We start from the raw sequence: 220752 nt of genomic DNA on the forward strand, positions 1-220752 counted from the left end.
ATCTAGAAGCGAACTTCTTCGTCGCCAGCGGCGCGCCGCCCTCGTTGGTGAGGCGTATATAGTCGGCGCCCATCCAAAGTGTCAACAACCATTTCAATCTTTTTTGCGGAGAACTGTTACGCTTTTGGCGTCTCAGTTCAGGGGCGCGCTAGGCCATGTCTTAGGTGCGATTTGTTACCTAAGTCTCCGCGCGGGACCCAGCGGAAGAACCGTCTCCAGTCCTTTCATCCTATATGGGAACAAAACGGGAAGCTTCAAGGGTCACGCCGCCCATGTCCGGTCTGCAAGGCGGTATTCACGGCAAACGGGACCGGAGCCCGATGGTTCCGGCAGATATCTATGGCGGCGCGGCCAAACGGCTGGAACCATTCGGCCCGGCTGTTAGTTCCATCAGCGAAAAACGAGGCCGCCGAGCGAGCGTCGCAGCGCGACAGGCCTGAGACTCTCAACACGTCTTCCAGACCAATCTCGCTCGACGACTGCCGGCGCCGGTGCCGTTCTGCGCGCGAACAGGGAGATTCACCATGAAAGTCGCTGAGATAATGACCCCCAACGTTCATCTCGCCAGTCCTGGCGAGTCGCTGCAGAAAATCGCGAAACGCATGGCGGTTGACGATGTCGGATTCCTGCCAGTCGGAGAAAACGACCGAATCGTCGGAACGATCACCGACCGTGACATCGTCGTGCGTGCGGTCGCCGAAGGCAAGGACGTAATGCCACGGTCCGCGACGTGATGACCAAGGATGTCAAATACTGCTTCGAGGACGAAGATATCGAGCACGTCGCCCAGAATATGGGTGACATCCAGGTCAGGCGGTTGCCTGTCCTCAATCGCGACAAGCGCCTGGTGGGCGTGGTCTCGCTCGCGGACGCGGCGCTGAAGGAAGATCCGGCAACCGCCGGAATCGCGATGTCCGGTGTCGTCGTACCCGGCGGCGCACACGCGACGTAAAAAAAAACCGCCGGCACGCAGACGGGATCCGATGGACGACCTGCCGAGCGGCGCCGTCGGCATGGCCCTGAGGAGGCGATCGAAACGGCGAGCGCATCTGGTGATCTCTGCCGCCCACGCCGATCGGCCAGTGAGCCAGCCGGGGCCCTTACCAACGTTACACCGATTTAATGTGCAAGCGAGCGGGAGAATTGCCATAAAGCTTTGATATCGACGGGCCATCCCCTGTGGTCGGAGGGTGTCGTCGCGTCTACTTCAGCTTGGGAAGCGTAGACGGGATCTTTGCCAACCGGAGTGCCGATGGCCGCCTGGAAACAGTTCGTTTTTGCACTTGTGATCCTCGTCGCGGCCGCGGCCGCCTGGGTTCGCTTTTTTCCAGGCGCGCCGGATGTGCTGGCGCGCTGGGGCATCGACTGGGCTGATGCCGCGACGCCTCCGACAGTGACGAGCGCCGTCGACAACACCGGGCAAGCGGGCAGCGGCAACGGCGCCCGCCAGTCGGTGACTATCGTCGCATTGCCGGCGGCCACGGCCGTCATCAACGATCGCCTGCGGGCGATCGGCACCGGCCGCGCCAACGCCTCGGTGACGGTCAATCCCTACAGTTCAGGCCGCCTGGTCGAATTTCTGGTCGAGTCCGGCGCCCATGTCGAAAAAGGACAGATCATTGCCACCCTCGATTCCGACACCGAGGTGATCGCACAGGACCGCGCAAAAGTTGCCTTGCAGGACGCGCAGGCCAAGCTCGACCGGGTCAAATCGCTGCGGGCTTCCAACGCTGCGACGGCGGTCGCCGTTGCCGATGCCGAAGTGGTGCTGGCCAATGCCAAGCTGGCGCTTCGCGATGCGGAACTGGCCTTGCAGCGCCGCTCGATCGTCGCGCCGATCGCCGGCGTCGTTGGCATCCTGCCGATATCAGCCGGCAATTATGTGACCAGCCAGTCGGCGGTCGCCACCCTCGACGACCGCTCCAGCATACTGGTCGAATTCTGGGTGCCGGAACGCTTCGCCGCCGCCGTCAAGGTCGGCGCGCAATTGTCGGCGACGCCAATTGCCAACCCCAACAAAGCCTATTCCGGCACGGTCTCCGCCATCGACAACCACATCGATGAAGCCAGTCGTACCCTTCTGGTCAAGGCAAAGATCGCCAATCCGGCCGATTCGCTGCGTGCCGGCATGTCCTTCCAGATCACCATGAAGTTCCCCGGCGACAGCTTTCCCGCGGTCAGTCCGCTGGCGATACAATGGGGTTCGGACGGCGCCTATATCTGGGCCATCGTGGACGGCAAGGCCAAGCGGGTTGCGGTGCGCATCATCCAGCGCAACACTGAGACCGTGCTGATCGATGCCCCGATCGTCAGCGGCGACATGGTGGTGACCGAAGGCACCCAGAGCGTCAGCGAAGGCGGCGAGGTCCGCATCGCCGGCGAACAACAGCGCGCCGCGGACGCCGACGGCTGATGACCGCCACCAACAACGCAGCCAGCGACACAGGTTTCACTGCGCTGTTCATCCGCAGGCCGGTGATGGCCTTCGTATTGAACACGCTGATCGCGGTCGCCGGCCTTGCTGCCTTTTACGGTGTCGAAATCCGCGAACTGCCGGATGTCGATCGCGCCGTCGTCACCGTCAACACGACCTTTGAAGGCGCTGCGGCCGAGACTGTCGACCGCGAATTGACCGACGTGATTGAGGGCGCAGTCGCCCGCGTCTCTGGTGTGAAGTCGATCTCGTCCACCTCGTCCTTCGGCACAAGCCGCGTCACCATCGAATTCAACGACGGCGTCGACCTCGACGTCGCCGCCTCCGATGTGCGCGATGGCGTCGGCCGCGTCGCCGACCAGATGCCGGACACGGCGGATGCGCCTCGCATCGTCAAGGCCGATGCCAATTCCGAGCCGGTGATGCGGCTGGCTGTCACCTCCGACACCATGTCGGTGCAGGACATGACGGTGCTGGTCCAGGACCAGATCGAGGACGAGCTTGCCGCTGTGCCTGGCGTAGCCGACGTCCAGGTCTATGGCGACCGCGACAAGATATTTCGCATCGATGTTGATCAGAACAAGCTCGCCGGCCTGGGCTTCACCGTCGCCGACCTGAGGACAGCGCTGGCCTCGGTCGCTTTCGATTCGCCTGCCGGCTCGATCACCACGACCAACCAGGATCTAATCGTGCGGCCGACGGCGGACGTGACCACGCCGGAGGAGTTCGAAAACATCATCATCGGCGGGACGACCCGCATCCGCGACGTTGCCACCGTCACGCTCGGCCCCGACATCGGTCAGACCACATTGCGTTCGAACGGCAAGACCGGCATCGGTCTCGGCATCATCCGCCAGGCGGAATCGAACACGCTGGATATTTCGACCGGCGTCAGGGCCGCCGTCGCCGCGCTGCAGGCGGATCTGCCTCAGGGCATGTCGATCAAGGTCACCAGCGACGATGCGGTCTTCGTCAACGGCGCGGTGCATGAGGTCGAGATCGCACTCGGCCTGTCCGTCTCCATTGTGCTGATCGTCATCTATGCGTTTCTCCTCGACTGGCGCGCGACGCTCATTCCCGGGCTTGCGATGCCGGTCGCCATGATCGGGACAATCGCCGCCATCTATCTTGCCGGCTTCTCGGTCAACATATTGACGCTGCTCGCCCTGGTGCTGGCGACGGGCCTGGTCGTCGACGACGCCATCGTTGTTCTGGAAAACATCGTGCGACGACGCAACGAAGGCATGGGGCCACGCGCCGCAGCCGTGCTTGGCGCTCAGGAAGTGTTCTTCGCCGTCATCGCCACGACGCTGACGCTGGTCGCCGTCTTCGTGCCGATCTCCTTCCTGCCCGGCCAGACCGGCGGCCTGTTCCGCGAATTCGGCTTCGTTCTCGCCATATCGGTGCTTCTGTCCGCCGTCGTGGCGTTAACCCTTTGTCCGATGCTTGCCTCGCGCATGCTGTCGGTTGCCCCGCTTCACCCCGAAGGCGGCAGCGGCATCGGTGCCCGCATCGGCCGCGCACTGAACACGCTCTACCGGCGCTGTCTGCGCATCTGCCTCGACGCGCCGTGGATCGTGCTTCTGGTCGCGCTGCTGTTTGCAGCCACCGCCTTCACGCTGTTTGGCACGATCCGCCAGGAACTGACGCCGACCGAGGACCGTGCCATCGTGCTCATGCGCGTCGACGCGCCGCAAGGCGTTAGCCTCGACTACACGACGCAGCAGATGCAGAAGATCGAAAAACTGATCCAGCCGCTGCGCGATTCCGGCGAAATCCGCAACACCTTCGAGAGCGCCGGCCGCAACGGCGCCTACAACGCCGGCTTCATGGTGATGACACTGGCGCCATGGGACGAGCGCACCCGCAGCCAGCAGCAGATCATGGCCGACATCAGACGGCTCACCCGGCAGGTGCCGAGCGTGCGCGTCTTTCCGATGCAGCCCAACAGCCTCGGGATTCGCGGCGCCGGCAACGGCCTGCAGTTCGCGCTGGTCGGCAACAACCGTGCGGCGCTCGGCGACGCTGCGGTGAAGATCATCGCCGAGATGCAGAAGGACGCCCGCTTCCAGTCGCCCCGGCTCTCCGTCGACCCGACGCAGCCCCAGCTTTCCGTAGCCATCGACCGCGAGCGTGCGTCCGACCTCGGTATCGACATCACCGGGCTTGCCGATACCTTCCAGGCCATGCTCGACGGCAATGATGTCGTCGACGTCTATATCGCCGACCGCAGCTACGGGGTGAAAATCGTCTCGACGACCAACCCGATCAACGACCCGACCGATCTGGAGAACATCTTCCTGAAGACGGCCGACGGCCGCTTCGTGCCGATGTCGACCATCGCCACTTTGACCGAGCGCGCCGTGCCGCCCTCGCTGACCCGCGAGCAGCAGCAGCCGTCGGTGGCGATTACCTCCAACCTCAGCGGTGATTTCGCGCTCGGCCAGGCGCTCACCCGCGCCGAGGCAATCGCCACGCCGCTTCTGCCGCCGGGCAGCCGCATCGTTCCGTTGGCCGAGGCGGCGACGCTGGGCGAGACCAACAGCGCCATGATCACCATCTTCGGTTTCTCGCTGGTCATCATCTTGCTGGTGCTCGCCGCCCAGTTCGAGAGCTTCGTCAGCGCGGTCATCATCATGGCGACGGTGCCACTCGGCCTTGCCTGCGCGATCTTTGCCCTTTTGCTCAGCGGCACCAGCCTCAACGCCTACAGCCAGATCGGCCTGGTGCTCCTGGTCGGCGTCATGGCCAAGAACGGCATCCTGATCGTCGAGTTCGCCAATCAGTTGCGCGACCGCGGGCTCGGCGTGCGCGAGGCGATCGAGCAGGCCTCCACCATCCGGCTGCGGCCGGTGATGATGACGATGATCTGCACCGTGCTCGGTGGCGTGCCGCTGGTGCTGGCGAGCGGCGCCGGCGCCGAGGCGCGCATCGCGCTCGGCTGGGTGATCGTCGGCGGTCTGGGTCTGGCCACCGTCTCGACGCTGTTCCTGACGCCGGTCGCCTATCTCCTGCTCGGCCGCTTCGTCACGCCGAAGGTGGAAGAGGCATCACGGTTGAAGCGCGAGCTCGAACAAGCCGCCTACACCAATGTCGAGCCGGCTGAGTAGGCAGGACAATCGCTTCAGCTTAGGCCGGTGGCCGCTCAAGCCGAGCGTTTGCGCTGCCCCTCACCTGCCTGCCGGCCCCTCTCCCGTATAGGGACGGGGAGAGGGGCGCTCTCGTCACCGATTTCGCCAATCACCGGCGTTGCAAGAAGGGCGCCGGCGTTGCGGTCATCTCCTTCTCCCCGTCACTATACGGGGAGGAGTGCCCGGCGGGGCGACGAGGGGCAGCGCCGACTTCAACAAGTTGATCTCCAATACAAATTGGGCACTATCATTTGCCTGAAGAGATTTGCGGCCCTGACCATGGCAGCCTTTTGCTGGGCGAGGCACGGGCGCGCGGAGGAATTGCAATGAGCTATCTGGACGAGCTGTTTTCGGTGGCCGGCAAGACCGCGCTGGTGACCGGGGCTGCGACCGGCATCGGCCGCATGGCGGCGACCGCTTTGGTCAGAGCCGGCGCCACTGTGATGATCGCCTCGCGCAAGGGCGAGGACTGCGTCAGGGTTGCCGGCGAACTGAACGCCCTCGGCGGCACCGGCCGGGCCGAAGGCTTTGCCGGCGATGTCTCCAGCGAAGCTGGCATCGCGGCGCTGGTCGACGAGGTCAAGGCGCGGACCGAGCGGCTGAACATCCTGGTCAACAATGCCGGTGTCTCCTGGGGCGCGCCGCTGGAAAGTTTTCCCTACCATGCCTGGGCCAGGGTGTTCGGCGTCAACGTCACGGCCGTCTTCCACCTGACGCGCGAGCTTCTTCCGCTGCTCGACGCCGCCGCCAGCGATGCCGATCCGGCCCGGGTGATCAATCTGGGTTCGGTGATGGGCACGCAGCCGCTGGCCGACGACGCTTACTCCTACTCTGCCTCGAAGGCTGCTGTTCATCATCTGACGCGCACCTTGGCGATCGAGTTCGCCGCCCGCCGTATCACCGTCAATGCCTTCGCCCCCGGTCCCTTCCAGAGCCGGATGACTGCCTTCGCCACCGCCACCGAGGACCAGGCCAAGCATATCGGCGGCCATGTTCCGCTTCGTCGCATCGGCGCGCCGGATGACATTGCCGGCGCAACGCTCTATTTGTGCAGCCGTGCCGGCAGCTATATCACCGGCGCCATCCTGCCGATCGATGGCGGACAGTCGGTGCAGCATGGGCTGACACTGTTCAAGGAATGAAGCCGCTCGCGCTCCGGACGGTTGAAATGGAGGACATCAGCGTGGAACCGATCAGTCTCGATGTGCTTCTGGCCAGCGTCGGCAAGGAGGTCGGCGTGTCGCCGTGGCGGGTGGTCTCGCAGCGCATGATCGACCAGTTCGCCGACGCCACCGACGACCACCAGTTCATCCATTGCGACCCGGAACGCGCCAAGTGCGAGACGCCGTTCGGCGGCACCATCGCGCATGGTTTTCTGTCGCTTTCGCTTTTATCGGCGATGACCTTCGAGACCATGCCGCCGCTCGAAAACAGCAAGATGGGCGTCAACCATGGTTTTGATTCGCTGCGCTTCCTGGCGCCGGTGAAGACCGGCGCGCGCATCCGCACCCGTTTCGTGCTGGCCGACGTCAAGGTCAGGCCGTCGGGCTGGGTGCAGACCGCGCATGACGTGACGATCGAGATCGAGGGCTCGAAAAAGCCGGCGCTGACCGCGCGCTGGCTGACGCTGACATTGATCGAGCGCCAGCCAGAAGCGGCCTGAACGGCTCAACGAACCTCGCCAGAGATGATCTTCATGTGCCGGCCGACCTGCAGGGCAATGTAGACGACCAGAGAGCAACCGATCGGGAACACGATCTCGTTGAGGCCGGTTGTGATCGCCCGCGGCAATTCAAGGGCAACGCCGTTCGCCGCGGCCGTCTCAATCGTCAGCACCGTGATTCCGCCGCCGAACACCGCGCCTATCGCGGTGCCTGCCAGCGCAAAATGGAGCGGACGGGGTTTTTCGTTCGACGCCAGCGAGGCCAGGATCCAGCCGAGCAGGCCATATTCGATCGCCCGCAGCACGCCCAGCGTGGTGAGCGAGAGGGTGGCCGGTTTTGTGGCCGCATCAAGAGCAGTTACCATGACCTTTTGCGACCCCTTGGCGATGGCCATCGCCAGTGGTGCCGAGATTGCAGCGATCAGGCCGCCGAGCGAGGCTCGTACCCTGGCGATCGACGTGCCGAGGCTGAGACCGGCGCAGACGAAGAACGCCCACGTCACGCCTTGCGCCAATTCGATCAGGATCAGGGTGGTAGCCGGGTGAGAACCCGCTGCAAGCCTGCCAGCCAGAGTAAGCGCCTCCATGGCGAATCCGAGCGCGATCGCCAACCATGCAACCATGACCACCCGCCTGAGGGCCAGCATGGCATCGTGAGAAAGTGGATCTGCGTTTGGCGCAACGGACGAAAGCTCGGTCATGGTCATCTCGGCCCTAGCAACAAAATCTCTTGGCCGGGCCGCAGCTAACCTCTGGTTGTAACAGTCCGATGCCGCGTCGTTTCTGCCCTGTAACACTGTGATCGATGTTTGGGCGAAAATGGCTGAGAAGGACGCCGATTTTTGACCGCGCCTTGTCCGATTCCGTACAGCGTATATAATTTAGCCAGCCACAAACAGAAGGCAGGCGAAAATTGCCGCTTAGCGTCCAGACACGCCGCGAGAAACAAAAGGCCGAACTGCGCTCCGAACTTGTCGACGCCGCGCACAAGCTCGTCCAGGAAGAAGGCTATGAAGGCCTCACCATCCGCAAGCTGGCCAAGCGTGTCGGCTATGCGCCGATGTCGGTCTATTCCTATTTTGCCGACAAGCAGGACATCTTGTTCGCGTTGGCCGAGGACGCGTTCAAGACTCTGGCAAAGCGTATCGAGGATCACCCGGCCGACGATCCGATCGAGGCGCTGCAAGTGGTGATGACCGAATATGCGGCCTTCGGCCTTGGCAACCCCAACGAGTATCGCACGATATTCATGACCGAGAAGGTCAAGGCCCCGGAAGGCAGGACCTTCGCCGAGATGCAGGAGGGCAACCCGTTGATGAAGGTGCTGATCAAGAGGGTTGAAGCCTGCGTGGCCGCCGGCAAGCTGAAGGGCGATCCGCGCGCCATCGCCACCATGCTGTGGGCGGTCGGCCACGGCACGATCTCGCTGCTGATCACCTTTCCCTTCTATCCGTTCGGCGACCAGCAGGCGTTCGTCAAGCGGATGTGCGACTTCACGCTTGCCGCGCTGGCCACGCAGGACGTGCCGCCGCTGACCGAGACGCCGGTCAACTGCTGAAGGGTTTTTGTTCGGTTTCGGATAGCTAATAGGCAAGCGAGACAGGGCCAAGGCCTGGGGAATCAATCTATGCGTGTAGGACCCTGGTGGCTGGGATCGCGACCCGGCGGGCTACCGCCACGCTCGCTGTCAATAAATTTCGTACATGTACAATTTCCAACTTGAACTTCATATTCTCCGGCCGTATATGTACGCTATGTCGTACATGTACAAAAGTATTTCAGCCATCCAGCCCGGAGACAGACAATGAAAAAGACAACCCTCACCCTCGCGGCACTGCTTGCTTTCTCGGGCGCTGCCTTCGCCGGCCAGAGTCAGCTCGGCAAACAGGCGCCAGCCGCGGCTTGCGCCGACACCAGCATCAAGCTCGATTGCGGCGCGACCGGATCGGTCGAGAAGGCAGGCGCGGCCACCCACAAGGGCTCAACGGAAAGCAAGGACCCGCGGCTCGGCATCGACATCGACCCGTGGATCGTGCCCAGCACATTCTGACGTTCGAAACAAAAGCGACGACAGGAAATCCTGACCGCCTGCTCTCGTGGCCGGCGACGCGGCTCGCTGGAGCCTGATGGATGTTATTTCCTGCGCTTCTTCATTCCGGCCACGATCTTGGCCTTGCCAGGTCTTGCAGGTGCGCCGGGAATCGAAGTCCCGGTGATCGACACCGGATCGCTGGCCGGAAACGTGTCCTCGAGCCCTTCCTCGAGTTCCTCTTCAATGTTTGGTTCTTTGTGCTGCTCGTGTTCGAACGAGCGCACGGCCGGCGTCTTCTGAGCCGCTGGATTCGGCGCGGATTTCGACGGCATCGACATTCTCCCCGACTTGCTCCGGCAAACGGTCGAGCCCAGCGAATATCCTAAGCCGCTGCGTCGCCGGCCGCCTCCGACAGGAAAGTAAAGACATAATCGGAAAAAGAGCGCCAGCATTCAACCCGGAACGCGTCGGTTGCGGTGCGCAACAGCACGATCTCGGCCTTGCCCAGGATGGTGCGCGAGGCCGCGCCCACCGGAAAGACGTCCAGCGACAGATCCTGCGGACAGCCTGAATTGATCGTCGCCGCCGCCGCTGGGCCGATGACCGAGATGGCGACGTTGCGATGCGAGATGCCGACCGCCGAATGCAGCACTGTGACCTCGGCGCAATCGGCGAGCGGGTCTTTTCCCATCTCGTCGATGACCAGCCATTCGTCTGGCCCAAGCCACAATGCCGTGCGCCCGGCCTTTGCCGCCGAGGTTTTGGGCTTCCGCGGCAGCTCCACGCCAAGCGCCTTCGAAAGCGCCGCGACCGAGGCGTCCGGCGCGCGCAGCGAAATACGCTGCGCCGGCGGCAGCACAGCAAGCGTAACGCCGGTTACGGAAAGCTCCTGACCGGCAAGAGCCGGCCGGCGTTCGACCGACGGTGCAGCGGCGGCAGATTCCTTCGCGGCAGCCTTAGCCATTGAGGCGCTCCCCCTTGTCGTCAAAGAACACCATGCCGGTGACCTCCACCTCGATCGTCGCATCGGGCATCGGCACGTAGAGCGTCTCGCCCATCCGGTCGCGGCCGCCGGCAACCAGGGCCAGCGCAATCGAGCGGCCGCAATTTTCCGACCAGTAGCTCGAGGTGACATGGCCAATCATCGTCATCGGGATCGCCTGCTTCGGATCGCCGACGATCTGCGCGCCTTCTTCCAGCACCACTTTTGGGTCTTTGGTCTTCAGGCCGACAAGCTGCTTGCGGCCCTTGGCGACCAGGTCGGGCCGAGCCATGCCCCTGATACCGACGAAATCGGTCTTCTTCTTGCCGACCGCCCAGTCGAGCCCGGCATCGTTTGGCGTCACCGTACCGTCGGTGTCCTGGCCGACGATGATGTAACCCTTTTCGGCACGCAGCACGTGCATCGCTTCGGTGCCATAGGCACAGGCGCCGTGCTTCTGGCCCTCGGCCCACAGCGCTTCCCAGACGGCCTGGCCGTGGTCGGCCGGCACGTTGACCTCGAAGCCGCGCTCGCCGGTGAACGACATGCGGCACAGCCTTGTCGGCACGCCGCAGATCCTGCCCTCGCGCACCGACATATGCGGCAGCGCCCCGTCCGACATGTCGATGCCCTCGACCAGCGGCGCGATGATCTCCCGAGACTTCGGCCCCTGCACGGCGATCACCGCCCACTGCTCGGTGGTCGAGATCAGCCAGACGTTGAGATGCGGAAACTCGGTCTGGAGGTAATCCTCCATATGGTTCATGACGCGCGGCGCACCGCCCGTCGTCGTCGTCACGTGGAAACGGTCGGCTGCAAGCCTGCCAACGACACCGTCGTCATAGATGAAACCATCCTCGCGCAGCATGATGCCATAGCGGCAGCGGCCGGGCTCCAGTTTCTCCCACGGATTGGTATAGAGCAACTCCATGAACTTCGCCGCATCCGGCCCGACCACCTCGATCTTGCCCAGCGTCGAGGCGTCGAACAGGCCGGCCGTCTTGCGCACCGTGACACACTCGCGATCGACCGCGGCGTGCATGTCCTCGCCAGCTTTGGGAAAATACCAGGCGCGCTTCCATTGGCCGACATCCTCGAACACCGCACCTTGAGCCTCGGCCCACGGATGGATCGCCGTCTTGCGGGTCGGGTCGAAGAGCGGACCCCGCGCGTGCCCGACGATCGAACCGAAGGTCACCGGCGTGTAAGGCGCCCGGAACGTCGTCAGGCCGACTTGCGGGATCGGCTTGCCCAGCGTCTCGGCGGCGATCGCCAGGCCGTGCATGTTGGAGGTCTTGCCCTGGTCGGTCGCCATGCCGTTGGTGGTGAAGCGCTTGACGTGCTCGATCGAGCGCATGCCTTCATGCACCGCCTGGCGGATGTCCTTGGCGGTGACGTCGTTCTGGAAGTCGACGAAGGCTTTTACCGTCGTGTCCGGCCCGGCGCCGGGCGCCGCACCCAGCATGCCGCGCGACCAGCTCTCGCTGGCGTCGACCTTCGGCTTGGTACCCTTGACGATGTTGGCCCCGGCATTCTTGACGCCGGCATCCTTCGCCGCTTTGGCGCCCGCCGCATAGGCTTCGTCGATCGTCGCCGACAGCCCGTCCGTGCCGTTGCAGGCGCCGACCGACACGCAATCCTGCGCGTAGGTGCCGGGCACGAAACGCTTTGTCTCATCGTTGAAGGCGACCTTGCCGCGCGATTGCGAGAACAGATGCACCGACGGCGTCCAGCCGGCCGACATCAAGATGGCGTCGACCGGGATGGTGCGCTCGCCGCCGCCATTCTTCGGCTGCACGGTCATCGACGAGACGCGCAATTTGCCGCCGGCGCGGATCACCGCGCGGCCGAAATTGACCTCGATGCCGAGCGCCCTCGCCTCGTCGATCACCGATCCGGACGGGTTGTCACGCAGGTCGACTATCGCCGCCACGCCGACGCCGGCCTTCTTCAGGTCGATCGCCGCCGCATAGGCGGAATCATTGGCGGTATAGACGCCGACATTCCTGCCGACCGCGACGCCATAATGGTTAAGGTAGGTGCGCGCCGCCGACGCCAGCATGATGCCGGGCCGGTCGTTGTCGGCAAACACTATGTGCCGCTCGATGGCGCCGGTCGCCAGCACGACGCGCCTGGCCCGGACCTGCCACAGCCGCTCGCGCGGCAGCTCGCGATCGGGGTTCTGCAGATGGTCGCTGACGCGCTCGACCAGCCCGACGAAATTCTGCGCGTAATAGCCGAAGGCCGTGGTGCGGGACAGCACGCGGACATTGTCCATGGCCTTGAGCTTGGCGACTGCACCTTGCGCCCAGGCAAAACCATCCTGGCCGTCGATCCTGGCGCCACTCTCGAAATGCAGGCTGCCGCCGAAATCGGCCTGCTCGTCGGCAAGGATGACGCGCACGCCGGATTCGGCCGCGGCAAGTGCGGCGGCGATGCCGGCAGCACCGCCGCCCAGCACCAGCACGTCGCAATGGGCGAAACGCGCCGAATAGTGGTCGGGATCCGGCTGGTCGGGAGCGACGCCAAGCCCTGCCGCGGCCCTGATCTTGGGCTCGTAAAAGTTTTTCCAGGCGGACTTCGGCCACATGAAGGTCTTGTAGTAAAAGCCCGCCGAAAGCAGCGGCGAGGCGATGTCGCCGAGCGCGCTGACGTCGAAGGCGAGCGACGGCCAGCGGTTCTGCGACTGTGCCGTCAGCCCGTCATAGAGCTCCTGCACGGTGGCGCGGACATTTGGCGTCTTGCGCGCCGCGTCGCGCTTGATCTCAACCAGCGCGTTGGGCTCTTCCGCCCCGGCGGACAGGAAGCCGCGCGGCCGGTGATATTTGAACGAACGGCCGACCAGATGGACGCCGTTGGCGAGCAGCGCCGAGGCCAGCGTTTCGCCCTCGACGCCGGCATAGGACTGGCCGTCGAAGCTGAACCGAGCGGTCTCTGCCTGCTTGAGGCGCCCGGCGCCGGGAATGCGAAACGTCGCGATCATTCGGAGGCTCCCGGCAGCTTCGCCGGCTTGGGTTCGCCGGCCTTGTAGGTCATCAGGAACCTGTCGCTGACGGTGTCGCGCACGGCATTGAAGAACCGCGCGCAGCCATGCATGTGCCGCCAGCGCTCATAGATGATGCCTTTGGGATTCGAGCGGATGAAGAAGAACTTCTCGAAATCGTCGTCGCTTGTCGCGGCCATATCCGCCGAACGCGCGATATGCGCCTCGCCAGCGTTGCGGAATTCGAGTTCTGGACGCTCTTCCTCGCAATAGGGGCAGCGGATGAGAAGCATGGTTGTTCCTACAATTCGCCGTGGCCGACGCAGGCGCCGGCGGGTTGATCGCAAAGCCTCTTGTCCATGGCGACAGCGGCCATCATCAGTGTGCCACCGCCGCCGCCGCCGCCTCGTCGATCAGCCGGCCTGTGCGGAAGCGCTCGATGGTGAAGGGGGCGTTGATCGGGTGCGGATCGTCCCTGGCGATGGTGTGGGCAAAGACATGGCCCGAGCCCGGCGTCGCCTTGAAGCCGCCCGTGCCCCAGCCGCAATTGACATAGAGGCCGGGCACCGGCGTCTTGGCCAGGATCGGCGAACGGTCGGGCGTAACGTCGACGATGCCGCCCCACGAGCGCAGCATCTTCATGCGCGTGAACATCGGGAACATCTCGCAGATGGCGTCGAGCGTGTGCTGGAGGATGTGCAGGCCGCCGGTCTGCGAATAGGAGATATATTGGTCGGTGCCGGCGCCGATGACCAGTTCGCCCTTGTCGGACTGCGAGATATAGGCGTGCACCGTGTTCGACATCACCACGCAGGGGAAGACCGGCTTGACCGGCTCCGACACCAGCGCCTGCAGCGGATAGCTTTCCAGCGGCATGCGTACCCCGGCCATGCTCATGATGACCGACGAATGGCCGGCGGCAACGACGCCGACTTTTTTGGCGCCGATGAAGCCGCGCGTCGTCTCGACGCCCATGACCGCGCCGTTCGGCGCCCGCTTGACGCCGGTGACCTCGCAATTCTGGATGATGTGGACGCCGCGCGCCGAAGCGCCGCGCGCATAGCCCCAGGCGACGGCATCGTGACGCGCCGTGCCGCCGCGACGCTGCAGGGTCGCGCCCGTCACCGGATAGCGGGCATCGCGCGAAATGTTGAGCGGCGGGCAGAATTCCTTGGCGGCTTCCGGCGTCAGCCATTCATTGTCGATGCCGTTCAGACGATTGGCATGGACGTGGCGTTTCAAGACCTGGATGTCGTGGACATTGTGGGCCAGCATCATGACGCCGCGCGGCGAATACATGACGTTGTAGTTGAGCTCCTGGCTGAGCCCGTCCCACAGCTTCAGCGCGTGGTCGTAGATGCCGGCGCTCTCGTCATAGAGATAGTTGGAGCGGATGATGGTGGTGTTGCGGCCGGTATTGCCGCCGCCGAGCCAGCCCTTTTCCAGCACCGCGACATTGGTGATGCCGTGCACCGTGGCGAGATAATAGGCGGTGGCCAGGCCATGGCCGCCGGCGCCGACGATGATGACGTCGTACTCCTTCTTCGGCTCTGGCGAGGACCACTGTTCCTCCCAGCCCTTGTGGCCGCGCATGGCCTCGCGGGCGATGGCGAATACCGAGTATTTCTTCAACGTTCCAGCCTCGCAGATAGCGGCCGGACATCCAATCGAGCCCCGGCGCGCGAGGTGTATCACTAGCGAAACAGCGCTGCCACCCTTGCGCTGTTTGCGACGGCGCTTGCCGTTTTGCGCCACGGTCAAAAAGACCTGTCGAAGCAACGAGCCGAACGACGCATCCGGACGCCTTCAGGTATCGGGTGGCTCGCCTTGCCTCGATCTGCGACCAAGCATCCGATTGCCGGCGAAAAGCTGGCGCGAAAAAAGGATGCAAAAATGCTCGCACTCACCAACAAGATCGCCATCGTCACCGGCGCCAGTTCCGGCATCGGCCGCGCCACGGCAAAACTCTTTGCCGAGGAAGGCGCCAAGGTGGTCGTCGCTGCTCGTCGCCAGGCAGAGCTGAACGCGCTCGTCGCGGAAATCGAGGAAGCCGACGGCACGGCGATCGCCCTTGCCGGTGACGTCAGAGACGAGGCGCATGCCAAAGCCCTTGTCGACCTGGCAGTCGAGAAATTCGGCGGGCTGGATATCGCCTTCAACAACGCCGGCTCGGTCGGCAAGATGGGCCCGATTTCGGAGCTGTCGCTGGAGGGCTGGCGCGAGACGCTCGACACCAACCTGACCAGCGCATTCCTCGGCGCGAAATATCAGGTGCCGGCGATGGTCGACCGCGGCGGCGGATCGCTGATCTTCACCTCTACCTTTGTCGGCCATACCGTCGGCATGCCCGGCATGACCAGCTATGCCGCAAGCAAGGCCGGGCTGATCGGATTGACGCAGGTGCTTGCCGCCGAATATGGCGCCAAAGGCGTGCGGGTCAACGCGCTGCTGCCGGGCGGAACCGACACGCCTTCGGCAACGTTCAAGACACCTGAATCGCGAGCCTTCGTCGAAAACCTGCATGCCTTGAAGCGCGTCGCCGAGCCTGAGGAAATCGCCCGCTCGGCGCTCTATCTGGCTTCCGACGCATCGAGCTTCACCACCGGAACCGCGCTGTTTGCCGATGGCGGGGTCTCGATCAATCGGACGTGAGGCAATGTCGCAAAAGCGGTCTTGCTTTCCAGTGCGATTTGGCGATTTCTTCGGACACTTTTGTTCGAAGACGGGCCTAAAACATGCTGCTGATCAGGACCTACATCGCTGCTAGCGCAATCCAGGGCGTCGGCGTGTTCGCCGCCGAGCCGATCAAGAAGGGAGCGTCGATCTGGCGGCTCGATCCGGATTTCGACCGGCTGATCCCGATCGAAAAATATAGGATGGCGCCGCCGCAACTCAGGGAATTGCTCGACAGATATGCCTATCCAAGCCCGGACCGGCCCGGATTCATCGTCTATGAGGTCGACAATGGCCGCTTCATGAACCATTCCGAAAGGCCGAACACTGATTTTTCTCGGTATGGCGGGGCAACCGCGATCCGCGCCATAGCGGCGGGCGAGGAAATAACCTGCGACTACGGCGAGTTCTTCGAGGATTTCGAGCGGCTTCATTTGACCACGGCATAGAGGAAGCCCGCCGGCCCGAGCCGAAGTATGATCGGCTCCGAGCCACATTTCCAATCCCAGATCAGTTTCGGTGGGCGTGCGGCTGGTCGGTGTGGCGGCCTTCATACTGCAGGTCCAGCTCGCGAATCGCCTCTTTGCCCTTCTCCGGATCGACAAGCCTGAGAAGCGCGTCGATCTTGGCCTCCATACGGTCGGTACTCTCCTTCGATTGCGGCGATCCGACGAAGAGCAGGAACGCCAGGCCACCGACCTGCCAGAGCAGTTGCAGGAATTCCGACTGCCAGTTCTCAAGCGTGTCGCGGCTCATCTCGATCAGATAGCCGCCGAATTCGGGCGGTTGGCCAAGCGCTCGCTGCTCGTCGAGATAGGCGAACCAGCCGAAAACCCAGTGGCCGACAAGCGAGATGATGAAGAAGCCGAGGGTAATCCAGGCATAGCTGTAAGCCCGCCAGACCGAAGGTCGCTTCACGTTGCTCGCCGGCCTGCTGTCATCATCGCTTGGCATTGTCGCTGTCCGACGCCGAGCGAGCCAGGAACTGCTCCGTAGTCGCGGGCAGCTTGTTTTGCAGCCACTCGGCCATCGCCTCCTCTTCATGCAGATTTTGTTCGCAGGTCCGGGCGATCTCCGTTTCGCCGAGGGACTCGGCGGTTGCGATGAGGATCGTGTAGGATGCGATCTCCATGTGCTCGAAGGTGTAGCTCGCCAGTGAGCCTTTCACCACCTCGTCGCCGGCGAAGACGCCGCTTAGGGACTGCGCCATCGCCAGCAGCTTGCCGCCGGCGTCCTTCAGCGCGGATGTATCTTCGCCCAGTCTTTCCAGGCAGGTTCCGAGGCGCGCGGCGTGTCCCTTCGTCTCATCGAGGTGCAGCCTGATGCGCTCTCTGAGCTCGGGATAACTCTCCAGCCGATTGAGCTGGCCGTTCAGCATCGTTTCGGCCTGCTCCTCCATCGCATGCGCATCCTTGAGCCTTTGGACGAGCCATTCACGGGTGCCTGACATCGGTTTTCCCCTGTGCTTGCTTCGCCGCAACAACCATTGGGGAACGAGGTTGGTTCCTTCGTTGATAGAGCCGGGCGGAGCGTTTTGCCGGGATTGGGGCAGCAAGAATTTATCGGTGTCGGAGAAAACGCCAACGATTGCTCACCGGCGCGGAGAGCCCGCCCGAGCAGACGAATATGCTACCAGAGGTCGTAATTCCTTGCTTTGTGACGGCAGTTATGCTATTGGCTTGCGTATGGTGTGATTTGCGCCGACGACCCGCCGCTGAGGCGGGTTTTTCGTTTCGGCAGTGGACAGAGCGGCATGATTCTGCTATCAGCCGCCACAATTCGTGGTGTAGACCGCCGCGGAGGCAAGCGACTATGGCCACTTGCCTGTTGTTAACAAAACCCGAAAGACAGGATTGCCCGTGCAGGTACTCGTCCGCGACAACAATGTTGATCAGGCGCTTCGCGCGCTCAAGAAAAAGATGCAGCGCGAAGGCATCTTCCGCGAAATGAAGATGCGTGGACATTATGAGAAGCCCTCTGAGAAGCGCGCCCGCGAAAAGGCGGAAGCCGTTCGCCGCGCCCGCAAGCTGGCCCGCAAGCGCGCCCAGCGCGAAGGCCTGCTGCCGATGACGCCGCGCCCGGTGGCGGCTGGTGCCGCTGGTGCCGGCGCTCCGCGTCCGCCGCGGTTCTGACGCCAATTTTTCGTCCTTTTCGAAGGATACCCAAGGTGGCGCGATGCGAAATCGCCGCCACCTTTTTGTTTTGAATTCGACCAGCTCGCAGAGGGCCGGTTCGGAGAGGGAACAGACCTGACGGCGCGGGCGGGCAGTGAGGACAGAGCAGACATGAACGCAATTAGCGTGGAGCGCAGAACCGCAATGCGCGGCTTCGCCCTGACGGCAGCCCTGCTTTCTGGCTTGGCGATCGCCGGCTGCCAGACAGCCCCGACCGGTGAATTCACCAACATCGACAAGGCACAAGGGTCGGCCGAGAACATCTCCTCGCTGTCAGCCGTTATCCAGCGCAGTCCCCAGGATCCGGAAGGCTACAATGTGCGTGGCTCGGCCTATGGCCGCGGCGGCCAGTATCAGGCGGCGCTCAAGGACTTCAATACCGCCATCCAGCTCAATCCGAATTTCTACCAGGCCTATTCGAACCGCGCTCTCATCCAGCGATTCCTCGGCGATCAGGCGGCCGCGCTTTCCGACTACAACCGCTCGATCCAGATCAATCCCGACTATGACGCAGCCTATATCGGCCGCGGCAATCTCTACCGCAAAGCCAACCGCATCCAGGAAGCGTTCAACGATTTCCAGAAGGCGATCCAGCTCGACACGACAGACGCGCGCGCCTATCACAATCGCGGCCTGATCTATCAGAGCCAGGGCCAACACGCTTTCGCCATCGAGGATTTCTCGACAGCCATCTCGCTGGCGCCGGACGCCGCCGAACCCTACAATGGCCGCGGCCTCTCCTATCTCGCCATGAACGACGAGGACAACGCCTTCGCCGACATCAACATGGCGATCAAGCTCGACGGCAAGAATGCCGAGGCCTGGTCCAACCAGGCGCTGATCTACGAGCGGCGCGGCGACAAGGCCAAGGCGGCAAAAGCCTATCGCGAGGCCGTGCGCCTCAGCCCCACCTACCAGCCGGCCAAGGACGGCCTGGCGCGCACCAGCACCGGCTGACCGACGGCGGCGTTTCGGCCTGACATGGCAGGCCTGCCGTTTGGCATGGCTTCGAAACCTTCAACGACTGCCGCCTTGATCGCGCCAAGTTCTCGGCGGAACGCTCGGGACGCTTAGCCGTTGTTCAGGGCTATTCGCGAAAATGACTCCTCCCATGATCAAGAAACTCGCCTGTGCCGCCGCCCTCGCCGCTACGGTTCTAGCCGCCCCTGCCAGCGCAGGGAGGCTGCAGCTCGGCGTGCTCGACTGCACCATCGACGGCGGCACCGGCTATATCGTGACATCCAACAAGGGCGTGGCCTGCACCTTTCGCCCTCATCATGGCGGTCCCCCGGAAGCCTATACCGGGGTCATTTCCAAGCTTGGCGTCGACGTCGGCAGGACGCACCAGGGCGAATTGATATGGGCGGTTCTGGCGGCCACCCGCAACCGTGATGCCGGCGATCTTGCCGGCAGCTATTATGGCGTCAACGCCGAGGCCAGCGTGGTGACCGGCGGCGGCGCCAACCTTCTGGTCGGCGGGCTGAACAGCGCCTTCTCGCTGCAGCCTCTCAACGTACAGGCGCAGACCGGCGTCAACCTGGCAGTCGCCGTCACCTCACTGGAACTGATCCACTCTTTCAAATGAACGCCACAGCGTAGCTCTGCATGCGGCGCGGAACAGGATAGAACTGTTCCGCGCCGCACGACTTTTGGGGAACCGCCGTGCGAGGGAAGATCATCGCTGACGCCATGATCGCCAATCTTGCCATCCCGCCTTCATAGCACCCTCAGCGCACCCGCAAAAACCGCTTGAGCGCAACCGCGGTTGAGGTTTTACAACCGTCTCCGAAGCGCCGCGTGCCCATTGGAGACGAAGAGCGCTCCACCATTTTTTGAATCGGCGTGTAAGAAAGTTCGGGAGGGCGGGTGACGGAAACCAGCGCAAACAGGGTCGACTGGCGGGCGCTATGGGCGAGCGGCGATCTGGCGCGCTTCTGCTTCATCAGCCTCGGCATCCTGCTGCACGCCACCAACGAAACCATGGTGGCAACGGTGATGCCGGCGATGGTCGGCGAACTCGCCGGGGTTCAGCTGGTCGGCTGGTCGCTGGCGATCTACGAGCTCGGCGCCATCGTCGCCGGCGCCGCTGCCGGACGGCTGGTGAGCTATGTCGCGCTGCGCACCAACATGATGGTCGCCGCCCTGCTCTACGCGGCCGGCGCACTGGTCTGCGCGATCGCGCCCTCCATGCCGCTGTTCCTGGCCGGGCGCCTGATCGAGGGTTTTGGCGGCGGCGCGCTGGTGTCGCTGGCCTTCGTCTCGGTCGAGCGGCTGTTTCCACGCGCCATCTGGCCGCAGCTTTTCGGCGTTATGTCGGCGATCTGGGGCGTCGCCGCCTTCAGCGGGCCGGTGCTCGGTGCGTTGATGACCGAATTGCTCTCCTGGCGCTGGGCTTTCGGCGTCTTCACGCTTGGCGGCACCGCCATGGCGTTGGCGAGCTTCATCGTGCTCGACACGCCCGAGGCGACCCGGCCGCGGGCGATCACTGGAACCGCGCCGCCCTTCCCCTTTGCCGCGCTCGGCTGCCTTGCCGTCAGCGTCGTGCTGATCGCCACGGCCGGTGTCGACATTGCCCTGCTGCGCTCGTCCCTGCTGCTCATCCTCGGCCTGATCGGGCTCGCGCTGTTCGTCCGCATCGACGCGCTGAAGCCGGGCTCGCGGCTGTTCCCGTCGCGGCTGTTCTCATGGCGCTCGCCGGTCGGCGCAGGCATGACCATGGTCGCCGCGTTTTCGGTGGCAACCTGCTCCTTCGCCGTCTACGGGCCGCTGCTTCTGACCAGCCTGCATGGCATTCCGATCCTGACCACCGGCTATATCATCGCCGCCGAATCGATCGCCTGGTCGATCCTGTCGATCCTCGTCGCCAATGCGCCGCCGGAGCGGGAAAGACTGATCATCACCGGCGGCGCTTTGATGATCGCGACGGGCATCGCCGGTTTCGCCTATGCCGTGCCGGCGGGTTCGATCCCGCTGATCCTGTTTTGCGCCTTGCTGCAAGGCGGCGGCTTTGGCATTGCCTGGCCCTTCGTCACACGCGTGATCGTCGCATCGGCCAGTGACGGCGAGCAGACGATCGCCTCCGCCGCCGTACCGACGATGCAGCGCATCGGCTATGCGGTCGGTGCCGCGTTGACCGGCATCGTCGCCAACGCCAGCGGTTTCTCCGAAGGCCTGAACCGAGAGGCGGCGGCAAATGTCGCCACCTGGCTGTTCCTCGCCTTCGTGCCTCTCGGGGTTCTGGGATGCCTTGCCGCCCTCAGAATCTCGGGGCCGGCAACCCGGCCGCAGGAAGCGACGGGCTAGACAGTAATCGTCTTCAGCCGTTCGGCGATCAAGGCGGCGAGCCGCGTCGCCACCTCGTCCTTGCTCATCTCGGGCCATTCGTCGACACCGGCCTTCCAGACGATCCGCACCTTGTTGCGGTCGCCGCCCATCACCCCGCTTTCGTGGGATACATCGTTGGCGACGATGAAATCGGCGCCCTTTTTCCTGAGCTTGGCCTCGGCGTTCCTGACGAGATCCTGCGTCTCGGCGGCGAAGCCGACGACCAGGCTGGGCCGCTTTCTGTGATGGCCGACACCGGCAAGGATGTCAGGGTTTTCGATCATCTGCAGCGCCGGCGGCCCCTCGCCCGCCACCTTCTTTATCTTCTCGCCGGCCGAAGTCTCGCTGCGCCAGTCCGCAACCGCCGCGACGAACACCGCCGCGTCCGCCGGCAAAAGCTGTTCGACCGCGTCCTTCATCTCGTTGGCGGTTTCGACATGCAACGTGGTGACCTCAGCCGGATCGGCAATGCCGACCGGACCGGAGACGAGGCGCACATCGGCGCCCAGCCTTGCCAGCGCCGCCGCGATGGCATGGCCCTGCTTGCCGGACGAACGGTTGGCAATATAGCGCACCGGGTCGATCGGCTCATGCGTCGGCCCTGAGGTGACGATGATCTTTCTGCCTGCCAGCGGCTTCGGACTGATATCGAGCAGCGCCTCGATCGCAGCGACGATTTCCAGCGGCTCGGCCATGCGGCCTTCGCCCGCCTCGTTGCTCTCGGCCATTTCGCCCTTTGCCGGGCCGACGAATGCGACGCCGTCCTTCCGCAACGTCGCCCGGTTTCGCCGGGTCGCGGGATGCGACCACATTTTCGGGTTCATGGCGGGCGCCATCAGCACCGGCTTGTCGGTCGCAATGAGCACGGTCGAGGCAAGGTCGTTGGCATGGCCGTTGGCGAGCTTCGCCATCAGGTCGGCGGTAGCCGGCGCCACGACGACAAGATCGGCCTCGCGCGACAAGCGGATGTGGCCGACATCGTGCTCGTCATTGCGGTCGAACAAATCCGTGAACACGTGGTCGGCCGACAGCGCCCCGACCGACAGCGTGGTGACGAATTCCTGCGCCGCGGCGGTCATCACCACGCGCACCACAACACCCCGCTCGCGCAGCCGGCGGATCAGGTCGAGTGCCTTGTAGGCGGCGATACCGCCGCCGATGATCAGCAGGATGCGCTTGCCGGAGAGGGTCATGCCCAGTTCTTGTCCGATGTCATGCCGGCTTCAGCGCCGGTTCGATGTCGGTATGGATGAAATCGTCGCCCTTGAAAAGCAGCGGCAGGTTTCGCGTCTTGGCCAAGGCGTAGGCGAAGCAGTCGCCCATGTTGAGATTGGCGCGATGGCCAGTACCTCGGCCATACAGTGCATAGGCTTCAATTCCGGCTTGCGCATGTTCGGCGGAGAGCGCGACGATTGTGACTTTGAGTCTAGCAAGAAGGCCCGTCAACTCGGCCGTGCCAGCCGCGCCATAGCGGCGGACAATTACTGTGCCGCATTCCATCAGGGTTGCGGCGCTCATCAGTATCCGCTGATTTCCGGCGAGGCGCTGGGCGATCGCCGGAGCGTCGGGCTCCTGCTTCAGGATGGCCACGATCGCTGAGGTGTCGACCACCACGGTAATTCCTCCTCGATGAAGGACCAGAGGTCATCAGTGAATTTCTTCTGATCGAAATCCGCTTGTTGCAGTCGTCGGCCGAATTCGAGGATTTCCTCCGCCGTAACAAAATCCCCGTCACGTTCTTTGGTGACTGCCACATCCTTCAGCAAGAGATTTCTTGCCTCCTGCTCCATTGACACACCATGTCTGGCAGCCCGCTCGCGCAGCTTTTGCTTCAGATCGTCGTCGAGATTGCGAATGGTCAGGGTGCCCATAACTACCCTTGCCCCCGTGTGGTCGGTCTGAACTTGGCTTCGTCCTCGGCTGCAATGCCCGACGAGTCGAAACCTTTGGTGGTCGGAAGCCCTACGGATGCGGCGAGCACGTCCCGCGCCTCCTGCTCCATGGAAACGCCACGCGCGGCGCCACGCTCACGCAGTCGCCGCATGACACTCTCATCCACATTGCGAACAGTAATCCGGGCCATGATCGCGCTCCCGCGAACCCAATATAGCGACACCGGAGCATGACTGCAATGACAGCACTGCTGTCATTGCTTGCAGTCAGAGCAGCTTCGAGGCGATAAAGACCAGCGTCAGCGCGATCACCCACAGCGCCAGCCTGCCTGAGCGGGTGTGGCGCGCCTCGGCCTTGCCGATGGCGTGCGCCGTCCTTTCATCGAAACGCAGCCCGTGTTCGGCCATCAGATCGATCTCGCGCGACAGCCGCTCGGTGCGGGCGGCGAGGTCCGGCGCCTGACGGGCCAGCGCCAGCAACGCGCTGGCGCCGTCGCGTGCGTCGGCCAGCAGGGCACGCGGGCCGAGATTGCCTGATATCCAGCCTCCGACCACCGGTTCTGACGTCTTCCACATGTTGAATGCCGGGTCGAGCGTGCGGGCAACGCCCTCGACCACCACCATGGTCTTTTGCAGCAGCACCAGTTCGGACCGCGTCGCCATGTCGAAGAGGTCGGTGACTTCGAACAGAAGCGCCAAGAGCTTGGCCATCGAGATGGTTTCGGCCGGCTGGCCGTGGATCGGCTCGCCGATGGCGCGGATCGCCTGGGCGAATGCCGCGACGTTATGCTGGCGCGGCACGTAGCCGGCCTCGAAATGCACTTCGGCGACGCGCAGATAGTCGCGGGTGATGAAGCCGTAGAGGATTTCGGCGAGGAACCGACGCTCCTTCTTGCCGAGCCGACCGGCAATGCCGAGATCGACTGCGACGATGGTGCCATCGGGCTCGACGAACAGGTTTCCCGGATGCATGTCGGCGTGGAAGAAACCGTCGCGCAGCGTATGGCGCAGGAACGACTGGACCAGATTGGCGGCGATCGCCTTCAGATCGTGGCCGGCGGCAGTGAGGCCGGCAATGTCGTTCATCTTGATGCCGTCGACCCATTCCATGGTCAGCACGTCGCGGCCGGTGCGTTCCCAATCGACCGTCGGCACGCGAAAGCCGGGATCGTCCCTGGTGTTTTCGCCGAGCTCCGAAAGCGCTGCCGCCTCAAGCCTCAGATCCATCTCGATCTTGGTGGTCTGCGCCAGCGTCTGGGTCACCTCGACCGGCCGCAACCGGCGCGACGACGGGATGTATTTTTCCTGGAGACGGGCGGCGAGGAAATAGCTTTCGAGATCGCGGAAGAAACGGCGCCGCACGCCCGGCCGGATCACCTTCACCGCCACCCGCGAACCGATGCCGTTCTGCAAGGTTTCGGCGGTATGGACCTGAGCGATCGAGGCCGCGGCGACCGCCTCGCCGAAACTGGCGTAGAGCTCGCCGACCTTGCGCCCGAGCGAGGCCTCTATCGCCGTAATGGCCTCGGCCTGCGGAAATGTCTGCATCTTGTCCTGCAGCATGGCGAGATCGAGCGCTATGTCGTTGCCGACGACATCGGGCCGTGTCGCCAGGAACTGGCCGAGCTTGACATAGGATGGGCCGAGCCGGACGACGGCCTTGGCCAGCCGATCGCCACGTTCATAGGCAAGCGCGCGGCGGCGGGTGAACAGCCGTGCCACCCGCCAGCCGAATTTCGGCAGGCCGAACAGCTCATCGCCCGGCAATGCCGCGACGACGCCTTCGCGGACCAGCACCCAGCCGGCCCGTACGAGCCTGAAACCAGCGCCGACATTGCTCATGACTGCGCTTGTCCTGCCGGTTTTCTAGACCGGCGAAGGGCAGGTCGCGTATAAAAAATACGGGCCAGCCTCAAAGCTTCCAGCCCGAATGAAGCGCAGCTATGCCGCCGGCATAATTGCGAAAAGAAGTGCGGTCGAAGCCGGCGCGGGAAATCATCGCGGCAAAATTCTGCTGATTGGGAAATTTGCGGATCGATTCGACCAGATAGGAATAGGGCTCGTTTTCGCCGGTCACCGCCTTGCCGATCCTGGGGATGGCGTTGAACGACCACGCCTCGTAGACCGTGTCGAGCAGCGGCATGTCGACCTCGGAAAATTCGAGGCAGAGAAAACGCCCGCCGGGCTTCAGCACGCGATAGGCTTCGGCAAGCGCCACATCGATGCGCGGCACGTTGCGAATGCCGAAAGCGATCGTGTAGGCGTCGAAACTGGCCTCAGCGAAAGGCAGTTCCTCGGCGTTGGCCTCGACGAAATCGGTATTTGCCGTCAGGCCCTTTTTCTCGGCCCGGTCGCGGCCGACGGCGAGCATCGAGCCGTTGATGTCGAGAACCGTGGCATGGGCGTTCCTGCCGCTCGCCTCGACGATGCGGAAGGCGACGTCGCCAGTGCCGCCGGCAACGTCGAGAACGCTCCAGCCCGGTCGTTTCGGTGGATTGAGCCATGTGACCATGGCGTCCTTCCACAGCCGATGCAGGCCGCCCGACATCAGGTCATTCATCAGATCGTAGCGGTTCGCCACCTTGTGGAAAACGTCGTTGACCAGAGACTGCTTCTCGCCTGCCCCTACGCGCTTGAAACCATAGGAGGTTTCCATGCCGCCAACGGCCGTGGTTCTCTCAACCGACATTATTTTTGATCCGCCATAAAACCGGCGGGACCATAGCCGATCGATGGTGCCGACGCTATTGTTTAAGGCGCGGTGTTCGGCCGCGCTTCCCGGTCGTGGAATTATGCTTATGGCTCCATGTCCTGGACTGACCTGACGGGATGACTGCATGCCTTTGAAAGCGGAACTGCACTGCCATATCGAAGGGGCAGCGGCGCCCGAACTCGTCATCCGCCAGGCGCAGAAATACGGCAAGGACGCCTCGCCCTACATTCAGGACGGCTCTTTCGTCTGGCACGATTTCACCTCCTTCCTCGCCGCCTATGACTTCTCCTCCGACCTGTTCCGCACCGAAGAGGATTATGCGCGGCTGGCCGATCATTACCTGACCAGCCTCGCCCGCGACGGCGCAATCTATTCCGAGATCTTCACCTCGCCGGACCACGCCGGGAAGGCCGGCCTGTCGCCCAGGGCCTATACGGACGCGCTCGGCGAAGGCATGGCGCGCGCCAAGGCCAAGACCGGCATCGAGGGCCGCATGATCGTCACCGGCGTGCGCAATGCCGGCGTCGAATCGATCGAGCAGGCGGCGCGCTTCGCCGCCCGCTGCGGGCATCCGCTGGTAACCGGCTTCGGCGTCGCCGGCGACGAGCGGATCGGCGATCTGGAGGACTATGTCAGGGCCTTCGAAATCGCGCGCGAGGCCGGCCTAGGCATCACCGTCCATGCCGGCGAACTGATGGGCTGGCAGAGCGTCAAGGCCGCACTCGACCACATCCGCCCCGCCCGCATCGGCCATGGCGTGCGCGCCATCGAGAACCCCGACCTTGTCCGGCGCATCGCCGACGAAGGCGTCGTGCTCGAATGCTGTCCGAGTTCCAACATCGCGCTGAAGGTCTTCGACAGTTTCGCCGATCACCCTTTCCCGGCCCTATTGGCGGCGGGCTGCAAGGTGACGCTTAACTCCGACGATCCGCCCTATTTCCGGACGTCGCTGAAGCGCGAATACGACATTGCCGCCGAGCATTTTTCGATGAACGACAAGGCGCTCGCCGCCGTCACCAGAACCGCCATCGACGCCGCCTTCGTCGACAGGAAGACCAAGGCAATGCTGCTGGGCCGGCTCGACGTCAAGGGCAGGTGAATGGTGAATGGTGAATGGTGAATGGTGAATGGTGAATGGTGAATGGTGAATGGTCCACCCGGCGCTTCGGTCCGTCAACCGCGAGTTTTCCGCTGAACCAAGGACTCGCAAACCTGTTCACGATTCACTATTCACCATTCACTACTCACTTTCACCTGCGCAGCTAGGAGACCACCATGCAGGGCGTCACCGTCGTCGACCACCCGCTTGTCCAGCACAAGCTGACCATCATGCGCAAGAAGGAAACCTCGACGGCCGGCTTCCGGCGGCTGCTGCGCGAGATCTCGCTGCTGCTCGGCTACGAGGTCACCCGCAACCTCGAACTGACGACGACGACGATCGAAACGCCGATCGAGACGATGGAAGCGCCGACGCTGGAGGGCAAGAAGCTGGTTTTCGCCTCAGTACTGCGCGCCGGCAACGGCCTGCTCGAAGGCCTGCTCGACCTGGTGCCGGCGGCGCGCGTCGCCCATATCGGTCTCTACCGCGACCACGAAACGCTGGAAGCGGTCGAATATTTCTTCAAGGCGCCGAGCGATCTCGCCGACCGGCTGGTGATCGTCGTCGATCCGATGCTGGCGACCGCCAATTCGGCGATCGCCGCGATCGACAAGTTGAAGGGGCGCGGCGCCACCAACATCCGCTTCCTCTGCCTGCTGGCGGCGCCAGAAGGCCTCGATCGCTTCATCAAGGCGCATCCCGATGTCCCGGTCTTCACCGCTTCCATCGACCGCCAGCTCAACGAGAAGGGCTACATCATGCCAGGCCTCGGCGATGCTGGCGACCGCATGTACGGGACCAAATGACCGTGGCGCCGCTCGTTTACCGATCGTTTACGCAAACGACCGCTTTCTGCATCTGTTAAAGCGGCAAACACCATGCCGCGATAAGCATGGGTCTTCACGAAGGCCGGTCCATGCTGCGCAATCTTCTCATCCTTGGCGTGCTCGCCGTAGCATCGGCGTCGTTCCCGATGCTCTACCAGTCGAATCCGCAGATGTTCGAAGGCCTGCTGAAATCGGCGGTCGGGGCCAGCCCGGCGGTCGAAACGGACCTGAACCTGGCCACGGTTCCCGACAGGCCGGCGCAGCCGCTCGGCCGCAAGGTCGTGATCCCGGCTGACGCGCGCGGGCATTTCACGTCGGCGTTCAAGCTCAACGGTCGAACGGTCGACGGCATGATCGACACCGGCGCAACGCTGGTCGCCATCAACAGTTCGACGGCGCGCAGGATCGGCGTTTCGCTGAACGCGTCGGATTTCAAGCACCAGGTCAACACCGCCAACGGCGCGATCAAGGCTGCGCTGGTGACCGTCGATCGGCTGCAGATCGGCAAGATCACGCTCGACGGCGTCCAGGCGGTCGTGCTCGACGACAGGGCGCTGCGCACCAATTTGATCGGCCTGAGCTTTCTCCAGAGGTTGGAAAAATACCAGGTCGAGAACGGCGCGCTGCTGCTCGTCCAGTGAACCATGATCCCGAAAAGTGGAAACCGGTTTTCGGAAAGATCATGGTCCAATAAAAAAACTTCAACCGCGCGGCAGGATCCGCCGGATGACGGTTTTTTCCGCGGGCGGCTTCGAAGCGCCGATCGTATAGGCCGAAAGCACGACGGCGGCGGCCGCCTCGGCATCCCCGGCATTGCGGGCGTGGACCAGCGCCAGCGCCTCGCCGGCCCGCACCTCCGCGCCGACAGGCAGCAGCCGGGTGATGCCGACGGCATGGTCGATCCTGTCGTCCGGCCGGATGCGCCCGCCGCCAAGCCCGACGACGGCAAGTCCGATCTCGCGGGTGGCGATGCCGGTGACGAAGCCGTTTTCGGCGGCCTTGACCGCAAATTCCGTCGCCGCCCTCGGCAGGTATTTTTCCGGGTTCTCGACGAAGTCGGCTGGGCCGCCGAGCGCCGCCACCATGCGCGCGAAGACGGCGGCGGCACCGCCGCCGGCAAGCGTCTCGGCGGCGCGCCGCATGCCGTCCTGGTTGGACGACACCAGCCCGGCCGACTGCAGCATGTCTGCGGCCAATGCCAGCGTCACATCCTCGAGGCGCCGGTCGCGGAAGCGGCCGGTGAGAAAATCGACGGCATTGCGCACCTCGACCGCGTTGCCGGCTGCCGACGCCAGCGGCTCGTTCATGCCGGTGACCAGCGCCGAGGTCTTCAGGCCGGCGCCATTGGCGACTTCGACCAGGCTGTTCGCCAGTGTCGTTGCGTCGCGCGACTTTTCCATGAAGGCGCCGTTGCCGACCTTTACGTCGAGCACCAGCGACTGCAGGCCGGCGGCCAGTTTCTTCGACAGGATCGAGGCGGTGATCAGCGGCACCGATTCGACGGTTCCCGTCACGTCGCGGATCGCATAGAGCCGGCGGTCGGCGGGCGCGAGATCGGCGGTCTGGCCGATGATGGCGCAGCCGGCTTCGAGCACTGCCTTGCGGAATCCCGCCACATCCGGCTGGCTGGTATAGCCGGGGATGGCGTCCATCTTGTCCAGCGTGCCGCCGCTATGGCCGAGGCCGCGGCCGGAAATCATCGGCACATAAGCGCCGCAGGCAGCGACGATCGGCGCCACCATCAGCGAGACATTGTCGCCGACGCCGCCTGTCGAATGCTTGTCGGTGACCGGACCCGGCAGGTCCGACCAATCGAGCACGTCGCCGGAATCGCGCATCGCCAGGGTCAGCGCCACCGCCTCGTCGCGGCTCATGCCGTTGAAGAACACCGCCATGGCGAAGGCCCCGACCTGCCCGTCCGAGACGGTGCCGGCGGTGACGCCTTCGATGAAGCTGGCGATCTCCTGCGTCGACAGCTTGTGGCCGTCGCGCTTGCTGCGGATGATTTCCTGGGGAAGCATCAGGCCGGGACCTTACGCTCCGGCAACCCATCCTGGAACACACGCTGGAGGATGGTCGCCAGCCGCGCGCCGCCGATCGGCGCCATGTCCTTGGTCTCCTGGTGCGAAAGCTCCGCCCCTGTCATCCCTGCGGCGAGATTGGTGATGACCGAGCAGGCGGCGACGCGCAGGCCGAGGAAACGGGCGAGAATGACCTCCGGCACGGTCGACATGCCGACGGCATTGGCGCCCATGACGCGCGCCATGCGGATCTCGGCGGGCGTCTCGAAGCACGGCCCGGAAAACCACATATAGACGCCCTTGTGCAGCGCGGTGTCCGTCGCCTTCGCGGCCGTCTCGATCGCTGAGCGAAGGCCGGCATCATAGGCTTCGGTCAGGCCGACGAAGCGGCGGTCGCTCGGCTCGCCGATCAGCGGATTGGAACCCGAGAAATTGATGTGGTCGGTGATCAGCATCACCGAGCCCGGTCCCATGCCCGGATCGACCGAGCCGGCGGCATTGGTGAGGATCAGTTGCGAGATGCCGAAGCCGGCAAGCACTTCAAGCGCCGGCCGCATCGCCGCCGCGTTGCCATGCTCGTAGTAGTGAGCGCGGCCGGACAGCATCAGCACAGGCGTGCCGGCAAAATGTCCCGCCACCACCTCGCCGGCATGGCCGGTGACGCCGCTTCTGGGAAAGCCCGGCAATTCGCCATAGGAAATGCGGACAGGATCCTCGACCTGGTCGACAAGCCCGCCAAGGCCCGAACCCAGCACCAGCGCGGTGGCGGGCGCCAGCCCGTCCAGCCTTTCGACCAGACGATCAAGCGCTTCCTTCATGTCAACCAGCTCTTCATTTCAACCAAGCTCTTCATTTCAACATATCGCCCTGAAAGCCGTAGGGCAGCATCTCGCCCATGGTCACGGTTTCGACCACGCCGGCATTGTCGCAAAGATAGAGTTTGGTTTCCGGCCGGCAGAATTCGGCCAGCCGCTGCCGGCAGCCGCCGCAGGGCGAGCATTTAGCCATGCGCTTTGCGATGACAGCGATCTCCGTTACCCTGCCGCCGCCGGCCATGATGAAGTGGCCGAGCGCGGTGGTTTCGGCGCACCAACCTTCCGGATAGGACGCGACCTCGACGTTGGCGCCGGTAAAGACGCGGCCGTCCTCGGTGCGCAGTGCCGCCCCGACCGGGAATTTCGAATAGGGCGCATAGGCCTTGGCCATGGCGGCCTTGGCCGCTTCGAACAGATCATGGGACATTGTTTTTCCATTGCATGATCTTGTCCGAAAACCGGCTTCCACTTTTCGCTGACGCTGACCTGCGGTTCGAAATCACGCTTAGCGTTCCTTGACATAGGGCACGCCGCCGGCGCGCGGCGGAATTGCCTTGCCGATGAAGCCGGCGAGCAGGATGACGGTGAGGATATAGGGCAGCGCCTGCATGAGCTGCACCGGCACCTTGCCGATCAGCGGCAGCGGCGTGCCCTGCAGGCGGATCGACAGCGCGTCGAGGAAGCCGAACAACAGGCAGGCGAACATGGCGTTGACCGGCTTCCACTTGGCGAAGATCAGCGCGGCCAGGGCGATGTAGCCCTTGCCGGCAGTCATGTCCTTGACGAAGCCGCCATTCTGCACCATCGACAGATAGGCGCCGGCAATGCCGGTGAGCACGCCGGTGCAGATCAGCGCCCGGTAGCGCAGCCAGGCGACCGAGATGCCGGCGGTGTCGACCGCGCCCGGGTTCTCGCCGACCGCGCGCATGCGCAAGCCGAAGCGGGTGCGGAACAGCACCCACCAGGTGAACGGCACGGCGAGGAACGCGACATAGACCAGCACGGAATGACCGGAGATCAGTTCCGAATATATCGGTCCGAGGATCGGCACGCCCCTGAGCGCGTCCGCGGCGGGCCAGACGATCGCCCCGAACCGCTCGTCCGAGGCCAGAGCCGGCGTACGTCCACCTTGCTGGAACCAGGCCTGGCCGAGCATGATCGTCGATCCGGCGGCAATGAAATTGATCGCCACGCCGGAGACGATCTGGTTGCCGCGATGGGTGATCGAGGCAAAGCCGTGGACCAGCGCAAAAGCGACCGAGATGAGGATGGCCATGCCGAGGCCGATATAGGCGGAATGGAAGACGGAGGCGGAGGCAGCACCGGCGAAGGCGCCGACCAGCATCTTGCCCTCGAGCCCGATGTCAAAAATGCCGGCCCGCTCCGAATAGAGACCGGCGAGGCATGCGAGCAGCAACGGCACCGACAGGCGGATGGTCGAGTCCAGAACCTGAATGATGGCGTTGAACAGATCCATCTCAGGCACCCTTCCCCTTGATCGCTTCGATGCCGACAGATCTCGGGCTGAGCGAGGCGAACAGCGCCTGGACATAGGGCCGGAACATATGCTCGAGCGCGCCGGCGAACAGGATGACCAGGCCCTGGATGATGACGATCATGTCGCGGCTGATCGCCGGCATCTCGAAGGCGAGCTCGGCGCCGCCCTGGTAGAGCATGCCGAACAATATTGCGGCGAGCACGATGCCGACCGGGTGCAGGCGCCCCATCAGCGCCACGGCGATGCCGACGAAGCCGGCGCCCGAAACGAATTCGAGCGCGACATTGTGCTGGTCGCCCATCGTCGGGTTGAGCGCCATCATGCCGGCGAGCGCGCCCGAAATCATCATGGCGACGATGATGATGCGGGTCTCCGAAATGCCGGCATAGCGCGCCGCTTTCGCGCTGTGGCCGTAGGTGCGCATCTCGTAACCGAGCCTGGTGCGCCAGATCAGCACCCAGACCAGAAACGCCATGGCCAGCGCCAACAGGAAGCTGATGTTGAACGGCGCCGAGCGGATCTTGGCGCCGAACAATTCGATGACCCAGTTGAGCTTCGGCAGTTGCGCGCCGTCGAGGAAGGTGCGTGTCTGCGGCGCCATCGAATTGGCCGGCTTCAAGAATCCGACCAATGCGTAGACCATGACGCTGGCGGCGATGAAATTGAACATGATCGTGGTGATGACGATGTGCGAGCCGCGCCTGGCCTGCAGATAGGCCGGGATCAGCGCCCACAGCGCCCCCATCGCCGCAGCGGCAATGATCGCCAGCGGAAAGGTGAGCCACCATGGCAGCACGCTGTCGAAGGCCAGGCAGACGATGCCGATGCCGAGACCGGCGATATAGCCCTGGCCCTCGCCACCGATGTTGAACAGGCCGCAATGCGCGGCAACCGCCACCGACAGCCCGCTGAAGATGAAGGTGGTGGCGTAGAACAGCGTGAACGCAATGCCTTGCCCACGGCCGAAGGCGCCCTCGACCAGGACGGCGGCAGCGCGGAACGGATTTTCGCCGACCAGAAGCACGACGAGGCCGGCGACGACGAAGGCAACGGCGAGATTGATCACCGGGATCAGCCCGTAATCCGCCCAGGCCGGCAGCTTGGCGTAAGGCGTGCTCATTCCGCCGCCTCCCGGTGCTCGACGCCGGCCATCAGCAGTCCAAGCTCGCCTTCGCTCGCCTCGGGGCCGCGCTCGCCGACGATGCGGCCGGCAAACATCACCAGGATGCGGTCGGAGAGCGAACGGATCTCGTCGAGCTCGACCGACACCACCAGCACCGCCTTGCCCTGATCGCGCATGGCGATGAGCCGCTTGTGGATGAATTCGATGGCGCCGACATCGACGCCGCGCGTCGGCTGGCCGACGATGAGCACGCCCGGGTCCTGTTCCATTTCCCGCGCCAGCACGATCTTCTGTTGGTTGCCGCCGGAGAAATTCGCGGTCTTGAGACGGCAGTCCGCCGGGCGGATGTCGTATTTGGCGATCTTGTCCCTCGCGTCGTCGCGGATCGCGTCGATGTCGAGGAACGGTCCCTTCAGGTATCGCGGATCGTCGTGATAGCCGAGTATCGAATTCTCGTTCTCCTCGAAGGCCAGCACCAGCCCGACATGATGACGGTCTTCCGGGACATGGGCGAGGCCGCGGTCGCGCAGTTCGCCGGGATCGGCGGCCCCGGTCAGATCGATCGGCCTGCCGTCGAGCATGACGGAGCCCGAGACGGCGCGCCTGATGCCGGAAATCGCCTCAAGCATTTCGGATTGCCCGTTGCCGGCGACGCCGGCGATGCCAACGATCTCGCCGGCGCGCACATCGAAGGAGACGTCGTCGACCATGGTGACGCCACGCGAATCCTTCACCGTCAGGTTCTTCACCGCGAGCTTGACCCCGCCGGCTTCCGCCTCGCCCTTCTCGACCCTGAGCAGCACGCGGCGCCCGACCATCAGCTCGGCCAGTTCTCCGACCGTGGTCTTCGTGGTTTCTCGTGTCGCCACCATCGTGCCCTGGCGCATGACCGAGACCGTGTCGGTGATCGCCATGATCTCGCGCAGCTTATGGGTGATCAGCACGATCGTTTTACCCTGCTCCTTCAACTGCCTGAGGATGCGGAACAGATGGTCGGCTTCTGCGGGAGTCAGCACGCCCGTCGGCTCGTCGAGAATCAGGATCTCGGCGCCGCGATACAGCGCCTTGAGGATTTCGACTCGCTGCTGCAGGCCGACCGGCAATTCCTCGATGATCGCATCGGGATCGACCTCCAGCCCGTATTCGCGCTCGAGCCGTTCCAGCTCGGACCGCGCCTTGGCGATGCTCTTCTTCAGCAGCGCATCGCTTTCGGCGCCGAGAATAACGTTTTCCAGCACCGTGAAATTGTCGACCAGCATGAAATGCTGATGCACCATGCCGATGCCGAGCGCGATGGCGTCGTTGGGCGATTTGATCGACGCCGGCTGGCCGCCGACGCGGATCTCGCCGCTGTCGGCCTGGTAGAACCCATAAAGAATTGACATCAGCGTCGACTTGCCAGCGCCGTTCTCGCCGACAATGCCGTGGATGGTGCCGCGCGCGATCTCCAGATTGATGTCGCGATTGGCGCGTACGGCGCCAAAACTCTTGTTGATGCCGATCAGCTCGATTGCGGCTTGCGCCATGCAGCCTTTCCCATCGTATTTTTATCGCTTGGTCAAAACGCCTAGCATGACGCCCCGCCTGTGCCAATTGCCGGAGCAGCGTTCACTCTCGACAAATCCCCGCGCGCTTGTCAATTTCGAACGTGCCGCAGCCTTCACATTCGCCAGATCGAGGATTTCAAATGACCATGCCCGACGACCGGCTGACGACGCTGGAAATCCGCGCCGCCGAGCAGGAGAAGATCATCGAGGAACTGTCCGGCCAGATCGCCGAGCAGTGGAAGGTGATCGAGCGCATGCAGCGCAAGCTCGATGCGCTGGCCGACCGCTTCCTGGCGCTGGAGGAACAGGCCGCACCCGACGTGCCGGTGACCAAGCCGCCGCATTGGTAAGCTTGCGGATAAAAAGCCGCCGGGTTTTCACCCGGCGGCGTCGATCAGATCGGCAATCTCGCGGTCAATAGGGGCAGGAATTGTCCGACATGTAATCGTGCACCTTGATGGTACCGGCGATGATATCGGCCTTGGCCTTTTCGACCGCCGCCTTCATCGCGTCGTCGACAAGCGCCTTGTTGTTGTCGTCCATGGCGTAGTCGACACCGCCCTCCTTGAGGCCGAGATCGTTGATGCCGCCGGTGAACTTGTCGTTCTTGGCGTCCATGAACGTGTTGTAGACGGCAACATCGACGCGCTTGACCATCGAGGTCAGCACCTTGCCGGGCTGCAGGCCGTTCTGGTTGGAATCGACGCCGATGCCGAGCTTGCCGCCGTCGGCTGCTGCCTGTAGCACGCCGACACCGGTGCCGCCTGCCGCTGCGTAGATCACGTCGGCGCCCTGGTCGATCTGCGTCTTGGCGATCTCGCCGCCCTTGGCCGGATCGTTCCAGGCTGCCGGCGTGTCGCCGGTCATGTTCTGGATGACATCGGTCGCGCCGGCCGCCTTGGCGCCGCCGACATAACCGCAGCCGAATCGGCGGATCAGCGGAATGTCCATGCCGCCGATGAAGCCGACCTTTTTGGTCTTCGAGGCCATCGCCGCCATCATGCCGACGAGATAGGAGCCTTCCTGCTCCTTGTAGACGACGGAGCGGACGTTGGGCTTGTCGACGACCATGTCGATGATGGCGAATTTGGTCTCGGGAAACTCGACGGCGATCTTCTCCAGCGCATCCGCCCAGGAGAAGCCCGCCATGGCGATCGGATTGCGGCCATCCTCGGCGAAACGGCGCAGTGCCTGCTCACGCTGGGTGGCGTTTGAGACCTCGAATTCCACATAGGCGATGCCGGTTTCGGCCTTGAACTTTTCGGCGCCGTTGTAGGACGCTTCGTTGAACGACTTGTCGAACTTGCCGCCGAGATCGTAGAGAAGTGCTGGCTGGATGTCCGCGGCGAAGGCCGGAAGAACCATCGCAGTTGCGGCCAGGAGGCCGAGAACGATACGTTTCATGTGATCCACACCCTGTCGGTTATTTTTCCGTTATGCACCGCCTGCCTGCTCGGTTCTCCGGCAGGCATGCGACATCAGACAGGAGTGTCTTCCTCCCGCTTCGGGCCAATCTGGCACGGCCCGAAGCAAAATTCACGCGGAATTTTGACCTGTTGGAAAAGCCGGGATCATCGTCCCGCCAAGGCCTCAGGCGGAGACGCCAGCCGGGATGGCGCAGGCGACGCCGGTGCCCTGCAGATTACAATAGCCGTAGGGATTCTTCGCCAGATATTGCTGGTGGTCTTCCTCGGCGAAGTAGAATTCCGGCGCCGGCGCGATCTCGGTGGTGATCTTGCCGCGCCCGGCGCCGCGCAACGAGGCCTCGTAGCCGTCGCGCGAGGCGATCGCCGCCTGGTATTGCGCATCGCCGAAGGTGTAGATCGTCGAGCGGTAGGTGGTGCCGACGTCGTTGCCCTGGCGCATGCCTTGCGTCGGATCATGACTTTCCCAAAACAGCTTCAGAAGCTGTGCATAGGACACGATCTTCGGGTCGTAGACGACCAGCACCACTTCGGCATGACCGGTCAAACCGGTGCAGGTTTCCTGGTAGGTCGGATTGGGGGTGACGCCACCGGCATAGCCGACGGCCGTGACCCAGACGCCCTCGACCTGCCAGAACAGGCGTTCCGCGCCCCAGAAGCAGCCCAGCCCGAACATGGCCTTCTCCAGCCCGTCTGGATAGGGCCCCTTCAGCGGCCGCTTCGAGACAAAGTGATTGGATGCCGTCGGGATAGGGTTGGCGCGACCCGGCAGCGCCTCGGCAGGCTTCGGCAGGTTGAGCTTCTTGTTCAGCATGTCGCTGAGAAACATGTGCAGTCTCCCTTTCTCTTTGGTTGGGACGCCTTGGTTGGGGACGCCGGAAGGTCATCAACAACAAATTATCAAGTCTAGGCGAACCGCCCGGTTGCCCGCTCCCGCCGGTACCCGATCATGTAGAGAACGAAGGCAAGCACCGCGAACACCGCGAAACCGGGCTGGTTGAGCACCCAGGCGATGCCGCCGTCCCACAGCAGCGGACCAAGCCTGTCGCGGACGAAGCTTTCGAAGGCGCTTCGCGTATCCGGCGCGACGGCTAGCCAGCTCGTGTTGAGCGGGGTCATGACCAGGGCGGAGGCGGCCACCGAGCGCGTCGCGTCGATCACCGCCATGATGACCGAAACCGAAAGCGCAACCATTGCGGCAAGACGGAAGACGAAGCGGAACATCCAGACCCTACCTCCCCGCACTTTCAGAAATATCTGTATCGGCCTGATAAATAGGATCTGCGCGCTTTATCCGCAATCGCGACAGTTGAGTTGAACCGCCGCCGGTTTTCGCAGCTCGGTCGGCCAAGACGACGCCGCCGATCGCGGCGATCGGCTTGCCTAGCAGCGCTGGCGGCATGGACTGAGCACCCCTGTCCGACAAAGCGAATAGAGTGCTGTTATGTCTTGGCATTCGGCACCGGATCGACTAGATGAGCCCCGCGCCTGTTGCTTTGACGGCTCAGGTGTGGGGAAAAGGCGTCCGCTGGTTGACGGCGCCGACGGTGCGGAGTTCCGGACCGGAATCCCCCAAGGAGACGGCATCTCCCCAACCCGCGCGGCGAAACCGGCCGCAGCGAAAATGCCAGGACGGAGAGGTGGCCGAGTGGTTGAAGGCGCACGCCTGGAAAGTGTGTTTACGGGAGACCGTAACGCGGGTTCGAATCCCGCTCTCTCCGCCATATTTCCATACTAACAGGTTGTTTTAGCTGAGAAATATCGATCGTCGTCGAATTTACCTGCACCTTTCCTTGCACCTTCGGTGAGCGGTTGGCGCGGGCCAGATCCGCGACAGCCTGCCGCATTCTCGAACCATCTGGAACGACGCTTCCGCCTGCAATTCGCGTGAGGCAGTTTCCCCTTCAGCAAACGTCGGTTCAACGACGGACGCCACGGCGGTGAACGCAAGTAGTGTACGGCGGGTGACTTCGGGCAGGCGTCATATCCTTGCTATCTGACAGGCCGGCCGGCGCAACACTTCGGAGAGGCGCTCTAGGACGCGACTACATCGTCTGCTGACAAACGTATCCGCATTGCTGGCCGGTTCCCTAAAACCGAAAAAAAACGCAGCGTGGTGGGGCCCACAATCCGCGCCCACCCCGCCTTCGGACAAACCGCCCCGTCGGCACAGACAAGGATGCCTGCTTCGCGCACCCATCAGCAGCGGTGTGGCTTCTAGCCGCAAGCAATTGCTTGAAGCAGTTCCCGACACCACATGGTGTTCCATAGCCAGCCAAGCGAGATGAACTCGCCCGACCCAGTCGCTGCCCTCCACCGTGGATCATGGCGATGACGTACGGCCAACCTTTAGGAACCAGAAAGACATCATGCCTGAAAATACCAGACTGCCAACGAGTGACGTCCCCCTCATCAAGCTGGGCAGTTGTCAATGCCGCTTCCCGGTTCGCGAAGATCGGTCAGTGCCCGGCGGTCACCGCTTTTGTGCTGGGCCAACTTCGCCTGACCGCGTGTACTGCGATCACCACCACAGCATCGTGACCGCCGTCGAGCCTCGTCGAGCCCGTTCGGGTTTCCACCTCGCTCAACGACGCGCCGCGTAAGTAGATACCGGGCGGCTGCACCTCGAACCGGTCTCAAGGGCTCGATGTGATGCTCTCCCACGTGTTCGGGCACCCACATCGTCGGGCCGAGCAGTCCAAGAGAGCCGCAGAACCATCCGCTTTCCATTGAACTCGCTGGAGCCATCGAATTGCGGTGGCTGCCGGTGACAATGGTATCAGCCCCGCATCATCGAGTGCAGGATGGCCTGCATGTGCTCTTCCAAGTCAAGTTCGCCCCGTGCTTCAGTGGCTAACAGGTACTCGGCCTTGGCTCGGCGGTCGCCTCGACCGATCGCAGGATACGAGCAGATGGCCAGCAATGCGTCCTCTTCAATCCGGTCTGCCCTCTTGCGGTCGTGGCTGCTGCTGTCCGCTCGATGAACAACCCTGTGGAGCGCGTCGTAGGCGGCCTCATGGGCTCCGATCAGCGCCTGCAATTCGGGTGAGGCACCTTCCCCTTCAGCAAACGTCGGTTCAACGAACGAGGGTACAGCGATGAACGCAAGAAGTGTACGGCGGGTGACTTCGGGCATGCCTTCATATCCTTGCAGTCTGATCATGCAGGAACACCATAACACCGAAGCAACAGTTCGTAGAGGCGCAATGGAATGGGACCGCGTTGTCTGCTGACAAAAATGTATCCGTTCCCGCATTTGCTCGCCTCGCCTACGGCTGGCCGGTTGGGACCTCTGAAAACTGAAAACACGCAGCGTAATGGGGACGCAGCAGGCGAGGAAAAGAAATAGTGCACTGTCACCGTAATTGCCTATAGATCAGGCGAAAGCTTACTTTTGAGGGGTCGCTCCGGTTCCGAAATGAAAAGCCGCCGTCATGTGGCGGCGAGGCGCTACGTCGTTCTTGTGCGGCGGTTAGGACTTCCTGTCGCCGTTTGGATTTGGTGCCGGAGCCTCGCGCACGTCTCGTGGCGGCGGGTCCACATGTTCAGGCTCCGGCGATGCTTCCTTATCGGGACGACGGACAGGTGTCTTCTTCGGGGCGGGCTTCGGTGGCGGGTCTTTGATTTTGTTTGGCATATCCAGTTAACCGGATCGCCAAGCTCTGGTTCCGGATGCCCAAAAGGCCCCGCCACCGAGGCAGCGGGCAACGGGTGGAATGCGGGAACAGAAGAAGACAAAAAGGTGCACTGTCACCGTAAAAAACCTTCGAGTCCCGGCGCCGGCTGAAAGAAAAGTCGGGCACGGCTCAGATCAGCTGCTTCAGCCGGGAAGGGAGCAAGGTCGTTCGAGGAAGCTTACCTAAGAAAATCCGGCAGCGTTATCTTGTGTCCATTCCGGTCGAATTCCGAGGTAAAGCTGTAGGACCTGGAAGACTCGAAGCTGACCTTATCGTAGAGGCCGGGCTTGCTGGAATAATCCTGCAGCTCTTTGAACAGGATTTTCTGCTCGAAAGGCCAAGCCAAACCATCGGCCACGCTGCGCACCTCGCCGCAACCGACCTCGATGTCGACGACAGTCTTTCTCGATTTGGACGTCCCCCAGAAAATGAAGCTGTCTATGACGGTCGGCGCGTTTGGTGTGCCCGCAGCTGTTCAGCTTGAAAACCTCCACAAGATACTTGACTGTTCTATCCGCAATCTTTCTATTATTTCTGTAGTATATCTTGGTTTGCCTTACCCGTTGGATCAAATATTCCCTCTTGCACTGCGGTGCCGAGATTGAATTACGGAATAGCAGGTAGTGTACTGCTCTGCTGGCTCCAGATTCTTTCCTAAATCCTTTCGCATAGTAATCGTCCAGGAATTGGTCTATCTCGATGCCAGCTTTCGCTGCGAGCGCCTTTTCCTCACGGTACACCTTGTTTTTGCTGTAGGTTTTCGGATCGTCCAAGGCTCCCGACTGCCTGGTGTCGCCTTCCATCCCTCGGCGCAATGTGACCTGCTCCAGGATGATCTCCGATGCCGATAAAGGTACCGAAAAGAGCACAATGCCCAGAGACAACAGATACTTCATACTTCACGCACCTCAGGGATAGCATGAGCCACGGCAGGTACCGGGGCATTGCGGCCAATTCGCGGCCCGGTTGCCCCCAGCCGGGCATGAAGGAGCGCGGTTTGGGCAGCTTCGTTGGCCATGACCCCCCCGGTTGGCACGGTAGGGAATAGTCTCTTCCAGATGGTCAGCGGCCGCTGAGAGGATCAATCCGTCGAGATCGAACACTGAACTACTTGACCCGTTGCTTTGTCACGAACCCTTTTCGAAAACACGCGATGAAGGCCGATTGCGCGTGATTCAGCTTCACTGCTCGCAACGTAATCGGGAGTGCCGACATGCATTACCCAGCGAATGTCTCTGGGGGCAGGTTTCCACGTAACTTTTGATCCATAGGCCGCTTTGCCCGGAGCTGTGCTATCGAACCGGCAGTCGATCGCTACGGGCATCATGCCTTTCTTAAACATTGCTTCGGTAACCCCGTCAAAATATCCCTTCCTAAGCCATCCATCCGCACCGCTAGTTGAGCCTGTAGTGCACCCTGCCAGAGATATGCTCGATATCAAAAGCCCGATGGCCAATGCGCTGCCTACGGATGACCGCCGATTGCCTTCCTGATTCTGTTTCATACCCGCCCTCAGACTTGTGGCGAAGCACGCGGCAGGTCTCCTTGCCGTGCAGGTGCATCACACGGCCGATCATCCCCGGCTTGACCCCTGTGTCGCTGGCTCTTCATCCCCTCGGTAATGCCGCGTGCCAAAGGCTATCGTTGAGACGGTCGAGCGGCTAAACCGGTGTCCAAACGACGCTACTCCTCGTCACTGAAACCCAGCAGCGAGGCGTGGCGTATGTGGCTGTGATCGCCGCGGAGATGCTTGACGCGCAGCTTCACCCCGGGCCTGAGCCATTGTGTCCGCGGCCGTTTCTTCATCGCCTCTGGCGGCGGCCCGGCGTGCTCCCGAACCCGCTTCAACAGCCGCTCCTTCATGCCGCGGCCCAGGCTGATCAGGGCGGTACCGATATATTTCCCGGTGCCGGGCTGTGCCAAAAGGGCGAAGGCTGCCTCGCCGGGCTGGCGCTCGACGCCCAACAGTTCGAATTCATCGACCGTGAAGCTCTTGGTCGTCAGCCAGTTTGAGGTCAGGCCGCTGCGATATTTGCTGTCGGCGCGCTTCGAGACAATTCCCTCAAGCTCGACCTCCTCGACGAGGTGGAAGAGCGACTGCGCGTCACCAGGCAGGGCCTCGCTGAAACGAATCCGGCTGTGCGGCTTGATGATACCGCAGAGAATTTCGCGGCGCGCCTTGCAGCCGATGTCGCGCAGATCATGGCCGTTCAGGTGCAGAATGTCGAATGCGCCCAGGTACATGCCGTAGGGATTGTTGTCGACGGCGTTCTGGAGCGCGTTGAAGTCGGGCATGCCGGCCTTGTCGGTGACGACCGCCTCGCCGTCGATGATGGCGTTCTTCACTTCAAGCTCGCCCGCGGCTTCCACGATGCCCAGATATTGGCGCGTCCGGTCCTTGCCGGTTTCGGTATAGACGCGGATATCCTCGGGGCCGTTGATAATGATCTGGGCGCGGTAGCCATCCAGCTTGATCTCATGAATCCAGTCGTCGCCCTCGGGCGGCTTGGCCACCAGCCTGGGCTCCATCGGGGGAATGAACTCTAGCCGGCCGGTTCCGGCCTCTGCCCGCCTACGCATGGGACCCAGTCTAGGTCATCTCCGTATATTAGCCATAGCCAATATTAGAGAATCCTAAAGGACGTGCGATACGGCAGACGACAAAAGCAAACGCGACTTTCGTGACCGGCAACTGTGATCCCAAGCCGTTGCGGGCGGCCCGGCAGCCTGTTGGGGGTGACCGGCTGGCCACCGGGCCTGACCGGCTTGCGGCCGGCTGACAGAAACATGCGCTAACACTAATATAATTGCAATATCGAGATACCGCTGCGCATAGCGAGTTTTGACGATCTCGCGTCCCGAAGCGGATGATGGGGCCGGAAAGCGATTTCGGTTCAATCGTCCGCGTGGAAAACGCTAGCCAGGACGCCGCAGGTGTTCGACAAGGGCGCGCAGCTTCGACGCGACGTTGCGACGGCTCGGATAATACAGGTAGAAGCCGGCAAACCGCGGGCAATAGTCGACGAGAACCGGCACCAGTTCGCCCCGAGCGATCCACGGGCGAAAGCTTTCCTCCATGCCGAAAGTGATGCCGGCGCCGGCAATGGCGAGCTTTATCATCAACGCCATGTCGTTGGTCGTGATCTCCGGCGCCACCGCGACGCTGAACTCCTTGCCGTCCTCGGCGAATTCCCAGCGATAGGGCGCAACCTTCGGTGCGCGGCGCCAGCCAATGCAGCGATGGCCCGCGAGTTCCTGCGGATGCGAAGGCTCGCCAAATCGATCGCGATAGGCTGGCGCGCAGACGGCCAGCTGCCGCTCGTCACCGGCGACAGCCACCGCGATCATGTCCTGCTCGATCACCTCGCCGAGCCTGACGCCGGCATCGTATCCCTCGGCGACGATATCGAATTCCTCGTCCGTCACCGTGATGTCGATCCGGACCTCCGGATTGGCTTCGGCAAAAGTCGCCAGGAACGGCCCTGAAAGAAAGCGCTCGGCGATCGACGAGACGGCGAGCCGCAACTGCCCGCGCGGACGCCCGCCCAGGTCCCCGGTGCTCTCCATTGCGGCGCGCATGTCGGCAATGGCGGGCGCTATCTCGGCGTAAAGGCGTTCGCCAGCCTCGGTCAGGCTGACGCTTCGCGTCGTGCGCTGGACCAGCGCGATACCGAGCGTCTCTTCCAGCCGCTTCATCGTCTGGCTGACCGCCGAGCGGGTGACGCCCATCCGGTCCGCAGCCGCGCGAAAGCTCCGCTCCTCGGCGACGAGGGCGAAGACGGCAAGCGCATTGAGATCCGGCTGCATTGGTTAGCTGTGCTTTCGACGCTGTAAACAAATGGTCGTCTTATCGCTACAGTGAAACAGATCCATCTTCGTGGCAACCGCTGCATCGCGGTTCGCAGGATCAACCAGACGGAGACGAAACATGTCCCTCAACAAAGTCGTGCTCATCACCGGGGCTTCGAGCGGCATTGGCGCCGCCATCGGCCGGGAGCTTGGTGCCGTAGGAGCAAAGGTCATGCTCGGCGCGCGCCGCACCGATCGGCTGAACGCCCTCGCAGAAGAGATCAGGGCAACGGGCGGGGAGGCACTGACACGCCGCCTGGACGTGACCGACCGCGCCGATGTCGCCGCCTTTGCCGATGCGGCGCGCCAGGCCTGGGGACGCGTCGATGTGATCGTCAACAATGCCGGTGTCATGCCGTTGTCGCTGATGGCCTCGATGAAGGTCGACGAATGGGACCGAATGGTCGACGTCAACATCAAGGGCGTGCTCTACGGGATCGCTGCGGTGCTGCCGGAGATGACGGCCCGAGGCTCCGGCCATGTCGTCAACATCGCCTCCATCGGCGCGCTTTCGGTATCGCCGACAGCCGCGGTCTATTGCGCAACCAAATACGCGGTCCGCGCCATCTCCGATGGCTTGCGGCAGGAGCAGAACGACATCCGCGTCACCTGCATCCACCCCGGCGTGGTCGAGAGCGAGCTCGCCGACACGATCACCGATCCGGTCGCGGTGGAAGTGATGAAGACCTATCGTGCCATTGCCCTGCAGCCCGACGCGATCGGCCGTGCCGTGCGCTTTGCCACCGAACAGCCGGACGATGTCGACGTGAACGAGATCGTCATCCGGCCGACAGCCAGCAAGTAGTCCCATGAAACAGATTTCCATACTTGCCGCTGCCGTGCTTGTTGCCGGCGCGGCCGGCTTATCCGCACAGAAAGGCCTCGCCCGGATGAATATCGCGCAAAATACCGCTGCCCGACCTTCGGCAAGCCACCCCTATGTCGGGATGTGGGTCACGGCCGATGGCCATATCCGCCACAACTTGCTTCCAAATGGTCGCTATGACGAAGCGCGCGGGAACCGTAAGAGCGCATACCAGGGCCGCTATGAGATCCGGGGAAATCACATCGACTACTGGGACGACACCGGCTTTACCGCTGACGGAACGTTCATTGACGGCGTGCTGCACCACGCCGGCATGATTTTGTATCTGGAGAAGTAGATGACGTTCGTATTTCGATAAAAAGGTTTCGCATGGCTCCGCTGCACCATATGTCTCTGGTGCGCAGCCAAAAACAGGGGCTCACCTTGCCGACCGAACCACGTTCTCCACGTCTTGCAGTGCTGATCGACGCGGACAATACCTCGGCCAAGATTGCCGACGGCTTGTTCGAGGAGATCGCAAAGATCGGCGAGGCAAGCGTTCGTCGCATCTACGGCGATTTCTCCAGCACCCGCTCAAAGGCATGGGCGGATGTGCTGTCGAAGCATGCGATCATCCCGCAGCAGCAATTCGCCTACACCACCGGCAAGAACGCATCCGACATCACGCTCGTCATCGACGCCATGGACCTTCTCCACAGCGGGCGGTTCGAAGGCTTCTGCCTGGTGTCGTCCGACAGCGATTTCACCCGCCTTGCCGCTCGCATCAGGGAGCACGGAATCGACGTTTATGGATTTGGCGAGCAGAAGACGCCGGAGAGTTTCCGGCAGGCATGCCGCCGGTTCGTATACACCGAGAACCTGCTTCCGACTGCGCCAGCCAACGCGAACGATGCGGCGCCGACGAAGTCCTTGCAGCCGCCCAGCGCCGCGACGCCGATCATCACCAGGGTCATTTCACAGATGGGAACCGAGGACGGCTGGGTGCCGCTCGGCATTGTCGGCAATCAGCTCGCCAATCTGGCATCCGACTTCGATCCCAGGACCTTCGGCTTTCGCAAGCTGAGCGATCTCGTGCGCAAGACCAATGCCTTTGAGATCGATCATCCCGAGGGCGGAGCGATGCGCATAAGGGTCAAGCCAGCTGCGAAGAGCCGAGAGAAATCGAAGTCGGCAGCATCGCGCTGAGCCCTGCAAAAAGGTAGCTGTCCCAGTCCGATTGGTGTCAGATTGGCCTCTGGTCGGACCACAATTTCGCTGGCGAAAACCACCATTCGGCGTATTATTCTCGTGGCAGAGAGTTCATGGCGGAGGAGGCCAATGGACATCGTTTCGAGAGCGCCTGTCGTTGACTTGCCGGCCCATGAACTCGTTTCATCTGCGCTTTCAAAATTCCGCGCCGGCGACACCATATCGACCAGAGCCGCAATAGATACCATCCGCCGGGCAGGCCCAGCTTGTACGGACAGCGACGACCAACTGGTCGAGCTTATTGTCATGACCGCAATTGGCAGGACCATGGGGATCGTGTTCGACCATCGGTGCCGCTAATGCACATCGCCCGGCCCGCAATTGGCTTGCGCACTGTCTAAAATGAGACTGGCGCATAAGCCACTCAGTAACCATGAATTGTGATCGGGATGGATCGCGCCATTCGCTATCGGAACGAATAATGCGGCTGCGCCGTTGCTGTCCTTGGAGTCAAGGATTGGCGGCAATGCGTGATGAACAGTTCGACGTTCCGGTGACGATCGAGAGCGAACGCACCGGACGCCGGCTTTCTGTGACGAGGACGGTCCAGGCGGCCTCGCTTCTGGTCGACAAATGGCCAAACGAAAAGCGCGGGCCGAAATATCGCGCGGCCTTGAAAGCCATGATGGATGCGATGGAGCAGCGGCGGGCGGTTGGCACTGCGCGGCGGGCATTCACGGCGGCCGCCAAGGAAGCCCATGTGTTTGTGCGCGAAGGCCGGCATTAAAGCGCGTCACGTCTGAAGAACTCGATGCGACGTGCTCTTGGTTGTTTTTATGCATGTCGTTGTGCCAAAACCGCTACGCACTTTTGGGCGACATGCATTGCTCCTGTTTATGCATGTCGTTGTCCCAAAACCGCTGCGCACTTTTGGGCGACATGCATTAAGGAACCTCACGAAATCTCCGCCGTTATGCTCCAGGTCTAAGAGACTGTTTCGAAAGTCGCTCCGGCGAGTCATATGGTGGTGGTTTCGAGAACCGGAGCGCAGCGGACGTTCGGGTCCGTGAGCACCGGAAGCGCAGAAAACGCCATCAGATGGCCGCCGGAGTAGACTTTCCAAACAGCCTCTAAGTGAGGAGAGAACTGCCATGCCAGACGACAAGACCAAGACCGACAACCGCGATCGCTCTCAAGTAGCCGGCGACGAAGACTATGAGGTGAGGCATCTCGCCGAGGAAGCCGGCATCACTCCCGACCAGGCTCGCACGCTGATCAAGCGCCACGGCACCGACCGCAAGGTGCTGAACGAAATCGCCAAGAGCATAAAGGCATTGTGATGGCTGACAAACGGACCGCAATGGCCGATCGGAAGAAACGCGAACCGGACGACAAGGAGGCCCTGCGCCTGGCCGAGACCACCGACGTTTCGCCCAACCAGGCGAAGGATCTGATGCGCAAGCACGGCAAGGACAGCGCCAAGGTCGAGAAGGAAGCCAAGAACTTCAAGGCCGAAGGCTGAGCAGCCGATTTGGCGGAGCGCGTCCGCCCTCGACTTTCCCGCATCAGCTTCGCACGCGCCAGCCATTCGCACGCCGGACGACAGCCGCATTCCGTTCTTCGATGAACTGGGCGGGAAGCGGGCGTATGCGGCGAAATCGTTGATTTTCAGTGGCTCCGCACCGGTGCACGACTTGTCTTCGAGCGCCGCGCAGAGAACCGCGACGGCAAATCCTTTATAGGATTCTTATTTCTTTCCTCTTCGCCACGTCTCGAACCTTTATGGGGTTTGGATCCATATTCCGTCGGGAAGGACACATCTCGGTCGCCATTATCATCGCGACAGAGTGTCTTCACATGACTTCAACGCTGCCCGGCTGCAGGCAAGCCAGTGCAAAAACGAAAATAAGGAACAGCTCCGATGGACATCATCGTTCTCGGCATAGGGTTTTTGTTTTTCGCCCTGTTCTTCGCCTTCGTCAAAGCCTGCGACAGTCTTTAGGCGGAAGGACCGCAACATGCTTGTCGACTATATCCTCGGTGGCGCTGTGACCCTGTTCCTTCTCGTCTACCTGACATACGCCCTCATTCGCCCAGAACGTTTCTAACGGCAACTGGCGCAGGCACGGAAGGCTATTTCAATGACTTTCAACGGATGGATGCAGATCCTCGTCTATTGCGGGATCGTCGTTTTGCTGGTGAAGCCGCTCGGCGGCTACATGTATCGCGTTTTCAGCGGCGACCGCACATTCCTCTCGCCGATTTTGGGTCCTGTCGAGCGCAGCCTTTATCGCATCTCGGGGACCAGCGAGCGTGAGGAGCAGCACTGGACCACCTATGCGGCGGCCTTGCTGTTCTTCAACCTCGCCGGCTTCGTGGTGCTCTACGCCCTGCAACGGCTGCAAGGCAGCCTGCCTTACAATCCGGCCGGCATGAGCTCCGTCGAACCCGGGCTCGCCTTCAACACCGCCGCCAGCTTCATGACCAACACCAACTGGCAGAACTACGGCGGTGAAAGCACGATGTCCTATCTCGTGCAGATGGCCGGCCTCACCGTGCAGAACTTCCTGTCCGCAGCGACCGGCATCGCCATCGCAATCGCGCTGATCCGCAGTTTCACCAAGGCCTCCGGCAAATCGATCGGCAATTTCTGGGTCGATATGACCCGGTGCACCCTTTACCTGCTGTTGCCGCTCTGCATGGTGCTGACGCTGGTCTATATCTATCTCGGCATACCGCAGACGCTCGGCGCTTATCTCGACGCCACAACCCTGGAGGGCGCGCGGCAGACGATCGCGGTCGGGCCGGTTGCCTCGCAGATCGCCATCAAGATGCTCGGCACCAATGGTGGCGGCTTCTTCAACGCCAATGCCGCGCATCCCTTCGAAAATCCCGACGCGATCTCGAATCTGATCCAGATGGTTTCGATTTTCGCCATCGGTGCGGCGCTGACCAACGTCTTCGGCCGCATGAACGGCGACCAGCGCCAGGGTTGGTCGATCTTGACTGCAATGGGCGTCCTGTTCATCGCCGGCGTCGCCGTCTGCTACTGGGCGGAAGCATCAGGCAATCCGCTGGTGCATGCGCTGGGCATCGACGGCGGCAACATGGAAGGCAAGGAAACGCGCTTCGGCATCGCTTTGTCGGCGCTGTTTGCGGTGATCACCACCGCCGCGTCCTGCGGCGCCGTCAACGCCATGCATGACAGCTTCACAGCGTTTGGCGGCATGATCCCGATCATCAACATGCAGCTCGGCGAGGTCATTGTCGGCGGTGTCGGCGCCGGTCTCTACGGCATCCTGATGTACATCGTGATCGCCGTCTTCGTCGCCGGACTGATGGTCGGACGCACGCCCGAATATCTCGGCAAGAAGATCGAGGCCAAGGAGGTCAAGATGGCGATGCTCGCCATTCTCTGCCTGCCGCTGGCGATGCTGATCTTCACCGCCATCGCGGTGGTGCTGCCGACCGGCGTCGCTTCGATGGCCAATGCCGGCCCGCACGGCTTCTCCGAAGTTCTCTATGCCTACACCTCGGCTGCCGCCAACAACGGCTCGGCCTTTGGCGGCCTGACCGGCAACACGCCCTGGTACAACATTACGCTTGCCATCGGCATGCTGATGGGCCGCTTCCTGGTCATCATCCCGGCTCTGGCGATCGCCGGCTCGCTGGTCGCCAAGAAGACGGTACCCGCCTCCGCCGGCACCTTCCCGACCGACGGGCCGCTGTTCGTCGGGCTGCTGGTCGGCGTCATTCTGATCGTCGGCGGCCTCACCTTCTTCCCGGCGCTGGCGGTCGGACCGATTGTCGAGCACCTGGCTGGCATCCACGGGCAGACTTTCTGAACCGTCGCACCTTGGATCAATGTCATGTCCTGGCTCGAAACCATACGTCGCAAGATTCGGCATCGACACGATCGGAAACGGGCAACCCCGCCTCCCTTCCCGACCATGTCCACGTTCTTCGGCATTGCGGCAGTCATGATCGTGATCTGGCTGCTGGCCTCCGGGCTTCCGCATCTTCGTTCGGCCTACGATCGATCGGTCACCAACACCGATACTGGAGCCACCAAATGAGCCAGTCCAAATCCGCTGTCATCATGGATGCCCGCATCCTGCTGCCCGCCATCGACGGCGCCTTCAGGAAACTCAACCCGCGCACCCTGATGCGCAATCCGGTGATGTTCGTCGTCGCCGCCGTCTCGGCGCTCACGTCAGTCCTGTTCGTCAAGGATCTCGTCACTGGTGGCGGCGATCTCGGCTTCTCGCTGCAGATCATCATCTGGCTGTGGTTCACCGTGCTTTTCGCCAACTTCGCCGAAGCGGTCGCCGAAGGCCGAGGCAAGGCGCAGGCCGATTCACTGCGCAAGGCTCGCACCGAGACCCAGGCCAAGCTGTTGAGCGGCGACGACCGCACCAGGTTAAAGCTGGTGCCCGGCACCAGCCTGAAGGTCGGCGACGTGGTGCTCGTCGAGGCCGGCGACATCATTCCATCGGACGGCGAGGTGATCGAAGGCGTCGCTTCGGTCAACGAGGCGGCGATCACCGGCGAATCCGCTCCGGTAATCCGTGAATCCGGCGGCGACCGTTCGGCGGTGACCGGCGGCACGCAGGTTCTGTCCGACTGGATCCGCGTGCGCATCACCGCGGCCTCCGGCCACACCTTCCTCGACCGCATGATCTCGCTGGTCGAAGGCGCTGCGCGCCGGAGGACGCCCAACGAGATCGCGCTCAACATCCTGCTCGTCGGCATGACGCTGATCTTCGTGCTGGCGACGGCGACGATCCCGAGTTTCGCCTCCTATTCGGGCGGCTACATTTCGGTGACCGTCCTCGTCGCCCTGTTCGTCACCTTGATCCCGACGACGATCGGCGCGCTGCTTTCGGCCATCGGCATCGCCGGCATGGATCGCCTGGTGCGGTTCAACGTGCTGGCGATGTCGGGCCGCGCAGTCGAGGCGGCGGGTGACGTCGACACGCTGCTGCTCGACAAGACCGGCACGATCACGCTCGGCAATCGCCAGGCGACGGCATTCCGCCCGGTCAAGGGCGTTACCGAGCAGGAGCTGGCCGACGCGGCGCAGTTGGCCTCGCTTGCCGATGAGACGCCGGAAGGCCGCTCGATCGTCGTGCTGGCGAAGGAGAAATACGCCATCCGTGCCCGCGACATGGCAACACTGCATGCCACTTTCGTGCCCTTCACCGCGCAAACCCGCATGAGCGGCGTCGACATCGATGGCTCTTCGGTTCGCAAAGGCGCGGTCGATTCGGTGCTCGCCCACGTCAATCAGTCGACCGTCGCCACGCATGGCACGCGCCCCAGCAGCGACACCGTCCGCGATCTGCAGGCGATCGCCGACGACGTCGCCAAATCCGGCGGCACGCCGCTGGCGGTCGAGCGCGACGGACGCCTGCTCGGCGTCGTCCATCTCAAGGACATCGTCAAGGGCGGCATCAGGGAGCGCTTCGCCGAACTGCGCAAGATGGGGATCCGCACGGTGATGATCACAGGCGACAACCCGATGACGGCAGCGGCGATCGCGGCAGAGGCCGGCGTCGACGATTTCCTGGCCCAGGCGACGCCCGAGGACAAGCTGAAGCTCATCCGCGAAGAACAGGCCAAGGGCAAGCTCGTCGCCATGTGCGGCGACGGCACCAATGATGCGCCTGCCCTTGCGCAGGCCGATGTCGGCGTCGCCATGAACACCGGCACGGTCGCCGCACGCGAAGCCGGCAATATGGTCGATCTCGACAGCGATCCGACCAAGCTGATCGAGATCGTGGAAATCGGCAAGGCGCTGCTGATGACGCGCGGCTCGCTGACGACCTTCTCCATCGCCAACGACGTGGCCAAGTATTTTGCCATCATCCCGGCCATATTCGCGGTCTTTTACATTGCGCCGGGGCAGACAGCAGGCCCGCTGCAGGCGCTCAACGTCATGCATCTGGCAACGCCGCAGAGCGCCATTCTCTCGGCCATCATCTTCAACGCACTGATCATCGTCGCGCTGATTCCGCTGTCGCTGAGAGGCGTCAGATATCGCGCGATCGGCGCGGGCGCGCTGCTCAGCCGCAACCTTCTTGTCTACGGCCTCGGCGGCATCATCGTCCCCTTTGTCGGCATCAAGGCGATCGACTTGGCCATCACCGCGCTTGGCCTCGCATAAGGGATTAAGTCCATGCTCAAGCAAATCAGACCCGCGATCACCATGATCGTTTTCTTCACCATCCTGACCGGCCTGATCTATCCGATTGGCATGACCGGCATCGCCCAGGCCTTGTTCCCGCGCCAGGCCAATGGCAGCCAGATCGAGAGGGACGGCAAGATCGTCGGCTCCGAACTGATCGGCCAGGCTTTTGCCAGCGAGCGCTATTTCCATGGCCGGCCGTCGGCTGCGGGCGACGGCTACAACGCCGCCGCTTCGAGCGGCTCCAATCTCGGACCGACCAACCCCAGGCTGATCGACCGCGTCAAGAGCGGCGCCGGCAGGCTGAAAGCCGAAAATCCGAACCAGCCGGTGCCGATCGATCTGGTCACGACTTCAGGCAGCGGCCTCGATCCGCATATCAGCCCCGAGGCCGCCTATTTCCAGGTCGCCAGGGTGGCCAGGGCCAGGGGCGTCGACGAAGCCAGGGTCAGGTCCCTTGTCGACAGCCACGTGGAGCACCGCGAGCTCGGCTTCATGGGCGAGCCTGTGGTCAATGTGCTGCAGCTTAACCTGGCGCTGGACGAGGCGGCCATCAAGCAATGAATGGTGGGGTCGACACCATCCTTGGCGCCATTCATGATCGACTGTGATGCCGGACGACAGAAGCAACGAGACCAGACCCTCACCCGACGCCCTGCTTGACCACGCGGAGCGGGAGGCGCGCGGTCGTCTGCGGATTTTTCTGGGCGCCGCCCCCGGTGTCGGCAAGACCTATGAAATGCTGATGTCGGGCCGTGCAAGATTGGCCGACGGGGTGGACGTGGTGATCGGCGTCGTCGAGACGCACGGCCGCAAGGAAACCCAGGCGCTGGTCGACGGCTATGAGGTGATTCCCCGTCTCCGGGTCGACTACAAGGGGCCCATCCTCGAGGAAATGGACCTCGATGCCATCCTTGCCCGGCGTCCGGCGCTGGTCCTCGTCGACGAACTGGCCCATACCAACGCGCCGGGCAGCCGCCATCCCAAGCGCTATCTCGACGTTCAGGAAATCCTGACGCACGGCATCGACGTCTACACTACGCTCAACATCCAGCATGTCGAAAGTCTGAACGATATCGTGGCGCAGATCACGCGCGTCAGGGTGCGCGAGACGGTTCCAGACTCCATCATCGACCAGGCCGACGACATCGAGATCATCGATCTCACGCCCGACGACCTGATCAAGCGGCTCGAGGAAGGCAAGGTCTATATCCCCAGTACCGCCCAGCGCGCGATCGAGAACTATTTCTCGCCGGGCAATCTGACGGCGCTCAGGGAACTGGCGCTCCGCCGCACCGCCCAGCGCGTCGACGAGCAGTTGCTGACCCACATGCAGGCCCACGCCATAGCCGGACCCTGGGCGGCCAGCGAACGTGTCCTGGTCTGGGTCGACGAGGATCCGCGCAGCGCGTCGCTTGTGCGCTATGCCCGCCGCCAGGCCGAGCGACTGCGCGCATCATGGCTGGCGCTCTATGTCGAGACGCCGCGTTCGACCAGCCTGTCCGAGCAGGATCGCGACAGGCTCGCGGCAACGCTTCGCCTTGCCGAGCAATTGGGCGGCACTGCCGTCACCATACCCGGTCAGGACGTCGCCACCGAGATGCTGCGCTATGCGGCGGCGAACAACGTCACCCACATCATATCAGGCAAGCCGCGCAAGCCGCGCTGGCGGCAATTGTTCGACGGCTCCGTCACCTATGATCTGATACGCGACGCCGGCAAGATCAGCGTTCATGTCGTCTCCGGCGACGACCAGGCGCAAGTCCAGCCGTCACGAGGTGTCATTCCGGTTCAACCGGCGCGCCTCGACATCAGGCCCTATCTGATCGTCACCGGCTACGTCGTCGCAGGACTGCTTCTCGGGCTGCTGTTGTCGCGCGTGCTCGACGTGCGCAACATCGCCCTTGTCTTCCTCATGTCGGTGCTGGTGTCTGCGGTCACGGCAGGCCTGCGGCCTGCGATATTCGCTTGCATCCTCAGCGCGCTGGCATTCAACTTCTTCTTTCTCGACCCGCTCTATACGTTCAACATCAGCGCTCCGGAAAGCGCCGTCGCGCTCGGCTTCTTCTTCTGCGTGGCGATCATCGCCAGCAATCTGACGGCGCGGGTACAGCGCCAGGCGGTGGCGGCGCAGTCTCGCGCTCGCACCACCGAGGACCTTTATCTATTCTCGAAGAAGCTGGCCGGGACAGGGACGCTGGACGACGTGCTTTGGGCGACTGCCTTCCAGATAGCCTCGATGCTGAAGCTTCGGGTGGTGCTGCTGCTGCCCGAAAACGGCACGATCACGGTCAAGGCCGGCTATCCTCCGGACGACACGCTGGCTGAGGCAGACATTGCTGCGGCGCTCTGGGCCTGGGAACACAACCGCGCCGCGGGGCGCGGCGCGGACACGCTGCCCGGAGCAAAACGTCTCTATGTTCCGTTGCGGACGGGGCGCACCGCTGTCGGCGTCGTCGGCCTCGACAATGACAAGCAAGGTCCGCTGCTGACGCCCGAGCAGCAGCGCCTGCTCGACGCTCTCACCGATCAGGCGGCGGTGGCCATCGAGCGTATCCAGCTGGTCGCCGACGTCGACCGGGCCAAGCTCGCTGCCGAGGCGGACCGCTTGCGCTCGGCGCTGCTGACCTCGATTTCCCATGACCTGAAAACGCCGCTTGCCGCCATCATCGGCGCCGCCGGCACATTGCGGGAATTTGCGCCGGCGCTTCCCGAAGCGGACCAGGCGGACCTGCTGTCGACCGTGCTCGACGAATCGGAACGGCTGAACCGCTTCATCGCCAACCTGCTTGACATGACCAAGATCGAATCCGGTGCGATGGAGCCGAACTACGCGTTCCACTATGTCGGCGATATCGTCGGTTCCGCGCTGCACCGGGCCAGGAAAATCATCGGCGAACACAAGACCGAAATCGATATTCCCGCTGACCTGCCAATGCTGCGGCTCGACCCCGTCCTGTTCGAGCAAGCGCTGTTCAACCTTCTCGACAATGCCGCCAAATACGCGCCGCCAGGTTCGACGATCCGCCTGCAGGGCTGGGCCGACAATGGTTCCGTCATCCTGCAGGTCATGGACGAGGGGCCGGGCATTCCGCGCGCCGATCTGGAGCGCGTTTTCGACACGTTCTACCGGGTGCGCAAGGGCGATCAGGTCCGTGCCGGCACCGGGCTTGGGCTCTCGATCTGCCGCGGCTTCATCGAGGCGATGGGCGGGACGATTTCGGCGGCCAGCAGGACCGACCACTCAGGTGCGGTTTTCACAATCAGGATGCCGGTGCCGACGGAACTGCCCGCGGTCGACGACGACCCCAACGGCGATGACCGAAATGTGGGCGACCCCGACGTGGCTAAATTGGCATGACGAATCTGGACGTCAGGATATTGGTCGCCGATGACGAACCGCCGATCCGCAAGCTGCTCCGCGTCGGCCTTGGCAGCCAGGGCTATGCGATCAGCGAGGCGCCGAACGCCAAGACGGCGATCGAACTCGTGGAAACGGAAAAGCCCGACCTGATCCTGCTCGATCTCGGCCTGCCCGGCATGGGCGGCCACGAATTGCTGCGCAAATGGCGGGACGACGGCCTGGATGTTCCGGTCGTCATCCTTTCCAGCCGCACCGACGAGGCCGGCATCGTGTCGGCACTTGATCTCGGCGCCGACGACTATATCACCAAGCCGTTCGGCATGAACGAGCTTGTCGCGCGCATCCGCGTGGCGCTCCGCCACAAGTTCCAGCAGCAAGGCGAGAAGCCGGTCTTCCACACCGGCGATCTCACGGTCGATCTGGTGAAGCGCATCGTCATGATCGAGGACAGGGAGATAAAGCTCTCGCCGAAGGAGTACGACATCCTGCGCATCCTCGTGCAGCACGCCGGCAAGGTTCTCACCCACCAGTTTCTTTTGAAGCAGGTTTGGGGCGATTCGACCGACGTGCAGTATCTCAGGGTCTATGTGCGGCAGCTCAGGCAAAAGATCGAGAAAACGCCCGACCAGCCGTGTTACATCACCACCGAAACCGGCGTCGGATACCGCCTGCGCGAAGTCGACTGAAGCGAGGGCCGCGGGCGGGCCCGTCTAACCCCACTGCGGGGCGCGCGTCTACCATCAGCCGCCTGTTGCAGCTGATCCAGCGCTCCACAACCAAGCGTCCCGGTTGCACGGCGAAGCCGACTTGATCAGCTTTTCCTTTAACGATCTTGACAGCGATCGATGGCTTCGGCCACACGGGTCCCTGATGTCCAGGATCGGCGATTAACCATCGGTTGATGGGAGAGGTCGACGCGAGGCGTTCGGGACCGGACCGGGCGCCGTCCCGATCGGGATGCTGGCGGCATGCGGATAAAGGACGAGAGCCCGACCTCTTGCCGGCGCATAGCCGCGGCCGCCACTCCCGCAACTCGTCACGTCCTGGCGCGCACGTCGCGCATCGCGAGAACGCGCATAATTGAATGTCACACTTGCTGGTTGCATTACAATATGAAATTTTGTGTTATCGGATCCCGACAAATTCTCTTTAACAAAATCATGGTTAACAGCTGCTTGCCGCAGGTTAGCCACAGTCGGCTTTTACCAAGCGTGATTGGGGAAATTCTACATCTTGGCGGGACCGTCCAAAAACGAAACAGTGGAGCGACGACCTAATGCCGCAACATAGCGTACATGAACAATATCTACTTGAACTCATCAACGCGGAGAGGGCTAAGGCCGGCGTGCAGCCGCTGGCCTTTGACAATGATCTCAGCGAGGCGGCTGAGGGGCACAGCAGATGGATGCTTGCAACCGACACCTTTTCTCACACGGGGTCGGGAGGGTCCACGCCCACCCAGCGTATGAAGGCGGCTGGCTACACCCTAGCGGGCTCCTGGGCGACAGGGGAGAACATCGCATGGGCTACGACCAGGTCACCGACAGGCTATAATGACGAGATTCTGCTCCTGCACAACAACCTGATGAACTCCCCGGGTCATCGTGCCAACATCCTCAACGGGAACTTCCGCGAGGTAGGTCTTGGATTCGAGGTTGGCGATTACCGGGGGCGCTCCAGCGGTTTCGTGGCGGAGAATTTCGCCAAGACCGGATCAGACCTGTTCCTGACCGGTGTGGCGATCGACGACAAGGACGGGGATAGGTTCTACGATCCCGGTGAAGGTCTATCCGGTCTCACCATCACAGCGAAGAGTTCGACGGGCGCGACGTTTACGACGAAGACCATGGGCGCCGGCGGCTACGACCTCGCGCTCAAGCCGGGCACCTACACAGTAACCTTCTCGGGGGCGGGCATCGAAGCTTCGACGCGCACCGTCTCTGTCGGGAGCAAGAACGTCAAACTCGATCTCGTCGATCCGAAGCAGGGAGTCGTCGCTGCCGTTCAGGATGAACCGGCGGCCGTTTCGGATCCGGCGCCGCAGCAGGATCCAACGCCAACGGCGCAAGCTGAGCCGGCCCCGACACCAACGGCGCAAGCTGAACCGGCCCCGACAACGCCGCCGGATTCTGGGCAGCCGAATTCTGGCTCCCAGTGGCTTGCAACCTTCTTCGGCAAACAGGGCGCAACCTTCCGGTCTGACCAGACCCTGGCCGAACATGAGGAGGCTGAAGGAACGCCTGGCACGGCTAAGGAGAGTGGTGCACAGGTGGCGCTTGACGGCGATAACATCGTGTTTCCACAACTCGGGAACGCTCGGGGCCAACTCGACGACGCTATCGAGCAGGTCCGGGACAATGCGTCGACCGCGCTAGCAAATGCGGGCGATCCGAGACCGGCTTTTGATTGGGCAGAGTATGCACATACGCAAGCGGGCGATGCCGACGCGCTGGCTGCGAAACTCATCGAACAACTGTCTGCGCATAACAACAGCGTGATCGCCGATCAGGCCGCGTAGCCAATGCCGGACGATGCGGGCCTGCAGTTATGGGCCCGCATCGCCTGCTGACGCATGCGGTTGATCGAGGGGACATCAATGTCACAATCTGGTTCAGAGAAGCTCCGCCCGCCGAGGGCGAAGTCCGAATTGGCTGCCTGCCTGGCGCATTTCCGGCGCGCCTTTTTGGCGGTGGCGGGTTTCAGCGGCCTTATCAACGTGCTGATGTTGTCCGGCTCGGTGTTTATGCTGCAGGTCTACGACAGGGTCCTGCCCAGCCGTAGCGTGCCGACGCTGGTGGCTCTGGTCCTGCTGATTTCGATTCTATATGTTTTTCAAAGTGCACTCGACGCGATCCGCGGCCGGGTGCTGGCGCGTATCGGCAGCGGACTCGACGAGCGCCTGAGTGAGCGGACCTACCGCGTGATGTCGCAATTGCCCTTGGCCAGAGGCCGTTCGGGCGAGGGCATGCAGCCGGTGCGCGATCTCGATCAAATCGGCGGTTTCCTGGCCAGCGGTGGTCCCGCCACTCTTTTCGACCTGCCGTGGATGCCGCTTTATCTCGCGCTCTGTTTTGCCTTCCATCCTTGGCTCGGCCTGGCTGCGCTGATTGGGGCGATCCTGCTTTTGGCATTGACCGTGCTCACGGAGAAAACGGTCCGCCGTCCAGCAACTGAAATGTCTGGATATGCCGGAGCGCGCAGCAATATCGCACTGGCAAGCATCCGCAATGCCGAGGTGCTCGAAGCGATGGGCATGAGATCCACTATGGCCTCGCGGTGGGCGGAAGCAAACGGCAAATACAGGCAGGCGCAGATGCGCGCCAGCGATGTCACGGGTTCATTCGGCGCGCTCTCCCGCGGCTTTAGGATGCTGCTGCAATCAGTCGTTCTCGCGATCGGAGCGTATTTGGTGATCGGCCAGGAAGCCACGCCTGGCATCATCATCGCAAGTTCTATTCTTACCGCGCGAGCGCTGGCGCCAGTCGAACTCGCAATTGCGCACTGGAAGAACTTTCTTGCCGCTAGACAAGGCTGGCATCGGCTGAGCGAACTTTTCAGGGAGTTCCCTGCCACAGAGGATCGCTTGCAGCTGCCGCCGCCGCGGACCGAACTCTCGGTTGAAGGGATCGGCGTCGTTCCGCCAGGCGAGCGCCGTTTTGTTGTACAGGACATTACGTTTTCGCTGAGCGCCGGCTCCGCGCTCGGTGTCATCGGTCCGAGTGCATCGGGCAAATCGTCACTGGCGCGGGCGCTCGTCGGCGTCTGGCCGGCAGCGCGCGGCAAAATCCGCCTGGACGGCGCCGCCATCGAACAGTGGCCGGCTGAGGCACTGGGGCGGCACGTCGGGTATCTGCCGCAAGATGTCGAACTTTTCGCAGGCACCATTGCTCAAAACATTGCCCGCTTTGATCCTTCTCCGGATCCGGCAACCATTATCGCGGCGGCCAAGACCGCGGGCATGCACGAAATGATCCTGCGCTTGCCTCGCGGATATCAGACCGAGATCGGCGAGGGCGGCGCATCGCTTTCAGCAGGACAGCGGCAGCGCATTGGACTGGCCCGCGCGCTTTATGGTGATCCTTTCCTCGTTGTTTTGGATGAACCGAACTCGAATCTGGACGCTGGAGGCGAGCAGGCTTTGACCCAGGCGATCCTTGCAGTCAAACAGCGGCACGGCGTGGTTGTCGTAATCGCCCATCGTCCAAGCGCCCTGGCTGCAGTGGACCTTTTACTTGTTCTCGACTCCGGCCGTCAGCACGCATTTGGGGCGAGGGATCTGGTCGTCCGGGGCACGACGCGGAGTGCCTCCGTCGGAACGCTTCAAGCTGTTGCCCCGGAGGAAAAGGCATCAGGATGACGTTATTTCATGATCGATCGTTCTTTGGCGCGCGTAACGGCGTGAGGGGGATGATTCCGCATATTCGTGCCGGAGCGAGCCATCTGGCCGGCGTCAAGGGCAAAATCGGCGGGCTGCTGTTCGTTCGGGCTAACCTCCCTACCGATGTGCGATCGCAGCCGACGCAGAACGACTTATCCCTTCGCCGGTATATGCTTCTTGGCGCCGCAACCGTGGCGCTGCTTGTCGGCGGCCTTGGTGCATGGGCGGCAACGACGGAATTGTCAGGCGCCGTCATCGCTACCGGCCATATCGCAGTGGAATCCAACGTCAAGGCGGTTCAGCATCCAAGCGGCGGCGTTGTGGGTGAGATCAACGTGCGCAACGGCGATGAAGTCAGAGCAGGTGATATTTTGCTTCGTCTCGACGACACGCTTACACGCGCCAATCTCGCCGTCATAACCAATACCCTGGACGAACTCTCGGCGCGGGAGGCACGCCTCACAGCGGAGCGTGAGGGTGCCGAGGCGATAGCCTTTTCCGAGGATCTCACCAGCCGCTCCTCTGTTGGACATGTGGCGCGTGTGATCGGCGGGGAGCAGAAACTTTTCGCTTTGCGCCGGGGAGCTTACCGTGCCCAAATCGAGCAACGCAGGCAACGGGTGAGCCAGCTCAAGGAGGAGATAGCGGGCCTCGAGGCACAAAGGGCGGCCAAGGAGCACGAGATTGCGTTGGTCCGCGACGAGATCAAGGGCGTCAGGGGCCTTTGGGAAAAGAAACTCGTCCAGCGGTCGCGACTCCTGGACCTGGAGCGGGGCGAGGCTCAGATCGAGGGAGGGCGCGGCCAACTCGTCGCTGCGATAGCCGAAGCGAACGGCAGAATCAGCGAAACAGAAATGGCCATCATCCAGATCCAGCAGGATTGGCGCAGCGAGGTCGCGAAAGAATTACGCGAAACGGAGGCTCGAACCACAGAATTGGCAGAGCGAAAGATCGCCGCGGAGGAATTGCTTAGACAGACCGATATTCGTTCACCCCAGAACGGACGGGTGCATCAGCTTGCGATCCATACGGTCGGCGGCGTCGTCACGACCGGCGAGCCAATTATGATGATTGTCCCGACCGCTGACGAATTGACTGTGGACGCACGCATCGCGCCTCAAGACATCGATCAGGTCCAGCCCGGCCAGCTTGTCCATCTGCGGCTGTCGGCGTTCAGCCAGCAGGTCACGCCGGAAATCGAAGGACATGTAGCAACGGTTTCTCCCGACCTCGTCGAAGACGAGCGGAACGGACTATCCTACTACAGCGTGCGGATCAGGCTTGACGAAGGCAAACTTGGCTCGTTGGATCCGGAAAGCCTCAAGCCAGGCATGCCGGTGGAGGCGTTCATGCGCACGACCGATCGCACCGTCATCTCGTTTCTGATGAAGCCATTGACCGACCAGATCAGCCGCGCATTCCGCGAATAGTCGCGCGGCTGGCCTCGCCGTGCCGTGGCCACGGCTCCGGGGAACGCAGCCCGGCCATGCCGAGCTTTTCAACTGTGTGATGTTGCGGTTCAAATTATCCAAGCCAGGCCTGAAAGGTATGGAACCGCAGGATGCTCTCCAGCTTCTTGTCGTCGGCCTCGTATTGGTGCCCTTCGCCAGCACACATCGGTCGACGGGCTTTGCGCCCTGACTGGCTAGCCCGCCAATTCCGCTCCGGCGAGGCTTTAGCCATGGCATCATCAGACAAACGCCCTATATAATCGCAGGGTTCTGTTTCGTGCGGGCCCAAGATGTGTTTCGTAAGGGAATGGATGGATGTCGCCGCTTCGCCTTTCGACGATCTTGATGTCGGCAACCCTGGCAACAGCGATGCTGTCGGGCGCGGCTGTGTCCGCGCAGAACGTCGCTCCCGCCAATCGCAATACGGTGGTCCTGCAAGGCGAATTGCAGATGCTGGAGAACAGGCTGCGACGGCAGCAATTTCAGCAGCAGCAACAGCAGTTCCGTGCCCAGGATCGCGTGGTCGTGCCGCAACGGCCAGATGTGCCGCAGATGGCGCCTACTTGCCAGTTGCGGCGATCGGGCAGCCGCTTCATCAGCGTCTGCCGCTGATGGCCCGGCGTTTTCATTTATTTAGCTGATATGCTTGAACGCCGCTCTACTTAAAGTAGCATCAAAGGCGGTTTTGATTTCGCAACGTGCCTTTGCGCTTGGGCACTGCCCTGATTGGATCGTCGGCAATGGCAGCCACCAAGAAGAAGGTCGTGCGCAAGGCGAGGAAGGGCGAGCGGATCCGCCAAGTCGCGGCAATTCCCTTTCGGCTGGGCAGGCATGGCGGCGTCGAGGTGATGCTGGTCACCTCGATATCGACAAGGCGCTTTATCGTGCCGAAGGGCTGGCCGATGAAGGGCAAGAGTGGGCGCAAGGCAGCCACCATCGAAGCGCGGGAGGAAGCCGGCGTCCTCGGCAAGACGCTGAAGCAGCCGGCCGGCACCTATTCCTACTGGAAGCGGCTGACGAACCGCTTCGTCCGCGTCGACGTCACCGTCTACCTGCTGGCGGTGACGGAGGAACTGGCCAACTGGCAGGAAGCCAAAAGGCGGCAGCGGGCATGGCTGGCGCCGGAAGACGCAGCCGTGCTTATCGACGAGCCCGATCTTTCAACGCTGCTGAAGAACCTGAAAATTCCCCAGCCAGCGGCCGCTGGCGAACTTGCACCAAGGTCTCAGTTGGAGTCGTCTTCTGCCTGAGGAAAAGGCCGCACCGGCGTGCCCGTATAGGCCCACAACCATTCGCGCGGCAGTGGTCCCTTGTTGCGGTCGCTCTGTTGCGACTGTTCCCACGCATGCGCCAAGATGCCGACCGAGCGCGACAGCACGAAAAGGCCACGTGTCAGCGGCGGCGGAAAGCCGAGCTCGCCATAGATGACGGCGGTGGCGCCGTCGATGTTGAGCGGGATCTTCTTGCCCTTGCGCCGCGCGACCTCGGCCTCGACAGCATCGGCGATGTCGGCGAAACGTCCGCTGACGATGCCGCGCGCGGCAAAATCGCGGGTCAGCTCGATGAGGCGCGGCGCCCGCGGATCGACCGGATGGAAGCGGTGCCCGAGTCCTGGCACATAGGACTTTTCCTCGGCGAAGAAACGATCGAGCCGCGCCATGACGGCATCGCCAAGCGTCACGCCTTCGTCCACTGCCGCCGCGATGTCGCCGTAGAAGGCAAGCGCCTGCTCGCCGGCGCCGCCATGCACGTCGCCAAGCACATTGATGGCTGAAGCCATGGCGCTGTTGATGCCGACGCCGCAGGTGGCCGCCATGCGGGCAACGGCGATCGACGGCGCCTGCGGCCCGTGGTCGACGGCCGCCCCCAGCGCGATACCGAGCAGCGCCGCCTGCTCCTCGCCAGGCAGTTCGCCGCGCAGCATCAGCCAGATCATCGCCGGAAAGCTGACGCGGCCGATCAGGTCCTGGATCTCATAGCCACGCAGCCGGATCACGCCAGGGCGCATTTCGATGATATCGGTCTGCCACCATTCCTCACCGCGCTCGCGGCCGGTTTTTTTCTCAACGTTGCTCATGTTCTCGCGCCGCTCATGCCTACGCTCTTGTCTTGACGCGCGGCGGCAGACTGGCAAACACCTCGTCCATATGCTCGCCCAGCGCCGGCGGCGGCCTGGTCGGCAACGGTGCTGCGCCATCGACCATGAACCCGCCGCGCACGACGGTCAGCGGCCGGTCCATCTTCGGCATGCCATCGAAGCGGGCGGTCATCTCGCGCTCGATCACCTGCTGCTCGGCCAGCACCTGCGGGATGGTCAGCACCCTGCCCGCCGGCACGCCTGCGCGATTGAGCGTCTCCTCCCAGGCTGCGGCCGAGTTGTTCTCCAGGGCACCCTCGATCAGCGCCTTCAAGGCGATGCGGTTGCGCTTGCGCGTCTCGCGCTCGGCAAAGCGCGGGTCCGAGGCCAGCTCCGGCAGCCCGACCAGCCGGCAGAGCGTGACGAACTGCTCCTGCTTGTTGGCGGCGATGTTGAGTAGGCCGTCGCCGGTGCGAAACGTGCCGGAAGGCGCCGCCGTCATGTTCTCGTTGCCCATCGGCTGCGGCTCGACGCCTGCCGTCAGATAGTTGGAGACCGGCCAGCCCAGCGCGGAAAGCGTGCATTCGAGCATCGACACGTCGAGGAAAGCGCCCTCGCCTGTCGTCTTCTGCTTCACAAGTGCCGCGGCGATCGCGAACGCCCCGACCAGCCCACCCAGCGTGTCGGCGACGGGGTATCCGACACGCAGCGGCGCGGTCTGCGCTGTGCCGGTGATGCTCATGATGCCCGAAAGACCCTGGATGATCTGGTCGTAGGCCGGATTGTCGCGCATCGGCCCGGTCTGGCCGAAGCCCGAAATCGCGCAATAGACAAGACTGGGGCGGACCTCTTTCAGCCTGGCATAGCCGAGCCCCAGCCGATCCATCACGCCGGGGCGGAAATTCTCGACCAGCGCGTCGGCGGAGGCGACCAGATCGAGGAAGCGTTCGCGATCGGCCTCTTTCTTGAGATCGAGCACCACCGATCGTTTGCCGGCGTTCTGCGCCAGGAAGGAAGCGCCCATGCCGGTGCTGTTGAGTTCCGGCGAGCCGCCGAGCTGGCGCGCCAGATCGCCGCCTTGCGGCGCCTCGACCTTGATCACATCGGCCCCGAGCAGCGCCAGCTGATAGGCACAGTAGGGGCCAGCCAGAACATTGGTCAGGTCGAGGACGCGGATGCCGGACAGCAGATCGGTCATGATGTCACAAACAGGTCAGGCATCGCCCGGCACGTGTTCCGGTCCACGCATGCGGCGGCGTTCGATGTAAGCGTAGACATGCGGCCCGATCAGCCCGATGAACGCCAGCGTCAGCAGTGTCAGCGACAGCGGATGTTTGTAGAACACCGACCAGTCGCCGTTCGAGATGGTCATCGCGCGGCGGAACTGCGTTTCGGCGAGCGGCCAGAGGATCATGCCGATGATGACCGGCGCCGTTGGGAAATCGAAGCGCCGCATCAGGAACCCGGCCCCGCCGAGCAGATAGAGGATGACGAGGTCGGTCGGCGACTGAGAAATACCGTAGGTGCCGACCGTGGCGAACACCAGGATGCCGGCATAGAGCTGCGGCGCCGGGATTTTCAGCAGCCGCACCCACAACCCGATCAGCGGCAGGTTGAGGATGACGAGAATGATGTTGGCGATGAACAGGCTGGCGATCAGCCCCCAGACCAGATTGGCCTGCGTCATGAACAGCATCGGCCCGGGATTGATGCCATAGCTTTGGAAGGCCGACAGCATGATCGCGGCCGTCGCCGAGGTCGGCAACCCAAGCGTCAGCATCGGCACCAGCACGCCGGCGGCCGATGCGTTGTTGGCGGCTTCCGGCCCGGCAACGCCTTCGATGGCGCCGACCGTGCCGAACTCCTCCTTGTGTTTGGAGAGCTTTTTCTCGATTGCATAGGACAGAAAGGTCGGGATTTCGGCGCCGCCGGCCGGCAGCGCGCCGATCGGGAAGCCGAGCAGGGCGCCGCGCAGCCAAGCCTTCCACGAGCGTGCCCATTCGGCCGCCGTCATGTAGAGCGAGCCCTTCAGCGGCACGATCTCGTCCTTGCCGGCATAGCGGCGCGAGGCCATGTAGAACGTCTCGCCGACTGCAAAGAGGCCGACGGCGACGACGATCACGTCGACGCCATCGAGCAATTGGCTCATGCCGAAGGTGAAGCGCGGTTGCCCGGTCTGCAGGTCGACGCCGATCATGCCGATGACGAAGCCGATGAACAGGCTGATCAGGCCACGAACCGACGACGAGCCGAGCACCGCCGAAACCGTGATGAAGGCCAGCACCATCAGCGAGAAATATTCGGCCGGGCCGAAAGACAGCGCGAATTTGACGACGACCGGGGCCAGGAAGGCGACGCCCAGCGTGCCGAGTGTACCGGCGACGAAGGAGCCGATCGCCGAAGTGGCAAGTGCCGCGCCGCCGCGGCCGGAACGGGCCATCCTGTTGCCTTCCAGCGCAGTGACGATGGTCGCGCTTTCACCCGGCGTGTTGAGCAGGATCGATGTCGTCGAACCGCCATACATGGCGCCGTAATAGATGCCGGCAAACAGGATGAAGGACGCTTCCGGCGCCACCTGGTAGGTGATCGGCAAAAGCAGCGCGATGGTCAGTGCCGGTCCGAGGCCGGGCAGCACACCGATCGCTGTCCCCAGTGTCGTACCGAGCAGGCACCACATGAGATTGACCGGCGTGAAAGCGACCGAAAATCCGTGCGCGAGATGGCCAAGCGTTTCCATGGCTTCAGCCTCTCAACATACGGATAATCGAATCGAGACCCGTGTTCAGCTGGTTCTCGATGAAGCCGGCGCCGATGTTGACGCCGAGCGCCCTGGCGAAGCCGAAATAGGCGGCAAGCGCCAGGATCAGGCCGAGCAGCACGTCACGCAGCGGATGTCTGCTGCCGAATCCGTGGCAGATGAGAACGAACATGATCACCGAGGCTGCGGTGAAGCCAAGCGGCTGGATCAGAACAAGATTCGCGACCAGTCCGACGGCGACGATGCCCATCGCCTTCCAGTCGGTCGGGGTTTCCTTTTCTTCTTCCGGCTGCCAGCCGCCCCGCATTGCGGCGACGATCAGCAGCAGGGAAAGGATCGTCATGCCGACCATGGTGATGTAGGGGAAGACGGTCGGGCCGACCTTGGAGTAGAGCGGCGACACCGGAATCGACAGCGTCTGCCAGGCCACTGCGCCGGCGCAGGCAAGAAGCCCGATGCCGATCAGCAATTCGGGCACGGCAAGGCGCGGCCGCGCCGCCTGCTGGTCGCTGGTGCTCATGATCGTCCTCCCTGGATAGCCGGTCTCCCACGGCCGACCTCATCGCAGTTTCACTCGCGCCGGATCGTATGTCCATGCGGCTGGCGAACATCGGAAAGGGGCAGTGCGGACCGCCCCTCTCCGGGGACATCAGGCAAGGCCGAGGTCCTTGAGGATGGCTGCGATCCGAGCCGTGTCTTCGGTGAGAAATTTCGCATAGTCGTCGCCGGTGAGCAGGATCCGCGTCCAGTTGCGGTTTTTGCATTCGGTGGCCCAGGCTTCGCTTTTGGCCATCGTCTCGACCAGCGTGATCATCGCCGCCTTGTCGGCGTCGGAAACGCCCGGCGGTGCGAAGACGCCGCGCCAGTTGAACAGTTCAACATCGATGCCGGCTTCCTTCATCGTCGGTGCGTCGATGCCTTCCTGGCGCTTGTCCGCGGAAATGGCGAGCAGCCGAAGCGCGCCTGCCTTGACCTGTTCGGAGAACTCGCCATAGCCGGAGATGCCGGCCGCGACCTGGTTGCCGAGAAGCGCTGACAATGCCTCGCCGCCGCCGGCGAACGGCACGTAGGAGAGGTTGGCTGCCGGAACACCGGCCGTCTTGGCGATAAGGCCGAACAATATGTGGTCCGAACCGCCGGCCGAACCGCCTGCCACCGGAACCTTGGTCGGATCGGCCTTGAGGGCGGCGACGAAATCCGCTGCTGTCTTGAACGGCGAGGCCGCCGGCACCACCAGCGCCTCGAATTCGCCGGTGAGGCGGGCGATCGGCGTGACCTCGGTGAGATTGTTGGCCGATTTGTTGGCGATGATGGCGCCAACCATGACCATGCCGGCAACCATCAGCGAATTGCCCTTGCCGTTCCACTGGCTGATGAATTGCGGCAGGCCGACTGTGCCGCCGGCGCCGCCGACATTGGTGATCTGCGAACCGGAGATCAGCTTCTCACTGCGCAGCACCTGGTCCATCGTGCGCGCCGTCTGGTCCCAGCCGCCGCCGGGCGCTGCCGGCACAAAGATCTGGATCTGCGGTGCGTCCTGCGCGAAAGCGGGCGAGAGATGCAACGCTGCGAAACCGGCGGCGCCGGCAGCGGCGGTGCTCGTTAAAAATCTGCGTCTGTTCAGCATGGGGTTCCTCCAATCACGACACCTCCTCCGGTGCCTGCCAGCAACGTAGCCTGAATTCAGACCCGCTCGACAAAAATTCATGCAGTCTTTGCATCGTTCTGTCAACCGGAATGGCATTCTGGTGGACAGAACTATCCGGATGCGGCACAATTGTTCCGATCGGCCCTTCTGTCCAACTGGGAACGGAACGACGTGGTCAAGCGGATAACCGTAACACAATCCAAGCCTGCGTCGACCAACGGCGTTGCCGCGCTCGAGCGAGCCATCGCCATCCTCGATGCTTTCGCTGCTGCCGACCGTTCGCTCAGCCTGGCCGAAATCGCGGCGCGCACCGGCCTCTACAAGAGCACGATCCTGAGGCTGGCGAACTCGTTGCTGCGCGGGCAATTGCTGGAGCGTCTCGACGACGGCCGCTACCGTGTCGGCCCTGCCACCTTTCGGCTGGGCGCCCTATACCAGCGTTCGGTGGTGGCGATCGACATCCTGCTGCCGATCATGCGCGATCTGGCCGAGCGAAGCTGGGAAAGCGTCGCCTTCTATGTCCGTTCGGGCGACGTGCGCACCTGTCTTTACCGCGTCGAGTCCAAGCATCCCATCCGCTACACCATCCGGGAAGGCGACGTGCTGCCCCTGCTGGCCGGCACAGGCGGCCGCGTGCTTGCGGCGTTTTCCGGTCAGCAGGGCGAACCATACGAGACGATCCGCAAAACCTACCATTGTTTGTCGGTCGGCGATCGCGACCCCGAGACGGCGGGCGTCTCGGCACCAGTGTTCGGGCCGGGGCACATCCTGCTCGGTGCGTTGACGCTGTCCGGCCCGAGCACGCGCGTCGACGCGGCCTTTCTACAGCGCATGAAAAATCCGCTGATCGAGGCGGCCGCGCGCGCCACCCGCGCTTTCGGCGAAGACGCCTCGATGCTCGAACAGGCGGCCCTAAAGGCCCAAGCGGAAGGCCCGGTGCTGAAGCGGCAGGCCTAGAAAGCCTCGATTCGGCCCGATCAGAACCACCGGATGACAGGCCGCAACCGCTAGGGCTGCCGTTCCAGCAGGATCGTCGCATCGTCGTGATAGGTGGTCCGCAACACTTCGCTGTAGCCGCATTTGGCCGCGACGCTCAGCGAAGCGGTGTTTTCCGGATCGATGATGCAGACCGTCCTTGCGCGCCCGAATGCCTCGTCGCCCCAGGCGAGAGCCCGTCCGACGACTTCGCTGGCGAACCCTTGGCCATGTGCGCTCGGGGCCAGCGCCCAACCGGCTTCCGGAACGCCTTCGATCGACGGCACCATGTCGCGCTTCAGATCGTGGAAACCGGCCTCGCCGATGAAACGGCCGGATGCCTTGTCCTCGATCGCCCAGAAGCCGTAGCCCAGCAGCGACCACAGGCCGGCATGACGCAGGAAGCGCATCCAGCTTTCCTCGCGCGTGCGCGGCTTGCCGCCGATGAAGCGGGTGACGTCCGGATCGGCCCACATGGCAACATAGGCATCGAAATCATCGAGCTGGTGTGGCCGCAAGATGGTTCGCTTCGTCTCGATGACCGGTGCACTGGCTGCTCCTGGATTTCCCATAACTCTGCCTCGCGCCGCATGATCGCCGAAAAACCGCCTCCGAAACGATCATGCGCAAATTCAAAGTGTTTCTTTGCCGGTGCCTCATGCATGTCGCCCAAATGTCCAACAAGAGCCAGGACAGGGCAGATCATCTTCCAGCGCGAGAAACGAGGTCGAGGCGCTTCGACCGCGGGAAACTGTGACCCGACAAGCGCGATTTCAGCCGCGCCACGGCATGTTCATGTAGACGCCGCCACGCTTCAATTCGTCCAGCATCTGGTCGAGCCGCTTGTGTCTTGTCTCGGGGCGTTTGGCACGAGCGATCCAGCCGAGATAGTCGTTCTTCTGATAATGCGGTCTGTCATCATAGGCCGCCATCAAACCCTGCTTTGTCAAAGCGGTTCGGATGTCGTCCGGCATCGGGTTCAAGGCGCGTTTAAGCCCGGTCATGGCCAAAATTTAGTTTGTCAGGATTTGGCGTCAACAACGCAGGCACGTAGTCGCGAACGCCAGCTCCGGCATGGGATTCTTGCCGAACGATGCTACCCTTCGCACGAAACTGATTCAGCGTCCGCTGTGCCGTCCGACGCAGGGAAAAGGGCATGGATACCACCGATCTTCTGCTTGCCATCTTTCATCATCTGCTGGTGTTTTCACTGGCCGGCATCATCGGCGCCGAATTTGTCCTGATCCGCGGCGATCTGCCCGCCGCGACGCTTCGGCGACTTGTCGGCATCGATCGCCATTACGGCATCATCGCCATGCTGATCATCGTCGTCGGCATCGGACGCGTCATCTACGGCCTGAAGGGTTGGGAATTCTACGTCTATAACTGGGTGTTCTGGGCAAAGATGGCGGCCTTCGTCGCCGTCGGCCTGCTGTCGATCATCCCGACGGTCCGCTTTGCGTCCTGGAACAGGCAGGCCTCGGCCAGCCCCGGCTTTCAAGTGCCGGCAGCACAACTTGCATCCGTTCGAACTCATGTCCGCGCCGAAGCCTTCATCTTCCTGCTGATCCCGGTCTTCGCCGCGGCGATGGCACGCGGCTACGGCTACTGAATCTCGCTTACCGGTTCGAGCGGCGCAATTTCGACCAGCGGCGCCGGAACATCATTCGTCTTCTCCTCGGCCTTGCAGATGTCGGCGATGACACAGACCGGGCAATCCGGTTTGCGCGCCTTGCAGACATAGCGGCCATGCAGGATCAGCCAGTGATGCGCATGGCGCATGTATTCGTCCGGAATGATCCTCAACAGCCCCTGCTCGACCTGTTCCGGCGTCTTGCCGGGCGCCAGCCGCAGCCGGTTGCCGATGCGAAAGATATGCGTGTCGACCGCCATCGTGTGCTGGCCGAAGGCCATGTTGAGCACGACATTGGCGGTCTTGCGCCCGACGCCCGGCAGCTTGACCAGTTGGTCGCGGTCGTCGGGCACTTCGCCGCCATAGCAGCGGATCAGCGCCTCCGACAGCGCGATGACGTTCTTGGCCTTGTTGCGCCAGAGCCCAACGGTGCGGATATAGTCGCCGACCTTGGCTTCGCCGAGAGCCAGCATCTTTTGCGGCGTGTCGGCGACCTTGAACAGCGCCCGCGTCGCCTTGTTAACGCCGACATCGGTCGCCTGTGCCGAAAGCACCACCGCCACCAGCAGCGTGAAGGCGTTGATGTGTTCGAGTTCGCCCTTCGGCTCGGGCCGCTGAACGGAAAAGCGTCGGAAAATCTCGTGCACTTCGGCCGGGCTGTAGCGCGAATCGGACCGCACCGGCCGGGCACGCGGTTTGGCGTTCGCGCCGTCGCGTCGGCCGGGGAGCAGTTCATTTTTGGGTGTAGAGGATTTTTTGGACTTGGGGCTCGTCATCCCCTTCCTATAATATCCCGGCATGAGCGACACAAACGCCTCATATCAGGCCGACGAGCCATTCTTCCAGGCGTTGCTGATACCGCATCGCTCGCTGGGCAAAACCGGCTTTGCCATCCTGATGGGCGCTCTGCTGTTCGGCTCGTTGGTCACCGGAGCGTTTTTCCTGTCGCGCGGCGCCTGGCCGGTGTTCGGCTTCCTCGGTCTCGACGTCATCGCCGTCTACATCGCCTTTCGCGCCAATTATCGTGCCGCCCGCGCCCGTGAGGAAGTGTCGGTCTCGCGCACCAGCCTCGACATCCGCAAGACCGCGCCATCAGGCAAATCGGAAGCACATCGCTTCAATCCGTTCTGGGCGCGTTTTTCGGTCGCCCGCCACGCCGAAATCGGCATCACCAGGATGGCGGTGGAAGCACAAGGCCAGAATGTGCCGATCGGTGGCTTCCTCAATCCCGACGACCGCGAGAGCTTTGCGTCAGCCTTTTCGCGCGCCCTGGCGACCGCGAAAGCGCGCTGAATGTGAGCGAACCGCCTCGTTCGCGAACCGGTTCTGCAGTGCCTGATAATCGGCCATAAACGGTAATCGGCAGCGTCTACTTCTCCTTGCTGGAATGCACCCTTTTTCGCCAGCTATCGTCGCACCTTCCTCCAAGCCAGATCTATCTGGATACACATGACGAGAAGGCAAGTTTCGGGTGGTGATCGGAGCCGCGAAGGACGATATTCACGATCAAGGAGATAGTCCGATGAACGCACAGACAGCTATTCTGAAGAAAGACATCACACCCGAAGGCGGTGATTACGAAGTTGTTCGGCGCGCGATCGAGAAGATCAGCCTTGACTATCGTGACCAGCCGTCGCTCGAAATATTGGCCGAGGAAGTCGGCGAGACGCCGACCGGCTTGCAGAAGCTCTTCACCCGCTGGGCCGGCCTGTCGCCCAAGGCGTTTCTGCAGGCGGTCACGCTCGACCACGCGCGCAAACTGCTCGATTCCGGCATGCCGCTGCTCGAAGCTTCATTCGAGGTCGGCATGTCAGGCCCCGGCCGGTTGCACGACCTTTTCGTCACCCACGAAGCGATGTCGCCGGGCGACTACAAGACGCGCGGCGCCGGGCTGACGATTCGCTACGGTTATCATATTTCGCCTTTTGGCATCGCCCTGATCATGGTCACCGACCGTGGGCTTGCCGGCCTCGCCTTCAGCGATGCCGGCGACGAGCGCGCAGCCTTCGCCGACATGTCCGGCCGCTGGCCGAACGCAAACTATGTCGAGGACATGGCCGCGACGGCGCCCTATGCGGCGCGCATCTTCGATCCGGCGCTGTGGCGCCCCGACCAGCCGCTGCGCGTCGTCTTGATCGGCACCGACTTCCAGGTCCGCGTCTGGGAAGCCCTGCTGCGCATCCCGATGGGCAAGGCCTGCACCTATTCCTCGATCGCTGCCGGCATCGGCGCACCGAGCGCCAGCCGGGCGGTGGGTGCCGCGGTCGGCGCCAATCCGATGTCCTTCGTGGTGCCGTGCCACCGGGCTCTCGGCAAGTCCGGCGCGCTCACCGGCTACCACTGGGGCCTGACCCGCAAACGCGCCATCCTTGGCTGGGAAGCGGGACAGATCGGCTCTTGAAATCGCGCGCCAATTGTCGATGTCGGCGCCGCCGACGCCTGGAGTTGCGCTGAGAAGCGCGTTCAAACCTGACGCGATTAGCCCGCGCGGTCTGGCAAGCGGCGGCCTTACGGAGTAGCTTCCCGCGGTCAGCAGGGAGGCACCACTTGATAATCGTTGTCGGCTCGATCAACCTCGACCTTATCGCCAATGTCGACCGCTTGCCCGCACCGGGCGAGACGGTTCGGGGTTCTGGCTTCAGCACCGCACCCGGCGGCAAGGGCGCCAACCAGGCGCTGGCCGCCGCGCGCGCCGGCGCCAAGGTGCGTATGGTCGGCGCGGTCGGCAAGGACAATTTCGCCAACGAAGCGCTGGCGCTGTTGCGGGACGGCAAGATCGACCTGTCCGGTGTCGGTGAAACCTTCGCTTCGACCGGCACGGCATTGATCATGGTCGCCGACGACGGTGAGAACGTCATTGCCGTGGTGCCGGGCGCCAATGATTCGGTCGTCACAGGCGACCTCTCCAAGGCTTTCATGAAGAAGGGCGATGTCGTGCTCCTGCAGCAGGAGATCCCGCTGCAGACTGTCGATGCAGCACTGGACGCAGCACGGGCGGCAGGCGCGGTTACCGTGCTCAACACGGCACCGTTCCGCGCAGAGGCGGCCGCCTTCCTCGGCAAGGCCGACTATGTCGTCGCCAACGAAACCGAATTCGACCTCTATGGCGAGGCGCTGTCGCTGAGCGGCCGCGATCGCCCGGCGCGGATGCGCGATTTCGCGGGGACGACCGGCCGCACAATAGTCGTCACGCTCGGCGGTGACGGCGTTCTGGCCGCCACGCCAGCCGATCTCTTGATGGTTCCGGCGTTGAACGTCACTCCGGTCGATACGGTCGGCGCCGGCGACACGTTCTGCGGCTATTTCGCCGCCGGGCTATCATCGGGCCTGCCGCTCGACCAGGCGCTCGCCCGTGCTGCAGCCGCTGGTTCGCTCGCTTGCCTGAAGCCCGGTGCCCAGCCGGCAATCCCGCTGGCGAAGGAAGTCGAGGCGGCGCTCCAAGACCCGGAGGCCAGGTGAGAGCCATGCGTCCGGCCACAAAACATGCCGTGCCGCCTGCCGGCGATATCTGCCGCCTGTCCGCCATGGATCTCGCCGACGCGATCCGGCGCCGCCAGTTGTCGGTGCGCGAGGTGGCGACGGCATTCCTCGACCGGATCGACGCGGTAAACCCGCTGGTCAATGCCATCGTCTCGCTGCGCGAACGTGCCGACATCTTGCGCGAGGCCGACAGGGCAGACGCCCATCTGGCGCATGCTGGGCATGCCGGACCGCTGTTCGGCCTGCCGATCGCCATCAAGGATCTCGCGCAGACCAAGGGCCTCAGGACCAGCTTCGGCTCGCCGATCTTCGCCGATTTCGTGCCGCAGGAAGACGATTTCTTCGTCGAGCGCATCCGCAAGGCCGGCGCCATCATCATCGGCAAAACCAACGTTCCCGAATTCGGCCTGGGCTCCAACACCTATAACACCGTGTTCGGCCCGACACTCAATGCCTTCGACCCGGCCTTGACCGCCGGCGGTTCGAGCGGCGGCGCGGCGGTCGCGCTGGCGCTCGACATGGTGCCTGTCGCCGACGGCAGCGACTTTGGCGGCTCGCTGCGCAACCCGGCCGCCTACAACAACGTCTATGGCTTCCGTCCCTCGCAGGGGCTTGTCCCGGCCGGCCCCGAGCTTGACGTCTTCCACGCCCAGATGGGCGTCGAAGGGCCGATGGGCCGCAACGTGCGCGACATGGCGTTGCTGCTCGACGAGCAGGCTGGCTACGACCCTCGCGCGCCGCTCTCGCATCACAAGGACTGCTTCCTGCAGGGGCTGCAAACGCCGGCGGCCGGCGGCCGCATCGCCTGGCTCGGCGATCTCGGTGGTCATCTGCCGGTCGAACCCGGCATCCTTAGTCTTTGCGAGGCCGCTCTCGGCCGGTTCGCCGCGGCATCCTTTCAGACCGAAGCGCTGGTGCCGGATTTCGATTTCGAAGCGCTGTGGCAGGCCTTCGTGACGCTGCGCCAGGCGAGCAGCGGTTGTGCGCTCAAGGCGCATTACGACGATCCCTTGAAACGCGCTCTTCTGAAGCCGGAGGCCGTGTGGGAGGTGGAACAGGCGCTGCAACTCACGGCGCCGCAGATCCACGCCGCCACGGTGAGGCGCTCGTCCTGGCATCGAACGTTGCTGTCACTCTTCGACCGCTTCGACCTGATCACGCTACCAACCGCCCAGGTTTTTCCCTTCGATGTGCTCACCCACTGGCCGACCCAAGTGGCCGGGCGTGCCATGGACAGCTATCACCGCTGGATGCAGGTGTCAGCGCTCGCCACGCTGGGCGGCTGCCCGGCGATCAGTGTACCGGCCGGCTTCGATGGCAGCGGCAGGCCGATGGGCATGCAATTGATCGGGCGGCCGCGCGGCGACATGGCCGTGCTGAGAGCGGCGGCAGCCTACGAGACGACGCTGCCGTGGCTGGCTGGAGCCTAAAATAATCCAGGTCAAGGTTGCCGGCGACATCTCCTGCCGGCTTGCAGCCGCGTTACTGTCATGCATTGATCGCGGTCAGCCGTGTCGCAAAGCCGCATACTGTTGAGGAAACCATGTCGCTGGAACTCTATGCCACCTATCTCGTCGCCTGCCTCGTCATCATCCTGGTACCCGGACCGACGGTCACGCTGATCATCGCCAACAGCATCCGCCATGGCTCTCGCGCCGGCCTCGCCAACGTCGCCGGCACACAGGCCGGACTGGCGATCATGATCGCCATTGTCGGCATCGGATTGACCTCGCTGATCGCCGGAATGGGCCATTGGTTCGAATGGGTCAGGCTGATCGGTGCCGCCTATCTGATCTGGATGGGTGTGCAGATGTTCCGCTCCAAGGGCAAGCTGAACGCCGACGGATCGGCGAAGACACCGCGCGGCGGCTTCTTCCTGCAGGGCCTGCTGGTGGCGATCAGCAATCCCAAGACGCTGGTGTTCTTCGGCGCCTTCTTTCCGCAGTTCATCGCCCCTGACGGCAACCATGGGTTGCAGATCGGCGTCATGGGCCTCACCGCCATGATCTTCGCCGCCGTATCGGATTCGACCTACGCGCTGGCCGCCGGCCGCGCCGGACGCCTGCTTTCGGCCGGCCGCGTCAAGCTGCTGTCGCGGATAAGCGGCAGTTTTCTGGTCGGCGGCGGCCTGTGGCTGGCATTTTCAAAGGCGAAGTGAGCGGCACTCTTTTCCTTCTCCCCTCGTGGGAGAAGGTGGCCGCCCACGGGTCTTGCCTCCGGCAAGCCCGAGGACAGGCTCCGCGGCCGGATGAGGGGTGTTCCAGCTTGGCACCAACAGCGCTCCGGCCAACACCCTCAACCGTCTCGGCGCTGCACGCAGATCCCCCGCCCGCGGCGAGTCACGGGCCTCGCCCGCCCTTCGGGCCACAAGGCCCCACAAGGGGAGAAGGAAGCAGCCCTAAAGCCGGCCCAGCCTTTCCAGCAGCAGCGCGAACAACGCATCGTGGTCGATGTCGCGCATCACCATGGCGTTGCTCGGCCGTTTGGTCACGCCCCACCAGTCGATCACGGTCATGCCCATGGTGAGTTCCGAGGCGGTTTCCACAGCGACGTTGCAGTTGCGGCCCCTGAACAGCTCGGGTTTCAACAGATAGGCGATGACGCAAGGGTCATGCAGCGGACCGCCGTCGGTGCCGTATTTCTCTTCGTCGAATCGTTCGAAGAATTCCAGCATCTCCGCCGTGGCCGTGCCGACCCTGGTGCCGAGCTTGCGGTAGGCTTGGGTGCGCTTGGCCGTGGTCAGCGCCTTGTGGGTGACGTCGAGCGGCATCATGACGATCGGAATGCCGGATTTGAATACGACATCGGCGGCATGCGGGTCGACATAGATGTTGAATTCGGAGGTCGGGGTAACGTTGCCGCCTTCGAAGAAGCCGCCGCCCATCAGCACGATTTCCTTGATGCGCGGCGCGATCTTCGGCTCGCGGATCAGCGCCAGCGCTATGTTGGTGAGCGGACCGAGCGCGCACAGGGTGATCGTGCCGCTCTCTTCCTTCATCAGCGTCTCGACGATGAAATCGACCGCGTACTGGTCCTGCAGCTCCATTGTCGGTTCGGGCAATTGCGGACCGTTGAGCCCGGTCTCGCCATGCACCTCCTCGGCGGTGACCAGTTCGCGCGCCAGCGGCCGGATGGCGCCGGCATAGACCTTGATGTCAGGCCGGCCGGCCAGCTCGCAGATCTTGCGTGCATTCTTTTCGGTGAGTCTCAGCGGCACGTTGCCGGCGACGGCGGTCATGCCGACGATCTCCAGCTCGGCGCTGCCGAGCGCCAGCAATATGGCGACGGCATCATCCTGGCCGGGATCCGTGTCGATGATGATCTTGCGGGATTGGGGCATTTCAATTCCTTGTTTAGGGAGTCTTTTTGGGCGGGGCTTTTGACGGCTTGAACTCGACCGCCGGGCGGACCATATCAAGACCATCGGGAAAAATGCCATCCGGGTTTTTCCGCTTTATGTCGCTCTTGAGAGGACAGTGTAACATGAGTCGAATGACGCCTTTTTCCAGCCCGCTTCTCCTGGGTTTCGACGCCATGGAAAAGACCCTGGAGCGTCTGGCGAAGTCAGGTGACAGCTACCCTCCCTACAACATCGAGCGCCTCAGCGGTGCCGACGGCAAGGCCGAAAGGCTGCGTATCACACTCGCTGTCGCCGGTTTCGCCGAAAACGATCTCGATGTGACCACGGAGGAGAACCAGTTGGTCGTGCGCGGCCGTCAGAACGATGACACCGAGCGCGAATTTCTGCACCGCGGCATTGCCGCGCGCCAGTTCCAGCGCTGTTTCGTGCTGGCCGACGGCATGCGGGTGATCGCGGCGGAGCTGAAGAACGGTCTTTTGTCGATCGATCTCGATCGGCCCGAGTCCGAACGGCTGGTACGGAAAATAAACATATCGGTGAAAGACTGATTTTTACCGATTGCTCTCATGCGAGGCGGCCTTGAACGGGGTCCTCGCTGCACGGAGGCTTAAATGACCAGAACTGACGAAAACCTTATCATGACCAGCGGCGAGTTCGCCCATCTCGGCGAAGGCTCGGTCGCCTATCTCAGGAAAATCTCGAGCGACGATCTGCGCGGCCGTTTCCCGGGCCTCGGCGAAATCGCGCCCGGGCTGGAACTGTGGGCCCTGTTTGCCGCCAACGGCCAGCCGATCCTGCTTTCGGACGCTCGCGAGCGGGCGCTGGCCGGCGCCCTGGAAAACGACCTGACCCCCGTCGCAATCCACTAAGTCGCCATCCACTAACAATAGGCGCAGCGATCTGGTTAGAACGGACAGGGCCGCTCGCGGCGGCCCTTTAACCGAACTGATCGGAAAAATCAGGCCGCGTGCGAGGCTTGTGTATCCGATAAAAGCGCATGGATCGCGGCGGCGTCGCGGGTGCCCCTGATCTTGGCCACCGTGTCGGCGTCGCGCAGCACCCGCGCGATGCGCGACAGCGCCTTGAGATGGTCGGCGCCGGCGCCTTCGGGCGCCAAAAGCAGGAACACCAGATCGACCGGCTGGTCGTCCAGCGCCTCGAAATCGACCGGCGTCTCCAGCCGGGCGAAAACCCCCGCGATCCGCTTCACCCCGGCCAGCTTGCCATGCGGAATGGCAATGCCGTTGCCGACACCGGTCGAGCCCAGCCGTTCACGCTGCAGGATGGTGTCGAACACCTCCCGTTCCGGAATGCCGGCAATTGCCGCCGCCCTTTCGGACAGCATTTGCAGCAGTTGCTTCTTGGAGTTCGCCTTCAACGCCGGCAAGATTGCCGGAACGTTGATAAGATCGCTCAGGTCCATACTTGAAATCCCTTGTTCGCCTGCCGTCGCCAGCCCTCACTCTCGCGTGCGGCTGGTGCCTTATCCCAGTGCGGCCTTGGCCGTCAGCCCAGTGCGGCCTTGGCCGTCAGCCCTGCGCGACCTTGGTGGTAGACGGGTCGATCCAGCCGATGTTTCCGTCCGGCCGACGATAGACGATATTGAGATGCTCGTTTCCGGCGTTGCGGAAGACGAGGACCGGGCTGTCCTTGGTGTCGAGTTCGATCACCGCTGACGCCACCGACATGGTCCGCAGCGTCATGGTTGATTCGGCGACGATGGCTGGCGCGTAATTCTCCGGCATTTCCTCGTCATCGTCGGCAAGCGGCGCCATCACCGTATAGGCGACGTCGGTGGGTTCGCCATTGGCGTTGCCTGAATTATGTGACTTCAGCCGACGCTTGTAGCGGCGAAGGCGGGTCTCGAGGCGATCCGCCGCCGCCTCGAAAGCGAGCGTCGGGTCCTGCGCTTCACCGGTGGCCTGCAGCGAAGCGCCGGAATCCAGCCGGATCATGCAATCGGCCGTGTAGCGCGACCCCGATTTGACGACTACAATTTGCCCTGAAAAGCCCCGATCGAAATATTTCCCGATCACTTCTCCGACACGGTCGTTGATGCGCGTACGGAACGCATCGCCGATATCCATGTGTTTTCCTGATATGCGCAGCGTCATCTGAATACTGACCTTCCTTGCTCAGGCTTCAAACTGTCGCGAGTTTATACCCGTGGTCTGAGCGCACAAGCTTTGCGGCGTCACTTGCGCCGATTTTAAATCCGAACTTTTCCGATTGATCACAAGCCGCCTTCTTGACCGTCCCGTGGCCAACGTCGTGACGGACCATCCGCATGCGGGCAGTAGCCCGTCCCATGCGGGCGGGCTTCTAGCCACTTCATTGCGGCTTGTCAATGAAGTGCGAAAGCTGTGGAAATTCCGTCGGAGATCAACGTCCGGCGCTGGCCAAAGCGCGTTTTTCACGCCGCCGCTGCACCGACGAGGGAATATTCATGCCCTCCCGATACTTGGCGACCGTGCGCCTGGCGATATCGACGCCGCTTTCCCGCAACATATCCACAATGGCGTCGTCGGAAAGCACGTCGGCAGGTTTCTCCTCGTCGATCAACTGCTTGATGCGGTCGCGCACCGCTTCAGACGAATGCGCGTCACCGCCACCCGACGAGGCGATCGAGGCGGTGAAGAAATAGCGCAGTTCGAACACGCCGCGCGGCGTCAGCATGTATTTGTTGGCGGTGACCCGGCTGACGGTCGATTCGTGCATGCCGATGGCGTCGGCCACCGTGCGCAGGTTGAGCGGCCTCAGGTGACGCACGCCATGAACGAGGAAGGCGTCCTGCTGGCGCACGATTTCTGAGGCAACCTTGAGGATAGTCTTCGCCCGCTGATCGAGGCTGCGCGTCAGCCAATTGGCGTTTTGCAGGCATTCCGCCAGGAAATCCTTTTCCGTCTGATTTTTCGCATGCGGCGAAACCCGGGCGAAATAGATATGGTCGACCAGCACGCGCGGCAGCGTTTCGGGGTTGAGTTCGATCACCCAGCTCCCGTCATTGGCCGCACGCACTTCGACATCGGCGATGATCGCGTCGCTGGCGCCGCCCGAAAACGCCATCCCCGGGCGCGGATCGAGCGCACGTATCTCGGCCAGCATGTCCAGCAGATCCTCCTCATCGACCCCACAAATCCGTTTCAGGGTCTGGAAATCGCGCCGGGCCAAGAGTTCGAGATTGGCAATCAAAGCCTTCATCCCAGGGTCGAGACGGTCGCGGACGGCAAGCTGCAGCGACAGGCATTCGGCAAGGTCGCGGGCAAAGAGGCCGGTGGGCTCGAATGTCTGGCAGACCGCGAGCGCATTTGCCACCGCCGCTCTGTCGGTGCCGAGACGGGTGGCGATCTCAGCCATGTCGGCGCGCATGTAGCCGGCCTCGTCGAGGCCATCGGCCAGTTCGCTGGCGATCAGGCGTGCTGCCGGGTCGGCGAAGGCAAGCGCAACCTGCTCGCGCAGCGTGATGGCTCCGGCCGCCATGTCTCCGACGTCAAAACCGTCGGAAGAGGATGCGGAACCGTTGCCGGATGCCGATTTCCACTGGGCCGTCAGGTCGGGACCGAGTCGCTCGCTGGTGCCGGGGTCGTCGGGAAACAGGTTTTCCAGCGAAGTATCGAGCTTTTCCGAGATCGCCTCGGCGCTCCACGCCGTTTCCTTCTCGAACCAGTCGCCGGCGGTGGCCGTTTCCGGCGCGGCATCGATCTTCTGCGCCTGGTCGCTGACGGCATCGTCCTGCGGCTCGGCGCGCTCGAGCAAAGGATTGCGCTCGATCTCGTCGTCGATGAAGCGTTCCAGCTCGATGTGGGTGAACTGCAGCAGCCGTATCGACTGCATGAGTTGCGGCGTCATCACCAGCGACTGGGACTGTCGTAGCTGTAGTTTTGCCGCCAACGCCATGGTTCGGTTTCAAACGCCCTGTCTACGCATCCGGACTGCCGGAAGGAGTTCGGCATAGAAACTGGCCCGGCTTTTGCTTGTCAAGGCGACGGCGATCAAAACTCGCCTGTCCGTGCGTATTCCGACGAGAAATCGAAGAAAAGGCACTGTCTCGCGTCAAAAACCGCGTCTGGACAGAAATTTTCACGCTAGAGTGTAAACCCCTCACCGAGATAAAGCCGCCGCACATCCGGGTTTGCGACCACTTCGTCGGCCCGGCCATGAGTCAACACCTGGCCGGCATGGATGATGTAGGCGCGGTCGATCAGGCCGAGCGTCTCGCGGACATTGTGATCGGTGATGAGCACGCCGATGCCGCGCGCCGTCAGATGGCGCACCAGTTGCTGGATGTCGGCGACGGCGATCGGATCGATGCCAGCGAAAGGCTCGTCGAGCAGCATGTATGCGGGGCGGGTCGCCAGGGCGCGCGCGATTTCAAGGCGCCGCCGCTCGCCGCCGGAAAGCGACAGCGACGGGGCCTTGCGCAGATGGCTGATATGAAACTCCTCGAGCAGTTCGTCGAGAATGCGTTCGCGCTCCTTGCGGCTCTTTTCGACCACTTCGAGCACGGCACGGATGTTTTGCTCGACGCTCAAGCCGCGAAAGATCGACGCCTCCTGCGGAAGGTAGCCGATGCCAAGGCGGGCGCGGCGGTACATCGGCATAGAGGTGACATCGAAGCCGTCGATTTCGATCGTGCCTTCGTCGACCGGCACCAGGCCGGTGACCATGTAGAAGCAGGTGGTCTTGCCGGCGCCGTTGGGGCCGAGCAGTCCGACCGCCTCACCGGCGCGCACGCCGATCGTCACGCCGCTGACGACTTTGCGGCCCTTGTAGCTCTTGGTCAGCCCTTTGGCGATCAGGGTTCCCTTGAATTTTACCTGATCGAGGTTAACCGCGGCCGGTGCCGCAAGTTTGCTGGCGGCGCGTCCTGGAAGACGCGCCAACAGCGATGCTACGTCGACCATCAGGGGTTCGCCGCTCCCGACTTCGGCGGCGTGATCGACATCATGACGCGTCCACCGCCGCAGGGGTCGACCTGGGCCAGACCGCTCTTCATCTGCACGGTCAGCTTGCAGCCGACCAGTACATTGTCGCCTTGCGAGAGCACGACCTTGCTGCCTGAAAGCACCAGCACTTCCGTCTTCATGTCGAAGGTGCCGCTGTCGCCCGTGGCGACCTGGTCGTCCGATTTGATATAGACCTTGTTGGCGACCTCCAGACGGTCGATGTCGGCCGAGCCCGTCATCGCGGCACCCGAGGCCTGCTCACCCTTGGCGGCAGCGTCGGGGTCCTTGACGTAATAGACCGTCATCTTGCCGGCCTTGAGCAAGGTCGGACCCTGGACGACGTTTACATTGCCAGTGAACACGGCGACGCTGTCCGCCTGGCGGACCTCGAGCTTGTCGCTTTCGATCTGGATGGGCTTGTCGCCGGACAGTTTGAGGCCCGACAGCTGGCTGGTGGTCCTGGACTGCGCCAGAGCCGGCGCCGCCGCCAAAGCCAGCCCCAGGGCGGCCAGCCCTACGGCCGGCAACGCCGAAGCCGCGGCCACGAGCCGTGTCGAACTACTGAACCGCATTGGATTCTCCGCTCATTGCCTCTGCCGCCTTCAAGCTGGCGGGATCGATGTTGACACGCACTCTGTTCTCGAAGACCACGATCTTGCCGTTGTCCTGGACAGACATGGAATCCGCGGTAATCCGCGACCCGCCACGGCTGACGTCGACCGGATCGTTCGTCTTCATAGTGCCTTTGCCCATGTCGAGAAAGACCGATTTGAACTTTGCCGCCAGGCCATCGGTGGTGGTTATGGTGACATCGCTGGTCAGGCTCATCGTGTTGCCATCGCGATTGAAGCTACCGTGCGGGGCATTGATGGCCGCCACATTGTCGGTTGATATCGGCAGCTTGGCGTCGATGCCCTCCAGATTGATGATGCCTTGCTGGCTCACGTCCTGTATGGCGCGCAAAGCCGTCATGGAATAGGGCAGTTTCTGCTTGGTGAACCCGTTGAGCTTGGGGTTGGCCATCACCAGCTTGCCATTCGCGAAGGCGCTGGCGTCGGCCTGGACCTGGATCGAGCCAGGCGCCGAGAGATAGGAATAAACCGGGACGGCGACCGCGATCGCGGCAGCGGCCAGCGGCACCGCCAGCTTCAAGATACGCACGCGGCGCGAGTGGCGCTGGGCGATGCCGAAGGCGTCGACCCGCGCCGGGCCTACGTCCGGGGGAGCCAACCCCGCCTCGGTGTTGGTCGGTTCGATCGGTCGCGCTAACATAACTGCTTTCTTCTAAACCCCTGCCGCCAAGCACCCCTATAGGTGGGATGCCGGCGCCCACAAGCAAGCACAAGCGGAGGAAAACCGCAAAAGTGTGACGGTTGCTGTTGCACAAACGAAAATGAAACCGGCACAACTTGCACGTCATACCAGATACGGGCGGACAGCGTTAGGGGCTGTGGATTGGTCTTTTACGTTCTCTCGAAACGCCGTCTCGCCAACGTCGAGACCTTGTCTTTGGCGCAAGCTCGTCAGGAATCGGTAGCCGGGCGCGGGCGGTTGCTTTAAAAGCATCTGCTCCCACCGACTATGAGGCTGACCATGGTACTGAGAGCCGACGACCTGATCGACCGCCGCCGCTTGCGCCGCAAGCTGACATTCTGGCGCGTTGCAGCGCTTGTTGTCGCAGCAGCCGGGCTGATTGCCTTTTCGACCTGGATTTACGGCGATGACTTCACTGGCGCGGCGATCGACCATATCGCCAAGGTCAAGATCGAGGGCACCATCACCGAAGACGAAGACCTGATCAAGCAACTGGACGCCATCCGTCAATCCTCGAGGGTGAAAGCCGTAATCCTGTCGATCGATTCACCGGGCGGCACCACCGTCGGCGGCGAATCGATCTACGAGGCAGTGCGCAAGCTGGCCGCCGAGAAGCCGGTGGTGGCCCAGGTCGGCACGCTGGCCGCATCGGCGGGCTATATGATCGCCACCGCGACCGATCATATCGTCGCGCGCAAATCGTCGATTGTCGGCTCGATAGGCGTGCTGATCCAGTATCCGGACGTCAGCGGCCTTATGAACAAACTCGGCGTCAAGCTCGAGGAAGTGAAATCCTCGCCGTTGAAAGCTTCGCCATCGCCTTTCAAGCCGACCAATGACGACGAGCGCACCATGGTCCGCAAGCTCATCCTCGACAGCTACGACTGGTTCGTCGGCATCGTCGCCGAACGCCGCAAGATGACCAAACCGGAGGCGCTGGCGCTGGCCGACGGATCGATCTTCACCGGCCGGCAGGCCGTTGCCAACAAATTGGTCGACGCGGTCGGCGGCGAGACCGAAGCGATCGACTGGCTCGCAACCAAGGGCATCGACGCCAAGCTCAAGGTGGTGGAGTGGAAGGACGCGGAAAGCGGTGGCTTCCTGTTCTCGAAGGCGATGGCGCGAACCATCGGCAGTGCGCTCGGCCTGCCCGACTATGGCGGCGACATCATTCACGAACTTGGTGCCGATCGCTTGTTTCTTGACGGTCTGGTTTCCGTCTGGCACCCTTGAGACGAGTGAAAAAGCAAATAAAATCATCCTCATAATTTGACCGCAGTGTTTTCACGGGGAGCCTTCTCATGATCAAATCCGAACTTGTGCAGATCATCGCCACACGCAACCCGCACCTTTTCCTGCGTGACGTCGAAAACATTGTCGGCGCGATTTTCGACGAGATCACCGACGCGCTTGCCGAAGGCAACCGGGTCGAACTGCGCGGTTTCGGCGCTTTCTCGGTGAAAAACCGCCCCGCCCGCACCGGCCGCAATCCGCGTACCGGGGAATCCGTCGAGGTCGAGGAGAAATGGGTGCCGTTCTTCAAGACCGGCAAGGAATTGCGTGAAAGGCTGAACAGCGGCAAATAAGCGCCGCGCGGGCTCATGCGCCATGCCAGCCTTTTCAGTAGGCCCGGCCTTTGGTAGAGCCCGCCTTCGACAGGAAATTCTATGTTCAATCGTTTCATGCTCATCGTGGTCTTCGTGCCGCTGGCCGTCATTCTGATTGCGTTGGCGGTCGCCAACCGCGATCCGGTTGCCTTCACCCTGGACCCATTCAACCCCGGCAATCCGGCGCTGACGATGACGCTGCCGCTTTTCATCTTCCTGTTCCTGGCCCTCGCCATCGGCATGATCGTCGGCAGCCTGGCGACCTGGATCAAGCAGGGCCGCTATCGCAAGCTGGCGCGTCAGCGCGGCGTCGAGGCCGAGAACTTGCGCCAGGCGGTCAGCCGGGCACCGGCCGCGCAACAAGGCCCCTCCTTGCCGAAGCCGACGGGCTGAGCCGGAACCGCCGCGCGCCCTTTTTGGACGCGCAAAAGACGCTGTACCATTTTTGATTGCGCATGATCTTTGCGGAAAATCGCTTCTGATTTCGCGGTCATGCGTCAGGCGAATTTCTCTCGACGGAGTTTCCTATGCTGAGCATTTCGGCGGCCGAGGTCGATCAGGCGCTGACCTTTCCCGGCCTGGTCGAAACGCTGCGCGCGGCTTTTCGCGATGGCGCGGTACAGCCGGTCAGGCACCACCATACGGTCGAACGGCCCGACGGCGCGGCCTCGACCCTGCTCCTGATGCCGGCCTGGACCGACTTCAATGCGGCCGGCTCGTCGGCAGGCGGCCATATCGGCGTCAAGATCGTCACCGTGTCGCCCGACAACAACGCCGTGGGCAAACCCGCGGTGATGGGGCTTTACCTCCTGCTCGACGGTGCGACCGGCGAGCCTGAAGCCATGATCGACGGCCAGCGGCTGACGCAGTGGCGCACGGCCTGCGCCTCGGCGCTGGCAGCCTCCTATCTGGCCCGCGAGGACGCTTCGCGGCTGCTGGTGGTCGGCGCCGGCGCGCTGTCGCCGTTCCTCGCCAGGGCGCATTGCGCGGTGCGGCCGATCACCGTCATCCGCATCTGGAACCGCACGCCGGCCAATGCCGAAAAGGTTGCGGCGGAATTGCGCGCCGAGGGCTTTGCGGCTACCGCCGCGAGCGATCTCGACGCCGAACTCGGCCAGGCCGACATCGTTTCGTCGGCGACGATCACGACCACGCCGCTGATCAGGGGCGCGCTGTTGAAGCCGGGGACCCATGTCGATCTGGTCGGCGGCTTCACGCCGGCCATGCGCGAAAGCGACGACGATGCGATTGCGCGCGCCCGCGTCTACGTCGACACCCGGGCCGGCGCCACCAAGGAAGCGGGCGACATTGTCCAGCCACTGGCCTCGGGCGTGCTGGAGGCGCAAGCCATCGTCGCCGACCTGCATGAATTGGCACGCGACCAGAAGAAGGGCCGCCAGAGCCCCGGTGAGATCACGCTGTTCAAATCGGTCGGCGCAGCCCTCGAAGACCTCGCTGCCGGCATTGCGGTGTACAAGGCGATGGGGAAGTTAGGGGAGTAGGGGAGTAGGGGAGTAGGGGAGTAGGGGGGAGTTGTACCATTGGATCGGCTTCGTGCAAGCCATCTTTCCCTATTCACTTACTGCTTTATGCCCTACTGCCCTACTGCCCTACTGCCCTACTCCCCTACTCCCCTACTGCCCTACTCCCTTACTCCCTTACCCCCTACCCCCCTACCCCCTTCCGACGGGGAACGTCTCCGGCGTCACCCCGTTGTTCGGGCGTTATGGAGATACGCGGGTTCCTGTTGTTCTGGTCCATCTTGGCCGCCGTTGTCGCGGCGCTCAGCCTTGGACCGTCCTTCGCCCATGTCCTGGAATCGGCTCCTCGGCTGACGAAGTGGTCGCCTTCGCTCTGGCGCGAGGCCACTGTCTTCAACGCCCAGTTCCAGCTGTTTGCCGTCATTGGCGCGCCACTCGACGTGGCCGCGATCGGCTGTCCGGGACTGCTCGCTTGGATGCTGCGCAATGACCGTCCAGCGTTCTGGTATGCGTTGGCCGCTGCCGTGATCTATGCGGTGTCTCTTGCGATGTGGTTTGCTCTCGTCAAGCCGGCGAACGATATTCTGGCCACCTGGGTGCCTGGGCCGATTCCGGAGAATTTCGAAGCGATCCGGCTGCGCTGGGAAACCGGCCATCTGATCGTCGCCGGCTTCAAGGCCGTCGGTTTCGTATCGCTGGTTGTCGCCCTGCTTTTCATCAAGCGCGGCTGACCGTTTCGGGAATGTCCAGCGACTGCGTTTATTGCGCCGGTGAATGTGCTGTGGCAGAAGCGGGCCACGTCGCCCCGGAGATGCTCTTCTTGAAACCTTTTCGCGACAAACGCCGCGACAGCCGCTCGCATCAGCCCGCAAAGGGCGGGGCGGAACCGCGCGGAACCGGTGCATCGGGCAACCGCACCGAGCCGATAGCCGCGCCGCGCGTCCTTTCCCGCCGCGACGGCGCCCTGCCCGCCGAACACCTGCCGCTGATCCTCGAAGTCGCGCCCAACGCCGACTACGCGTTGCTCGACAGCGGTGCCGGACAGAAGCTCGAGCAGTACGGCCCCTATCGCATCGTTCGGCCTGAAGGCCAGGCGATCTGGCAAAAAGCGTTGCCGGCCAAGGACTGGGACCGCGCCGACGCCATTTTCACCGGCGACACCGACGAGGAAGGCATCGGCCGTTGGCGCTTCCCCAAGACGCCGCTCGGCGAAACCTGGCCAATGAAGCATGACGGCATCGATTATCTCGGCCGCTTCACCTCGTTTCGCCATGTCGGCGTGTTCCCCGAGCAGGCCTCGCACTGGGATCACATGGCCGGGCTGATCGCGGCGGCGAAGCGGCCGGTCAAAGTGCTGAATCTGTTCGGCTATACCGGCCTTGCCTCGCTGGTGGCGGCGCGCGCCGGCGCCGAGGTCACCCATGTCGATGCTTCCAAGAAGGCGATCGGCTGGGCCAGGGAGAACCAGGAGATGGCGGGCCTGTCGCAAAAGCCGATCCGTTGGATCGTCGACGACGCCCTAAAATTCGCCGAGCGCGAGGAGCGCCGTGGCAGCCGTTACGACATCGTCCTGTTCGATCCGCCCGCCTATGGCCGTGGCCCCAGGGGCGAGGTCTGGCAATTGTTCGAGGACCTGCCTGATCTGACCGACCTCTGCCGCTCGATCCTGACGCCGAAGCCGCTCGCTGTCGTGCTGACCGCCTATTCGATCCGCGCTTCCTTCTTCGCCATCCATGCCTTGATGCGCGACACTTTTGCCGGCATGGGCGGCACGGTCGAATCCGGCGAACTGATTATCCGCGAGAAATCCGCCGGCCGGGCGCTGTCCACCTCGCTGTTCTCGCGCTGGGTGGCCTGAATGAGCGAGCGGCACCCCGGCGCGCCAGGGCAGGTGAAGGAAGTCACCAGCCTTGCCAATCCGTTGATCAAGGACATCAAGGCGCTCTCGCTGAAGAAATACCGCGACCAGCAGAACGCATTCATGGCCGAGGGGCTGAAGTTGGTCATCGACGCGCTCGACCTCGGCTGGTCGATCCGGACGCTGGTCTTCGCCAAAGCCGGACGCGGCAACGCGGCGGTCGAAAAGGTCGCGGCACGCACGGTTGCCGCCGGCGGCACCGTGCTCGAAGTTTCGGAAAAAGTGCTCGTCGCCATCACCCGCCGCGACAACCCGCAAATGGTGGTCGGCGTCTTTTCGCAAAAGTTCCTGCCGCTGAAGGACATCCGCGCTCAAGACGGCGATGTCTGGGTGGCGCTGGACCGCGTGCGCGATCCCGGCAATCTCGGTACCGTCATCCGCACCGTCGATGCCGTTGGCGCCAAGGGCATCATCCTGGTCGGCGAGACCACCGATCCTTTTTCCGTCGAGACCGTGCGCGCCACGATGGGCTCGATCTTCGCCGTGCCGGTCGCCAAGGCGACGCCGGAAGCCTTCCTTGCGTGGCGAAAAAGCTTTCGTGGCCTTGTTGCCGGCACACATCTGAAGGGTGCGGTCGATTACCGTTCGGTCGACTTTTCCAAAGGCCCGGTGCTGCTGATGATGGGCAACGAACAGCAGGGCCTGCCCGAAAGCCTGGCCGAAAGCTGCGACAGATTGCTGCGGATTCCACAGTCCGGTCGGGCCGATTCGCTCAATCTCGCGGTGGCCACCGGCATCATGCTGTTCGAGATCCGGCGCGGCGCGCTGAAACTTGCCCCGGAGGGCGCCTGACCGTGACATCCCGAATGGTGAAATCCCCAACGGCAAAATCCTGGTTGCCCTACGTCGTGCTGGTCGCCGCCGCGGTGACGCTCGACCAGTGGGTGAAATATCTGGTCGAGACCGGCCTCCCTTTTCAGGAAAAGGTCGATCTTGTCCCGTTCCTGGCATTGTATCGCACCTACAACACCGGCATCGCCTTCTCGATGTTTTCGTCCTTCGGTGACACCGGCCTGGTGGTCATCGCCGCTTTCGTCGTCGCTTTCGTGCTCTATCTCGCGGCCCGCACTCCGCCCAGCCACGTGCTTACCCGCATCGGCTTTGCGCTGATCGTCGGTGGCGCGCTCGGCAATCTGTTCGACCGCGCCACCTATGGTCACGTGATCGACTATATCCTGTTCCACACCCCGGTATGGTCCTTCGCCATCTTCAACCTCGCCGACGCCTTCATCGCGGTCGGTGCGGCGTCGGTCGTCTTCGACGAACTCATCGGTTGGCGGCGCGAAGCCAAGCCCTCAAGCGATTGACCTGGCCTTCTGCCGCCATACAGTGTCCATTCAAGAAGCCCGAGGAGAAGACATGCCCGAAACCTTCAAAGCCATCCTCGTTTCGCGCGACGCCGAGAAGAAGCAATCGGTCGCGATCACCGACCTTACCGAAGCCGACCTGATGGAAGGCGATGTCACCGTCGCCGTCGAGGCGACGACGGTGAACTACAAGGACGGCCTCGCCATCTCCGGCAAGGCGCCGGTGATCCGCCGCTGGCCGCTGGTGCCGGGCATTGATTTCGCCGGCACCGTCATCTCGTCCTCCCATGCCGACTGGCGCACGGGGGACAAGGTCATATTGAACGGCTGGGGCGTCGGCGAGACGCATTTTGGCGCCTATGCCGAGCGCGCCCGTGTCAAGGGCGACTGGCTGGTGCCGCTGCCCCAGGGCATGAGCCCGCATGATGCGATGGCGGTCGGCACGGCAGGTTACACCGCCATGCTTTGCGTTATTGCGCTGGAACGGCACGGCATCGTGCCGGAACGCGGCCCCGTCGTGGTGACGGGCGCGGCCGGCGGCGTCGGCTCGGTCGCGGTTTCGATTCTGTCCAGCCTCGGCTATCACGTCGTCGCCTCGACCGGCCGCAGCGCTGAAAGTTCCTACCTGACCGACCTGGGTGCTTCGGAGGTGATTTCGCGCGACGAGCTTGCCCAGCCGGCAAAGCCACTCGCCAAGGAACGCTGGGCCGGCGGCGTCGACGCGGTCGGCAGTCACACCCTGGCCAACGTCCTTTCGATGACCTCCTATGGCGGCGCCGTCGCCGCCTGCGGCCTGGCCGGCGGCATGGATCTGCCGACGAGCGTCGCCCCGTTCATCCTGCGCGGCGTTTGTCTGCTCGGCATCGATTCGGTGATGGCGCCAAAAACGGTCCGCATGGAGGCGTGGCGCCGCATCGGCACGGACCTCGACCTCCAGAAGCTCGCCAACCTGTCCACGACCATTGGCTTCGATGGCATCATCGACGCCGCGCACGATATCGTCGAGGGCAAGGTCCGCGGTCGCGTGGTGGTGGACATGTGAGCTCTTCCTTCTCCGGTTTTTAATGCATGTCGAGCAAAAGCATGACCCAGGGTGTGCAGCGGTGAAGCGCCTCGCATGAGGCCGGCCAAACGCGACGCGCTTCAGGAGCGGAGAGGCAAAAACCGCGCGACCGCTAAAATTCGAACGATCCGCGGCAATTTTCCATAATCTCTGTCTGGCAAGGGTTTCCGCATGGTCACGGAATCCGGCATCAGAGAAACAGAGAGCGCCGAAAACGTCGACGGGATCGGCCCGGAGGCGCCAAGCCGGCAGCATATCGCGGCGCCGCCACTGGCGCCTGAATTGCCCGCCGCCAATCGCGAAGGCCTGCCGTTCCTGATGCTCGTCGCCATCGTCGTGCTGGCGGGCCTGTCGCATCTGACCGGCGCGCCGATCTTCATCACCGTCGGGCTTTTGTCGACTGGCATGGCAGGCCTTGCCGTGCATATGCGTGCCAGGCGCACGGCGCGCCGCACGGTTGCGCTGCTTGGCGAGACCGCAGCGCGCAGCCGCGCCGAGGTTGAGAGCCTGGCCGACCGCGTGTGGGAGATGCAGGAGAGCGAGGAACGCTTTCGCGGGTTGATCGACGCGCTTGGCGATCTCGTCGTCCATCGCGACCGTGACGGCCACATCGTCTATGCCAACAAGGTTTTCGCCGAGCTTGTCGGAGCCGACCAGCGCGACCTTGCCGGCAAGGCCTTGGCCGACCTCGGCATCGACGTCGGCATCGTTCCCGATGCCGCTTTTTCCGATCATGAATGCCTGAGCTCCACCGACGTCGCCATTAGAACACCGAGCGGCCCGCGCTGGTTCTCATGGATCGAACTGTCCGTGCGCGACAAGGAGAGCGGTGCTGTCTCTCATCGCGCCATCGCCCGCGACATTACCGCCCGCAAGCACGCCGAAACGTCGCTGATCACCGCCCGCGAGCGAGCCGAATATGCAAGCCAGGCCAAATCGCGCTTCCTCGCCACCGTCAGCCACGAGATCCGCACGCCGATGAACGGCATCATGGGCATGGCCAAGCTGCTAGCGGACACCGGGCTCTCGCCGCAACAACGGACCTATGTCGGCGCCATCTCGACCTCGGCCAGCGCGCTGCTGGCGCTGATCGAGGACCTGCTCGACTATTCCAAGATCGAGGCCGGCCGCTTCGATCCCGAACCGCAGCCAATGTCGGTGCGCGAGATCGCCGACAACATCGTAGAACTCCTGGCGGCGCGTGCCTTCGCCAAGAACATCGGCCTTGGCTGCCATGTCGAACCCGACGTGCCGCAGATGATATCAGCCGATCCTGGAAGAGTCAGGCAGGTGCTGCTCAACCTCATCGGCAACGCCATCAAGTTCACCGACAGCGGCGGCGTGTTGGTGAGCATCGCTCGTGCCCGCACCGAAACCACCGACCGCATATGCTTCACCGTCACCGACACCGGTCCCGGCCTGCACGAGGACGACTTGGAGCGCATCTTCGAGGAATTCGAACAGGCTGACGGCACGTCGACTCGCGCGCATGGCGGCGCCGGGCTCGGTCTTGCCATCTCCAGGCGCCTGGTGATCGCCATGGGCGGCACGATCTCGGTGTCGAGCCAGCTCGGCCAGGGTTCGGAATTCGTCTTCGAAATCCTTGCAATATCGGCCACCGAGCCGCCGCAGAGCCGTCGGGATGCGCTGTCGGGGCGCGCCGTGATTCTGTCGAAGAACGCCATCGAGGCCGACGCCATCGCCCGCACCATCCGCGCCAATGGCGGCAAGGTCGATCTGGCCACCACCGCCGCCCAGGCAGCGTCCTTCGCCGAAGGCTGCGACGCGCTTTTGGTCGATGCGGCCATGGAGGAAGGCGACGGCAGGTTGCTCAAGCGCCTTCGCCAGAGCGGCTTTGCCGATTGCGAGGCGATCACACTGATCGCGCCGACCGACCGCGGCATGCTGGGCGACTTCCGCGCCAGCGGCTACGCCACCTTTCTGGCAAGGCCGGTGCGTGGCGAAACGTTGCTTCGCGTGCTTTTGACCAGCAGCGTGCCTGCCCTCACCCAGCCGCAGCCGGAAAAGCGCGGCGCACCAACCGCCCGCGCCATTGGCAGCCGGCGGCGGGGCCTGTCCGTGCTGATCGCCGAGGATAACGACATCAACGCCATGCTTGCCCGTGCCACGCTGCTGAAGGCCGGGCATCGCGTGAAACTGGTCGGCAACGGCAAGGCCGCCGTCGAGGCCATCACCGGCACCGACCACAAGTACCGCTTCGACGTGGTGCTGATGGACCTGCACATGCCTGTCATGGACGGGCTGGACGCGATCGCCGCCATCCGCCGGCACGAGGAGGAAACCGCCGTGTCGCCGGTTCCGATCATGGTGCTATCGGCGGACAGTCAGGAAACGACCCGCCACGCAGTGCTCGCCCATGGCGCCAGCGGCTTCGTCACCAAGCCGCTCGACCCCGACGCGCTTGTCCATGCGGTCGAGGGTCACGTGGCCGCTTGATCCGCCGGCTGTCCTTGCCTGGCTTACCTGCAGAACATAGCCGGTTGAAGGGTTGCCCAGCCGACGAAGTATTGCCGGCGGGGCCGCATCACGGTACTGTCACAATCCTGTTGCACCTACGCCGTATCCCCGTGCCAAGAGGGATGGCTCGAAGGAGAATCACTCGTGCATACAGTTATGCCGGAATGTGACGCTCGGCCGAACGCCAGGGGTGCTTTGCTCACCAGGCGCAACGTCGATGCTGTCATAAAAGGCGAAGCGCTTGGCCGTATCGGCAACCTCGAAGTGCGGCTCGCACGCAACGAGGCCGAGATCGCCGCCGCGCAGGAAGTGCGCTACCGGGTGTTCTATGACGAGCTCGGCGCCAGGAAAACCCTGTTTCAGGTACAGGACCGCCGCGACGCCGACCATTTTGATCCGCTCTGTGATCATCTGCTCGTCTTTGACACCTCGCTGTCCGGTCCCGAGCATCGCCGCATTGTCGGCACCTACCGCCTGTTGCGGCAGGAAATCGCGGCAGCGGCCGGCGGCTTCTATTCCGAGGGCGAGTTTGAGCTGACCAATCTTATCGCCCGCCATCCCGGCCAGCGTTTCCTCGAGCTCGGCCGCTCCTGCGTCTTGCCGGAATACCGCTCGAAGCGCACCATCGAGGCGCTCTGGCAAGGTATTTGGGCCTATATCAACCATTATGGGATCGGCGTGATGACCGGTTGCGCCTCGTTCCCCGGCACCGTGCCGGCGGCGCACGCCGAAGCGCTGACCTATCTCGCCCATCACTGCCGGACGAAATCGGCCTGGGACGTGCGCGCGGTCGCCGGGCGCTACTGCTCCATGGATTTGATGCCGATCGAGGCGGTCAACGCCAAGGCCGCGATCGCGGCGATGCCGCCGCTGGTCAAGGGCTATCTGCGCGTCGGCGCGCGCATCGGCGACGGCTGCGTCATCGACCGCGAATTCTCGACCGTCGACGTGTTCGTGGTGATGCCGGTCAAGGAGATCGGCGCCCGCTACGTCAATTATTATGGCGGGGAAGCCCAGCGTTTCGCGGCCTGAGTAGGGCAGTAGGGGAATAAGGCAGTAGGGGAGTAGGGGGAGAGAAGGCAACGGCCGGAGTAGGCAATTGCTCTACTTTATCTAAGTAGCGTTATTCCCTACTCCCATACTGCCCTACCCCCCTACTCCCCTAACTTACGCATCCTTCTCAGCTTGCTCATTCACCGGCCCTGGCTCGACCGGGGCTTCGCCAGCCACATGCTTGGGACCGCCCTTGGCAACGCCGACCATGGCCGGCCGCAGCACCCGCTCGCCGATCGAATAGCCGGGCTGCACGACCTGGACCACCGTGTTGGCCGGCACCTCCGGATTGGGCACCTCGAACATCGCCTGGTGGAAATTCGGGTCGAATTTCTCGCCTTCCGGCTCGAGCTTCTTCACTCCGTGCCGCTCGAGCGCCGATAGCATGGCGCGCTCGGTGAGCTCGACGCCCTCGATCAGTGACTTCAAACCGGCATCACCCGACGCCTTGGACTCAGCCGGGATCGCATCCAGTGCGCGGCGCAGATTGTCCGATACCGACAGCATGTCACGGGCGAAATTGGCAACCGCATAGGCGCGTGCATCGTGCACGTCACGGGCGGTACGGCGGCGCAGATTCTCCATCTCGGCTGCGACGCGAAGCGCGCGGTCCTTCAACTCGTCGTTTTCCTTCAGCAGCCGCACAAGCGCTTCATAGTCGCCGTCGGCGCTGCCTTGCGTGTGTTCGGTGGCAGCCCCGGCCGTCTCGGCTTCATCGGGCGCGCGTTCGTCTTTTGCCTGGTCGCTCATCGCCGTTTCCCGTCATTTCAAATGATGTGGATTTTGTGCCCGATATCGAGGTTTGGCGGCCAAAAATCAAGGGGCAAGCGATACTGGACAGGCCGCTCGCGCTTTTGACGACGCATCATGGAGACCTTTCGATATTAATTCAAATTTTACTGTAACCACCGGCTTTGCTTGCCAAGATGCTGCGATGGGGGAACCATTCGTCTGCTGGAAGAGTTTCGAAACCGACACAGGATTTTGAGATGGCGACCCGCAACGACGGCGACCGTAAGAATGGCGCCCCCAACGATGACGAAAGACGTGAAAGGCTGGCGGCCGGCATCAGGCGCCAGTTCGGCACGGAGGCAACGATGCACTTTCTGCGCGCGTTGCCGGCGTTCCGGACGGAGAACGACATTCCCGATCGTTTCAGGGAATTGCTTGACCGCCTGGACGGCATCGAAAGCAGCGTAGCCGCCGGTGGCAACCGGCGATAGACAACACACACGCCTGTCGCTGCGCGCCATTGGCATGCCTTTTGCCGCAGCTTGCGCGTCGCGCGACAATTACCCGCAGTAACTTTGCGTGATGCTTGGCTTGCGGCGACGAAATGGTCCGTCTATGCTTCCTGATGAACATGATTTCCCCCGAAGCTGTAGCGAACAGCAAGCGTGCCTGGTTGAAGATCCTGGCGCGCTACAAGAAACCTGACAGGCGGCGCAGCGCCGTCGAACTTGCCATCACTCTCATCCCCTTTGCCACGCTGTGGGCACTGTCCTCGGCTGCCTATGCCTATGGCCATTGGTGGGGTCTGATCCTCATCCTTCCGGCCGCCGGCTTTCTGGTGCGGATCTTCATGATCCAGCACGATTGCGGCCACGGTTCCTTCTTCGCCAACCGCACCGCCGACGACTGGATCGGCCGCGGCCTGGGCATCCTGACTTTGACGCCTTACGATTGCTGGCGACGTGCCCACGCAACCCATCATGCCAGCGCCGGCAATCTCGATGAGCGCGGCACGGGCGACATCAAGACGCTGACTGTCGCGGAATATCGGCAGATGTCCTGGCGGGGCCGCCTTGCCTATCGTCTCTATCGCCATCCGCTCGTCATGTTCGGCCTCGGCCCCATTTGGCTTTTCATTTTTGAGCAGAGACTGCCGGTCGGCATGATGCGAGGCGGCCTCACGCCCTGGGTGTCGTCGATGGCCACCAACGCGGCCATCGCGGTCGCCGCCGCCGCCCTCGTCTGGTTCGTCGGCCTCGAAGCGTTCCTGGTCGTCCATTTGCCTATCGTCGTTCTCGCCGGGTCCGCCGGCATCTGGCTGTTCTATGTCCAGCACCAGTTCGAAGAGACAGAGTGGGCAAAGGACTCCGCATGGGAGTTCCAGCATGCGGCCCTGCACGGCTCGTCCTATTACGACCTGCCGCCGGTACTGAACTGGTTCACCGGCAATATCGGCGTCCATCACGTGCACCACCTCTCCGCCAAGGTGCCGTGCTATCGTCTGCAGGAGGTCCTGAGGGACTATCCGGAACTGCGCGAAATTGGCCGCGTCACGCTTCTCGACAGCCTGCGCTGCGTCAAGCTGGCGCTGTGGGATGAGAGCCGCAGCAAGCTGGTGTCGTTTCGCGAAGCGCGGATGACTGCGTAAAGTAAAGCGCATCCCAAGAAGGAATGCGCGGCGCTGTAAAGCCGCCGCACCACAGGTGCGGCGGCTTTTATAAGATCTAGCTCAAGCCGCCTGGCGTTCGTCGCGCATCAGGATCTCGCCGTGGCGAATCTCGGTGCCGAGCACTTTCAGGCATTCGCGCATGAAGGCGGCCAGGCCCGGCCAGCCTTTGGCCGAAACCAGGTTGCCGTCGACATGGGCGCCGGTCGGCGCGACATCGATATAGGTGCCGCCGGCGAGCGTGACTTCCGGCTCGCAATACTGCAGCGCCGCGACCTCCCTGCCACGTAGCACGCCATCGACCGCCATCAGGATCTGGGCGCCGTGGCAGATGGTGAAGATCGGCTTGCCGGTCTCGTGGAAATGCCGCACCAGCGCCTGCACGCGCTTGTCGATGCGGATATACTCCGGCCCGCGCCCGCCCGCCGCATAGACGGCATCGTATTCAGCCGGATTGACCTCGGAAAACGTCTTGTTGAGGATATAGTCGTGACCAAGCTTTTCCGTATAGGTCTGATGACCCTCGAAGTCGTGCAGCGACGTCTTCAGGATATCGCCCGCCTTCTTGTCGGGACACACGACATGGACCGTGTGGCCGACCGCATGCATGGCCTGTTCAAAGACGAAAATCTCGTATTCCTCGCTGAACTCGCCAACGAGCATCAATATCTTCTTACCAGCCATTCCCGGTTCCTCCCTTGGTGGCGAATTTATTTCGGATCGCGAAATAATAGGCCTTATCTTAAGGTGCGGATGCCGAAAATAAAAGATTGAATCGGCAAAGTGGTCCGACCAGATGCGCCCTGCTCCGTCGGGAAGATCAGCCGGCGCGCACCCGCCGCCAGGAATATTTGGGGCCCTTGGCCTCCGGCTTCACGGTCGGCTGGTAGGAGAGCGGCAGACCGCCGGTGCGGCCTTCCTCGAGCCGTTTCAGCAACACTGGATTTGATACTTCGAACTCGTCGAAGCCGAGGCGCAGCATATGCGGAAGCTGGTCGACCAGAACCTGTCCGGTGGCGCGGACCGCGCCCTCGAAACGGTAGCGGCTGCGCAGCAGTTCGCCCTTGGAGAAGGAGCGGCCGTCACTGAAAGCCGGGAAGGCCAGCGCCACCAGCGATATCTGGTCGAGCAGGTCCGCGATCTTTTCGAGCTGATCGCCGGGCTGAAGCAGTACGCCGAGGCGCTCCTTCGCCGACCGGCGCACCGCCGGATCGAGGTCGAGAAACGCCTGCAGCGGCAGGATGAAGCGGCCATTGCCGGACAGTGCGTCGGCGCTCTCGGCATGGCTCCACTCGTCCTCGCTAAAACCTGTCGGGGTCCAGAGGCGGGTGGCGTTTTCCGCTATCGATTCACTCATCGAGAAATTCCCAAGTCCACAAAATTCTAAAGTTCAAAACGCTCGAGGGTGTGTTGAGATTCAGGTCAGGCCGAGCCGAGAATGGTGGCTTCCGAGAACCGGAGCGGAGCGTACGTTGGGTACGTGCCGCCATTCGCAGGCCAGCCTCACCTGAAATCGACATACCCTAAAGCGATGCGTCGGTCAGCGACTTCTCCAGCCCCGACAAATGGATGCCGCACTCTGTCTTGGCGTGCCCCACCCAGCGGCCGCTGCGTGCATCCTCGCCCGGCTGCACCGGCTGCGTGCACGGGAAGCAGCCTATCGAGAGATAGCCATAGGCGACCAGCGGATTCTCACGCAGCGCATGCGCGCGCATATAGTTGGCCTGGTCTGACGTCGTCCAATGCGCCAGCGGGTTGATGCGAATGCGCGAGCCGACCGCCTCGAACACCGGCAGGGATGCCCGCGTCGTCGCCTGAAAACGCTTGCGGCCGGTGAACCAGGCGCGGAACGGCTCGACGCCGCGCGCCAGCGGCTCGACCTTGCGGACCTCGCAGCAGGCATCGGTGTCGGTTTCGTTCAGATTACCGGCCGGATCGATCCGTTCGAGCGCCGCTTCTTCGGGCGTGATCACCCTGATATCGGTCAGCCCGAAATCGGCAACCAGCGCGTCGCGATAGCCGAGCGTCTCCTCGAAGTGCTTGCCGGTGTCGAGGAAGATGACCGGCAGCGTCCGGTCGATCTTGGCGATCATGTGCAGAAGCACTGCAGAATCCGCCCCGAACGACGAAACTGCGGCGATTTCACCGTGAAAGAATTCCCGGGCCGACCGCTCGATGATCTCCAGCGGCTTCAGATGACCATAGAGCGCATCGAGCCCCGCCGCTTCGGCGGCGATGCCGGCCTCGACGTCGACGATACGATCAAGCGGCCTTGGCTTCGCCAGCATAGAGCGCCTCCTTGAACGGCGCGGGACCGACACGGCGGTAGGCGTCGATGAATTTTTCGTTTCTGTCGAGCCGGAGGCCGAGATAGGTCTCGACGATCTGCTCGATGGCGTCGGTGATTTCTGCCGAGCTGAAGCCGCGGCCGATGATCTCGCCGACCGAGGTGTTCTCGTCGGCCGAGCCGCCGAGCGTGACCTGGTAGAGTTCGGCGCCCTTCTTCTCGACGCCGAGGATGCCGATATGGCCGACATGGTGATGGCCGCAGGCATTGATGCAGCCGGAAATCTTCAGCTTCAATTCGCCGATCTCGCGCTGACGCTCGAGCGAAGCGAAACGACGCGAGATTTCCTGCGCCACCGGAATCGAGCGCGCCGTGGCCAGCGCGCAATAGTCGAGGCCCGGGCACGAGATGATGTCTGATATCAGGTTGGAATTGGCGGTCGCCAGTCCGATGTCGACCAGCGCGTCATAGACCGCCTTGAGGTCGGCCCGCGCGACATGCGGCAGGATCAGGTTCTGCTCATGGCTGACGCGCAGCTCGTCGAAAGCATATTTTTCGGCAAGGTCGGCGACCGCTTCCATCTGGCTGTCGGAGGCATCGCCCGGCGCTTCGCCAATGCCCTTGAGCGAGATGGTCACGGCGGCATAATCGGGGTGACGGTGGGTCACCACGTTCTGGTCGAGCCATTCCGAAAAGCCCTTCGAATCGAGGCGGGCGAGCTTGACGGCCTCGTCGCCTTCCGGCCTTTCGACCAGCGCCGGTGGTGCGAAATAGGCATCGATGGCGCGGATGTCGGCTTCCGGCAGTTTTAGATCCGCATCCTTCAGCTCCTGCCATTCGGCCTCGACCTGGCGGGTGATCTCCTCGACGCCGGTCTCGTGGACGAGGATCTTGATGCGCGCCTTGTATTTGTTGTCGCGGCGGCCGTAGAGGTTGTAAACGCGCAGGATCGCCGTGCAATAGGACAGAAGGTCGGCCTCGGGCAGGAAGTCGCGGATCTTCTTGGCGATCATCGGCGTACGGCCCTGGCCGCCGCCGACATAGACGGCGAAACCGAGTTCGCCGGCAGCGTTCTTCTTCAAATGCAGGCCGATGTCATGCGTCTGGATGGCGGCGCGGTCGCGCTCGGCACCGGTCACCGCGATCTTGAATTTTCTCGGCAGGAACGAGAATTCCGGATGCACCGACGACCATTGGCGCAGGATTTCCGCATAAGGACGCGGATCGGCCACCTCGTCGGCGGCGGCACCGGCAAAGTGGTCGGCGGTGACGTTGCGGATGCAGTTGCCGCTGGTCTGGATGGCGTGCATCTCGACGCTCGCCAGATCGGTCAGGATCGCCGGAATGTCCGACAGCGCCGGCCAGTTGAACTGGATGTTCTGGCGCGTCGTGAAGTGGCCGTAGCCCTTGTCGTATTTGCGGGCGATGTGGCCGAGCATGCGCAGCTGCTTGCTGTTCAGCGTGCCGTAAGGCACCGCGATGCGCAGCATGTAGGCGTGCAACTGCAGGTAGACGCCGTTCATCAGCCGCAGCGGTCGGAATTGATCCTCGGTGATCTCGCCGGCAAGCCGCCGCGCGATCTGATCGCTGAACTCGGCGACGCGGGCCTGGACGAAATCGTGATCGAACTCATCGTAACGGTACATGTCTGGTCTTTCCGGGCGCCTCCGCCCGTTGTCTTCAATGTGGTCGTTTACGCCGCCCGGGCGGCTACCGGGCGGGCCTGCTTGCCCAGGTCGTTGCGGTTGGTCGGGCCGGCGGCGCGGATCTTTTCGCGCAGCCGGACCGGCTCGACCACACCATTGGCGACGGTTACATCGATCAGATTGACGTCGACCACTTCATTGTTGGCAGAAGCCGTGGCGCCGATCGCCTCCAGCCGGTCTTCAGCCGCCTTGTCATAGGCGACATCGGCATTGTCGATGGTCTCGGCCCAGCCACCATTGGCGTACCAGACGGCTTCGCCGTCGGCGAGGCGGTTTGCAGTCAGGACTTTCATCGTTCAGCTCCTTCGGCGGCTGTTTGGGCCGCGCCTTCATGCCTGTGTGCCGCCAGCGGCTCGGAACGTTCAAAATTGGCGCCGGCGACCGCATCGCCGATGATGGTCATGACCGGACCGGTAAGGTCGGCGCGAATCTCCAGCGACGGCAGGTCGGCGAGCGTGCCGTGGAAACGGCGCCGGTTGGCAAGGCTGGCATTCTCGACCACGGCGACCGCCGTATCCGGCGACAGGCCGGCCTCGATCAGCCGGCCGGCAACCTCGGCCGCGACCGAGCGGCCCATATAGACGGCGACGGTGGCGCCGGAAATGGCGAGCTTGGCCCAGTCGGGCAGCGAATTTCCCTTGAGGTCGTGGCCGGTGGTGAACACCATCGACGACGACACGCCGCGCAGCGTCAGCGGCAGCTCGAAATCGGCGGCGGCGGCGAAGGCCGCGGTGACGCCCGGAACCACCTCATAGGCGATGCCGGCATCGCGCAGCGCTGCCATTTCCTCACCCGCCCGGCCGAACACCAGCGGATCGCCGGATTTCAGCCGCACGACGCGCTTGCCGTCGCGGCCGAGTTCGATCAGCAGCGCATTGATCTCGGCCTGGCTCTTGGTGTGGCAGCCCTTGCGTTTGCCTACCGGCAGACGCTCGGCGTCGCGACGGCCCATGGCGACGATCGCCTCCGGCACCAGCGCATCATGGACGATGAGATCGGCTTCCATCAGCAGCCGGTGGGCGCGCAGCGTCAGCAGGTCTTCGGCGCCGGGACCCGCGCCAACCAGGGCAATGTGACCCGATGCCAGCGCGTTCGAAAGCAACAGGTCGACGGCGGCACCGTGCGCCTGCGAAAGCTGGCCAGCCTCCATGGCGCGGGCCGGCGCGCCGCCGAAAAACTCGCTCCAGAAGCGGCGGCGGGCATTGCCTTTCGGCAGCAATCTCTCAACAGTGCCGCGCAACGAGGCAGCAAGCGAAGCAAGCGGCCCGAGCGACGGCGACAGCATGCGGTCGATGCGGCTGCGCAGCATCTGGGCAAGCACCGGTCCGGCCCCTTCCGTGCCGATGGCAATGGCGACCGGCGCGCGGTTGACCAGCGCCGGGGTGAAGAAATCGCACAGCTCCGGCCGGTCGACGGCATTGACCGGAATGCCCAGCCGGCGCGCATCCTCGGCAACGCGGCGGTCAAGCGCCTCGTTGCCGCTGGCAGCAAACACCATCACCGCGCCTTCGAGATGCGCAGCCTCATAGGCGGCAGCGATGTGGACGGCGCCATTCGCGGCGATGAAGGCCAGCAAATCATGCTCGGGGGCATCGGCTATGATGCACAAGACGGCGCTTGACTGGCCGATCAGCCGCGCCTTGGCCAGAGCCTCCTCGCCGCCGCCGACGATGGCCACGGCTTCGCCAGCGACCCGCATAAAGACGGGAAAGGCGTTGAGCTTGGCGGGGGCCTGCGGCATAGCGAGCGGAATCCTGAATACGCTGTCGGTTTTACGCGCGGGCGCGAAAAAGCAGAAGGAACGCACTCGCGCATCGCTTCGTGTGAAGCAATCGCTTTTCCGCAAGCCCCAGAGGCAGGAGAAAAAAATTCCACACCCACGAGTGGAGCGGATCCAAGCCGCTGTTGCGAGCCTTGATCTGCGGCCGTTCTAGCGACAAGCGAGATATATTACAAAACACTTTTTTCTAATTCTACCAATCTAGTAGATTAAAGCCGACATGCTCTGAGCACCGTCATCCGCGCTGGTTGGCTTGCTCGCCGTGCTTGTCGTCACCGGAACATTCCTGCCTCGGCGCGCGTTTGCTCCTCTGCGAATCCGAGCCTGGCTGTCCAGCTGCGGCAATGGCTCCAGAGACGGGCCTGGAAAACCATGAAAAACAGAAAAAGGAGCGCTCCGGTGAACAACCTCAAGCTGAAACGCGGACTGTGGGTCGTGGTCGCCGACGGCGAGAAGGCACTGTTCCTTGAGAACCGCGGCGACACCCAATATCCCGACCTTCAGGTCGTGCAGGAGATGGAACAGGAAAATCCGGCGACGCGAGAGCAAGGTTCGGACCGCCCTGGCCGCTACAGCGACGGCCCATCCGTCCACCGCAGCGCAGTCGAGGACACTGACTGGCATCGCCTCGGCAAGGAGCGTTTCGCCGACGAAGTTGCCGAGCGCCTATACAAGCTCGCGCATCGCGGCGCCTTCAAGGAGATGGTGCTGATCGCACCGCCGCAGGTACTGGGTGACATGCGTCGAAAACTGCACAAGGAAGTTGCCGAGAAAATCACAGCGGAAATTCCCAAGACGCTGACCAACCACACCATCGTCGACATCGAAAACCTGCTGCAGGCCGCCTGATCGGGCATCAGGCGCGCAGGCCATCTCTTTTTAGCAGCAACCATTGCCAGCCCGAGGCGACCCGCCTTCTGCCACCCTTGTCGTCGATCCATGGCATTTGCGGGTTGCCTCGCGGCCATCCGGGCCGCCATATTGCAAGGCGGCTGCTTCGGGCGGTGCATATCCGACATCGTAATTTTGAAAGGCGCTCCATAGACAATGCCGCAGACACGCCGCTTATCGCCACCATCGTCGCCGGTTTGGGGCTGGCTTTCGTCTTCGGCGCAATTGCCAATCGCTTCCGCATCCCGCCGCTGGTCGGTTACCTCGTCGCCGGCGTCCTGGTCGGGCCGAACACGCCGGGCTTCGTCGCCGATACCGGCCTCGCCAATGAACTGGCCGAAATCGGCGTGATCCTGTTGATGTTCGGTGTCGGCCTGCATTTCTCGCTGAAGGACTTGTTGTCGGTCCGCGCCATCGCCGTGCCCGGCGCCATCGTGCAGATCGGCTTCGCGACGGCGCTCGGCGCCGGCCTTGCCTGGATGCTCGGCTGGTCGATGGGCGCGGGGCTGGTGTTCGGGCTGGCGCTTTCCGTCGCCTCGACCGTTGTGCTGCTGCGTGCCTTGCAGGAGCGGCGGCTGATCGAGACCGAGCGCGGCCGCATCGCCGTCGGCTGGCTGATTGTCGAGGATCTGGCCATGGTGCTGGCGCTGGTGCTTTTGCCGGCGTTGGCCGGCGTGCTGGGTGGCCAGCAGCAAGTGGAGAGCCATAGCAGTCTGCTGTCGCTGCCGGCGAGCTTCGGCGTCTGGGGTATCGTCGGCATGACGTTGGCCAAGGTCGCGGCCTTTGTCGTCGTTATGCTGGTGGTCGGCCGCCGGGTCATCCCCTGGATCCTGCACTACGTCGCCCATACCGGGTCGCGTGAATTGTTCCGGCTGGCGGTGCTGGCCATCGCGCTCGGGGTCGCTTTCGGCGCGGCCAAGCTATTCGGCGTCTCGCTGGCGCTGGGCGCATTCTTTGCCGGCATGATCATGAGCGAATCCGAACTCAGCCATCGGGCGGCCGAGGAATCGCTGCCGCTCCGCGACGCCTTTTCCGTGCTGTTCTTCGTTTCGGTCGGCATGCTGTTCGACCCGTTCAGCCTGGTCAGCAATGGCTGGCCGATCTTGGCGACGCTGGCCATCATCGTCATCGGCAAATCGCTGGCGGCCTTCGGCATCGTCGTCGCCTTCCGTTATCCGATCGCGACCGCGTTGATGATTTCGGCAAGCCTGGCCCAGATCGGCGAATTCTCCTTCATTCTGGCCGAGCTCGGCGTCGGGCTGAAGCTGCTGCCCGAACAAGGACGCGACCTCATCCTCGCCGGTGCTATCCTGTCGATCGTCCTCAACCCGCTGATGTTCCTTGCCGTCGACTGGATGAAACCATGGCTGGAGAGGCGCGCCGGCAAGGCGGCGTCGCTCGACGAGGCAAAGCCGATCGGCCCCGCGACGGAGCCAAGCCAGTTGGCTTCGGTTGCGGCACCGGTGAAAGAGGACGGCCCGCCGCCCAGGACAGCGCTTACGGGCCATTCCATCCTGGTCGGCTATGGCCGCGTCGGCAGCCTCGTCGGCGCGTCCTTGAAGGAGGCCGCCCTACCCTTCCTCGTCATCGAGGATGCCGACAAGACGCTGGCGAAGCTCAGGGACGGCGGCATCGAAACCGTGTCAGGCAATGCCGCGAGCAGCGAGGTATTCGCCGCAGCCAATCCGGAGGGCGCGAGCCGGCTGATCCTCGCCATCCCCAACGCCTTCGAGGCGGGACAGATCGTGCTGCGCGCCCGCGCCGCCAACCCGAAGATCAACGTCATCGCCCGCGCCCACTCCGATGCCGAGGTCGAGCATCTCAAGGGCCTCGAGCCGATACGGTCATCATGGGCGAGCGTGAGATCGCGCGTGGGATCGTGGAAGAGGTTTTGGCGGCACCGAAAGCGCCTTCAGCAGCCTAAGCCGGCGCCGCCCCTCACCCTTACCCTCTCCCCGTGAAGAACTAGAGAGGGTAAGGGTGAAAAAGCTCACACGTGCTGGCCGCCATTGATGTGGATTTCCGAGCCCGTCACATAGGACGCCTGCTGTGAGCACAGGAAGAAGATGATGTCGGCGACTTCGGCCGTGGTTCCCAGCCGCCGCAGCGGAATCGTCTCGACGATCTTTTCCGTGCCCGGTGACAGGATCGCCGTGTCGATCTCGCCGGGTGCGATGGCGTTGACGCGGATGCCGTGCGGGCCGAAATCATGCGCCATTTCGCGCGTCAGCGAGCCGAGCGCGGCCTTCGACGTCGCATAGGCGGTGCCGGCGAAGGGGTGCACGCGGGTACCGGCGATCGAGGTGACGTTGACGATCGAGCCTTTGGCCGACGCCAATTCCCTGAACAATCCCCGCGCCAGCATGATCGGTGCGAAGAAGTTGACCTGGAACACGTCGCGCCAGACATGCATCGGCGTGTCGATCGAATTCATGCGGCTGTTGCCGTCCTTGAGCTTCGGCGAGATGCCGGCATTGTTGACCAGCGCATGGAGCTGGCCGCCATGCGCTTCCAGCCGATGGCGGATTTCCGAGATCGCGATGCCGACATCCTCCTGGTCGGCGAGATCGACCTTGATGTGGTCTTCCGGACCGGCCGGCCACGGGCAGTCTTCGGCAAAGGCCTGGCGCGAGCAGGTGATGACGCGCCAGCCTTCACGCGAAAAGCGCTTGACTGTGGCATGGCCGATGCCGCGGCTGGCGCCGGTCAGCACGATGGTCTTTCTGGTGTCGGTCTCAGCCATTCGCGATCTCTCTAGGGCGACGTGCGTCCCTTTGGACGCACAAAGTACGCTCTAGCACTTTTAAATCGCAGATGTAGCGGAACACGGCAGCGATGACGAGGGGTCAGCCGCCGGTGAGGATGTCGAGGATCGAGGTCTGCCGCTTCTTGACCGGGCCGCCGACATCGGCGGGCGGCACCGGGCGCTTGATCGATGCGGTGGTGCCGCCACCGCCCGGCATGCCGAAGCCGCCGGCATCGACCGTTTCGGCGGGACGCACGGCGCGAGGCGGCGACGCTTTTTGAGCGGACGGCGCGGATTGGCTGACCGAAGCGGACGGCACCGGCGCCGGTTGCGCCGTGTTGGGCGGTAATTCGTCCTGCACGATCGTATCGGCAGGCGTCGACCTCCATGTTCCAGGCAGCGGCCGCACCGGCACGCCTTCGTGCGCGGCGACCATGAACTCATGCCAGGCCTGCGCTGGCAGCGCGCCGCCGGTAACCTTCTTCATCGGACCGCCGTCGTCATTGCCGAACCAGACTCCGGTGGTGAGATTGGCGGTATAGCCGATGAACCAGGCGTCGCGCGAATTCTGGCTGGTGCCGGTCTTGCCGGCGGCCGGCCAGGCAAAGGCCGCCTTCCTGGCAGTGCCGATTTCAACTGTGCCCATCATCATAGAGTTCATCATGCCGACGATCTCGGGCTTGATGACGCGCGGGGCGCCGCCATTGTTGTCGTAGAGCACCTTGCCGCCGGCTGTCGTCACCCGGCGGATGAAATGGACATCCGGCCGGTAGCCGCCATTGGCGAAGGGGACATAGGCCGACGTCAGTTCCAGCGGTGTCACTTCGGAGGTGCCGAGCGCGATCGAGGTGTTGGCCGTGAGGTCGGACTGGACACCCATGCGATGCGCCGCCTCGACGACCGCGTCAGGCCCGACTTCCATGGTCAGCTGGGCGGCCACCGAGTTCAGCGACTTCGCCAGCGCCGTCGCCAACGTCACCTTGCCGAAATACTTGCCGCCGTAGTTGGTGGGTGTCCATTTGCCAATTTTGATCGGCGCGTCATTGCGCACGCTGTCGGGCGTGCGGCCGGCTTCCAGCGCCGCCATGTAAACAAAGGGCTTGAACGCCGAGCCGGGCTGGCGGCGCGCCTCCGAGGCGCGATCGAACTGGCTGGTCGAATAATCATAGCCGCCGACCATGGCGCGTACCGCGCCGGAATTGTCGATCGACACCAGCACGCCCTGGCTGGCATTGAGCTTTTTGCCGCTGCCGTCGATCAGTCGGCGGATCGATTGTTCGGCGAGCTTCTGCAGCGTCAGGTCGACGGTGGCGTCGACGATGATGTCGCCGCGCACGTCGCCGATCAGGTCGGGAAGTTCTTCCACGATGGCGTCGGCGACGTAGTTTTCCGAGCCCGTCCAGTAGGATGCCACCCGCGACGCCGGCGCGCTCATCGCCGTGGTCAGTTCCTTGGCGCTGATCTTGCCTTCGTCGCGCATGGCGGCGAGAACAAGCTGCGAGCGCTGCTCGGCGGCCTTCGGGTCACGCGCCGGAGACAGTCGCGACGGCGCTTTCAACAGGCCGGCGAGGAGCGCGGCCTCCGGCAACGTGACGTCGCGCGCGCTCTTGCCGAAATAGCGGCGCGAGGCCGCTTCGACACCATAGGCGCCGGAGCCGAAATAGACCCGGTTGAGATACATTTCGAGGATCTGGTCCTTGGTGTGCTTGTGCTCGAGCCACAGCGCCAGAAGCACTTCCTGCACCTTGCGTTCCAGCGTGCGATCGGGTGTCAGGAACAGGTTTTTCGCCAATTGCTGGGTCAGCGTCGAGCCGCCCTGCGAAAAACGCCCGCCGACAACGTTGGCCACCATGGCTCTGGACAGACCGATCGGGTCGATGCCCAAATGCGAATAGAAGCGGCGATCTTCGATGGCGATGACGGCCTCGGGAATATAGGTCGACATTTCATGCAGGCCGACGGCTTCGCCGCCGCTCATGCCGCGATTGGCGAGCAGTTTTCCGTCGACCGAGACGATCCTGATATTGGGCGCGCGGTCGGGGATGGCCCAGGTGGTGGCCGCCGGCATTTTCGCGCCGTAATAGACGACGATGCCGGCGGCGGCGATGCCGCCCCAGATGGCCAGCACGAAGCACCAGTAGGCCAGCCGGCCGAGCACGCCGAACAGGCCGCGCCGGCTTTTGCCGCGCCCGCGACGCGACGCTTTTGTCCTGGCCGATTGGCGCTTTGCAGAGGTGTTGCGGTTGCTCGGCACGACGCGATCCTCCTCGCTCACCGAAAAACCGGCCGAGGATTTCGCCCGCGGCGGTCCCTCGAAGCTCGGTTCGATGCGGCTGTCTCTGCGGTTCGCCATGCGCTGTGCTGTCTGTCCCGATGCCTATCGCATCGGCCCGAACTCGCAATTTTCGGGCCGATGCGAAGCTTCAAAGTCGTAGAGCGCACTCTGTGCGTCCGAACGGACGCACGTCGCTCCATGGCGTTCCGGGTGAAGAGTAGATGCGGCGATTTAAGGGCGGGTTAAATGGTTCAAAGTTAATTCAATGCGTTACGGCACGTCACCGCTCCGTTCCTTGCTCCTGGCGGTCGGCAACAATGGCGTCTATCGCGAGACGGCGGAGCGTTCTCGCATTTCGGCATCAACTGCCCAGCCGCAGTCGTTCGGCGCGGACCGCCCATAGCAAGGTTGCCGCAATCTATGCTCGTCATTAGAGCGCGATCGGTAAAGTGCGTTCGATCGCGCTCTAAACCATCGAATCTACGCATGACCTTGTCACCAAAGTCACGCGCACTGGGGGATCATGCGTTAGCCAATCGCAGCACGAACGGAAAGCGCTGCCCAGGATGATTGCATCGTCTCGCCCACATGGCAGTAGCAGACAATTTCGTGGAGCTCATTGTCGGTCAATTCGAAGAAACGCTTTGCTTCGCCATAAGTATCGTCTTTCAGCCCCTCATCGCGCAGGATCGAATCCTCGAAGGCAACCGAGATTGGCGAGCCTTCGCTACGCATAATTTCGCGCTCGGGTGACGAACGATATTCGGTCCCGATAAGTGCGGTGAGGAGTCGGTTGGGCTGCCGTTCAAGAAGTTTTGACCAACGTTCGAGACGCTGGGTTCGGTCCATTGCAGGAGGTGTTGGGTCTCTGTGTACCTTTGCCACCGTATGCAGTTGGTCCAGTGTTTGGTGCCTCATGGCAACCTCCTAATAGTAGGTGGGTTGGCCCCAAACTCCCTGTACCAAGATCATACCGCGAATGTGTCGATACGTCACTCTCATTCCATGTCCAGCTTGGCTTCTCTTCGGGTGCATCGAAGGATGGAGCGGCCCCTGCCTTATCGTCAATTTTCGGCCTGATGGGGGTCATCGGCTCGTTTGCCGCGCCAATCCAACACCCGCTCAATTCCGCTGGATCGATATTCCCTTGTCGTCGATCTTGAGTTCCACGCCCTCCGGCCTGGTTTGCTCGCGATAGACATAGATGCCGAGCGCGATGACCACGACGACGAGCGCGCCGATGACGAGATAGAGCATGTTCTGTTTCATGGCGCGCCCTTGATGTGCTTCGCAGGATCAGGCCTGCTTCACCAGCTTGATCAGCACGAGCAAGATCACCGCGCCGATCGTGGCGTGGATAATGGAGGCAAGTATGCCACCGCCTATGGCGAATCCTAGCCTTGGGAAGAGCAAGCCGGCTATCAAGGCGCCGACGATGCCGACGACGATATTGCCGATCAGGCCGAGGCCGAAACCCTTGACGATCAAGCCGGCGAGCCAGCCGGCGATGGCGCCGATGATAATGAAGAGAAGCAGGCTCTCAGTACCCATTGCACATCCCTCCCGAGCGAATGGTCGCGGAGCAGAAAGCTCCGAATCGACCTCCGATTGGAACAGGTCCAACCTATTGGAAAGAAGCCGGCGCCGCCAGCGGCGTCATTATTCGCCGTCTTCATCCGCGGATACAGGCCGCCAGCTGACCGGATCGATCTTTCTTTGCGTATGACCGTCCGTATAGGCCCACCAGCCGGTGTCGTTCTCGTCCCAGTCGCCGCCGGCCGCTTTCAGCCGGTCGAGCGACCTGTACTGCGCGATGGATTCGTTCATCACCCCGTCCCTGTCCTTCCAGTAGACGGTGACCTTGGAGCCATCCCTGGGTGCTGTTTCGATTGGTTTTCTGGCAGTCATTTCATCCCCTCCATCGATCGATAGAACGTCGAGGCGAACACCTGGTTCCACTTAGCTGTGGGCGAAGATGTCTGCCTCATCCCAGCCCATCAGGTCGAGTTTCGCACGCGTCGGCAGGAAGCGGAAGCAGGCCTCGGCCTCCTTGGTCCGGTTGTCGCGCGCCAGCCGCATCGTCAGCACATCGCGCAGCTGGTGCAGATAGAGCACGTCGGAGGCTGCATATTCGAGTTGTTCGGGCGACAGCGTCTCCGCCGCCCAGTCCGACGATTGCTGCGCCTTCGACAGGCCGACGCCGAGAAGCTCAAAGCAGATATCCTTCAGCCCGTGCCGGTCGGTGTAGGTTCGGGTCAGCCGCGAGGCGATCTTGGTGCAAAACACCGGCTCCGGCATGACGCCGAAGGCGTGGTAGAGGACGGCGAGATCGAAGCGGCCGAAATGGAACAGCTTGGTTATGCTGCGGTTCCTGAGCAGGCTGACGAGGTTTGGCGCCTTCTTCTGGCCGGGCGCGATCTGGATGACGTCGGCGGAACCGTCGCCCGGCGAGATCTGCACCACGCAAAGCCGGTCGCGATGCGGGTTCAGCCCCAGCGTCTCCGTGTCGATGGCGACCGCCCCGACGTCGTAGTGCAGGAGCCCCGGCAGGTCGTTCTTGTGGAAGCGGATATCGCTCATCGTCTTCTCCGGTCGCGGCCCATGCGTACTTCGTGCGTCCAACTGGACGCACGTCGCTCTAGCCCGTCCTCGCCGCGATCCGCTTAAAAATCAACAGAAAGTTGAAGTCTCGCCCTCTCAGCGTGTCAGCGCGTCGAGAATGCGCGCCCACGAGCGCTGGCCCTTGTGGAAGGAACTCATCTCGTATTTCTCGTTCGGCGAATGGATGCGGTCATCGTCGAGCCCGAAACCGACCAGCAAGGATTCGATGCCGAGATAAGTCTGGAAATCGCCGACCACCGGGATCGAGCCGCCGCTTCCCGTGGTCACCGCCGGCTTCGGCCACTCGTCGGACAGCGCGTCCTTGGCCTTGGCGAGAAATGGCGAGTCGTAGGAAAGCTGGATCGCCGGCGAGCCGCCATGCGGGTGGAAATCGACTGAGCAGTCGGCCGGGATGCGCTCCCTGACGAAGGCCTGGAAAGCGGCGCGGATCTTTTCCGGATCCTGCTTGTGGACGAGGCGGAAAGACACTTTTGCCGAGGCTTCCGCCGCGATCACCGTCTTGAACCCTTTGCCGGTATAGCCACCTATAATGCCGTTGAACTCGGCAGTCGGCCGCGCCCAGGTGAGTTCGAGCACCGAGCGGCCGTGTTCGCCGGAAGGGATCGACAGGCCGACGGGCCCAAGGAACGTCTCAGCGGTCTCGCCGAGCGCCTCCCACGACTTCAGGATCTGCGAAGGCGTCTCCTCGACACCGTCATAGAAACCGGGAATGGTGACGCGGCCGTCCTTGTCGTGGATGTCGGCCAGGATCCTGGCCAGGATGCGAACCGGATTGGCGGCAGCACCGCCGTAGAGACCGGAATGCAGGTCGCGGTCGGCGGCTTTCACCGTGATCTCCTCGCCCACCAACCCGCGCAGCGCGACGCAGATGGACGGTGTTTCGCGGTCCCACATGCCGGTGTCGCAGACAAGCGCGAAATCGGCCTTGAGTTCGGCCGCATTTGCCTCGAGGAACGGCTTCAGCGATGGCGAGCCGGACTCCTCCTCGCCCTCGAACAGAATTGTGATGCGGCACGGCAGCCCGCCATGCACCTGCTTCCAGGCGCGGCAAGCCTCGACGAAGGTCATCAACTGCCCCTTGTCGTCGGCCGAACCACGTCCCGCGATCACCTGGCGGCCGGGCTCGATCTGCTTTACCGAAGGCGCGAACGGATCGCTTTCCCAAAGCTCGATCGGGTCGACCGGCTGCACGTCGTAATGGCCATAGAACAGGACATGCGGCGCGCCCGCCGGCCCGTCATGGTGCGCCACCACCATCGGATGGCCTGGCGTGTCTCGCACGCTTGCGTCGAAGCCGATCAGTCTGAGCTCAGCCACCGACCATTCTGCCGCCTTGCGGCAGTCTGCGGCATAGAATGGATCGGTGGAGATCGACTTGATCCTGAGCAGGCCAAACAGGCGCTCCAGGCTCTCGTCGAGATTTTTGTCGAGGCGGTCGAGGACGGGAGAAATTCTGGACATTTTTATCAAGCCTTTCGATTCTGAGCGGCAACCCTAAAGCTGCGCGGCAGAAACGAAAAGCCGGCGGTCGTTGGACCACGGGCTTCAAACGGCAAAAAAATGCCGCCGTGGTGGAGGGGGAACCACGGCGGCCTTTACTCGAAACGATGCGGCAGCCCGGAGAGGGGGGATAGGCTGCCGCAAGTGTCCGGGATAGGCGGGGGACGGGCCTTGCTCCGGACCTCGGCGAAAAATGCCGATGGCGTTTATCTGTGTCTCCGAACGTGGCGATTCAAGGGCACGAAGATTACACTTTCGTAACATAGCCGTGATCGGATCGACGTGTCAGGGATGTTGCCGGAACCGGTGGTTGAGGCCGCCTTTGGCATGGACCACGACGCCGCGCCGCGCTATCCCTTCGTCCCATGAAAAAAGGCGATCATCTCTTCCTTGTCGACGGCTCCGGCTACATCTTCCGTGCCTATCACGCGCTACCGCCACTGACCCGCAAATCCGATGGGCTGCCGACCAGTGCCGTGCTCGGCTTCTGCAACATGGTGTGGAAGCTGACGCAGGACGCCCGCAACACCGATGTCGGCATCGTGCCGACGCATTTCGCCGTCATCTTCGACTATTCGTCGAAAACCTTCCGCAACGATCTCTACCCCGAATACAAGGCCAACCGCTCGGCACCGCCGGAAGATCTGATCCCGCAGTTCGGCCTGATCCGCCAGGCGACCAGGGCCTTCAACCTGCCCTGCATCGAGACAGAAGGCTATGAGGCCGACGACCTGATTGCCAGCTATTGCCGGCTTGCCTGCGAAGCCGGCGCCGACACCACCATCATCTCCTCCGACAAGGATCTGATGCAGCTGGTCGGCCCTTCGGTCGCCATGTACGACCCGATGAAGGACCGCCAGATCGGCGTTCCCGAGGTGATCGAGAAATGGGGCGTGCCGCCGGAAAAAATGATCGACCTGCAGGCGCTGACCGGCGATTCGGTCGACAATGTGCCGGGCGTGCCCGGCATCGGGCCGAAGACGGCGGCGCAATTGCTGGAACAGTTCGGCGATCTCGATACGCTGCTCGCCCGTGCCACCGAGATCAAGCAGGACAAGCGCCGCGAATCGATCATCGCCAATGCCGACAAGGCGCGCATCTCGCGTGAACTGGTGACGCTGAAGAACGACGTGCCGTTGAACGGCGGGCTCGATGATTTCGTGTTGCACCCGCCCGACGGACCCAGGCTGATCGGCTTCCTCAAGACGATGGAATTCTCCTCGCTGACCCGCCGCGTGGCGGAAGCGACCGGAACGGAAGCGGCTGACGTCAAACCCGTTCCCGTCATTGTCGAGCGCGCCGACACCGCGCATGGTCCCGATATGGGGTTTGGCGTGCCGGGCGCCGCCGAAAGCGCGGCAGGCACAGTGACAGACGAAGCCGGGGAAGCGGTGCCGGCCACCATCAAGGTGGAACCCAAGCAAGGCGACACCCCCTCGCTTCTGTCGGCGCTTCGCTTCGAGGACGCCACTGCCAGCAAGATCGACACCAGCGCCTACGTCGCCATCCGCGACACTGAAGTGTTGAAGGCATGGGTGGCCGTGGCGATGGAGGCCGGCATCGTCGGCTTCGACACCGAGACCAATTCAGCCGATCCGATGCAGGCCGAGTTGATCGGCCTGTCCATAGCCACTGCGCCCGGTCGCGCCGCCTATGTGCCGCTCGCCCACAAACGCGGCAATGGCGACCTGCTCGGCGGCGGAGTGGTCGAAAACCAGATTCCGATCCGTGAGGCGCTTGCCATCCTGAAGCCGTTGCTGGAGGACAGGTCGGTTCTCAAGATCGTTCAGGAGCTGAAATACGACATCGTCGTCATGAGCCGCCACGGCATCGATATCGCCCCCTTCGACGACACCATGCTGATTTCCTACGTGCTCGACGCAGGCACGTCCGGCGGCCACAGCATGGCGGCTCTGTCGGAAAAGTGGCTCGGCCACTCGACCATTGCCCTCAAGGAACTGGCCGGCTCTGGAAGAAGCTTCGTCGGCTTCGACCAGGTCGACATCGACAAGGCAACGGCCTATGCCGCGGAGCACGCCGATGTGACGCTCAGGCTCTGGCGGGTGCTGAAGCCGCGGCTTGCCGCCAAGGGCCTCGTCTCGGTCTACGAGCGGCTGGAACGGCCTCTGGTGCCGGTTCTGGCAAGGATGGAGCAGCGCGGCATCTCCGTCGACCGGCAGATCCTGTCGCGGCTCTCCGGCGAATTGGCACAGGGCGCCGCGCGGCTGGAGGACGAGATCTACCAACTCGTCGGTGAGCGCATCAATATCGGCTCGCCAAAACAGCTCGGCGATATCCTGTTCGGCAGGATGGGCCTGCCCGGCGGCTCCAAGACCAAGACCGGCCAATGGTCGACCTCGGCCCAGCTCCTGGAAGACCTCGCCGCAGAGGGACACGAGCTGCCGCGCAAGATCGTCGACTGGCGCCAGCTGACCAAATTGAAATCGACCTATACCGATGCGCTGCCCGGTTTCGTCCATCCCGATACGAAGCGCGTCCACACCTCATACGCGCTTGCCGCAACGACGACGGGCCGGCTGTCGTCCTCCGATCCCAATTTGCAGAACATTCCGGTACGCACCGTCGAGGGGCGAAAGATCCGGACGGCGTTCATCGCCGACAAGGGCAACAAGCTGGTTTCCGCCGACTACAGCCAGATCGAGCTGCGCGTGCTCGCCCATGTCGCCGAGATCCCGCAGCTCAAGCAGGCGTTTGCCGACGGCGCCGACATCCACGCCATCACCGCCTCGGAGATGTTCAACGTGCCGGTCGAGGGCATGCCCTCGGAGGTACGCCGCCGCGCCAAGGCGATCAATTTTGGCATCATCTACGGCATTTCCGCCTTTGGCCTAGCCAACCAGCTGTCGATCCCGCGCGAAGAGGCCGGCGCCTACATCAAGAAATACTTCGAACGCTTCCCCGGCATCCGCGATTATATCGACGCGACCAAGGCCTATGCCCGCGAATACGGCTATGTCGAAACGATCTTCGGCCGCCGCATCCACTACCCGGAGATACGGTCGTCAAACCCGTCAGTCCGTGCCTTCAACGAGCGCGCCTCGATCAACGCCCGGCTGCAGGGCACCGCGGCCGACATCATCCGCCGCGCCATGATACGCATGGACGAAGCGCTGGAAAAGGCGAAGCTTTCCGCCCGCATGCTGCTGCAAGTGCATGACGAACTGGTCTTCGAGACGGCCGAAGCCGAGGTCGAGGCGACAATCCCCGTCGTGCGTCATGTGATGGAGAACGCCGCGATGCCGGCGGTGTCGATGTCCGTGCCGCTGCACGTCGACGCCCGCGCCGCCGACAATTGGGAAGAGGCGCATTGAACATTCATCGCCTTCGTCATCCCAGGGCGAAGCAAGGAGCGAAGCGACGCGGCGCAGACCCTGGGATCCATGCCGTGACGCCAAAGCGCAGCGGCGGCGGAGATAATTTCTGCGGCGCTGCAAGTGCCGGAAACGTAACGGAATGGATCCTAGGGTCTTCGCTCCGCTTTGCGTCGGTCGCCCTAGGATGACGAAGAGCTAAGCCGCCTCGGCCAGGCATTTGGCACACGTCCCGCGGAACTCGATCACCGCCTTCTTGGCGGCAAAACCGGTCGAGCGTACCCATTCGTCGAGCCGGTGTCCGACATCATGGTCGGAAAATTCGGTCACCTGCCCGCATGTGTCGCAGATGGCAAAGGCGGTCATCGAATGGCTGTGGTCGTGCGGCTCGGCGCAGGCGACAAAGGAATTGAGGCTTTCGAGCCGGTGCACGAAGCCGGATTTCACCAGCGTGTCGAGCGCGCGATAGACCTGCAGCGGTGCACGAAAACCCCGATCGCGCAGCTGGTCGAGCAACGTATAGGCGCTGAGCGGCCCGCTGGCGGCCTCGAGTTTCTCGAGCACGCACAACTGGTTTTTCGTCAGCACATCCCTTGCCGCCATGATCCTGTTTCCAACCCGTTTTGCGCCGCTCGCACGTCATTTCCGCATGCAAGCGGCTTCAGTTCTCTCCAGATAGCGACGAACCAGCCTCTTTGCTACTGTTTCTGTGTCGGCATGGCCCAGAAGCCGGCCAACTCCGAGGCATTGTTTGGCTATGCCAATCGATGCAAACCTGAAGTGATTGTCACTTCCGTGGCGGACCCTTGCGCTCGGCGGAGGCGGCCCACAGATTGATGTCGGCCTCGCGCGCGTAGGTGTCGATTTCGGCGAGTTCGGCATCGCTGAAATCGAGCGCCTTCAGCGCGCCGACGCAATCCTCGACCTGTTCCGGCCGGCTCGCGCCGATCAGCGCCGAGGTCACCCGGCCCTTGCGCAGCACCCAGGCCAGCGCCATCTGCGCCAGCGTCTGGCCGCGTCGGCCGGCGATGGCGTTCAGCGCCTTGATGTTGGCGATGGTCTTGTCGTTGATGAAGGCCGGCCGCAGCGACTTGCCTTGGCTGGCGCGGCTGCCCTCAGGGATGCCGCCGAGATATTTGTCGGTCAGCATGCCTTGCGCCAGCGGCGTGAACACGATCGAGCCGACGCCGAGCCCCTCCAGCGTGTCGAGCAGACCGTCGTCCTCGACCCAGCGGTTGAGCATCGAATAGCTCGGCTGATGGATGATGCAGGGCGTGCCGAGCTGCTTCAATATGTCGGCGGCCTCGCGCGTGCGCTGCGAATTGTAGGAGGAGATGCCGGCATAAAGCGCCTTGCCCGAGCGCACCGCGTGATCGAGCGCGCCCATCGTTTCTTCCAGCGGCGTTTCTGGATCGAAACGGTGCGAATAGAAGATGTCGACATAGTCGAGGCCCATCCGCTTCAGGCTCTGGTCGAGGCTGGCCAGCACATATTTGCGCCCGCCCCACTCGCCATAGGGTCCGGCCCACATCTCATACCCGGCCTTGGTCGAGATGATCAACTCGTCACGAAAAGCGGAGAAATCCGTCCGCAGGATTTCGCCGAAAGCCATCTCCGCCGAACCGGGCGGCGGGCCGTAATTGTTGGCGAGGTCGAAATGCGTGATGCCGAGATCGAAGGCCTTGCGCGCGATCGCCTGCTTGGTCCGGTGCGGCGTGTCGTCACCGAAATTGTGCCAGAGCCCGAGCGAGATCGCTGGCAATTTCAGGCCGGATCGCCCGCAGCGATTGTAGACCATGTTCTCGTAACGGTTTTCGGCGGGCACATAGGGCATGGAATATCCTCAAATCAAAAGCGAGCCCGGCAGTTGCCACCGCGAAAAAAGGGTGAGTCGGCTCTGCCTCTCACCCTTAGCCTCTCGCCGTTCCTATGGGGAGAGGGATCGCTGAAGCGCTTGCGTTACTTCTTCTTCGCCAAGAGCCCTTCCGCATCCTTGACGCCCAGTGCCGCAGGCCGTTCGCAGGTGGTCTGCATGGCAACGAACTTTCCGCTCGCGCCCGACCGCAACATGCCGGTCATCACATCGACGGCATGCAGCGCCAGTTCCATCGAGCAGCGATGCGGCCGTCCTTCCGTGATAGCCAGCGCCATGTCGGCGAGACCGGCGGTGCGGTAGTTGGCCATCATGCCGTGCGAATGCATCTGGTTGGCCACGCCGAACGGATGCTTCCACTTTGGCAGCTTCTTGACCGGCTTGGCGGCATCGGTGAAGCGAACGTCGCCACCGAAGAAATTCGGATCCGGCAAAAACACCGTGCCCAATTCGCCGTAGAGTTCCATCGGCGCATGGCCATGGCTCCACACGTCCCAGCTGGTATTGAGCGTCACCACGGCGCCATTCTCGAACTCCATCACGCCGTGGATCGTCGTCGGCGTGGCGACCAGGACTTTTTCGCCGGCGCGAGGCTTGGACGAGATCGTACGCTCCGTCTTCGGGATCGAAGCGAAGGCTGCCACCTGCTTCACCGGCCCGATCAGCTGGATCAGGTTGGTGATATAGTAGGGTCCGATGTCGAGCACCGGCCCAGCGCCAGGCTGGAAGAAGAAGTCCGGATTGGGGTGCCAATGCTCCATCCCATGGTTCATCACATGGCATGTGCCGCTGGTGATCTTGCCGAGCTTGCCACCGTCGATGAGGTTGCGGACGAGCTGGTGCGCGCCACCGAGGAAAGTGTCCGGCGCCGAGCCGATGCGCAGTCCGTCTTTCTCCGCCAGTTTCTTCAGGTCCAGCCCTTCCTTGACCGACAGCACGAACGGCTTTTCCGAATAGACGTGCTTGCCGGCATCGAGGATCTGTTTCGACACCTCATAGTGCACCGCCGGAACGGTGAGGTTGACGATGATGTCGATGTCGTCGGCCTTGAGCAGACCCTCGACTGTCTCGGCGCGCAGCTTGAACTCCTTCGCCCGCGCCTTGGCTGCATCCGTGTTGATATCCGCGCAGGCGCGCATCTCGATGCCGCGAAACAGCGGCGCAAACGAGAAATACGCCTTCGAGATGTTGCCGCAGCCGATGACGCCGACCCCAAGTTTTTTTGCCATGCTGGTTTGCTCCTAATAGGTCTTGGCGGCTGCGATCGAGCGGCGGGCGAAGCGCTCGATGTCGTTGGGGTTGTCGTGTTCCATGACGTAGTATTTGGCGGCGCTCTTGGCGCGCAGCGCCTGGATCAGACCGGCCCAGTCGATCGTGCCGTGGCCCACATCCGACCAGCCGTCCTCGTCGAGGCCCTCGCCGGGCTTGGCGACGTCCTTGACATGGACGGCGGCGATGCGTTTGCCATGCTTCTCGATCCAGGACAGCGGATCGTCGCCGCCGCGCACCACCCAGGCGACGTCCATCTCCCAGCCGATGTCGGGCGCTGCCGCCAGGATATGGTCCTGCGGCACCGAACCGTCGGCAAGCTTCTTGAACTCGAAATCATGATTGTGCCAGGCAAAGCTGTAGCCGGCTTTGTCAGCCGTCTCGCCGACCTTGGCCAGGCGTGCGCCGAAGCCGCGCCAGCCGGCGGCGTCGGTCGGCCTGCTCTCGGCGACCAGATAGGGGCAGATGAGCAGCGTGATGCCGAGCGCGTCGGCGATTTTGCGCACGCCGTCGAAATCGTTCTCGAGCGCATCGATCGAGAAATGGCCGGTCGGCATGGCGAGGCCGTTCTTGTCGAGTTCGGCACGAAAAGCCTTGGGATCGTCATAGACGCCGCCGAACCCTTCGACTTGCGCGTAGCCAAGCTCGCCGAGCATCTTGAGCACCCCTGCCCAAGGCTGGAAGTTGCGGGCGCTGTAAAGTTGGAATGACCAATTCATCGTCTCTGTCCGTTCTCTGGGGATGGATGGGCTTGAGGGTGAAATTCTCGGGGAGTTACAGGCGGGTGCCGGTTGCGGCGTCGAACAGCGAAGCGCGCATCGGGTCAAAACCGATGCTCACGGTGTCGGCGTTGTTTGGCGTGCGCTCAGATGTCACCCGCACGGTGAAATTCTGATTTGCGAGCTTCAGCCAGACCAGCGTGTCGGAACCCATGGGTTCGACGACCACGACATTTGACGTGGCTGTGAACGGCCATCCGGAGCCGCTGTTGAACGCGACATGCTCGGGCCTGATACCGAACACCGCCGCTCCCGGCACGGGCTCCTTTTCGAAAGCGTAGGTGGCAAGCGGGATCCGCACCTCCTCGGCGACGAAGTGCCAGTTGCCATCGTCCTTCTCCAGCCTGCCGTCGAGGAAATTCATCGCCGGCGAGCCGAGGAAGCCGGCGACGAAACGGTTGACCGGGCGATTGTAGATGGTCTGTGGTGCATCGAGCTGCTGGATGACGCCGCCCTTCATCACCGCGATGCGGTCGGCCAGCGTCATCGCCTCGATCTGGTCGTGGGTGACATAGATCATGGTGTTCTGCAATTTGCTGTGCAGCAGTTTTATCTCGACGCGCAATTCGGCGCGCAGCTTGGCGTCGAGATTGGAGAGCGGCTCATCGAACAGGAAGACGTCGACGTCGCGCACCAGCGCCCGCCCGATCGCCACACGCTGGCGCTGTCCGCCCGAAAGCGCCGACGGCTTGCGTTGCAGCAGCGGCTCGATCTGCAGGATCTCGGCGGCCCTTGCTATGCGCTTGGCGATCTCGTCCCTGGAAATGCCGGCAACGCGCAGCCCGAAGGACAGGTTCTTCTCCACCGTCATCTGCGGGTAGAGCGCATAGGACTGGAACACCATGCCGATGCCACGGTCCTTGGGCTCCTCCCAGGTGACGTTCTTGCCCTTGATGAAGATGCGGCCGTCCGAAACGTCGAGCAGACCGGCGATGCAGTTGAGCAGGGTCGACTTGCCGCAGCCGGACGGCCCGAGCAGCACGATGAACTCGCCCTCGGCGACATCGATGTTGAGGGTTTCCAGCACCGAGATTGCGCCGAAATTCAGCGACAGGTCCTGGATTGAGACGCTGGGATTTTCGAGTCTTGTCATCATCATCCTTTCACCGCGCCGGCGGCGATGCCACGCACGAAAAGCTTGCCGGAAACGAAGTAGACGACGAGCGGTACCAGGCCGGTCAGGATGGTGGCGGCCATGTTCACGTTGTATTCCTTCACGCCTTGCACCGAGTTGACGATGTTGTTGAGCTGCACCGTCATCGGATAAGTGTCGGGGCGGGTGTAGACGACGCCGAACAGGAAGTCGTTCCAGATGCCGGTCACCTGCAGGATGATGGCGACGACGAAGATCGGCAGCGACATCGGCAGCATGATGCGGAAATAGATGCCCCAGAAGCCGGCGCCGTCGACGCGCGCCGCGCGGAACAGTTCCTCCGGCATGGAAGTGAAATAGTTGCGGAACAACAGCGTCAGGATCGGCATGCCGAAAATGGAATGGACGATCACCAGGCCGCTCAGGCTGCCATAGAGGCCGATCTCGCGCAGGATGATGACGATCGGATAGATCATCACCTGATAGGGGATGAAGGCGCCGACGATCAGGATCACGAAGAATGTGTCGGCGCCCTTGAAGCGCCAGTTGGCAAGCGCGTAGCCGTTCACCGAAGCGATCGCGATCGACAGGACGACCGACGGAACGGTGATGCGAACCGAATTCCAGAAGCCGCGCGAGAGCCCGTCGCAGTTGAGGCCGGTGCAGGCGCTGGACCAGGCCTTCACCCAAGGCTCGAAGGTGATCTCCAGCGGCGGCGAGAAGATGTTGCCGAGGCGTATCTCCGGCATGCCCTTGAGCGATGTCACCACCATCACATAGAGAGGCAGCAGATAATACAGCGCCACCACGATCAGCGTGCCGTAGAGGAAGATGTTGCGGCGCGAGAACACATGCCGCGGCTTCGGCCCTCGCGGCCCGGATGCCTCAAGCCCGATAGAGCCCGTACCGGCAGGCAGGGGAACGGCGAGGTCAGCCACGCTTCTTACCTCCGAATTCGAGATAGGCCCAGGGGACGATGACGACCACCACCGACAGCAGCATCATGGTCGAGGCGGCAAAACCCTGGCCGAGGTTCTGGGCGAAAAACATGTAGTCATAGACATATTTGGCCGGCACTTCGGAGGCGATGCCGGGACCGCCGCTGGTCTGGGCGACGACCAGGTCATAGACCTTGACGATGCCGGCGGCGATGATGACGAGCGCGGTGATGAAGACCGGTCGCATCATCGGGATGATGATGAACAGATAGGTCTTCAGGGTGGGTATCCCATCAACCCGCGCGGCCTTCCAGATATCCTCGTCGATGCCGCGCAGGCCCGCCAGCATCAGGCACATGATCAGCCCGGTGCCTTGCCAGAGCGCGGCGATCAAGATGCCGTAGATGACGATGTCGGAATTGTAGAGCGGATCGAAGCTGAAGCTTTCCCAGCCGAGGCCGCGCACCACCCCCTGGATTCCGAACTCCGGGTTGAGCAGCCACTGCCAGACCAGGCCGGTGACGATGAAGGAGAGCGCGAACGGGTAGAGGAAGATGGTGCGGAACGTGTCCTCGAAGCGGATCTTCTGGTCGAGCAGCGCCGCCAGCATGAAGCCGATGACCAGAGAGAACACCAGCGACAGCACACCGTAGACCAGCAGGTTTTCGATCGAGACCAGCCAGCGCGGCGTCGACCACAGCCGATAATACTGGTCGAGCCCGACGAAGTTCAGCCGCGGCAGCAGTTTTGAATTGGTGAAGGAATAGAGCACCGTCCACGCGCTGCCGCCAACGAAGATCACCAGTGCGGTGAGGACCATCGGAATAGAGGCGACCTTGGCGTTAAGGTTGCGGAAGAGTTGGTTGGGGCGTTCGCTCTTGCTCATCTGCACAGCCGGGCTGGATCGGGTAAGGCCAAAGGGTCAGGGCCAAGGGTCAAGACTTGACCCTGAGCTCCCGGCCCCGCGGCGGGCCGGGAGCGAGCGGTTCGTCGATCGTCAGTCCGCTGAGGCGACGATGTCGGCGAAGCGCTTTTGCGCCTCTTCCACGGTCATGTCAGGCTTGGCGAAGAACTCGGAGAAGAGGTCCTCCTTCTGCTTTTGGGTGTCCTGCGACAGCAGCTGGTCCGTCCAGGGCATGACGCTGCCCTTGGCCAGGATGTCGAGCCCTTTCTTCATGCAGTCGTTCGCCGCCTTGAGATCGATATCGCCGCGCACCGGCAGCGAGCCCTTCTTGAGGTTGAAGGCGACCTGCGTCTTGGGATCGAGCAGCGTTTTAGCCAGCGCTTCCTGCGCCTTGGACTTTTCCGCGTCCTGCAGCAGCGGGAAGTAGAAGGCGTCGCCGCCGGTGGCGATGACCTCGTTCAGGCCAAGGCCGGGAAGGCACGTATAGTCCTTGCCGGCGGTCTGCCCGGCAACCTGGAACTCGCCCTGCGCCCAGTCGCCCATGATCTGGCCGCCGGCCTTGCCGGAGATGACCATATTGGTAGCCTGGTTCCAGTCCTGCACATTGGTGTTCTTCGCCATCTTGCGGGCATCATCCGCGGCCTTGAACACCTTCGCGACCTCGGGCCCGGCGGCGAATTCGGCATCCTTGTCGCGATAGACCTTCAAGAAAGCGTCCGTGCCGCCGACCGCCGTAAGCAGCACGTCGAAGGTGCCCGAGGATTGCCAGGGCTGCCCGCCGAGCGCCATCGGTAAGATGCCTGCCTTCTCCAGCGCCGGGGCGGCCGCGACATATTCATTCCAATTCTTCGGCACCGGCACACCGGCCTTTTCGAAGGCCGCGTTCGACAGCCACAGCCACTGCCAGGAGTGGATGTTGACCGGCACGCAATAGATCTTGCCGTCGAGGGTACAACCGTCGAGCAGGCTCTTCGGCTGGACGATTTCCGCCCACTTGTCCCTGGTGGCGAGCTCGGTCAAATCGCGCATCAGACCGGCCTGCACCAATTCTTCCGCTTGCCTTCCGTGGTTGAACTGGGTGGCGCCCATAGGGTCGCCGCCAGTGATGCGGCTGATCATGATCGGCCGCGCCGTGCCGCCGGAGCCGGCGATGGCGCCGTCGACCCAACGATTGCCTGTCGCGTCGAACGCCTTGGCGAATTCGGCGACCGCCGCCGCCTCGCCGCCTGAAGTCCACCAATGGGTGACTTCCAGATCCGTCGCTGCCGCCGGGGCGGCGAGCGCGGTTGTCACCGCCAACGCAGCGGTCATGAATTGGTATCGCATTTCGGCTCCTCCCAGAATCTGAAACGTTACAGATTTTCGATACGGCAATTGTTGGAGGCGCGCAACCCCCGAACAGGAGCGGTTCGGCATTTTTTTCGAGCAGCGAACAAACTCGCCGCGCAATGTCCGCCTACTGCACCGCAGCAAGGCAGGCTGCACTGCAAAATGATGCTGCAATGCGTGAAATTCGGCAAAACCTTGCTCAGCGGGCAAGCCTGCCGACGCTTGCGTCGAACGAAGCGCCGCTCATCCAGGCTAGCTTTTACTGGCCGCTGCGCGATGGCAAGTGACAATCTGTAACGTTTCAGTATATAGGGTGTTCATCGCCGATTGCCGACCTGCACGGCAACTGCTATGCGCCTGACGGGCGGGATGAATGGACAGAGATCAGACGGAAAAGGACGACGAGGGCTCGGGCAGGCCGACATTGAAGACGCTTGCCTTCATGACCGGGCTGGGCGTCACCACCGTGTCGCGGGCGTTGAAGGACGCGCCCGAGATCGGCGCCGAGACCAGGCGACGCGTCCAGCTCGTCGCCAGGCAGATCGGCTACCGGCCGAACCGCGCCGGTGTGCGCCTGCGGACCGGCAAGACCAACGTCATCAGCCTCGTGCTCAACACCGAGCGCGAGATCATGAGCTTTGTCTCGGACATCATCTACGGCGTCTCGGAAGTCATCGCCGACACACCCTACCACCTGATCGTCACGCCCTATTCACGCTCGCAGGATCCCCTGGACCCGATACGCTATCTCGTGGAGACCGGCTCCGCCGACGGCGTCATCATTTCGCGCACCCAGCCGAATGACCCCAGGGCCCGTTACATGCTCGAGCGTGGCATTCCCTTCGCCACGCATGGCCGCACCGATATGGGGCTGATCCACCCCTATCATGATTTCGACAATTACGCGTTCGCGACCGAGGCTGTGCGCCACCTGGCCGGCATCGGCCGCCGCAGGCTGGCTCTGCTGGCGCCTCCAGTCGAGCTGACCTACCACAGTCATACGCTGAACGGCTTCACCGATGCGCTGAGCGAGGTCGGCGCCAGCGAGATCCCGTTCAACACCGTTTCGGTCGACCATTCGATCGAGCAGATCAGGATGAGGACCGCGCAGCTGATGCGCCGCGACGTCAGGCCGGACGGTTTCGTCAGCAGCGCCGCTGCCGCGACACTCGCCATCGTCGCCGGCATCGAGGACGTCGGCCTCAAGCTCGGCCGGGACGTCGACGTGGTATCCAAGCAGTCATCCGACCTGCTGCACCTGTTCCGCAGGGAATTGCTGGTGGTCAACGAGAACTTCCGGCTGGCCGGCGCCGAGCTCGCCCGCTCGGTGCTGGGCTGGATCGGCGGCGCAGCACCTGGCTCCTTGCAGAGCCTGAGCATGCCAACCGAGGTTCTGGCCTATCGCCGTCCCGACTAGAGCGGGATACGTTCAAATTGAACTGCGCTCCATCAATTTGTCGTAGCCGCATTGCTGCGGCGCCAAGTGCTTCCACTGGCTGCAAAATGCGCGCTGCTGACTGGCAGCCTTGGGGCCGGTTCCAGACCGTCCGCTTCAGGCACCGAGGGTGGGATAGCTGCCATTCGTCGCGAGGCACTTAGAACGCCTGCTTCCGGCCCAAGATTGACAACGGAAAATCACTGCCTCTTTGGATGCAGATGGACGTGGCGCATTCTTATCCGGAAAACAAGAATGGTCTTTCGTTCGCCGCCCACCGCGCGTCAGTTCTTGACCCCCACTCGAGCGCGCAGCGTCGCCGTGACATGATCCTCGCGCGGTTCAACGAAATCGATAGCGCCACTATTCCTCGATTGAAGGCTGATCGTCATCCAGTTCTCGCCACCTACTAGGACGCGAGTGACAAGCTCGGCGACCTGACTGGCCTGCTGAACAGTCGCCGGATCGAGTTTGAAATCGTCATCGAGCAGCGTGCGGACGTCCCATAGGGGTACGGTCCCATGGTCGACGGGGCTGCGCCGCATCGCTCCCGTAAGGATACCTCCATCGATAGCGCAGGACAGCGAAGACATCTTCAAGAAACTCAACCGATGGTCAGGACGCGCAAGATCGGCAGCAACAGTCGCGATATGCAGAGCAGCTAACCCAGCCTCGGGGGTACTCCATTGCTCAGAACGCTCGCGTAGGCGCCCGATGGTGTGATCGGAAAGGTAAACAGATGGGACGACATCAAAAGCGTCGCGCTTGCTGCGCTTCGTTGTGAAGGTGGCGCATAGCGCAGTTACTCCGCTTTCGTGCTCCAGCCCTTCAAGCGGATGGCTGCCATGCACCAGCATGCGCAGATCGAATATCGATCTCTGCCGGCTGCCTTCCGAAATTAGCGCGATGCGAAAACCACGATCAGAGGGAGAGAGGCGCTCCAGACGCGTAGCGGCGGCATCAAGAAGCTTTACCCGTCGCGGCGGCGATCCTTCATCCATGAACGCGTGACGTAGCGCTACTTGCGCATCGCGCCACGTCGTCGCCTTGCCGCCGGGATCGAGCATAGGCGCGCCTATCCTCTCTCGTCGAGCAATCTCGTAAGCCAGATTTTTCGCGTAGATGCGCGCTTCGGTACTCAGTTTGCCAGGCGACTGTCTCATGACGGCATCCATAGCGCATTCCCACCATTTGGGTATAGGCGAGCGGATCTTGGCTCGGCGGGATCGAGAGGCGACACTGCGGAGCGGGGCGGATAGCGCGCACGTCGCGCGAATAAAAACAGAGCGCCCCGACGCTGGGACGCCCTCATGTCGGCCTTCGTTGAAGCGAGTCGCCATGGGGAGTTCCTCTCGTTGAAGGAACTTCATCGTCTGATAGCAGCCTTTACCTGCTCACGGACGATGATTTACCGCAGCCCCACAACTAGGCGACCCTCCCGCGGAGCGGGTTTGTACATGAGGCGCCTTGCGCCCGGCAGCCTTGGGCCGACAGCGGCCTGACAGCTTTCGGGTAGAAAACGCCGAATTCTGCCGTTCCAAGTGGATACGGTGGGGCCAGGCCGGATGATCGCACCAGGATCAACGTCAGAGAAAGTGCCGCACCGCCTGGAGTGATTCGGGCATCGTGTGGACCGGCCACAATCTAGCGGCTGATATAGCTCGCCATCGGTACCCAAGGAAGGTGGTGCTCAGAACTGGACATCAGCAGCAACCGATTGACTGTATTGTCCTGGAAGCCATTGACCCGAAATAGACTGGTTACTTTTCCGGTGCCGTATCGGATGTCCGCCCTGTCTATGGCGCCATCTGCAACTCGCTTACCGCGTAGGAAACGTGCGGCAAGGTGCTTTTCGAAATTGGGTTTCGTCCCTCCCACCTTTCGATCTCTAATGTAGTTGAAGGCCGAGCGAAACACCGACGTGATCTCGGCAGACGCCCCGCTTGCCCCCAACGCCTCGATCGCTTGGTGGTCAACGGGAAACCGAAGAGGCGCCGCCTGAATGGCAACCTGCAAATTTTGAAGCGCCGTTTCGGTACCGATGTAGCGGCGATTGAGCGCAGCTTGCAACTCCCGCCACCTGAAGGGGCTATCGGTGAGTATCTGCGCGCCCGTCGCCTGCGCGAGATACATTGCCATCTCGAAGTTCGGCGCCATCTTCATGATTTCCAACTGACCGCCGGATCCAAGAGAGTTTTCCTGCAGAACGGCCAGAGGATCGTCCAACCTCATCTGTTCAATGAACGGCATCATCTCGTCGACGTCTATGGTCGTGTCCGGTTGCGGCATCTTTGCCAGCAGTGAGCGCAGTGCCTTTTCAGGTATTCCAAGCATCGTTCGATGCATATCTTCCTGAATGACTTTTTCCATCCTGGGGTCATCTTTGGGATCGAACCTCAGCATTTTTCGGCGCGTGCTCGCCATGCGCATCATCTGGTCGCGCAGGTGCAGGTCGAAATCACAAGGGTCCGGGATAAGGTGAACAAGACCAATTTCGACCAATGGCATAATGTTTAGGAACGTCATCAGCGACTTCAGGATCTCGCCGCGATAGGCGTGCGGATCCTCGGTTGGACGCATTTTTTTTACCAGCGAACCGGGGTTGATGAACGGGTGCTGAATTATAATTTCACCGAAATAGAGCGATGACCCCAAAGCGAATTCGGTGATGAGCTTAGGGTGCAGCGACCCGGTGTAAACCGAACGCAGCGTTCCATCGGGCTTGGGCAGCAGGGAGAGCAAATCTGTCTCGCGAGGCCAGAGAGATTCGTACATGCTGTAGACCTTCGATATCCGCTCGTCGGTCATCTCTCTACGAACGGTATTCCAGTCCTTACCTGCCATCTCAAACAGGTTGGCTACGCCGGTCAGCAGCATCAAATTTCGCTCTCTGATGCTCTTCTCCGACCAGATGGGCCGTAGGTGCGCTGGCTTAGATTTGCAGCAATCCCCGAAGGAGAAACCGGAGCCGCAGCCGCAAATGTCACGCGGTTTTAGAGGTTGAGCCCGGGCGGGCTTTATCAACCAGGGACGCGGTTTTTCCGACCTTCCAAACTGATCCTGGTAGTCGACCCGACCATCATCGTAGCCAACGTACATTTCGCCACCGAAGTGGAAGAGCCCATTTTGGGGTGGCAGAAGGGTCGTGCGCAAATCACGCCATGACTTCGTGACTGTCTTCTCCGGGTAGAGCCATTCTTCGCGACCGGCCGCGACGTGCTTCTCGGCACGGGCCTTCATGATGAAGTTGACTTCAACCACCTGCTCTTGGGTTAGTTGCCGGGTTCGGATGAAATTGATTGTTGACACCATCGCCGGGTGGAAGCGCCGGGCGAAGGTCCTCTTAACCAATGGTTCGACGCCCGGCTCTTGCGCGTATTCTAGGTTGGTCAGGATCAGGCAATGGTCGGCGCCGAGCGGGTAGACGGTCTGCGATCCCTTCAATGCGATGGAGGGATCATCAGGATATCGATTTCTGGAATCCGTCGGTGGTACGCCATGGTTGTAGATCGTGACCGGATGATCGGTGACGATGAATTTCGTGGGCGATTGCTCAGCCGATACGATCTCCCGAACCCCCGTCGTCCACGTTGTGATGTTCAGCATTTGGATGCTTTGCATCTCCTGCATTAACTCATTCTGCGATAGCTCGGGATATTGCTTGCGTAACCAGGCTAATCCCTTCGGCGTTCGCAGCATCTGGATATCGAGGTACTCGAAGAAGTTCTCGAAATTAGAATGCCACGCTGCCTGATCGGTGCCAGTGAAAGCTCGAACCGCCTCTGCCCCTCGGGCATCGATATCGCCGAACAGCTTGCGTTCGATCTCATCGTCCACGTCAGTTCCGAAGAAGGTAGAATAGAGGTCCTGCTGTACGAATGCGCGTGACGTCGGAGATCTGAACAATGAATTGCCGGGCTTGAGGCTTCCATCCCGCCTGGTGTGCATGGGCGGGGCGAGGTTTAGGTAGAAGAGAGTGTTCTTCCCGTCTGCGAAAAACCGTTCCTGATGCCATTGAGGGACGAAATGGTTCTTTCTCGTTACCGACATGAACCCTCATCGGAACAAAATTCTGGGGTTCGGGGGCAGATTGCTCCGACATCGGTCCAAAATCGTGTCGATAGATGCAAAGGGCAAGGTCCTTTCCCGCGCTTGATCAACCTCGTTCGTGCCACCCACTGATGTCTGCTGCCGGAACTAAGGCACCATTGCCGACAGCCAGTTTTCGGCCAACAAGGTGCTCAAGCGGACAGCAGTGCGACGCTGGCAGAGTGGGTCATCCTGCATTTCTGCGCCGATTCGTGAGAACAGAACAAGTCCAAACGCGCCATTTCGCCGCAGGTCCTCAGGCTTTCCACGGATAACAGCGGAGCGGGAAGATGCTGGCTTGCGGTTCGCGCAGGACACGTTCTTGCTTCGACCTTCTTTTCCAGTGGCCTGCGTGATAGCCGGGCTCGTCGTCGGATGTGATAAGATTGATATTGGATGAACTATCGACACGCCTTCCATGCAGGCAACCACACCGAGGTCTTCAAGCACGCAGCATTGACCCTCATTCTCGAACACCTGCGTCAGAAGCCAAAGCCATTTGCCGTGCTAGATTCGCATGGAGGTATAGGCGTCTACGACCTTCAATCTGATGAAGCCATGCGAACCAACGAACGGGACGCAGGCGTGAATAAGGTCTTCGGCCGCCCCCTCTCGTCAGCGCCCATGTACTCAAACGTGCTCGAATCGCTCAACGAGCAGGACCTAAGATTCTATCCTGGCTCTCCGGAGCTTGTCCGACGAGCGTTGCGGGAAGACGACCGTCTGATCGTCTGTGAGCTGCATCCAGAAGATGGAGCGGCGTTAAAGCAGCGTTACCGCAGGGATTGTCGCGTATATGTCCACCACCGCGACGGCTACGAGACGATCGGGGCAATGCTGCCGCCCGCAGAGCGCAGGGGCTTGGTGTTCATTGACCCTCCGTTCGAAGGTAAGGACGAGTCAAATCGCATAGCCAAGGCGCTCAAATCCGGATTTCGAAAGTGGGCGACGGGCATCTACGCGATCTGGTATCCGATCAAAGACACCACACTGGGCGATAGCGTTTCCAATGCGGTCCGAGATGCAGGGTTCAAGAACGCAATTCGGGCTGAGTTCTGCCCCTTCCGTTGCGATGGTGTCACGCTGGCGGGCAGCGGAATGGCCATCTGCAACCCGCCCTGGACGCTGGAGGAGAGGCTTCAGAGGTTATGCGCAGAACTCGCCGTATTGATCGGCGGGGACTTTGCCTCATGGGCCGTGGAGCCGATACCTGTGGATCAAGCAGCCTAATGGATTCTGTCTGTCGGTTGAGGTTCCTCTGACTCGATCGCATGGATAACCCCCATAAGATCGCGCCACTTGTGGCACATCTTGAGATCGCCCCGGGCAAGCGCTCGATCAGCTCTTGTGTCCATGAGCTCTCGTGCCTGATCCGATCCAAGACGTTGCATCAGGCGCGCGCCACGGTGCCATGTTGCGCGGCTGAACCCATAATCGTGGAGGCGTGACGAATCGTCGACAATCGACTCGATTGTGACGTCGCATTTTCCCACCACGTATTCAGTTTTCTTGCGCTTCAAACAGTCACCGTGCATGCCTCGCCGGTATCAAATATCCTTGTATAACGAATCACCATAATCGCCAAAAGGACCTTAAAGAGATAGCCTAGCGCGGGGAAACAATCGGAGCTTTGAGAGTGCTGGCAGCGGGGCCAAAGAGCATCGTCTTCGTAGACGCGATGGCCTATCGCGTGAGCCGGAATACGTCGCCGGTCATCTTCCGGGCGGCTAGACTTGATCGCGTTGCCGGAGTCATGGCGTGATGCTCGCCCGACCGCCCCCGGGGGAACGCCGGCCCCACCTTCCACTCCGCCTGAAGGAGCAGCTGGACCTCTGCAGCCAGTATCCTGAGCGCGTTCTGTTTCTCGATATCGAAACCACTGGCCTCAGCCACCACTACGACGAGATCACCGTCATCGGTTGGTCGATTGCTGGCAGGGCTTCCACAATAGTCAAGGGGGACAGCCATCACCGCTTGCGCGAGGATGCCAGGCACGCGCTTGCCCTCGTAACTTTCAATGGCATCAGGTTCGACCAGAGGTTCATCCGGCAGGAATTCCCCGATGTGGCGTTTCCTGTCCATCACATCGACCTCATGTACCTCTGCCGCCGCGTGGGCCTCACTGGCGGACAAAAGGCCATCGAACGAGAGCTAGGGCTCGATCTGCGCGGCGAGATCGCGGAAGTCGATGGTTTCGCGGCCGTCTTGCTCTGGCATCGTTATCTGCGTGGCGATGTCGCCGCCTTGGAAACGCTTGTCCGGTACAACCGAGCCGATATCGCCGCCATGGGCGCCATCTTCGATCATGTCGTAGATCGGTTTCAGATCGAGCCCGACCTCTTTCTGCAACGTTCGGCCCTCAGAGAGTGGGCAGCCCCTTCGGGATGGATGGAGATCCCTCCGTTCCCGAGCGCTCGGGCGGAGTTGTCGTCTGCTCCCACCTTCGATCAGCTGCTGGGTGGCACTCCTGCAGAAGGAGTCCGTGTTGTTGGCATCGATCTCACAGGGTCTGAGGCTCGTGGTTCCGGCTGGTGCCTTCTTGAGGGCAAGAAGGCGTCGTTCAAGACCGTCTTAACGGATGCAGATCTTCTGGAGCTGACGCTGAGCAGCAAGCCCGATCTAGTTTCAATCGACTCGCCCCTTTGCCTTCCGGCAGGACGGGTTAGCGTTGAGGATTCTGATCCCGGTAGGGCACGCTTTGGCATCATGCGCGAGTGTGAGCGCGAGCTGAAGAGGCGTGGTGTCAACGTCTATCCTTGCTTGCTGCCCAGCATGCAGAAACTCACGGCACGGGGAATTCGGCTAGCTACGTCACTCAGGCGTCTTGGAGTTCCGGTTATTGAAAGTTACCCCGGCGCGGCGCAGGATATCATGCGCATCCCCAGAAAGGGGGCCGGCATCGAGTGGCTCAAGCTAGGCCTCGCCGATTTTGGTGTGATTGGGGATTTGGCGGTCGCGTCACATGATGAACTCGATGCGATCACCTCGGCTTTGGTGGGGTCGTTCCACTTGTCAGGGCTTGTTGAAGCGATGGGAACACCTGAAGAGCCGCCACTGATCATCCCTAAGCTTGATGGCAAAGCACATCCCATCATCATCGGGATCAGCGGCCCCATCGCGGCTGGCAAGACGACCGTCGCTCAATCTCTCGAAAAACTGGGGTTCGCCTATACCCGTTTCAGCCTCGTGATCGACGAAGAACTCAAAAGCCGCGGGATGCCCCTTGATCGGCATCATCGACAGGCGCTCGGGGACGAGATCAACCGGACTGGCCGCCAGAGGTGGCTCGCTGAGCAGACCCTGTCACGTGTAGGCGATGCCTCAGCGATCGTTGTAGATGGACTGCGTTTCCCTGAAGACCATGCCTTTCTTGCTGAGCGCGCCGGCGGCAGCTTTCTGCACGTCTTCGTGGATGCGGACGAGAACACCCGTCGGCAAAGATATGCGCTCAGACCGGCGGATGGCGATTTCGATGCAGCGAGTGCATCTGACGTCGAGGGCCAGGTGCAAACCCTGCGTTCCCTTGCCGATATTGTATTCCCAAACGTGGGGTCGAAGGACGACATCAGCCCGTTCGCGATGAACCTTGCGGCCCAAACGAGAGCAAAGACATGCCAATCTCGATCGTAGTCGGTGGCCAGTTCGGATCGGAGGGGAAGGGAAAAGTTGCGCTTGAGATTGTCCGGCGCAGCCGAGAACCGGTTACTGTGGTCCGTGTAGGGGGGCCGAACTCTGGCCATACCGCTTATGACCGGAATGGAAGAAGATGGGCACTCCGCCAGTTACCTGCAGCTTGTATCGATCTCAACGTCGATGTATTTTTTCCCGCGGGCTCATACATTGATATAGAATTGTTGTTTCACGAGGCCGACGCCTTAGATTTTCCTCGAGAAAGAATATTTATAAACGAATACGCGAACATCATAACGGGTGATCATAAAGCTTGGGAGGCAAGCGCAGGTTTAGTCGGGACACTTGGTTCTACTGGATCAGGGGTAGGCGCTGCTGTGATGGCATCGGTTGCGAGAGAGGCGCTTAATTTTCCTGTCCGGGCCGTCCACGCAAAAGATTTAAGCTACTCGATCCGGCTATTCGATACCACGGCAATCCTTCAGCAACGGGTGCTTCGTGGTGATAGGATTGTAATTGAAGGTTCGCAGGGCTTTGGCCTCTCTTTGCTAGACGGATGGTATTGGCCGAAGGCTACGGCGCGGTCTACCACCGCGGCGGCCGCGCTAGCGGAAGCGGGACTGAGCCCGAGATATGTCGATGACATATGTATGGTCCTACGAACATTCCCGATCCGGGTGGCCGGAGACTCCGGGCCGCTGGCAGGGGAGACCACGTGGGAACAGATTGCAAAAGATGCAGGACGGTCTGACGACATTCGGGAGTATACTACCGTTACACGAAACCTCCGCCGCGTTGGTACATTTGATGAAAAACTGGTGAGACGAGCAATCTCGGCAAATGCCCCCCACCGGATCGTCCTGAACCATCTTGACTACGTCTCGAAAGATCATGCTGCCGGCGCAGGCCGACAGAAGGTCATCGATTTCATTCAAGATATTGAGAAAAGAATTGGGGCAAAGGTCGACCTGGTTGGGTTTAGTGGAAGTACCCTTCTACATAGGGAGGAGGTTGTCGCATGATCCCCGCACTCCCCATCAAGGAAGAGGAAGTTCTCTCCAGGGATAGAGCAACAGAGATAGCCGAATCTTTAGATGGTAACCATGTGCCGGATGCTGTAAAAGATGTACCGCCGTCTCTACTTTCGGCAGAACACATATATTCATTTGTTATGTCCACTGGCCTAATATCCCCCTTCCATATTGGAGGAAATAAACCCCGACTGAAGAAGGCCAGCTACGAGGGAAGGATTGGAGACACTGCATATATTTTCGATGGACGCAAGCTGAAACCCGCGGATTTCAGTGGTCGAAAGCTCCAGATACCAGCCAATTCTATTGTATTTGTTGAAAGCGATCGATTTTCGTCTTCCAAATTATGTGGCAGTTAGATTTAATCTTCATATCGAGCACGTCCATCGTGGGCTTCTTCTTGGCACTGGCCCCCTAGTTGACCCTGGTTTTTGGGGGAAACTTTGCATACCCCTACATAATCTGACGTCCGAGGACTATGAGATATCTAAGGACGACGGTCTAATATGGTTGGAGTTCACTAGGACGACGTTCAATCTAAACAATACCGAAAAAGGCATTGGCGCGAAGCCGAGCAACTCAGGATACTGGGATATTCATAAGTTCATAACTAAAGCGGCAAAAGGAACTGGAGGCGCCACAAGTGTGCCGATTCAGAGTTCAATCGGAGGCGCCCTTAAGACGGCCAGCGACGCTGCCGTCAGCGCCGAGCGTCAAACAAGAATCTACTCCATTGCCTCAGTCGTTGGTGCTCTCGTTTTGATCGCGGCGGCCGTCTCGTTCGCTCAAGGGATGATTTCGACGATCAATTCACAAGTAGACCTCTCAAAGCAGTACGTCGATGATGCACGTAGCGAGAGCAAACGTTATTTTTCTCAGTATGAGGATCAAGGAATTCTAGTTCGTCGGCATGGAGAGTTGTTGGAGGCAATATCGTCCAAGGTTTCAGTAATTGCACGCAGGCAGGGCGATTACGAGACAGTTTCCGGCCAAATTGATCAGTTGACTGCCGCGATTCGGGCTCTCCAAGAGCAGGTCAAGGCGAATGGTACTGTGGCTCCGCGCCAGTAGGTGAGAATTGCAGCATCGTTACGCCGGTGATATTGGAGACTATATCAAGCTCGCGCTCCTCAGGTCATTGCAGAAGCAGCGACGGCTCGGAGTGGCCTGGTTTCTCTATCCGGACGAATGCCACAACGCAGACGGTAGGCACACAGCGTACCTCCGAGAGCCAGACAAATGGAGACACCTCGACCCGGATCTTTTCGATCATCTTTCGGACGAAGTTGTCGCTGCTAGATCCATACATTCCCTAAAGTGGGCTCTTGATGTTGAGACATCCTTTGTAGATGAACCCGTTCCAGTGCGGTTACCCGCACCAGAACGAAGCGCTGCGCGCAGGCTTTGGTTTGACAATTGTCTGGCGAGATTGTCCCAAGCTGAAATCGTGTTTGCTGATCCGGATAATGGGCTCGTTGAGGACGATGAGTGGCGTCGGCGGTCGCCAACTTTCGGCAAGCAGTTGTCGCTGTCCGAGGCCAGTGAACTCAGCGCAGGCAGGTGCGCCGTACTCTATCACCACAACAGCAGGTTCAAAGGCGGTCACGACGCAGAAGTCGACCATTGGATTCGCGCGCTTGGCAGGCCTGCACTGGCAGTCCGGGCTACGGCGTACAGTTGTCGCACGTTTTTTATCGTCAATCCGGATGCCGAGATTGCTGAGCGCACGCACGAGTTCTGCAGAAGGTGGCTGAACCACAAAGTGCGCCTGCATCGGTCTCCCATCACGTGACCGAACGCTATAGCCTGTGCTGGTCGTATCTGACCGTCCGTGCACGATTAGCGGCAGCTTTCGGGAATAGTCAGAGTGCTCCTCTGCGACCAATATTGGTCGCTAACCCGCCGCCCCACTCCCCCAGGGGCCATGGAAGGCGCCCTGCCCGTCGATACGCTCGAAGCCATGCGCGCCAAAGAAATCGCGTTGCGCCTGGATCAGGTTCGAGGTGCCGCGGCCCTGGCGGTAGCTGTCGAAATACGCAAGCGCCGACGACAGCGCCGGCACCGGCGAGCCGGCCTCCGACGCACTTGCCACGATGCGCCGCAGCGACGGATGCGCCTCCTGCATCATCGCGATGAAGGCCGGTGCCATCAAAAGATTGGTGGCCGCCCCGCCGGTGCCGAAGGCTTCCGCCATCGTGTCCAGCAATTGCGAGCGGATGATGCAGCCGGCCCGCCAGATCTTGGCGATGGTCGGCATCGGCAGGTTCCAGTTGAATTCCTTCGATGCGCCGCTCATCACCGCGAAGCCTTGCGCATAGGCTGATATCTTGCCGGCGAACAGCGCCAGTTCGAGATCGCCAAGAAGCGCGTCCTTGTCTCCGGAAATCCTGGTCACGCCGCCTTTGCCATAGGCCTTTTCGGCGGCCAGGCGCTCGTCCTTGATCGACGACAGGACCCGCGCCGCCACCGCGGCCTCGATCGCGGTGGCCGGAATGCCGAGCTGCTGCGCCTCGATGACCGACCATTTGCCGGTGCCCTTCTGGCCGGCGCGGTCGAGGATGAGATCGACCACCGGCTTGCCTGTCTTCGGATCGTCGGCGTCCAGCACCCTGGCGGTGATCTCGATCAGGTAGGAGTTGAGCCGGCCCTTGTTCCAGCCGGCAAACACCTGTGCGATCTCCTTCGGCCCCATGCCTAACCCATCGCGCAAGATGCCGTAGATCTCGGCGATCATCTGCATGTCGGCATATTCGATGCCGTTATGGATGGTCTTGACGAAATGCCCGGCGCCATCGGTGCCAAGCCATGCGGCACAGGGCTCATCCCTGAACTTGGCCGAAATGGCGGTCAGCACCTTTTCGACGCGTTTCCAGGACTGTTCCGTGCCGCCGACCATGATCGACGGTCCATGGCGCGCGCCCTCCTCGCCACCGGACACGCCCATGCCGATGAAGGTGAGACCCGAATCGGAAAGCTCGGAGAAGCGCCGCATCGTGTCGCGAAAATTGGCGTTGCCGGCATCGATGACGATGTCGTTGGCCGACAGCACGCCGCGCAGTGCCGCGATCTGCTCATCGACCGGCTTGCCGGCCAGCACCATGATGATGATCGGTCGCGGCGGCCGGATGGCGGCGGCGAGTTCCTCCAGGCTGTAGCAGGGAACAACCATATCCCTGAGCGCCCCGGCATTCTCGACGAAGGCGTCGGTGCGTGCCGCGGTGCGGTTGAAAACGGCTATGCGGTGCCCCTTCTCGGCGATGTTGAGCGCCAGGTTGGAGCCCATCGTGCCGAGGCCGATCAGGCCGATTTCGGCTTTTTCCATCGTTTCTTCCCTGCTTTCGGATCTTTTGTTGAGGCGCGATTTGTAGCGGTGCCCATTCTTCTTGGGATGCCATTCTTGTCGAGATGCCAATCTTGCCGAAATGAATGACGGGCCTTCAAGGCCGCGTCAACTGCCTCTCCGAAATGTGTTGCGCAGACTGCCGGCTGGTCCTCATCACCTGATATAGATCGGTGCCTCTATCTTCACGATCTCGAAATCCGAGACGAGAATATCGAGCCGCGCCGTCCATCGGCCCGGGGCCGGGACGACGAGATCGTCGACACGCCAAGTACCATCGACGCGCTTTGTCGCCGCGCGTTTGATCGGCTCGATCCGGGCCTCGGGTTTTGACAGCACCAGCGTCACCTGCTCAGCGTCGAACGGGCCGAAATCCCCGGTCATGATGATGATCGAGGCGGCAACCGGCCCAACATGGCCGGGTGTGATGCTGAGGTCGGCCATCGCCTTCGGCGTGTGGATATGCACCGAAGCCGGCTGCGCCGCTGCGATCGCCAGGGCGCGTGGCGGCGGCGTGAAGCGCCAGCCGGCGGCAACGCCTGATATCACCAAAACGATCAGCATCTCAATGCCGATCGAGCGGACCAGCCTCTTCTGTACTTCCGTCTCTCCCGCTTCCGCGGGACCGGTCAGCTTCCAGCGGTTGATGGCGGCCAGAATGAACAGAAACAACAGCAGCGCCAGCTTGACCAGCAGCAGCCGGCCATAGGCGGTCTCGAGCAAAGCTGCGGGCGCCTGCACCTGGATGACAGCCAGCACGAAGCCGGTGGCCGCAAGCACGGCCACGACAGGCAGGATCGCCTGGGAAAACCGATGCAGGAAAGGCGCGGCCTCGGCCGGCTTCCGCCTGATAGTGAGACCGAGCGGCGCCAGCGCCCCGGCCCAGAACGCGATGCCGGCGCCGTGCAGAAACACCATCGGCCTTGTCAGCCATTGCGGTTCGGCAGCACTTGCATGTCCGCTGGCGGCAAGGGTTGCGCCGACACCGGCCAGGCCAACCAGGGCAAACAGCTTTGCGCCGCCGCGCGGCCCGACCAGCGACAGCAGGCCAAGCCCGAGCGCCACCAGCGCGACCAGCACCGTCCAGCCGAAGCTGGTGGCGAGCCCGGCCTGCCACACGCCTGGCTGCGCCAGCCGGACGAACGGTGCGCCGAGCGCGTCCAGTCCCTGCAAGCCGAGCGAAAACGGCGCCGCGACGAGGCCGCACAGGATCGCGGCGATGACGAAGCGCCGGCCGGAACGCCCGCCCTTCGCCAGCCAGGCGATGGCAGAGGCGCCGCCGACGCCGAGAAACAGGCCGAAATAGAGAAAGACCTTGCCGATCCAGATTGCCGACCTCAGGCCCCGGTCGACAGCTTCGGCGACGGCCGGCGCCGCACTCGGCGCGCCGATCGAAAACAGCACCGAGCCGCCGACCGGATGGCCATCGGCGGAGATCACCCGCCAGCTCAGCACATGCGTGCCGGATCCGAGCCGTTGCGGATTGTCGATGTCGAGCGTCTGGCCATTGAGCCGAAAGGATGTCAGCGGAACCGGCGTTCCATCGGGCCGCACGAAGGTCAGCATCAGCGGTGACACCGGCTCGCTGAAGGTCAGCGAGAACTGCGCCGGGCTCTGCGCCAGCACGGCGCCGTCCGTAGGCTCGGTTGTGACCAGTGCCGCGTGGGCGAAGGCCTGACCTGGCGCGGCAATGGCGGCAAGCAGCACGATCGCAGCCAGCAGGCAGATCGCAAATCGGCCGGTTGTGCAGACCGTTCGCAGCAGGGATGCAGCACTCATGTCACGGCACAAAAACAGCGGCGCGCTCTTTCGAACAAGGCGCGCCGCCAAAAAATCATTGCTTCGGCGCAAGCTTGAGGCCGGGCGCCGGATATTCCAGCGCGTCCTCATCCTGGCCGGCCGCTGGAATCTCTATCCAGCGTTCGGCGGCGCCTTCGCATTCCTGCACCACCGGGAAGTAGAGCGTTTGGCCTGCCGGCAGATCCGCCGCCAGTGTCCCGCGGAAGACGAATTCGTCGTAGAATTCGTCCGGCAGGCTGCCGCCGCTCCAGTTGACTTCCTTGACGCCGCTGGACACCTCTTGACCATGGAGCTGATAGGATTTCTCGTATCTTCCGTTCTTGACCTGCAGCGTCCAGCCGGCTTTCGGCATCGGCTTCACTGAAATCACTCCCTCCGGGATCTGCACGCGCACGGCGGTCGTCGCCTTGCCTTCACAGCCATGCGGCACGCGCAGGATGGCCTTGTAGGTCGAACCGACCGCCGCCTCCTGCGCTTCTAGGGTAATGTGGGCAAAGGCAGCACTTGTCCCCAGGACGAAAAACGCGCCGGCCGACAGAAGATACCTGTTCATGATGGTTCCTCGAGTTTGAATTGTGCGGATCTGGCCGGATCAATTGGCATGGTCGTGCATGCCGCCCGTTTCGCCCATGCCTTCCACCGCGAACTCGACGGTGACAGTGCCAGCCTTTTCGAAGGTCAGCGCAGCGGAAAACTTCTCGCCTTGTTTGGGCTGACGCTTGAGGCCGATAAACATCAAGTGATAACCGCCGGGCGCTAGCGCGACCTTGCCGCCGGCCGGGATTTCGAGGCCGCCGCTGACCGGCCGCATCGTCATGACGCCGTCCTTGACGCCCATCTCATGCAATTCGGCCTTGGCCGAAATTTCCGAGGAGATCGACAGCAGCCGGTCCGGCGAACTGCCGGTGTTGGTGACGGTGAAATAGCCGCCGGCCACTTTGGCGCCGGGCGGCGTGGCGCGCGACCAGGGATGCACGATCTCGAGGTCGCCAACCCTGAACTCATGCGCGAAAACGGCCTGGGCGCTGACGAACAGCAGGGCGAGGAGGAGTACGGTAACGCCGAGTCGCTCCTCGAAGCTGCGCAGGAAGCGGCTGTTGCGGCCGAGCCGCGCGCGGAAAGTGTGAGACATGATAGCTCCGGGAACTGAGAAATCGCGCCGTCGGCCGGTCGCGAACAGTTTCGATGTTGAACGAATTCGCCCGCGAAATATTCCGCAAGGCGAACTGGGACGGATCAGGCCGTCACCGGAGGCGCGCGCGGATTCGACGGAGGGCGGTCGCGGGCAAAGTCGAGATGCCTGAACGCCGGCAGCACAAACGCCACGGTTTCGACGGAAAAATTGCCGGACAGCGTGGCGGCGGCGTGCGGCGGCGCGTAGACAGCCGAAGCCATGCCGCAGCCAGGCATGCAGCAAGCCGGCATGTGCTGCCGGTGCGGATCGCCGCTTGGAAGCTGGGCCGCGCCCTCCTGGGTGCAGATGACGTTGCCGAAAGCGTCGCGTTGCGAAGCATCCGGCCCGATGCCGAAGGCGAATGCGCCAAGCACCGACTGGAGCACCAGCAAATAGGCCGCGGCAAATGCCGCCGGCATGCTCCATCGTCTCCGCCGGATGTTCAAAGACCTGCCTCTTCACGCAGCAACGGCAAGATATCTAGCACGCGGCCGGCGGTCGGAAAATCGCCAAATTACCACTGCGGCAACGCGGCGCTTTAATGCAACAACCTAAAGCTCACTACGTTTGCTGGCCTTCTGGAATCGACGTCAGCAGCGTGTGCCGCGCGGACTTCAGATGCTTGCGGCAGGCGGCGTCTACCTTGCCGAGATCGCGCGATTTGAGCGCCGCGATATAGGCCAGGTGTTCCGCGACCGCCACTTCGTTGCGCTCGCGCTCCTGCGCCTTGTTCCACTGATAGTGGTAGTGGAAGATCATGGCGATGACGTCGTAGAAATCGACGATGAAGCGATTGTGCGACGCGCGGTGGATCAGCCGGTGAAAGCGCTCGTCGAGTTCCGAGAATTCGTTGAAGCGCGTGGCGATCTCGCGCGCCAGCAGGCGATGCTCGTCCTCCAGCAGGTCGAGGTCGGCCCACACCGGGCTGTCTTCCGGCAGCGCCGCGAAGGCGGCGGCCGAGCGCAGTTCGAACATCTCGCGGATTTCGGTCAGTTCCAGCGCGAAAGCGCGGGTAAAGCCTTTCAGCACCCAATGGCTGTTGCGGCGCTTCTCGATCAGCCCGAAGCGGGAAAAGCGGATCAGGAACTCGCGCACGCTGGTGGTGCCAACGCCGATCTCGCGCGCCAGCTCGAGTTCGTTGATCTGCATGCCGGGCTCAGCACCGCCGGCAAGCAGCCGCCGCATGAAGGAGCGCTCGATGATCTGCGAGAGCGTGTCGGTTTCTTCCTCGGGAAAAAAGTCGTCCGGCCGCGGCACGCGCAAAACCGTCTTGCTGCGCTTGTTCCAGGCGATCAGCCCGGTCTCTTCCATGCGCGCAAGGATGGTGCGGATCGTCGTGCGGCTGACGCCAAGCAGGGTGCCCAGCTCGGGCTCCGACGGCAGGCTTTTCGTTTCGTCGAGCAGCCGCAAACCGCGATTGTAGGCGTCCTTATAGACGTTGTTGCTCTTCGACATCCCCTGCCCCGTTGCGCGCCGGCGCTTGCGGCGGCCGGCTTGAAGCGCGATATGCAGATGCTTCTGGCGCAGGCTCCCGGGAAGCGGAATCGCTTTTCGGAAGTCAGGCCTGGTTCCAGTGTCCGGTCCTCTGCGCATTCACGAGAACGCGCGGCTTCGTCATGAAAAAACAATTTGACGCAAAACTGTTTTTTCACGATAAAAGACATTAACCGTTAACAGGCGCGTGTCAATCGCTTGCCGATCCCAGGAACACCCAGGAAACTGCCCGTGAACACCGCAAACAGCATTCTTCTGTCCCCCGCCGACAATGTCGCGGTCGCCAACGGCCGCATCGAGATCGGCGCGGTGCTGCCGGGCGGCGCCGTTGTCACGGCGCTGATCGAACCCGGCCACAAGGTGGCGATCAAGCCGATTGCCGCCGGCGAGGCCGTGGTCAAATACGCCCAGGCGATCGGCCGCGCCACTGAAGCCATTGCGCCCGGCGAGCATGTCCATTCGCACAATCTGGTCTTCGAATCCGGGCGTTTGCCGGTGGTGCCGCCGAGCGAGGCCGTGCACGCCACAGAGGCCGATCGCGCCCGCACCTTCATGGGCTACCGCCGCGCCGACGGCCGTGCCGGCACGCGCAACTTCATCGGCGTTCTCGCCAGCGTCAATTGCTCGGCCACCGTTTGCCACGCCATCGCCGACGAGGCGAACCGGACGCTGCTGCCCAGATATCCGGGGATCGACGGCTTCGTTCCCATCGTTCACGGCCAGGGCTGCGGCATGAGCGCCACCGGCGACGGCATGATGGTGCTGCACCGCACGCTGGCCGGCTATGCCCGTCACCCGAATTTTGGCGGTGTGCTGATGGTCGGTCTCGGCTGCGAGGTCAACCAGCTCACCCTCTATGGCCAGAAGGGCGTCGCCGCGGGAAAGCGCCATTTCAACATCCAGGAAGCCGGCGGCTCGCGCAAATCGGTCGAGAAGGCGTTGGTCGTGCTGGCCGAGATATCAGAGGAGGTCGGCAAGCTTGAGCGTGAGCCGATCCCGGTCAGCGAGATCGTCGTCGGCCTGCAATGCGGCGGCTCCGATGGCATGTCCGGTATCACCGCCAATCCGGCGCTGGGCGCCGCCGTCGACATCCTGGCCGGCGTCGGCGGCATCGGCATTCTTTCCGAGACGACGGAAATCTACGGCGCCGAGCACCTTCTGGCCTATCGCGCGGCGACCCCGGAGATCGCCGCCAAGCTCGATGGCTATGTAAAGTGGTGGGAAGATCATGTCGCCAAGCATGGCGCCTCCATCGACAACAATCCTTCACCCGGCAACAAGCGCGGCGGCCTGACCACCATTTTGGAGAAGTCGCTTGGCGCGGTCGCCAAGGGTGGCCAGACGCCGCTCAACGGCGTCTTCGGCTATGCCGAAAAGGTCGCCGGCCACGGGCTGGTGTTCATGGACACGCCCGGCTACGACCCGGTTTCCGCCACCGGCCAGGTGGCTGGCGGCGCCAACGTCATCGTCTTCACCACCGGCCGCGGTTCCTGCTTCGGCTGCCGGCCGACACCGTCGATCAAGGTCGCCAGCAACTCGACCATGTACCACACGATGGAAGAGGACATGGACGTGAATTGCGGCGTCATCGCCTCGGGCGAAAAGACCATTGCCGGCATGGGCCGCGAGATTTTCGAGCTGATCGTGGCGACGGCTTCCGGCCGCAAGACCAAGAGCGAGGAGTTCGGCTACGGCGACAACGAGTTCGTGCCGTGGCACCTTGGAGCGACCCTCTAGAACAGCCACCAACTGACTTAAGACATGGACGGGGCCGGCAAATGGCCGGTGGGAGGCTTTGCATGAAGAAACGCCGTGTCGGCAGCACCGGGCTGGAAATAACCGAGGTCAGCTTCGGCGGCGCGGCGGTCGGCGGGCTCTACCGAGCCTGCCCACGCGAGACGGCGATGCAGACGCTGCAGGGCGCCTGGGATGCCGGCTTGCGCTATTTCGATACCGCGCCGTTCTACGGCTTCGGCCTTTCGGAACGCCGCTTCGGCGATTTCCTGCGCGACAAGCCGCGGGACTCCTACGTGCTGTCGACCAAGGTCGGGCGCCTGTTGCGGCCGGTGCCGGAAGACCGGATTCCGGACCATTCCTATGTTGATCCGCTGCCCTTTGCGCCCGACTACGACTATTCCTACGACGGTATCATGCGCTCCGTCGAGTTCAGCTATGCGCGGCTTGGCCTCAATCGAATCGACATCCTGTTCGTCCACGACATCGGCGTCTATACGCATGGCGTCGAGAAAACGAAGCTGCATTTCCGCCAGTTTATGGATGGCGGGCTAAACGCGCTGGAAGAGCTGAAGTCGTCCAGGGTCATTTCCGCCTACGGCCTTGGCGTCAACGAGGTGCAGATTTGTCTCGATGTGCTGCGCCAGGCGCCGCTCGACTGCATCCTGCTCGCCAGCCGCTATTCGCTGCTCGACCGCACCCGCCGAAGCCGAATTGCTGCCGCTTTGCCGGCAACGGCAGACCTCGCTGATCATCGGTGGCGTCTTCAACTCGGGCATTTTGGCGACCGGCCCGGTGCCGGGCGCGCATTTCGACTACCTGCCGGCCACCCAGGACATTCTCGACCGCATCGGCGCCATGGAAAAAATCGCTGCCGAGGGCGGCTACCCGCTTGCCGCGGCGGCGTTCCAGTTCCCGCTGCACGAGCCTGTGGTGGCTTCCGTGCTGACGGGCACCGCCAAACCGGCCAATCTGGAACGAAATCTGCAACTGCTCGACATCCAGGTGCCCGAAACAGAATTCGCCAAATATGATCCCTACACGGTCGTTCAGAAGCTCGGCTGATGCGCTGCGGCCTTCGCCGGTTGAACGGCGGACGGTGCGATCAGGAGGCGCCTCACCCTATGCTTCAAAAAAGAATGAATATTCCATCTTGACCAGAAGATGGAATTAATATTCCATACCTTTTCGGGGAGGGGGTTTGGCAATGAGGATCGGCACTCCCTTCCGGTCGAGGCATAGGCAGGACGATACGAAACACCGCTTGCGTCGACCCAACCTATGCACTATCAAAATGCGGTAAATGTTTTTTATTGATAAAGTTCCGTTTGGCCAGCGCCTATCCAAACCGAGCTTCCGCTACGTTCACCGGGCGACCTAGGGAGGAAGTCTAAATGAAATTCGTGACCAGCATTCTCAACCGCCGCGCATTCGTGGCGCTCGCCGCCGCCTCGATGCTTGCCGGCGTGATGCATTCGGCGCCGGCTTCGGCGGCGGACGTAACCATTCCGATCATCGTCAAGGACACCACCTCTTTCTACTGGCAGATCGTGCTGGCCGGCGCCCGCAAGGCCGGCAAGGACCTCGGCGTCAACGTGCCGGAACTCGGCGCCCAGGCGGAGACCGACGTCAACGGCCAGATCTCGATCCTTGAAAACGCCGTCGCCGGCAACCCAGCTGCCGTGGTCATCGCACCAACCGAGGCCAAGGCGCTCGGCAAGCCGATCGACGAGGCAGCCACCAACGTCAAGATCATCGGCATCGATTCCGGCGCCGACTCCAAGGCCTTCACCTCGTTCCTGACCACAGACAATATCCAGGGCGGCCGGGTCGCCGCTGACGGGCTGGCGGCCGCGATCGGCGAAGCCAATGGCGGCAAAATCGAGGGCGACGTCGCCCTGATCACCGCGCTTCCGGGTGCAGGCTCGCTCGAGCAGCGCGCCCAGGGCTTCAAGGAACAGCTTGCCGCCAAATATCCCGGCCTCAAGCTCATTGCCGACAAATACGCCGACGGCCAGGCCACCACCGGCCTCAACATCGCAACCGACCTGATCACCGCCAACCCGAACCTCAAGGGCATCTTCGCCTCCAACCTGATCATGGCGCAGGGCGTCGGTCAGGCGATCGCCGAGAACAGCCTTGCCGGCAAGGTCGGGCTGATCGGTTTCGACAGCGACGAGAAGCTGGTCAAGTTCCTCAATGACGGCGTCATTTCCGGCCTCGTCGTCCAGGATCCGTACCGGATGGGCTATGACGGCATCAAGACGGCGCTCGCTGCCTCGAAGGGCGAGAAGGTAGAGGCCAATGTCGATACCGGCGCCAACCTCGTCACCAAGGCTAACATGAAAGATCCGAAGATCGACGCGCTGCTCAATCCGAAGCTCGACTGAGCACCGGCATTGGCACACCGTTTCCGGGGCTTTTTGCCCCGGAAACGACCTACACGCGTGCCACTCGTGAGGCCGATCTGGGAGGCCAATCTGGGAGGCCAATTGGGAGGAACGTCATGACGTCGACGGCGCAGGAACTGCATCCCGCCCCAACGCTGGAACCGGGCAGGACGATCCTCGAACTCAAGGGACTGGAAAAACGATATCCCGGCACGCACGCGCTGAAGCCGGTTAACCTCGCCTTCAAGGCCAGCGAAATCCACGCCATTGTCGGCGAGAACGGTGCCGGCAAATCCACCCTGATCAAGCTTTTGACCGGCGTCATGCCGCGCACCTCCGGCGACGTCATCTGGGAGGGCAAGCCGGCAGCGCTGGCGACGCCGCATGAGGCGATGGCGCTCGGCATCAATGCCGTGCACCAGGAGGTCGTTCTGTGCCGCCATCTCACTGTCGCGGCCAACATGTTCCTCGGCGAGGAGGATTCCCGCTTCGGCATCCTGCAGCAGCGGGCCATGGTCAGGGAAGCGCAGAAGATCATCGACGATCTCGGCTTCGACCTGCCGGCACATGTCGTGCTGGGTGACCTGACCATCGGCCAGCAGCAACTGATCGCCGCCGCCCGCGCCACCGTGCGCGGCACAAAATTCCTGATCTTCGACGAGCCGACCGCCTACCTCACGCGCAAAGAGGCCGACCAGCTGTTCACGCTGATCCGCCGGCTGAAGGGCGAAGGCGTCACCATCATCTACATCAGCCACCGCATGGAAGAGGTGTTCGAGCTCGCCGACCGCGTTTCGGTGCTGCGCGACGGCACGCTTGTCGGCACCAGGAACATCGCCGAGACCAACGACGCCGAGCTGGTCAAGATGATGATCAACCGCTCGATCGAGCAAGTCTATCACAAGGAGCATTTTACCCCGGGCGCGACGCTCCTCGAAGCCCGAAATCTCTCCGGCAATGGTTTTGAAAATGTCTCGATGACGGTCCGTGCCGGCGAAATCGTCGGGCTCTACGGGCTGATCGGCGCCGGGCGCAGCGAGTTCGTTACAACGCTCTACGGCCGTCATCGCAAGTCGGCCGGCCAGATCCTCTGGGAGGGCAAGGAGGTTCAAGTCAACTCCGAGCATGACGCCATCAGGCTCGGCATGGCGCTGGCGCCGGAAAGCCGCCGCGACCAGGGCCTCTGCCTCAACCTGCCGGTCGGCCTCAACCTGAACCTGCCGATCTACAAGCGCATCTCCAGCAATCTGCTGATCTCCAGCGCGCAGGAGAAGGCCGAGGCGGATCGCCAGATCGCCAATCTCAGGATCAAGACGCCGACGCGCAACGCGCTCGCCTCCAGCCTGTCCGGCGGCAACCAGCAGAAGATCGTCATCGGCAAATGGCTGGCGCACGGCGCCAAGCTGTTCATCTTCGACGAGCCGACAGTTGGCGTCGATGTCGGCACCAAGGCAGAGATCTACCGCCTGTTCGGCGAACTGTTGTCCAAGGGCGCCGGCATCATCCTGATCTCGTCCTACCTGCCCGAGGTCTATGAACTCGCCGACACGCTGCATGTGTTCCGGCGCGGCAAGCTGGTGGCCACTCATGGTTTCCACACTGCCGACCATGAGGAGATCCTCACCCAGGCGTTGGCCGAGAAACAAGAAAAACCGGGAGGACAGATATGAGCACCGAGGCGATCCCGGCCGAAAGGCCGAAACGCAACTACAACGCCCTGTTCGGGCTGACACTGCTGGCGCTGCTGGTTCTTTTGTGGGTCATCCTGTCGGTGGCTACGCCGAGCTTCGCCTCCGCCAACAACATCTCGAACCTGCTGCGGCAAGGTTCGATGATCGCCATCCTGGCGGTCGGCCAGACCTTCGTCATCATCACCGGCGGCATCGACCTTTCCGTCGGCGCCGTGGTTGGCTTCGCCACCGTCATCGTTGCGATGCTGATCAATGCCGGCGTGCCGATTTACCTCGCCATCCTGATCACCTTGCTGGTTGGCGTCGCCATCGGCCTGTTCCACGGCTTTGGCATCGTCAAGATGGGCCTGCCGCCCTTCATCATCACGCTGGCGACGCTGACCTCGCTGCGCGGCATCGGCCTTTTGATGACCAACGGCAACTCGATCTCGATCAACAACGACGCCTTCCAGCTGTTTTCGCGCAGCTCGTTCCTCGGCGTCCCCAATCTGTTCTGGATGGTGATCCTGGTCGGCATCCCCGCCTACATTTTCCTGCATCACAGCCGCTGGGGCCGGTATCTGTTCTCGGTCGGCTCCAACGCCGAGGCATCGCGTCTGTCCGGCGTCAACGTCCAGCGCACCATCTACATGGCCTATACGCTATCGGGCCTGTGTGCGGCTTTTGTCGGCGTGCTGCTTGCCTCACGCATCGGCATCGGCAATCCGACACAGGCCGAGGGCTGGGAGCTGCAGGCGATCGCCTCATCGGTGATCGGCGGCACTTCGCTGTTCGGCGCCGTCGGCTCGGTGCACGGACCGCTGCTCGGCGCCTTCATCCTCGCCACTATCAACAACGGCGCCAATCTCTTGAACGTCAATGCCTTCTGGCAGCGCATCATTACCGGCGTGCTGATCATCGTCATCGTCTATTTCGACGGCCTGCGCCGCCGCGGCAAATAGACCATCTTAACAACCGCCGGCCCGGCGATCGGGCCGGCGGCGCCATGAACCGACTGGATCAAAGCATGAAAGCCGTCATCTGCCGTTCGCCCGGCGATCTTGTTGTGGAAGACCGCCCGGCGCCGAGCACACCACCGCCGGGCTGGGCGCTGGTCGCGGTCAGTCATGTCGGCATCTGCGGCACCGACTATCACATCTTCGAGGGCAAACATCCGTTCCTCGCCTATCCCCGCATCATGGGTCACGAGGTCTCCGGCACCGTGATCGAGGCCGGCGAAGGCGTCGATCTGGCTGTGGGCGAGCCGGTGATCATCAATCCTTATCTCGCCTGCGGCAAATGCATCGCCTGCCGGCAAGGCAAGCCGAATTGCTGCGTCAGGATCGAAGTGCTCGGCGTCCACCGCGACGGCGCCATGTGCGAACGGATCCTGGTGCCGGCGCAAAATCTTTACCCGGCCAACGGCCTGTCGCTGGCCGATGCCGCCGCCGTCGAATTCCTGGCGATCGGCGCGCATGCCGTGCGGCGCTCGCTGGCTGATCCCGGCGCGCGCGCGCTGGTCATCGGCGCCGGGCCGATCGGTCTCGGCACAGCGCTGTTTGCCCGCATCGCCGGCCTCGACGTAACGCTGCTCGACATGAGTGCGGAGAGGCTGGGTTTTGCTGCAAGCGAACTCGGCTTCGCCACCCTCGACGGTTCGCGGCAGTCTGCGACCGATCTGGTGCGCGAGGCGACCAACGGCGAAGGTTTTGACGTGATTTTCGATGCCACCGGCAACACCCAGTCCGTCCAGTCGGCCTTCGCCCATGTCGCGCATGGCGGGACGCTGGTCCTGGTCAGCGTCGTCAAGGACGACATCGTCTTTTCCGATCCTGAATTCCACAAGCGCGAAATGACGCTGATCGGCAGCCGCAACGCGCTGCGCGCCGACTTCGATCATGTCGCCGCTTCGATCCGCGACGGTGCGGTGCCGCTGGCAAAGCTCGTCACCCATCGCACGACGCTTGGCGAGACGCCGCGCGACCTCGCCCGCTGGTCGCATGAGAAATCCGGCCTGATCAAGGCCGTCATCCAGGTCGGATAAGATCGAACCTAAAGCGCCGATATCTTGAGCTCGACGCGCTCAGCCGGAAACCGCGTTTCGGCGAACTGGATCGGCTGGCCGTCCGGCCCGACGTTGACGGCGACCGTGACCAGCACGATGGCGCCGGGCTGCAGATTAAGATCGGCAAGGTCGGCGGCGTCCGCGTGGCGGGCCGACAGCACCGTCGATTGTCTGAGATAGTCACCGATGCCGAAACGCCGGAATGAGGCGGTCACCGATCCGGTTTCAGCCATGGCGGCATCGATGCCGGCGAAGCGAGCCGCGTCGAACCAGCCGGTGGCACGCGAGACCGGTTGCCCATCGGCTTCGCCGCGTGTCTCGAGGCGTATGACAGTCGAACCCCTGGCAAGCCCCAGCCCTTCGGCGACGCGCCGGCTGGCCGGCTCGACCGCCGATTCGAGCAGCACGCTGCGGCGCTCCGACGCCTGCCCTTGCAAGCCCTCGGAAAAGCGGGTGCGGGCGCCGATCGGATAGGACAGCCGCTTGCGCGACAGCACAAAAGTGCCGCGCCCCTGTTCGGCCCTGAGCACGCCATCCTGCACCAGTGCGGCGATGGCGCTGCGCACCGTATGGCGGTTGACGCCATAGCGCTCGGCCAATGCAACTTCCGGTGGCAGCGCAGCGTTCTCGGCAAAGTCGCCGACGGCGATCGAATGCAGGATCTGGTCGGCGATCTGCCGCCACAGCGCGACGCCGCTGCGCCGCTCCAAGCTGCTGGCCATCTGCTGACCGATCATCTCTTTGCCCCGATCTTTTTCGCGCTGTCATCCATCCGTCATGGACACGCTTTAAAAAATAGATATAATTTGTATAATTGTCTATATCAATAGATGAATTTTCGATGCAAGGGAATGTTAACCATGCGAGGACAGGAAGCGCGCGATCAGCAGCTTGAGCGCAAGGCCGTCATGGCGACGTTGGCGCAATCGACCGGCGACGATATCGTCCGCCTCTGGAACGAATCCGGCCTGCCTTCGGAAGCAGAACTCCTGCGTGGCCCCGAAACCGGCCTGGTCACCGTGCGTGGCCGCATCGGCGGCGGCGGCGCGCCGTTCAACGTCGGCGAGGCGACGGTCACCCGCGCGACGGTGCGGCTTGCCTCGGGGGAAGTCGGCCACTGCTACGCGCTGGGCCGTGACAAGCAGAAAGCAAAACTGGCGGCGATCGCCGACGCGCTCTGGCAGGATCCCACCCGCCGCAACGAGGTCGAGAGCAAACTCATTGCGCCGCTGCAGGCCGCACTGGCCAGCGGACGTGAGCGGCGGCGCGCCGAGACGGCGGCAACGAAGGTCGATTTCTTCACCATGGTGCGCGGAGAAGACTGATGGACATCGCAACCCGGGCGATCGAGGGCGGCTTTGCCGATCCGGTGTTCGACGCCCAGACAGTGTTCCGCGCCGTGATGGACGCAATGGCGCGGCCGGGCACCCTGCAGCCTCTGCCGGTCTTTGCCCGCCCGCCGGCGCCGCTGTCGGCCACCGCGGGCGCCATCGCGCTGGCGCTGTGCGACAACGACACGCCGCTCTGGCTCGACCTCGTTCTGCAGGCCCCAGCAGCGGTGAAATCCTGGCTCGGCTTCCACACCGGCGCGCCACTGGCCCACACGCCAGCCGATGCGCATTTCGCGCTGATCGCCACGCCGGCCGAGATGATGGCGCTCGACGGCTTTTCACAAGGCACCCAGGACTATCCCGACCGCTCGACGACGCTGATCCTGCAGGTCAGCGATCTCGTCTCAGGCGCGCCGCTGCTGCTCGAAGGTCCTGGCATCGAAACAACCGCGACAATCGCGCCGGCGCAGATGCCGCGCCACTTCGTCGAACAATGGAAGCAGAACAATCAGCGTTTCCCCCGTGGTGTCGACATTATCCTCGCCATCCCGGAAGGCGTTGCCTGCCTGCCGCGCACGACGCGCATCAAGACGATGGAGGCGTGATATGTATGTCGCGGTAAAAGGCGGTGAAGCGGCCATTGCCAACGCCCACGCCCTGCTCGCCGACCGCCGCCGCGGCGACCGTTCCGTGCCGGCGCTGCGCCTCGACCAGATCGTCGAGCAGCTGGCGCTCGGCGTCGACCGGGTGATGAGCGAAGGTTCGCTCTACGACCGCGAATTGGCGGCGCTGGCCATCGTTCAGGCGCGCGGCGACATGATCGAGGCTATCTTCCTGGTTCGCGCCTATCGCACCACGCTGCCGCGCTTCGGCTACACCAGGGCGATCGACACCGGCGCGATGCTGGTCGAGCGGCGCGTGTCGGCGACCTACAAGGATCTGCCTGGCGGCCAGCTGCTCGGCCCGACCTTCGACTACACCCACCGGCTGCTCGATCCCGAGCTTGCCGCGGGCGGCGACGTCGCCTCGCCGCTGCAGCGTGCCAGCGACGCGGACGCCATGCCGCGCGTCTCCGCCATCCTCGCCCGCGAAGGCCTGATCGAGCCCGACGGCGACATGCCGCAGGACCATATCCCTGGCGACATCACCCGCGAGCCGCTGGAATTTCCGATGGCGCGCGACATCCGCCTGCAGGCACTGTCACGCGGCGACGAGGGTTTTTTGCTGGCGCTCGGCTATTCCACCCAGCGCGGCTATGCCCGCAACCATCCGTTCGTCGGCGAGGTTCGCATCGGCGAGGTCGAGCTGGAACTCGACGTGCCGGAGCTGCCATTCGCCGTACCGCTCGGTTCTGCGCGTGTCACCGAGTGCCAGATGGTCAACCAGTTCAAGGGCTCGGCCAAGGCGCCGCCGCAATTCACCCGCGGCTACGGCCTCGTCTTCGGTCAGAGCGAGCGCAAGGCGATGGCCATGGCGCTCTGCGACCGCGCGCTTCGCGCAACCGAATTCGGCGAAGATGTCGTCGCCGCTGCCCAGGACGAGGAATTCGTCATCTCGCATTCCGACAATGTCCAGGCGACCGGCTTCGTCGAGCATCTGAAGCTGCCGCATTATGTCGACTTCCAGGCCGAGCTCGACCTGGTGCGCCGCATGCGCGCCGAGCACGACGCCCGCGAGAATGCCGGCAAGGTCGAAGAAAAAAGGGAGGCCGCGGAATGACCGCACAACCGACCGATATCGCAACCTACAACTTCGCCTATCTCGACGAGCAGACCAAGCGGATGATCCGCCGCGCGATCCTCAAGGGTATCGCCATTCCCGGCTACCAGGTGCCGTTCGCCTCACGCGAAATGCCGATGCCCTATGGCTGGGGCACCGGCGGCGTCCAGGTTACCGCTTCGATTATCGGCCCGGACGATGTGCTGAAGGTCATCGACCAGGGCGCCGACGATACCACCAATGCGGTCTCGATCCGCGCCTTCTTCAAGAAAGTCGCAAATGTCGCCGTCACCACCGACACGGCGAAGGCGACCATCATCCAGACCCGCCACCGCATCCCCGAGCACCCGCTGACCGCAGGCCAGGTGCTGGTCTATCAGGTGCCGATTCCCGAGCCGCTGCGCTTCCTCGAGCCGCGCGAGACGGAAACGCGGAAAATGCATGCGCTGGAGGAATACGGCCTCATGCATGTAAAACTCTACGAAGACATCGCCAGACATGGTCGCATCGCCACCACCTACGCCTATCCGGTCAAGGTCGAGGGTCGCTATGTGATGGACCCGTCGCCGACGCCGAAGTTCGATAACCCGAAAATGCACCGTTCGCCGGCTCTGCAACTGTTTGGTGCCGGCCGCGAAAAGCGCATCTATGCGCTGCCGCCTTTCACCGACGTAGTCAGCCTCGACTTCGAGGACCATCCGTTCGAGGTGCAGATCTTCGACCAGCCCTGCGCACTGTGCGCGGCCGAAAACGTCTATCTCGACGAGGTCATCCTCGACGACCATGGCGGCCACATGTTCGTCTGCTCCGATACCGACCATTGCGAGAAGCGGCGCGAGCAAGGCCATCGCGGCCACCTTGCGCCCGAGACGATGGAGCCGGCGCAATGACCGACGAACCGCTGCTGCGCGTTTCCGCGCTGTCCAAGTTCTACGGCTCGCGCATTGGTTGCGAGAACGTCAGCTTTGATCTGTGGCCGGGCGAGGTGCTGGCAGTGGTCGGCGAATCCGGATCCGGCAAGACGACGCTGCTCAACTGCCTGTCGACCAGATTGCTGCCGAGCTCCGGCACCGCCAGCTACCGCATGCGCGACGGCCAGTTCCGCGAGCTTTACCGCATGAGCGAGGCCGAGCGACGGTTCCTGATGCGCACCGACTGGGGTTTTGTCCATCAGAACCCCGCCGACGGGCTGCGCATGACGGTGTCGGCCGGCGCCAATGTCGGCGAGCGGCTGATGGCGGTCGGCGACCGCCACTATGGGAATATCCGCGCCACCGCCGTCGACTGGCTGTCGCGCGTGGAGATCGACGAGGACCGTATCGACGACGAACCGCGCGCCTTTTCCGGCGGCATGCGCCAGCGCCTGCAGATCGCCCGCAACCTCGTCACCGGGCCGCGGCTGGTGTTCATGGACGAGCCGACCGGCGGCCTCGACGTCTCGGTGCAGGCGCGCCTGCTCGACCTGTTGCGCGGCCTGGTCACCGATCTCGGCCTGGCGGCGATCGTCGTCACCCACGACCTTGCGGTGGCGCGTCTGCTGTCGCAACGCATGATGGTGATGAAGGACGGCCGCGTCGTCGAAAGCGGCCTCACCGACCGCGTGCTTGACGATCCCCGCGCGCCCTACACCCAGCTTCTCGTTTCTTCCATTCTGCAGGTGTGATCATGGCAACCCCGCTCGTCGTCTCCGATGTCGCCAAGAGCTTCACCATGCATCTGCGTGACGGCATCAAACTGCCGGTCGTCGCCGGCGTGTCGTTCTCGATCAGGAGCGGCGAATGCGCCGTGCTCGGCGGCCCCTCCGGCGCCGGCAAGAGCTCGATCCTGAAGATGCTCTACGGCAACTATGCCGTCGATGCAGGCCAGATCATCGTCCACCACGAGGACGGGCTCATCGATCTGGCGACGGCCAGCCCACGCACCGTGCTTGCCGTGCGCCGGCTCACGATCGGCTATGTCAGCCAGTTCCTGCGAACAGTGCCGCGCGTCTCGGCGCTGGATGTCGTCGCCGAACCGCTGGTCGAGCGCGGCGAGGACCGTGAGGTTGCGCGAAACAAGGCGCGCGCCTTGCTGGCGCAGCTCAACCTGCCGGAAAAGCTCTGGATGCTGCCGCCGGCGACCTTTTCCGGCGGCGAGCAGCAGCGCGTCAACATCGCGCGCGGCTTCATCACCGAGCACCCGATCCTGCTGCTCGACGAACCGACGGCCTCGCTCGACGCCAGCAACCGCGACGTGGTGATTGCGCTGATCGCGGCCAAGAAGGCGGCCGGCGTTGCCCTGCTTGGCATCTTCCACGATCACGACGTGCGCGAGGCAATGGCCGACCGCGTCATCGACGTGACCGCTTTTGCCGCCGGGAAAATCGCCGCATGACCCGAAAACTGTCGGAAACGCCGCTTGTCCACGAGACTGCGGAAGTCGACAACTCGACGCTCGGCCGCTGGACCGAGATCGCCGAACGCTGCCGGCTTTCGGAAAGTACGCTTGGCGACTATTCCTACGTGATGCAGGACTGCAGCGCCTGGTGCGCCACGATCGGCAAATTCGCCAACATCGCCGCTAGCGTGCGCATCAACGCCACCAATCACCCGACCTGGCGGCCGACGCTGCACCATTTCACCTATCGCGCCTCTGACTATTGGGACGACGCCGAGCACGAGAGCGAATTTTTCGCGCAGCGCCGCGCCAGGCGGGTCACCATCGGCCACGACACCTGGCTTGGCCACAGCTCGACCATCCTGCCCGGCGTCAGCGTCGGCGATGGCGCAGCGGTCGGCGCCGGCGCCGTGGTGTCGAAGGACGTCGCGCCCTACACCATTGTCGGCGGCGTGCCCGCCAAACCGATCCGCGAACGCTTCGACCGCCGCACTGCGGAACGCTATCAGGCACTTGCCTGGTGGGATTGGGACCATGCGCGCCTGCGCGCCGCACTCGACGATTTTCGCGCGCTTTCGGCGGAAGCATTTCTTGAAAAATACGGCGACTAGTGAATGGTCAATACTTAGTGGCGGCAGGGAAGCCGTTCTTGTCACCATTCACCATTCACCATTCACTTGATCGAACTGCGGCCGCCGGCTCGCCCCTTCAGGCTGTGGACGGTAACAAAACTGACATCAATCCGACACCGCGGTTTCACGCGGCTGCGCTAGCCAAGGTTAACAGACCTTCGAAACGCGACTGGACTGGAACTGCCCATGTCAGCAACCTCAGCCACGCTCGAGATCCGCGGCGTCACCCGCCGGTTTGGCAGGAACACCGCCGTCAGCAACGTCGATATCTCGATCCCTCAAGGCCAAATGGTCGGCATCATCGGCCGCTCGGGCGCCGGCAAGTCGACGCTTTTGCGCATGATCAACCGCCTCATCGATCCGAGCCAAGGGTCGATTTTCTTTGACGGCGCGGAAGTCTCCAGCCTGCGCGGTTCGCTGCTCAGGCGCTGGCAGCGCGATTGCGCCATGATCTTTCAGCAATTCAACCTGGTGCCGCGCCTTGACGTTTTGACCAATGTGCTGCTCGGGCGGCTCAATCACCGCTCGACCCTTGTCAATCTGCTCGGTGTCTTCTCCCGCGAGGAACGGGCCGAGGCAATCGCCGCGCTCGAACGCCTCGACATCGCCGGCACGGCGCTTCAGCCGGCCGGCACCTTGTCCGGCGGCCAGCAGCAGCGCGTCGCGATTGCCCGCGCCATGATGCAGCAGCCGAAAGTCATCCTCGCCGACGAGCCGATCGCCTCGCTCGACCCGCTCAACGCCAAGGTGGTGATGGATTCGCTGCAGGACATCAATCTGCGCGAGGGCCTCACCGTGGTCACCAATCTGCACACGCTGGATACAGCGCGCACTTATTGCAACCGCATCATCGGCATGGCCGCCGGCAAGGTGGTGTTCGACGGCCCGCCCGAAGAGCTCAATCGGGAGGCCGTGCGCATGGTCTATGGCGCCGACAGCAATGGCGGCGAAATCTCCGAGGCGATCACCTCGACCAGCGTCACCATCAAGCAAAAAATCGTCGCATCCGCCGGACCGCTCGAGCCCGCATTTCCCGGCTACTAGGTCCACGATCCGGCAAGTGGATACCAGTATACGAGTATACGAAAGCAGACGACGAAAGAGCGCATGGACCGCCAGTCCGCATCAAGGCCGGGCATAAAAAAGCGCCGTCAAAATTCGAACGCTGCCGGCGCGATGCCGGAACCAACAGGAGAGACGCGAAATGTTTAGAAAAATACTTTTCGGTGCCGTTTCCATCCTCGCCATGGCGGTGGGCACGGTTCAGGCACAGGATCTGAAGGAATTCCGCGTCGGCATTTTGGGCGGCGAGAACGAAGCCGACCGCCTGCGCAACTACCAGTGCTTCGCCGACCACATCAAGCAAGTCCTCGGCGTCGAAAAAGTTTCGCTGTTCCCGGCCGCTGACTACGACGGCGTCATCCAGGGCCTGCTCGGCGGCACGCTCGACTTTGCCGAGCTCGGCGCTTCCGCCTACGCCAAGGTCTATCTCGAAAACAAGGACGCGGTTCAACCGATCCTGACGACGATCCAGACCGACGGCTCGACCGGCTACCGTGCGGTCATGGTCGCGCGTGCTGATTCCGGCATCAAGACGCTCGCCGACATGAAGGGTAAGAAACTCGGTTTCGCCGATCCCGATTCGACTTCTGGTTACCTGATCCCGGTCACGTCACTGCCCAAGGACATCGGCATGGATGTGAAGAGCTACTTCGCGTCGACCGGTTTCGGCGGCGGCCATGAACAGCTTGTCCTTGAAGTCCTCAAGGGCACCTTCGATGCCGGCACCACCTGGGCCTCCGGCGTCGGCGACTTCAACGACGGCTACAGCTCGGGCAATCTGCGCAAGATGGTCGACAAGGGCGTCCTCAAGATGGATGACCTCGTCGAATTGTGGCAGTCGCCGCTGATCCCGAACGGCCCGCTGGTCGTGCGTACGTCGATCGACGTCGGCGCCAGGCAGAAGATCACCGATTTCCTGACCAAGCTCCCGGAAACCGATCCGGCCTGTTTCTCGGCAATTCAAGGCGGCGATTACAAGGGCTATTCGCCGGTTACCCCGGAATTCTACCAGCCGATCATCGACGCCCGTAAGGCGAAGATCGGCTCGTAAGGCAAACTGCCACAACGCCGCCGGGGCCATGTGCCGCCGGCGGCGTTGCCGCATCAGGGGCCGGGATCCATCGATGAGTGCGACCGAAATTTACCGCGCGCCCGCGCTTTCACCCGAGGCAGCCACCGTCGAGCGGCACTGGCGCGACCTTGCCGCCCGCCGGCGCCTTTACACGATCGGCGGCCTGGTTTTCCTGTTTCTTGCACTGTCTGGCTCGCTCTGGTTCGCCAACGAAACCAACGCCGGAAAGTTCTTCGACCGCCTTCCCTACGTCGCCGACTTTTTCGCCGAGTTGAAGCCGCGCGACTGGTTCGACCCGGCGCGCGCGCTGTTCGACCTGCCGTCCCCCTATGACGACGGCAGCCTCAAGTTCGACTACCCGGAGGGCCGGGTCTACCTCACCCAGAGCATCTACATTCCGGAGTATTTCCACCGGATGGTCGAGACGCTGAACATCGCCCTGTTTTCGACGCTGGTGGGCGCCACATTCGGCTTCCTGCTCTGCTTCTTCGCTGCAGGCAATATCACGGCCAGCCGCTGGCTCCGTTTCTTCACGCGCCGCTTCCTTGAAATCGTCCGCGCCTTTCCGGAAATTGTCATTGCCGGCTTTTTCCTGGCGATTTTCTCGTTAGGGCCGATTCCTGCGATCATTGCGGTCAGCATCCATACCGTCGGCGCGCTCGGAAAAATGTTCTTCGAAGTCGTCGAAAATGCCGACATGAAGCCTGAAGAAGGCTTGCGCGCCGTGGGCGCCAACTGGGTCGAGCGGGTGTGGTTCGGCATCGTGCCCCAGGTTCTGCCCAACTTCATCAGCTATTTCCTGCTTCGCTTCGAGATCAATGTGCGCGCTTCGACCATTCTCGGCGCCGTCGGCGCCGGCGGCATCGGCGAATCCCTGCGTCTTTCGATCGGCCGAGGCCATGAGGCCAAGACCATCGCCATCGTCTTCCTGCTGTTCTGCACGATCGTCGCCGTCGACCAGCTTTCGGCATGGCTGAGACATCGTCTTGTCGGCCGCCAGGCGTTCGCATACGGGCGCGGAGAGTAGTGCAATGAATGCGGATGCCATCAACGACATCGCCACTCGCCATCCGGACGCGTTCCGGCGCTCGCTGTGGAAGCGCTATGCCACCCCGATCGGCATCCTTCTTTGCATTCTCTACACCTTCTATTGTTCGTGGTTCTTCTCGGTCGCCGCCGTTCTCGAAAAGGCGAACTGGAACCTTGCCGGCGCTTATCTCGCTGACTGGGTGTCTTACGAAATCCGGCCCGACATAGAATTCGAGGACAATCATCTGACAATCGACTACTCCCGCTTCTCCAAGCTGGGATCCAATCCAGATCCCGACTGGGTCGCCAAGCAGATGGCCGTCATCGACCGGCAGGCGGAGGCAGCGCCGGCACCGGCGATCGCGACCAACAAGTCGTCGCAGGATTCGTTCATGGCGCCTGGCGCGCCAACCGCCGAGAACCCAGCCGCGCCGTCGGGCCAATCCGCTCCTGCGGTGCCTGAAACGATGCGCGAAAACGCCGTCGTGGCGGCGACCGTCACCCTTGCCAATGGCCGGATCGCCGTCACGCCAAACCTGGTCACCGTGACGCGCGGCGCCGAAAGCGTCGTCTTCGATATCGCCAAGGGCAGTTCTGTGACACCGCGCACACCGCTGCCTGACTGGATCGAGCAACGCAGGCCAGGCTCGACAGCCTATGTCTCGTTCGGATTTCTCGGCCGCGCTGAGGTGCAGAACGACGAGGTGGTCGCCTGGCGACGTTTCTTCGGCTGGGCCAATTTCGTGTTCGACACCAACTCGCCATTCTGGGGAAAGCCGTTCAGCGAGGTCGCTTCACTGATCGTCGCCGGGGCTCGCATCGACCCGTCGCGGTCAAACGCAGCGCTCGCCTGGGACAACATTTTGAACAACGCCGAGTGGCAGCACTGCGACGTCTGGCTGAAACTCTTGCAGACCATCGTCATGGCTTTTGTCGGCACCGTGCTGGCCACGATCGTCGCCTTTCCGCTCGCATTCCTGGCTGCGCGCAACGTCACGCCGAGCCGCATAGCCAACCAGGTGACAAAGCGCTTCTTCGATTTCCTGCGCTCGGTCGACATGCTGATCTGGGCGCTGTTTTTTACGCGCGGCTTTGGTCCTGGGCCGCTGGCCGGCATGTCGGCTATCTTCTTCACCGACACCGGAACCCTGGGCAAACTTTATTCCGAGGCGCTGGAGAACATCGACGACAAGCAGCGCGAGGGCATCCGCTCGGTCGGCGCCACGCCGGCAATGGTGCAGCGCTACGGCGTGCTGCCCCAGGTTCTGCCGGTATTCCTCAGCCAATCCCTCTATTTCTGGGAATCGAATACCCGGTCAGCGACGATCATAGGCGCTGTCGGCGCCGGCGGCATCGGCCTGAAATTGTGGGAGGCCATGCGCACCAACACCAACTGGGCCAATGTTTTCTACATGGTTCTGCTGATTCTGCTTGTCGTTTTCATCTTCGACAGCATCTCCAGCTATCTCCGCCGCAAGCTGATGGGGACTGTCGCAAACAGCAATGATGAGCGGCGCGTTTCCGCCCGGCCGCCGGCAGTTCAGATCGCCTGAGAGGAAGGCTGCGTCTAGGGACCAGCCTTTTTCCAGCCGCTCTTGATGTGCTTGTAGCCGTCGCGGTAGACGGCTTCCGGGCTTTCCGAAAAATCGCGCCAGACCTTGGTAGCCGCCGCCAAATCTTTCAGCGAGCGGCCGAAGGCCTCGATCGTCAGCCAGTCGTCATAGCCGCTCTTGCGGATGGCCGAAAACGTCTCTTGCCACGGAATATGGCCGCGCCCCGGCACGCCGCGATCATTCTCCGAAATATGGATATGGACGACATTTTTGCGGTTGCGCGTATAGGCGCCGATCGCGTCCGTCTCTTCGATATTGGCGTGGAAAGTGTCGTACATCGCCTTGATGTGCGGCCGGTCGATTGCGTCGACATGCTCCGACAGATGGTCCATCGTGTTGAGCAGATAGCACTCGAAGCGGTTGAGCGCCTCCAGCCCGATGGTGACGTTTTTGTTGCCGGCATGGTCGCCGATGGCGCGTTGCGAGGCGACGGAGCGCTTTTTCTCCGCCGCTGTCGGCCCACTGCCGGAAAAGGCGCCGAGCGTCGAATGCAGCGGGCCGCTCAGCGTTCTGGCGCCAAGCGCATGTGTGCAGTCGATCGCCCATTTCATATAGTCGATGCCGGCCTTGCGCGTTGAGGCATCGGCCGAGATCAAATTCATCGCCGGATCGCCCATCGCCGAAACGGCGGTGCGCTCCAGCCCGATGCGGTCGAGCAGCGCGCTGAGCTTTTTGTAGTCGTCCGGCGTGCCGGCAAAGATCGGAATTTCCACGCCGTCGAAGCCTGTCGCCTTGATATCCCTGAGCAGCGGCTCGTGTTTCTTCGACACGGCCGTCGTCCACAAAAACATGCACATGCCGATTTTCATCGACGCCCCCTCCTCATGATTTCCGGTGTTTTCTAGAGCTTCGTCCAGGCTGCGTTCTTCTTCGACGACTTCACGCAGGCCTCGATGAAGGCCATGCCTTCGACACCGTCCTGGATGGTCGGGAAGATAACGTCCTTAGCCGGCTTGCCACCCTTCCGGCGCGCCGCGCGGATGGCGCGGGCCGCCTCCTGGTAGATGTTGGCGAAGCCTTCGAGATAGCCTTCCGGATGGCCTGACGGAACGCGGCTGACGCGCCCGGCGACGGGCAGCGCGCCGGCGCCATTTCGAGTGATCAACTGCTTCGGCTGGCCGAACGGCGTGTACCAGAGGTAGTTCGGGTCGGCCTGCACCCATTCAAGCCCACCCTTCGAGCCGTAGATGCGCAGCTTCAGCCCGTTCTCGTGGCCGGGCGCCACCTGGCTCGCCCACAACATGCCCTTGGCTGGGTGCGACTTGCCGACCGGCTTGAAGCGCAGCATCACATTGACATTGTCGTCGAGTTGCCGCCCCGGCACGAAGGCGTCGAGATCGGCGGAAAGCGCATCGAGCTCGAGCCCGCAGACGAAGCGTGCCAGATTGTAGGCATGCGTGCCGATGTCGCCCAGCGCCCCGCCCGCGCCGGCCTGTTTGGGATCCGAGCGCCACGCTGCCTGCTTCTGGCCGGTGGCGGCAAGGTCCTCGGTCAGCCAGTCCTGCGGATATTCCGACTGCACGATGCGGATGTCGCCAAGCTGCCCCTTGGCTACCATCTCGCGCGCCTGCCGCACCATCGGATAGGCGGTGTAGTTGTGGGTGAGGACAAAGACCTTGCCGGTCTTTTCGACCAGTGCCGCCAGCTTCTTCGCTTCCGCCAATGTCGTCGCCAGCGGCTTGTCGCAAATGACGTGGATGCCGGCTTCGAGAAACGCCTTCGCCGCCGGCACATGCACATTGTTTGGCGTGACGATGGCCACCGCCTCGATGCCGTCCGACCGCTTGGCCTCGGCCTTGGCCATCTCGGCGAACGAGCCGTAGCTGCGCGCCGGATCGAGCCCAAGCTCCTCGGCCGAGGCCTTGGCACGCGCCGGGTCGGATGACAGGGCACCGGCGACCAGCACGAACTCATTGTCCATGCGCGCCGCGATCCGATGCACCGCACCGATGAAGGCGCCTTGCCCGCCGCCGACCATGCCGTAGCGGATCGGGCCGCCTCCCGTTTCCGACTTCGATGCGCCGACCATGATCTTTCTCCCTCGTTGTTCCTTGCCCTCCCCCTTGCGGGGAGGGTCGACGCGTAGCGTCGGGGTGGGGTCGCCGGGCGTGGAGCGCGGCATGAACCGACCCCACCCGGCCCTTCGGGCCACCCTCCCCTCGAGGGGGAGGGAAAAAAGAGTGCTAGATTCCCATCATGGCGCGCAGCACCTTTTTATCGGTCGCGCCGCCGGCGAAATCGTCGAATGCCTTTTCCGTCACCCTGATGATGTGATGCTGGATGAAGGGCGCGCCTTCGGCCGCGCCATCCTCGGGGTGCTTCAGGCAGCACTCCCATTCCAGAACCGCCCATGAATCGTAGTCATACTGGGCGAGCTTGGAGAAGATGCCGCCGAAGTCCACCTGGCCATCGCCGAGCGAGCGGAAACGCCCGGCCCGGTTCGTCCAGCTCTGATAACCGGAATAGACGCCTTGCCGGCCGGTCGGATTGAACTCGGCATCCTTGGCGTGGAAGGCCTTGATTCGCTCGTGATAGATGTCGATGAATTGGAGATAGTCGAGTTGCTGCAGCAGGAAATGCGACGGGTCGTAATTGATGTTGCAGCGCTTGTGGCCGCCGACCGCGTCAAGGAACATCTCGAATGTCGCACCGTCGAAGACGTCCTCGCCCGGATGGATCTCGTAGCCAACATCGACGCCATTGTCCTCATAGACGTCGAGGATCGGTTTCCAGCGCTTTCCCAGTTCGGAAAACGCTTCCGCGATCAATCCCGCCGGCCGTTGCGGCCACGGATAAAGGTAGGGAAAAGCCAACGCTCCACAAAACGACACTGACGCCTTGAGCCCGAGGTTCTTCGAAGCCTTGGCGCCGAACTTCATCTGCTCGACCGCCCATTGCTGTCTGGCCTTCGGATTGTTGTGCACCGCAGGCGGTGCGAAGCCGTCGAACTGCGCGTCGTAGGCCGGATGCACCGCCACCAACTGCCCCTGCAAATGCGTCGACAGCTCGGTGATCTCGACGCCGGCATCGCTGCAGATGCCCTTCACCTCGTCGCAATAGGCTTGGGAAGACGCCGCTTTCTCCAGGTCGAACAGCCGGCTGTCCCAGGTCGGGATCTGCACGCCCTTGTAGCCCAGCCCGGCCGCCCATCTGGTGATCGACGGCAGCGAATTGAACGGTGCGGCATCGCCCGCGAACTGCGCCAGAAACAGCCCAGGACCTTTCATTGTCGACGGCATCGGCATCCTCCCTCATTATCCACGACCAAGCATAGCGCCGATTGAAAGCAGGGCCAGCCTCTTTGGTCTTTTCTCGACAGGCGCTAGTGCGCACCGCCATTCTGGTATTACCAAATATGCTCATTTGGTCAAGCGCTGCCGCGCACAACCGGCGCTGCGCAAATTGCCGGTCAGCGGGCAAATATACCAGTTTAATCAAAGAAATAATCATGGGCCTGGGCTGCCTTGCAGGATTTCTTGCCGTCCAGATGAAATTGCTGTAGACCTCTTTTCACGCCCAATTGGTCGAACCAGTTACGACGAATGCTGGAGCGCCTTGGGGAGGAATCATGCAACGCAATCTGGGGTGCGTCGCAGGCGAATTGTTACAGGCGAATTCTGGGAAGGACAGACTATGCATCTTTCGACGCACAACTGGATGCGGGCGGAACCGCTGGAAACGACGCTCAAGCGCATCAAGAAATTCGGCTATGAGTCGATCGAGATTTCCGGCGAGCCCGCGCAATACAAGACCAACGAGACGCGCGCGCTCTTGAAAGAGCACGGCATTCGCTGCTGGGGGGCGGTGACGCTGATGCTGGGCGAGCGCAATCTCGCCGCCAGGGACCAGGGCCAACGCGAGCGCTCGGTGCAGTATGTCAAAGAGGTGCTGACGATGGTCAGCGAACTCGACGGCGAGATCATCACGCTCGTTCCCGCCACCGTCGGCAAGGTGGTGCCGGACGGCACCGAGGAAGAAGAATGGAATTGGGTGGTCGACGCCACCAGGGAATGCTTTACCCATGCCAGGAAAGTGGGCGTCAAGATCGCGGTCGAGCCGCTCAACCGCTTCGAGACCTACCTGTTCAACCGCGGCGCCCAGGCGCTGGCGCTGGCCGATGCGGTCAGCCCCGAATGCGGTGTCTGCCTTGACGCCTATCACCTCCATATGGAGGAGTTTAACGTCTACGATGCCATCCGGCAGGTCGGAAACCGCCTGTTCGATTTCCACGTCGCTGACAACAACCGCTTCGCCGCCGGTCTCGGACAGATCGACTGGCCGAAGGTCGTCGGCACCCTGAAAGAAGTCGGTTACGACGGCGCGTTGACCAACGAGTTCGTCGCCCCTGTCGACCGCACGCCGGCTGCTCCCTATCCCGACATGGTCGAACGCAACCCGGTCGACATCTCGCCGGAGCAGCTCAAATTCATCCAGGACCACGGTTCCAGCGTGCTCACGGAAAAATTCTATACCGACCAGATGCGCATCACCGCCGAAACGCTGCTGCCGCTGATCAAGTAATCGATCTCTGGAAACGAGCCTTTCCGACGGCGGCCCCTAACGGCGGCAAGGCAGAGGAAGAACATGCGCATCAAGACGGTCCAAGCCTGGTGGGTCCGCATACCGATCGAAGCCGCGCGGCAGCACCGCAGCGACTTCGGTCAGGTGACGACGTTCGACGCCGCAATCCTGCGTATCGAGACCGCCGATGGGCTGGTCGGCTGGGGCGAAGGCAAGAATGCCGCCGGCAGCACCGGCAGCTATGGCGCCCTCGTCCACATGCTGAACCACGAGGTCGGCCCGCAGCTGATCGGCTGCGATCCGGCCGACATCGGGGTGATCTGGGAGATGCTCTACAATGGCGTGCGCTACGACAGCGCCGCGCAAAACGGCCACGCCATGCCGCAATTGGCGCGGCGCGGCATCAGCGTCGCCGCAATCAGCGCCGTCGATATCGCGTTGTGGGATATTCTGGGCAAGTCGTTGGGGCTTCCGGTCTGGCGGTTGCTCGGCGGCCGCAAGCTTGACCGCATGCCGGCCTATGCTTCCGGCGGCTGGGCCTCCACCGAGGCGATCGGCGAGCAGTTGAAATCCTATATCGCCAGGGGCGGCTTCAAGGCGCTGAAGATGCGGATCGGCGCGATGGACGGCGCTCCGCACAATTCCGCCGCCCGCGTCCGCGCCGCAAGACAGGCGCTCGGCCCCGAAGTCGACCTGATGGTCGATGCGCACGGCACCTATACGGTGGCGGAAGCCAAGCGCTTCATTCATCTCGCCGGCGATCTCGATCTGGCCTGGTTCGAGGAGCCGGTCATCGCCGACGACAAATCCGGCATGGCCGAAGTGCGGGCGTCCGGCTCCATCCCGATCGCCACCGGCGAAAGCGAAGCGACGCGCTATGCCTTCCGCGACCTCGCCACGCTCAAGGCTGCCGACATCTTCCAGCCAGACCCCGCCTTCTGCGGCGGCATCAGCGAGGCGATGAAGATCGGCACCATCGCCAGCGCCTTCAATCTGCGCTTCGCGCCGCATCTGTGGGCCGGCGCGCCTTGCTTCTTTGCCGGGCTGCATGTCTGCGCTGCTTCACCGGCTAGCTTTACCGTCGAATATTCGCTCGGCGCCAATCCGATGATCCACGATCTGATCGAGGAGACTGTCGAAGCAAAGGACGGTATGATAGCGATCCCCGAGAAGCCTGGACTGGGATTCACCCTTTCGGAACGGTTCCTGGAGGCGCACGCGCTACGCGGCTGATCATGAAAGAAAAGAACCTTCTCGCGGAACTCGCCGCCTATCTGTTCTCCCACTCCGACAAGGCGACCGGCCGAACGCCGTCGGAGCGTGAACTGGCGGAGCATTTCGCCGTCAGCCGCGGCCAGATCCGCGAGGCGCTGGCCATCCTCGAAGCCATGCGCATCGTCGAGCGCCGAGCCAAGTCCGGCATCTACATCGACACCAAGCAGGCCAGCGTCGAGGCGATGGCGCTTTTTGCCAAGGCCGGCCTGCCGCTCGATCCGATCCAGATCTACGAGACCGTCGAGTTGCGCAAGATTCACGAGATCAAGGCTGCCGAGCTTGCCTGCTCGCGCGCCACCGAGGAAAATTTCGAGCGGCTGCGCGAAATCCTGAAGGCTTCGGAAGACCGTATTGCGGCGGGCGAGGGCCTCGCCAAGGAGGACCGCGAATTTCACCTTGAGATCGTGCGGGCAACCAAGAACAGCGTTTTTCACAACATATGCAGCCTCTATTACTTGATGGGCGAGCAACGCCTGCCGATCTACTTCAACGATCCCGAACGCAGCATGCGCTCGCATGCCGAGCACATCCAGATCTACGAGGCGCTGCTGCGCCGCGACGGCAACCTCGCCCAGGCGCTGATGAGCGCCCATCTGCAAGGCGCGGAAAGCTATTGGAAAGGCCTGATCGAGGGTGGTGGGGCAGAACCTCACAGCCCAGCGCTCGAACCGGTCTGACATGCCTAAAATCCTGACGACACACACGCTGCACCCGCGCGCCTCCGCCACGCTGACCGGCGCCGGCGAACTCGTCGTCGCCTCCGCCCTCGATGCCGACACGCTGGCCACTGAGGCGAGGGACGCCGATATCATCATCGTTCGCGCGCCACTGCCATCAGCGCTGTTCGAGGGGGCGACGAAGCTTCGGGCCGCAATTCGCCACGGCGCCGGGCTCGACATGGTTCCCATGGAAGCGGCCACGGCAGCCGGCGTGCTGGTGGCAAACGTGCCGGCGGTCAATGCGCGCTCGGTCGCCGAATACGTGATGTTCGCGGCGCTGGCGCTGCTGCGGCGGTTCCGCATGGTCGACCGCGACTTGCGGGCGAAGGGCTGGCTGGCCGGCCGCGACCACACCATTCTCGCCAGCGAGCTCGCCGGCAAGACGATCGGCATTGTCGGCTTCGGCGCCATCGGACAGGCAGTCGGCCACATCGCGTCGCATGGTTTCGACCTGAACGTGGTGGCGACGACACGCAGCAGGAGGCCGGCGCCGGACAGGGTCGGGTTCCTGTCGATCGATGCGCTGGTCGAGCAGAGCGACATCATCGTTCTGTGCTGCCCGCTGACAGCGGAGACGCGCGGGCTGATCAACCGCGGGCGCATCGGCCGAATGAAGCCGCACGCGCTGCTGATCAATATTTCGCGCGGGCCGGTGATCGACGACGAGGCGCTGATCGAAGCGCTGCAGAATGACCGTATCGGCGGTGCCGCGCTCGATGTCTTTGCGACGCAGCCGTTACCGCCCAATCACCCCTATTTCGGCTTCGACAATGTCATTGTCACGCCGCATATGGCCGGCATCACCGAGCAGTCGATGATGCGCATGGGCGTCGGTTCGGCTGATGAAACCTTGCTGGTGCTGGCCAACAAATTGCCGGTCAACCTGCGCAATCCCGAAGTGGTCGAGCACTACCGGCGGCGGTTCCCGGCCGACGCGTAAGCGCTACCGCCGTTTCGCCCAATTCCTGCACGACGCTGCACCCCATGCTCGTTTTTCGCCGCGCGCCGCTGCTTGTTGCGATCGTTTCGATCTGCGCCCTGCCCTCGGTCGCTGCGGCCGACAGCAGTTATGTCTATTGCGACAACGGCCTGCGGTGCGTGATGGCGCCCTGTCCGTCGAACAGCGCGCTCGATCTTGCCACGGGCAAGATCATCAAGGGCGTGTCGATCGACATCGAGGAATTGCCGCAGCAGGACAAGGCGCTCGATCTTTCGGACAATCTCTACGCCGGCAAGGTCGTCGTTGTTGGCTCAATCGAGAACCGAACCCAGACCCTCAACGGCAAGCAATACAAACTGCCATGGCTGGTCGCGACCGGTATCGAACGCGCGTCCAGGGACAGCGAACGCGGCCACTGTTCGTCGCAATAACGTTTTCACATCTTCAACGGCCAAGCAGTGCCTCGACTTCCGCCGCAATGCGCAGCAGACGGTGGTCGTGGCCGTGGCGCGCCACCAGCATCAGCCCGGCCGGGCGCACCATTCCCGGCATCGGCAGCGAGATCGCGCAGAGGTCGAACTGGTTGGCGACCTGCGTGTTGCGCAGCAGAAGGCCTTCCGTACGCTCACACAGGGCTTCGTCGCTGGTCATCGACCCGATGGTCGGTGCGGTGACCGGCGTGGTCGGCAGGGCCAGCGCATCGACAGACGCCAGCCGCTCGTCCATGGCGGCGACAAGCGCCGTGCGGCGGCGGATTGCCCTTATATAGGCCGTGGCCGGAACGGCGGCGGCGCGCGACAACGGCTCGCTCACCCGCGGATCGACCGGCGTCGCCGCACCTTCTGCCAGCCAATCTGCATGGACCGCGGCGCCCTCCATTGCCGCGATCGAGGCCCGCCTGGTTGCCGCGCGCAAATCGGCAAGGAGGCCATCGATGGACAGATCGGCGAGGCGTGCACCGGCGAGTTCCAGCTTGCGAGCACATCGCTCGAACGCCGCCGCGACCTCTTTTTCGGTATCCTCGAAGAGCACGCCGTGGGGAACGCCGATGCGCAGTCCGGCAAACGGAAGCGGAACCAGAGCCACAGGCTGCTCGCCGGCGATCACCGCATCGGCTGCCGCACATTCGGCGACGGTGCGCGCAAGCGGGCCGATGGAGTCGAGCGTGTCGGACAGCGGGAAGACGCCATCGCGCGGTACCCGCCGCGCCGTCGGCTTGAAGCCGACGACACCGTTCAGCGCCGCCGGAATACGCACCGAGCCGCCGGTGTCGGAACCGATCGAGATCTCGCTCGTGCCTTCGGCAATGGAAACACCGGCGCCGGAGGATGAGCCACCCGCGATCCGGCCGGCGTCGGTCGCATTGCCGGGCGTGCCGTAATGCGGGTTGACGCCGATTGCGGTGAAGGCGAATTCGGTCATGTTGGTCTTGCCGAAGATCACCGCGCCCGCTTGCCGCAGCCGCCGCACGATGACGGCATCCCGCAGCGCCGGCGCCGCGGTGCTGAGCAACAACGAACCGGCCGTGGTCGGCTCGCCTGCGACATCGAAAAGGTCCTTGATCGACAGAATTGTTCCGTCGAGCGGCCCGAGCGTCACGCCGGCTCTGCGCCTGGCATCGGCGGCGTCGGCTGCTGCTCGTGCGGCTTCCGGATAGAGTTTTACGAATACGCTTTCATGATCGGCGCGGACGGCGAGACGCGAAAGGACGGCTTCGAGGCGGTCGCGGGCTGATTGCATGGCACAGTCTACTTTTTTATTGTCGCCCGAACAGCCCAGCACACTGACGTCGATAGCTCTAGCGATAGCCGGTCGCATCTGCTGGTTTGCCGGCGTCCTGAACCTCGGGAACGTAGCGCCACGCGTCAGGCCGCGAGCCGTCGAGATCGGTAAAGCCGTAGACCTGCGCCAGCCCGCCACTCGACAGCGACTGTCCGTTCCAGCGCGAACGGTCCGGGTCCGCCGCAAGCGCCGCCACTGCGCGCCCGATAAAGCGCGGGGTCTCGGAAATGACGAAATGCGGCACTTTTGCTGTCGCATCACGCCAGCTGTCCTCGGTCACCCCGAAAGCTTCCAACATCATTTCCGAACGCAGCCAGCCGGGTGTCAGCGAAATCGAGGTGGCGCCGTGCGGGGCGAGGTCCTTGGCATGGGCCCAGGCCATACGGGTCACCGACACTTTGGCGAGGTCATAGAACGGCGAGAGCCGATAATGCTCGGCATTATACTCCGCGGTGCCGTCGGTGACTTCGACCAGCAGGCCGCCCGGGCGCTCGATCAGAAGCGGCAGCGCGTAATGCGCGGTGATCAGATGCGTGTCGATGCCCAGCCGCAACATGCGCAAACCATTCCTGAGATCATGTTCCCAGACCGGCTTGTTCCATTCGAACAGTTTCTCGCCGCCCCAAATGTCGTTGACCAGCACATCGAGGCGGCCCTGCTCGGCACGTATCCGGTCGACCAGCTTGCGCACGTCTTCGGAAACCAGATGGTCGACTTGCACAGCGATGCCATGGCCGCCCTGCGCTGAAACAAGCTCCGCCGTTTCCTCGATGGTTTCTGGGCGGGCGTATTCGGACTGATGCGCGCGTGTCGTCCGCCCGGTGACGTAGACCGTCGCGCCCGCGGCACCCAGTTCAACAGCAATACCTCTCCCCGCACCGCGCGTGGCGCCAGCGACCAAAGCGACTTTTCCCTCAAGCGTCATTGAACCTCCCCAGACTCTGACCAACCAATGCTCTGACCAACCAATGCTCTGACCAACCAATGCTGGCCTTCTTCAAAGTTAAGATATATAAATGATCATTCGGTTATAAATGGATGTCAAGATGCCTCGGCAAAAAACGCAATCCGACGAGGAGGTGCTGGAAGCGGCGCACCGGCTGATCCACAGGCATGGCCCGGAGAGCCTCACATTTGAACGGCTGTCCAAAACTTGCGGGCTCTCCGGCTCGACCCTGGTGCAGCGTTTCAAGAACAAGGCCACGCTCAGGCAAAGAACCTTGCTGCAGGCATGGGACAGGCTGGACGCGAAGACGACAACGCTCGCAGAAGCGACACCGAGGACCCCTGCTGGCGCGATCGAATTGCTGGTGGCGCTGTCACGCGACTATGGCGGCATCGAATCCTATGCCGAGGGGCTGCTCGTCCTGCGCGAAGATCTGCGCGATCCGGTGCTTCGCGCGCGGGGGGCGTCGTGGAAGGCATCCCTGTGCAACATCCTCGACTCTTGCTTTGCCTCTGTCGTCGACACGCCGTTGGACATCGGCCTGCTGATGGCATCGCACTGGCAAGGTTCGCTGCTTTGGTGGAGTTTCGACCCGAAGGCCGAAGTTGCATCCTACGTCGAAGACAGTCTGGGCCGTTTTGTCGCCGCAATCGTCACGGCCCGAAAACCATAACCGATATTCGGGCCAGTTCTTGGAGGCGTCCTACGTGGGACGCACCTACGGATGGCTTAGGTTGCGCTCCTCGGGCCGAGCAGGAACGCCGCCAAGGCCGCCAGCAAAGTCGCGATCCCGCAATAGGCGAAAGCGCTGGCAACGCCGGCATTGTCGACCAGCAGGCCGCCGAAAACGGCGCCCAGTGCAATGGCCACCTGGAATGTGGCGACCATCAGCCCGCCAGCGCTTTCTGCCTGGTCGGGAGCGGCTCGCACAAGCCAGGTTTGCAGCCCGACCGGCACCGCGCCAAAGGCAAAACCCCAGGCGGCCACCGCTATCGCCGCCACCGCGGGCGAAGCGCCGATGGTCAGCAGCAGAAGTGCCGCGACCGCAATCAGCAGTGGCGCCAGGCCCACCGCGGTCTTGAGGCTTCGTTCAGCCATGAACCCGCCGGCAAAGTTGCCGAAGAAGCCACCGATGCCGTAGGCGAGCAGCACAAGCGAGATCGTCTCGATGTCCAGCGCGGGCACCTTCTCGAGAAACGGGCGGACATAGGTGAAGCCGGCAAAATGTCCCGAGGCGACCAACAGGACCACCAGGAGCGCAACCCTGATCATCGGCCGCTTTATTACCTCCAGCAAGGTCCGAAAGCTTGCCACGCCCGCCGGCGGCAGCTTCGGAAGGGTGGCGATCTGCACCAGCAGCGCCAGGGCGCCGACAACCGCTGCGATCATGAAGGCCGTTCGCCATCCCCAGATGTCACCGACATAGGCACCGACCGGGGCCGCACAGACGGTCGCCACCGAAACGCCGGTGAGAATGATCGACATGGCGCGCGGCATCAGCCGCATCGGGACAAGCCGCATCGCCATGGCCGCCGACATCGACCAGAAGCCGCCGAGGCTGATCCCGAGCATGATGCGGGCGATCAGAAGGACGGGAAGCGAGGACGCAAACGCCGCCAACAGGTTCGACAGGATCAGCAGCACGGTCAGTCCCCACATGACGAGCCTGCGGTCCAGCCGTTTGGTGACGATGGCCATGGTCGGAGCGGCTATCGCGCCGACAACGGCGGTTGCCGTCACCGCTTGGCCGGCGGTGCCTTCGGTCACGCCGAGATCCTGCGCCAGCGGCGTCAGCAGGCTGGCAGGCAGGAATTCCGCGGTCACCAGCCCAAACACACCGAGCGCGAGGGATACGACCGCCCCCCATGCCGGCTCGGCTCGTTCATCGGTTTCCGCCGGATCGAGAACGGCGTCGATGACGCCTGTCGCGGGTTCGGTCATGATGGGATCTCCGATCTGGTTGCAGCGCAACATTTGGCTGCAGTGCAACATGGGAGTGACCGTCTGGAGTTTCCATGCTAGAAACACCATCATGCTTGACCATTCGTCCAAAGTTCCGGTCACCGGCGATCCGCTGACAGACATATTGCGCGGGTTACGGCTCGACGGCGTCGAATATGGCCGCTGTGAGATGCAGGAGCCTTGGGGCCTCCAGTTTCCGGCCCAGACGGCGGCGCGGTTTCATTTCATCGGCCGCAAGGGATGCTGGTTGCTGCAGCCGTCCGGCGAATGGGTTGAGCTCAAGGCGGGCGACGCGGTGCTGCTGCCGCGCGGTGCGGCACACGTCCTGGCGAGCGAGCCGGGCACCGAGGCTTCGCCGATCCAGGGCTATCAGGTCGCCGAGGTCTGCAAGAACGTTTACTGCCTGTCCAATGAAGGTTGCCGGCCGGGGACGCTGCTGTTTTTTGGCAGCATGTATTTCAATCTCGACGGTTTGCACCCATTGCTCGGCATGATGCCGGATGTCATGCGCGCGCACGAGTTGGAAGCCTATGAACCTGGTATCCCGCATCTGCTGGAGGCCATGGCCCGCGAAGTGACGATGGAGCGCGTCGGCTCCGGCGGCATTCTGGCGCGGCTTGCCGATGTGCTGGCCGCCACCGTCATCCGCTCATGGGTCGAGCGCGGCTGCGGCGACTCGTCCGGATGGATTGCGGCAGTGAGGGATCGCGAGATCGGGCGTGTGCTGGCCGCGATCCACCTCGAACCGGACCGCGACTGGACGGTGGAGACCCTGGCCAGGATGATGGGCGCCTCGCGGTCGGGCTTCGCCGAACGCTTCGCGACGATCGTCGGCGAAACGCCGGCCAAATATGTCACCCAGGTGAGAATGCACCAGGCACGGCAATGGCTGGTCCGCGACCGGTTGAAGATTTCCGTCGTCGCCGCACGTCTCGGTTACGAATCCGACGCGTCGTTCAGTCGGGCGTTCAAGCGCGTCATCGGATCGGCTCCCAGCCATTTCCGGGCCGAAGAGCAGGCTGAAACCGGCCAAGCCGGCTAAACCTGGCCACAGGCTTCAAGCCGCCTAACATCCTCCCGCCCAACAGACGCGCATTTTTGTGCGACGCGGCTTAGCCTGCGTGACGAAGGCTTATCCCGGTACCCTTGTCGAACAGCACCACCTTGTCCGGGTCCCAGGCAAAGCGCACCGGCTGCTCGATCTCGACATCGGTTCTAGCCGGCACCATGGCCCGCAGCATGGCGTCGCCGACCCGCAGCGTCAGGATCTTTTCGACGCCATGGTTCTCGACATCGTGGACGCGCGCTTCCACCGGCGCCCCGCTCTCGAGATAGAGATCCTCGGGACGAATACCGAAGACCAGCGGGCGACCGTCGGTCTCGCCGCTCGTCCTGGCCCCCCCCGCAAAAGGTAGTTCGAAATTCAGCGGTGCCATCACCGCGCGGCCGTTGACGAGCTTGCCGTCGATGAGGTTCATCGGCGGCGAGCCGACGAAGCTCGCCACATAGGTGTCGCGCGGATTGTTGTAGATCTCATAGGGCGTGCCGGTCTGGACGATGCGGCCATGGTTGAGCACGCCGACCTTGTCGCCCATCGACATCGCCTCGATTTGATCGTGCGTGACGAACAGGAAGGTCTGACCAAGGTTCATTTGGATGTTCTTCAGCTCGGTGCGCAGCGCCTCGCGCAACTTGGCATCGAGCGCCGACAGCGGCTCATCCATCAGGAATACGCGCGGCTTCCTGACGATGGCGCGACCAATCGAGACGCGCTGCATCTCGCCGCCAGAGAGGCGATCCGTCTTGCGGTCGAGCAGATGCTCGATACGCAAGGTCTTGGCAACGCGGTCGACGCGCGTCTTGATCTCCTCGGGCTCGATGCGGCGGATTTTCGGCTTCAGCGGGAATTCGAGGTTTTCGCGCACCGTGTAGCGCGGATAAAGCGAATATTGCTGCAGCACCAGCGCCACATCCCGCTCGGCGGCACCCCAATTGGCGACATCGACGCCGTCGATGAAGACCTGACCTTCGGTCGGCTTCTCCAGGCCGGCGACCATGCGCAGCGTCGTCGTCTTGCCGGCGCCGGTCTCGCCGAGCAGCACGAAGAACTCGCCGTCGGCAATGTCGAGATTGAGCCCGGCCAATGCGGTGTGATTGCCGAATGTCTTCGAGATGTTCTTGAGCTGGATATGGGCCATCAGAGTCTCACCCCCAGCGAATTGCCGCTTGTCGTGTCGAAGAAGTGCGCCTGCGCCGGGTCGAGCCTGGCGAAGACCTGGACCCCCGGCTTGCCGACGAAACCGGAACGGGTCCGGGCGCGCAACATCTGTGCCCCGACCTTGAGGTCGACGATGTCGTAGGAGCCAAGCGGTTCGATGATGTGCGCCTCGACCGGCAGATAACCGTCCGCCGGCTCGCGCGAGACCATCACGCCTTCGGGGCGGATGCCGAGCGCAAGGCGGTCCTGCCCGACGTTCGCGGCGTCGAGCTGGCCGACCAGCTCGGCCGGGAAAACGAACCCTTCCGCGGCCCCATCGACGGTGACCCTGGCGCCGGAACCGTTCATCGTCACCGCCGCATTGACAACGTTCATCACCGGCGAGCCAACGAATTGCGCGACGAACAGATTGGCCGGGCGCTTATACACTTCCGATGGGCTGCCCACCTGCTGCAGAACGCCCTCATGCATGATGACGATGCGGTCGGCAAGGCTCATCGCCTCGATCTGGTCGTGGGTGACGTAGATGGTGGTCGAGCCCTGCTTGATGTGCAGCCGCTTGATCTCCGCGCGCATCTCCTCGCGCAGCTTGGCGTCGAGCGCGCCGATCGGCTCGTCCATCAGCATCGCCTTCGGCCGCCGCACCAGCGCCCGGCCGATCGCCACGCGCTGCATGTCGCCACCCGACAGCGCCGACGGCTTCTTGCCGAGCAGATCGTTGATCTGCAGCACTTTGGCGACCGAGCGCACCTCGCCGTCGATCTCCGCCTTGCTCTTGCGCATGGCCCGCAACGGAAAAGCGATGTTCTCGTAGACGCTCATATGCGGATAGAGCGAGAACGACTGGAAAACCATGGCGATGTCGCGGTCGGCAGCCTTGAGATGCTGGACCGGCTTGCCGTCGATGAGGACATCGCCGCCGTCGATCGTCTCCAGCCCGGCGATTGCGCGAAGCGTCGTCGTCTTGCCGCAGCCCGACTGGCCGAGCAGCACGATGAACTCGTTGTCGTCGATCTTGAGGTTGAGGTCCTTGATGACCTGGACGGCGCCGAAGAATTTCTGGACGCCACGAAGCTCGATCTGGGTCATGCGTGACCTTCTTTTTCCGGTGCGCCGGTCGCCTTCGGCTCCTGCCTTGGACCGACCCAGCCCGTGATCATGAACGTCAGCAGCCCGACAATGATGATCGTCAGCCCGTAGCGGTGCAGAAAGAGGTTCCACGGCTGGCAGAGCGCGATGATGCCGAGCACCATCACGATCTCGGCTGTGCGCTGGATTGTAGCATGGCGGATCATTTGCGGATCGCTCCGAAGGACATGCCGCGCAGGAGGTGGTTGCGCAACAGGAAGGTGAAGATGGCGACCGGCAGCAGGAACAGGAAGGTGCCGGCGGCGATGACCGTCCAGTCGGGCAGGCCGGAACCGACCTGGCTTGGAATGAACGGCGGCGCCGTCTGGGCGCGGCGGTTGGTCATGATCAGCGCGAAGGCATATTCGTTCCACGCGGTGATGAAGCAGAACACGGCGGTGGCGGCGATGCCGGTGGCCGCTTCCGGCAGCACGATCTTGAAGAAGGCCTCCATGCGCGTATAGCCGTCGACGAGCGCCGCCTCCTCATACTCCTTCGGAATTTCGTCCATGAACCCCTTCATCAGCCATACGGAGAAGCTGAGGTTGAAGGCGGTGTAGAGGATGATCAGGCCCCAATGCGTGTCGTTGAGGCCGACGACCCGGTACATCAGGAACATCGGGATCGCCACCACCACCGGCGGCAGCATGCGCGTCGACAGGATGAAGAAGAGCAGGTCCTGTTCCCCCTTTATCTTGAAGCGCGAGAACCCGTAAGCCGTGAAGGTGCCCATGCCGACGGCGAGGATCGTCGAGGTGATGGCGACGATCAGCGAATTCATGAAGCGGCTCGGATAGCCGGACCACTGCACCTCGCCCCTGCCCGAGCGCACCACCTTCTCGCCGCCGTCAAACACCAGCCGCTCCCACCACGGGGCGGCGGCGTATTGTTCCGGCGTCGGCGCTGTGCGCAGTTGCGAGCGCTTGGTGAACAGCTTGACGAAGGGCGATATCTCCGGCTGGAAGACCACCGTCGGCGGGATGGTGGTGGCGAGGTTGCGCGGCTTGAACGCCGTCGAGGCTATCCAGTAGATTGGCGCCAGGAATATAATCGTGACGATCAGCACACCGACGATGGCTAGCTTGTTGAGCGAACGCTCGGCAGAGGTGGTGACAGCGGCCATGCTAGCGCTCCTTCACCTTGTTCAGGTATTTGACGTAGATGTTGGTGATCGCCAGGATCATGATCAGCACGATGTAGGCGAGCGCGCAGGAGCGCCCGGTCTGCCATTCCTGGAACGCCATCTTGTAGAGCCGGATCGAGATCACCTCGGTGGTTGGCTGGCTGGTCAGGATGTAGGCAAGATCGAATGTCTTGAACGCCTCCATGGTGCGAAAGATGATCGCGATCATCAGGATCGGCGCGACCAGGGGCAGCGTAATGCGAAAGAACGTATAGAACGAGCCGGCGCGGTCGATCGCGGCCGCCTCGTAGAGATGCTTCGGCACTGCAGATAGGCCGGCAAGCGACAGCAGCATGACGAAGGGCGACCACATCCAGATGTCGGTGATGGCCACGGCGTAGAGCGCCATGTCGGGGTTGGACAGCCACTCGAAGGAGCCGAGGCCGAGCGTATAGTTGATGATGCCGAAGGACGGATCGTAGAGCAGTTTCCAGAACAGGCCGACGACAGCCATCGACAGCATCATTGGCAACAGCAGCAGTGTCGTCAGCAGGCCCTTCAACGGGATATCGCGATTGAGCAGCAACGCCACGCCGAAGCCGACGATGACTTGGCCGACCACGGAGACGATGACATATTTGGCGGTGATGGCGAAATTCGACCAAATGAACGGGTCGTTGAGCAGCTCGCGGTAATTCTGCAGTCCGACGAAATTGGCCGCCGCGGGGCTCGACGCGCGAAAGTCGGTGAACGAATAGCCAAGCGAATAGAGCAGTGGAAAGATGTTGAAGACGATCAGGAAAACGATCGTCGGAATGATGAAGAGATTGCGGATCGTAAGGTCGCTCATGCCGCGGGCGGCGGAGCGCGAGTTGGGATCCAGCGTGGTCATGACTGCAGTGGCCAAGGCCCGTTCCTTCCTTGTCCGGAAAAGAAAACGGAAGGGGCGGCTCCCGCCCCCTCCGAGCGTTAGTGCCGTTTACTTCACGCGGTTGTATTTCTTGAACGTCGCGTTCCAATCCGCGGCGAGCGCATCGAGCACTTCCTTGGCCGTGCCCTGATTGCCGGTGATGTAGGGATAGACGCGTTGGTTCATCTGGATGAGCAGCTCGGCATATTCCGGCGTCGCCCAGAAGTCCTTCACCTTGAACATGGTTTCGTAGAAGGCCTTGTTGTATGGCGTGGCGTTCTGGAATTCAGGCGACTCGAGCACTTTGGCACTTGCCGTGTAACCGCCGAGTTCCGCCCATTTCTTCTGCGTCTCGTCCTTGATGAACCATTCCAGGAACTTCATCGCCTCTTCCTGATTCTGCGAATAGGAGACGACGGAGATGCCCTGGCCGCCGAGCGCGGCGAACTGATCGCCGTTCGGTCCAGGAGGGTTGGCGAAGAAGCCGGTGGCCTTGGCATTCGGGTTGGAGGCTTCGTTGATGAGCGCCGGGAAGAAAGCGAAGTAGTTCATGCTCATCGCCGCCAGGTTCTCGGTGATCGCCTGGTTGTCCTCGATGAAGAAGCTCTTGGCCCAACCAGGAGGGGTGAAGGAATAGAGCTCCTTGTAGGCCTCGAGCGCGTTGACGTTCTGCTCGGAGTTGATGATCCCGTCGACCTTGTAAGTGGCATAGTCGCCAAGCTCGCCGCCGAAGGAGAAGATGGCGTTCTCGACGCCCATCACCAGAGCGTCGTAGGAGTTATCGGTATAGATGGCGACGCCGTAGCGCTTCTCGTCGGGACGGTGGAAGAATTCGGCGATGTCGCGTAGCTGCTTCCAGTCCTTCGGCACGCCGAGATCGTAGCCGTACTTGGCTTTGAAGGCCTCCATCTCCTTCGGATCTTCGAACCAGTCCTTGCGATAGGACCAGCCGACCGCGTCGCCCTCGGCCGGAATCGACCAGTATTTGCCGGAGTTGGATGGATATTCGGCGTAGTATTTCACCGTCGCCGGCGCCATCACTTCCTTCAGATTGTGCTTGTTGAAGAAGTCAGTGAGGTCGACATAGTGACCGGCCTCGGAGGCGGCGCCGATCCACTGGGAATCGCCGACGACCATGTCGTAGGCGCTGCCCTTGGCGTTGAATTCGGTGAACGCCTTGGTCTGGAAATCCCCCCACGGCGTCGTCTCGACCGTGACCTTCACGCCGCTCTCGGCCTCGTAAAGGTTGACCAGTTCCTGCAAATAGTTCGCCGGATCCCATTCAGCCCAGAATATGGTGAGTTCCTTATCCTGCGCGTAGACGGACGTTCCGCAGGCGAGCACTAAGCCGATACCAGCAAGCATGCTGGTCATTGTCTTGCGCATGATGATTTCCTCCCTTGTGCGCATTCTACCGTATCATCCGAGCCGGCGGCGAGGCCGGCCCTGGTAGTTCCTTCCGTGATGGCGCCGTTCCGGTTTTCGAGCCTCCTCGCCCAACCGGAAATGGATCGCAGCCCTCACTTTTGACCCGCTATATTGTCCTGATCTGGTATTACCAATTTCGGACGCACGTCAAGCTCTTTCTTGGACGATGGCAGGGCCTCAGACAAGCAGATTCCAGCAACATCTGTCTGTTTTTCTTAAATTTTCCTACTCGTTGATACGCAAGGCCCTTGTTCGCGCTACGAAACGCTGACTATTGTCAGTAGTAGGCATCCCCATCTGGTCGAACCAGATCGATACTATTCCGCAGCTGTCGCCGGCGCACGTCTGTTTCCTCCAGCCATCGATTCCGTCACTGCAGCCCGCACCAGGGCGCCGGCTGCCCATTGCGCTACCGACATCATCTTGCGGCTGTCCAGCCCCCATATATCCTTCAGCACGATCAGCACTTCGACGCCGAAGATCAGCGACAGGGCCTGTGCCAGGCGGTTGAATTCGCGAGGCGGCAGCCGGTGCTTGAGCGGTGCGATCGCGTCCTTGAGCAGATCGATGCGATGGCCGCGCGTGAAGGCCGGCTCGCCGTCGAGTGTGCCGGCCTGCCGCCGCGCCCACTGGTCGAGCGACAGCTTCAGCGCCGCCTTGAACGTCGCCTCGAAGGCTTCGATGCGTGGCATGGCCGTGTCGAACAGTTCGACGACGCGGCGCTCGGGATCGGCCGAGGTCGATTTCCAGGTGAGGATCGGCCCCAGCCCTTCGTCGACCACCGCCTGCACCAGCGCCGCCTGGCTTGGAAAGTACCGATACGCGGTGGCGCGGGAGACTTCCGCCGCTTCGGCGACCTCGCTGACCGAGGGCGTGGCGCCCGCCTGCATCAGCCTTGTCGCCGTCTCCAGCATCAACCGCCTTGTGCGGGCGCGCGGCCCGCGCGCCGCTCCAGAACCGGCATCGTCGGGCACTGTCGCTGGTTGACGTGAGACATTCATGTCAATATGATACGCACGTCTCAAAAAATTGCAATGGCCTTTCGCGCTGCCGAACGGGGCAAAAGAGCGGCCAGCAACAACGCCGAGTGCGCCTTGAACCGGGGAAACGCAATGAAGCGCGTCTATGTGGTGGGCACCGCCGACACCAAGGGTGAGGAACTCGCCTTTCTTGCCGATGCGGTCGCCGCCACCGGCGCTGCTGTCGCCCGCGTCGACGTTGGAACGCGCAACGCGACCGTGCCGGTCGATGTCTCGGCCGAAGAGGTCGCCGGCCACCATCCCGGTGGCAGCAGTGCCGTGCTGGGCAGCGACGACCGCGGCACCGCGGTGGCGGCAATGGCCATCGCCTTCACCCGGTTTGTCCAGTCGCGAACCGATATATCAGGCATGATCGGCATCGGCGGCGGTGGCGGCACTTCGATCATCACATCTGGCATGCGCGCGCTGCCGCTCGGCCTGCCCAAGATCATGGTCTCGACGCTCGCCTCGGGCGACACCGCGCCCTATGTCGATGTCTCCGACATCGTCATGATGCCGTCGGTGACCGACATGGCCGGCTTGAACCGGCTGTCTCGCGTCGTGCTGCACAACGCCGCCCAAGCGATAGCAGCCATGGCTGCGAAAACGGCGCCGCCGCCCGACGGCAAACCATCGATCGGGCTCACCATGTTCGGGGTGACCACGCCATGCGTGACTTCGATCGCCGAGCAGCTTCGTTCGAGCTATGACTGCATGGTCTTCCATGCCACCGGCACCGGCGGCCGCACCATGGAGAAGCTGGCCGACAGCGGCTTGCTGTCAGGCGTCATCGACATCACGACGACAGAAGTCTGCGACCTCCTGTTTGGCGGCGTTCTGCCGGCAACCGAAGACCGTTTCGGCGCGATCGCCCGCACGAAACTGCCCTATGTCGGCTCGGTCGGCGCGCTCGACATGGTGAATTTCTGGGCGCCGCCGACCATTCCGGAACGCTATAGCGGGCGGCTGTTTTACGAGCATAATCCAAACGTGACGCTGATGCGCACGACGCCTGACGAAAGCCGCAGGATCGGCGAATGGATCGGCGCCAGACTGAGCCTCTGCGAGGGTCCGGTCCGGTTTCTCATTCCCGAAAGGGGCGTCTCGGCGCTCGACATCGAAGGCGGCGCCTTCTTCGACCCTGAAGCCGATGCAGCACTCTTCGAGGCCATCGAATGTACGATCATGCCGGATAACACGCGCCAAGTGACGCGCCTGCCACTGCACATCAACGACCCCGAATTCGCCAAGGCGGCAACAGCGGCCTTTCTCGACATCGCCGGACAGTGAGAGAAGAAAACATGGCCGCCATTCCGCGCAAGAAAATCCTGGAAAAGTTCCGCAAGATGATTGCCGGCGGCGTGCCGATCGTCGGCGGCGGCGCCGGCACCGGGCTGTCGGCCAAGGCCGAAGAGGCTGGCGGGATCGACCTGATCATCATCTACAATTCCGGCCGCTACCGCATGGCCGGCCGCGGCTCGGCTGCCGGCCTGCTCGCCTATGGCAACGCCAACGAGATCGTCAAGGAAATGGCCTACGAGGTGCTGCCGGTGGTGAAGAAGACGCCGGTGCTGGCCGGCGTCAACGGCACCGATCCCTTCGTCATCATGCCGCTGCTGCTGGCCGAGCTGAAGACGATGGGTTTTTCCGGCGTGCAGAACTTTCCGACCATCGGCCTGTTCGACGGCCAGATGCGGCAGAGTTTCGAGGAAACCGGCATGGGCTTCGGGCTCGAAGTCGACATGATTGCCGCGGCACACGAACTCGATCTCCTGACCACGCCCTATGTGTTCAACCCCGATGAGGCACGCGCCATGACCAAGGCCGGCGCCGACATCGTCGTCGCCCATATGGGGGTGACCACCGGCGGCTCGATCGGTGCGACGTCGGCCAAATCGCTCGACGACTGCGTGACCGAGATCGACGCCATCGCTGAAGCGGTGCGTGCCGTGCGCAAGGACGTCATCCTGCTTTGCCATGGCGGGCCGATCTCGATGCCGGACGATGCCCGCTACATCCTCGAACGCTGCAAGGGCCTGCACGGCTTTTACGGGGCAAGCTCGATGGAGCGGCTGCCGGCGGAAGCGGCGATCGCCAGGCAGACCGCCGATTTCAAGGCCGTCACGCTGGAGCATCGGACCCAAAAGTGGGAACCGGTTTTGGGAAAATCCGATGCGCAAACAAAAAAAAGCGGCGCCAAAACGACCGCGAAGAAAAAGAAGGGATGAGACGATGACCGACAACAGCAAGGTTTTTGTTTACCCGAAGGATGTCAGCGCCTTCGGCTTCGACTGGGGCAGGCTCTCGCTGACGGTGGCGCCCGAGGTGAACGGCGCCACGCGCTTTTCCGGCGGCGTCGTCGACCTGCCTTCCGGCAAGGGTCACACGCGCCACAACCATCCGGGTGCGGAAGAGATCATCTTCGTCATCTCAGGCAATGGCGAGCAGATGGTCGAGGACGAGGACGGTAATCCGGTCGTCGAGAAGGTCGGCCCCGGCTGCACCATCTATGTGCCGGAAAGCCGCTTCCATTCGACGCTGAACACCGGCGACGCGCCCATGCAGCTTTTCGTCGTCTATTCGCCGGCCGGGCCGGAACTGGCGCTGCGCGACCTGCCGGATTTCAGGCTGCTGCCGCCGGGCGGGAAGTGACTTCCTCAGGGCAGAGCGTGCCGCCTGATCATGAAGCTCCACCCCGGTTCCAGCCCCTGCCCCGGTCGCCGAACATGACGTAGCCGCTATCGGTGACCGCCAGCGTGTCTTCGAGCTTGATGAAGCCGCGCGTCGGGTGCAGCATCGTCGTCTCGACCGAGAGCACCATGTTTTTCTCCAGCGGCTTTTCGGCATAGGTGCCTTCATAGGTCACCGGATGGTTGGTCATCAGGAACGGCGCCTCATGGGTGATCAGCCCCATGCCGTGGGCAAAGAAATCGGTATAGGGCGCAACCTTGGATCCCTTCAGCACGCCTTCCGCGTGAGAAATCATGTCGCCACCGAGAGTGCCCGCCCTGACCTTGGAAAAGGCCGCCTGCTGCACCGCCTCGACTTCGGCCAACAGATCCTCGAGTTCGGCATCCGGTTCGCCGAGAATGCCCATGCGGCAGAGGTCGCCGATATAGCCGTGATAATTGCCGCCGGAATCGATCGACATCACCTCGCCCTTCTTCCAGGCCTGCGGCGAGCCGGCGCGGTTATGGCTGGCGCCGAGCGTCAACAGGCAATATTCGAAGTGCGCGCCGCGATTGGTCTCCTCGCGCCTGAGTTGCTCGATGATATCGGTCTTGGTCGTGCCTTCACGGGCCCTGGCAATGGTCGCCAGCATGGAATCGGTGATCAGTTCGGAGGCGATGCGCAGCTTCTCCAGCTCCGCATCCGTCTTGATCGCCCGCATCCGCTCCAGCATATCGGTCGCATCGATCAGCTTGGCATCCGGCAGCGCCTTGCGGATCAGCGTGTAGGCATCCGACGGCAGGAAAGCCGGCTCGATGCCGATGCGGGCGTTGCCCTTGCCGATCTTCGCCAGGTGCTCGACCGCGAGATTGGCGGCGTCGAGCGTGCCCCAGCAGGCGGCGTGGACGGTCGGCGTCCAGAACGGGTTGTTCTGGTGCTCGGCGCCCTCCATGCGGTTGCCGATATAGGCGGCGCGGTCCGGCCCGCCCTTCTCGTAGACGACAACAGGCAGATAGCGGCTGTGGCCGATCGCATCCATGGCGGCGAAGAAGATGAACTTGTAGCCGCCAAGCAGATATTGCGTGTTGTGCTTGGAGGTGGCGAGCAGCACATCGATGCCGGCCTCCTCCATCAGCCGGTCGACCCTGGCATGATCGAACGGGATGGTGCTGACGGCATTCTTACCCGGAACGACGTTCATCTTTCTCTCTCCCTGAATTCCCTGGCCGGCCGCTCGGATCGCGGCAGTCTCCAGTCTGGTCTTACCGAGGCAAGTCTGGTCCTACCAGATAAGATCGGATTGAACCGCTTCCCTGTAACTGGTCCAGCGGACGAAATTTTCAAAGCCACATGAGGATGCGCCAGATCCGTCTCTGGCGAAACCCTCGGCAAGGCTCATAATCACCCCTTGCAAGGATGCCGTCTGGCGTCCGAGGGTAGTGGCCACCCGGCCGAGTGGCTGAGAGGGACGGAGTTCGATCATGTCAGAGGTCACAATTTCCAGACGCAGCGTGCTTGCCGGTTCGGCACTGCTGCTGGCTTCGACGGCGCTGCCGACGATCGGCTGGGCACAGACGCCGAAGAAAGGCGGGCGGTTGGTCGTCGCCGCCGATTCCGAGCCGCGCAACCTCAACCCGGCGATCGTCGCGTCCAATGGCGTCTTCTTCATTTCGAGCAAGATCGTGGAACCGCTGGCCGAGGCGTCCTTTGACGGCAAGGACGGGCTCGACCCACGCCTGGCGACAAGCTGGGAGGGCGCCGCGGACGGCTTGTCGGTAACGTTCAAATTGCGCGAGGGCGTCAAATGGCATGACGGCAAACCTTTTACCTCCGCCGACGTCGCGTTCTCGGCGCTGCAGATCTGGAAGCCGTTGCAGAATCTCGGTCGCACCGTGTTCAAGGATCTGGAGGCGGTCGACACCCTGGACGAACTGACCGCGGTGTTCAAATTCGCCAGGCCGACGCCGTTCCAGCTGATCCGCAACGCCTTGCCGGCGCTGACCAGCGTGGTGCCGAAGCACATCTACGAGACAGGCAAGATCGAAGAGAACCCGGCCAACAACGCGCCTGTCGGCACCGGCCCGTTCAAATTCGCCGAACACAAGTCAGGCGAATATTACCGGCTCGAGAAGAATGGGGACTATTGGGGCAAGGACCAGCCTTACCTCGACGAGATCATCTATCAGGTGCTGCCCGACCGCACCTCGGCGGCAAGCGCGCTCGAGGCCGAAGAGATCCAGCTCGCCGCCTTTTCCGCGGTGCCGCTGGCCGATCTCGACCGCATCTCCAAAGTGCCTGGCCTCAAGGTGATCACCAAGGGTTATGAGGCGCTGACTTATCAGCTCGTCGTCGAGATCAATCATCGCCGCAAGGAACTGGCCGACCTGAAGGTGCGCCAGGCGATCGCCCACGCCATCGACAAGGATTTCGTCGTCAAGACGGTGTTCCTCGGCTATGCCGCCACCGCCACCGGCCCGGTGCCGAAAAACGATCCGCAGTTCTATACGGCCGATGTGCCGACTTATGCCTTCGACGTGGCCAAGGCCAACGCCCTGCTCGACGAAGCCGGCTATGGCAAGGGTGACGACGGCAAGCGCTTTTCGCTGAAGCTGCTGCCGGCGCCCTATTTCAACGAGACCAAGCAGTTCGGCGACTATCTGCGCCAGGCGCTCGCCGCCATCGGCATCGACGCCCAGCTGGTCAACAACGACTCGGCCGCGCATATCAAGGCCGTCTACACCGACCACGCCTTCGACCTTGCGGTCGGGCCGCCGGTGTTCCGCGGCGATCCGGCGATCTCGACCACCATCCTGGTGCAGAGCGGCATCCCGGACGGGGTGCCGTTCTCCAACCAGGGCGGCTACAAGAACGACGAACTCGACGCGCTCATCGCCAAGGCGTCCGAGACGCTCGACCCCGCCGCACGGACGGAACTTTACAAGGAGTTTCAAAAAAAGGTCGCAGCCGACCTGCCGCTGATCAATGTCGCCGAATGGAGTTTCATCAGCGTTGTCAGGGACACCGTGGGGAATGTCGCCAACAACCCGCGCTGGGCGGTGTCGAACTGGGCGGACACCTGGCTGAAGGGGTGAGCTGCGGGTTAATTGAGATTGACCTTCGCCAATAGGTGAAGTTGGTAATGTCCGTGCTCGACGATACCCCCCTCTGTCCTGCCGGACATCTCCCCCTCAAGGGGGGAGATTCGCTTGCTTTGGCGACGGCCCGTCCCTCAGCAACGTTTGCGATTGGCGCCACGGCTAGTGACGGCCAATCTCCCCCCTTGAGGGGGAGATGTCCGGCAGGACAGAGGGGGGTGCCTAGGCTCGGCATTTCTGTTGATCGGCCCAAGCAGCCGGCGCCGCCATGACCCGCGCGCTTCTCCTTCTTCGCCGTCGGCTCGTCGGCAGCGTCTTCGTGCTGCTGATTGTCGTGATCGGCACTTTCCTTTTGCTGGAAGCCGCCCCCGGCGACGCGGTTGACGCCTACATCGTCTCGACCGGCGGCGACGCCGGCATGATCGAACTGCTGCGCCATCGTTGGGGCCTCGACCAGTCGGCGTTGACGCGGCTGGCGACCTATCTCTGGGCGCTGCTGCATCTCGACCTCGGCCAGTCGGTGACCTTTTCGCGGCCAATCCGCGACGTCATCCTCGAACGCCTGCCCAACACGCTGCTGTTGATGGGCAGCGCCACCGCGCTCTCCTTCGGGCCCGGCTCGGCACTCGGCATCTATGCCGGCGCCAAGCCCGGCGGCTTTCGCGACCGCTTGCTGTCGATCGGCTCGCTGGCGCTCTATGCCGTTCCCGGCTTCTGGCTCGGGCTGGTGCTGATCATCGTCTTTGCCGTCGACCTGCGCTGGTTCCCGATCGGCGGCATCGAGAGCATCGCGTCGGGCAAGACCGGCCTTGACCGCGCGGCCGATATCACCCGCCATCTCGTGCTGCCGGTGTCGGCACTCGGCTTCATCTATCTGGCACTCTATCTGCGCATGATGCGCGCCGGCATGGCCGAGGTCTGGCGGCAGGATTTTGTCCTCGCCGCCCGCGCCAAAGGGCTCTCCCGCCGCCGCATCGTGCTCGCCCACGTCGCCCGCAACGCGCTGTTGCCGTTGGTCACCATGCTCGGCCTGCAATCGGCGCAGATGCTCGGCGGCAGCGTCGTCATCGAAAGCGTCTTTTCGGTTCCCGGGCTTGGCCGGCTGGCGCAGGAAGCGGTGGCAGCGCGCGACACGCCGCTGCTGCTCGGCATCATCCTGGTCAGCGCCGTTCTGGTCATCGTTATCAATCTTCTCGTCGACATCGCCTACGCCTTCCTCGATCCGCGCGTCGGCGCCAGCGAGGCCAGCGCGTGAGCCCGCTTCGCCGCTTTCTTCGCACGCCGGAAGCGATCGCCGGCGCGATCATCCTGGCGGCGCTGTTCGCCATGGCGCTGACAGCGCCGCTGTTCTTTCCCGGCGACCCGCAAGCCATTGCCGGGCCGGCATTGCTGCCGCCCTTTCAGGACTGGTCGCTGCCGCTCGGCACCGACCGGCTCGGCCGCGACGTGCTGGCCGCGCTTCTCCACGGCGCCCGTACCTCGCTGGCGGTCGGGCTGGCGGCGGCAGCCGCAGCCCTTGCCGTCGGCGCTGTACTCGGCACGCTGGCCGGCTTTGCCGGCGGTCTCGTCGACGAAGTGCTGATGCGCATCACCGACGCCTTCCAGACCGTGCCGAGCTTCCTGCTGGCGCTGGCTTTCGTCAGTGTCGTCGGGCCGTCGCTCGGCGTCGTCGTTGCGGCGATCGCGCTCGGCGCCTGGACGGGGCCGGCGCGCGTTGCGCGCGCCGAAGTGCTGTCGATCCGCGAGCGCGATTTTGTCGCCGGCGCACGCGTCGTCGGCATGCATCCGCTGGAGGTCGCCTTGCGCGAGGTGCTGCCAAACGCATTGCCACCGGTGCTGGCGCTGTCGTCGGTGATCGTCGCCGCAGCGATCCTCACCGAAGCGGCCCTTTCGTTTCTCGGCCTCGGCGACCCCAACCGCGTGACCTGGGGCGGCATGATCGCCGAAGGCCGCGCCGTGCTGCGCACCGCGCCCTTCCTGTCGATCATTCCCGGCGTAGCACTCGTGCTGACCGTGCTCGGCGTCTATCTCGCCGGCGAAGGCGTCGTCGAGACGGCTGCGGTGAGAAGGAGCCTGTCGTGACGGCGCTGCTTTCGATCCGCGATCTGACGGTGACCTATCGCCGCGAAAGCAGCGAGGTGGCGGCGCTGAACCATGTCAGCCTCGATGTCACCGCCGGCGAGCGCTTCGCCATCATCGGCGAGAGCGGTTCGGGCAAGAGCACGCTGGCGCTGGCCATTGCCGGGTTGTTGCCGGCTTCCGCCAGGATTGAAGGAACGATCGAGTGGAAGTTACCGAACCTTCGATCGCCTCATTCCTTCGCGCCCCCCTCTGTCCTGCCGGACATCTCCCCCACAAGGGGGGAGATCGGCAGTTCTGTCGCCGGCACTCCCCCCGCAGCCTTGGAGATTGGCGAAAGCGGAAATGACAGCGCAATCTCCCCCCTTGAGGGGGAGATGTCCGGCAGGACAGAGGGGGGTCTCACAGAACGCAAGCCTCTAAAATCCGCCGCCAAACCCAGCCACACCCCCCTCGGTGGCCGCGATATCGGCTTCGTCTTCCAGGACCCGTCGGCCAGCCTCGATCCGGTAATGGCGGTTGGCGAGCAGATCGCGGAAGTCGCGCACACGCATCTCGGTCTGACTTGGTCGCAATCCTATGCCAAGGCAAAAACCCTGCTCGAACGCGTCCGCCTGCCCGACCCGGACGCCGCCTTGCGCGCCTACCCGCACCAGCTTTCCGGCGGCCAAAAGCAGCGCGTGGCGATCGCCGCAGCGATCGCGGCCGGTCCGAAGCTGCTGATCGCCGATGAGGCGACCAGCGCGCTCGACACCATCGTGCAGGCCGAGATCGTCGCGCTGATCCGGCAATTGGTCGCCGAGGACGGCATGACGCTGCTGTTCGTCAGCCACGACATCGCGCTGGCCGCCGAGCTGGCCGAGCGCATCGCCGTGTTCCGGCGCGGCGAACTGGTCGAATTCGGCGCGACGGCGCAGATCGTCGCCAGCCCGCGCCACGCCTACACAAGAGCGCTGCTTGACGCCCATCTCGGCCTCGACGCCGAACCGCTGCTGCAGCAGTCAGGAGCGTTGCGGTGAGCAGTCCATTGCTGGCTGTTTCCGGCCTGACCAAACGATATCGCCGCGGCGGCAACACAATCGCCGCCGTCGATGACGTTTCCTTCGACATCGAGGCCGGCGAGACGCTGGCGCTGGCCGGCCCTTCCGGCAGCGGCAAGTCGACGGTCGCGCGGCTGCTGCTGCGGCTGATCGAACCGGACGCCGGCCGTATCGAGTTCGAAGGTGGCGATTTCCTTTCCCTGAACGATACTGCGTTGCGCGCCCGGCGTGCGCGCGTGCAAATGGTCTTCCAGGACCCGCTCGCCGCCTTCAATCCGCGCGCCAGCGTCGCGCGCGTGCTTGACGATCCTTTGCGCATCCATGGCATCGCAGCCCGATCGGAACGCCCGCGTCACATCGCCGCTCTGCTCGAGCGCGTCGGCCTGAGCGCTGATCTCGCCGGCCGTGCCATCCACGAGATCTCGGGCGGCCAGCGCCAGCGCATCGCGATCGCTCGCGCCATCGCCACAAAACCGTCGCTGATCGTCCTCGACGAGGCGGTGTCCGCGCTCGACCTATCGGTGCGCCGGCAGATCCTGCAATTGCTGCTCGATCTGCAACGCGAGCAACGGATCGCCTACCTGTTCATTTCGCATGATCTCGGCGTCATCAGCGCCATCGCTCATCGTGTCGTCATTCTCGATGCCGGCCGCGTCGCCGAAAGCGGCAACGCCCGTGCGGTCATCGGTGCCCCGCAGTCGGCGATCGGCAAGGCGCTGGTGGCGGCAGCGCCAAGACTGAACAGGACCGGCACGCAGGGCGACGCGGCCGATCGTCAGTAACCCAGCGCGCAACCATCCTTGCGCGGATCTGACGCGCCGGTCAGCGTGCCCTTGTCCCAGTCGATCAGCACCAGTTGGCCGCCGCCATGCGGCTCGGTTGGGATGGACACGTCGTGGCCGCGCTCGCGCAGGCCGGCGATCGCCTCGGCTGGAACGCCACGCTCGGCCTCCACTGCGTTCTGGCGGTAAAACACTCTCGGCGCATCCAGCGCCTCCTGCGGGTCCATGCCGAAATCGATCATGTTGGTGAGCAGGTGGACATGGCCGAACGGCTGGTAGCCGCCGCCCATCACGCCGAACGGCATGACCGCCCTGCCCTTGGCTGTCACCATGCCCGGCATGATGGTGTGCATCGGGCGTTTCCCCGGTGCGATGCGGTTTGGATGGTCCGCCGCCAAGCGGAAGCTGCTGCCGCGATTCTGCAGGACGACGCCGGTCCTGGGGCCGACCACGCCGCTGCCGAACGAACCAAAGGTCGAGTTGATGAAGCTGACCGCATTACGGTCGCGGTCGACCACGGAGATGTAGACGGTATCGCTCGGCTGAAGCTCCAGCCGTGGCAGATGCGTCATTGCGCGCGCAGGATCGATCTCGGCGCGAAGCTGGTCGGCATGGGATCTGGACAACAACTGCTGCACGGGGACATGGACCTGGTTTTGGTCGCCGATGAAATTGTCGCGGTCCTGATAGGCAAGCCGCCCCGCCTCGATCTCGAGATGAAAGCGCTCGGCGCCGTTCGGTTCCAGCGAACCGAGCGAGAAGCCCGACAGCACGTTCAGCATGATCAGTGCCGTCAGCCCCTGGTTGTTCGGCGGCATCTGATGAATGTCGTAACCTCGGTAGGATGTGCCGACGGGCCTGACATAGTCGCCCTTCGTCGCCGAAAAATCCTCGAGCGCATGCAGCCCGCCAAGCGCGCGCAGACGCGAAACCATGTCGTCGGCGACCTCGCCTTCATAGAAGCCGGCACGGCCACGGCGCGAGACGATGCGCAGGGTCTCGGCCAGTTGCGGCTGCCGGTGCAGCTCGCCGGCCAGCGGCGCCTTTCCATCCGGCAGAAATATCCGCGCGGCATGTTCGTCGGCGGCCAGCAAGGCAGCACTTTCAGCCCAGTCGAAGGCCACGCGGTCTTGGACGACATAACCCTGTTCGGCGTAATGTATGGCCGGAGCGAGCGCGGCGTCGATGCCCTTCCTGCCGTGATCATCGAGCAGCCGGCACCACGCGTCGACGGCGCCCGGCACGGTGACTGCGTGCGGACCGGACTCAGGCAGTTCGTCGTGCCCCTTGTCGAGATACCACTGCGCCTCTGCTGCTGCCGGTGCGCGGCCGGAGCCGTTGAAGGCCAGAACCTCGCCTTGACCGTTGGGACAATAGAGGACGAAACAGTCGCCGCCGATACCCGTCGATTGCGGCTCGACCACCGCCTGCACCGCCGCCGCGCAAACGGCTGCGTCCATTGCATTGCCGCCGGACCGCAGCATCTCGATCGCCGCCAGCGTCGCCAACGGGTGCGATGTCGCGGCCATCGCTTCCATCGCACGAACCGGCGACCGTCCGGGGAGTTGAAAATCACGCATGCAGTTCAATAGCCTCCGACCAACCAGATGTGAACTGGCAACAGCAGCCCAAGGGCTGCGCCACCGAAAGCAGCACTAACGACGGAACGATCACCATGGCAGCGCTCAACCCTCGGAAGCTGCCGATCTCAATCAGCGAATCTGAAACTGTTCGTGGTGTAATCGGGGTAGGCATCCAGACTGTCGAAAAGCTCTGCCAGGTCAGGGGTATCCGCCAATATTCCGGACAAGACCAGCGCGGTCGCCACGCCGGCACCAATTCCACCGGCGACATCGTGTTCGACGCTGTCGCCGACACAGACCACGCTGCTGCGGTCCGGGTTGCCCGCCAGCGCCAGCGCGGCGTCGAAGATCGGCGTGTAGGGCTTCCCGATGCGGGTGACGCTGCCGCCGAGGCTCTCGTAGAGATCCGCAAGCTGCCCGGCGCCAAAGCGAGGCCCCACTACCGTCAGCATGATCTTGTCGGGATTGGTGCAGAAGCACGGCACCTGCCGCATCGCTGCCGGCGCAAAAAGCCGGCGATAGTGCTCGATATCGTAATGGTCGCCCTCACTGGCGGCGATCAGCACCAGCTCGGCATCGTCGCCGCCCCCGGTCAACACGAAAGGCAGGCCTTCAATCGCCGAGCGGTCGCCCTCGCGGCTGATCAGCAGGCACTTTGTGTTTGGGCGCAGCTTTCCGGATATCGCCATTTCGTGGAAGGACCGCCACGCGATCTCGCCGGAAGAGACAAATTGATCCCAGCTTCCTGGTTCGAAGCCGAGCTTCAGCAAGCGGGCCTCATTGGGCCGCGCCCGCCTGCCGGAATTCGAGACCAGCACGATCGTCCTGCCTGCTCGCTTCAGCGCCGACAACGCGTCCACGGCGCCCGGATAGGGGTTCGTGCCGTCGTGCAGCACGCCGAACTGATCGAGCAAGAACACCTGATAGCGCTCGACCAGCGCTCCGATGCCGTCGAGATGTTCAAGCTTTTTCGTGCTCACAACAGCCCCGCTGCGATTGCGCCCATCAGCGCCAGCCGCGCCGTGCCGGCGGCCGCCTCGTCCGAAAGCGCCGGCAGAAAATCGACACCCAGCTTGCGCTGCCGGATCGCGGTCCAGGCGGCGTTTGCCGCACCGCCGCCGACACTTCTGATCGACGTCAATCGGGGGGCGCCGAGTTCGGCAAGCCGGCGATAGCCGAGCGCCTCGATCGCCGCGATGCCCTCGAACATTGCTTTCAGATAGTCGGCGTCGTCGGCCGGCCGCGGCGTCAGGCGTGGCGGCAGAGCAGGATCGGCCACGGGAAAGCGTTCGCCAACCGCGGGAAGCGGATAATAGTCGAGGCCGGTCTCGGTCATGGGGTCCATTGCCGCACTTAATTCGATGATGCGCGCGAGAGAAAAATGCTGCGCCAGCACCTTGCCGCCCGAATTCGACGCACCACCCGCTAGATAAGCATCTCCCAGCCGATGACTGTAGATGCCGAACTGCGGCGCCGAGATCGGCCGATCGGAGAGGATCTTGATGGTCAGCGAGGACCCCAGCGCGGTGACGCCGTCGCCAACAGCCGCAGCCCCCGTCGCCAGGAACGACGCGCAGCCATCCGTCGTGCCGGCGACCACGGCGACGTCCCGCGCGAGGCCGAACCGGTCCGCCGCACTCGCGGTGAGTTTTCCCGTGACATCGCCCGGCTTGACGACACCAGGCAGGAATCCCATGCGCATGCCGGTCGCCGCGATCCAGTCCGGCCAGCGGCGGGCCTCGACGTCGTAGCCGGTTTTCAAGGCATTGTTCTCGTCGCTGATGTCGAAGCGGCCGGAAAACTGTCCGGCGATCCAGTCGGCCTGATGCAGCACCGCCGCGACGCCGGGCAGGCGCTGGAACGACAGCGCCTTGGCGAGACCGGACGTCGGCCCACGGGCTGCGCTCGCGGCCGGCGCCTCGCGCGCGATCACCGCCAGAATGGCGTCGTCGTCGACCTTGTCGTTGTACATCAACGGCTCGGCCGGCGGCCGCCCGGCGCCGTCGACCGGCAGCAGCGTGCCGGAAGTGCCGTCGACGGCGATCGACCGGACCGCCGCACGATCGATGCTCGAAAGCAGTTCCGTCAGCGCCGCGCCGACCGCTGACCACCAGACGGACGGGTCGCGGGCATTCTGGCCAAATCTGTCGAGTGGAACGGCGGAACGCGCGGCAATCGAAAAGTCCTGCCGCATGGCGACGGCGCGGGCGCCTGATGTGCCGATGTCGATTCCGATCGAAAGCGGGCCGGTTGACAACGCCATCTCAGCTGCCGGCCGCATTGAGTTTCTGGCGATACTGCTCGGCGTCCCAATTGATCAGTTCGTCGTTCTCGGCGGCGGTCAGATAGTTCAGCTTCGCCGCGACGTCGACCCGCGCCGTCACGTCGGCGAGGCAGCGTTGCATGGCATTGGCGCCGGCACTGGCGTCGCCGCGCATCAGCACGCCAAGCCCGGGAAACAGAATCGCCACCGGTGCCGTGCCGCACCGTTCGGTGACACGCATCACGTCCTCACCGGGTCTCGCCACGACCGAACCCTGGCCGAGAAAGATGACGTGATCGGGATAGAGGCTGCCTCCCGACGCCATGCGGCAGCTGTCAGGATCGATCGCGACGGCATGCGCTTCGACATCCGCCGGCAGCCTGTGACCGGTGCGTCCGATGAGCGTCGTCAATGCCGCGATGTCTGGCTCCGCCACCTCGCGGGGCGGCCGCGCCAGCAACCCTGTGACGCGACGCAGCAGCGCCTCGGCGCCGGTGACGGTTTCGGCTGCGATGACCAGGCCATGATTGGCAAGGATCAGCACATCGACACCAGGCCGAAGGCGCTCGGCAATGCCCTGGGCAAGCGGCAGGCCCGGCCGGCGATAGGGGACATACGCCCATTCGAGGCCGTCCAGACGCTTGGCGACTTGAGCCTCGCAGTCGGCCTGCACGGCAAGCGAAATGGTATCGACGCAGTGGACATGCAGAACGACGCGCTGCGGCATCAGCGCGTGAACCGTGGTCTCGATCGAAGGACGCAGCTTGCGGGCGTTGAGCGCCTCGATGGCGAAACCCTGTGGCTGATCGGCGGCCAGGTCGCGCTGTTCGACAGCCCTGATCAGCGGCGGGATCGCCACCGGGACCATGATGTCCTCGGCGAGCGCGTCCTTCAACCAGGTGCCGGAAGCCTTGATCCAGAGCGTGTCGCCGGCTTTCAGCGAAGTGTTGCCGCCCGCGGCCTGGGCCAAGTGCGGGTCGCGCCCGATGCTGGCCGAAAGCGACCGCAAAGCAGCCAATTCCTGCGCATCCGCATTGATTGCCATCGAAACTCCTTCACAAACCGACCGCCTAGCCACGGCTTTGGATCCCCGTAGCCGGGACAGCGAGTGACGCTGGTATCGCAGCGGCGAGTAAGTTACGTCAATAGTGATCTTATCCCACCAAATCAAGCTTGCAATCTGATCTGCGTTGAGTAAGTTGCACCAATTGCCGTGGCAAAATGGCATTTCGGGAGGGTATCCGTTGAGCGACTCCGGCCGCCAGCGTCAGATCGTGGAGCTGTTGCGGGATCGCCCCTTCGCCTCGGTGCGCGAGCTGCAGGAGCGCCTCGGCGTATCGGCTGCGACGGTGCGGCGCGATATCGACAAGATCGACGAGGCCGGCGAGGCACGCAAGGTCTATGGCGGCATCTCGGCGCTCGATGGCGCTGCGCAGGCGGGCGTCGCCTATGCCAAGCCCTACGACGAGAACCGCGACCTCGCGGTCGAAGCCAAGCGGCAGATCGCCGCTCTCGCGGCGACCATGGTACGCGATGGCGACGCCGTCATCGTGCATGGCGGTTCGACCTGCTTCCATCTCGGCGCCAAGCTCGCCGACCGCAACATCCGGCTTTTTACCAACTCGATGCCGCTCGTGGCCTATTTGAGCGACCACGGCCATTGTAGCCTGACCATTGCCGGCGGCGAACTGCATCGCGAGCCTGGCATCATCCATTCGCTCACCCAGTCCGTGCCTTTCTACGCATCGAAGTTCTTTCTAGGCGCGCAAGGCATTGGCCCGGAGGGCGTGCTGGAATCGCATCCGCTGCTGGTCCGCTCCATCGCCGAACTCAGTCTCTGCGCCGACCAGATCGTGGTGCTGGCCGACAGCCGCAAACTGTCGATCCACGCGCGCAACGTCGCGCTGCCGTTGTCGCGCATCGGCACGCTGGTGACCGATGACGGCCTTTCCGATGCCGACGCACGCATGCTCGAAAACGCCGGCGTCATGGTGCGGATCGCCTCTGCCTCAGGAGCCGTCCAGTGAAGGTGGCTGTCCTCGACTTCGGCAAGACCAACTCGAAGCTGTTCGTCTTCGGTCAGGACGGGCAGATTCTAGGTGAGCGCCGGACCCAGCCGAACTGGACGCGCGAAGGCGGCTTCAGCGTGCTCGACGAAGCAGCGCTTCACGATTGGGCGGCGCGCGCCGTCGGCGAGGCGGTTGACATCCATGGCATAGAGGGCTTGATGGTTTCGGGCCATGGCTGCACCTTTGCCTTGGTCGACGATGCGGCGCTGACGCATCCGATACTCGACTACGAGCAGGAGCCGCCGGCCGAGATTGCCGCGCAGATCGATCGCCGCATTCCGGATTTCGCCGAGACCTTCTCGCCGCGCCTGCCGCTCGGCTTCAACTATGGTCGCCACATGCTGTGGCTGAAGACGGTGCAACCAAGCGTGTTCGCCGCCGCCAAATCGATCCTCGGTTATCCCCAATACTGGAGCTGGCGCTTTGGCGGCCGGGCGGTTTCGGAGGTGTCCTATCTCGGCTGCCACTCGCATCTGTGGGCGCCGCGCAAGCGCGATTTCTCCACGCTGGTCGACGCCGAGGGATGGCGCGGCCAGATGCCCGCCTTCGAGCGTGCCGGCGCGGTCATCGGCGAGCAGCGCTTCGGCGAGGCGGCGCGGCCGATCGCCATCCACAACGGTGTCCATGACAGCAATGCGGCGCTCCATGCCTATCGTCGGCAGGCGCTTGGTCCGGTCACCGTCGTCTCGACCGGCACCTGGGTTGTGGTGCTCAATCCGGACTGCCCGCTCGACGCGCTCGATCGCGATCGCGACATGCTGGTCAATGTCGATGTCGATGGCGGCCCGGTGCCGACCATCCGCTTCATGGGCGGCCGTGAGTTCGCGACGATCAGCAACGGTTGGCAGGGCGCGATCACCCCCTCAGCCGTACAGCAGGTGATCGACGCCGGCATCATGGCGCTGCCGAGCTTCGCGCCGGGCGGGCCGATGCCTGGCCATCGCGGCGAACTGGTCGGGCGCGCACCAACCGCGGATGAGCGCGCGGCCGTGGCGCTGCTCTACGTCGCGCTGATGGTCGATCTGTGTCTCGACCTGATCCATTCGAACAACACGGTGATCGTCGATGGCGGGCTGAACAGTGGCGGCCTGCTTGCCAGCCTGCTGGCGCAGCTGCGTCCCGGCCAGGCCTTCATGCAGGGCGCCACGCTGGAGGGCAGCGCCACCGGAGCAGCGGCTCTGGCCTTCGAGAGTGTTGGACGCGAATTTGCCGCCGAGGCGCCAGAGCCCGTACGCGCCTCGAGCTTCACCGGGCTTGCCTTCTATCGCGATAGCTGGCGCGGTCTCGCCGCCGACCGAGGCGTCGCTGATGCCGCAGCAGGAGGCGCGCGATGACCGCCGCTGCCCGGATCGAAACCGTGGCCCAGCCGGTGCTGGAGATGCGGCACATCTCCAAGACGTTCGGCCCGATTCGCGCCTTGCAGGACGTATCGCTGACCGTCCACGCCGGTGAACTGCACGCGCTGATGGGCGAAAACGGCGCCGGCAAGTCGACGCTGATGAAGGTGCTGTCCGGCGCCTATCGGCCTGATGCCGGCGGCGAGATTCTGATCGACGGCACACCGGTCGCAACCGGCGACCCGATCAAGGCACGCGCCAACGGCATTGCCGTCATTTACCAGGAGCTGTCGCTGGCGCCCAACCTGACGGTCGCGCAGAACATCTTCCTCGGCAACGAGCCGAGACGGTTCGGCATCGTCGACCGCGACCAGTGCAATCGGCGCGCCAAGGAGATCATCGCACGGCTCGGCGTTTCCTTCTCGGCGCGCGCCTCGGTCTCCAGCCTGTCGCTTGGCGAACGCCAGATGGTCGAAATCGCCCGCGCGCTGTCGACCAGCGCGCGCATCATCGTCATGGACGAGCCGACCACCTCGCTGACCTCGCGCGAGACCGACAGGCTGTTCGAGGTGATTGCGACGCTGAAGGCGCAGGGCATCGCCATCATCTATATCAGCCACCGCATGGAGGAGGTCTACCAGCTTGCCGACCGCGTCAGCGTGCTGCGCGACAGCGGCTATGTCGGCACGCTCGAACGCGCCGATCTGAACGCCTCGCGCCTCGTCTCGATGATGGTTGGCCGTGACCTGTCCGCCTTCTACAAGAAGGATCACCGCCCGCCGGACAGCAAGCGCGCGATCGCACTGTCGGTGCGCGACATGTCGGACGACAATCTCCTGAAGGACTGTTCGTTCGACCTACACAAGGGCGAAGTGCTGGCGCTGGCGGGCCTGGTCGGTTCGGGCCGCACCGAGCTCGCACGGCTGATCTTCGGCGCCGACAGGCGCACATCAGGCACGCTGGAACTCGACGGCAAGCCGATAGCCATCGGCTCGCCGCGCGAGGCGCTGGACGCCGGCATTGCCTATCTTACCGAAGACCGCAAGGAACTCGGCCTGTTCCTCGACATGTCGATTTCCGACAATATCAGCATGGGGGTGCTCGCCAGGGACGCGCAGGCCGGCGGCTTGCGCGACTTCGCCACGGCCGAAAGGCGCGCCGCAAAGGCCGTTTCCGAGCTCTCCATCCGCACCAGGTCGGTGCAGGCCAATGCCGGCTCGCTGTCGGGCGGCAACCAGCAGAAGGTGCTGCTCGCCCGCCTGCTCGAAACCGAGCCGCGCGTCCTCATCCTCGACGAACCGACCCGCGGCGTCGATGTCGGGGCGAAGTCGGAAATTTACCGGCTGATCGACGATCTCGCCAAGAAGGGCATCGCCATCCTGATGATCTCCAGCGAACTGCCGGAGGTGATCGGCGTCGCCGACCGCGTGCTGGTGATGCGCGACGGAACTATCGCTGGCGAGGTGACCGCATCCGAAGGCCAGCCGCTCAGTCAGGAGGCGATCATGGAACTCGCAACGGGAGCGGCCAAGGGATGACCCATAAGGCAACCGAGATGAGCGCGGGTGACCAGGCGGTCGGCAGGAGCCGGCGGCTGCGCACCGCCTTCGCCGCGCTTGGCATGCTGCCGGTCCTGATCCTTTTGGCGGCCGGCTTCCAGATCATGAACCCGCGCTTCCTCACCGAGACCAACCTGTTGATCGTCACCCAGCAGTCATCGATCAACATCGTGCTCGCGGCCGGCATGACCTTCGTCATCCTGACCGGCGGCATCGACCTGTCCGTCGGCTCCATTCTTGCCGCCTCGGCGATGGTGGCGGTGATGGTGTCGCTGGTGCCGGAGTGGGGCATGCTCGGCGTGCCGGCGGCCATTCTGGTCGGCCTCGGCTTCGGCGTCATCAACGGGCTGCTCGTCGCCTACATCAAGCTGCCGCCCTTCATCGTCACGCTGGGTTCGCTGACCGCCGTGCGCGGCGTCGCCCGCCTGCTCGGCCAGGACACCACGGTGTTCAACTCGGACCTGCCGTTCGACTTCATCGGCAACGGGTCGCTGTTCGGCATCCCCTGGCTGGTCATCATCGCTCTGTCGGTCGTGGTGCTGTCCTGGCTGGTGCTCAAGCGCACCGTGCTCGGCACCTGGATCTATGCCGTCGGCGGCAATGCCGAGGCCGCCCGCCTCACCGGCATCAAGGTGCCCCTGGTGCTGCTCTTCGTCTATGGCGTTTCAGGCCTTCTCGCCGGCCTTGGCGGCGCCATGTCGGCGGCCCGGCTCTATGCGGCCAACGGGCTGCAGCTTGGGCAGTCCTACGAACTCGACGCCATTGCCGCAGTCATTCTCGGCGGCACCAGCTTCGTCGGCGGCGTCGGCTCGATCTGGGGCACGCTGATCGGCGGCCTGATCATTGCGGTGCTCTCCAACGGGCTCATCCTGGCCGGTGTTTCGGACATCTGGCAGTACATCATCAAGGGATTGGTCATCATCGTGGCGGTCGCCCTCGACCGCTACAGGCTCCAGGCAGGAGCAAGAACGTGATTGACCTTAGTTGCCGGCGTCAACGACCCGGTTTCATGTAACGCACCGTGAGAGGCGCGGGGCATCAGGAGGAAAAGAATGAAGACCATCGCTAAACTGCTCTGCGGCGTTGCCCTCGCGGCCGTCCCCGTCGCACCGGCTTCTGCCAAGGATCTGAACAAGGTCGGCATCTCGGTCGGCCTGCTCGGCAACCCGTTCTTCGTCGCCACCATCAAGGGCATCGAGGACGCGGCCAGGAAGATCAACCCGAACGTCGAGGTGACGTCGGTGTCGGCCGACTACGACCTCAACAAGCAGGTCTCGCAGGTCGACTCGTTCATCGCCGCCGGCGTCGACGTGATCATGCTCAACGCCGTCGACGCCAAGGCGATCGCTCCGGCGGTGAAGAAGGCGCAGGCGGCGGGCATCGTGGTTGCCGCATTCGACGTCTCGGCACCGGGCGCCGACGTCACCGTGATGACCAACAACGTCAAGGCCGGCGAAGCGGCCTGCCAGTATCTGGTCGACCACACCGGCGGCAAGGGTGACTATGTCATACTGAACGGGCCGGCATCATCGTCGATCCTCGAGCGGGTGAAGGGCTGCAAGGACGTGCTGGCAAAACACCCGGACATCAAGATCCTCTCCGACGACCAGAATGCCGAAGGCTCGCGCGACGGCGGCCTGAAGGTGTTCCAGTCGCTGCTGACCCGTTTCGACAAGATCGACGCGGTGTTCGCCATCAACGACCCGACGGCGATCGGCGCCCAGCTTGCGGCCAAGCAGCTCAACCGCTCGGAGTTCATCTTCACCGCGGTCGACGGCGCGCCCGACATCGAGAAGGAACTCTCTTCCGGCACCTCGATGATCAAGGCCTCGGCCTCGCAGGATCCTTACGTCATGGCCGGCCAATCGCTGCAGATGGCAGCTGAAGTGCTCGCCGGCAAAAAGCCGGCCGAGGCGACGGTGCTGCTCGACCCGCAGCTGATCACGGCAGGGAACCTGAAGGACTACAAGGGCTGGACCGCGGCCCGCTAGCTAAAGCCTCCCAAGGCTGGTGCGGCCGGGTGACCGGCCGCACCAATTTTTGTTTGAGCATCGGATTTATCCCCAAACCGGTTCCCACTTTTGGTTCCGATGCTCTCGAGCAGCAGGAGACGATCATGTCGCGCATTGGAATCCACTCTTTCGTCTGGTCGGCGAGCTCGGCGCAAGACGACCTGGAACGGACGTTGGCCAACACCAGGGAGGCGGGCTTCGATCTGATCGAATTCTCCTATCTTGACCCCGCCAATGTCGATGTTGGCGGGCTGGCCAAGCGCATCGCCGAGCTCGATCTCGGCGTGGCGATCAGCATCGGGCTGCCGCCCGACGGCGACATTTCAAGCGCCGACAAGGCGATTGCCGCGCACGGCGTCGAAGTCCTCAGTGACACCATCGCGCTCACCCGGGATCTCGGCGGCCGGAAGGTCGCCGGCATCCTCAGCACCAGCCATGGATTGCAGACTGAGGCGCCGACGCGCGATCAATGGAACCGCAGTGCCGCCACGCTTGCCAAGGTCGCGGAGACCGCCAAGACCGCCGGCGTCACTCTCAACCTCGAAATCGTCAACCGGTTCGAGAGCAATCTGCTCAACACCGCAGCGCAAGGGTTGGCCTTCATCGAGGACACCGGATCCGACAACATTTTTCTGCATCTCGACACGTTCCATATGAACATCGAGGAGGCCGATATCGGGTTGGCCATCCGCCACGCCGCCAAAAAGATCGGCTATGTCCATATCGGCGAGAGCCATCGCGGCTTCCTCGGCACCGGCAACATCGACTTTGCCGCGATCTTCGATGCGCTGACCGCAATCGGCTATGGCGACGACCTCAGCTTCGAATCCTTCTCGTCGGAGATCGTCGACGAGAACCTGTCGAAGAAAACCGCCATCTGGCGCAATCTGTGGACCGACAATATGGAGCTGGCCCGGCATGCGCGCCGCTTCATCGCCATCGGGCTGGAGACGGCGCGGCGCAAGGCCGAGCTTGTTGCGTCAAGCCATCAGCCTTAGGGCCGGTTACGATCATCAGGCCAGATCAAAACGTTCCACGGCGCGCATGATGCCACGCAGCTCGGCCAGGCCTTTCAGGCGGCCGATCAAAGAGTAGCCGGGGTTGATCCTGGTCTTGCCGATATCGTCGGCGAGCAGATGGCCATGATCGGGTCGCATGGGAATCCGCCAGTCGGCGCGACCTTCCCTACGGCGGCGCGTCTCTTCCTGCATCAAAGCAAGGATGACATGCGCCATGTCGGTGCCGCCCTCCAGATGTTCGGCTTCATAAAAGGAGCCGTCATCCTCGATGGTTACATTGCGCAGATGGACGAAATGGATCCGGTCGGCGAGCTCCTTGACCATGCCGACGATGTCGTTGTCTGCGCGCGTACCGTAGGAGCCGGTGCAGAATGTCAGGCCGTTGGCCGGGCTGTCGACGGCGTTGAGGATGAAACGCGCGTCCTCGGCGGTCGAAACGATCCGTGGCAGGCCATAGAGCGAGAATGGCGGGTCGTCGGGATGGATGCACATGCGCACCTCCTCCTGCTCGGCCACCGGAATGATCTCGCGCAAAAACCAGGCAAGATTGTCGCGCAGCTCCTTCGGCCCGATCGAGTCATATTCCGCCAATGCCTCACGAAAACTATCCCGGTTGTAGCTGCGCTCGGTTGCCGGCAGGCCGGCAATGAGATTGCGCTCGATCCTGTCGATCTGCTCTTCGCTCAATTTCTTCAGTCGCGTTTCCGCTTCCGCAATACGTGCCGCGCTGTAGCCGAATTCGGCATTCCTGCGCATCAGGACGAACAGGTCGTAGGCGGCAAAATCGATCGCATCGAACCGCAGTGCGTAGCCCGTCGTTGGAAGCCGATAGGCAAGGTCGGTGCGGGTCCAGTCGACCACCGGCATGAAGTTATAGCAGATCGTCGCAATGCCGGCCTTGGCGAGCGCACGGATCGTGTCCTTGTACCAGCCGACATAGCGAAGCCGTTCCGCAGAGCCGATCTTGATCGAATTGTGGACAGGAATGCTCTCCACAACCGACCAGGTCAGCCCTTCGGCCTCGATGACCCGCTTGCGCTCCAAAATGTCCGTCAAAGGCCAGGCGCGGCCGTCATAGATATTATGCAGGGCGGATACGACGCCCGTGGCTCCGGCCTGCTTGACATGATCGAGCGTCACCGGGTCGTCAGGGCCATACCAGCGCCAGCATTGTTCCATCGAGGCTTTCCTTTGCGATAAAACGGAACCGTATTGTTGGGCCACAATGGAAGTCAAATTAAAGGAGTTTGCGCAATGAAGGATTTCGACGGCAAAATCGCTCTGGTGACGGGGACGACCGGGATCGGCCTGGCAACCGCCAGACGTCTTGCGGCGGGCGGGGCGGCGATCATCGCCTGCGGCATCGACCGCGCGGCCAACACGGCGATGAGAGCGGAACTGGGCACCTCCGGCGCCGAGGCGCTGGTCGTGGCCGTCGACGTCTCCGTGCCGGATCAGGTCCGCGACGCGGTCGCAGCCGGTGTCGAGCGGTTCGGCGGCCTCGATATCATCGTCAATTCCGCGGCGGTCCATCCGTATGGCACCGCTGTTAGCACCGATTTCGACATCTGGAACCGTGCGATGTCCGTCAATGTCGGCTCGATTTACCTGACCGCGCATTTCGGTATTCCGGAAATGATCAGGCGAGGCGGCGGCGCCATCGTCAACGTGGCTTCGGTGCAAGGTTTCGCCTGCCAGCAGAACGTCGCCGCCTATGCCACGACCAAGGGCGCCATCCACACACTGACGCGCGCTCTGGCGCTCGACCACGCGCGCTCCGGCATTCGCGTCAATTCCGTCAGCCCGGGCTCGATCCGCACCCCGATCCTGGAAAAAGCGGCGCGCGGCGAGAACGGCACCGACGCCGATGTCGAGGCCGCCTACAGGCGCTTCGGCGAAGCACACCCCATCGGGCGCATCGGCGAGCCGGAGGAAGTGGCGGAACTCATCGCCTTTCTGTGTTCGTCGAAAGCCGGGTTCTGCACCGGCGCGGACTACAGGATCGACGGCGGCCTGATTGCCGGCATCGGCGTGAAATAGAACGGGAAGATCGGTCTCGGCTTTACGGGAGACGTTGTCTCCGGACGATTTTCGGCCAGCCGCCACACGTAGCACCGGCGACGGCGAACCAATAGCGCATAACATGCGCGAGCGCGAATACTGCACTTGCAGCCGGTTCAACCGTCTGATTCCCTTGGTTACGCTGGGCTGTCCTGATTCGCGCACTGTCCAAAGTCTTTGCAGCGCGCCGGGAACAAGCCTTCCACCGACCGCTGCGCTTGCGCATTCAAGGGGAGAGACGGCAAATGAACACTGCAACGAGGCCGACAATCTCGGAGATGAGGCCCAAGATATCCGTCATTGGGGTTGGCGGCGGTGGCGGCAACGCCATCAACAACATGATCGCCGAAGGCTTGCAGGGCACCGAGTTCATCGTTGCCAACACCGATGCCCAGGCGCTCACCATGTCGAAGGCAACGCGGCTGATCCAATTGGGAGCGCACGTCACGGAAGGCCTTGGTGCCGGATCCCTGCCCGAGGTCGGCCATGCCGCGGCCGTGGAATCGATCGACGAAATCATGGACCATCTTGCGGGAACGCATATGTGTTTCGTGACCGCAGGCATGGGAGGCGGAACTGGAACCGGTGCAGCACCGGTCATAGCGCAGGCCGCGCGCAACGCAGGAATACTGACCGTGGCCGTCGTCACCAAGCCGTTCGTCTTCGAAGGAAACCGCCGAATGCATGCGGCCAATGAGGGCATCGAGCGGCTGCGCGAAAGCGCCGATACCGTCATCGTCATACCGAACCAGAACCTCTTCAGGATCGCCGATGCCAAGACGACGTTCGCGGACGCTTTCGCCATGGCGGACCGCGTACTCTACGCCGGCGTCGGCTGCATAACCGATCTCATCGTCAAGGAAGGCCTGATCAATCTCGACTTTGCCGATGTGAAGTCGGTGATGCGCGATATGGGTCGCGCGATGATGGGGACCGGCGAAGCCACCGGCGAGGACCGCGCCAGGAAGGCAGCCGAAGCGGCGATCGCAAACCCGCTTCTCGACGAAGCGTCGATGATGGGCGCCAAGGGCGTCCTTGTCTCGATATCGGGCGGCACTGACATGACGCTGTTCGAGGTCGACGAAGCCGCCACCCGCATCCGCGAGGAGGTCGACGCCGATGCCGACATCATCGTCGGCGCCATTTTCGACAAGGCGCTCGCAGGAAAATTCAGGGTGTCGGTGGTTGCGACGGGATTGCGGCGGGGGCTTGAGATTCCGCTGACGGTGGGGTTGGAAAACCGTGTGAATTGAGCAACGCTCTTATGGCAGCACCACGGCAGGTTTCGACTGAAGGTCCGACGCACCGGACACCGCCGCCAGACGGTAATCGGGCGGAACGCCCAACCCTAATTGTTGCGGGATAAGCCTGCCGAGCAAGTTGTCGGTTTTGCCTGCGCGACTCTTGCTGTCGAATTGGAACGCCAGCCAGCGCTCATGGCGCCGGCCGCGTGAACAGGGTGCGGAACAATTCCTCAGCCCGTCGCAGGCCCTCATCTGTCAGAACCACCGACTTCGCCTTGTTTGCCGGATTGGCGATCAGTCCCTTCTGGTGCAAGCGATCCAGAACATCCCAATCCAATCCCTTCCAGGCGCGTCTCTCTTCATGCAGCGTTAGCCAAAGCAGCCCGAGAACGGCATTGTCGATCTTGTCGGTGTCCATCTCCATGCCAAGCAGTTTAACCCGGGAAGACGGCGCCTGCCGAGACCCACACCGTCGGGTAACTCGATGAGGATCAAACTGGCCGCGCCAGGCTGCAAACGCAAAACGGCCCGCGTGATGCGGGCCGTTTTTTGTTTGGTTGCGGGGACAGGATTTGAACCTGTGACCTTCAGGTTATGAGCCTGACGAGCTACCGGGCTGCTCCACCCCGCGTCAACTAGACGGCGAATGCCGGCCGGGCAGCCCGGACTTTTTTTGTTTTGTCCGTCCTCGAGGCCTTCGGCCTTTGCGGGCGGACGGGGCGCTGCTCCACCCCGCGTCAACGTCAGAAGTAAGCCTTGGCTCACTGGAATCAAGCTTGCGCCAACTGAAAGGGCCGCCTGCGCGGCCCGAGTTCCCGATTGGCGGGCCTTTTGGTAGAGAGAAGATTTGGATTTTGCAACGTGCGTTTTGCAGACCTGGCAGCGACCTACTCTNCCCGCTCCTGCTGGCGGACCACCGCATCGAGCGCGCCGATGGCGGCGCCGGCGGCGAGCGCGACATCCTCAAGGGCATTTAGCCCTACGGCTTTTCCCGCAAGGCTTTGTGCATCCGGGACGGCCCGGCGCAGCCAGGCCGGCACCGTTGCCATCGGCGCGGTCGAAGCGGCATCGGCGATCGTGGCGTGGTGGCGTAGGGAAGGTTTGGGACGCAGAATCATCGCTGACACGATGAATCATGACGGCGCTTTTATCAACAGAAATGGACAAAAAGCGCTGCGGTTGTCGTGTCGACAAAACGAATGATAATGTTGCATTATCGAACATGGCAATACTTCGAAGACTAATTGAGTTCTACAACGGCGCCCCACTCAGGGTTAAACCTAACGGTGCCTTCCTGCAGCTTTCGTGTTATACAAAGTGGTGCACAGCCGACGATTCAATCCTGTCACCTCCGCTTTCTAATCTGCGATTTGCATCCACTCAGCCGTGACAGCGAATCCTGAATTGGCAGTTCGGCGAGTGTGGGGAAAGGCGGTAGCGCTCTAGCGCTACCATCGTCCACCAGTGGCACTTTTCCACAGAGGTGGCGCCGAAATTTGCACGATCTGTGGGGCTCTCGTGGTGCTTCCGCGCCAAACTGCGTCTCCAGCACCGCAACGCTAAGACAATCTCCCGAGCGGCGGACTTCCGTCAGTTCCTCCGGTAGCCGTAGTGCCAATGAGCGGCACCATTGACGGCTCGGGTTCCTTGGCAGATGGCCGTCTTGTTTTGAACTCGGCAAGCTCGTCATCCCGTCTGGCAATGCGGCTTTCGAGGTTGGCGATGCGCTCGGCCAAGAAGTGGCGCCCGACCAGAAAGCCTCCGCTTCCGAAAATGATCGCGAACGTGCCAAAGGCGCCTGGGTTAGCCAGTACCAGCGCAGAGTTGCTTTGTAGAAAATCGACAAGCTCCTGCATCTCACATCCTTTCAATTCCTCGGCAGTTTGTGGATCTCCAGGCTGACCGGGCCGCCTCTTTCGCAGCTGGTGCAGAACAGCGCCCTCTCGACGGTGCTGAATAGCGCCGCCTTTCCATATTTCCGGATGAGCGCCGCGGGCTTGATCTCTGCATGATGGGAACAGTTTTTGCACCACGCCCGCAGATTATGCCACTCGCGCAGATCACCCAGTGACACGTCGAGCCCGGCATGCACACTGCCGTCGATGATCGTTTGAGGCGGGATCTTCACTTCGCCTGGCGTGACAATTTTTTCCATGACGTGGCGGCTATTATAGTGGATCAGCAGCATGCCCGGCCGCCGACGAATGGCGGCCTGCCAGGCAGCTTGGCTTACTATTGAATCGGGCGATCTGTTTATCGTTTCGACAAGCGCCGCTTCATCCCTGTCCCAAACTTCGATCCGAAAATTGTCTTCCGTGCTTGCCATGGCTAGTGTCGCGCTTTGTGCCAGCCGCGGGAGAACCCTTTCGAAACTGCTGCCCGTGACAGGGCAAGCTCGCGCTTGAGTTCGGCATTGATGGCGAGCACGTTCAGCAGGGCGACCAAGGCATCGCCCCCTGCCGCAGCTATCGCTTGCTGGGCAACCAGTTCCAGTTCTGACAATGCTTCGCCGGCCGGCGCGTTGTGGCGCTTTCCCATAGCCCTTCCTGCTTAGAAGCATTTAGGAATAAGGAACATATTCCTCACTCGTCAAGGTCTGGCTTGACTATTTGTTCTCATTTTGTTCACACTGGATGACAACCGAAAGGAGCGGATCATGAGCAACCAGAAAGAACCTTTGGTTCCAGTCGAGTTCGCAGGTGTCTCTTTCAGCGTTCACAAAATGCCAGGCGGCCGCTTCACCATCGATTTGGAAGGGCAAGCGATCCCGTCTTTGCCGGGTATCGCCTACGGGTTGGTGATGAAAGATAGCGCCACCGAAGAGCAGGTCCAAAAGCTGTGCCGCGACAAACGCCGAATTGGTTCTGACTTGAGCATCGTGAGGACGGGGAGCGCTGCCTGTGATCAATCGGCCTAAGAATCAGAATTCTTATCCAGACCGCGAGATCGATTGCCAAGAAGCGATGGAGCCCGGCTTTCAGGCGATCGTCGACTGCATGCTAGAAGCCGGCTGGGCACGCGGCGAGGTGATCCGCTCGCTGCGGCGGCTGATCGCGGCCGACAACATGACGCAAAAGGAAAACGCCAAGTTCAAAGCGGAGCTTGCGATTGCCAGAGCGATGATCCGAGCAGGCAGGCAGCATTAAAAGCTTCGAATGCGAGCGGCTACGCCGCCCTTCGGGCAGCCGCTCGGAACGGATGGTCGATGGTGAAACCGTCGGGCCGAATACCCCGCTCAACTTGGCTCCACGTTACAGGATGGGCGATTGGGAAGCCCGATCGGGCTCGTGGGGAGAAGGCGCCCACCGCGGTGTTGCCGCGCCCGTTGCGAAGGTAATCAAGAAAGATGCGGCCCGTTCGGGCTGCCGGAGCGGCAGAGAGCAGATAACGATCGGGGTTTGCGTCAACGAGGCACTGGGCGAGCGACTTGGCCAGTTGCCGGGCGCTGTCGTGGGTCATCTTTGTCTCAAGCGGCGCCATTAAGTGAATGCCCTTGCCGCCGGTCACCTTGGGCCAACTCTCCAGACCTGCCGCTTCCATGATGTCGCGGAGCGCCAACGCGGTCTCGATCACTTCCGCCCACTCGATGCCCTCCCCCGGATCGAGGTCCAGAACGACGCGATCAGCATGCTCGATATCGTCTACGGTAGCGTTCCAGGGATGCAGCTCTACTGCATCCATCTCGACCAGCCCGAGCAAACCGGCAAGGTCGTCCACCCACACGCGAACGCCCTCGCCTCTCTCGCGCTTCTGGACGCGCAACTGATGCACGGCCGCCGGGATCATCGGTAGAGTGCCCTTGTGGTAGAAGGTGGCCCCAAAAGCATGGCGGACCAGCTTCAGCGGTCGCCGGCCGAGGTGGATCAGTGCTTGATCAGCAACCCGCTCCCAATAGCGCGCAAGCTCTTCCTTGGAGGGCGAAACGGCATCGGGGAGCAATTGCAGGATGTTCTCGCGAGGGACGCCATGTGCCCGGACTGCCTCTCGTCTCTTTGACGGAGCGGGCGGCTTCGCCTGGATCGTCACGAGGTCTTCACGCAGGCCTTTGAACACTGCCTCACGCAGGATGCCACGATCGGTGACGCCGCTGAATTGCACCTCGGCCAGGACCTCTGGTCTGACCCAGGTCGCCTTCGGCTTCACGATGGGCTCTGATAGAGGCGATTTGCCGATGATTAGCGGGTCAAGCCGCTCTCGAACATGCCGCGCTGTCGTCAAGCTGTAGCCGCTTTGGGCCTTGCCAGCGTAGAGCAGGCGATCGCCTTCCCGGCGGCCTATGTAAAGGGACGCAATGCGGCGTGGATGGGCGCCGAGCTTCTCGACGAAAGCAACAATGGGGAAGGTGTCGCTCTTGATGCATTTCACCTTGAGCCAGCTCGTCTGCACACCTGAGCGATAGGGGGCATCCGCTCGCTTGGATACGATCCCCTCCAAGCCCATCCGGCATGCATGTTCAAACACGTCGCTGCCGCTCACCTCCAGATGCTCGGCATAGGTCAGTGTCGGCGCCGTGTCCTTCAATAGCTTTTCTAGCGCGGCCTTGCGTTTCACCAGCGGCTGCTGCCGGAGATCCCGACCGTTGAGGTGCAGCAGGTCGAACGCATAGAAGATGAGCTTCGGCGAGTTTGGATTGCCCAGTTCCCGCTCGAGGGCTTGGTAGTCCGGCAGCCCGGTCTCGCCGAGGACGACAGCCTCCCCGTCGATGATTGCTGCCTTAACCGGCAGGTTCGCCGCTGCCTGGACAATTCCTTTGTATCGATGCGACCAGTCGTAGCCGCGGCGCGTGAAAGCTCGTGCTGTGCGGCCATCGACAATTAGCTGGGTGCGGTAACCGTCGTATTTGACCTCATGAAGCCAGTCGCTGCCCGCGGGAGCTTTCGCGACCAACGTTGGCGATTGAAACTCAATGAATGATAGCCGGTCTGCGGCGCTACTCATGCACTTGTGACTCCCCGAACCGCGACTCAAGCCGCAGGGCGGGCAATCGGTTCCGGAACATTTTAGCAAAATTGAATGTTTAGTAGCATGACGAAACTATCCGACGTGCACGATCGGCTGGAAATGGACGCCTAGGCCATGACTGTAAAGATCGGCGATGAAGTCACACTCACCGTGACAATCCTGAAGGTGCTGGACAACGGCATGTCGAGCGTGAGCATACCCTCTTACAGCTTTCCCTTTTCGATCGACACACCAAAGAGAACAAGGGCCGGCCAGAAGGTCGAGATCACCGGCTTTGTCACTCGGGTCGATGACGAGGGTGGGTCAGTCTCGGTGACATGTTTTGCTGATCCCCGCCTCTGGCTCCGCTTCGCTGTCAAGGATCAGTGCGGACCCCCGCCTGCCAGAAGATATTTGTAGCCGTTGTGGTCATCCGTCGGGTGCGGGCAAGATGACTCTCCCAAGCGCGGAACGCACCGCTCCAGCTCCTTTTCGGGATTGATGTGTAAGACGATCCTGGCAACCTCACGCCAGTCAGCATCTTCGGCCGCGGCATCGAGAAGGCGAACGTAGGTGAGCAGCCGCTCCTCGTCGTAGCCGGCCAGCACGGAAGAAGTGGAGCCTCGTCGGTGACATCGGGATCTGGCAGAGGCATACGCATGCCTTAGGGTTGTACCAGAGGGCCTGAACACAAAAAAGCCCGCCGGCCGGAACCTTAGTGTTGCTCACTTCGATTCAGACATGAGGGCTTCACAGCTCAGAATGAGCTGCCGTCCGCACTGGTCCGAGGCCTCGAGCACTGCCGCCTTCTCGACGAAAAAGAAGAAATACCCCGCATGGATGGCGGCGATCACGAGTACCGTGAAGACCTGAAGCAAAGAAGGGTCACTGGGACGACGGCTTTCCGAGAGAGAGTAAGCAAGCAGATCAGAACGACGATCATGTTCAGCGTTAGCGCGCGCCATTTTACGCCGAATAGGTTTCGACGGAATCCGTAGGTGGATCTCGAATTTTGTAGTATCGAGCGTTCGCTCCCTAAGCCAATTCCCGCAGCGCTCGTAAAAACCATCCACCTTCAGTGGATTGCGTCGTTCGCTGTTGGCGCCGGTGCGTGCTTGATGGAGAGGTTCGGCTCGTAGGCCGACACGCCGGTCTCCGGCCCCCGAGCTGTTCCAGCACGGCCCATGGCACATCGATCCGCGATTGCGTGAGACTCTTTTGGCGAGTACTGGCCAACCCAGCCCTTTTCCAAGTCGCGGTATCCGATTCGCCGCACAATGGTGGCGCCCCCCTTCCCTTATTCCTGCAGATGGGTTTCCGATGGCTCCTGATGATGCTCGGCACCGGGTTCTGGAGGCATGGCAGCCAAACGAGATAGGATCAGGATCGAGGTTCGCGACCCGTTGGTTGAATCCGAGACGTCTGCCGGATCTCCGACCATCGCAGACGCAGCTGTCCTGCGTCTCGCCCGCCTAATCGGCCGTCAGATCGCCCGCGAGCAGTTTGAAGGTAGGTTGACAGCCGAACGGCGTCCGAAAACCGGGACGTGGTCCGCCGATCGCCCCTGAACCCCGCCTCGGCAGCGCATTGCGTTCCCTGGCGAAGCTTCCCCGCCGGGGTCTTTTCCAGATTTGGCTTGCACCCATTTCGGGACCAAAGTAAGGTCTCGTGATGAGGATTATTGCCCGTCGCACCTTGCGGAAGTTCGTCGATAGGCTTGAGACGCACAAGGACCAGCCGGCAGTGAAGGCCGCGCTAGATGCCTGGTTCGACGAAGTCGGCGAGGCGGACTGGAAGAGTTCGGCTGATGTGAAGCGGCTTTACGCGACGGCCAGCATCTTCAGCGCCGAGCGGACTGCCTTTAACATCAAGGGCAATGCCTATTGCTTGCTAGTGGCGGTCGACTTCGAGAAGAGCATCGTCTGGATCAAGTGGATCGGCACCCACTGAAACCCTATGACAGGATCGACGTGACGGAGGTGAAACATGGCGATTGAGCTAAAGCCCGTCCGTTCCGAGGCGGATTACGCGGCGGCGCTTGCCGAAGCGGAGCGTCTGTGGGGCGCAAAGAGCGGCACGCCTGAGGGCGATCGGTTGGACGTACTCGCGACGCTGATTGAGGTCTACGAGGAAAAAAACCATCTGATGGACCCACCCGACCCGATCGAGGCGATCAAGTTCCGCATGGAGCAGCAGGGTCTGTCCCGCAAGGATCTGGAACCGATAATCGGAACACGGGGCCGAGTAGCCGAGGTGCTTAACCGCCGGCGCGGTCTCTCGATTGAGATGATCCGTAACCTGCACGACCAGCTCGGCATCTCGGCCGAAGTCCTGATCCGCCCCACCCGCCAGTAAGCGGCCGCCTGACGGGACGATAGAGGCCGAGAGGATAGTCCAGATGACCCGCATTGCGCTTTACGCCCGTTATTCATCTGAAAGCCAGCGGGACTCCTCGATCGAGGATCAGTTCCGTGTCTGTCGCGAGCAAGCAAAGCGGGAAAGCTGGAAGATCGCCGGTTGCTACAAGGATGCGGGCATATCCGGATCGAGCATGATCCTGCGGCCTGGCATCCAGATGCTGCTGCAGGATGCGCAGGAGGGCCTGTTTGACTTGGTGCTCGCCGAGGCGCTGGACCGGGTAAGCCGCGATCAGGCCGACGTCGCCACCTTGTTCAAGCATCTGAAGTTCGCCGGCGTACCGATCGTCACCCTGGCTGAAGGAGAAATCACTGAGCTCCATGTTGGGCTGAAGGGCACGATGAACGCGCTGTTCCTGAAGGATCTTGCCGCCAAGACGCATCGCGGCCTGCGCGGTCGAGTCGAGGACGGCAAGTCCGGCGGCGGGCTTTGCTACGGCTACAAGATCGTCAAGAAGCTGGACCATCGCGGCGAACTGATCAGAGGCGAACGCGAGATCGACTTTTACGAAGCCGAGGTCGTGCGTCGCATCTTCCGCGACTTTGCGGCCGGCATTGGCCCGCGCACCATTGCGAAAACGCTGAACGACGAAGGTGTTGTTGGTCCCGGCGGCAAGCCCTGGATCGACACGACGATCCGCGGGCATCAGAAGCGTGGCTCCGGCATCGTCAACAACGAACTCTATATCGGCCGGCTGATCTGGAACCGGCTGCGCTATGTGAAGGATCCGTCCACTGGCAGGCGCGTGTCGCGCATGAACCCGGAATCTGACCGGATCGTGACCGAGGTTCCCGAGTTGCGGATCGTCGATGACCAGCTCTGGCAGGCGGTCCGTGTTCGCCAGAGCGAGATCGTCGAGAAATATGCCAATGTGACCGAGGCGGTGCACGAGCACCATAGAAAGAACAAGCTGAACGGCGCACGCCGGCCGAAGTCGTTGTTGTCCGGCCTGATCTTCTGCGGCTGCTGCGGTGGTCCTTACTCGCTTCGTGGCGCTGGCCGCTTTGCCTGCTCGAGCCACATCGCCAACAAATCCTGTTCCAACAGCCGCACGATCCCGCGCGAAGAGCTGGAGAACCGCGTGCTGGCCGGTCTCAAGGACCGGATGATGTCGCCAGAGGTAGCAGCAGAGGCCATGCGCGCCCATGCGGAGGAGACGAACCGGCTCAACCGCGAGCGCCGGTCCAAAGGCGACGCATGGCGGACAGAGCTTGAGAAGACCGGGCGCGAGTTGGAGAAGGCCATCAACGCCATTCTTGCCGGCGTGCTTCCCCTGACGCTCAAAGAGAAGATCGAGAAGCTGGAACTACGCAAGGCCGAGCTGTCTGCCCTCCTCGCTGACGTGCCGGAGGATGTCCCGGTCCTGCTGACGAGCGCATCGGCGATCTACGCGAAGAAGGTTGCCCGGTTGACGGAGGCGCTGAACCGCCCTGAAGCGCGGACGGAGGCTGCAGAGGCATTGCGCACGGTGATCGAGAAAATAGTGCTACGCCCTGGCCCCAATCGCGGCGAGATCGACGCGCTTCTCTACGGAGAACTCGGTACGATCCTGAACTGGATTGAGCGGCAGGCCGTTGGGAAGACTACAAAAAAGAACACTCCCGCAGCAAAAGCTGCGGGAGTGTCGGTATCGGTGGTTGCGGGGACAGGATTTGAACCTGTGACCTTCAGGTTATGAGCCTGACGAGCTACCGGGCTGCTCCACCCCGCGTCAACTTTTCAAGCAAGTCAGCGCTTCACTTAGGTACAAGCTTGCGCCAACTGAAAGGGCCGCTTGCGCGGCCCGAGTTCCCGATTGGCGGGCCTTTTGGTAGAGAGAAGATTTGGATTTTGCAACGTGCGTTTTGCAGACCTGGCAGCGACCTACTCTCCCGCGTCTTGAGACGAAGTACCATCAGCGCTGGAGCGTTTCACGGCCGAGTTCGGAATGGGATCGGGTGCAGCCGCTCCGCCATAACCACCAGGTCGGCAAAGCGCACGTTGCTCGAGAAGCTTTTTGAGCGAATAGCGATGAGAGAGTAGCGAATAGGGGGACCTATTTTCTGCTCTCTCTGAGCTTATCGCTGGTCTTTGTTGTGCCTTTACCGTTCTTTTGGTCTTGGCGCCTTTCGAAGCGAAGCTTCGCAAGGTCGACCGACCGTCGGCGCCGATGCGCCGCACCCACGTAGCGCCGCCCGCAGGGCGGAACAAGCGTGAGTGAGAACAGACCATCTCGGCGCAATCCGAAGGATTGTCGCCCAAGATGGGCATAGGGAATGAGAACGATCAAGCCGATCGAACTATTAGTACCGGTAAGCTTCAAGCGTTGCCGCTCTTCCACACCCGGCCTATCAACGTGGTCGTCTTCCACGGTTCTCAGGGAATACTCGTTTTAAGGTGGGTTTCCCGCTTAGATGCCTTCAGCGGTTATCCCGTCCGGATATAGCTACCCTGCTATGCGGCTGGCGCCACAACAGGTCCACCAGAGATCCGTCCATCCCGGTCCTCTCGTACTAGGGACAGATCCTTTCAATATTCCTACACCCACGGCAGATAGGGACCGAACTGTCTCACGACGTTCTGAACCCAACTCACGTACCGCTTTAAATGGCGAACAGCCATACCCTTGGGACCTGCTCCAGCCCCAGGATGCGATGAGTCGACATCGAGGTGCCAAACAACCCCGTCGATATGGACTCTTGGGGGTCATCAGCCTGTTATCCCCGGCGTACCTTTTATCCGTTGAGCGATGGCCCTTCCACGCGGGACCACCGGATCACTATGACCGACTTTCGTCTCTGCTCGACTTGTCAGTCTCGCAGTCAGGCAGGCTTATGCCATTGCACTCAGCGAACGATTTCCGACCGTTCTGAGCCCACCATCGCGCGCCTCCGTTACTCTTTAGGAGGCGACCGCCCCAGTCAAACTACCCACCATACATTGTCCCGGACCCGGATGACGGGCCGCGGTTAGACATCCATAGTGATAAGGGTGGTATTTCAAGGGTGGCTCCACCTGAGCTGGCGCCCAGGTTTCAAAGCCTACCACCTATCCTACACATGCCACTACGAATGCCAATGTAAAGCTATAGTAAAGGTGCACGGGGTCTTTCCGTCTAACCGCAGGAACCCCGCATCTTCACGGGGAATTCAATTTCACTGAGTCTATGCTGGAGACAGCGGGGAAGTCGTTACGCCATTCGTGCAGGTCGGAACTTACCCGACAAGGAATTTCGCTACCTTAGGACCGTTATAGTTACGGCCGCCGTTTACTGGGGCTTCGATTCAGAGCTTGCACCCCTCCTCTTAACCTTCCAGCACCGGGCAGGCGTCAGACCCTATACGTCGTCTTGCGACTTCGCAGAGCCCTGTGTTTTTGATAAACAGTCGCTACCCCCTGGTCTGTGCCACCCTCCTCCACTTGCGTGGAAAAGGGTCACGCTTCTTCCGAAGTTACGCGTGCAATTTGCCGAGTTCCTTCAGCATAGTTCTCTCAAGCGCCTTGGTATACTCTACCAGTCCACCAGTGTCGGTTTCGGGTACGGTCTATAAGGAGGAGCTATTTCCTGGAACCACGCAGCAGCCCGTTCAATCCGATAAGATTGGACTACCTCAATGATCCGTCACTTCCTCCAGGCCCACGAATATTAACGTGGTTCCCATCGTCTACGCATTTCTGCCTCGACTTAGGGGCCGGCTAACCCTGCTCAGATTAGCTTTAAGCAGGAACCCTTGGACTTTCGGCGGGGGAGTCTCTCACTCCCCTTACGTTACTCATGTCAGCATTCGCACTTCTGATACCTCCACCACCCCTCACGGGTATGGCTTCATCAGCTTACAGAACGCTCCGCTACCGCTCGTGATTGCTCACGAACCCTAAGCTTCGGTGTATGGCTTGAGCCCCGTTACATTTTCGGCGCAAAGACCCTTATTTAGACCAGTGAGCTGTTACGCTTTCTTTAAATGATGGCTGCTTCTAAGCCAACATCCTGGTTGTTTTGGGATCCTCACATCCTTTCCCACTTAGCCATAACTTGGGGACCTTAGCTGTAGGTCAGGGTTGTTTCCCTTTTCACGACGGACGTTAGCACCCGCCGTGTGTCTGCCGACTAGTACTCCCAGGTATTCGGAGTTTGGTTAGGTTTGGTAATCCGGTGAGGACCCCTAGCCCATCCAGTGCTCTACCCCCTGGGGTATTCGGTCGACGCTCTACCTAAATAGATTTCGCGGAGAACCAGCTATTTCCGAGTTTGATTGGCCTTTCACCCCTAGCCACAAGTCATCCCGAACTATTGCAACAGTTATGGGTTCGGTCCTCCAGTAAGTGTTACCTTACCTTCAACCTGCTCATGGCTAGATCACTCGGTTTCGGGTCTAATGCGACGAACTGAACGCCCTGTTCAGACTCGCTTTCGCTGCGCCTACACCTAGCGGTTTAAGCTTGCTCGTCACACTAAGTCGCTGACCCATTATACAAAAGGTACGTGGTCACCCAGGACGAACCTTGGACTCCCACTGTTTGTAGGCAATCGGTTTCAGGTACTCTTTCACTCCCCTTGTCGGGGTGCTTTTCACCTTTCCCTCACGGTACTAGTTCGCTATCGGTCATGCACGAGTACTTAGGCTTGGAGGGTGGTCCCCCCAATTTCAGACAGGATTTCACGTGTCCCGCCTTACTCGAGGACGATGATTTGCATTACGCGTACGGGGCTGTCACCCACTATGGCCCTGCTTTCCAGAAGGTTCCGCTTGTCTCATCATCGCCACTGGCCTGGTCCGGGTTCGCTCGCCACTACTGCCGGAGTCTCGGTTGATGTCCTTTCCTACGGGTACTTAGATGTTTCAGTTCCCCGCGTTCGCCACTTTATCCCTATGTATTCAGGATAAGTTACCTATAACAGATACTTGGAAACCACAGCAGCAAGTCGGCCTTTCGACCACTGGCTGCTCTGATTTTCCAAGCACCTTAGGTGGGTTTCCCCATTCGGAAATCTACGGATCAAAGGGTATTCGCACCTCCCCGTAGCTTATCGCAGCGTATCACGTCCTTCATCGCCTGTGCATGCCAAGGCATCCACCAATTGCCCTTAAGACACTTGATCGTTCTCATTGCCAATACCCACCGCGCGATCCCGAAGGGATCGTCGCTTCAGCCACAAACCCAAAGGATTGTCGCCTCAGCGCGATCTCGAAGAGATCGTCGCTCGAACCAGATCCTGTGCAGGATCTAGCTTCAATGGAATTGGCACAAAAAGACCAGCTTCTCGAGATCGGTTCGAGGGTGCGGTTAGGCAAACCCATCATATGCGGGAGATTGAGCGTCTCCCGCGACAAATCACATCCCTTGCGGGCTGTGAAGTTCGAACAAATCTTCTCTTTACGATGTCAAACAGAACAGGCGGAGAGCCAAGAAGGCTCGCCGCAAATCTTTTTAACGAATGACTTTTGCAACCGGTTTCACATCTCTACTCAACACCAAGGTAATGGTGGAGCCGGACGGGATCGAACCGACGACATCCTGCTTGCAAAGCAGGCGCTCTCCCAGCTGAGCTACGGCCCCTGATACCTTTTGTCGAGGAGATCGACAATCCTTGCGGATTGCGAAGTGGTGGGCCTGGGAGGACTTGAACCTCCGACCTCACGCTTATCAAGCGCGCGCTCTAACCAACTGAGCTACAAGCCCTAAGACTGCGCCGTAAATCGGCTTTCGCCAACGAGACGCAAGTCTCGCAAGGCCAAACGGCCGTCGCGGCTTGTGCCGCGCCCTCGCGGAGCGCCAGCACCCAAAGGGTGCGATGCGGCGCGCGAGCGCAAGTCAAAGTCATTCGCGAAGAAAGAGAAACGAAGGCGGCAGACCCGCTTAAGGTATGCACGACGGTAAGAGTGACTCTCTTGCCGTCTTGTTCCAAGTAAACCAGAAGGCAGAGGCTTCACGAGGAAGCGTTTCCATTGAGGTTTATCCTTAGAAAGGAGGTGATCCAGCCGCAGGTTCCCCTACGGCTACCTTGTTACGACTTCACCCCAGTCGCTGACCCTACCGTGGTCGCCTGCCTCCTTGCGGTTAGCACAGCGCCTTCGGGTAAAACCAACTCCCATGGTGTGACGGGCGGTGTGTACAAGGCCCGGGAACGTATTCACCGCGGCATGCTGATCCGCGATTACTAGCGATTCCAACTTCATGCACTCGAGTTGCAGAGTGCAATCCGAACTGAGATGGCTTTTGGAGATTAGCTCGACCTCGCGGTCTCGCTGCCCACTGTCACCACCATTGTAGCACGTGTGTAGCCCAGCCCGTAAGGGCCATGAGGACTTGACGTCATCCCCACCTTCCTCTCGGCTTATCACCGGCAGTCCCCTTAGAGTGCCCAACTGAATGCTGGCAACTAAGGGCGAGGGTTGCGCTCGTTGCGGGACTTAACCCAACATCTCACGACACGAGCTGACGACAGCCATGCAGCACCTGTCACCGGTCCAGCCGAACTGAAGGTCTCCATCTCTGGAGACCGCGACCGGGATGTCAAGGGCTGGTAAGGTTCTGCGCGTTGCTTCGAATTAAACCACATGCTCCACCGCTTGTGCGGGCCCCCGTCAATTCCTTTGAGTTTTAATCTTGCGACCGTACTCCCCAGGCGGGAAGCTTAATGCGTTAGCTGCGCCACCGACAAGTAAACTTGCCAACGGCTAGCTTCCATCGTTTACGGCGTGGACTACCAGGGTATCTAATCCTGTTTGCTCCCCACGCTTTCGCACCTCAGCGTCAGTACCGAGCCAGTGAGCCGCCTTCGCCACTGGTGTTCCTCCGAATATCTACGAATTTCACCTCTACACTCGGAATTCCACTCACCTCTCTCGGACTCGAGATACCCAGTATCAAAGGCAGTTCCGGGGTTGAGCCCCGGGATTTCACCCCTGACTTAAATATCCGCCTACGTGCGCTTTACGCCCAGTAATTCCGAACAACGCTAGCCCCCTTCGTATTACCGCGGCTGCTGGCACGAAGTTAGCCGGGGCTTCTTCTACGGTTACCGTCATTATCTTCACCGTTGAAAGAGCTTTACAACCCTAGGGCCTTCATCACTCACGCGGCATGGCTGGATCAGGCTTGCGCCCATTGTCCAATATTCCCCACTGCTGCCTCCCGTAGGAGTTTGGGCCGTGTCTCAGTCCCAATGTGGCTGATCATCCTCTCAGACCAGCTATGGATCGTCGCCTTGGTAGGCCATTACCCCACCAACTAGCTAATCCAACGCGGGCTCATCCATCTCCGATAAATCTTTCTCCATAAGGACGTATACGGTATTAGCTCCAGTTTCCCGGAGTTGTTCCGTAGAGATGGGTAGATTCCCACGCGTTACTCACCCGTCTGCCGCTCCCCTTGCGGGGCGCTCGACTTGCATGTGTTAAGCCTGCCGCCAGCGTTCGTTCTGAGCCAGGATCAAACTCTCAAGTTTAGTAAGACTTTGATTTGGCTTTATCTGGTCACGCTTTGAATTGACGAGAACATTCACACCTGGACACTTTCATGCCCTGGTAGACTTATTCTCTCAAAACGTGTCCGCCAAAGTCTCGTTCGAACCTCACACCCCTGGCGGGATGAAAGGCTCAGCAGGACTCTGCCGCCCACGTTTCTCTTTCTTCAATATTCAATTGTCAAAGAACAGACATCGCAGACGCGCTGTCGTGGCCCGTACGCTTGTGGCTCGGGGCCGTTCGAGTGTCGCTCACGCGGCTCTCTTGAATTTCGCAGAGGGCAGATCTAGAAGCGAACTTCTTCGTCGCCAGCGGCGCGCCGCCCTCGTTGGTGAGGCGTATATAGTCGGCGCCCATCCAAAGTGTCAACAACCATTTC

211 protein-coding genes, 5 tRNA genes, 3 rRNA genes and 4 pseudogenes are annotated in these 220752 nt (G+C 62.5%); 115 read left to right on the forward strand and 108 right to left on the reverse strand.

Going from position 1 to position 220752, the window contains the following annotated elements:
* Positions 1-524 precede the first annotated feature (524 nt).
* From M727_RS36340 to M727_RS0112700, 5 genes and pseudogenes are all read left to right on the forward strand, one after another.
* Positions 525-952, forward strand: a pseudogene (locus tag M727_RS36340) (CBS domain-containing protein).
* A 300-nt stretch (positions 953-1252) separates the two neighbouring features.
* On the forward strand, positions 1253-2413 hold the full coding sequence (locus M727_RS0112685; RefSeq protein ID WP_027152997.1) for an efflux RND transporter periplasmic adaptor subunit: 1161 nt from the start codon (positions 1253-1255) through the stop codon (positions 2411-2413).
* Complete coding sequence (locus M727_RS0112690) at positions 2413-5544, forward strand: efflux RND transporter permease subunit (RefSeq protein ID WP_027152998.1); 3132 nt, start codon at positions 2413-2415, stop codon at positions 5542-5544. Before M727_RS0112685 ends, M727_RS0112690 begins: the two co-directional genes overlap by 1 nt.
* Positions 5545-5891: 347 nt before the next feature.
* A complete protein-coding gene (locus M727_RS0112695) occupies positions 5892-6707 on the forward strand; it encodes an SDR family oxidoreductase (RefSeq protein WP_027152999.1) in 816 nt (271 codons plus the stop codon).
* 26 nt (positions 6708-6733) lie between these two features.
* Complete coding sequence (locus M727_RS0112700) at positions 6734-7228, forward strand: MaoC family dehydratase (protein WP_280944161.1); 495 nt, start codon at positions 6734-6736, stop codon at positions 7226-7228.
* A gap of 5 nt (positions 7229-7233) precedes the next feature.
* Here M727_RS0112700 and M727_RS0112705 read toward each other — a convergent pair whose 3' ends face one another.
* On the reverse strand, positions 7234-7929 hold the full coding sequence (locus M727_RS0112705; RefSeq protein WP_156941526.1) for a hypothetical protein: 696 nt from the start codon (positions 7927-7929) through the stop codon (positions 7234-7236).
* 212 nt (positions 7930-8141) lie between these two features.
* Between M727_RS0112705 and M727_RS0112710 the strand changes: the two genes are divergently transcribed.
* Together M727_RS0112710 and M727_RS0112715 are read left to right on the forward strand one after the other, a co-directional pair.
* Positions 8142-8786, forward strand: a complete 645-nt coding sequence (locus M727_RS0112710) for a TetR/AcrR family transcriptional regulator (RefSeq protein ID WP_027153002.1) — start codon at positions 8142-8144, stop codon at positions 8784-8786.
* A 246-nt stretch (positions 8787-9032) separates the two neighbouring features.
* A complete protein-coding gene (locus M727_RS0112715) occupies positions 9033-9278 on the forward strand; it encodes a DUF680 domain-containing protein (protein WP_027153003.1) in 246 nt (81 codons plus the stop codon).
* Between the two features lie 83 nt (positions 9279-9361).
* On the opposite strand, the gene M727_RS0112720 is transcribed toward M727_RS0112715, so the two are convergent.
* The 5 genes from M727_RS0112720 to M727_RS0112740 form a co-directional block, all read right to left on the reverse strand.
* Complete coding sequence (locus M727_RS0112720; RefSeq protein WP_023797528.1) at positions 9362-9592, reverse strand: hypothetical protein; 231 nt, start codon at positions 9590-9592, stop codon at positions 9362-9364.
* A gap of 50 nt (positions 9593-9642) precedes the next feature.
* Positions 9643-10224, reverse strand: coding sequence for a sarcosine oxidase subunit gamma (locus M727_RS0112725; RefSeq protein ID WP_027153004.1), 582 nt, complete (start codon positions 10222-10224; stop codon positions 9643-9645).
* Positions 10217-13225, reverse strand: a complete 3009-nt coding sequence (locus M727_RS0112730) for a sarcosine oxidase subunit alpha (RefSeq protein ID WP_027153005.1) — start codon at positions 13223-13225, stop codon at positions 10217-10219. The genes M727_RS0112725 and M727_RS0112730 overlap by 8 nt, the downstream gene beginning before the upstream one ends.
* Positions 13222-13518 (reverse strand): sarcosine oxidase subunit delta, encoded by a 297-nt coding sequence (locus M727_RS0112735; protein WP_023797525.1) that lies wholly within the window; start codon positions 13516-13518, stop codon positions 13222-13224. The genes M727_RS0112730 and M727_RS0112735 overlap by 4 nt, the downstream gene beginning before the upstream one ends.
* Positions 13519-13603: 85 nt before the next feature.
* A complete protein-coding gene (locus tag M727_RS0112740) occupies positions 13604-14857 on the reverse strand; it encodes a sarcosine oxidase subunit beta (protein ID WP_027153006.1) in 1254 nt (417 codons plus the stop codon).
* Positions 14858-15118: 261 nt separating this feature from the next.
* Here M727_RS0112740 and M727_RS0112745 point away from each other — a divergent pair, with 261 nt between their 5' ends.
* Together M727_RS0112745 and M727_RS0112750 are read left to right on the forward strand one after the other, a co-directional pair.
* Positions 15119-15877, forward strand: a complete 759-nt coding sequence (locus tag M727_RS0112745) for an SDR family oxidoreductase (RefSeq protein WP_027153007.1) — start codon at positions 15119-15121, stop codon at positions 15875-15877.
* A gap of 83 nt (positions 15878-15960) precedes the next feature.
* Positions 15961-16347 carry an SET domain-containing protein-lysine N-methyltransferase gene (locus tag M727_RS0112750; RefSeq protein WP_027153008.1) on the forward strand — a complete coding sequence of 129 codons (387 nt, stop codon included), beginning with the start codon at positions 15961-15963 and terminating at the stop codon, positions 16345-16347.
* 61 nt (positions 16348-16408) lie between these two features.
* On the opposite strand, the gene M727_RS0112755 is transcribed toward M727_RS0112750, so the two are convergent.
* Complete coding sequence (locus tag M727_RS0112755) at positions 16409-16852, reverse strand: DUF6766 family protein (protein ID WP_051505608.1); 444 nt, start codon at positions 16850-16852, stop codon at positions 16409-16411.
* On the reverse strand, positions 16839-17348 hold the full coding sequence (locus tag M727_RS0112760) for a DUF892 family protein (RefSeq protein WP_027153010.1): 510 nt from the start codon (positions 17346-17348) through the stop codon (positions 16839-16841). Before M727_RS0112760 ends, M727_RS0112755 begins: the two co-directional genes overlap by 14 nt.
* A gap of 409 nt (positions 17349-17757) precedes the next feature.
* Here M727_RS0112760 and rpsU point away from each other — a divergent pair, with 409 nt between their 5' ends.
* The 4 genes from rpsU (at position 17758) to M727_RS0112785 (ending at position 21375) form a co-directional block, all read left to right on the forward strand.
* The gene (rpsU, locus tag M727_RS0112765) at positions 17758-18030 is read left to right on the forward strand and encodes a 30S ribosomal protein S21 (RefSeq protein WP_023675331.1); all 273 of its coding nucleotides are present in this window, start codon (positions 17758-17760) and stop codon (positions 18028-18030) included.
* 153 nt (positions 18031-18183) lie between these two features.
* On the forward strand, positions 18184-19029 hold the full coding sequence (locus tag M727_RS0112770) for a tetratricopeptide repeat protein (RefSeq protein WP_027153011.1): 846 nt from the start codon (positions 18184-18186) through the stop codon (positions 19027-19029).
* A gap of 154 nt (positions 19030-19183) precedes the next feature.
* Entirely contained in the window at positions 19184-19657 is a 474-nt protein-coding gene (locus M727_RS0112775) for a DUF992 domain-containing protein (protein WP_027153012.1), read from the forward strand.
* A gap of 281 nt (positions 19658-19938) precedes the next feature.
* A complete protein-coding gene (locus tag M727_RS0112785) occupies positions 19939-21375 on the forward strand; it encodes an MFS transporter (RefSeq protein ID WP_027153013.1) in 1437 nt (478 codons plus the stop codon).
* Here the strand turns inward: M727_RS0112785 and coaBC are convergent.
* The 6 genes from coaBC to ubiE form a co-directional block, all read right to left on the reverse strand.
* Positions 21372-22589: a bifunctional phosphopantothenoylcysteine decarboxylase/phosphopantothenate--cysteine ligase CoaBC gene (gene coaBC, locus M727_RS0112790; RefSeq protein ID WP_027153014.1), complete on the reverse strand. Its 1218-nt coding sequence runs from the start codon at positions 22587-22589 to the stop codon at positions 21372-21374. The genes M727_RS0112785 and coaBC overlap by 4 nt on opposite strands.
* A 19-nt stretch (positions 22590-22608) precedes the next feature.
* On the reverse strand, positions 22609-23007 hold the full coding sequence (locus M727_RS0112795; protein ID WP_348627160.1) for a type II toxin-antitoxin system VapC family toxin: 399 nt from the start codon (positions 23005-23007) through the stop codon (positions 22609-22611).
* A complete protein-coding gene (locus M727_RS36345; RefSeq protein ID WP_036262201.1) occupies positions 22974-23267 on the reverse strand; it encodes a hypothetical protein in 294 nt (97 codons plus the stop codon). The genes M727_RS0112795 and M727_RS36345 overlap by 34 nt, the downstream gene beginning before the upstream one ends.
* Before the next feature lie 2 nt (positions 23268-23269).
* Entirely contained in the window at positions 23270-23440 is a 171-nt protein-coding gene (locus M727_RS0112805) for a hypothetical protein (RefSeq protein WP_198032639.1), read from the reverse strand.
* Positions 23441-23555: 115 nt separating this feature from the next.
* Entirely contained in the window at positions 23556-25130 is a 1575-nt protein-coding gene (gene ubiB / locus M727_RS0112810; RefSeq protein ID WP_027153015.1) for a 2-polyprenylphenol 6-hydroxylase, read from the reverse strand.
* A gap of 70 nt (positions 25131-25200) precedes the next feature.
* Entirely contained in the window at positions 25201-25977 is a 777-nt protein-coding gene (gene ubiE / locus M727_RS0112815) for a bifunctional demethylmenaquinone methyltransferase/2-methoxy-6-polyprenyl-1,4-benzoquinol methylase UbiE (protein ID WP_027153016.1), read from the reverse strand.
* Positions 25978-26125: 148 nt separating this feature from the next.
* Here ubiE and M727_RS0112820 point away from each other — a divergent pair, with 148 nt between their 5' ends.
* The 3 genes from M727_RS0112820 to M727_RS0112830 all read left to right on the forward strand — a co-directional run bounded on the left by M727_RS0112820 (position 26126) and on the right by M727_RS0112830 (position 28568).
* Positions 26126-27100 (forward strand): adenosine deaminase, encoded by a 975-nt coding sequence (locus tag M727_RS0112820; protein WP_027153017.1) that lies wholly within the window; start codon positions 26126-26128, stop codon positions 27098-27100.
* 176 nt (positions 27101-27276) lie between these two features.
* Positions 27277-27906, forward strand: coding sequence for a uracil phosphoribosyltransferase (upp, locus tag M727_RS0112825; RefSeq protein WP_023797505.1), 630 nt, complete (start codon positions 27277-27279; stop codon positions 27904-27906).
* A gap of 110 nt (positions 27907-28016) precedes the next feature.
* A complete protein-coding gene (locus tag M727_RS0112830) occupies positions 28017-28568 on the forward strand; it encodes a TIGR02281 family clan AA aspartic protease (RefSeq protein WP_027153018.1) in 552 nt (183 codons plus the stop codon).
* 60 nt (positions 28569-28628) lie between these two features.
* Here the strand turns inward: M727_RS0112830 and deoA are convergent, their stop codons facing one another.
* From deoA to M727_RS0112860, 6 genes are all read right to left on the reverse strand, one after another.
* A complete protein-coding gene (gene deoA / locus M727_RS0112835; RefSeq protein WP_027153019.1) occupies positions 28629-29948 on the reverse strand; it encodes a thymidine phosphorylase in 1320 nt (439 codons plus the stop codon).
* Positions 29948-30766, reverse strand: a complete 819-nt coding sequence (locus tag M727_RS0112840) for a purine-nucleoside phosphorylase (protein ID WP_027153020.1) — start codon at positions 30764-30766, stop codon at positions 29948-29950. The genes deoA and M727_RS0112840 overlap by 1 nt, the downstream gene beginning before the upstream one ends.
* A 31-nt stretch (positions 30767-30797) precedes the next feature.
* Positions 30798-31190, reverse strand: coding sequence for a cytidine deaminase (gene cdd / locus M727_RS0112845; protein WP_027153021.1), 393 nt, complete (start codon positions 31188-31190; stop codon positions 30798-30800).
* A 78-nt stretch (positions 31191-31268) separates the two neighbouring features.
* On the reverse strand, positions 31269-32240 hold the full coding sequence (locus M727_RS0112850) for an ABC transporter permease (RefSeq protein WP_027153022.1): 972 nt from the start codon (positions 32238-32240) through the stop codon (positions 31269-31271).
* Position 32241: 1 nt separating this feature from the next.
* Positions 32242-33381 carry an ABC transporter permease gene (locus M727_RS0112855; RefSeq protein WP_027153023.1) on the reverse strand — a complete coding sequence of 380 codons (1140 nt, stop codon included), beginning with the start codon at positions 33379-33381 and terminating at the stop codon, positions 32242-32244.
* Positions 33378-34910, reverse strand: a complete 1533-nt coding sequence (locus M727_RS0112860) for an ABC transporter ATP-binding protein (RefSeq protein WP_027153024.1) — start codon at positions 34908-34910, stop codon at positions 33378-33380. Before M727_RS0112860 ends, M727_RS0112855 begins: the two co-directional genes overlap by 4 nt.
* 161 nt (positions 34911-35071) lie before the next feature.
* On the opposite strand from M727_RS0112860, the gene M727_RS0112865 reads away from it, so the two are divergent.
* Entirely contained in the window at positions 35072-35281 is a 210-nt protein-coding gene (locus tag M727_RS0112865) for a SlyX family protein (RefSeq protein WP_027153025.1), read from the forward strand.
* A 64-nt stretch (positions 35282-35345) separates the two neighbouring features.
* On the opposite strand, the gene M727_RS0112870 is transcribed toward M727_RS0112865, so the two are convergent.
* The 3 genes from M727_RS0112870 to M727_RS0112880 all read right to left on the reverse strand — a co-directional run bounded on the left by M727_RS0112870 (position 35346) and on the right by M727_RS0112880 (position 37579).
* Positions 35346-36335, reverse strand: a complete 990-nt coding sequence (locus tag M727_RS0112870; RefSeq protein WP_027153026.1) for a BMP family ABC transporter substrate-binding protein — start codon at positions 36333-36335, stop codon at positions 35346-35348.
* A 186-nt stretch (positions 36336-36521) separates the two neighbouring features.
* On the reverse strand, positions 36522-37184 hold the full coding sequence (gene msrA, locus M727_RS0112875) for a peptide-methionine (S)-S-oxide reductase MsrA (RefSeq protein ID WP_027153027.1): 663 nt from the start codon (positions 37182-37184) through the stop codon (positions 36522-36524).
* A gap of 77 nt (positions 37185-37261) precedes the next feature.
* The gene (locus tag M727_RS0112880; RefSeq protein WP_027153028.1) at positions 37262-37579 is read right to left on the reverse strand and encodes a hypothetical protein; all 318 of its coding nucleotides are present in this window, start codon (positions 37577-37579) and stop codon (positions 37262-37264) included.
* Positions 37580-37989: 410 nt separating this feature from the next.
* Between M727_RS0112880 and M727_RS0112885 the strand changes: the two genes are divergently transcribed.
* Positions 37990-38079, forward strand: a tRNA-Ser gene (locus M727_RS0112885).
* A 1055-nt stretch (positions 38080-39134) separates the two neighbouring features.
* Here the strand turns inward: M727_RS0112885 and M727_RS0112890 are convergent.
* The 4 genes from M727_RS0112890 to M727_RS0112905 form a co-directional block, all read right to left on the reverse strand.
* Positions 39135-39491 carry a hypothetical protein gene (locus tag M727_RS0112890; RefSeq protein ID WP_027153029.1) on the reverse strand — a complete coding sequence of 119 codons (357 nt, stop codon included), beginning with the start codon at positions 39489-39491 and terminating at the stop codon, positions 39135-39137.
* Positions 39492-40301: 810 nt separating this feature from the next.
* The gene (locus M727_RS41470) at positions 40302-40928 is read right to left on the reverse strand and encodes a hypothetical protein (protein ID WP_156941527.1); all 627 of its coding nucleotides are present in this window, start codon (positions 40926-40928) and stop codon (positions 40302-40304) included.
* Between the two features lie 787 nt (positions 40929-41715).
* Positions 41716-42546 (reverse strand): ATP-dependent DNA ligase, encoded by an 831-nt coding sequence (locus M727_RS0112900; RefSeq protein WP_245268577.1) that lies wholly within the window; start codon positions 42544-42546, stop codon positions 41716-41718.
* Positions 42547-42948: 402 nt separating this feature from the next.
* A complete protein-coding gene (locus M727_RS0112905) occupies positions 42949-43839 on the reverse strand; it encodes a LysR family transcriptional regulator (RefSeq protein ID WP_027153032.1) in 891 nt (296 codons plus the stop codon).
* A 121-nt stretch (positions 43840-43960) separates the two neighbouring features.
* Between M727_RS0112905 and M727_RS0112910 the strand changes: the two genes are divergently transcribed.
* The 19 genes from M727_RS0112910 (at position 43961) to M727_RS0113000 (ending at position 62525) form a co-directional block, all read left to right on the forward strand.
* Complete coding sequence (locus M727_RS0112910) at positions 43961-44686, forward strand: SDR family oxidoreductase (RefSeq protein WP_027153033.1); 726 nt, start codon at positions 43961-43963, stop codon at positions 44684-44686.
* Between the two features lie 85 nt (positions 44687-44771).
* The gene (locus M727_RS0112915) at positions 44772-45044 is read left to right on the forward strand and encodes an Atu4866 domain-containing protein (RefSeq protein ID WP_156941535.1); all 273 of its coding nucleotides are present in this window, start codon (positions 44772-44774) and stop codon (positions 45042-45044) included.
* Between the two features lie 86 nt (positions 45045-45130).
* A complete protein-coding gene (locus M727_RS0112920; protein WP_027153035.1) occupies positions 45131-45892 on the forward strand; it encodes an NYN domain-containing protein in 762 nt (253 codons plus the stop codon).
* 132 nt (positions 45893-46024) lie between these two features.
* Positions 46025-46255 carry a hypothetical protein gene (locus M727_RS0112925; RefSeq protein ID WP_027153036.1) on the forward strand — a complete coding sequence of 77 codons (231 nt, stop codon included), beginning with the start codon at positions 46025-46027 and terminating at the stop codon, positions 46253-46255.
* A 166-nt stretch (positions 46256-46421) separates the two neighbouring features.
* Positions 46422-46682 (forward strand): DUF982 domain-containing protein, encoded by a 261-nt coding sequence (locus tag M727_RS36350; protein ID WP_051505610.1) that lies wholly within the window; start codon positions 46422-46424, stop codon positions 46680-46682.
* A gap of 364 nt (positions 46683-47046) precedes the next feature.
* Positions 47047-47235: a DUF3606 domain-containing protein gene (locus M727_RS0112935; protein ID WP_023797481.1), complete on the forward strand. Its 189-nt coding sequence runs from the start codon at positions 47047-47049 to the stop codon at positions 47233-47235.
* Positions 47235-47417 (forward strand): hypothetical protein, encoded by a 183-nt coding sequence (locus M727_RS36355; protein WP_036262205.1) that lies wholly within the window; start codon positions 47235-47237, stop codon positions 47415-47417. The genes M727_RS0112935 and M727_RS36355 overlap by 1 nt, the downstream gene beginning before the upstream one ends.
* Positions 47418-47913: 496 nt before the next feature.
* Positions 47914-48003 (forward strand): K(+)-transporting ATPase subunit F, encoded by a 90-nt coding sequence (locus tag M727_RS36360; protein WP_023797479.1) that lies wholly within the window; start codon positions 47914-47916, stop codon positions 48001-48003.
* A gap of 33 nt (positions 48004-48036) precedes the next feature.
* The gene (gene kdpA / locus M727_RS0112950; RefSeq protein WP_027153037.1) at positions 48037-49740 is read left to right on the forward strand and encodes a potassium-transporting ATPase subunit KdpA; all 1704 of its coding nucleotides are present in this window, start codon (positions 48037-48039) and stop codon (positions 49738-49740) included.
* A 24-nt stretch (positions 49741-49764) separates the two neighbouring features.
* On the forward strand, positions 49765-49971 hold the full coding sequence (locus tag M727_RS0112955; protein ID WP_027153038.1) for a hypothetical protein: 207 nt from the start codon (positions 49765-49767) through the stop codon (positions 49969-49971).
* Positions 49968-52061: a potassium-transporting ATPase subunit KdpB gene (gene kdpB, locus M727_RS0112960; protein ID WP_027153039.1), complete on the forward strand. Its 2094-nt coding sequence runs from the start codon at positions 49968-49970 to the stop codon at positions 52059-52061. Before M727_RS0112955 ends, kdpB begins: the two co-directional genes overlap by 4 nt.
* A 12-nt stretch (positions 52062-52073) precedes the next feature.
* The gene (gene kdpC, locus M727_RS0112965; RefSeq protein WP_027153040.1) at positions 52074-52646 is read left to right on the forward strand and encodes a potassium-transporting ATPase subunit KdpC; all 573 of its coding nucleotides are present in this window, start codon (positions 52074-52076) and stop codon (positions 52644-52646) included.
* Positions 52647-52692: 46 nt separating this feature from the next.
* Positions 52693-55443, forward strand: a complete 2751-nt coding sequence (locus M727_RS36365; RefSeq protein WP_036262206.1) for a sensor histidine kinase KdpD — start codon at positions 52693-52695, stop codon at positions 55441-55443.
* Positions 55440-56132, forward strand: coding sequence for a response regulator transcription factor (locus M727_RS0112975; RefSeq protein WP_027153041.1), 693 nt, complete (start codon positions 55440-55442; stop codon positions 56130-56132). Before M727_RS36365 ends, M727_RS0112975 begins: the two co-directional genes overlap by 4 nt.
* A 590-nt stretch (positions 56133-56722) precedes the next feature.
* A complete protein-coding gene (locus M727_RS0112980; RefSeq protein ID WP_027153042.1) occupies positions 56723-57964 on the forward strand; it encodes a CAP domain-containing protein in 1242 nt (413 codons plus the stop codon).
* 129 nt (positions 57965-58093) lie between these two features.
* On the forward strand, positions 58094-59803 hold the full coding sequence (locus M727_RS0112985; RefSeq protein ID WP_036262207.1) for a type I secretion system permease/ATPase: 1710 nt from the start codon (positions 58094-58096) through the stop codon (positions 59801-59803).
* On the forward strand, positions 59800-61254 hold the full coding sequence (locus tag M727_RS0112990) for an HlyD family type I secretion periplasmic adaptor subunit (RefSeq protein WP_084646715.1): 1455 nt from the start codon (positions 59800-59802) through the stop codon (positions 61252-61254). Before M727_RS0112985 ends, M727_RS0112990 begins: the two co-directional genes overlap by 4 nt.
* A 336-nt stretch (positions 61255-61590) precedes the next feature.
* Positions 61591-61887, forward strand: coding sequence for a hypothetical protein (locus M727_RS0112995; RefSeq protein ID WP_023797468.1), 297 nt, complete (start codon positions 61591-61593; stop codon positions 61885-61887).
* 128 nt (positions 61888-62015) lie between these two features.
* On the forward strand, positions 62016-62525 hold the full coding sequence (locus M727_RS0113000) for an NUDIX hydrolase (protein ID WP_027153045.1): 510 nt from the start codon (positions 62016-62018) through the stop codon (positions 62523-62525).
* On the opposite strand, the gene M727_RS0113005 is transcribed toward M727_RS0113000, so the two are convergent.
* The 5 genes from M727_RS0113005 to M727_RS0113025 form a co-directional block, all read right to left on the reverse strand.
* On the reverse strand, positions 62501-63352 hold the full coding sequence (locus M727_RS0113005) for a citryl-CoA lyase (protein WP_027153046.1): 852 nt from the start codon (positions 63350-63352) through the stop codon (positions 62501-62503). The two genes, M727_RS0113000 and M727_RS0113005, sit on opposite strands and share 25 nt — an antisense overlap.
* 19 nt (positions 63353-63371) lie before the next feature.
* Positions 63372-64550 (reverse strand): CoA transferase, encoded by a 1179-nt coding sequence (locus M727_RS0113010; protein ID WP_027153047.1) that lies wholly within the window; start codon positions 64548-64550, stop codon positions 63372-63374.
* A gap of 15 nt (positions 64551-64565) precedes the next feature.
* A complete protein-coding gene (locus tag M727_RS0113015; RefSeq protein ID WP_027153048.1) occupies positions 64566-66089 on the reverse strand; it encodes a tripartite tricarboxylate transporter permease in 1524 nt (507 codons plus the stop codon).
* Positions 66090-66093: 4 nt separating this feature from the next.
* Positions 66094-66630, reverse strand: coding sequence for a tripartite tricarboxylate transporter TctB family protein (locus M727_RS0113020; RefSeq protein WP_027153049.1), 537 nt, complete (start codon positions 66628-66630; stop codon positions 66094-66096).
* Between the two features lie 129 nt (positions 66631-66759).
* Positions 66760-67737, reverse strand: coding sequence for a tripartite tricarboxylate transporter substrate-binding protein (locus M727_RS0113025; protein ID WP_027153050.1), 978 nt, complete (start codon positions 67735-67737; stop codon positions 66760-66762).
* 204 nt (positions 67738-67941) lie between these two features.
* Between M727_RS0113025 and M727_RS0113030 the strand changes: the two genes are divergently transcribed.
* Positions 67942-68715 carry an IclR family transcriptional regulator gene (locus M727_RS0113030; protein WP_027153051.1) on the forward strand — a complete coding sequence of 258 codons (774 nt, stop codon included), beginning with the start codon at positions 67942-67944 and terminating at the stop codon, positions 68713-68715.
* A 50-nt stretch (positions 68716-68765) separates the two neighbouring features.
* On the opposite strand, the gene M727_RS0113035 is transcribed toward M727_RS0113030, so the two are convergent.
* Complete coding sequence (locus M727_RS0113035; RefSeq protein WP_027153052.1) at positions 68766-69305, reverse strand: GNAT family N-acetyltransferase; 540 nt, start codon at positions 69303-69305, stop codon at positions 68766-68768.
* A gap of 201 nt (positions 69306-69506) precedes the next feature.
* Positions 69507-69737 (reverse strand): YdeI/OmpD-associated family protein, encoded by a 231-nt coding sequence (locus tag M727_RS0113040; protein WP_027153053.1) that lies wholly within the window; start codon positions 69735-69737, stop codon positions 69507-69509.
* A 152-nt stretch (positions 69738-69889) separates the two neighbouring features.
* Between M727_RS0113040 and M727_RS0113045 the strand changes: the two genes are divergently transcribed.
* The gene (locus M727_RS0113045; RefSeq protein WP_027153054.1) at positions 69890-70345 is read left to right on the forward strand and encodes a DUF2214 family protein; all 456 of its coding nucleotides are present in this window, start codon (positions 69890-69892) and stop codon (positions 70343-70345) included.
* On the opposite strand, the gene nth is transcribed toward M727_RS0113045, so the two are convergent.
* The gene (gene nth / locus M727_RS0113050; RefSeq protein WP_027153055.1) at positions 70339-71142 is read right to left on the reverse strand and encodes an endonuclease III; all 804 of its coding nucleotides are present in this window, start codon (positions 71140-71142) and stop codon (positions 70339-70341) included. The genes M727_RS0113045 and nth overlap by 7 nt on opposite strands.
* A 22-nt stretch (positions 71143-71164) precedes the next feature.
* On the opposite strand from nth, the gene M727_RS0113055 reads away from it, so the two are divergent.
* From M727_RS0113055 to M727_RS0113075, 5 genes are all read left to right on the forward strand, one after another.
* The gene (locus M727_RS0113055) at positions 71165-71659 is read left to right on the forward strand and encodes a DUF2244 domain-containing protein (RefSeq protein WP_023797457.1); all 495 of its coding nucleotides are present in this window, start codon (positions 71165-71167) and stop codon (positions 71657-71659) included.
* 229 nt (positions 71660-71888) lie between these two features.
* Positions 71889-72767, forward strand: coding sequence for a methylated-DNA--[protein]-cysteine S-methyltransferase (locus M727_RS0113060; protein WP_027153056.1), 879 nt, complete (start codon positions 71889-71891; stop codon positions 72765-72767).
* Between the two features lie 146 nt (positions 72768-72913).
* Entirely contained in the window at positions 72914-73825 is a 912-nt protein-coding gene (locus M727_RS0113065; RefSeq protein WP_027153057.1) for a ribokinase, read from the forward strand.
* 5 nt (positions 73826-73830) lie between these two features.
* On the forward strand, positions 73831-75276 hold the full coding sequence (locus tag M727_RS0113070) for an amidase (protein WP_036262208.1): 1446 nt from the start codon (positions 73831-73833) through the stop codon (positions 75274-75276).
* A 113-nt stretch (positions 75277-75389) separates the two neighbouring features.
* Positions 75390-76004 (forward strand): LysE family translocator, encoded by a 615-nt coding sequence (locus M727_RS0113075; protein WP_023797453.1) that lies wholly within the window; start codon positions 75390-75392, stop codon positions 76002-76004.
* A 240-nt stretch (positions 76005-76244) separates the two neighbouring features.
* Here M727_RS0113075 and M727_RS0113080 read toward each other — a convergent pair whose 3' ends face one another.
* Positions 76245-77186 carry a nucleoside hydrolase gene (locus tag M727_RS0113080; protein ID WP_027153059.1) on the reverse strand — a complete coding sequence of 314 codons (942 nt, stop codon included), beginning with the start codon at positions 77184-77186 and terminating at the stop codon, positions 76245-76247.
* A 143-nt stretch (positions 77187-77329) separates the two neighbouring features.
* On the opposite strand from M727_RS0113080, the gene M727_RS0113085 reads away from it, so the two are divergent.
* Together M727_RS0113085 and M727_RS0113090 are read left to right on the forward strand one after the other, a co-directional pair.
* Entirely contained in the window at positions 77330-77755 is a 426-nt protein-coding gene (locus tag M727_RS0113085; RefSeq protein WP_023797450.1) for an Hsp20 family protein, read from the forward strand.
* A 63-nt stretch (positions 77756-77818) separates the two neighbouring features.
* Positions 77819-78076: a DUF1150 family protein gene (locus tag M727_RS0113090; protein WP_023797449.1), complete on the forward strand. Its 258-nt coding sequence runs from the start codon at positions 77819-77821 to the stop codon at positions 78074-78076.
* Between the two features lie 89 nt (positions 78077-78165).
* On the opposite strand, the gene ptsN is transcribed toward M727_RS0113090, so the two are convergent.
* The 6 genes from ptsN to lptC form a co-directional block, all read right to left on the reverse strand.
* On the reverse strand, positions 78166-78630 hold the full coding sequence (ptsN, locus tag M727_RS0113095) for a PTS IIA-like nitrogen regulatory protein PtsN (RefSeq protein WP_023797448.1): 465 nt from the start codon (positions 78628-78630) through the stop codon (positions 78166-78168).
* A gap of 106 nt (positions 78631-78736) precedes the next feature.
* Complete coding sequence (gene raiA, locus M727_RS0113100; protein ID WP_027153060.1) at positions 78737-79321, reverse strand: ribosome-associated translation inhibitor RaiA; 585 nt, start codon at positions 79319-79321, stop codon at positions 78737-78739.
* A gap of 268 nt (positions 79322-79589) precedes the next feature.
* Entirely contained in the window at positions 79590-81104 is a 1515-nt protein-coding gene (gene rpoN, locus M727_RS0113105) for an RNA polymerase factor sigma-54 (protein WP_027153061.1), read from the reverse strand.
* A gap of 188 nt (positions 81105-81292) precedes the next feature.
* The gene (gene lptB, locus M727_RS0113110; RefSeq protein WP_027153062.1) at positions 81293-82111 is read right to left on the reverse strand and encodes an LPS export ABC transporter ATP-binding protein; all 819 of its coding nucleotides are present in this window, start codon (positions 82109-82111) and stop codon (positions 81293-81295) included.
* Positions 82111-82725, reverse strand: a complete 615-nt coding sequence (locus M727_RS0113115) for an LptA/OstA family protein (protein WP_023797444.1) — start codon at positions 82723-82725, stop codon at positions 82111-82113. Before M727_RS0113115 ends, lptB begins: the two co-directional genes overlap by 1 nt.
* On the reverse strand, positions 82712-83425 hold the full coding sequence (gene lptC, locus M727_RS0113120) for an LPS export ABC transporter periplasmic protein LptC (RefSeq protein WP_027153063.1): 714 nt from the start codon (positions 83423-83425) through the stop codon (positions 82712-82714). Before lptC ends, M727_RS0113115 begins: the two co-directional genes overlap by 14 nt.
* Positions 83426-83746: 321 nt before the next feature.
* Between lptC and sppA the strand changes: the two genes are divergently transcribed.
* From sppA to M727_RS0113175, 11 genes are all read left to right on the forward strand, one after another.
* The gene (gene sppA / locus M727_RS0113125; RefSeq protein WP_023797442.1) at positions 83747-84700 is read left to right on the forward strand and encodes a signal peptide peptidase SppA; all 954 of its coding nucleotides are present in this window, start codon (positions 83747-83749) and stop codon (positions 84698-84700) included.
* Positions 84701-84768: 68 nt separating this feature from the next.
* Positions 84769-85053 carry an integration host factor subunit beta gene (locus tag M727_RS0113130; RefSeq protein WP_023797441.1) on the forward strand — a complete coding sequence of 95 codons (285 nt, stop codon included), beginning with the start codon at positions 84769-84771 and terminating at the stop codon, positions 85051-85053.
* 81 nt (positions 85054-85134) lie between these two features.
* Positions 85135-85467: a LapA family protein gene (locus M727_RS0113135; RefSeq protein WP_027153064.1), complete on the forward strand. Its 333-nt coding sequence runs from the start codon at positions 85135-85137 to the stop codon at positions 85465-85467.
* A gap of 134 nt (positions 85468-85601) precedes the next feature.
* Positions 85602-86576, forward strand: coding sequence for an ornithine cyclodeaminase family protein (locus tag M727_RS0113140; RefSeq protein WP_023797439.1), 975 nt, complete (start codon positions 85602-85604; stop codon positions 86574-86576).
* A gap of 224 nt (positions 86577-86800) precedes the next feature.
* Positions 86801-87286, forward strand: coding sequence for a DUF1772 domain-containing protein (locus tag M727_RS0113145; protein WP_027153065.1), 486 nt, complete (start codon positions 86801-86803; stop codon positions 87284-87286).
* A gap of 89 nt (positions 87287-87375) precedes the next feature.
* Positions 87376-88413, forward strand: coding sequence for a class I SAM-dependent rRNA methyltransferase (locus tag M727_RS0113150; protein WP_027153066.1), 1038 nt, complete (start codon positions 87376-87378; stop codon positions 88411-88413).
* Positions 88414-89265: an RNA methyltransferase gene (locus M727_RS0113155; RefSeq protein WP_027153067.1), complete on the forward strand. Its 852-nt coding sequence runs from the start codon at positions 88414-88416 to the stop codon at positions 89263-89265. It begins immediately after the preceding gene.
* 14 nt (positions 89266-89279) lie between these two features.
* Positions 89280-89780, forward strand: a complete 501-nt coding sequence (lspA, locus tag M727_RS0113160; protein WP_036262209.1) for a signal peptidase II — start codon at positions 89280-89282, stop codon at positions 89778-89780.
* Between the two features lie 52 nt (positions 89781-89832).
* Complete coding sequence (locus M727_RS0113165) at positions 89833-90822, forward strand: MDR family oxidoreductase (protein WP_027153069.1); 990 nt, start codon at positions 89833-89835, stop codon at positions 90820-90822.
* A gap of 192 nt (positions 90823-91014) precedes the next feature.
* Positions 91015-93300: a PAS domain-containing hybrid sensor histidine kinase/response regulator gene (locus M727_RS0113170; protein WP_027153070.1), complete on the forward strand. Its 2286-nt coding sequence runs from the start codon at positions 91015-91017 to the stop codon at positions 93298-93300.
* A 177-nt stretch (positions 93301-93477) separates the two neighbouring features.
* A complete protein-coding gene (locus tag M727_RS0113175; RefSeq protein WP_036262210.1) occupies positions 93478-94353 on the forward strand; it encodes a GNAT family N-acetyltransferase in 876 nt (291 codons plus the stop codon).
* A 135-nt stretch (positions 94354-94488) separates the two neighbouring features.
* Here the strand turns inward: M727_RS0113175 and grpE are convergent, their stop codons facing one another.
* Complete coding sequence (gene grpE / locus M727_RS0113180) at positions 94489-95124, reverse strand: nucleotide exchange factor GrpE (protein ID WP_027153072.1); 636 nt, start codon at positions 95122-95124, stop codon at positions 94489-94491.
* 239 nt (positions 95125-95363) lie between these two features.
* On the opposite strand from grpE, the gene M727_RS0113185 reads away from it, so the two are divergent.
* Positions 95364-95597, forward strand: coding sequence for a hypothetical protein (locus M727_RS0113185; RefSeq protein ID WP_023797430.1), 234 nt, complete (start codon positions 95364-95366; stop codon positions 95595-95597).
* A gap of 134 nt (positions 95598-95731) precedes the next feature.
* A complete protein-coding gene (locus M727_RS0113190) occupies positions 95732-96754 on the forward strand; it encodes a fatty acid desaturase (RefSeq protein WP_027153073.1) in 1023 nt (340 codons plus the stop codon).
* 81 nt (positions 96755-96835) lie between these two features.
* On the opposite strand, the gene M727_RS0113195 is transcribed toward M727_RS0113190, so the two are convergent.
* From M727_RS0113195 to cysG, 6 genes are all read right to left on the reverse strand, one after another.
* Entirely contained in the window at positions 96836-97456 is a 621-nt protein-coding gene (locus M727_RS0113195) for a DJ-1/PfpI family protein (protein WP_027153074.1), read from the reverse strand.
* Positions 97457-97592: 136 nt separating this feature from the next.
* A complete protein-coding gene (locus tag M727_RS0113200) occupies positions 97593-98129 on the reverse strand; it encodes a DUF934 domain-containing protein (protein WP_027153075.1) in 537 nt (178 codons plus the stop codon).
* 166 nt (positions 98130-98295) lie between these two features.
* Positions 98296-99060 (reverse strand): phosphoadenylyl-sulfate reductase, encoded by a 765-nt coding sequence (locus M727_RS0113205; RefSeq protein ID WP_027153076.1) that lies wholly within the window; start codon positions 99058-99060, stop codon positions 98296-98298.
* A complete protein-coding gene (locus tag M727_RS0113210; protein ID WP_027153077.1) occupies positions 99035-100705 on the reverse strand; it encodes a nitrite/sulfite reductase in 1671 nt (556 codons plus the stop codon). The genes M727_RS0113205 and M727_RS0113210 overlap by 26 nt, the downstream gene beginning before the upstream one ends.
* Positions 100706-100752: 47 nt before the next feature.
* Positions 100753-101058: a DUF2849 domain-containing protein gene (locus tag M727_RS0113215; protein WP_023797424.1), complete on the reverse strand. Its 306-nt coding sequence runs from the start codon at positions 101056-101058 to the stop codon at positions 100753-100755.
* Complete coding sequence (cysG, locus tag M727_RS0113220; protein WP_027153078.1) at positions 101055-102506, reverse strand: siroheme synthase CysG; 1452 nt, start codon at positions 102504-102506, stop codon at positions 101055-101057. The genes M727_RS0113215 and cysG overlap by 4 nt, the downstream gene beginning before the upstream one ends.
* A 438-nt stretch (positions 102507-102944) precedes the next feature.
* On the opposite strand from cysG, the gene M727_RS0113225 reads away from it, so the two are divergent.
* Both M727_RS0113225 and ybaL read left to right on the forward strand, forming a co-directional pair.
* Complete coding sequence (locus tag M727_RS0113225) at positions 102945-103394, forward strand: host attachment family protein (RefSeq protein WP_027153079.1); 450 nt, start codon at positions 102945-102947, stop codon at positions 103392-103394.
* A 191-nt stretch (positions 103395-103585) separates the two neighbouring features.
* Positions 103586-105360 (forward strand): annotated as a pseudogene (gene ybaL, locus M727_RS36370) (YbaL family putative K(+) efflux transporter).
* Between the two features lie 66 nt (positions 105361-105426).
* Here the strand turns inward: ybaL and M727_RS0113235 are convergent.
* The 8 genes from M727_RS0113235 to M727_RS0113275 all read right to left on the reverse strand — a co-directional run bounded on the left by M727_RS0113235 (position 105427) and on the right by M727_RS0113275 (position 112540).
* Positions 105427-106179, reverse strand: a complete 753-nt coding sequence (locus M727_RS0113235) for an SDR family oxidoreductase (RefSeq protein WP_027153080.1) — start codon at positions 106177-106179, stop codon at positions 105427-105429.
* 103 nt (positions 106180-106282) lie between these two features.
* Complete coding sequence (locus tag M727_RS0113240; protein WP_027153081.1) at positions 106283-108535, reverse strand: transglycosylase domain-containing protein; 2253 nt, start codon at positions 108533-108535, stop codon at positions 106283-106285.
* A gap of 450 nt (positions 108536-108985) precedes the next feature.
* Positions 108986-109375, reverse strand: a complete 390-nt coding sequence (locus M727_RS0113250) for a hypothetical protein (RefSeq protein ID WP_027153082.1) — start codon at positions 109373-109375, stop codon at positions 108986-108988.
* A gap of 204 nt (positions 109376-109579) precedes the next feature.
* The gene (locus M727_RS39925) at positions 109580-109726 is read right to left on the reverse strand and encodes a hypothetical protein (protein ID WP_027153083.1); all 147 of its coding nucleotides are present in this window, start codon (positions 109724-109726) and stop codon (positions 109580-109582) included.
* 27 nt (positions 109727-109753) lie between these two features.
* A complete protein-coding gene (locus M727_RS0113260; protein ID WP_027153084.1) occupies positions 109754-110008 on the reverse strand; it encodes a GlsB/YeaQ/YmgE family stress response membrane protein in 255 nt (84 codons plus the stop codon).
* A 108-nt stretch (positions 110009-110116) separates the two neighbouring features.
* Positions 110117-110365, reverse strand: a complete 249-nt coding sequence (locus M727_RS0113265) for a hypothetical protein (RefSeq protein ID WP_027153085.1) — start codon at positions 110363-110365, stop codon at positions 110117-110119.
* Positions 110366-110416: 51 nt separating this feature from the next.
* Complete coding sequence (locus M727_RS0113270) at positions 110417-111037, reverse strand: ribonuclease D (RefSeq protein WP_027153086.1); 621 nt, start codon at positions 111035-111037, stop codon at positions 110417-110419.
* 117 nt (positions 111038-111154) lie between these two features.
* Complete coding sequence (locus M727_RS0113275; protein WP_027153087.1) at positions 111155-112540, reverse strand: M20/M25/M40 family metallo-hydrolase; 1386 nt, start codon at positions 112538-112540, stop codon at positions 111155-111157.
* A 404-nt stretch (positions 112541-112944) separates the two neighbouring features.
* Between M727_RS0113275 and polA the strand changes: the two genes are divergently transcribed.
* Positions 112945-115911, forward strand: a complete 2967-nt coding sequence (polA, locus tag M727_RS0113280) for a DNA polymerase I (RefSeq protein ID WP_027153088.1) — start codon at positions 112945-112947, stop codon at positions 115909-115911.
* 198 nt (positions 115912-116109) lie between these two features.
* Here the strand turns inward: polA and M727_RS0113285 are convergent, their stop codons facing one another.
* The 8 genes from M727_RS0113285 to M727_RS0113320 all read right to left on the reverse strand — a co-directional run bounded on the left by M727_RS0113285 (position 116110) and on the right by M727_RS0113320 (position 124093).
* The gene (locus M727_RS0113285; protein WP_023797411.1) at positions 116110-116514 is read right to left on the reverse strand and encodes a Fur family transcriptional regulator; all 405 of its coding nucleotides are present in this window, start codon (positions 116512-116514) and stop codon (positions 116110-116112) included.
* Positions 116515-116698: 184 nt separating this feature from the next.
* Positions 116699-117745 (reverse strand): L-glyceraldehyde 3-phosphate reductase, encoded by a 1047-nt coding sequence (mgrA, locus tag M727_RS0113290; RefSeq protein ID WP_027153089.1) that lies wholly within the window; start codon positions 117743-117745, stop codon positions 116699-116701.
* A gap of 125 nt (positions 117746-117870) precedes the next feature.
* Complete coding sequence (locus tag M727_RS0113295) at positions 117871-119013, reverse strand: Gfo/Idh/MocA family oxidoreductase (RefSeq protein ID WP_027153090.1); 1143 nt, start codon at positions 119011-119013, stop codon at positions 117871-117873.
* Positions 119014-119025: 12 nt separating this feature from the next.
* Positions 119026-119772 carry a sugar phosphate isomerase/epimerase gene (locus M727_RS0113300; protein WP_027153091.1) on the reverse strand — a complete coding sequence of 249 codons (747 nt, stop codon included), beginning with the start codon at positions 119770-119772 and terminating at the stop codon, positions 119026-119028.
* A 55-nt stretch (positions 119773-119827) separates the two neighbouring features.
* Complete coding sequence (locus tag M727_RS0113305; protein ID WP_027153092.1) at positions 119828-120925, reverse strand: ABC transporter ATP-binding protein; 1098 nt, start codon at positions 120923-120925, stop codon at positions 119828-119830.
* Between the two features lie 2 nt (positions 120926-120927).
* Positions 120928-121821: a carbohydrate ABC transporter permease gene (locus M727_RS0113310; protein ID WP_245268608.1), complete on the reverse strand. Its 894-nt coding sequence runs from the start codon at positions 121819-121821 to the stop codon at positions 120928-120930.
* Between the two features lie 34 nt (positions 121822-121855).
* A complete protein-coding gene (locus M727_RS0113315) occupies positions 121856-122749 on the reverse strand; it encodes a sugar ABC transporter permease (protein WP_027153094.1) in 894 nt (297 codons plus the stop codon).
* Between the two features lie 111 nt (positions 122750-122860).
* Complete coding sequence (locus M727_RS0113320; RefSeq protein ID WP_027153095.1) at positions 122861-124093, reverse strand: ABC transporter substrate-binding protein; 1233 nt, start codon at positions 124091-124093, stop codon at positions 122861-122863.
* Positions 124094-124215: 122 nt separating this feature from the next.
* Here M727_RS0113320 and M727_RS41475 point away from each other — a divergent pair, with 122 nt between their 5' ends.
* Positions 124216-124383, forward strand: a complete 168-nt coding sequence (locus M727_RS41475; RefSeq protein WP_156941528.1) for a hypothetical protein — start codon at positions 124216-124218, stop codon at positions 124381-124383.
* An 86-nt stretch (positions 124384-124469) separates the two neighbouring features.
* A complete protein-coding gene (locus M727_RS0113330; protein WP_027153096.1) occupies positions 124470-125513 on the forward strand; it encodes a LacI family transcriptional regulator in 1044 nt (347 codons plus the stop codon).
* A gap of 302 nt (positions 125514-125815) precedes the next feature.
* Here M727_RS0113330 and M727_RS0113335 read toward each other — a convergent pair whose 3' ends face one another.
* Positions 125816-126706 carry a hypothetical protein gene (locus tag M727_RS0113335; protein ID WP_027153097.1) on the reverse strand — a complete coding sequence of 297 codons (891 nt, stop codon included), beginning with the start codon at positions 126704-126706 and terminating at the stop codon, positions 125816-125818.
* A gap of 469 nt (positions 126707-127175) precedes the next feature.
* Entirely contained in the window at positions 127176-129581 is a 2406-nt protein-coding gene (locus tag M727_RS0113340) for a DUF4238 domain-containing protein (RefSeq protein WP_027153098.1), read from the reverse strand.
* A gap of 435 nt (positions 129582-130016) precedes the next feature.
* On the opposite strand from M727_RS0113340, the gene rlmJ reads away from it, so the two are divergent.
* From rlmJ to M727_RS0113375, 5 genes are all read left to right on the forward strand, one after another.
* A complete protein-coding gene (gene rlmJ / locus M727_RS0113345) occupies positions 130017-130850 on the forward strand; it encodes a 23S rRNA (adenine(2030)-N(6))-methyltransferase RlmJ (protein ID WP_027153099.1) in 834 nt (277 codons plus the stop codon).
* Between the two features lie 531 nt (positions 130851-131381).
* Positions 131382-133250, forward strand: a complete 1869-nt coding sequence (locus M727_RS39150) for a ribonuclease H-like domain-containing protein (RefSeq protein WP_084646716.1) — start codon at positions 131382-131384, stop codon at positions 133248-133250.
* Positions 133232-134272, forward strand: coding sequence for an adenylosuccinate synthetase (locus tag M727_RS39930; RefSeq protein WP_084646717.1), 1041 nt, complete (start codon positions 133232-133234; stop codon positions 134270-134272). Before M727_RS39150 ends, M727_RS39930 begins: the two co-directional genes overlap by 19 nt.
* A complete protein-coding gene (locus M727_RS41480; protein WP_156941530.1) occupies positions 134269-134640 on the forward strand; it encodes a hypothetical protein in 372 nt (123 codons plus the stop codon). Before M727_RS39930 ends, M727_RS41480 begins: the two co-directional genes overlap by 4 nt.
* 151 nt (positions 134641-134791) lie before the next feature.
* Complete coding sequence (locus M727_RS0113375) at positions 134792-135352, forward strand: hypothetical protein (protein ID WP_156941531.1); 561 nt, start codon at positions 134792-134794, stop codon at positions 135350-135352.
* Between the two features lie 298 nt (positions 135353-135650).
* Here M727_RS0113375 and M727_RS41485 read toward each other — a convergent pair whose 3' ends face one another.
* From M727_RS41485 to M727_RS0113410, 7 genes are all read right to left on the reverse strand, one after another.
* A complete protein-coding gene (locus tag M727_RS41485) occupies positions 135651-136055 on the reverse strand; it encodes a hypothetical protein (RefSeq protein WP_156941532.1) in 405 nt (134 codons plus the stop codon).
* 120 nt (positions 136056-136175) lie between these two features.
* Positions 136176-137603, reverse strand: a complete 1428-nt coding sequence (gene gndA / locus M727_RS0113385; RefSeq protein ID WP_027153104.1) for an NADP-dependent phosphogluconate dehydrogenase — start codon at positions 137601-137603, stop codon at positions 136176-136178.
* A 174-nt stretch (positions 137604-137777) separates the two neighbouring features.
* Positions 137778-139400, reverse strand: coding sequence for a copper resistance CopC/CopD family protein (locus M727_RS0113390; protein WP_027153105.1), 1623 nt, complete (start codon positions 139398-139400; stop codon positions 137778-137780).
* Between the two features lie 55 nt (positions 139401-139455).
* Positions 139456-139974 carry a YcnI family protein gene (locus tag M727_RS0113395; protein WP_027153106.1) on the reverse strand — a complete coding sequence of 173 codons (519 nt, stop codon included), beginning with the start codon at positions 139972-139974 and terminating at the stop codon, positions 139456-139458.
* Between the two features lie 39 nt (positions 139975-140013).
* On the reverse strand, positions 140014-140553 hold the full coding sequence (locus tag M727_RS0113400; protein WP_027153107.1) for a copper chaperone PCu(A)C: 540 nt from the start codon (positions 140551-140553) through the stop codon (positions 140014-140016).
* Between the two features lie 104 nt (positions 140554-140657).
* Positions 140658-141014, reverse strand: a complete 357-nt coding sequence (locus M727_RS0113405) for a hypothetical protein (RefSeq protein ID WP_027153108.1) — start codon at positions 141012-141014, stop codon at positions 140658-140660.
* Positions 141015-141156: 142 nt separating this feature from the next.
* The gene (locus M727_RS0113410) at positions 141157-142050 is read right to left on the reverse strand and encodes a GntR family transcriptional regulator (protein WP_027153109.1); all 894 of its coding nucleotides are present in this window, start codon (positions 142048-142050) and stop codon (positions 141157-141159) included.
* Positions 142051-142320: 270 nt separating this feature from the next.
* Between M727_RS0113410 and M727_RS0113415 the strand changes: the two genes are divergently transcribed.
* The 6 genes and pseudogenes from M727_RS0113415 to M727_RS0113440 all read left to right on the forward strand — a co-directional run bounded on the left by M727_RS0113415 (position 142321) and on the right by M727_RS0113440 (position 149927).
* Entirely contained in the window at positions 142321-143826 is a 1506-nt protein-coding gene (locus M727_RS0113415; RefSeq protein WP_027153110.1) for an altronate dehydratase family protein, read from the forward strand.
* 62 nt (positions 143827-143888) lie between these two features.
* A pseudogene (locus M727_RS36390) lies at positions 143889-144888 on the forward strand (aldo/keto reductase).
* Positions 144889-145217: 329 nt separating this feature from the next.
* On the forward strand, positions 145218-146213 hold the full coding sequence (locus tag M727_RS0113425; RefSeq protein WP_027153111.1) for an ABC transporter substrate-binding protein: 996 nt from the start codon (positions 145218-145220) through the stop codon (positions 146211-146213).
* A 116-nt stretch (positions 146214-146329) separates the two neighbouring features.
* A complete protein-coding gene (locus M727_RS0113430) occupies positions 146330-147883 on the forward strand; it encodes a sugar ABC transporter ATP-binding protein (RefSeq protein WP_027153112.1) in 1554 nt (517 codons plus the stop codon).
* Positions 147880-148845, forward strand: coding sequence for an ABC transporter permease (locus M727_RS0113435; RefSeq protein ID WP_027153113.1), 966 nt, complete (start codon positions 147880-147882; stop codon positions 148843-148845). The genes M727_RS0113430 and M727_RS0113435 overlap by 4 nt, the downstream gene beginning before the upstream one ends.
* Before the next feature lie 65 nt (positions 148846-148910).
* Positions 148911-149927 (forward strand): zinc-binding alcohol dehydrogenase family protein, encoded by a 1017-nt coding sequence (locus M727_RS0113440; RefSeq protein ID WP_027153114.1) that lies wholly within the window; start codon positions 148911-148913, stop codon positions 149925-149927.
* An 8-nt stretch (positions 149928-149935) separates the two neighbouring features.
* Here the strand turns inward: M727_RS0113440 and phnF are convergent, their stop codons facing one another.
* Positions 149936-150685, reverse strand: coding sequence for a phosphonate metabolism transcriptional regulator PhnF (gene phnF, locus M727_RS0113445; RefSeq protein ID WP_027153115.1), 750 nt, complete (start codon positions 150683-150685; stop codon positions 149936-149938).
* 123 nt (positions 150686-150808) lie between these two features.
* On the opposite strand from phnF, the gene phnG reads away from it, so the two are divergent.
* From phnG to phnE (M727_RS36395), 11 genes are all read left to right on the forward strand, one after another.
* On the forward strand, positions 150809-151273 hold the full coding sequence (gene phnG / locus M727_RS0113450; protein WP_027153116.1) for a phosphonate C-P lyase system protein PhnG: 465 nt from the start codon (positions 150809-150811) through the stop codon (positions 151271-151273).
* Entirely contained in the window at positions 151273-151884 is a 612-nt protein-coding gene (gene phnH / locus M727_RS0113455) for a phosphonate C-P lyase system protein PhnH (RefSeq protein WP_027153117.1), read from the forward strand. The genes phnG and phnH overlap by 1 nt, the downstream gene beginning before the upstream one ends.
* Before the next feature lies 1 nt (position 151885).
* Entirely contained in the window at positions 151886-152998 is a 1113-nt protein-coding gene (locus M727_RS0113460) for a carbon-phosphorus lyase complex subunit PhnI (RefSeq protein WP_027153118.1), read from the forward strand.
* Positions 152995-153888, forward strand: coding sequence for an alpha-D-ribose 1-methylphosphonate 5-phosphate C-P-lyase PhnJ (locus M727_RS0113465; protein ID WP_027153119.1), 894 nt, complete (start codon positions 152995-152997; stop codon positions 153886-153888). Before M727_RS0113460 ends, M727_RS0113465 begins: the two co-directional genes overlap by 4 nt.
* Positions 153885-154661: a phosphonate C-P lyase system protein PhnK gene (phnK, locus tag M727_RS0113470; RefSeq protein WP_027153120.1), complete on the forward strand. Its 777-nt coding sequence runs from the start codon at positions 153885-153887 to the stop codon at positions 154659-154661. Before M727_RS0113465 ends, phnK begins: the two co-directional genes overlap by 4 nt.
* Before the next feature lie 2 nt (positions 154662-154663).
* Positions 154664-155371: a phosphonate C-P lyase system protein PhnL gene (gene phnL / locus M727_RS0113475; protein ID WP_027153121.1), complete on the forward strand. Its 708-nt coding sequence runs from the start codon at positions 154664-154666 to the stop codon at positions 155369-155371.
* On the forward strand, positions 155368-155985 hold the full coding sequence (locus M727_RS0113480) for a DapH/DapD/GlmU-related protein (RefSeq protein WP_027153122.1): 618 nt from the start codon (positions 155368-155370) through the stop codon (positions 155983-155985). Before phnL ends, M727_RS0113480 begins: the two co-directional genes overlap by 4 nt.
* A gap of 207 nt (positions 155986-156192) precedes the next feature.
* On the forward strand, positions 156193-157050 hold the full coding sequence (gene phnC, locus M727_RS0113485) for a phosphonate ABC transporter ATP-binding protein (protein WP_027153123.1): 858 nt from the start codon (positions 156193-156195) through the stop codon (positions 157048-157050).
* Between the two features lie 160 nt (positions 157051-157210).
* Positions 157211-158119, forward strand: coding sequence for a phosphonate ABC transporter substrate-binding protein (gene phnD / locus M727_RS0113490; RefSeq protein ID WP_027153124.1), 909 nt, complete (start codon positions 157211-157213; stop codon positions 158117-158119).
* 73 nt (positions 158120-158192) lie between these two features.
* Positions 158193-159167, forward strand: coding sequence for a phosphonate ABC transporter, permease protein PhnE (phnE, locus tag M727_RS0113495; protein ID WP_027153125.1), 975 nt, complete (start codon positions 158193-158195; stop codon positions 159165-159167).
* A 4-nt stretch (positions 159168-159171) separates the two neighbouring features.
* Entirely contained in the window at positions 159172-160722 is a 1551-nt protein-coding gene (gene phnE / locus M727_RS36395; RefSeq protein ID WP_036262219.1) for a phosphonate ABC transporter, permease protein PhnE, read from the forward strand.
* 14 nt (positions 160723-160736) lie between these two features.
* On the opposite strand, the gene M727_RS0113505 is transcribed toward phnE (M727_RS36395), so the two are convergent.
* The 3 genes from M727_RS0113505 to M727_RS0113515 form a co-directional block, all read right to left on the reverse strand.
* Positions 160737-161591 carry a sugar phosphate isomerase/epimerase gene (locus M727_RS0113505; protein WP_027153126.1) on the reverse strand — a complete coding sequence of 285 codons (855 nt, stop codon included), beginning with the start codon at positions 161589-161591 and terminating at the stop codon, positions 160737-160739.
* 32 nt (positions 161592-161623) lie between these two features.
* Entirely contained in the window at positions 161624-162811 is a 1188-nt protein-coding gene (locus M727_RS0113510) for a Gfo/Idh/MocA family oxidoreductase (RefSeq protein ID WP_036262220.1), read from the reverse strand.
* Between the two features lie 154 nt (positions 162812-162965).
* Complete coding sequence (locus tag M727_RS0113515) at positions 162966-164021, reverse strand: sugar phosphate isomerase/epimerase (protein WP_027153128.1); 1056 nt, start codon at positions 164019-164021, stop codon at positions 162966-162968.
* 394 nt (positions 164022-164415) lie between these two features.
* Here M727_RS0113515 and M727_RS0113520 point away from each other — a divergent pair, with 394 nt between their 5' ends.
* The 5 genes from M727_RS0113520 (at position 164416) to M727_RS0113540 (ending at position 168668) form a co-directional block, all read left to right on the forward strand.
* Positions 164416-165303: a sugar phosphate isomerase/epimerase gene (locus M727_RS0113520; RefSeq protein WP_027153129.1), complete on the forward strand. Its 888-nt coding sequence runs from the start codon at positions 164416-164418 to the stop codon at positions 165301-165303.
* Positions 165304-165366: 63 nt separating this feature from the next.
* Positions 165367-166536, forward strand: coding sequence for a mandelate racemase/muconate lactonizing enzyme family protein (locus M727_RS0113525; RefSeq protein ID WP_027153130.1), 1170 nt, complete (start codon positions 165367-165369; stop codon positions 166534-166536).
* Between the two features lie 2 nt (positions 166537-166538).
* Positions 166539-167255, forward strand: a complete 717-nt coding sequence (locus M727_RS0113530; RefSeq protein ID WP_027153131.1) for a FadR/GntR family transcriptional regulator — start codon at positions 166539-166541, stop codon at positions 167253-167255.
* Position 167256: 1 nt separating this feature from the next.
* Positions 167257-168237 carry a hydroxyacid dehydrogenase gene (locus tag M727_RS0113535; RefSeq protein WP_027153132.1) on the forward strand — a complete coding sequence of 327 codons (981 nt, stop codon included), beginning with the start codon at positions 167257-167259 and terminating at the stop codon, positions 168235-168237.
* A gap of 44 nt (positions 168238-168281) precedes the next feature.
* Entirely contained in the window at positions 168282-168668 is a 387-nt protein-coding gene (locus tag M727_RS0113540) for a hypothetical protein (protein ID WP_027153133.1), read from the forward strand.
* 13 nt (positions 168669-168681) lie between these two features.
* Here M727_RS0113540 and M727_RS0113545 read toward each other — a convergent pair whose 3' ends face one another.
* Together M727_RS0113545 and M727_RS0113550 are read right to left on the reverse strand one after the other, a co-directional pair.
* Positions 168682-169977 carry an amidase gene (locus tag M727_RS0113545; RefSeq protein ID WP_027153134.1) on the reverse strand — a complete coding sequence of 432 codons (1296 nt, stop codon included), beginning with the start codon at positions 169975-169977 and terminating at the stop codon, positions 168682-168684.
* Between the two features lie 58 nt (positions 169978-170035).
* A complete protein-coding gene (locus tag M727_RS0113550) occupies positions 170036-170944 on the reverse strand; it encodes an SDR family oxidoreductase (protein ID WP_027153135.1) in 909 nt (302 codons plus the stop codon).
* A gap of 121 nt (positions 170945-171065) precedes the next feature.
* Here M727_RS0113550 and M727_RS0113555 point away from each other — a divergent pair, with 121 nt between their 5' ends.
* On the forward strand, positions 171066-171638 hold the full coding sequence (locus tag M727_RS0113555) for a helix-turn-helix domain-containing protein (protein WP_027153136.1): 573 nt from the start codon (positions 171066-171068) through the stop codon (positions 171636-171638).
* Between the two features lie 56 nt (positions 171639-171694).
* Here the strand turns inward: M727_RS0113555 and M727_RS0113560 are convergent, their stop codons facing one another.
* Positions 171695-172906, reverse strand: a complete 1212-nt coding sequence (locus tag M727_RS0113560; protein ID WP_027153137.1) for an MFS transporter — start codon at positions 172904-172906, stop codon at positions 171695-171697.
* 91 nt (positions 172907-172997) lie between these two features.
* On the opposite strand from M727_RS0113560, the gene M727_RS0113565 reads away from it, so the two are divergent.
* Complete coding sequence (locus tag M727_RS0113565; protein WP_027153138.1) at positions 172998-173969, forward strand: AraC family transcriptional regulator; 972 nt, start codon at positions 172998-173000, stop codon at positions 173967-173969.
* A gap of 70 nt (positions 173970-174039) precedes the next feature.
* Here the strand turns inward: M727_RS0113565 and M727_RS0113570 are convergent, their stop codons facing one another.
* The 7 genes from M727_RS0113570 to M727_RS0113600 all read right to left on the reverse strand — a co-directional run bounded on the left by M727_RS0113570 (position 174040) and on the right by M727_RS0113600 (position 180735).
* Positions 174040-175125 carry an ABC transporter ATP-binding protein gene (locus M727_RS0113570; RefSeq protein ID WP_027153139.1) on the reverse strand — a complete coding sequence of 362 codons (1086 nt, stop codon included), beginning with the start codon at positions 175123-175125 and terminating at the stop codon, positions 174040-174042.
* Positions 175125-176234, reverse strand: a complete 1110-nt coding sequence (locus M727_RS0113575) for an ABC transporter ATP-binding protein (protein ID WP_027153140.1) — start codon at positions 176232-176234, stop codon at positions 175125-175127. Before M727_RS0113575 ends, M727_RS0113570 begins: the two co-directional genes overlap by 1 nt.
* On the reverse strand, positions 176231-176440 hold the full coding sequence (locus tag M727_RS0113580; RefSeq protein ID WP_027153141.1) for a hypothetical protein: 210 nt from the start codon (positions 176438-176440) through the stop codon (positions 176231-176233). The genes M727_RS0113575 and M727_RS0113580 overlap by 4 nt, the downstream gene beginning before the upstream one ends.
* On the reverse strand, positions 176437-177396 hold the full coding sequence (locus M727_RS0113585) for a carbohydrate ABC transporter permease (protein ID WP_027153142.1): 960 nt from the start codon (positions 177394-177396) through the stop codon (positions 176437-176439). The genes M727_RS0113580 and M727_RS0113585 overlap by 4 nt, the downstream gene beginning before the upstream one ends.
* Position 177397: 1 nt before the next feature.
* Entirely contained in the window at positions 177398-178303 is a 906-nt protein-coding gene (locus M727_RS0113590; protein WP_027153143.1) for a sugar ABC transporter permease, read from the reverse strand.
* A gap of 72 nt (positions 178304-178375) precedes the next feature.
* Positions 178376-179692: an ABC transporter substrate-binding protein gene (locus M727_RS0113595; RefSeq protein ID WP_027153144.1), complete on the reverse strand. Its 1317-nt coding sequence runs from the start codon at positions 179690-179692 to the stop codon at positions 178376-178378.
* Positions 179693-180051: 359 nt separating this feature from the next.
* Complete coding sequence (locus M727_RS0113600; protein WP_027153145.1) at positions 180052-180735, reverse strand: TetR/AcrR family transcriptional regulator; 684 nt, start codon at positions 180733-180735, stop codon at positions 180052-180054.
* Between the two features lie 111 nt (positions 180736-180846).
* Here M727_RS0113600 and M727_RS0113605 point away from each other — a divergent pair, with 111 nt between their 5' ends.
* From M727_RS0113605 to M727_RS0113615, 3 genes are read left to right on the forward strand one after another with little or no spacing between them, the layout of a single operon-like run.
* The gene (locus M727_RS0113605) at positions 180847-182043 is read left to right on the forward strand and encodes a Tm-1-like ATP-binding domain-containing protein (protein ID WP_027153146.1); all 1197 of its coding nucleotides are present in this window, start codon (positions 180847-180849) and stop codon (positions 182041-182043) included.
* Between the two features lie 11 nt (positions 182044-182054).
* Positions 182055-182981, forward strand: a complete 927-nt coding sequence (locus M727_RS36400; protein ID WP_084646718.1) for a phosphoenolpyruvate hydrolase family protein — start codon at positions 182055-182057, stop codon at positions 182979-182981.
* A 4-nt stretch (positions 182982-182985) separates the two neighbouring features.
* Entirely contained in the window at positions 182986-183405 is a 420-nt protein-coding gene (locus tag M727_RS0113615; protein WP_027153147.1) for a cupin domain-containing protein, read from the forward strand.
* A gap of 28 nt (positions 183406-183433) precedes the next feature.
* On the opposite strand, the gene M727_RS0113620 is transcribed toward M727_RS0113615, so the two are convergent.
* Complete coding sequence (locus tag M727_RS0113620; RefSeq protein WP_027153148.1) at positions 183434-184624, reverse strand: Xaa-Pro peptidase family protein; 1191 nt, start codon at positions 184622-184624, stop codon at positions 183434-183436.
* A gap of 280 nt (positions 184625-184904) precedes the next feature.
* Between M727_RS0113620 and M727_RS0113625 the strand changes: the two genes are divergently transcribed.
* The 5 genes from M727_RS0113625 (at position 184905) to M727_RS0113645 (ending at position 190419) form a co-directional block, all read left to right on the forward strand.
* Entirely contained in the window at positions 184905-186515 is a 1611-nt protein-coding gene (locus tag M727_RS0113625; RefSeq protein ID WP_027153149.1) for an ABC transporter substrate-binding protein, read from the forward strand.
* A 271-nt stretch (positions 186516-186786) separates the two neighbouring features.
* Entirely contained in the window at positions 186787-187773 is a 987-nt protein-coding gene (locus tag M727_RS0113630; RefSeq protein ID WP_027153150.1) for an ABC transporter permease, read from the forward strand.
* On the forward strand, positions 187770-188600 hold the full coding sequence (locus M727_RS0113635) for an ABC transporter permease (protein WP_027153151.1): 831 nt from the start codon (positions 187770-187772) through the stop codon (positions 188598-188600). The genes M727_RS0113630 and M727_RS0113635 overlap by 4 nt, the downstream gene beginning before the upstream one ends.
* On the forward strand, positions 188597-189616 hold the full coding sequence (locus M727_RS0113640) for an ABC transporter ATP-binding protein (protein WP_027153152.1): 1020 nt from the start codon (positions 188597-188599) through the stop codon (positions 189614-189616). The genes M727_RS0113635 and M727_RS0113640 overlap by 4 nt, the downstream gene beginning before the upstream one ends.
* Positions 189613-190419, forward strand: coding sequence for a dipeptide/oligopeptide/nickel ABC transporter ATP-binding protein (locus M727_RS0113645; protein WP_027153153.1), 807 nt, complete (start codon positions 189613-189615; stop codon positions 190417-190419). Before M727_RS0113640 ends, M727_RS0113645 begins: the two co-directional genes overlap by 4 nt.
* Here M727_RS0113645 and ggt read toward each other — a convergent pair.
* From ggt to M727_RS0113665, 4 genes are all read right to left on the reverse strand, one after another.
* On the reverse strand, positions 190413-191999 hold the full coding sequence (ggt, locus tag M727_RS0113650; RefSeq protein WP_027153154.1) for a gamma-glutamyltransferase: 1587 nt from the start codon (positions 191997-191999) through the stop codon (positions 190413-190415). The two genes, M727_RS0113645 and ggt, sit on opposite strands and share 7 nt — an antisense overlap.
* A 128-nt stretch (positions 192000-192127) precedes the next feature.
* The gene (locus M727_RS0113655; RefSeq protein WP_027153155.1) at positions 192128-192982 is read right to left on the reverse strand and encodes a TIGR01459 family HAD-type hydrolase; all 855 of its coding nucleotides are present in this window, start codon (positions 192980-192982) and stop codon (positions 192128-192130) included.
* Positions 192979-194265 carry an FGGY-family carbohydrate kinase gene (locus M727_RS0113660; protein WP_027153156.1) on the reverse strand — a complete coding sequence of 429 codons (1287 nt, stop codon included), beginning with the start codon at positions 194263-194265 and terminating at the stop codon, positions 192979-192981. Before M727_RS0113660 ends, M727_RS0113655 begins: the two co-directional genes overlap by 4 nt.
* A gap of 1 nt (position 194266) precedes the next feature.
* A complete protein-coding gene (locus M727_RS0113665) occupies positions 194267-195310 on the reverse strand; it encodes a class II aldolase/adducin family protein (protein ID WP_027153157.1) in 1044 nt (347 codons plus the stop codon).
* 199 nt (positions 195311-195509) lie between these two features.
* On the opposite strand from M727_RS0113665, the gene M727_RS0113670 reads away from it, so the two are divergent.
* From M727_RS0113670 to M727_RS0113695, 6 genes are all read left to right on the forward strand, one after another.
* Positions 195510-196292: a DeoR/GlpR family DNA-binding transcription regulator gene (locus M727_RS0113670; RefSeq protein WP_027153158.1), complete on the forward strand. Its 783-nt coding sequence runs from the start codon at positions 195510-195512 to the stop codon at positions 196290-196292.
* Positions 196289-197668, forward strand: a complete 1380-nt coding sequence (locus M727_RS0113675) for an FGGY-family carbohydrate kinase (protein WP_027153159.1) — start codon at positions 196289-196291, stop codon at positions 197666-197668. Before M727_RS0113670 ends, M727_RS0113675 begins: the two co-directional genes overlap by 4 nt.
* Positions 197665-199209, forward strand: coding sequence for a sugar ABC transporter ATP-binding protein (locus tag M727_RS0113680; protein WP_027153160.1), 1545 nt, complete (start codon positions 197665-197667; stop codon positions 199207-199209). Before M727_RS0113675 ends, M727_RS0113680 begins: the two co-directional genes overlap by 4 nt.
* The gene (locus M727_RS0113685; protein WP_027153161.1) at positions 199206-200204 is read left to right on the forward strand and encodes a COG4158 family protein; all 999 of its coding nucleotides are present in this window, start codon (positions 199206-199208) and stop codon (positions 200202-200204) included. The genes M727_RS0113680 and M727_RS0113685 overlap by 4 nt, the downstream gene beginning before the upstream one ends.
* 78 nt (positions 200205-200282) lie before the next feature.
* Positions 200283-201221 carry an ABC transporter substrate-binding protein gene (locus tag M727_RS0113690; RefSeq protein ID WP_027153162.1) on the forward strand — a complete coding sequence of 313 codons (939 nt, stop codon included), beginning with the start codon at positions 200283-200285 and terminating at the stop codon, positions 201219-201221.
* 125 nt (positions 201222-201346) lie between these two features.
* Positions 201347-202240, forward strand: a complete 894-nt coding sequence (locus M727_RS0113695; protein ID WP_027153163.1) for a sugar phosphate isomerase/epimerase — start codon at positions 201347-201349, stop codon at positions 202238-202240.
* Positions 202241-202255: 15 nt separating this feature from the next.
* Here the strand turns inward: M727_RS0113695 and uxuA are convergent, their stop codons facing one another.
* Entirely contained in the window at positions 202256-203440 is a 1185-nt protein-coding gene (uxuA, locus tag M727_RS0113700) for a mannonate dehydratase (RefSeq protein ID WP_027153164.1), read from the reverse strand.
* A gap of 75 nt (positions 203441-203515) precedes the next feature.
* Here uxuA and M727_RS0113705 point away from each other — a divergent pair, with 75 nt between their 5' ends.
* Positions 203516-204301, forward strand: a complete 786-nt coding sequence (locus M727_RS0113705) for an SDR family oxidoreductase (protein ID WP_027153165.1) — start codon at positions 203516-203518, stop codon at positions 204299-204301.
* A 266-nt stretch (positions 204302-204567) separates the two neighbouring features.
* Positions 204568-205575 carry a cell division protein FtsZ gene (gene ftsZ, locus M727_RS0113710; RefSeq protein WP_023797312.1) on the forward strand — a complete coding sequence of 336 codons (1008 nt, stop codon included), beginning with the start codon at positions 204568-204570 and terminating at the stop codon, positions 205573-205575.
* A 181-nt stretch (positions 205576-205756) separates the two neighbouring features.
* On the opposite strand, the gene M727_RS0113715 is transcribed toward ftsZ, so the two are convergent.
* From M727_RS0113715 to M727_RS0113740, 5 genes are all read right to left on the reverse strand, one after another.
* Entirely contained in the window at positions 205757-205990 is a 234-nt protein-coding gene (locus M727_RS0113715) for a DUF6429 family protein (protein ID WP_027153166.1), read from the reverse strand.
* A gap of 130 nt (positions 205991-206120) precedes the next feature.
* Positions 206121-206197 (reverse strand) — tRNA-Met (locus M727_RS0113720).
* A 928-nt stretch (positions 206198-207125) separates the two neighbouring features.
* Positions 207126-207422: a hypothetical protein gene (locus M727_RS36405; RefSeq protein WP_051505612.1), complete on the reverse strand. Its 297-nt coding sequence runs from the start codon at positions 207420-207422 to the stop codon at positions 207126-207128.
* Between the two features lie 11 nt (positions 207423-207433).
* Positions 207434-207754, reverse strand: a complete 321-nt coding sequence (locus tag M727_RS0113735) for a hypothetical protein (RefSeq protein WP_245268592.1) — start codon at positions 207752-207754, stop codon at positions 207434-207436.
* 140 nt (positions 207755-207894) lie between these two features.
* Positions 207895-208104, reverse strand: coding sequence for a hypothetical protein (locus tag M727_RS0113740; protein ID WP_027153169.1), 210 nt, complete (start codon positions 208102-208104; stop codon positions 207895-207897).
* 118 nt (positions 208105-208222) lie between these two features.
* Here M727_RS0113740 and M727_RS0113745 point away from each other — a divergent pair, with 118 nt between their 5' ends.
* Together M727_RS0113745 and M727_RS0113750 are read left to right on the forward strand one after the other, a co-directional pair.
* Positions 208223-208483, forward strand: coding sequence for a hypothetical protein (locus M727_RS0113745; protein ID WP_036262221.1), 261 nt, complete (start codon positions 208223-208225; stop codon positions 208481-208483).
* Positions 208467-208712 (forward strand): hypothetical protein, encoded by a 246-nt coding sequence (locus M727_RS0113750; RefSeq protein ID WP_027153171.1) that lies wholly within the window; start codon positions 208467-208469, stop codon positions 208710-208712. Before M727_RS0113745 ends, M727_RS0113750 begins: the two co-directional genes overlap by 17 nt.
* A 19-nt stretch (positions 208713-208731) precedes the next feature.
* On the opposite strand, the gene ligD is transcribed toward M727_RS0113750, so the two are convergent.
* The gene (gene ligD, locus M727_RS0113755; RefSeq protein WP_027153172.1) at positions 208732-210504 is read right to left on the reverse strand and encodes a DNA ligase D; all 1773 of its coding nucleotides are present in this window, start codon (positions 210502-210504) and stop codon (positions 208732-208734) included.
* Positions 210505-210642: 138 nt separating this feature from the next.
* Here ligD and M727_RS41490 point away from each other — a divergent pair, with 138 nt between their 5' ends.
* Positions 210643-210927 carry a hypothetical protein gene (locus M727_RS41490; RefSeq protein ID WP_156941533.1) on the forward strand — a complete coding sequence of 95 codons (285 nt, stop codon included), beginning with the start codon at positions 210643-210645 and terminating at the stop codon, positions 210925-210927.
* A gap of 305 nt (positions 210928-211232) precedes the next feature.
* Here M727_RS41490 and M727_RS41495 read toward each other — a convergent pair whose 3' ends face one another.
* On the reverse strand, positions 211233-211472 hold the full coding sequence (locus M727_RS41495; RefSeq protein WP_156941534.1) for a hypothetical protein: 240 nt from the start codon (positions 211470-211472) through the stop codon (positions 211233-211235).
* A gap of 706 nt (positions 211473-212178) precedes the next feature.
* Here M727_RS41495 and M727_RS36415 point away from each other — a divergent pair.
* The 3 genes from M727_RS36415 to M727_RS39945 are packed head-to-tail and all read left to right on the forward strand — an operon-like array spanning position 212179 to position 214603.
* Positions 212179-212457 carry a type II toxin-antitoxin system HigB family toxin gene (locus M727_RS36415; protein WP_245268599.1) on the forward strand — a complete coding sequence of 93 codons (279 nt, stop codon included), beginning with the start codon at positions 212179-212181 and terminating at the stop codon, positions 212455-212457.
* 36 nt (positions 212458-212493) lie between these two features.
* Positions 212494-212862, forward strand: a complete 369-nt coding sequence (locus M727_RS0113775; protein ID WP_027153173.1) for a transcriptional regulator — start codon at positions 212494-212496, stop codon at positions 212860-212862.
* A gap of 43 nt (positions 212863-212905) precedes the next feature.
* Positions 212906-214603 (forward strand): recombinase family protein, encoded by a 1698-nt coding sequence (locus tag M727_RS39945; RefSeq protein ID WP_084646725.1) that lies wholly within the window; start codon positions 212906-212908, stop codon positions 214601-214603.
* Here M727_RS39945 and M727_RS0113790 read toward each other — a convergent pair.
* The 7 genes and pseudogenes from M727_RS0113790 to M727_RS42755 all read right to left on the reverse strand — a co-directional run.
* Positions 214560-214636: transfer RNA gene (locus M727_RS0113790), tRNA-Met, on the reverse strand. The two genes, M727_RS39945 and M727_RS0113790, sit on opposite strands and share 44 nt — an antisense overlap.
* A gap of 139 nt (positions 214637-214775) precedes the next feature.
* Positions 214776-214890 (reverse strand): 5S ribosomal RNA (gene rrf / locus M727_RS0113795).
* A 296-nt stretch (positions 214891-215186) separates the two neighbouring features.
* A 23S ribosomal RNA gene (locus tag M727_RS0113800) occupies positions 215187-218005 on the reverse strand.
* A 382-nt stretch (positions 218006-218387) separates the two neighbouring features.
* Positions 218388-218463: transfer RNA gene (locus M727_RS0113805), tRNA-Ala, on the reverse strand.
* 46 nt (positions 218464-218509) lie between these two features.
* A tRNA-Ile gene (locus tag M727_RS0113810) sits at positions 218510-218586 on the reverse strand.
* A 283-nt stretch (positions 218587-218869) separates the two neighbouring features.
* Positions 218870-220354: ribosomal RNA gene (locus M727_RS0113815) — 16S ribosomal RNA — on the reverse strand.
* The 16S, 23S and 5S rRNA genes sit together here with 3 tRNA genes alongside, the layout of an rRNA operon.
* A gap of 199 nt (positions 220355-220553) precedes the next feature.
* Positions 220554-220752: pseudogene (locus M727_RS42755) on the reverse strand (hypothetical protein); the annotation flags it as partial.

The sequence above is a fragment of the Mesorhizobium sp. WSM2561 genome, from assembly GCF_000513915.1.
Classification (GTDB): Bacteria; Pseudomonadota; Alphaproteobacteria; order Rhizobiales; family Rhizobiaceae; genus Mesorhizobium; species Mesorhizobium muleiense.

Bases quoted from the DNA above. Each gene is read 5' to 3' on its own strand.
- M727_RS0113600 (WP_027153145.1), bottom strand. From the start codon at position 180,735: ATGAATGTCTCACGTCAACCAGCGACAGTGCCCGACGATGCCGGTTCT.
- M727_RS0113135 (WP_027153064.1), top strand. From the start codon at position 85,135: ATGTTCAATCGTTTCATGCTCATCGTGGTCTTCGTGCCGCTGGCCGTC.
- M727_RS0113195 (WP_027153074.1), bottom strand. From the start codon at position 97,456: ATGGCTGGTAAGAAGATATTGATGCTCGTTGGCGAGTTCAGCGAGGAA.
- M727_RS0113680 (WP_027153160.1), top strand. From the start codon at position 197,665: ATGACCGCCGCTGCCCGGATCGAAACCGTGGCCCAGCCGGTGCTGGAG.
- M727_RS0113305 (WP_027153092.1), bottom strand. From the start codon at position 120,925: ATGACAAGACTCGAAAATCCCAGCGTCTCAATCCAGGACCTGTCGCTG.
- M727_RS0113570 (WP_027153139.1), bottom strand. From the start codon at position 175,125: ATGGCCCATATCCAGCTCAAGAACATCTCGAAGACATTCGGCAATCAC.
- M727_RS0112905 (WP_027153032.1), bottom strand. From the start codon at position 43,839: ATGCAGCCGGATCTCAATGCGCTTGCCGTCTTCGCCCTCGTCGCCGAG.
- M727_RS0113040 (WP_027153053.1), bottom strand. From the start codon at position 69,737: ATGACCGGGCTTAAACGCGCCTTGAACCCGATGCCGGACGACATCCGA.
- M727_RS0113020 (WP_027153049.1), bottom strand. From the start codon at position 66,630: ATGAGCACCAGCGACCAGCAGGCGGCGCGGCCGCGCCTTGCCGTGCCC.
- gndA (WP_027153104.1), bottom strand. From the start codon at position 137,603: ATGGAAAAAGCCGAAATCGGCCTGATCGGCCTCGGCACGATGGGCTCC.
- M727_RS0113735 (WP_245268592.1), bottom strand. From the start codon at position 207,754: ATGCTGCTGATCCACTATAATAGCCGCCACGTCATGGAAAAAATTGTC.
- M727_RS41485 (WP_156941532.1), bottom strand. From the start codon at position 136,055: ATGCAGGCGCACTTTGTGGTTCAGCCACCTTCTGCAGAACTCGTGCGT.
- M727_RS39925 (WP_027153083.1), bottom strand. From the start codon at position 109,726: ATGAAACAGAACATGCTCTATCTCGTCATCGGCGCGCTCGTCGTCGTG.
- M727_RS0113565 (WP_027153138.1), top strand. From the start codon at position 172,998: ATGCTTGACCATTCGTCCAAAGTTCCGGTCACCGGCGATCCGCTGACA.
- M727_RS36360 (WP_023797479.1), top strand. From the start codon at position 47,914: ATGCTTGTCGACTATATCCTCGGTGGCGCTGTGACCCTGTTCCTTCTC.
- M727_RS0112695 (WP_027152999.1), top strand. From the start codon at position 5,892: ATGAGCTATCTGGACGAGCTGTTTTCGGTGGCCGGCAAGACCGCGCTG.
- M727_RS0112820 (WP_027153017.1), top strand. From the start codon at position 26,126: ATGCCTTTGAAAGCGGAACTGCACTGCCATATCGAAGGGGCAGCGGCG.
- kdpC (WP_027153040.1), top strand. From the start codon at position 52,074: ATGCTCAAGCAAATCAGACCCGCGATCACCATGATCGTTTTCTTCACC.
- M727_RS0113515 (WP_027153128.1), bottom strand. From the start codon at position 164,021: ATGCCGTCGACAATGAAAGGTCCTGGGCTGTTTCTGGCGCAGTTCGCG.
- M727_RS0112935 (WP_023797481.1), top strand. From the start codon at position 47,047: ATGCCAGACGACAAGACCAAGACCGACAACCGCGATCGCTCTCAAGTA.
- M727_RS0113250 (WP_027153082.1), bottom strand. From the start codon at position 109,375: ATGAGGCACCAAACACTGGACCAACTGCATACGGTGGCAAAGGTACAC.
- M727_RS36355 (WP_036262205.1), top strand. From the start codon at position 47,235: ATGGCTGACAAACGGACCGCAATGGCCGATCGGAAGAAACGCGAACCG.
- M727_RS0113300 (WP_027153091.1), bottom strand. From the start codon at position 119,772: ATGAATTGGTCATTCCAACTTTACAGCGCCCGCAACTTCCAGCCTTGG.
- kdpA (WP_027153037.1), top strand. From the start codon at position 48,037: ATGACTTTCAACGGATGGATGCAGATCCTCGTCTATTGCGGGATCGTC.
- M727_RS0113295 (WP_027153090.1), bottom strand. From the start codon at position 119,013: ATGGCAAAAAAACTTGGGGTCGGCGTCATCGGCTGCGGCAACATCTCG.
- phnG (WP_027153116.1), top strand. From the start codon at position 150,809: ATGCGAGGACAGGAAGCGCGCGATCAGCAGCTTGAGCGCAAGGCCGTC.
- M727_RS0112995 (WP_023797468.1), top strand. From the start codon at position 61,591: ATGTCGCCGCTTCGCCTTTCGACGATCTTGATGTCGGCAACCCTGGCA.
- M727_RS0113715 (WP_027153166.1), bottom strand. From the start codon at position 205,990: ATGGAGATGGACACCGACAAGATCGACAATGCCGTTCTCGGGCTGCTT.
- M727_RS0113775 (WP_027153173.1), top strand. From the start codon at position 212,494: ATGGCGATTGAGCTAAAGCCCGTCCGTTCCGAGGCGGATTACGCGGCG.
- M727_RS0112735 (WP_023797525.1), bottom strand. From the start codon at position 13,518: ATGCTTCTCATCCGCTGCCCCTATTGCGAGGAAGAGCGTCCAGAACTC.
- M727_RS0113185 (WP_023797430.1), top strand. From the start codon at position 95,364: ATGGCGACCCGCAACGACGGCGACCGTAAGAATGGCGCCCCCAACGAT.
- M727_RS0112755 (WP_051505608.1), bottom strand. From the start codon at position 16,852: ATGCCAAGCGATGATGACAGCAGGCCGGCGAGCAACGTGAAGCGACCT.
- M727_RS0113425 (WP_027153111.1), top strand. From the start codon at position 145,218: ATGAAATTCGTGACCAGCATTCTCAACCGCCGCGCATTCGTGGCGCTC.
- M727_RS0113745 (WP_036262221.1), top strand. From the start codon at position 208,223: ATGAGCAACCAGAAAGAACCTTTGGTTCCAGTCGAGTTCGCAGGTGTC.
- M727_RS0112880 (WP_027153028.1), bottom strand. From the start codon at position 37,579: ATGTTCCGCTTCGTCTTCCGTCTTGCCGCAATGGTTGCGCTTTCGGTT.
- M727_RS0112750 (WP_027153008.1), top strand. From the start codon at position 15,961: ATGCTGCTGATCAGGACCTACATCGCTGCTAGCGCAATCCAGGGCGTC.
- M727_RS0113530 (WP_027153131.1), top strand. From the start codon at position 166,539: ATGAAAGAAAAGAACCTTCTCGCGGAACTCGCCGCCTATCTGTTCTCC.
- M727_RS0113595 (WP_027153144.1), bottom strand. From the start codon at position 179,692: ATGCGCAAGACAATGACCAGCATGCTTGCTGGTATCGGCTTAGTGCTC.
- M727_RS0112725 (WP_027153004.1), bottom strand. From the start codon at position 10,224: ATGGCTAAGGCTGCCGCGAAGGAATCTGCCGCCGCTGCACCGTCGGTC.
- M727_RS0113070 (WP_036262208.1), top strand. From the start codon at position 73,831: ATGCGTCCGGCCACAAAACATGCCGTGCCGCCTGCCGGCGATATCTGC.
- M727_RS0113215 (WP_023797424.1), bottom strand. From the start codon at position 101,058: ATGAAAGTCCTGACTGCAAACCGCCTCGCCGACGGCGAAGCCGTCTGG.
- M727_RS0112890 (WP_027153029.1), bottom strand. From the start codon at position 39,491: ATGCCCGAAGTCACCCGCCGTACACTTCTTGCGTTCATCGCTGTACCC.
- M727_RS0112910 (WP_027153033.1), top strand. From the start codon at position 43,961: ATGTCCCTCAACAAAGTCGTGCTCATCACCGGGGCTTCGAGCGGCATT.
- M727_RS0112840 (WP_027153020.1), bottom strand. From the start codon at position 30,766: ATGAAGGAAGCGCTTGATCGTCTGGTCGAAAGGCTGGACGGGCTGGCG.
- M727_RS0113690 (WP_027153162.1), top strand. From the start codon at position 200,283: ATGAAGACCATCGCTAAACTGCTCTGCGGCGTTGCCCTCGCGGCCGTC.
- M727_RS0113660 (WP_027153156.1), bottom strand. From the start codon at position 194,265: ATGGCGTTGTCAACCGGCCCGCTTTCGATCGGAATCGACATCGGCACA.
- M727_RS0112805 (WP_198032639.1), bottom strand. From the start codon at position 23,440: ATGCGGCGACTGCGTGAGCGTGGCGCCGCGCGTGGCGTTTCCATGGAG.
- M727_RS0113685 (WP_027153161.1), top strand. From the start codon at position 199,206: ATGACCCATAAGGCAACCGAGATGAGCGCGGGTGACCAGGCGGTCGGC.
- M727_RS0113440 (WP_027153114.1), top strand. From the start codon at position 148,911: ATGAAAGCCGTCATCTGCCGTTCGCCCGGCGATCTTGTTGTGGAAGAC.
- M727_RS36400 (WP_084646718.1), top strand. From the start codon at position 182,055: ATGGCCGCCATTCCGCGCAAGAAAATCCTGGAAAAGTTCCGCAAGATG.
- M727_RS0112955 (WP_027153038.1), top strand. From the start codon at position 49,765: ATGTCCTGGCTCGAAACCATACGTCGCAAGATTCGGCATCGACACGAT.
- M727_RS0112730 (WP_027153005.1), bottom strand. From the start codon at position 13,225: ATGATCGCGACGTTTCGCATTCCCGGCGCCGGGCGCCTCAAGCAGGCA.
- polA (WP_027153088.1), top strand. From the start codon at position 112,945: ATGAAAAAAGGCGATCATCTCTTCCTTGTCGACGGCTCCGGCTACATC.
- M727_RS0113560 (WP_027153137.1), bottom strand. From the start codon at position 172,906: ATGACCGAACCCGCGACAGGCGTCATCGACGCCGTTCTCGATCCGGCG.
- M727_RS0113705 (WP_027153165.1), top strand. From the start codon at position 203,516: ATGAAGGATTTCGACGGCAAAATCGCTCTGGTGACGGGGACGACCGGG.
- M727_RS36415 (WP_245268599.1), top strand. From the start codon at position 212,179: ATGAGGATTATTGCCCGTCGCACCTTGCGGAAGTTCGTCGATAGGCTT.
- M727_RS0112980 (WP_027153042.1), top strand. From the start codon at position 56,723: ATGCCGCAACATAGCGTACATGAACAATATCTACTTGAACTCATCAAC.
- mgrA (WP_027153089.1), bottom strand. From the start codon at position 117,745: ATGCCCTATGTGCCCGCCGAAAACCGTTACGAGAACATGGTCTACAAT.
- M727_RS0113045 (WP_027153054.1), top strand. From the start codon at position 69,890: ATGGATACCACCGATCTTCTGCTTGCCATCTTTCATCATCTGCTGGTG.
- M727_RS0113550 (WP_027153135.1), bottom strand. From the start codon at position 170,944: ATGACGCTTGAGGGAAAAGTCGCTTTGGTCGCTGGCGCCACGCGCGGT.
- M727_RS0112760 (WP_027153010.1), bottom strand. From the start codon at position 17,348: ATGTCAGGCACCCGTGAATGGCTCGTCCAAAGGCTCAAGGATGCGCAT.
- uxuA (WP_027153164.1), bottom strand. From the start codon at position 203,440: ATGGAACAATGCTGGCGCTGGTATGGCCCTGACGACCCGGTGACGCTC.
- M727_RS0112685 (WP_027152997.1), top strand. From the start codon at position 1,253: ATGGCCGCCTGGAAACAGTTCGTTTTTGCACTTGTGATCCTCGTCGCG.
- M727_RS36365 (WP_036262206.1), top strand. From the start codon at position 52,693: ATGCCGGACGACAGAAGCAACGAGACCAGACCCTCACCCGACGCCCTG.
- M727_RS0113585 (WP_027153142.1), bottom strand. From the start codon at position 177,396: ATGGCCGCTGTCACCACCTCTGCCGAGCGTTCGCTCAACAAGCTAGCC.
- M727_RS0112775 (WP_027153012.1), top strand. From the start codon at position 19,184: ATGATCAAGAAACTCGCCTGTGCCGCCGCCCTCGCCGCTACGGTTCTA.
- upp (WP_023797505.1), top strand. From the start codon at position 27,277: ATGCAGGGCGTCACCGTCGTCGACCACCCGCTTGTCCAGCACAAGCTG.
- M727_RS0113285 (WP_023797411.1), bottom strand. From the start codon at position 116,514: ATGGCGGCAAGGGATGTGCTGACGAAAAACCAGTTGTGCGTGCTCGAG.
- M727_RS0113435 (WP_027153113.1), top strand. From the start codon at position 147,880: ATGAGCACCGAGGCGATCCCGGCCGAAAGGCCGAAACGCAACTACAAC.
- M727_RS0113410 (WP_027153109.1), bottom strand. From the start codon at position 142,050: ATGTCGAAGAGCAACAACGTCTATAAGGACGCCTACAATCGCGGTTTG.
- M727_RS0113390 (WP_027153105.1), bottom strand. From the start codon at position 139,400: ATGAGTGCTGCATCCCTGCTGCGAACGGTCTGCACAACCGGCCGATTT.
- M727_RS0113525 (WP_027153130.1), top strand. From the start codon at position 165,367: ATGCGCATCAAGACGGTCCAAGCCTGGTGGGTCCGCATACCGATCGAA.
- lspA (WP_036262209.1), top strand. From the start codon at position 89,280: ATGGTGAAATCCCCAACGGCAAAATCCTGGTTGCCCTACGTCGTGCTG.
- M727_RS0113510 (WP_036262220.1), bottom strand. From the start codon at position 162,811: ATGGTCGGCGCATCGAAGTCGGAAACGGGAGGCGGCCCGATCCGCTAC.
- M727_RS39945 (WP_084646725.1), top strand. From the start codon at position 212,906: ATGACCCGCATTGCGCTTTACGCCCGTTATTCATCTGAAAGCCAGCGG.
- M727_RS0113060 (WP_027153056.1), top strand. From the start codon at position 71,889: ATGAACGCACAGACAGCTATTCTGAAGAAAGACATCACACCCGAAGGC.
- M727_RS0113075 (WP_023797453.1), top strand. From the start codon at position 75,390: ATGTCGCTGGAACTCTATGCCACCTATCTCGTCGCCTGCCTCGTCATC.
- ptsN (WP_023797448.1), bottom strand. From the start codon at position 78,630: ATGGACCTGAGCGATCTTATCAACGTTCCGGCAATCTTGCCGGCGTTG.
- nth (WP_027153055.1), bottom strand. From the start codon at position 71,142: ATGACGAGCCCCAAGTCCAAAAAATCCTCTACACCCAAAAATGAACTG.
- M727_RS41495 (WP_156941534.1), bottom strand. From the start codon at position 211,472: ATGGCGCGCGCTAACGCTGAACATGATCGTCGTTCTGATCTGCTTGCT.
- ftsZ (WP_023797312.1), top strand. From the start codon at position 204,568: ATGAACACTGCAACGAGGCCGACAATCTCGGAGATGAGGCCCAAGATA.
- M727_RS0113130 (WP_023797441.1), top strand. From the start codon at position 84,769: ATGATCAAATCCGAACTTGTGCAGATCATCGCCACACGCAACCCGCAC.
- M727_RS0113090 (WP_023797449.1), top strand. From the start codon at position 77,819: ATGACCAGAACTGACGAAAACCTTATCATGACCAGCGGCGAGTTCGCC.
- M727_RS0113540 (WP_027153133.1), top strand. From the start codon at position 168,282: ATGCTCGTTTTTCGCCGCGCGCCGCTGCTTGTTGCGATCGTTTCGATC.
- M727_RS0113615 (WP_027153147.1), top strand. From the start codon at position 182,986: ATGACCGACAACAGCAAGGTTTTTGTTTACCCGAAGGATGTCAGCGCC.
- M727_RS41475 (WP_156941528.1), top strand. From the start codon at position 124,216: ATGTCCGCCTACTGCACCGCAGCAAGGCAGGCTGCACTGCAAAATGAT.
- M727_RS0113575 (WP_027153140.1), bottom strand. From the start codon at position 176,234: ATGACCCAGATCGAGCTTCGTGGCGTCCAGAAATTCTTCGGCGCCGTC.
- M727_RS0112925 (WP_027153036.1), top strand. From the start codon at position 46,025: ATGGACATCGTTTCGAGAGCGCCTGTCGTTGACTTGCCGGCCCATGAA.
- M727_RS0113465 (WP_027153119.1), top strand. From the start codon at position 152,995: ATGACCGCACAACCGACCGATATCGCAACCTACAACTTCGCCTATCTC.
- M727_RS0113165 (WP_027153069.1), top strand. From the start codon at position 89,833: ATGCCCGAAACCTTCAAAGCCATCCTCGTTTCGCGCGACGCCGAGAAG.
- M727_RS0113340 (WP_027153098.1), bottom strand. From the start codon at position 129,581: ATGTCGGTAACGAGAAAGAACCATTTCGTCCCTCAATGGCATCAGGAA.
- phnC (WP_027153123.1), top strand. From the start codon at position 156,193: ATGTCAGCAACCTCAGCCACGCTCGAGATCCGCGGCGTCACCCGCCGG.
- grpE (WP_027153072.1), bottom strand. From the start codon at position 95,124: ATGAGCGACCAGGCAAAAGACGAACGCGCGCCCGATGAAGCCGAGACG.
- M727_RS0112865 (WP_027153025.1), top strand. From the start codon at position 35,072: ATGACCATGCCCGACGACCGGCTGACGACGCTGGAAATCCGCGCCGCC.
- M727_RS0113315 (WP_027153094.1), bottom strand. From the start codon at position 122,749: ATGAGCAAGAGCGAACGCCCCAACCAACTCTTCCGCAACCTTAACGCC.
- M727_RS0113010 (WP_027153047.1), bottom strand. From the start codon at position 64,550: ATGACCGATCTGCTGTCCGGCATCCGCGTCCTCGACCTGACCAATGTT.
- M727_RS0112870 (WP_027153026.1), bottom strand. From the start codon at position 36,335: ATGAAACGTATCGTTCTCGGCCTCCTGGCCGCAACTGCGATGGTTCTT.
- raiA (WP_027153060.1), bottom strand. From the start codon at position 79,321: ATGACGCTGCGCATATCAGGAAAACACATGGATATCGGCGATGCGTTC.
- M727_RS0112915 (WP_156941535.1), top strand. From the start codon at position 44,772: ATGAATATCGCGCAAAATACCGCTGCCCGACCTTCGGCAAGCCACCCC.
- M727_RS0113240 (WP_027153081.1), bottom strand. From the start codon at position 108,535: ATGGCGAACCGCAGAGACAGCCGCATCGAACCGAGCTTCGAGGGACCG.
- M727_RS0113115 (WP_023797444.1), bottom strand. From the start codon at position 82,725: ATGCGGTTCAGTAGTTCGACACGGCTCGTGGCCGCGGCTTCGGCGTTG.
- M727_RS0113460 (WP_027153118.1), top strand. From the start codon at position 151,886: ATGTATGTCGCGGTAAAAGGCGGTGAAGCGGCCATTGCCAACGCCCAC.
- ubiB (WP_027153015.1), bottom strand. From the start codon at position 25,130: ATGAGCAATGTCGGCGCTGGTTTCAGGCTCGTACGGGCCGGCTGGGTG.
- lptB (WP_027153062.1), bottom strand. From the start codon at position 82,111: ATGGTCGACGTAGCATCGCTGTTGGCGCGTCTTCCAGGACGCGCCGCC.
- M727_RS39150 (WP_084646716.1), top strand. From the start codon at position 131,382: ATGCTCGCCCGACCGCCCCCGGGGGAACGCCGGCCCCACCTTCCACTC.
- M727_RS0113085 (WP_023797450.1), top strand. From the start codon at position 77,330: ATGAGTCGAATGACGCCTTTTTCCAGCCCGCTTCTCCTGGGTTTCGAC.
- M727_RS0113140 (WP_023797439.1), top strand. From the start codon at position 85,602: ATGCTGAGCATTTCGGCGGCCGAGGTCGATCAGGCGCTGACCTTTCCC.
- M727_RS0113320 (WP_027153095.1), bottom strand. From the start codon at position 124,093: ATGCGATACCAATTCATGACCGCTGCGTTGGCGGTGACAACCGCGCTC.
- phnH (WP_027153117.1), top strand. From the start codon at position 151,273: ATGGACATCGCAACCCGGGCGATCGAGGGCGGCTTTGCCGATCCGGTG.
- M727_RS36350 (WP_051505610.1), top strand. From the start codon at position 46,422: ATGCGTGATGAACAGTTCGACGTTCCGGTGACGATCGAGAGCGAACGC.
- phnF (WP_027153115.1), bottom strand. From the start codon at position 150,685: ATGATCGGTCAGCAGATGGCCAGCAGCTTGGAGCGGCGCAGCGGCGTC.
- M727_RS0113630 (WP_027153150.1), top strand. From the start codon at position 186,787: ATGACCCGCGCGCTTCTCCTTCTTCGCCGTCGGCTCGTCGGCAGCGTC.
- M727_RS0113405 (WP_027153108.1), bottom strand. From the start codon at position 141,014: ATGCCGGCGGCATTTGCCGCGGCCTATTTGCTGGTGCTCCAGTCGGTG.
- M727_RS0113395 (WP_027153106.1), bottom strand. From the start codon at position 139,974: ATGAACAGGTATCTTCTGTCGGCCGGCGCGTTTTTCGTCCTGGGGACA.
- rpoN (WP_027153061.1), bottom strand. From the start codon at position 81,104: ATGGCGTTGGCGGCAAAACTACAGCTACGACAGTCCCAGTCGCTGGTG.
- M727_RS0113430 (WP_027153112.1), top strand. From the start codon at position 146,330: ATGACGTCGACGGCGCAGGAACTGCATCCCGCCCCAACGCTGGAACCG.
- phnE (WP_036262219.1), top strand. From the start codon at position 159,172: ATGAATGCGGATGCCATCAACGACATCGCCACTCGCCATCCGGACGCG.
- M727_RS0113625 (WP_027153149.1), top strand. From the start codon at position 184,905: ATGTCAGAGGTCACAATTTCCAGACGCAGCGTGCTTGCCGGTTCGGCA.
- phnE (WP_027153125.1), top strand. From the start codon at position 158,193: ATGAGTGCGACCGAAATTTACCGCGCGCCCGCGCTTTCACCCGAGGCA.
- M727_RS0112770 (WP_027153011.1), top strand. From the start codon at position 18,184: ATGAACGCAATTAGCGTGGAGCGCAGAACCGCAATGCGCGGCTTCGCC.
- M727_RS0113175 (WP_036262210.1), top strand. From the start codon at position 93,478: ATGCCGGAATGTGACGCTCGGCCGAACGCCAGGGGTGCTTTGCTCACC.
- M727_RS0112830 (WP_027153018.1), top strand. From the start codon at position 28,017: ATGCTGCGCAATCTTCTCATCCTTGGCGTGCTCGCCGTAGCATCGGCG.
- M727_RS0113015 (WP_027153048.1), bottom strand. From the start codon at position 66,089: ATGGAAACGCTTGGCCATCTCGCGCACGGATTTTCGGTCGCTTTCACG.
- M727_RS0112720 (WP_023797528.1), bottom strand. From the start codon at position 9,592: ATGCCGTCGAAATCCGCGCCGAATCCAGCGGCTCAGAAGACGCCGGCC.
- M727_RS0113505 (WP_027153126.1), bottom strand. From the start codon at position 161,591: ATGAAAATCGGCATGTGCATGTTTTTGTGGACGACGGCCGTGTCGAAG.
- M727_RS0113205 (WP_027153076.1), bottom strand. From the start codon at position 99,060: ATGCTGGCGAAGCCAAGGCCGCTTGATCGTATCGTCGACGTCGAGGCC.
- M727_RS0113025 (WP_027153050.1), bottom strand. From the start codon at position 67,737: ATGCTGAACAGACGCAGATTTTTAACGAGCACCGCCGCTGCCGGCGCC.
- cdd (WP_027153021.1), bottom strand. From the start codon at position 31,190: ATGTCCCATGATCTGTTCGAAGCGGCCAAGGCCGCCATGGCCAAGGCC.
- M727_RS0112860 (WP_027153024.1), bottom strand. From the start codon at position 34,910: ATGGCGCAAGCCGCAATCGAGCTGATCGGCATCAACAAGAGTTTTGGC.
- M727_RS0113270 (WP_027153086.1), bottom strand. From the start codon at position 111,037: ATGAGCGATATCCGCTTCCACAAGAACGACCTGCCGGGGCTCCTGCAC.
- cysG (WP_027153078.1), bottom strand. From the start codon at position 102,506: ATGCCGCAGGCCCCCGCCAAGCTCAACGCCTTTCCCGTCTTTATGCGG.
- M727_RS0113210 (WP_027153077.1), bottom strand. From the start codon at position 100,705: ATGTACCGTTACGATGAGTTCGATCACGATTTCGTCCAGGCCCGCGTC.
- M727_RS0113330 (WP_027153096.1), top strand. From the start codon at position 124,470: ATGGACAGAGATCAGACGGAAAAGGACGACGAGGGCTCGGGCAGGCCG.
- M727_RS36405 (WP_051505612.1), bottom strand. From the start codon at position 207,422: ATGCAGGAGCTTGTCGATTTTCTACAAAGCAACTCTGCGCTGGTACTG.
- M727_RS0113520 (WP_027153129.1), top strand. From the start codon at position 164,416: ATGCATCTTTCGACGCACAACTGGATGCGGGCGGAACCGCTGGAAACG.
- coaBC (WP_027153014.1), bottom strand. From the start codon at position 22,589: ATGACCCTCTCCGGCAAGCGCATCCTGCTGATCATCGGCGGCGGTATC.
- M727_RS0112850 (WP_027153022.1), bottom strand. From the start codon at position 32,240: ATGGATCTGTTCAACGCCATCATTCAGGTTCTGGACTCGACCATCCGC.
- ubiE (WP_027153016.1), bottom strand. From the start codon at position 25,977: ATGTCGGTTGAGAGAACCACGGCCGTTGGCGGCATGGAAACCTCCTAT.
- M727_RS0113620 (WP_027153148.1), bottom strand. From the start codon at position 184,624: ATGAACGTCGTTCCGGGTAAGAATGCCGTCAGCACCATCCCGTTCGAT.
- M727_RS0113480 (WP_027153122.1), top strand. From the start codon at position 155,368: ATGACCCGAAAACTGTCGGAAACGCCGCTTGTCCACGAGACTGCGGAA.
- M727_RS0113555 (WP_027153136.1), top strand. From the start codon at position 171,066: ATGCCTCGGCAAAAAACGCAATCCGACGAGGAGGTGCTGGAAGCGGCG.
- phnD (WP_027153124.1), top strand. From the start codon at position 157,211: ATGTTTAGAAAAATACTTTTCGGTGCCGTTTCCATCCTCGCCATGGCG.
- M727_RS0113335 (WP_027153097.1), bottom strand. From the start codon at position 126,706: ATGGATGCCGTCATGAGACAGTCGCCTGGCAAACTGAGTACCGAAGCG.
- M727_RS0112700 (WP_280944161.1), top strand. From the start codon at position 6,734: ATGGAGGACATCAGCGTGGAACCGATCAGTCTCGATGTGCTTCTGGCC.
- M727_RS0113190 (WP_027153073.1), top strand. From the start codon at position 95,732: ATGAACATGATTTCCCCCGAAGCTGTAGCGAACAGCAAGCGTGCCTGG.
- M727_RS0113200 (WP_027153075.1), bottom strand. From the start codon at position 98,129: ATGAGTGAATCGATAGCGGAAAACGCCACCCGCCTCTGGACCCCGACA.
- M727_RS39930 (WP_084646717.1), top strand. From the start codon at position 133,232: ATGCCAATCTCGATCGTAGTCGGTGGCCAGTTCGGATCGGAGGGGAAG.
- phnK (WP_027153120.1), top strand. From the start codon at position 153,885: ATGACCGACGAACCGCTGCTGCGCGTTTCCGCGCTGTCCAAGTTCTAC.
- M727_RS0112990 (WP_084646715.1), top strand. From the start codon at position 59,800: ATGACGTTATTTCATGATCGATCGTTCTTTGGCGCGCGTAACGGCGTG.
- deoA (WP_027153019.1), bottom strand. From the start codon at position 29,948: ATGCTTCCCCAGGAAATCATCCGCAGCAAGCGCGACGGCCACAAGCTG.
- M727_RS0112715 (WP_027153003.1), top strand. From the start codon at position 9,033: ATGAAAAAGACAACCCTCACCCTCGCGGCACTGCTTGCTTTCTCGGGC.
- M727_RS41490 (WP_156941533.1), top strand. From the start codon at position 210,643: ATGACTGTAAAGATCGGCGATGAAGTCACACTCACCGTGACAATCCTG.
- M727_RS0113580 (WP_027153141.1), bottom strand. From the start codon at position 176,440: ATGATCCGCCATGCTACAATCCAGCGCACAGCCGAGATCGTGATGGTG.
- M727_RS41480 (WP_156941530.1), top strand. From the start codon at position 134,269: ATGATCCCCGCACTCCCCATCAAGGAAGAGGAAGTTCTCTCCAGGGAT.
- M727_RS0113035 (WP_027153052.1), bottom strand. From the start codon at position 69,305: ATGGGAAATCCAGGAGCAGCCAGTGCACCGGTCATCGAGACGAAGCGA.
- M727_RS0113275 (WP_027153087.1), bottom strand. From the start codon at position 112,540: ATGTCCAGAATTTCTCCCGTCCTCGACCGCCTCGACAAAAATCTCGAC.
- M727_RS0113155 (WP_027153067.1), top strand. From the start codon at position 88,414: ATGAGCGAGCGGCACCCCGGCGCGCCAGGGCAGGTGAAGGAAGTCACC.
- M727_RS0113740 (WP_027153169.1), bottom strand. From the start codon at position 208,104: ATGGGAAAGCGCCACAACGCGCCGGCCGGCGAAGCATTGTCAGAACTG.
- M727_RS0112745 (WP_027153007.1), top strand. From the start codon at position 15,119: ATGCTCGCACTCACCAACAAGATCGCCATCGTCACCGGCGCCAGTTCC.
- msrA (WP_027153027.1), bottom strand. From the start codon at position 37,184: ATGTTTCTCAGCGACATGCTGAACAAGAAGCTCAACCTGCCGAAGCCT.
- M727_RS0113535 (WP_027153132.1), top strand. From the start codon at position 167,257: ATGCCTAAAATCCTGACGACACACACGCTGCACCCGCGCGCCTCCGCC.
- M727_RS0112855 (WP_027153023.1), bottom strand. From the start codon at position 33,381: ATGAGCACGCCTTACGCCAAGCTGCCGGCCTGGGCGGATTACGGGCTG.
- M727_RS0113145 (WP_027153065.1), top strand. From the start codon at position 86,801: ATGGAGATACGCGGGTTCCTGTTGTTCTGGTCCATCTTGGCCGCCGTT.
- M727_RS0113400 (WP_027153107.1), bottom strand. From the start codon at position 140,553: ATGTCTCACACTTTCCGCGCGCGGCTCGGCCGCAACAGCCGCTTCCTG.
- M727_RS0112705 (WP_156941526.1), bottom strand. From the start codon at position 7,929: ATGACCGAGCTTTCGTCCGTTGCGCCAAACGCAGATCCACTTTCTCAC.
- kdpB (WP_027153039.1), top strand. From the start codon at position 49,968: ATGAGCCAGTCCAAATCCGCTGTCATCATGGATGCCCGCATCCTGCTG.
- rlmJ (WP_027153099.1), top strand. From the start codon at position 130,017: ATGAACTATCGACACGCCTTCCATGCAGGCAACCACACCGAGGTCTTC.
- lptC (WP_027153063.1), bottom strand. From the start codon at position 83,425: ATGTTAGCGCGACCGATCGAACCGACCAACACCGAGGCGGGGTTGGCT.
- M727_RS41470 (WP_156941527.1), bottom strand. From the start codon at position 40,928: ATGAAGTATCTGTTGTCTCTGGGCATTGTGCTCTTTTCGGTACCTTTA.
- M727_RS0113170 (WP_027153070.1), top strand. From the start codon at position 91,015: ATGGTCACGGAATCCGGCATCAGAGAAACAGAGAGCGCCGAAAACGTC.
- M727_RS0113000 (WP_027153045.1), top strand. From the start codon at position 62,016: ATGGCAGCCACCAAGAAGAAGGTCGTGCGCAAGGCGAGGAAGGGCGAG.
- M727_RS0113545 (WP_027153134.1), bottom strand. From the start codon at position 169,977: ATGCAATCAGCCCGCGACCGCCTCGAAGCCGTCCTTTCGCGTCTCGCC.
- M727_RS0113695 (WP_027153163.1), top strand. From the start codon at position 201,347: ATGTCGCGCATTGGAATCCACTCTTTCGTCTGGTCGGCGAGCTCGGCG.
- M727_RS0112975 (WP_027153041.1), top strand. From the start codon at position 55,440: ATGACGAATCTGGACGTCAGGATATTGGTCGCCGATGACGAACCGCCG.
- sppA (WP_023797442.1), top strand. From the start codon at position 83,747: ATGGTACTGAGAGCCGACGACCTGATCGACCGCCGCCGCTTGCGCCGC.
- ggt (WP_027153154.1), bottom strand. From the start codon at position 191,999: ATGCGTGATTTTCAACTCCCCGGACGGTCGCCGGTTCGTGCGATGGAA.
- M727_RS0113080 (WP_027153059.1), bottom strand. From the start codon at position 77,186: ATGCCCCAATCCCGCAAGATCATCATCGACACGGATCCCGGCCAGGAT.
- ligD (WP_027153172.1), bottom strand. From the start codon at position 210,504: ATGAGTAGCGCCGCAGACCGGCTATCATTCATTGAGTTTCAATCGCCA.
- M727_RS0113605 (WP_027153146.1), top strand. From the start codon at position 180,847: ATGAAGCGCGTCTATGTGGTGGGCACCGCCGACACCAAGGGTGAGGAA.
- M727_RS0112690 (WP_027152998.1), top strand. From the start codon at position 2,413: ATGACCGCCACCAACAACGCAGCCAGCGACACAGGTTTCACTGCGCTG.
- M727_RS36345 (WP_036262201.1), bottom strand. From the start codon at position 23,267: ATGGGCACCCTGACCATTCGCAATCTCGACGACGATCTGAAGCAAAAG.
- M727_RS0113055 (WP_023797457.1), top strand. From the start codon at position 71,165: ATGAGCGACACAAACGCCTCATATCAGGCCGACGAGCCATTCTTCCAG.
- M727_RS0113665 (WP_027153157.1), bottom strand. From the start codon at position 195,310: ATGGCAATCAATGCGGATGCGCAGGAATTGGCTGCTTTGCGGTCGCTT.
- M727_RS0113265 (WP_027153085.1), bottom strand. From the start codon at position 110,365: ATGACTGCCAGAAAACCAATCGAAACAGCACCCAGGGATGGCTCCAAG.
- M727_RS0113235 (WP_027153080.1), bottom strand. From the start codon at position 106,179: ATGGCTGAGACCGACACCAGAAAGACCATCGTGCTGACCGGCGCCAGC.
- phnL (WP_027153121.1), top strand. From the start codon at position 154,664: ATGGCAACCCCGCTCGTCGTCTCCGATGTCGCCAAGAGCTTCACCATG.
- M727_RS0113260 (WP_027153084.1), bottom strand. From the start codon at position 110,008: ATGGGTACTGAGAGCCTGCTTCTCTTCATTATCATCGGCGCCATCGCC.
- M727_RS0113005 (WP_027153046.1), bottom strand. From the start codon at position 63,352: ATGAGCAACGTTGAGAAAAAAACCGGCCGCGAGCGCGGTGAGGAATGG.